The following is a 170147-nucleotide window of genomic DNA, read 5'->3' as shown; positions in this document are numbered from 1 at the left end:
ATCCCGCCATGTTTGGCGATGTGCCGGTGCGTTGAGCCGACATCCCGCTGTAATGCCCGCGCAATCCCACTGACGCTGCCGCTCCGCTTTGCCCATCCAAGGCTTTCTCTGTCGACTCATCGATGCTCCCACACCCTTTCCCGATAATTAAACCAGAGGTGTTGCATCGACCGGTTGAATCCGCCGCTGCTTTCTTTGGCCACTTTATTTGCAGCAGCAAAGAAAGTAACTGCCGCGCCCCGCACAGGGGCAACGCCAATAAACCGACGCGAAAGCAAGTTTCACTCACACAAAGAACCCCCGCGCCGAGCGCGACAAAAGCAGCTTTCTGTTGGTCACTTTCTTTGCAGCAGCAAAGAAAGTAACTGCCGCGCCTCGCACAGGGGCAACGCCAATAAACCGACACAAACCCTCAAACCTTCGAAGCCTCAAAAAGCCCCCGCGCCAGACGATTGTGGCGCTCCACAACCACCCCGAGATCGAGCGTCGTCAGCCGGCCTTCTTTGACCACCACCTTGCCGTCGACCACACTGGTCGACACCTGCGCCGGAGCGCAGAACACCAGCGCCGCCACCGGATCGTGCAACGCCCCCGCGAACGCCGTCTGCGACAGATCGAACGACACGAAATCCGCCGCCATGCCCGGCGCGAGCGCGCCGATGTCATCGCGATTGAGCACCTTCGCGCCGCCGAGCGTCGCAATTTCGAGCGCTTCGCGCGCCGTCATCGCATCCGGGCCGAAGCCGACACGCTGCAACAGCAGCGCCTGCCGTACTTCCGCGACCATCTGCGCGCCATCGTTCGACGCCGAGCCGTCCACGCCGATGCCCACCGGCACGCCCGCGTCGCGCATCGCGCGGATCGGCGCGATGCCGGACGCCAGCCGCATATTCGAGCACGGGCAATGCGCGACGCCCGTGCCCGTGCGCGCGAACAGTTCGATGCCCGACTTGTCGAGTTGCACGCAGTGCGCATGCCACACGTCGTGGCCGACCCAGCCGAGGTCTTCGGCATATTCGGCGGGCGTCATGCCGAATTTCTCGCGGCTGTAGGCGACGTCGTTCACGTTTTCTGCCAGATGCGTGTGCAGCGACACGCCGTATTCGCGCGCGAGCAGCGCCGCATCGCGCATCAATTCGCGGCTCACCGAAAACGGCGAACACGGCGCAACGACCACGCGCAACATCGCGTAGCGGCCTTCGTCGTGATACGTCTCGATCAGGCGCTGCGAGTCCTTCAGAATCGCATCTTCCTTTTCCACGACCGAATCGGGCGGCAGGCCGCCGTCCTTCTGCCCGACGCTCATGCTGCCCCGCGCCGCATGAAAGCGCATGCCGATCTCGCGCGCCGCCGCGATGCTGTCGTCGAGCCGGCTGCCGTTCGGGTAGATATACAGATGGTCGCTCGACGTCGTGCAGCCGGAGAGCAACAGCTCGGCCATCGCCGTCTTGGTCGAGACGTTGATCATTTCGGGCGTGAGATGCGCCCAGATCTTGTAGAGATTCGTGAGCCAGCCGAAAAGCTCGGCGTTCTGCGCGGCGGGAATCGCGCGCGTCAGGCTCTGATACATGTGATGGTGCGTGTTGACGAGGCCCGGAATGACGAGATGGCCGCGCATGTCGAGCACTTCGTCGGCGGATGGCGGCAGTTCGCTCGTCGGGCCCGCCTGGACGATCCGGTTGTCTTCGATATACATGCCGCCGTCGCGAATCTCGCGGCGGTTCTCGTCCATCGTGACGAGCATGTGGGCGTTTTTGACCAAAAGACTGCGTGGCATCTGCGTTATCTCCAGAGACGGTTAGGGAAACCAGTGAAAAGCCCCGGTTACCCAGCGTCGGCCGCCGTCTTCGGGACGCCGCCAATATCGATCGATATCGCGCGCATCGCCACTGTCCCCAATCAAAAAATCGGACGCAATCAAGCAGCCGTCATACTCGTCTTCACAACGCCGATATATTGCCGAATTTTGGCGCGGGTAGCATCGGCGAAAGCGCCGTTGGAAGCGGCGGCGAGCCCCTTCCAGCAAGGCTTACGCATCGCTGTCATGCGTTGGGCATTATCTTTCCTATCGCGGGCGCACAGCGCATCCCAAATTCCTACAATGCTGTACACGGCGCGCATCTGAAACGCCGACGGGTATGTAGCCACTGACGTGGAGCCTCGATCCGCCGCAGACGCACTGACTTTTCAAGGTGCCGAATTTCGGATCGATGCGCAAAGCCGGATCTCGCACAACTCAAGGAAACTGCGAATGGGCAAGCTCACCACCCACGTCCTCGACACCGCGCACGGCCGCCCGGGCGCCAACCTCAAAGTCGAACTGTTCGCGCTCGACGGCGACGCCCGCCGCGCGATCAAGACCATCCACACCAACGACGACGGCCGCGCCGATGCGCCGCTGCTCGAAGGCGCCGACTTCGAAACCGGCGAATACGAACTGGTGTTCCACGCGGGCGATTACTTCGCCGCGATCGGCGTGAACGTGCCTGAGCCCCGCTTCGTCGATCGCGTCGTGTTGCGCTTCGGCATCGCGGATTCCGGCGCGCATTATCACGTGCCGCTGCTCGTGTCGCCGTGGGCGTACAGCACGTATCGCGGCAGCTAAAACCCGGCTTGAACCCCACAAGCACATAACGAATCGGTAGTGGAGGAGTACATGGAAGGCTTTGTCACCGACTGGCTCAATCTCGTATTGCGCTGTCTGCACGTCATCGTCGCGATCGCGTGGATCGGCGAATCGTTCTATTTCGTTGCGCTCGATAACAGTCTGAAACCGCCGACGGACCCGAACGCGCGCCGTCGCGGCGTGTTCGGCGATTTCTGGCACGTCCACGGCGGCGGCTTCTATCACATGCAGAAGTATTCCGTCGCGCCGCAGGACATGCCGGAGAACTTGCACTGGTCGTTCTGGCCGTCGTACACCACGTGGATGTCGGGCTTCGGCCTCTTCTTCGTGCTGTATCTGCTGTCGCCGAGCACGTATCTCATCGACAAGAGCGTGCTCGACATGGGCCCGGTCGTCGCCGTGTCCGCCGCGCTCGGCTTCCTGATGGCCGGCTGGATCGTCTACGACACGCTGTGCCGCGTGCTCGGCACCAACGACAAGCTGCTCGGCATCTGCGTCGGCATTTACGTGCTGATCGCGGCGTTCATCGCGTGCCATGTGTTCGCGGGCCGCGCCGCTTATCTCATCACCGGCGCAATGATCGCGACGATCATGTCGGCGAACGTGTTCTTCGTCATCATTCCGGGCCAGCGCAAGATGGTCGCCGCGATGCTGAAGGGCGAAACGCCGAACGCGATCTACGGCAAGCGCGGCAAGCAGCGCTCCGTGCACAACACGTATTTCACGCTGCCCGTGGTGTTCGCGATGTTGTCGAACCACTACGCGATGACCTACACGCACAAGTACAACTGGCTGATCCTCGTGCTGATCATGCTGGCGGGCGCGCTCATTCGCCAGTTCTTCGTGATGCGCCATCGCGGGCAGGTGCTGTGGTACATGCCGGTCGCGGGTCTGGTGCTGGTGCTCGGGGCGTTCGCATGGACGATGCCCGCGCCGACCGTGCCGGTCGCACAGGCCGCCGGCGCGCCGACCATCAAGGTCTCGGACATCCAGCCGATCATCCAGCAGCGTTGCGCGACGTGCCACTCCGCGCATCCGACGATGATGGGCAGCGCGCCCGCCGGCGTGTTGCTCGATACGCCCGGAGAGATCAAGCAGAACGCGCAGCGCGTGCATCAGCAAGCCGTGACGTTGAAGGCGATGCCGCTCGGCAATGTCACGCAGATGACGGATGCCGAGCGTCAGAAGGTGGCGGCGTGGTTCGCAGGCGGCGCCGTCGAATAAATTTGCCGTTCCGAGTGCGAAATGCCCCGCGTCGGTGTCGAGCGGGGCATTTTTCATTCAACGCGCGAAGTAGTCTTTCACCGCGCGAACGACCGTGTCGATATCCGCGCGCGACACATCGCGATGCGTGACGAAGCGCGATGCATAAAGCATCTGCATGAGAATGCCGCGCTCTTTCAGGAAGGCTTCGAGCGGCCCGCAATGCGCCTCGGGAATTCGCGCGAAGACCATGTTCGTCGCGTGCGACTGCACCTCGATTTCATCGATCCGGGCGAGACCGGCGGCGAGATGCGCGGCGTTGTCGTGATCCTGCGCGAGCCCTTCGACGTGATGATCGAGCGCATACAGACACGCCGCCGCGAGCAGGCCCGACTGACGCATGCCGCCGCCGAGCACCTTGCGCCAGCGGCTCGCGATATCGATCAATGCTTTCGATCCGACCAGCACCGAACCGACCGGCGCGCCGAGCCCTTTCGAGAAGCAGATCGACACGCTGTCGAACGGCGCGCACAACGCAGCGACCGGTTTATCCGACGCCACCGCCGCATTGAACACGCGCGCGCCGTCGAGATGCGCCGACAAGCCGCGATCGCGCGCGAGTTGCGTCGCCTTCGCGACGTAATCGGCCGGCAGCAGCTTTCCGCCGATGGTGTTTTCCAGCGCGAGCAAACGCGTGCGCGCGAAATGATTGTCGATGGGCTTGATCGCCGCCGCGATCTTGTCGAGCGGCAGGGAGCCGTCGGGCGCGTTTTCGATCGGCTGCGGCTGAATGCTGCCGAGCACCGCCGCGCCGCCGCCTTCGTATTTGTAGGTGTGCGCGCTCTGTCCGACGATGTACTCGTCGCCGCGCGCGCAATGCGCCATCAACGCGGCGAGATTGCTTTGCGTGCCGCTCGGGAAGAACAGGCCCGCTTCCTTGCCCGTGCGTTCGGCAAGCGCGGCCTGCAGCCGGATGACGGTGGGATCGTCGCCCCAGACATCGTCGCCGACTTCGGCGGCCGACATGGCGGCGAGCATGGACTGGCTGGGACGGGTGACGGTATCGCTGCGGAGATCGATCATCGTGGGGTCGGGGTCGTCGGAAATGAACTGCTTATCTTAACGCCCCAAAAGCAAAAGGACCGGCCTTACCGCACCGGTCCTTCCCTTGTCCGAAAGAAGCGCCTTAGCGCATCGCCTCTTCCGTCAGCCACAGCGATTCCTTCAGATCCAGCTCGTTGAGGTTGTGCCCTTCGCCGCCGCCGCGATCGACGACGATGTAATCGCTCACCTTCCCCAACGCCAGCAGCGGATGGTGCCACACGCCCTTCGCATAGTTCACGCCCTGCCAGCCGCTCGTGACGAACGCGCGGATTTTCGACTCGTCGAGATCGCCCGCCGGCGCGACGACGACGAGATACGGCCGGTCATCGAGCGGAATGAACGCCTGGCTGCCGAGCGGATGCCGTTCCATCATCTTGCATTCGAACGGCAGCGTGCGCGGTTGCCCGCGAAAGAGATTGACGATCGCCTGGCCGCCCTGATCCGTCACGTCTACGTTGCACAGATCGTGAAAGCGGATCGTGGTGCCGAGGTTGATCGGGATCTGCTTCGCGCCATCGAGTTCGATGACATCGCCGTAAGGCTTGAACGCAGCGCGCGTCAACGGAACGATCTCGAGTTTTTTCATGATGCGAGGGTTCCGAAGAGACGCAGACGCGACACGCCGCCGTCGGGATAGATATTGAAGCGCACGTGCGTCACCGGGCCGAGCGCGGCCACTTCCGACTCGAAGAAATGCTGCTTGTCCATCTGCAGCTTCTGTTCGCCGAGCAGCGCCGGCCAGAACATGGCCTGCGTCACAAGCGAACTGTCCGTGCCGCCCTTCACGTAGGCCGCCTGCAGCGAGCAGCGATCCGGGAAATTGCCCTTGAAGTGCGCGGTATCGACTTCGACCTTCCTGATGACGCCCGGCTGCGCCAGCGCGACGATACACCAGTCGTTGCCCGGCTCGCGACGGCGACGCGTTTCCCAGCCATCGCCCATGTTCACGCCGCGGCCCGGCATCAGGAGCGTCGATGCGAGACCGAAGTGCTGGTTGTTCGTGCCGACCATGTACGCGCCGTTTTCCATGGCGCCGAGATCGACGAGCTGGTTGCGGTCCGCGTTGCTCCAGTCGAGCTGCGGCTGGCCGTACACGCGCAGACGCGCGATCCCGCCGTCCGGATAGATGTTCACGCGCAGATGCGTGAACGGCTGTTCGGCCTTGACGTCGAGATAGTGGTGATTGTTGCCCTGAAGGGTTGTAGACGGAACGATTTCGGTCCACTGACCCGGCGCTTCTCCGTCGGCTGCATAGCCGCCTTCGATCGACGCCGCCGGCGGGAAGTTACCCGTGAAATGGCTCGTGTCCACGTCGATGCCCTTGATCACGCCCGGGCGCGCCAGCTTGACGATGCACCAGTCATAGCCCGTCGTGCGCTTGCGGCGCGTTTCCCAGCCGTCCATCCACTTGCCGTGGTCGTCGTACTTGCCGGGAATGAACACCGCCGGTTCCGGGTTCAGCATGCGTTCCTTCGGCGCGAAGAAATCGTCGCTCGCCTCGAGTGCCTGCGCGCCCAGACGCGGATCCGCGAGGTTCACATAGCGGCGCGTGAAGTCGGGCGCGTTGGGATCGAGTGTCGGAATTGCCATGTCTTCTTCCTTGCTTTTCGTTCAGTTGCGGTTGATGCGTAATTAGGCGGCCTGGATCAGGTCGTTCAGCCTGAAACCCGCGATCCGGTAAATCTGGTCGAGACTCGTGCGCAGTTCTTCGGCGCGGTCGTGATTCACGCGCTTTTCGAAGTTCGCGATGATGCCGTGACGGTCATACCCGCGCACCGCGAGAATGAACGGAAAACCGAATTTTTCGCGATATTGCGTGTTGAGCGCTTGCAGCCGGTCGAACTCTTCCTGCGTGCAGAGATCGAGGCCCGCGCCGCTCTGCTCGCGCGTCGATTCGGCCGTCAGCTCGCCGCGCACCGCCGCCTTGCCCGCGAGCTCCGGGTGCGCGTTGATGAGCGCGAGCTGCTTTTCGTCGCCCGCCGTTTCGACGATGCGCGACATCGCCGTGTGCAGCGAATCGATGTCCTTGAACGGACGCGCTTTCGCCGCCGCTTCCGGCACCCACGGCGAATGTTCGAAGATGCCCGCGAGCACGGTCACGAACGTGTCGGCGGGCATGGTGTTGAGTTGGTCGAGTGTGTATTGCATCGCCTTCATGCCGCCGTCCCGTTGTTGGATTTTCCGAAAGGATGTTGCTCGCGCCAGTGACGCGCGATGTCGACACGCCGCGTGACCCACACGCGGTCGTGCTTCTCGATGTGATCGAGGAATTTCTGCAGGCCGCGGAAGCGCCCGGGACGCCCGAGCAGACGGCAGTGCATGCCGATGGACAGCATCTTCGGCGCTTCGTCGCCTTCCTCGTACAGCACGTCGAACGCGTCTTTCAGATACGTGAAGAAGTGTTCGCCGGTGTTGAAACCTTGCGGCGTCGCGAAGCGCATGTCGTTCGTGTCGAGCGTGTACGGCACGATCAGATGCGGCTTCTTCTCGCCGCCCGTCACTTCCACTTCGGTCCAGAACGGCAGGTCGTCGCCGTAGTTGTCCGAGTCATAGAGAAATCCGCCGTATTCCGCGACCAGCCGATGCGTGTTGGGACTGTCGCGCCCGGTGTACCAGCCGAGCGGACGCACGCCCGTCACGCGCTCGATCGCTTCCATGCCGAGGCGCATGTGCTCCGCCTCGCGCTCCGGCGACATGTCCTGATAGTGGATCCAGCGATACCCGTGACACGCGATTTCATGCCCCAGCTCGACGAACGCCTTCGCCAGTTCCGGATGCCGCTCGATCGCCATGCCGACGCCGAAAATCGTCAGCGGCATGCCGCGCTTTTCGAATTCGCGCAGGATGCGCCACACGCCCGCGCGCGAGCCGTATTCGTAAATCGATTCCATGCTCATGTGCCGCGAGGGATACGCCGCCGCGCCCACGATTTCCGACAGAAACTGTTCCGAGCCCGGATCGCCGTGCAACACGCAATTCTCGCCGCCTTCTTCGTAATTGAGCACGAATTGCACGGCGACGCGCGCGCGTCCCGGCCAGTTCGCCTGCACCGGGTGGCGGCCGTAGCCGATCAGGTCGCGTGGATATTTCGGATCGAGTGACATGGCGGGCGGTAAGCTCAAGCGTTGAAAAAACGGGATTGTTGACGATTCAGTGTAGCTAAAAGACCCGGACACGCCCATACATCAGGGCAGATAATCCGGGTCACGTCGTCCGTATGTGTACGCCGGAAACGCCATCAGCGCGGACTGAAATCTGACAGCACGCCGTCATACCGTTTCGCGAGCGGGCGCGCGTAGTCGCCGCGTTTCGCGGTGTGGAGCTTCAGCGCGATCAGCGCCTCCGTCCATTTCACCGCCGCCGTCACGCCCTCCACCACCGGCGCGCCGATCGCGTCTTCCACCTCGCGGCAGAATTCCGCCATGCCCGCGCAGCCGAGAACGATCGCGTCCGAGCCGTCTTCGTCGAGCGCGCGGCGGCATTCGTCGATGATCGTCTGGCGCGCGGGCGAGCCCGGCACGTCCAGTTCGAGCACGGGCACGTCGGTCGCGCGGACGTTCTTGCAAAAGCGCGTCATGCCGTAGCGCTCCGCCAGATGCCACGCCATGCCGACCGTGCGCTGCAACGTCGTGACGACGGAAAAGCCCGGCGCGATCACGCTCGCCGCGTGCATCGCCGCTTCCGCGATGCCGATCACCGGACCGCGCGCCAGTTCACGCGCGGCGTAGAGGGCCGGATCGCCGAAACAGGCGATCACGTAGCCGTCGAAGCCCTGCTTTTCGCCCGCTTCGACTTCCGCCAGCAGCCCGAGCGACGCGATCGCTTCGTCGTAATAGCCTTCGATGGACGGCGGGCCCATCGTCGGGCTGACGGCGACGATTTCCGTGCCGGGCGCGGCGACTTCGCGGGCGCAGCGGCCCATCGAGTCGGTCATGCGCTGCGTCGTGTTCGGGTTGATCAGTTTGATGCGCATTGCGGTTCTCCATCCATCCTTCAAAAAGTTCTCTCAGGTTCTGTCTGTTTTTTAGACCGGGTGCTTGCGGTCGGCAAGGAAGTAATAGAACACCGCGCCCAGGCCCGCACCGATGAACCACGAGAAATTCGCGGCGCCTTCGAGCGACGGCACCATCACGCAGAGAATGGCGAGTGCCGCGGCGGGCAGGAGCGCCATCACCGCGCGGCGGTTCACGCCCTTCGTGTACCAGTATTTGCCTTGCTCGGACACCGAGTAGAGATCGTCCACGACGAGCTTGCCGCGCTTCACGAGATAGAAGTCGAGGATCAGCACGCCATACAGCGGTCCGATAAAGCTGCCGAGAATATCCAGCGTGTAGTGGATCACCGCCGGGTTGTTGAACAGGTTCCACGGCGTGATGAAGATCGACGCGGTCGCGGCCATCATGCCGCCCATGCGCCAGCTGATGAGCTTCGGCGCGACATTGGAGAAGTCGAACGCCGGCGACACGAAGTTCGCCACGATGTTGATGCCGATGGTCGCGATCGTGAAGGTCAGCGCGCCGAGAATTACGGCCGTCGGATGATCGATGCGGCCGACGGTCTCGACCGGATCCGTGATCAACTGGCCGAACACGGGCAGCGTCGCGGCAGTCGTGATGACGGTCACGAGCGAGAACGCCAGGAAGTTCACCGGCAGGCCCCAGAAGTTGCCGCGCTTCACGCTGCGATAGCTCTTGCAGTAGCGCGAGAAGTCGCCGAAGTTGAGCATCGGGCCGGAGAAGTACGAGACGACGAGCGAGATCGCGGTGATCATCACGGGAATCACTTCCATGCCGTGATACTTCACGCCACCGAGATTCAGGCCGATATTCTTGATGCCCGCGCGCCACACCATGTAGCCGGCGAGCATGAACATCACGACATAGACGGCGGGACCGGCGAAGTCGATGAACTTCTTGATCATCTCCATGCCGCGCCAGAACACGATGGCCTGCAACACCCAGAGCAGCATGAAGCCCGCCCAGCCGAGCGCCGAGAGTCCGACGAAGCCGTACTTGTGCACGTCGGCATAAGGCATCAGCGAGGGCACGAACTTCAGCACGACGATGACGAGCGCGCTCGAAGCGAGATACGTCTGAATCCCGTACCACGCGACCGCGATGAGCCCGCGAATCACGGCGGGAATGTTCGCGCCGAGCACGCCGAAGGTGGCGCGGCACGCGACGGGATACGGCACGCCGGCGACCTGGCTCGGCTTCGCGATCATGTTGCACAGCGCGTTCACGAGCCCGATGCCGATGAGCAAGGACACGAGCACCTGCCAGCTCGTCAGACCGAGCGCGAAGAGACTGCCCGCGAACACATAGCCGCCGACGCTATGCACGTCCGACATCCAGAAAGCGAAAATGTTATACGCGCCCCAAGTCTGGTTCTTGAGCGGGGCGAGGTCCTCGTTGTAAAGCCGGTCGCTGTAACCGGCGGGCAGATGCGGATCGTGCTCCGTTGTCTGCTCTTCGTATTGCGGCAGGGCTGAACTGCCGGGTGCACTGAACTGGGCCATGACGTCTCCTTCATTGGCTGCTTGCGTAATGAAAAAATGCAAATGCTGCTGTGACGAGCTTCGATCGGATGCCTTCACTGACATCGAATCAGCGCGGCATTCTTCAGATTTGCGTTTTCGCCTTGCGGCGACTTTCATTTCACGCTCACAAGAGCGTCCTGTCCGATGCAGCGCACGCCGCCGATTTTTTTGCGCGTGCAACTCTCCGCGCGCCCGGCGCGGGGCACGTCAATTATTTAGTCCTGCTACATTCATCCGATGGCAGATCCTGCGATCCGCCTGTCACTGCCGCCTACGTATCGAGCGCCCTTTCGCGCTCGGCGGGTCTCGTGAACACTTCCTTCAGATCGACCGCGCCACGCGCCGGCCGCTCCAGCATCTTCAGCTCGACGTCGCGCAGATGCTGCGCCATCAGGACGGCGGCTTTCGCTGCGTCGCCGGTATCGAGCGCGGCGAGAATCTCTTCGTGATCCTCGAATGAGCACGAACTCTTTCCGAGCGATTCGTACAGCGCCGAGATGAGCGTCGAACGTGCGACGAGCCCCGACAGACATTCGCACAGCACCGTATTGCCGGTGAGCGCCGCGAGCTCGGTATGGAACTCGCCGGAGAGCCGGATCCACGAAGAAAAATCGTGGCTCTCGAAGGCGCGGCGCTCCTTGCCGATGGTCGCGCTGATCGACTTCAGCCGGCGCATGCCGTGTCCCTGCGCAATCCGCTCCACCACAGCCAGTTCGATGATGCGGCGCATCTCGAACACCTCATGCACTTCCTGCAGCGATGGACTCGCGACGAACGCGCCGCGATTCGGCTCCAGATCGACGAGCCTTTCGTTCGACAACTGCGCAAGCGCCTGACGGACCGTGCCGCGCTTCACCGCGAATACCTCGCACAACTGCGCTTCGGTCAGCTTCGCGCCCGGCGCCAAGCGATGCTCGAGGATCGCGGCGCGGATACTTTCGGCGATCGACTCGGCATTCGCCCCGTTGGAAGCGGCCGGGGAAGCATCGGTTGCAGCACTAAGCTTGGTGTCGGACATGATGTGCTCGCTTGCATGTTAAGCATCTTAGAATCGACATAAAGATTGTCAACAATTCATTTTAAAAATTGGCGATTGTCGGCTTGTTTTCGGGTATTGCGTTTGGCTCAAGCCCAATTACGGCGGGCGTCTCGAAGAATTTCACAAGTTTTTGTCAGCATTGAAGCCACTTTTTTGTCGACAATCCAAGCGTCGCCTTTGGTGCGCGGCTGATTCGTAGACGGTGCAGAAAAGGACGGTTAGTTGCGAATAAGGACAAAAAACAAGGCGCATTGGAGCGCCCATTTCTGCCGACGTCAAGCCAGATGCGGGTAATCGGACAGTTTCATCGTGAATCCTCGCTCGGTTGCAACGAGGTGCGCCGTCGCACCGAAAGGCAGCGTCAGGAGATTCTCGACGTGCCCGAACTGCAGGCCCGTCACCACCGGAATGCCGATCACCGATCTGATTTGCTCGATCATCGCGTCGAGCGTAAAGCCGTTGTCGTAGTCCGAAAGCCGGCCGCCCGAAAATTCGCCCATCACGATCGCCTGCTGACGGCCGAGCATGCCCGACTGATGCAACTGGTAAATCATCCGCTCGATGCGAAACGGATGTTCGTTCACATCTTCGATGTAGAGAATGCCACCGTCGATCGGCGGCATATACGGCGTGCCAACGAGCGACGCCAGAATCGCGAGATTGCCGCCCCACAGCATGCCGCTGGCGTCCACGGTCTGGCGCTGCGGCGTGTTACTCGTGACCGTGAAGCTCGAATGGGAGATCGCGTTCCAGAAATGCTGCATCGTGAACGAACTCGGTTGCTCGGCGCCTAAATCGCCGGCTAGCATCGGACCGCCGAAGCTCTTGACGCCGGCGCGCGCGAAAAGCGCACACTGGATCGCCGTGAAATCGCTGTGACCGACGATCGCGACCGGCTGATCGGCGAGCCTGCGCAAGCCTAGATAATCCAGCCCGTGAAGAATGCGCGACGCGCCGTAGCCGCCGCGCACCGCAAGTACGATGTCAGGCAACGGCCGCGATGTGTCCGCGAGACGGTTGAGGTCGGCCGCGCGCTCGGCATCGGTGCCGGCGAAGCGCTGAAAACGCCGCCGCGTCGCGTCGACGTTTTCCAGGCGATGCCCTTCCCTGCGCAAGCGCACGAGCGCGCGTTCCACGGCCGCCGGATCGTGCGGATAACCAGACGGTGCAACCAGGTCGATGGTGCGTGATTTCACGATGTTGTTGGATTCGTTGTCGGAGAGGCTTCGCGCGCGCGGCGCGCATCGCGCTCTTCACGCGCGAGACGACGTCGTTCGGCGAAGAAATTCTTGAGCGCGTGAGCGCATTCGTCGGCCAGCACGCCGCCTGTCACCGTGGTGTGGTGATTGAGCTGCGCATTCGCGAACATGTCGACGACACTGCCGCACGCGCCCGTTTTCGGGTCCGTGGCGCCGTAGACGACGCGCGCGATCCGCGCATGCATGATCGCGCCTGCGCACATCAGGCACGGCTCGAGCGTCACGTAGAGTTCGCAGCCCGGCAAACGGTAGTTCTGGAGTTTTTGCGCGGCGGCGCGCAGCGCGGCCATTTCGGCGTGCGCGGACGGATCGTGTCCGCGAATCGGATGATTGAAGCCGGTGGCGATGACTTCATCGCCGAGCACGATCACCGCACCGACAGGCACTTCGCCCGCGCGACGGGCCTCGTCGGCGGCGCGTTGCGCCAACGCCATGAAGCGGCGATCGCGTTCGCTGGAGGAATCGGCGATGGAAGCGTTCGGCGCCGAATCAGGCGCGTCCGGCATCCCGGTCACTTGGCTTCCACCGCCACGCGCGACTGTGCGCGCTCGGAGAGCCGTTCGGCGATGCGCCGGCGATACTCGTGCGGCACGCAACCGCCGCCGCGCAGCGATTCGAGCGCCATGTCGAGCGCGAGCATTCTGGCTTGCAACTGGCAACGGGCCGCGGGGTCCGTCACCTTGTCGAACTCTTCCTGAAGCCCGCGCAGCGCGCGAAGCTGTTCGACGGCGGGCGGCACGAAGCCCGCATTCTTGAGGATTCGATTGGCGACACGCACTTCCTCGGGAACGAGGACGTCGTCGTCGAAATGGAGCGGAGCGCCCGCGCCCGGCAGGTTGTTGAACTCGCCACGCGTAGCGGCTTCGTTGATCCGCTGTTCGACCAAAGCATCTAGCAATTTCATCGGGGATTACGACCGGCTTTCACCCGCGAACGGGCGCGGTCTGTCACGATTTCCGTTGGTTAGCTCGAAGTCGGAAGGCAGCCGGAAGACCACGCTCGCGCGTTGTTCGGCACGTCTCGACAATCCAGCGCCTATTCTATCAGCCGCTGCGGCGAGGTTTTCGCGCGAAGCACGCCTGTTCGCGGCCCTGCACCGTATACCGGGCTTGTGGCCGTCGATATGCGTCGTTTGCGCAACATGCGTTGACTGGGCCGCGACAAGTGTGCTTGTACGATGACTAGGCGCCCGGTCGCGTCGCGTTTTCGCGTGTGTAGCCTTGCGTCGCGAGGAGAAGCCGCCGCGTGTATTCGTGCTCGACGTGGTGCGAGCGCACCGCATCGACGCCGAGCTGTTCGACGATCTCGCCATTGCGCATCACCGCGACGCGCTGGCACAGAAAGCCGATCACCGCGAGGTTATGGCTCACGAGGATCATCGTCAGCTTGCGCTCGCGATGTAGCCGCCGCAGCAGGTTCAGAATCTCGGCCTGCACGGAGACGTCGAGCGCGGAAGTCGGCTCGTCGAGCAGCAGGACGCGCGGCTCGACGATCAGCGCCCGCGCGATCGACACGCGCTGCCGCTGCCCGCCCGACAACTGATGCGGATAGCGAAAGCGAAACGCCGGGCCGAGACCGACTTCGGCGAGCGCATCGAGAATGCGCGCGTCTTCGCCGCCGATGCCGTTGATCGCGAGCGGCTCGCGCAAGGTTTTATCGACGGTGAAGCGCGGATGCAGCGCGCCATACGGATCCTGAAACACCATCTGCACGTCGCGCCGCGCGGGACGCGAGCCGATGCGTATGCTGCCGCCCGCGAGCGGCGTCAGTCCGGCGAGCGCGCGCAGGAGCGTCGACTTGCCGCTGCCCGATTCGCCGACGAGCCCGAAGACTTCGCCCTCTTCCACGCGCAGGGACACGTCGCGCACGGCATCGACGTGGCCGGTCTTCGTCCTGAAGCGGATGTGCGCGCGTTCGACGTCGATCATCGCGTCGTCCTTTCGTCGAGCCACGCCGGGTCGCGTCGCAAGGTAGGCAGTTCGTCGGGCGGGTTATCGAGCGGCGGATTCGCTTCGAGCAGCCCGCGCGTGTACGGATGCGTCGCATGAACGAGGTCGCGCGCGGCGCACGTTTCGACGACGCGTCCGCCATACATCACCGCGACGCGGTCGCAAAACGACATCACGAGCGGCAAGTCGTGGCTGATGAACACGAGCCCGGTATCGTGACGCTCGATCATCTCGTCGAGCACGGCGAGCACCTGCATCGACACGAGGACGTCGAGCGCGCTCGTGGGTTCGTCGGCGATCAGGAGGCGCGGGCCGGAGCAGACCATCATCGCGATCATCACGCGCTGGCCCATGCCGCCCGACAGTTCGTGCGGATACGCATCCGCGACGCGCTGCGGATCGCGGATATGCACCGCTTCCAGCGCCGCGACGATGCGCTCGCGAAGCGCACGCCGGTTCTCCCTCACGCCTTGCCGCACGAAGGTTTCGCGCAGCTGCTGCGCGACGGTCATCACGGGATTGAGCGAATATTTCGGGTCTTGCAGGATCATGCTCATGCGTGTGCCGCACAGGCGCCGGCGTTCTTTCGAGCGCATCGCGAGCAGGTCTTGATCCTCGAAGCGCAGCGCCTTCGCCGACCATTTCGCCTCGGGCGGCAAAAGCCCGAGCAACGCGCGCCCCGTCAGCGATTTGCCCGATCCGGATTCCCCGACGATCCCGAGGCGCTCGCCTCGCCGCACCGTCAGCGACACGCCGCGCACCGCGGGCATGAGCACGCCGTCGTGGCCCGGGAAGGCCACTTCGAGTCCGTCGATCTGCGCCAGCGCGTCGGTCAAGTCAGCCTCCATGACGCGGATCGAAAACGTCGCGCAGACCGTCGCCGAGCAGGTTGAAGGCGAGGCTCACCGAGAGGATCGCGAGGCCGGGAATCGTCGCGACCCACCATGCATCGAGCAGCACGTTGCGGCCCGCCGCCACCATGTAGCCCCATTCCGGGCTCGGCGGCTGCGCGCCCAACCCGAGAAACCCGAGACCCGCGACGGCGAGAATGATGCCGGCCATGTCGAGCGTCGCGCGCACGATCACCGACGACGAACACAGCGGCACGATATAGCGCAACAGAATGCGCAGATGCGAGGCCCCTTGCAGACGCGCCGCGTGGATGTAATCGGACCGCGCGAGCCGCAGCGATTCCGCGCGCGCGAGACGCGCGTACGGCGGCCACGCGGTGATCGACAGCGCGATCACCGCGTTGAGCACGCCCGGCCCGAGCGCCGCGGCGAACGCCAGCGCGAGCACGATTTTCGGGAAAGCCAGCGCGACATCGGTCACGCGCATGAGCGCCGTATCGACGATGCCGCCGCAATAGCCCGCCACCGTGCCGATCATGAGCCCGACCGGCACGACAAGCACGACGACCAGCACCGCGATCGCCAACGTGAGACGGGAGCCGTACACGAGCCGCGAGAGGATGTCGCGGCCGAGCTGATCGGTGCCGAGCCAGTGCGCCGCGCCGGGCGGCGTGAGACGCTCGGCGAGCACTTGCTGCAACGGGTCCTGCGCGACGAGCATCGGCCCGGCTGCCGCGACCACGACGAGCAGCACCAGAATCGCGAGCCCGAGCATGCTCAGCGGATTCGACGAGAACCGTCGCCAGCGCCGGTATGCCCGCCCGAGCGCGGCCTGCCGCGGCGACGCGGGCGTGTCGGTGAGCAGCCACGCGCGCAAACCCGTTCGCGCCGGTTTCATGTACGCGGAATCCTCCATGTCAGCGCGTGCGCGGATCGAAGACGCGGTAGAGCGCGTCGGTCAAGAGATTGAGCGCGATGAACGTCGCGCCGATCACGAGCGTGCTGCCGAGCACCGCGTTCATGTCGGCGTTGAGCAGCGCGCCCGTCAGATACGAGCCGATGCCCGGCCACGCGAACACGATTTCGGTCAGCACCGAGCCTTCGAGCAGATAGCTGTAGGCGAGCGCGATCACCGTGAGCAGCGGCACCGCGATATTGCCGAACGCGTGCCGCCAGATCACGCGGCGCTCGGGCAGGCCTTTGGCGCGCGCGGTCGTCACGTATTCCTGGCTCAGTTGTTCGAGCATGAACGAGCGCGTCATGCGCGACAGATACGCGATCGAATAAAACGCGAGCACGCTCGCCGGCAGCGCGATATGCGAAAACGCGTTCCTGAAGACGTCCCATTCGCCGGCGATGAGCGAGTCGATCAGCAGACTGCCCGTGCGCGTATCGACCATGCCGTCGTAGAGCGGATCGATGCGCCCCGGCCCCGACACCCAATGCAGCCGCGCATAGAACAGCAGGAGGCCCATCAGCGCGAGCCAGAACACCGGCACCGAACTGCCCGCGAGCCCGATCACGCGCGCGATGTGATCGGCGATGCGATTGTGCTTCACCGCCGCCGCCACGCCGAGCGGCACACCGGCCGCAATGCCGATGAACGTCGAGAGCGTCGCGAGTTCCAGTGTCGCGGGAAAGACGCGCCTGATGTCGTCGATCACCGGATTGGCCGTCAGCAACGAAATGCCGAGATTGCCGTGCAACACGTCGCGCGCATAGATCAGGAACTGGTCGATGAGCGGCTTGTCGAGCCCGAGCCTCACGCGCGCGGCGGCATAAGCGGTCGCGGACGCGCGGTCGCCGAGAATGGCGAGCACCGGATCGATCGGAATCTTGCGGCCGATGAAAAACGTGATCGCGAGCAGTCCCGTGAACGTGATGACGAGCATCGCGATCCACTGCGCGAGCGCCAGCGCGATGCGCACGCCGCCGCGCCGCGAGCCGATGAGCGTAACCGTGCTCACTGCTTCCTGATGTTGCGGTAAGACACGAGATCGTTGATCGGCCCGACGTCGAGACCGGTCACGCCGGGACGCGCCGCCACCTGCGACACCTTCTGGAACATGATCACGAACGGCGATTTCGCGAGCACTTCACGCTGCATCTTCTCGTAGAGTTGCGCGCGTTTCTTCGTGTCGCTTTCGGCGAGCGCCGCGTTGGTTTCCTTCGTCAGTTGCGGAATGTCCCACGCGTTGCGCCACGCGAGCATCTTGTAACTCGATGCATCCGAGTTGTCCGGGTTCCACACGAAACCTTGCGCGTTGCTGTGCGGATCGATGTAATCCGCCGACCACTCGCCGATATAGATGTCGTGCGCCCGCGCCCGATAGCGTCCGAGCGTCTGCTTGTTGTCGCTCGGCACGAGTTGCACCTTGATGTTCGCGAGCGCGAGATTCGCCTGCACCGCCTGCGCGATCTCGCTGTACGGGTAGTCGTTGCGCACGTCCATCTTCACCGTGAAGCCGTTCGCTAGACCGGCCTTGGCGAGCAGCGCCTTCGCCTTCGCGACATCCTGGTGATACGGATTTTCGTTCAGCGCGCCGAGAAAGCCTTCGGGCAAAAACGTTTCGTGGACCTTGTAGGTCGTGCGGATCACGTTCTTCTGGATGCCCTGATAGTCGATCAGCCACTTCATCGCTTCCCAGACTTCGGGCTTCGCCAGATTCGGGTTCTTGTTGTTGAGGCCGAGATACATGAGCGTGGCTTGCGGCACGGCCGTCGCCTTGATGACGCCGCTCTTCGAGAGCGTGTCGAGATCGTCGGGGCTCAAGTCGCGCGCCACGTCGATGTCGCCGTTCTGGATCATCAGGCGCTGGCTTGCCGCTTCGGTCACGTGACGCAGCACGATGCGCTTCATCGCGAGCGGCATGCGATAACCCTCGAAGCGCTGCAGCACGATGCTGTCGTTCGCGGTCCATTTCACGAGCTTGTACGCGCCCGAGCCCGCCTCGTTGGTCTTGAGCCAGTCGTTGCCGTAGTCGCCGCCCTTCGCGTGCGATTCGACGAGCTTGCGATTCACCACCGACGCCGGCCACGAGCCGAGCACGTTGAGCACGAAAGTCGGCGCGTAACGTTGATCGGTCGTGATGGAGACGGACGTATCGTCGATCTTCTTCACGTTTTGCAGCGCGTTCGCCTTGGTCAGGCCGATGCCCGCGAGCACGGCCGCCGCGCCCTTGTCGAGCAGCGCGGTGCGCTGGATGGACCAGGCGACGTCGTCGGCGGTCAGCGGATTGCCGGAGTGGAACTTGAGGCCCGGCCGGATCTTGAACGTGAACGTGAGGCCATCCGGACTGACGGTCCAGGATTCGGCGACATCGCCATTGAATTTCGACGGATCTTTCAGATCGACACGCACCAGCCGGTCATACGTGTTCGCGGCATATTCCTCCGGCACCAGTTCGTAGATTTCGCCGGGATCGAGCGAAGTGAATTCGTCGAGCAGCGTCGCCATGACGAACATGTCCTTGGGCGTCGCGGCCAGCGCCGGTTGCGCGCCGGCCAGCGTAAAAACCAGCGCCGTGATCACTGCACTCAGTTTCATATGCGATTTGTCCTGTTCACATCAGCCGCAGCGGGCCGCTTTCTTCGTTGTCGATCAGAGCAAGTTCGCGCGAGCCTGGCAATTCGTAATGCCACCACTCGCTTTTGATGTGCGTGAAGCCTGCGCCGTGCATCACGCCGAGCAACAGCGTACGGTTGCGCTGGACGTGCTCCGGCAGGCCGAAGTGAAAATGCTCGGATTCGACGACCATCGCGTCGAAGCCGGTGCCCATGTCGAGCTCGTTGCCGTCGCGATCGACGAGCGTCAGGTCCACGGCCGTGCCGCGGCTATGGTTCGAGCCGCGGCCGAGTTCGGCGATGAAGGTCGGATCGGGCAGGAAGTCCCACAGCACTTTTTGCGCTTGCGGCGGACGATAGGCGTCGAAGATCCGCAACGTCGCGCCGATGCTTTGCGCGATATCGACGGCCTTGCGCAGCGCGGCTTCGGCGGGTTCCAGCAGGAGGCAATGCTGCGCCTTGTAGATCGGCTTGCCGGTGAAATTGCGATCGGTCGCGTAGACGAGATCGATCTGGACGTTGTGCGTTTCGGGCGTGATATGCAGCAGGCGGGACCGGGTCATGTAAGCGCGTTGTATCGATTTATTCCGATACACGAACCTTAACGCGTTAGAAAAATCCGCGAAACCCTTAATTTCGGGCGATTCCGACGGCTCACGACATGAGCGGCCAGCGCGCGAGGACTTCGTGTTGCGATCGGCCGAGCAGGCTGCGTACGAGCGCGAACTCATGCGCGATCCATGCGACGGGCTCGACGGCCTGGCGTGGAAGGCGGCGCTCGTCATAGAGCAAGGTGACGTGCGGCGTGAAGCGCGGATGGCGTTTGAGCGCGATGCCGGAGGCTTCGAGCGCGGCGCCGAGAGTTCGTTCGAGGGCTTCGAGTGGCGCGGCGGCATCGCCTGAAAGGACGATCGGGCGTTTGGCGCGTCGCCCGGAAAAGCTTTCGATGCGGTCGAGCGTCAGTTCGACGGGCGGTGATGCGATTTGGGAAGCGGCGGCGTGTGCTTGCGCGAGGACGTCGGCGGGAACGCCTGCGAAGGCGCCGAGATAATGCAGCGTGATGTGAAGGCGATCGGCGGGGATCGCCCTCGCCTTCAGTTTATAGTCGATGCGCAGTCGCGCCGCCAGCTCGGCGATGCGTGCGGCGGCGGCAGCGTCGGGATAGAGGGCGAAGAAGAGCGAGTCGCTTGGGCGTGGAATCGGCGCATGCTCGTTAGCGGTGGCACTCATGTCTCGCGATCCGATCCGTGGCTACTGCGCGTGCTAACTCCCATGCCCTTCGTAAGCCATCAATATCAGCGGCTTTGTCTGCTCGAAATCGTCAAAACTCGCGATAGAGAACTCCAGATCGCCTGTCCCCCAGTGGCCAACTTTTCGGACGTCGCGAGCATTATTCGGCAACGGATTGATTTTGTCGGGATCGAGATGCAGGAAAAGAAGAAACCTCGCCTTTTGCGGAACGATGGAAGCAAAGTTCTTCAACCGCTTGAACGCGACATAGAGCTTGAGTTCTCTACGCTGAACGTCATCGCCTAAAGAACTGACGAAGTCTTCCAGCGACTCCAGCAGCTCCAGCATCGAAGCCGGATATTGCTCAACCCATTCAGCATAGCTCTTGTCCCCGCCAGAGCCGACCGGTCTTGCCGCCGTGGCGGGCAATGTCGGCAATGTCGGCGCTGCCGGCTCCGCCGGCACGATCGAAACCGGCGAGAGAACCGCCTTCCCTGGATTGACCGGTTTCGGCACTATCTTCGGTTTCGCGGCGACGGTTGCATTGACCAACTCGAAGAGCAAAAGGTCCGACCCAAATCGGCGATACCGAATCAACTCCACGTTGCGATTGATCTGCTGCACGGCATGGACGTCATATCGCGTGAAATCAGCGGCGATACAAAGAAGTCGAGGAAGACTCCAGTCGATCTGGGCCGCTGCTTCGTGTCCCAGTTTGTCCATTACCAGCAGCTTGAATTCCGCTTGGTGGTCCATCAGCCAGTCGAGATAAAACAACCCCTGATTGATGACGTTCTCACCCACGGATCGCTTGTACTCGAGGATCACCGGGCTGTTGTTTTCGTCTATCCCCAACGAATCAATCCGACCGGAATGAGTCTTTCCGGTCGCGTATTCCGTAGCGAGAAAGCGAATCCGGAGAAGCGCTTCAAGATTTTGCTCGATCAACGACTGCAACGGTTTCTCAAGATCAGAAGCGTGGCCGTCCAGTTCCACTGCCATGCCCTCGACCAGCTTGAAGAGCTTAATATCACTCATTATTCGTATTGCTCGACCAAAAGGCGCGCATCCATCACGCGCCCTTGCCATCTCGCCAAAATCAGCCGTTGAACTATCGCGTCTTCCCGAATCGACGCGCGACTCGCCCCGTCAACCCTGAGAAGCCTCTCACTCCCACTCGATTATTAACAGCACTTTCTATGCCTTATCTGGCAAGGCTTCATGGCAATCGATTCGCACTGATACCACGAAAAATACCATTTACAGCAGTAGTCAGCGATTGAACCTCGTCTCGCCACGGGCTGTCGGGCGGCTCGACGCCGAACTGCACATACCGCTCTCCGATCCATCCCCAGTCTGACACACTAGCTGAATTCCAAATCGCATGACACTGTATATATACAGTATTTTGATGAGAAACATGGAACCGATGTGGGAATACGAGTGGGAATTCGTCGAGACGGGACATTGGGGCGGCGTGAAGCGCACAAATTTCCACATGACCGATCGAGAGGCGGAGGTCTGGTGGGCAGAGGCCCGCGGCGTACCGCACGATTACGGTTGACCGCGCCTTGCTAGCGTTGGCGGTCACCGAGTCAGCGGAGTCAGACCGCAGCCTTCGCGAGGATTTCCCGTCACAACGTCAATCTGCACGTCGAATGGATAGTGGCCCGTAATATAACGTCCGCGTTTCGACGTCAGACGGTTTTTTTTGCCATGCCGATTTGTACAAGCCAATTTTAAAATAGGCATCGTCATCGGAAGGATATGCATTAGGTGCTCGGTTGGCCGCAAAAACTATCTTTTCGTTCTTCGAAAGCTCTGTCACGGCGACCTTGCCGCTATCGTCAGGAATGTATCTCAGCCGCCAGTTGACGACGCGGCCCTTATCCTCGGCGACGCGGCCGAATCGCGCGCCCATCGAGGGGCGGCCGTCGCCCGATCTGGTACGAACCGCATACTCTCCACGTTCCGTTATGAAGAGCGCGAATGTAGGGAATCCGGCGTGCTCTCCTTGATGAATCTGGGAAATTACCTCTGGCTGCTTACTATCAACACTAAAGTCGTCTGGAAAGTACGTCTGCCAGTCAACGATATACTCAACACCGCGACGAAACGTCGCAACCTTCGAAAATGAGATTTCGGCTCTCGGCACTCCATTTGTGATCCCGCGATAATCGTCATTCCGCCCGATTGTGACTTCAAGAGCCTGGGGCAAGTCAACATCGTTCAGCTTGATAACACGTATTGCCCCGTCAAGCGCCTCGCGCTCAAGCACTTCAGGTATCCCACTTTTCCATGTTGTGCTAAACAGCACTTCGTCCTGACACCCACGCCCCTCCAGTCCAGCCTGCTGGCAAGCAGCCAATACGACCACGACGGGTAAGAAAATAGACTTGAGCATCGGCGACCTTAATTTAGGATAGTGCTGACAGACACGCGCTTCACCTCTGGCATCATCCGGCGTTCGATCCAAGATTGCCGCCAGATGGAGCCATGACGTATGAGGTTTTCTCTTCGAGGCCGTCGCGCCTCTTCTTCGCACGAAAACGAACGTGCGAACGAAGTTGCACACATGAATCCGCTGACCCTCTTCTTCGTTGTTTTCGCCTTCTACAATCTGTTTGGGCTGGTCAATACGCCGTGGACGAGCGAGGGAGCATACGACAAAACTCTAGGCTGGCAACTCTTTCTGATAGGTTGTTTCGGATTCCTCTTAGGCTCGGCCCTAACCCGAAAAACGACGAGCCGTAGGCCGATAAGCGTACTTCAGCCGCGCACCTCTCGCCAATTGACCTTCGTATTTCTCGCGCTATTTTCGACATGCGTTGTCACAACCATAGCCTTAAGCGGGGGGATTCCGTTACTTCAGGGCGAGGAACGGTTTGGTAATTCGGCACTGATGTTCAATCTTGCCCAACTCTATGGGTTTTGGGAGCTTGTACGGACAATATCAGACGCAGAAGCAGGCCGACGATTCCGCGTTTTTCAGCCGATCTTGTATCTGACGGGTGCCCTTTGTTTTGGGTATCGGACGCCGATCCTCATGTTCATGCTGGTGCTTCTGCTTTACTTCGCCGTCTTTCGTCTTGCTGTTAGAAAGGCGCTTCTCATTTGCTTATCCGTCGGAATTTTTATCGTCGGCTTTTCTGCCGTCTTTGCCGCGTTCCGTGTTTCGCAGAATTACGATCTTGTTCTTTTCTTCAAGAACATCGATTTTCGCTTTACCCGTGAGAACCCGTACCTGTTGCCGTTCGTTCCCGCCATGGCCATGTTCGACTTCAGTCAGCAGACGGTCGCTACGATCGGAACGTCGCTGCATGAATTCATGTATGGCGAACTGTTCCTTAGCAACTATGAGACGTTTCTCCCCGGAAAACATTGGGGCGCGCGAAACATCATTGGCGACATCACAGGTGCAAGATGGGTTGCGGGCCGTCCTATGAGCATCACTCCAACACTGCAGGGCGCGCTTTATGTCGACTTCAGCTATTACGGCGTCTTTTTTGGCTTCTTCTTGCTCGCATCTGGAATAAAGCGTCTTTGGAGGATGGCCTTGCATTGGGGACCATTAGGAAAGTTCAGTTTTTCGTACCTTCTCGCGCTCTCAATCATGGCTGTGCATAACGGCTATTGGGACGTTGGGTTTGTATTCTTTCTGCTGTTCCTGCTCGTCATTCGTGTATTCGATGCGCTCAAGGCACGATTCAATCACCAGCCTGCATAGAGCGCTTTTGGAGTTTCGGTCCATTTCATTGCGCTGTCGGGAGAATTCGACCGATCGCTTTTCCGCGGCGCACCCACATTCGACGAAGCCGATCGCGGCCGGCGCCTTGTTTTCGTCAACTCGATTCAAGCACGGCCTTTCATTTCCAAGGTCGCCGGTTTTCGACATTGTTGCCCGGAAGGCCCGCCGACCGACGCCGCACCAGTGCAGAAGCAAGGACTGCGGCATTGAACAGCACTTCGAATGGCACTTCGTTGACGTGACTTTCGAATGCGATCGGACGTATCAATACGCGGCCGATAACCCGGACGTGCCGATCACGAGCAGCAGACACGGCGGCGTGGCGCCGGCTTGGCGGAAGCGTCCAGCGATCCACATGCCTCGCTCAGCGTCGCGCATCACGCTCCGGCTGGCCGGCGTCCGCGTCGAGCATCTGCAAGACATCAGCTACGAGGACTTCTGCGCAAGCGCGTACGTGAGCGTGAGCACTTGATTCAGCGTCGCGCTGCTCATGGGCCGGTCGCTGTCGTATCGCGTAGGCAGCACGTAGTCGGAGCCGCCCGCGAACGTCTTCAGGGCGATGAAGATGTCGAGCGCTTGCCGCGACAGGAAAACCAGGTGCGACGTGCGGCGCTTCATGCGTTCTTTCGGAATGGTCCACACCGCGTCGCTGAAATTGATTTTTCCCCACGTCGCGTTGGTGAGTTCGCTCTTTCGAACCAGCGTCAGCAGCAACAGGCGCGCCGCGGCACGTATAGACGGCGTGGTGCGATCCGCTCGATGTGATACATCAGTCCGATCTCGTCAGGCGTAAGCGCGCGGTCGCGTGGTTCGAAGCGCGCGATGGTTGTCGGCCGCACCATATCCGCCGGGTTCTCGACCTTCTGTCCGCGCTCGATGGCCCATCGGTAGACCTGCAAGACCACCTCGCGCACATGCACGGCGGTCGCCGGCGCTCCGCGCGCGACGATGGCATCGGTAAGCGTCCGTAGATCCTCGTGTGTGATTTCGTTGAGCTTCAGGTTGCCGAACCTCGCCTTCAGGTCACGCTCGTAGATCGACCTGCGCATGTCGCGCGTCGAGTCGGTCATCTGGTGCCCGCGCAGCCACTTGTCGGCCCATGCGCCGAAGGTCTCGGCGTCCTTCACGCGCGCCTTGTCGCGCGCCTTTTCCTTGGCGGGTGAGTTGCCTGCGGCAACCAGCTTCTTCGCCTCATTCAAGCGCTCGCGCGCCTCCGACAGCGTGATGCCGCCGACGCCATAGCGCCCGAACGTCAATGTCGCCTGCCGTCCGTTGATCGAGTAGTTGTAGCGGAACGAAATCGAACCGGCAGGTGTGATCGCGACGTAGAGACCGTCGCGGTCGTTGACCTTGTAGAGCTTGTCCTGCGGCTTGAGGTTGCGCAGCTGGTATCGGTCAGCATGGTATCCGTCCAGAGGGGCCAGAAATACCATGAATAAAACCGCATCGAAAAAAAAGATTAATCGTCTTTATAAACAGTACGTTACGCGATTTAGATACCATGCAACGGCGAGACGAGCTCGCATGGTATTAACTGCGACTCATGGCATTTTCGCGAACCATACCACTGGAAATGCCATGCAAAAATGTTGCTTATCGATGCTCCGTTGTGCCAGAAGTTGCCAAGTAAAAAATGAAAAAAGCCCGCAATTACGCGGGCTTAGGTGTGTCTTACTGCTCGGTCGTGCCGGTGCGTGCCAGACGTCCAATCACTCCCACTCGATCGTCGCAGGCGGCTTCCCCGAGATGTCATACACCACCCGATTGATCCCGCGCACCTCGTTGATGATGCGATTCGAGACATGCCCGAGCAACTCATGCGGCAGATGCGCCCAATGCGCGGTCATGAAGTCGAGCGTCTGCACGGCGCGCAGCGCGACGACGTACTCGTACGTGCGGCCATCGCCCATCACGCCGACGCTCTTCACCGGCAGGAACACCGCGAACGCCTGACTCGTGAGGTCGTACCACGACTTGCCCGTTTCCTTGTCGATGGTATTGCGCAGCGTCTCGATGAAAATCGCATCCGCGCGGCGCAGCAGGTCCGCAAACTCGCGCTTCACTTCGCCGAGAATCCGCACGCCGAGGCCCGGCCCCGGGAACGGATGGCGATACACCATTGCATGCGGCAGACCGAGCTTCACGCCGAGCTCGCGCACTTCGTCCTTGAAGAGTTCGCGCAACGGTTCGAGCAGCTTGAGATTCAGCGTCTCCGGCAAGCCGCCGACATTGTGATGGCTCTTGATGGTATGCGCGCCCTTCTTGCCCTTGCCCGCCGATTCGATCACGTCCGGATAGATCGTGCCCTGCGCGAGCCACTTCGCATCGGTGAGCTTGTCCGATTCCTTGTGGAACACTTCGACGAACTCCGCGCCGATGATCTTGCGCTTCGCTTCCGGATCGGTCACGCCCGCGAGTTTCTGCAGGAATTCTTCGCTCGCGTCGACGTGAATCACCTTCACGCCGAGATGATCGGCGAACGTCGACATCACCTGTTCCGCCTCGTTCTGACGCAGCAAGCCGTGATCCACGAACACGCACGTCAGTTGATCGCCGATCGCGCGATGCAGCAGCGCCGCCGCCACCGACGAATCCACGCCACCCGACAGGCCGAGAATCACGTGGTCGCTACCGACCTGCGCGCGAATCTTCTCCACGGCTTCGTCGATGTAATGACCCATCTCCCAATCCGCCTTCGCGCCGCACAGCTCCAGCACGAAGCGGTCGAGCATCGCGCGGCCCTGCACCGTGTGCGTCACTTCCGGATGCCATTGCAGGCCGTAGAAGCGGCGGTCGTCGTCGGCCATCGCGGCGATCGGGCATGAGGGCGTCGAAGCCATCAGCTTGAAGCCCGCGGGCAAGTCGACGACCTTGTCGCCGTGACTCATCCACACCTTGAGCATCGACTCGCCCTTGTCACTGGCAAAGTCCTGAATGCCTTCGAGAAATCCCGTGTGATTCAGCGCCTGCACTTCCGCATAGCCGAACTCGCGCACGTTGCCCAGTTCGACCTTGCCGCCGAGCTGATCGGCCATCGTCTGCATGCCGTAGCAAATGCCGAGCACCGGCACGCCGAGATCGAAGACGATTTGCGGCGCGCGCGGCGACTTCGCCTCGGTGACCGAATTCGGCCCGCCCGACAGGATGATGCCCTTCGGAGCGAATTCGCGGATGAAAGTCTCGTCGACGTCGTACGGATGGATTTCCGAGTAGACGTGCGACTCGCGGATGCGCCGTGCGATGAGCTGGGTGACTTGGGAGCCGAAATCGAGAATCAGGATTTTGTCGTGCATGGCTGCGGCCAAAGGCTAAGTGAACGAATAATGTCTGTGCGGCCGGGGCGCGACGTCGCGCGGCCCGCGTGCCAATAAATCGACGGCCGGCGCAAAGGCCGACCGTGCTTGTCCTGCGTATTTCCGCTGCTGCGCCTGCGTGGCTTGCGTAACTCGACGCATACGCTTCGCGCCCTCAACGTGGTGCGCGGTGCGCGTCGGGCGCGAGCGGATCGACTCTTCGACCCGTTGCCGGATCGATCTCGCCGCTGATGACGGGTTCGATGCGCTTGCCGGTGACCGGATCGACCGCGCGGCCCGTGACCGGATCGAGCGTGCCGCCCGTGACGGGATCGACGGCGCCGTCCGGATGCGCGCGCACCGCGGCGGATGAAATCGGCGAAACCGGATCGAGCGGACGTCCCGCCGAATCGATCGTGCGGCCCGAAATCGGGTCGATGGCCGTCGCGTCCGGCGCGCGCGCCGCGGGACGGACCGCGGTTTCGATCGGCTCGACGCGCGCCGAAGGCACCGTGGCGCTCGCGCGAACGTCCTCGCGCTTTTGCGCCGCCTTCTTCTCCGCGCGCTGCGCCGACGCCGCGCCAGCCAGCGCCGCACGCTCGCGCCGCCGCACCGCCGACGACAGTCTCACGCTGCCCAAGCCGAGCACGAGCAGCACGGCGCCGACGACCGCCGCACTGATCTGGCCGAAGCCATCGAGTTGCGGCGCGTGCAGCCCGAGCAGCCAGACCAGCACCACGACGCCCGAAAGCCACTGCACATGACCCGAGACGCGGGCGGCTCGCGCCGTCAACGCGCCATCGACGGCCGCATGAAACGCGAGCCAAGCAAGCCCGATGAGCGCGATGCCGAGCAGTTGCCCGGCAAACGCCGGCTGCACGCGGATCGAATCCAGTTGCAGCGCGCCGTACAGGCCCGCCCAGGGCGTCAGCAGAAACAGCAGGCCGAACGCCAGAAAAATCAGGGCGTTGATGACGAGCACGACCCGCAGCAACGGTTTCATGAGCGCTCCGCTCGATTAATCGACGTGATAGTTGGGGGCTTCCTTCGTGATCTGCACGTCATGCACGTGCGACTCGCGCATGCCCGCCGCCGTGATCTGCACGAATTCCGCCTTGTCGTGCAGTTCGCTGATGGTGCGGCAACCGCAATAGCCCATGCTCGCGCGCACGCCGCCGACGATCTGGAACAGGATCGCGTTGACCGAGCCCTTGTAGGCCACACGGCCTTCGATGCCTTCCGGCACGAGCTTGTCGATGTTCGCGGAGTTGTCCTGGAAGTAGCGGTCCGCCGCGCCGTCCTTCATCGCGCCGACCGAGCCCATGCCGCGGTACGACTTGTACTGGCGGCCTTGGTACAGGAACACATCGCCCGGGGATTCTTCCGTGCCCGCGAGCATGCTGCCCATCATGACGACGTTCGCGCCCGCCGCGAGCGCCTTCGACACGTCGCCGGAGAAGCGCACGCCGCCGTCCGCGATGACCGGCACGCCGGTGCCGCGCAGCGCTTCGGAGACGTTGGCGATGGCCGTGATCTGCGGCACGCCGACACCCGCGACGATACGCGTCGTGCAGATCGAGCCGGGGCCGATACCGACCTTCACCGCGTCCGCGCCGTACTCGACGAGCGATTTCGCCGCCGCCGCCGTCGCGATATTGCCGCCGATCACCTGCACGTGCGGGTACTTCTGCTTGACCCAGCGCACGCGCTCGAGCACGCCCTGGCTGTGGCCGTGCGCGGTATCGACGACGATCACGTCGACGCCCGCCTGCGCCAGCAGTTCGACGCGCTCTTCATTGTCCGGACCCACGCCCACGGCCGCGCCCACGCGCAGCTTGCCGTCTTCGTCCTTGCAGGCGTCGGGATTTTCGGTCTGCTTGGTGATGTCTTTCACGGTCATCAGGCCGCGCAGTTCGAACGCGTCGTTGACGACCAGCACGCGCTCCAGGCGATGGCTGTGCATCAGCGCTTTCGCTTCGGCGAGCGACGTGCCTTCCTTGACCGTCACGAGACGCTCGCGCGGCGTCATGATGTTGCGCACCGGCTCGTCGAGACGTTCTTCGAAACGCAGGTCGCGGTTGGTGACGATGCCGATCAGTTGCGCGCCCTCGACCACCGGAAAGCCCGAAATGCCGTGCTGCTGCGTCAGCGCGATGACGTCGCGCACGCGCATTTGCGGCGGAATCGTGATCGGGTCGCGCACGACACCCGATTCGAAGCGCTTCACTTTCGCGACTTCGCGGGCCTGTTCCTTCGCGGTGAGATTCTTGTGGACGATGCCGATGCCGCCCATCTGCGCCATCGCGATGGCGAGCCGGCCTTCGGTGACCGTGTCCATGGCGGCGGACACGAGAGGCATGTTCAGGGAAATATTGCGAGTCAGCTGGGATTTCAGGCTGGTGTCGCGCGGAAGAACGCTGGAGAACGCGGGCACGAGGAGCACGTCATCGAACGTGAGTGCTTTCTGGATCAGACGCATGGCAAATCCTATGGGCGCAAAAGCAGATTATACCGATAGTTCCCTGCATTTTCACTGCCCGAACAGCAGCTTAGGCCGTTCGGACGCAAATTCCGGGCCGTTCGCGCCCGCGCGCCGGACGCTCGCGCCGTTGCAGTTTTCGACAAGACCGCCGCCCGGGGCCGCGTGCTACGCTTCGCGCCGTCAAGTGAAATATCGACAGGAGTCGGGCAATGCAGCGCGGTGTGATGTATGGAATGGCAGCGGGCGCGATCTGGGGCTTCATCTTTCTCGCGCCACGGCTCTTGCCGGATTTTTCGCCACTCGCGCTGAGCGTCGGACGCTATCTGATGTACGGGGCGGTGTCGCTCGCCGTCGCGTTGCCGTTCGCGCGAAAGCTCCTCGCCAAACTCACGCGCGCCGATTTCATCGCGCTCGTGAAGCTGGCGCTGGTGGGCAACCTGCTCTACTACATGCTGCTCGCGAGCGCGGTGCAACTGGTGGGCGTCGCGCCTTCGTCGCTGATCGTCGGGATTCTGCCCGTGACCGTCACCCTCGCCGGACGGCGCGACCACGGCGCAATCGGCCTCAGGCGGCTCGTCGGACCTTTGCTGCTGATTCTGGCCGGCATTTCGTGCATCAATCTGGACGTGTTCAGCGACGTGCTCTCGTCGTCGGAAGGCGGCGAGCATGCGGCCAGCGTGCTCACGCGCCTCACCGGTCTCGCGTGCGCCCTCGGCGCGCTCGCGTCGTGGACCTGGTACGCGGTCGTCAACGCGCGCTATCTGCAAGCGAACGATCACTTCGACGGCAACGAGTGGTCCGTGCTGTGGGGCATCGTGACGGGTCTGCTCGGACTCGTGCTCGGCGCCGTCATCTGGATGCTGCCTGCGGGAACGGTTCAGGCGAGCGTGCCGGCCGCGCGCTGGCACATGTTCTGGATCGTGTGCGCGGCGCTGGCGACCGGCGGTTCGTGGCTCGGCAACATGCTGTGGAACGCGGCGGCGAAGCGCCTGCCGCTCACGCTCGCGGGTCAGATGATCGTTTTCGAAACGCTTTTCGCGCTGCTCTACGCCTTCGTCTACGACGGCCGCTGGCCGCGCGTGCCCGAAATGCTCGCGATCGTCCTGCTGCTCGCCGGCGTGCTCTGGTCGGTCAGGCAACACACGCTGGAGCCCGCGCCAGCAGGGGCGAAGGAAGCGCCCGCGCATTGAAACGGCTCAGCGCGAATCTTTCGACTGCCACTTGCGCCCTTCGATCGAACCGGCCCTGCGCGCCTTGTCGACGCGACGCTGGCGCGCGGCCTTCGGATCGACCTTCAGCGGACGATAGATCTCCACGCGGTCGAAGTCGGCGAGCGCCTCGTCGAGCGCCTTCACCTTGCCGAACACGCCGACTCTTTGCGTCGTCAGATCGATATCGCGATGCGCGAGCAGCACACCGCTCGCATCGATTGCGTCGCGCACCGTTGCGCCGTCGCGCAGTTCGACGCGCTTCAGAAACGCGCCCTCCGGCAGACCGTAGCAAACGTCGATATGCATCATGGCTTGCCGTAGCGCTGATCCGCGCGCTTCACGAAGGAATCGACGAACGTGTTGGCGATATGGCTGAACACCGGCCCGATGAGCTTTTCCAGAATCACATTGGAGAATTCGTAGTGCAGCGCGAATTCGATCTTGCACGCGTCCGCGCGCAGCGGCGTGAAGCGCCAGTAACCGGTGAACTTCTTGAAAGGGCCGCTCAGAAACTCCATATCGATATTGGTCGGACGCTTCTGCGTATTGCGCGTCGCGAAGTGCTGCTTGATGCCCTTGAAGCTGATGTCGATCTTCGCTTCCATGCCGTTCTCGTCCTGGCGGCCGATTTCGACGCCGCCGCACCAGGGCAGGAAATTGGGGTAATCGGCGACATCGGTGACGAGGTCGAACATTTCTTCCGCTGAATGGCGGATCAATACGGTTTTCTGGACGTCTGCCATATAGGGCGCAGCGGAGGCTGAATTGGGCGGCAACGCGAGAAGAGAACGCGGCAAGAGTTCGAATGCCGGGCGTCGCGCTGCTAAAATCGTGATTTTAAACGAGTTGGGCACTTTCCATTCATGAGCATCATCGACAACAGAAAAGCCTTCTTCGATTACTTCGTCGAAGAGCGCTACGAGGCCGGTCTCGTGCTCGAAGGCTGGGAAGTCAAGGCGCTGCGCGCGGGCCGCGCGCAGATCAAGGAAGGCTATGTCGTGATCAAGCACGGCGAGCTCTTTCTGATCGGCACGCATATCAGTCCGCTGCCCGAGGCATCGAAATTCGCCAATCTGGACCCGGTGCGCACGCGCAAGCTGCTGTTGCATCGCGACCAGATCGACAAGCTCATCGGCAAGGTCGAGCAGCGCGGGCATACGCTCGTGCCACTCAACTTCCATTACAAGGACGGCCGCGTCAAGTGCGAGATCGGGCTGGCGAAGGGCAAAAAGCTGCACGACAAGCGCGAGACCGAAAAGAAGCGCGACTGGGAACGCGAGCGCGGGCGCCTGATGCGCACGGCGTCGCGTTAAACGAATCGGGGCGCTTCTCAGCGCCCCGATTGCCTTGCCGCGTCAGCTCTTCTTGATGACGCCGCCGCCCTCGCCTCTTACGATGGTCAACGCCGAGGCGATCATCGAACTCATGTCGGACAGGTTGCCCGGCACGATCAGCGTGTTGCCCGTCTTCGCGATATTGCCGAACGCGCCGACATACTGCTCCGCGATCTTCAGGTTCACCGCTTCCATGCCGCCCGTGGTCTGAATCGCCGTGCCGATCTTCTGGATGGCCTGCGCGTTCGCCTCGGCCACCGCGAGAATCGCCGATGCCTCGCCCTGCGCCTGATTGATCGCCGCCTGACGCTCGCCCTCGGACTTCTGGATGGCCGCTTCGCGCGCGCCCGCGGCGAGGTTGATCTGCTCCTGCTTGCGGCCTTCGGACGCGGCGATCAGCGCGCGCTTCTCGCGCTCCGCGGTGATCTGCGCCTGCATCGCATGAAGAATTTCCTTCGGCGGCGTCAGGTCCTTGATCTCGTAACGCAGCACTTTCACGCCCCAGTTCGACGCGGCTTCATCGAGTGCATTCACGATGCTCTGGTTGATGAAATCGCGTTCCTCGAAGGTCTTGTCGAGTTCCAGCTTGCCGATGACCGAACGCAAGGTCGTCTGCGACAACTGCGTGATCGCAAACACGAAATTGCTCGAACCGTACGACGCCTTCATTGCATCGGTGACCTGGAAGTACAGCACGCCGTCGACCTGCAACTGCGTGTTGTCGCGCGTGATGCACACCTGGCTCGGCACCTCGAGCGGAATCTCCTTCAGCATGTGCTTGTACGCGATGCGGTCGATAAACGGCAGCACGATATTGAGGCCGGGCGTCAGCGTCGCGTGATAGCGGCCGAAGCGCTCCAGCACCCATGCATGCTGTTGCGGAACGATTTTGACTGTGTTCACCACGATCACGATGGCGATGATGAGCACGATGAGCGCGAAGTACATTGTTTTTCTCCTTATAGAACTAGCGTTTGGCCGCGACGATCAGCCGGTTCCCGTCCAGCGCCGTGATGCGGTAATAGCGCGCGCCTTCGATTTCGCCCGGCGCGAGTTCGACGTCCCACTGCGCGCCGCGATACATTGCGCGCGCGCGGCCATCGCGCCATTGATCCACTTCCAGCGTCGCGCCGATATCGAGATTCACGGCCGCATCCCGCGACGCGTCGCGCCGCTTCCAGCTACCGAAGCGCGAGCGCCGCAGAGCCGCGACTGCGATCAGCGCGATCACGGCGGCTGCGCCCATCTGCACATGCGGCAACGCGCCGGACACATGAGCGACACCGCCCGCGATCATGCCGAGCGCGATCATGAGCAGATAGAACGTGCCGGTGAACAGTTCCGCGACGATCAGTGCGCCCGCCGCGACCCACCATATCAATCCACTCGTTTCCATCAGCGGTCTCCAAACGAAAACACCCCGGAGAAGTCCGGGGTGTTTTTATAGCACGCTCGCGCCTTTCCGAAAGCAACCGGAAAGGCGTTGCTGACTTATTTTGACAAGGTCTTCGCCAGTTGCTGCCACGTCTCGATGATCGTGTCCGGATTCAGCGACATCGATTCGATGCCTTCCTTCGCGAGCCACTCCGCGAGGTCCGGATGATCCGACGGACCCTGGCCGCAAATACCGACGTACTTGTTCAGCCTGAGACACGTTTCGATCGCGCGCTTGAGCATGAACTGCACCGCTTCGTCGCGCTCGTCGAAGTCCGCCGCGAGCAGTTCCATGCCGGAGTCGCGGTCGAGGCCGAGCGTCAACTGCGTCAGGTCGTTCGAACCAATGGAGAAACCGTCGAAGCGTTCGAGGAACTGCTCGGCGAGAATCGCGTTGGACGGCACTTCGCACATCATCACGAGCTTCAGATCGTTCCTGCCGCGCTCGAGGCCGAACTTCTTCAGCAGTTCGACCACGCGATCCGCCTGCTTCAGCGTGCGCACGAACGGCACCATGATCTGCACGTTGTCGAGACCCATTTCCTCGCGCACCTTCTTCAGCGCGACGCATTCCATGTGGAACGCTTCGGCGAAGTCTTCCGCGATATAGCGCGACGCGCCGCGGAAACCGAGCATCGGATTCTCTTCGTCCGGCTCGTAGCGCGAACCGCCGATCAACTTCTTGTACTCGTTCGACTTGAAGTCCGACAGACGCACGATAACGGGCTTCGGATAGAACGCCGCCGCGATCGTGGCGATGCCTTCCGTCAGCTTGTCGACGTAGAACGCACGCGGCGACGCATGGCCGCGCGCGACGCTCTCGACCGCCTTCTTCAGGTCGGCGTCGACGTTCGGGTACTCCAGAATCGCCTTCGGATGCACGCCGATGTTGTTGTTGATGATGAACTCGAGCCGCGCGAGGCCGACGCCCGCATTCGGCAACTGCGCGAAGTCGAACGCGAGTTGCGGATTGCCGACGTTCATCATGATCTTGACCGGAATCTCCGGCAGCTCGCCGCGCTGCACTTCGGTCACTTCGGTTTCGAGCAGGCCGTCGTAGATCTTGCCTTCGTCGCCTTCCGCGCACGAAACCGTGACGAGCGCGCCGTCTTTCAGAATGTCCGTTGCATCGCCGCAGCCGACTACCGCCGGCACGCCCAACTCACGCGCGATGATCGCCGCGTGACACGTGCGGCCGCCGCGATTCGTCACGATGGCCGATGCGCGCTTCATGACCGGCTCCCAGTTCGGGTCGGTCATGTCGGCGACGAGGACATCGCCCGGCTGCACACGTTCCATTTCCGACGGATCGTGGATCACGCGCACCGGACCCGCGCCGATCTTCTGGCCGATCGCGCGGCCCGTCGCCAGCACGTTCGACTGGCCCTTCAACTTAAAGCGCATCTCGGCCTTGCCGGACGCCTGGCTCTTCACCGTTTCCGGGCGCGCCTGGAGAATGAAGATCTTGCCGTCGCGGCCGTCCTTGCCCCACTCGATGTCCATCGGACGCTCGTAGTGCTTCTCGATGATGACCGCGTACTTCGCGAGCTCGATCACGTCTTCGTCGGTGATCGAGAAGCGGTTGCGCTGCTCGTGCGGCACGTCGACGGTCTTCACGCGGCCCGGCTCGCCCGGCTTCGTGAATTCCATCTTGATGAGCTTCGAGCCGATCGAGCGGCGGATGATCGGGTACTTGCCCTGTTCGAGCGTGGTCTTGAAGACGTGGAATTCGTCCGGATTCACCGCGCCCTGCACGACCGTCTCGCCGAGACCGTAGCTCGACGTGATGAACACGGTTTCCTTGAAGCCCGATTCCGTGTCGATGGTGAACATCACGCCCGCCGCGCCGACGTCCGAGCGGACCATGCGCTGCACGCCCGCCGACAACGCGACTTCCGCATGGGTGAAGCCTTTGTGGACGCGATAGGAGATGGCGCGGTCGTTGTAGAGCGACGCGAACACGTGCTTCATGCGATCGAGGACGTCCTCGACACCGACCACGTTCAGATAGCTTTCCTGCTGGCCCGCGAACGATGCGTCGGGCAAGTCCTCGGCGGTCGCGGACGAGCGCACGGCGAACGAAAGCTCTTCGGGCGAGCTGTTCTGGAGGACTTCGAAACCGCGGCGGATTTCGTCTTCGAGACGCGGCTGCATCGGCGCGTCGACGATCCACTGGCGGATTTCCTTGCCGGCTTCGGCGAGCGACTTGACGTCGTCGACATCGAGCGTTTCGAGACGCTTGGCGATGCGGTCGGTCAGGTCGTTGTGCTGGAGGAAGTCGCGGAATGCGAGTGCAGTTGTGGCAAAGCCCGTCGGCACACGAACGCCGGCTTCGGAAAGCTGGCTGATCATTTCGCCGAGCGACGCATTCTTGCCACCGACGATTTCCACGTCGGTCATTCGCAACTGCTCGAATGGAACTACATACGCCTGATCCTTTGCGACATCTTTCGCGACATTGACTGCGTTAGTCATACAAGCCCCTAAGGTGGATGGAATTCACGATCGCACGAGTGGGCTCATATGCGGCGGCGCTCATTGGAAGCGCGGGCGCATCTCGTACAACCTGTTTGATAAACGATCGGGGAGCGTGCAGCCGGGACCGGCGCGCGTTGCAAAGAGAAGCGGGACGTCTGAAATCTGCTCGAAACCGTGGGTTTTTGCTGCCAAAACCGACGAACCGACCGCGATTTGACGAAAATCCGAATCAATTTGTCCGCAATTGCTTATCGAACAGGTTGCCGCTATTCTACCGTGCCGATTCTCAAATTGTTTCGGCAGAGACGGTAATTCCACGGCAGAATCGAAGTCTTTCACGCCGTTCGGTTGGCCGGCGCACACGCCGGGCAATCAATGTAACACAGGCGCTTCGTCCGCCGTGCCGGGCGTTCCCGCGGTCTATTTCGCGTGTTACCGTTTGAGCGCGCCCACCCCAACTCGTTCCCCATTTGGTCTTTTGCCGATGCCGCCTTCCGTATTCATCGTTTCCGACGGGACCGGGATCACTGCCGAAACCTTCGCGCATTCGATCCTCGCCCAGTTCGATCAAAAATTCCGGCTCGTGCGCGTGCCTTTCGTCGATTCGATCGACAAGGCGTATGCGACGGTCGAGAAGATCAACGAGGTCGTGGAACTCGATGGCCGCCGGCCGATCGTCTTCACCACGCTCGTCGACAGCGCGTCGAACGAAGTGGTCAAGGGCTGCAATGCGCTCGTGCTCGACATGTTCCAGACCTTCATCGAGCCGCTCGAACACGAACTGGAAATGAAGTCGACGCACGCGATGGGCCGCGTGCACCAGAACGCCGACACCGAGGAATACAAGAATCGCATCGAGGCGATCAACTTCTCGCTCGCGCACGACGACGGCCAGTCGAACCGCAATCTCGCCGATGCCGACGTCATTCTGGTCGGCGTGTCGCGCAGCGGCAAGACGCCGACGAGCCTCTACCTGGCGATGCAGTACGGCGTGAAGGCCGCGAACTATCCGCTGATTCCCGAAGACTTCGAGCGCGGCAAGCTGCCTACGCCGTTGCTCGAACATCGCTCGAAGATGTTCGGCTTGTCGATCGACGCGCAGCGGCTCGCCGAGATCCGCAACGAGCGGCGCCCGGGCAGCAAGTACGCGGCGCTGGAGAACTGCCGCTTCGAGATCAACGAAGCGGAGATGATGATGAAGCGCGAAGGCATCAAGTGGCTTTCGTCGACGCACAAGTCGATCGAGGAAATCGCCACGACGATCCTGCAGGAAATCAAGCCGGAACGGCCGTCGTATTACTGATTCGTTCGCTCAGCGCTGCTGGCGGCACTGCTCGAAAAGACAGATCGCCGCCGCGGCTGCCACGTTGAGCGACTCCATGCCGCCCGGCTGCGGAATCGTCACGCGATGCGTCACGGCATCGCGCCATACCTGCGACACGCCCGCCCCTTCGTTGCCGAACACCCAGGCAAGCGCGCCCGACAGATCGCAATCGTAAAGCGCGACCGCGCCGTGGGAATCCGTGATGGTCACGGGCGCGTCGAGCCGCGCGATCAGATCCGCCGGCTCCACGTCTTCGAAAATATTCAGCAGAAAGTGTGCGCCCATGCCCGAGCGCAAGACTTTCGACGACCACGCGTACGCCGTGCCCGGCGCGCAGAACACGCGCGTGATGCCCGCCGCCGCCGCGCTGCGCAGAATCGAGCCGACGTTGCCCGCGTCCTGAATGCCGTCGAGAATCACGCAGGTTTCGCCGACGCGCGCGGGCAATTCGGCCTCGATCTTTTCGACCAGCAGCAACATGCCCACGCCGTGCACGACGCTCGAAAGCTGTCCGAAGAGCGCGTCCGGCAACACGACGATCCGCTTTTCCTCGATACGCGCGACGATCTCGCGCGCTTCGTCATGCGTGAGCGCGCCTTCGGTGACCACGCAGGTTTCCGGCTGTCCCGCGGCATCGAGATACGCCGACGCCAGATGCAGCCCTTCGAGCAGCGCGTGGCCGCTGCGACGCTGTTGCGCGGTCGAGCCGGCCAGCGCCTTGATGCGCTTATAGAGCGGATTGTCCCGCGAAGTGATGGATTTCACGTTGAATTGAATGCCGCTCAGAAGGCGAGCGAATCGGGATCGTTGTCGAGCGTCGATGCGACCTGCAGCACTTCGGGCGCGATCTCGGGCAGCACCGAACCGAACACGAGCGCATGCGCCTCGCGCACCGGCGCAAACGAACGCCGATGATGCTCGCACGGGCCATGCTCGCGCAACGCCCGCAGATGCTGCGGCGTGCCGTAGCCGGCGTGCGCGTCGAAGCCGTACATGGGGAAGGTTTCGTGAAGCTCGACCAGCATGCGGTCGCGCGTGACCTTCGCGAGAATCGACGCCGCCGAAATCTGCTTGATCAGCGCATCGCCACCGATCACGGCTTCCGCCCGAATCGACAGCATCGGGCAGCGGTTGCCGTCGACCTTGACGAGCGTCGGCATGACCGACAGCCCTTCCACCGCGCGCTTCATCGCGAGCATGCTCGCATGCAGGATGTTGATCGTGTCGATTTCCTCGACGCTCGCCGATGCGATGCAATACGCGAGCGCGCGATCGACGATCTTTTCGTAAAGCTCCTCGCGCCGTCTGGCGGTCAGCGCTTTGGAATCGTCGAGACCGTTGATGCGCGGTTTGGCCGGATCGAAGATCACGGCGGCCGCCACGACCGGGCCGGCCAGCGGACCGCGCCCCGCCTCGTCGACGCCGCAGATGATGTCGAAAGGTGAACTGAAATCGAGTCCCGCCTGAGCCGGCCGTTTCGCCGCCATTATCGCGGCCTCCGCGTTTCGAGCACCCGCGCGACCGCCTCGGCCGCCTTCTGCGCCGTGTTCTGGCGCAGCGCGATGTGCATGTCGGTGAAGATTTCCGTCAGGGTACGGCGGTTGGCGTCGTCGTTCAACTGTTTCAGCGTTGCGTCGGCGAGCGCTTCGGGCGTCGCGAAGTGCTGGAGGATCTCCGGCACGACGAAGCGGCCCGCCAGAATGTTCGGCAAGCCGACGTACGGCAGATAACCCTGCCGCTTCATGATCTGACCCGTCAGCCAGGGCACCTTGTACGAGATGACCATCGGCTTCTTGAGCAGCGCCGCTTCGAGCGTCACGGTGCCGCTTTTCACGAGGATCGCGTCGGCGGCGGTCATCGCGGTTTGCGCGCGGCCATCGGTGATCGTCAGCGACAGATGCGGATGCGCGTCCACGAGCGGTTGCAGCAACGCGCGCAACGCCGGATTCGCGGCGGGCATCAGGAAGCGCACGCCGGGCTCGCGAAGCTGCATCAGCTCCATGGCGTCGAAAAACGTCGGGCCGATCAGCGAAATTTCCGAGCGGCGGCTGCCCGGCAGCACGGCGATCACCGGTCCGCCTTCCGCGATGCCGAGTTCGCGGCGCGCGCCCGCGACGTCGGGTTCGAGCGGAATCTCGTCGGCGAGCGGATGACCGACGTAGCTCGTCGCCACGCCCGCCTTCTCCAGCAGCGCGGTCTCGAACGGAAACACGCACAGCATGTGATCGACCGCTTTCACAATCTTCTTGATGCGGCCGCCGCGCCACGCCCAGATCGACGGACACACGAAATGCACGGTCGGAATGCCGGCTTCGCGCAGCGGCTGTTCGAGGCCGAAATTGAAATCCGGCGCGTCCACGCCGATGAACACCGACGGCGGCTCCGCAAGCAACTGACGCTTGATTTCGTTGCGGATGCCGAGAATTTCGGGGATGTGCTTGAGCGCTTCGACATAGCCGCGCACGGTCAGCTTGTCCATCGGCCAGTGCGCTTCGAAGCCTTCGGCCGTCATGCGCGGGCCGCCGATGCCGCTATAGCGCGTGCCTTCCGGCAGCGTTTGCCTCAGGCCCTTCAGCAGCGAGGCCGCGAGCAGGTCGCCGGACGGCTCGCCCGCGACCATCGCGACGCGTGGCGGGTGGGTGATCAGGGTCATCGGGCGGCGTGTCTAGCGGATGATGCCGCGCTGCGACGCCGCGATGAAATCGGAAAATGCCTTGACAGGTTCGTCGCCCTCGCCGCCCGCCGTGCTCAGTTCCTTCAACTGCGCCTTCGCCTCTTCGAGCGACAGACCGCTCTTGTAGACGATGCGATACGCCGAGCGCAGCGCGGAAATCGCATCCGGCGTGAAGCCGCGGCGGCGCAGTCCTTCCACGTTGATGCCATGCGGCTCGGCCTTGTTGCCGGCGGCGATCACGAAAGGCGGCACGTCCTGCACGAGCGCCGACGCGCCGCCGAGCATCGAATGCGCGCCGATGCGCACGAACTGATGCACGCCCGACATGCCGCCGACGATCGCGTGATCGCCGACGAGCACGTGTCCGGCCAGTTGCGCGTTGCTCGACATGATGACGTTGTCGCCGAGCCGGCAGTCGTGGCCGACGTGCACATACGCCATGATCCAGCAATCGCTGCCGATGGACGTCAGGCCCTGATCCTGCGCCGTGCCCGTGTGCAGCGTCGTGAATTCGCGGATGGTGTTGCGGTCGCCGATTTCGAGGCGCGTCGGTTCGCCCTTGTACTTCATGTCCTGCGGGCGGCCGCCGATCGATGCGTAATGGCCGATGGTGTTTTCGCGGCCGATCGTCGTGTGGCCTTCGATCACGCTATGCGAGCCGACGGTCGTGCCCGCGCCGATCACGACGTGCGAACCGACGATCGCGTACGGCCCGATCTCGACGGACTCGTCGAGCTGGGCGCCCGGCTCGATGATCGCGGTTGGGTGAATCTTGCTCATGCGCATTTCGCCTATGCTGTTCGTGCTGCTCGTTACGATGAACGCGGGGTGAACGCCGACGCGCTCAGGCGTCCGTGCTCTTGACGGTACACATGAGCTCGGCTTCGGCGGCGGTCGTGCCGTCGACCTCGGCGCGCGCCTTGAACTTCCAGATGCCTCGCATGTACCGCTCGAACGTGACGTTGAGGATCAACTGATCGCCCGGCTCCACCACGCGCTTGAAGCGCGCGCCGTCGATGCCGACGAAGTAGTAGAGCGTGTTGGTCGGATCGTGCGGCTCTTCCGCGAACGTCAGGAGCGCCGCCGTCTGCGCGAGCGCTTCGAGAATCAGCACGCCCGGCATGACCGGACGCGTCGGAAAGTGGCCCTGGAAGTACGGCTCGTTGATCGTCACGTTCTTCAATGCTTTGATGCTCTTGTGCGGCTCAAGTTCGAGCACGCGATCCACGAGCAGGATCGGATAGCGATGCGGCAGCAGCGTGAGGATCTTGTGGATGTCGAGATTGATTTTTTCTGTGCTCATGGTCGTTCTGCTCACGCGCGCGTCGGGCGCGGAAATTTGGATGGCGGGCCGTATCGGATGCCCGCCCGAAATTGCTTTCTCGCTTCGGCGGCTTTGAACGGGCCCGCTCTGTTCGAGGTTCGTTCTTCGTCTGAAACGAGCCTGGCGCTCAGGCGCCGCCGCTCGTCTCGTCACGCTTGCCCGCATCGGCGAGCGCTGTTTCCAGCGCCTTGATGCGGTCGCGCATCTTGTCCAGATTGCGCATGATGGCCGCGCTCTTGTTCCAGTCGCCGTGCGGCACGGCCGGAAACGCGCTGGTGTACATGCCGGGCTTCAGCAGCGACTTCGAGACGCCCGATTGCGCCGTGACGATCACATAGTCCGCGAGCGTCACATGGCCCGCGATACCCACCGCCCCGCCGATCATGCAATGCTTGCCGATGCTCGTACTGCCCGCGATGCCCGCGCAGCCGGCGATCACCGTATACGCGCCGATGCGGCAGTTGTGACCGATCTGCACGAGGTTGTCGATCTTCACGCATTCCTCGATGACGGTATCCGCCATCGCGCCGCGATCGATCGTGGTGTTCGCGCCGATTTCAACGTCGTCCGCAATATCCACCGCGCCGACCTGCGGAATCTTCACCCAGCTCCCGGTGCGCGCCTCGCCTTCGCCGACGAAATCCGGCGCGAAGCCGAAGCCGTCCGCGCCGATCACCGCGCCCGCGTGCACGATCACGCGCGCGCCGAGCCTGCAGCCGTGATACACGGTGACATTGGGATACAGATGCACGTCGTCGCCGAGCTTCACGCCGCGACCGACGACCACGCCCGCATCCAGCTTCACGCGCTCGCCGATGACCGCGCCCGCCTCCACCGTCACGTGCGCTCCGATCACGGCGCTCGCCGCGACCTTCGCGTCCGGATCGACAGACGCGCTCGGATGCACGCCCGGCCTCGCTTTGGGCGTCGCCAGGTCGATGAACGCCTGGGCCACGCGCGCGAAATAAGCGTAGGGGTTCGGCGTGACGATGAAATTACTGCCCGCGCGATTCGTCACTTTCACGAGATCGTCGGGAGAAATCAGCACTGCGCCGGCGCGCGTCGTCTCGACCTGCGGCAGATACTTCTGGTTCGCGAGAAACGCGAGTTGCGCGGAGCCTGCCTTGTCGAGGGGTGCGAGACTCCCGACCGCGTGCGCGCCGTCGCCGATCACCTCGCCGCCGAAGCGCTTCACCAGTTCGTCGAGGGTAATCGCCATACCTGATGCCATCTCGTCTGAGTCCTCGTCAGTTCGGGCTCGTGAGCGAACCGGTGCCGGTCGCGCCCGCCGCCAGCGCCTTCAGCACCTGATCCGTGATGTCGATGCGCGGGCTCACGTACACCGCCTCTTGCACGATCAAATCGTAGTGCTGCTGTTCCGCGATCTGCTTGATCACCTTGTTCGCGCGATCCAGCACCGCCGCGAGTTCCTCGTTGCGGCGCTGGTTCAGATCTTCGCGGAATTCGCGCTGCTTGCGCTGAAAGTCCGCGTCGAGTTGCGCGAGGTCGCGCTGGCGCGCCGCGCGATCGGTCGGCGACATCGAGGAACCGTTTTTATCGATGTTGTCCGACATCGCCTTCAGGCGCTGCGCCATGTCCTGCAACGCCTTGTCACGCTTGGAAAATTCCTGCTCGAGCTTCGACTGGGCCGCTTTCGCCGCCGTCGATTCGCGCAGGATGCGGTCCGAATTCACCGCAGCGATGCGCGCTTCCTGAGCACTGGCGGAGATCGCCGTGCCCAGGCCGAGAACCATCGACAACGCAAGCGCCAGCGCCCTATGTTTCGAATGCTTACCGGTTCCCAAAGTGTTCCTCACGTTACGTCTGAATGGATGAAGTTCGTTTCCGTCGGCGTGCCGCTTAGAAGGCCGTACCGATCTGGAACTGGAACTTCTGATACTGGTCGCCGTCGTGCTTCTGCAGCGGGAAACCGAGGCTCAGCTTGAGCGGGCCGATCGGCGAAATCCACGCGAGACCCACGCCGTAGCCGTAGCGCAAGCCGTTCGCGCCGCCGCTCGTGCCACCCTGGTTCGGGTCGCCCCAGACGTTACCGGCATCGAGGAAGGTGAAGACACGCAGCGTGCGGTCGTAACCTGTGCCCGGCAGCGGGAAAGTCAGTTCGATGTTGCCGACCGCCATGCGCGAACCGCCGATCGGGTCGCTCGTCTTCGAGTCGCGCGGACCCAGCGAACTCGGCGAATAGCCGCGCACCGAGCCGATACCACCCGCATAGTAGTTCTTGAAGATCGGGTACGTCTGGCCTTGCAGACCCTTGCCGTAACCGCCCTGCAGGTTGAAGCCGAGCACGAAGCCGCGCGCGAACGAATAGTAGTACTGGAACTGCGCGTCGAACTTCGCGTACGTCGTGTTGCCGAGCGGCGTGCCGTACTCCGCGTTCGACTGGATGTAGTAGCCGCGGCTCGGGACGAGCGCGCTGTCGCGATTGTCGCGCGACCAGCCCATCGTCAGCGGATAGTTGTTCACCACGCGCCCGAACTCGTTCACGTAGTTGATGTACGACTGCGGCGTGTTCGAGTCGACGTCCATCGTGTTCTGTTCGGCGCCGACGCCGAAGAACACCGTGTCCTGCTCGGAGAACGGGATGCCGAACTTGGTGTCCGCGCCCATCGTCACGATCTTGAAGCTCGAATCGGTCGAGTAGTACAGCGGCTGATACGTGCGGTAGTACGCGTCGGTGATGCGCTTGATGCCGTCGATCGTGAAGTACGGATCGACCTGAGTCACGGTCAGCGTGCGGTACGTCTTCGCGGTGTTCACGTTGACTGCGAGACTCGTGCCCGAGCCGAACACGTTGTCCTGCGACACGCCCGCCGAGAGCACCACCTTGTCCGTCGACGAAAAGCCCGCGCCCAGCGTGATCGCGCCGGTCGGCTTTTCCGCGACCTTCACGTCCACGTCGACCTGGTCGTTCGTGCCTTCCACGGGCGTCGTGGTGACGTCCACGTCGGTGAAGTAGCCGAGACGGTTGACGCGGTCCTTCGACAACGCGAGGCGGCTCGAATCGAACCACGAGCTTTCGAGCTGACGCATTTCGCGGCGCACCACTTCGTCGCGCGTGCGCGTATTGCCGACGATGTTCACGCGCCGCACGTACACGCGGCGGCTCGGGTCGACTTGCAGCGTGAGCGCCACGGTGTGGTTCGACTGATCGATCTGCGGCTGGGCGTTGACCTGCGCGAACGCGTAGCCGTATTCGCCGAGCTTGTCGACGATCGACTTGGTCGTCGCCTGCAGCTTTTCGGCCGAGAAGCGCTCGCCCGGCTTGATCTTGATGAGCTTGTTGAGTTCGGCCTCGCGGTCGAGCAGATTGCCCGAGAGCTTGATGCTGCTGATCTTGTACGGCTCGCCTTCGTGCACGGCGATCGTCAGATACATGTCCTTCTTGTCCGGCGAGATCGAGACCTGCGTGGAATCGATGCTGAACTCGAGGTAACCGCGGTTCAGGTAGTACGAGCGCACGTTCTCGAGGTCGCCCGTGAGCTTTTCCTTCGCGTAAAGGTCGCTCTTCGTGTACCACGAGAACCAGTTCGGCGTGGAGAGCTGCATTTCTCCGAGCAGCGTGCCCGAACTCACCGCCTTGTTGCCGACGAAGTTGATCTGGCGGATCTTCGCGCTCGGACCTTCGGCAACGGAAAACAGAATGGCGACGCGGTTGCGGTCCACCGGCGTCACGGTGGTCGTGACTTCCGCCGCGTAGTAACCGCGCGTCAGATACTGGCGCTTGAGCTCCTGCTCCGCCTTGTCGACGAGCGCCTTGTCGTACGAACGGCCTTGCGACAGACCGACCGAGCGCAGCGCCTTCGTGAGATTGTCCTTGTCGAACTCGTGCAGGCCGGCGAAATCGATGGCCGAGATGGCCGGGCGCTCCTGCACCTGGACGATCACCACATTGCCTTCGGTGGCGATCTGAACGTCGTTGAAGAAGCCCGTCGCGTAGAGCGCGCGAATCGCTTCGGAGGCCTTGTCGTCGGTGAAGGTGTCGCCTTGCTTGATCGGCAGGTAAGCGAACACGGAGCCCGGCTCGATGCGTTGGAGACCGTCGATCCGAATATCCTGCACGACGAACGGCGTGGTGGCGTGTGCCGCCATACCCGTTGCGGCGAGCGCCGCGGCCACAGCCGTCTTAGGAACAAAGCGATGAGGTTTGAACAACGTGCTTCCCCAGTATTTAAAGCTGCATTCGTTCCGGCGGTCGCTCGAAGGGCGCCGCCAGAAATTGTCAAAGTGGATCAAAAACGAATCAGACGAGCGAGGTCGTTGAATAGCGCGATCATCGACAATGCGACGATGCAGACCAGGCCCGCCCTTTGCAGAACCAGCTGCCAGCGATCGGATATAGCCTTGCCGGTAACAGCCTCAACCAAATAATATAACAGATGCCCACCGTCCAAAACCGGAATCGGTAACAAGTTCAATACGCCGAGGCTGATACTGACGAGCGCCAGAAACGAGACGAAGGCCGCCACGCCGAGCCTTGCGCTCTTGCCCGCATAGTCGGCGATGGTGACCGGCCCCGAGAGATTCTTGAGCGACGCCTCGCCCACGACCATCCGGCCGAACATGCGCAGCGAATAGATGCTGATGTCCCACGTGCGGTTCACGCCGAGGCGCAGGCTTTCGAGCGGCCCGTAACGCACGTCCACGGTCGGCAACTGATTCGCGAGCGCCGCGCCGATACGGCCGATTTCCTTGCCCGACGACGCATCGTGCTTCAGGTCCGGCACGATCTGCACGGATTCGCGCTTGCCGTTGCGCTCGATCAAAAGCGTGACGGGCTTCGCGCCATGTGCCTTCACGTAGTCGATGAAGCTCGTTGCGTTGTCGACGCTGCGGCCATCGATCGCACGCAGCATGTCGCCCTGCTTCAGCCCGCTCTTTTGCGCAGCGCTGCCCGGCTCGACGCCCGCGACGGTCAGCGTGCCGCCGCCCGGCGCGAAGCCGAGCTTGTCCATGAAATCCTGATCGGCCTCTGCGTCCGTGATGCCGGCGACCGTCACCGGGAAATCGAACGTGCCGTCGTGCGTCTTCGCCGTCAGCACGACGCGCCGATGATCGAACGACGCGTCGAGCAACTTCCAGCGCAGATCGGACCACGAGCGGATCGGATGCGTTTCGCCGGCTTGCGCGTCGCGCATCGAGAGAACCGTTTCGCCGCCTTCGAAACCCGCGTGCGCCGCCGCCGTGTCGGGCGCGGGCTGCGAGACGATCGCGGCGGGCTCGGTCACGCCGCCCGCGAACACGGCGGAAAAGAGCGCGATCGCGAGCAGGAAGTTGGCGACGGGCCCCGCCGCGACGATCGCGATCCGCTTGGCGACGCTCTGACGGTTGAAGGCGCGCGGCAGGTCTTCGACGGGAATCTTCGTGCCGCTGTCGGGATCGATCTCGCGCTCGTCGAGCATCTTCACGTAGCCGCCGAGCGGCAGCGCGGCGATCGTCCATTCGACGCCCGTCTTCTTGCTGACCCATTGCACGAGCGGCTTGCCGAAGCCGACCGAGAATCGCAGCACTTTCACGCCGCACAGCCGCGCGACGCTGTAGTGACCGAATTCGTGGACGACGACGAGTACGCCTATCGCTACGACGAAGGCGACGATTTCGGTCAGAAAGTTCATGACGGCCTCAATGGGCGATGGGTTCGGCGCCCGGCGCGCTCGCGGTGAGCTCAGCGACGAAACGGGATGCGAGACGGCGCGCGTTCGCATCGGCGGCGAGGACGTCGGCCAGCGTCGCGGCGCTCGTGTTCGGCAGGTCGTTCAGCACGCGCTCGACCACGCCGCCGATCGCCATGAAGCCGATACGGCGCTCCAGGAACGCTTCCACGGCGATTTCGTTGGCCGCGTTCAGCGCGGCGCTCGCGATGCCGCCCGCTTCGAGCGCCTGAATGGCCAGCGCGAGGCAGGGAAAACGCGTGAAATCCGGCTTTTCGAACGTGAGCGTGGCGATCTGCGCCAGATCCAGCGGCGCCACGCCCGAATTCACACGATCAGGATACGCCAGCGCGTGCGCGATCGGCGTGCGCATGTCCGGATTGCCGAGTTGCGCGAGGACCGAGCCGTCGGCGTAGGAAACCATCGAATGAATCACGCTCTGCGGATGGATCAGCACCTCGATGCGCGATCCCGGCAGATCGAAGAGCCAGTGCGCCTCGATCACTTCGAGGCCCTTGTTCATCATCGTCGCGGAATCGACGGAGATCTTGCGGCCCATCGCCCAGTTCGGATGCTTGACGGCTTCCTCGGGCGTGACGTTGACGAGCGTCGCCGGCTCGCGCGTGCGGAACGGGCCGCCCGAGGCCGTCAGGATGATCTTCGACACGCCGCCGTGCATCTGTGCTTCCTTGTCCGCGCAAGGCGGCAGGCACTGGAACACGGCGTTGTGCTCGCTGTCGACCGGCAGCAGGATCGCGCCGTTGTCGCGCACGGCGTCCATGAAAATCTGGCCGGACATCACGAGCGCTTCCTTGTTCGCGAGCAGGATGCGCTTGCCGGCGCGTGCGGCGGCAAGCGTGGGCGCGAGGCCCGCCGCGCCGACGATGGCTGCGACGACCGTGTCGCACTGAGCCGCGCGGGCGACCTCGACGAGCGCTTCCGGGCCGTGCGTCACTTCGGTCTTGCAGCCTTGCGCGCGCAACGCGGCCGCGACGCGCACCGCCGTTTCGGCGTCGCCGACGACCGCGACTTCGGGCTGGAATTTCAGGCACTGGGCGACGAGCTTGTCGCCGTTGCGGTGAGCGGTGAGCGCGTAGACCGAGAAGCGGTCCGGATGCCGCGCCACGACGTCGAGCGTGCTGTCGCCGATCGAGCCCGTGGAGCCGAGCAATGTGAGACGTTTTTGCATAAATTCTTCTCTAGCCGATTAGCCGAGCATGAGCAATGCGATCGGCAACACCGGCAACAATGCGTCGATGCGGTCGAGGACGCCGCCGTGACCCGGCAAGAGGCCGCTCGAGTCCTTGACGCCGGCCTGGCGCTTCAGAAGCGACTCGAACAGGTCGCCGACCACGCTGAACGCGACCAGCACGGAAAGCGCGACGAACGAGCGATCCCAGCCGAGATGCCCGACAAAGGCCGTGAATACGGTAGGCGCATAAAAGTTGGTGGCGGCGGCGAGCGCACCGATGACGATGACGGCGAGCCACCCGCCGATGGCGCCCTCCCAGGTCTTGCCCGGGCTGATCGACGGAGCGAGTTTATGGCGGCCGAGCGCTTTTCCGGCGAAGTATGCACCTATGTCAGCCAGCCAGACTACTAGCAGAAGCGATAGCACGAAGGCCACGCCCCGCGTGCGCGCGTCGACGACGGCGTGCCAGCAGGCCAGAAACACGACGATCCCCGCGAAGAGCAGGAACGCGCGCCACGTGTGGGCGGCCAGCGCGGGCTTGCGCAGCAACGCGTAGGGACCGGCCAGCACCCAGAAAATTGCGGCCATCTGATACAGCGGCGTCGACTTGATGCCGAGAAACGTGCTGAAAATGAGCGCGAGCCCCGCGACGAGCGCGTAGGCGACCGGCCCCGCGCCATTCAGCTTGAGCAAACGCCCCCATTCCCAGGCCGCGAACACCACGACGAAACCGATGAGCGCTCCGAACGCGCCGATCGGCGCGAACAGCGTAATCGGCACGAGTACCGCGAGCAGGACGATTGCCGTGATAACACGGGTTCTTAGCATGAAAGGGTGTCGGCCTTCTGCGATTGGGAAGCGAGTTGCGCGCTCGTGCGCCCGAAACGGCGCTCGCGGCCGCCGTAGGAAGCGATCGCGCGATCCAGCGCGTCGGCGTCGAAGTCGGGCCAGTAGATGTCGGTGAAATAAAACTCGGTGTACGCGAGCTGCCACAGCAGGAAATTGCTGATGCGCTGCTCGCCGCCCGTGCGGATGAAGAGATCCGGCTCCGGCGCGTAGGCCATCGCGAGATGGGCGGCGAACGACTCGTCGTCCACGCGCGCGGGCGTGCCCGTTTCGAGCGACTCGGCGATGAGCTTCTTCGTCGCCTGCATGATGTCCCAGCGCCCGCCGTAGTTGGCGGCGATGGTCAGCGTGAGCCGCGTATTGCGGGCGGTCTTGGTTTCGGCGCGCTGGATCAGCGCGCGAATGCGGTCGTCGAACATGCTGATGTCGCCGACGACGCGCAGGCGAATGCCGTTGGCGTGCAGCTTGCCGATCTCGCGTTCGAGCGCGGTGACGAACAGGCGCATCAGGAACGACACTTCGTCGGTCGGACGGCGCCAGTTTTCGGAACTGAATGCGAAGAGCGTGACGAATTCGACGCCGCGCCGCGCGCAGCTTTCGACGGTCGCGCGAACCGCATCGACGCCGCGCGTATGACCGGCGACGCGCGGCAGGCGGCGCTCCGTCGCCCATCGGCCATTGCCGTCCATGATGATCGCGACGTGGCGCGGGACAGCCGCGACATCGGGCACGGTAACGGTGGAACTGGTATAGGTCATGGCCGCTGAATCTGGGAATCTGAAGGAGTGAGAGCCAGCCCGAATGTATAACCCCCGGGGCTGGCAGAACCGTCTCTACGGCCTCACACCGTCATGATTTCGGATTCTTTGGTCTGGACGAGCTTGTCGATCTCGGCGACGAACTTGTCGGTGAGCTTCTGCACTTCCTCGCTCGCGCGGCGCTCGTCGTCTTCCGAAATCTCCTTGTCCTTCACGGATTTCTTCAGTTGATCGTTCGCGTCGCGGCGCAGGTTGCGCACGGCGACCTTCGCGGTCTCGCCTTCGCTCTTCACGACCTTCGTGAGTTCGCGGCGGCGCTCTTCGGTGAGCGCGGGCATCGGCACGCGGATCAGGTCGCCCTGCGTGGCCGGGTTCAGGCCGAGATCGGATTCGCGGATCGCTTTCTCGATCACGGCGACCATCTTCTTTTCCCACGGCTGCACGCCGATCGTGCGGGCATCGACGAGCGTCATGTTCGCAACCTGGGAAATGGGCACATTCGAGCCGTAGTAGTCGACCTGGATGTGGTCGAGCAGACCCGTGTGGGCGCGGCCCGTGCGAATCTTGGCGAGATCGGCCTTGAAGGCTTCGATCGACCGCTGCATCTTCTGGTCGACGCTTTTCTTGATGTCAGCCACACTCATTTTGAACCTCCAAACCTGGGTTTTACCGGCGATAGCGGCGCGTCCCGCGCGAGGCTTCCCGCCCGCCGCGCGGCGCCTGATATCGCGAGAGTTTACACGTGGACGAGCGTACCTTCGTCGTCGCCCTGCACGATGCGCTTCAATGCGCCCGGCTTCGTGATGGAGAACACGCGAATCGGCAGCTTCTGGTCGCGGCACAGCGCGAACGCGGTGGCGTCCATCACCTGAAGGTTCTTGCCGATGGCTTCGTCGAAGCTGATCGTGCTGTAGCGCGTCGCGTGCGGATCCTTTTTCGGGTCGGCGGAGTATACGCCATCGACCTTCGTCGCCTTCAACACCACTTCGGCGCCGATTTCCGAACCGCGCAGCGCGGCGGCCGTGTCCGTCGTGAAGAACGGATTGCCCGTGCCGGCCGCGAAGATCACGACCTTGCCCTCTTCGAGCTGGCGAATGGCGCGCGGGCGGATGTACGGCTCGACCACCTGATCCATGCGCAGCGCCGACTGCACGCGCGCTTCGATGCCCGCGTGGCGCATGGCGTCCTGCAGCGCGAGCGCATTCATCATCGTGGCGAGCATGCCCATGTAGTCGGCCGTCGCGCGATCCATGCCGGCCGCGCCGCCCGCCACACCGCGGAAGATATTGCCGCCGCCGATGACGACGGCGAGCTGCGTCCCGATCCGCACCACCTCCGCGACATCCGCCACCATCCTTTCGATCGTTGCGCGATTGATGCCGAAGGCATCGTCGCCCATCAGGGCTTCGCCGGAGAGTTTGAGGAGTACGCGTTTGTAGGCTGTGGGCATATGAGGTTCCGATCGCGCCGAGGAGGGTTGCAACAACGTAGAACTGTAGGGGTGAAACATTACTTACCGCAAGCGGGCCGGATCGGGCGGCGGGCGCGATAGATCAGGGTTTTCCCTAGCCTAACGCGCCCGCTGCTGGTGCGATCCGGATCGCTGAATTGCGCGCGGCGGAATGTTCCGCCGCAGGTACTGCGGGCCCGGCGCGCCGCCGTCTATCACAACACACGCGCCTTAAGCGAGCCTTAGGACTGCTTGGCCGCCGCGACTTGCGCCGCGACTTCGGCCGCGAAGTCGTCCTGACGCTTCTCGATGCCCTCGCCGACCACGAACAGCGCGAACTTCTGCACCGACGCGTTGCCCGCCTTGAGCATCTGTTCGATCGTCTGCTTGTCGTTCTTCACGAACGGCTGGTTCAGCAGCGACACTTCCTTCAGGTACTTCTGGATCGAGCCGTCGACCATCTTCGCGACGATCTCGGCCGGCTTGCCCGACTCGGCGGCCTTCTGCTCGGCGATGCTGCGTTCCTTGGCGATCAGGTCGGCCGGCACTTCGTCCGACGACAGCGAAACCGGCTTCATCGCGGCAACGTGCATCGCGACGTCCTTGCCGATCTGCTCGTCCGCGCCGGCGAACTCGACCAGCACGCCGATGCGCGTACCGTGCAGGTACGACGCGATCTTGTTCGCGGTTTCGAAGCGCACGAAACGGCGGATCGACAGGTTTTCGCCGATCTTGCCGACGAGCGCGAGACGCACGGCGTCGACCGTCGAGCTTTCGAGCGGCAGCGCCGACAGGGCTGCGACGTCCGCCGGGTTTTGCTTCGCCACGAGTTCGGCGACGGTCTTGCCGAAAGCCATGAAGTCGTCGTTCTTCGCGACGAAGTCGGTTTCGCAGTTCAGTTCGACGAGCGCGCCCACGCCGCCTTCGACGTGCGCCGTCACGATGCCTTCAGCCGTCACGCGCGATGCCGCCTTGCTCGCCTTGTTGCCGAGCTTGACGCGCAGCAGTTCTTCCGCGCGCGCCATGTCGCCGTCGGCTTCCGTCAGCGCCTTCTTGCATTCCATCATCGGCGCATCGGTCTTCGCGCGCAGTTCTGCCACCATGCTTGCGGTAATTGCCGCCATCATTCGCTCCTTGGGTCTGTTTGATACGTGCCGCCGGCTTTACAGCGCGCCCACGGCAGGAAAATTGACACTTCTATCGCTTTGGCAAATGCGCGACTAAAAAAAAGGGGCCTTTCTCAAAGCCCCCTTTTTTGTCGGCCACAGGGCTCGATTACGCCTCTGCGTTGACCTCGACGAACTCGTCGCCTTCGCCGTTACGGACGGCCTGAACGACGTCGTTCACTGCGTTTGCGCGGCCTTCGAGGATCGCGTCGGCAACGCCCTGAGCGTACAGCGACACGGCCTTGGATGCGTCGTCGTTACCCGGGATGACGTAGTCGATGCCTTCCGGCGAGTGGTTCGTGTCGACCACGGCGATGACCGGAATGCCGAGCTTCTTGGCTTCCGTGACGGCAATCTTGTGATAGCCGACGTCGATGACGAACATCGCGTCCGGGATGCCGCCCATGTCCTTCACGCCGCCGATCGACTTTTGCAGCTTGACCATTTCGCGTTCGAACAGGAGCGCTTCCTTCTTGCTCATGCGCTCGGTTTCGCCCGATTCCAGCGCCGCTTCCATGTCCTTCAGGCGCTTGATCGAAACTTTCAGCGTCTTGAAGTTGGTCATCATGCCGCCGAGCCAGCGGGCGTTGACGAACGGCATGCCTGCGCGCGCTGCTTCCTGAGCGATCGTGTCGCGCGACTGACGCTTCGTGCCGACGAAAAGAATCGTGCCGCGGTTCGCTGCCAACTGGCGCACGTACTTCAGCGCGTCGTTGTAGAGCGGCAGCGTCTTTTCGAGGTTGATGATGTGAATCTTGTTGCGATGACCGAAGATGTACGGGGCCATCTTGGGGTTCCAGAAGCGCGTTTGGTGACCGAAGTGGACACCGGCTTCCAGCATTTGACGCATCGTGACTGCCATGAAATTCTCCGCGAGGGTTGGGTCTTAAGCCGGCTGCCGCATCCTGCGCCCGGTGGTTTTGGTTTCCGGACGCCGGACACCCTGGGTGCGCCGGCTTGCGAATCGACTTAAAACTACTTTCCAAACCGTGATCCGCGCTGTTTTGCCGTAGATTGTCATAGGAAATCATGACGGCAATGTGGATCACGACTTAGCCTTCGAGTATAGCATGTGAGGATTACTCGCCTCAAGCCGTACGACGAGCCGTCACACCGCGCCTTTTCGAACTTCCCGCTTGCCGCCGCGCCGCCCGCCCCAAACTAACCGGGTGCGGCACATTTCTTATGGTGCGATAATGCCGCTTTCGCGGCTCACTCCCGCATACACGCATTTCGGGCCAAGTCATGTCCATTACGCTGAAAAACGAACACGATATCGCGCAGATGCGCGTCGCCTGCCGGCTCGCCAGCGAAGTGCTCGATTTCATTACGCCGCATATCGTTCCCGGCGTGACGACCGAAGCGCTCGACCGTCTCTGTCACGAATATATGGTGAAGGAACAGGGCACCGTTCCCGCACCGCTGAATTACCAGCCGCCCGGCTACCCGCCGTACCCGAAAGCCACCTGCATCTCCGTGAACGACGTGATCTGTCACGGCATTCCCGGCGAAAAGGCGTTGAAGAACGGCGACGCGCTGAATATCGACGTCACCGTCATCAAGAACGGCTATTTCGGCGATACGAGCCGGATGTTCATCGTCGGCGAAGGTTCGATCCTGGCGAAACGCCTCGTCCAGACCACGTTCGACTGCATGTGGCTCGGCATAGATCAGGTGCGCCCCGGCGCGCATCTGGGCGACATCGGCGCGGCGATCCAGAAGCATGCAGAAGCGCAAGGCTACAGCGTCGTGCGGGAATACTGCGGCCACGGCATCGGGCAGGTGTTCCACGAAGAGCCGCAGGTGCTGCACTACGGCCGTCCGGGCACGGGCATCGAACTGCAGGCCGGCATGATTTTCACCGTCGAGCCGATGATCAACGCGGGCCGCCGCGAAATCCGCACGATGCCGGACCAGTGGACCGTCAAGACGCGCGACCGCAGCCTCTCGGCGCAGTGGGAGCACACGGTGCTCGTCACGCCGACCGGCTACGACGTGCTGACGGTCTCTGCGGGCACGCAGGCGCGCTCGCAACTGATCGCCGCGACCGCCTGATTTCACCTCTCCCGGCGCTCGCCGTGCACGCACGCGGGCGCATTCTTTCGCCGTCCTCGCCACTTTCCATTCATGAGCGTAACCGCCGCTGTCGCCACGCCCTGTGAAACGTTGCGCGCCGCCTACAAGGTGGCGAAGGCGGCGCTCGTCGAACGCTTCGGGACGGCGTCGAGCGTCGAGCCGCTGATGCACGCGCTCGCCCGCGCCACCGACGACGTCCTCAAAGGCGCGTGGGCCGCCTGCGGCATGCCCGAGAGCGCGGCGCTCGTCGCCGTCGGCGGATATGGGCGCGGCGAGCTCGCGCCCTATTCGGACGTCGATATTCTCGTGCTTCTCCCCGAGCCATCGCCGCAAGCGAACCATGCGGACCTGAACGGCCGCGTCGAGCGTTTCATCGGCATGGCGTGGGATCTGGGACTCGATATCGGCAGCAGCGTGCGTTCTGTCGAGCAATGCATCGCCGAATCCGGGAACGACATCACCGTGCAGACCTCGCTGCTCGAAGCGCGGCGCATCTGCGGCGACCTGCCGCTGTTCCAGCGTTTCTCGGCGCGCTATCGCGAGACGCTCGATCCGCGCGCGTTCTTCCAGGCGAAAGTGCTGGAAATGCGTCAGCGTCACGCGAAGTTTCAGGACACGCCCTACAGCCTCGAGCCGAACATCAAGGAGAGCCCCGGCGGCCTGCGCGATCTGCAACTGATTCTGTGGATCGCGCGCGCGGCGGGCTTTGGCAGCAACTGGCGCGAACTCGATACGTGCGGGCTCATCACCGAGCGCGAAGCACGCGAACTGCGGCGCAACGAAGGCTTTCTGAAGGCGCTGCGCGCGCGGCTGCACGTGATCGCGAAGCGCCGCCAGGACATTCTCGTTTTCGATCTGCAGACGCCGCTCGCGGAGAGCTTCGGCTTCAAGGCGACCGCCGCTAAGCGCGCGAGCGAGCAGTTGATGCGCCGCTACTACTGGGCGGCGAAGGCAGTCACGCAACTCGCGACGATCCTGATTCAGAACGTCGAGGCCCAACTTTTCCCGTCGACGAGCGGCATCACGCGCGTGATCAACGGGCGCTTCGTCGAAAAGCAAGGCATGCTCGAAATCGCCCGCGACGATGTCTTCGAGCGCGAGCCGCACGCGATTCTCGAAGCGTTTCTGCTGTATGAACAGACGCGCGGCATCAAGGGATTTTCCGCGCGCACGCTGCGGGCGATCTACAACGCACGCGATCTGATGGACCGCGACTGGCGGCGCGATCCGGAGAACCGGCGGCTTTTCATGGAGATTCTCAAGCAGCCCGAAGGCATTACGCATGCGTTCCGCCTGATGAATCAGACGAGCGTGCTCGGCCGCTACCTGCTGAACTTCCGGCGCATCGTCGGGCAGATGCAGCACGATCTCTATCACGTCTACACCGTCGATCAGCACATCCTCATGGTGCTGCGCAACCTGCGGCGCTTCGCGATTGCCGAGCATGCGCACGAGTATCCGTTCTGCAGCCAGTTGATGGGCAACTTCGAGCGTCCGTGGGTGCTTTACGTCGCGGCGCTCTTTCACGATATCGCGAAGGGCCGTGGCGGCGATCATTCCACGCTCGGCATGGCCGACGCCCGGCGCTTCTGTCGCGAGCACGACATCGGCGCCGAAGATACGGAGCTCGTCGTCTGGCTCGTGCAGCAGCATCTAATGATGAGTCAGGTCGCGCAGAAGCAGGACACGAGCGACCCGGAAGTCATCAAGCAGTTTGCGTCGGCGGTGCAGACGGAGCGAAGGCTCACCGCGCTCTATCTCCTGACCGTCGCCGATATCCGCGGCACGAGTCCGAAGGTCTGGAACAACTGGAAGGGCAAGCTGCTCGAAGACCTGTTCCGCGCGACGCAGGCGGTGCTCGGCGGCGCGCAGCCGGATACGCATTCGGAGCTCAAGTCGCGGCAGGAGGCGGCGCTCGCGCTGCTGCGGCTCGAAACCGTGCCGGAGCACGCGCAAAAGCGTCTGTGGGATCAGCTCGACGTCGGCTATTTCCTGCGCCACGATCCGGCCGACATCGCGTGGCAGACGCGCGTGCTGTACCGGCACGTGGAGAGCGACGAGCCGATCGTGCGCGCGCGGCCCTCGCCCATCGGCGCGGCGCTGCAGGTGCTCGTCTACGTGAAGGACCGGCCCGATCTGTTCGCGGGCATCTGCGCGTATTTCGACAAAAACGGTCTCTCCGTGCTCGATGCGCGCGTGACTACGACCCGTCACGGCTACGCGCTCGATAACTTTCTCGTCGCGCATCCGGATCACGACGGGAGTTATCGCGACATCGCCAATCTCGTCGAGCAGCAACTGGCCGCGCTGCTCGCGGACGAGCGCATTCTGCCGGAACCGTCGAAGGGCCGTGTGTCGCGGCTCGTGCGGACGTTTCCGATTACGCCGCGCGTGGACCTGCGTCCCGACGACCGCGGCCAGTACTACATCCTGTCGGTGTCGGCCAACGACCGGCAGGGCCTTCTTTATTCGATCGCGCGCGTTCTGGCGCAACACCGGATCGGCGTGCAGGCGGCACGGATCAACACGCTCGGCGAACGTGTCGAGGACGTGTTTCTGCTCGACGGCAAGAGCCTGTCGAGCAACCGCACCCAAATCCAGGTGGAAACCGAGCTGCTGCGCGCGATCGCAGCCTGAGACTTTATGCGCGTCAAACTGACAGCCAAACATCCGCGTCCCACATCGGCGACGCGTTCACCGGTTCGAGCCGGCACGGTCACCGGGCGCAAGCCCGTTCGCGCGACGGCGCCGGAAGAGGCGCATCCCAAGCGCGCGAGCCAGCCGGCATTTGAAAAGCGCGAAGGGCGCGCGTTCAAGCCGCGTGGTGACGATTCGCGTCCTGCGTTTGGGGATCGCGGTCCGCGTAAGTCGTTCGAAGGTCGTCCGCCTGCGCGTGGCGAGCGGCCGGCGGGCGGTGATGAACGTCGTCCGTTCAAGCCGCGTGGCGATGATTTTGGCGATCGCGGTCCGCGTAAATCGTTTGAAGGTCGTCCGCCGGCGCGTGGCGAGCGGCCGGCGGGCGGTGATGAACGTCGTCCGTTCAAGCCGCGTGGCGACGATTTTGGCGATCGCGGTCCGCGCAAATCGTTCGAAGGCCGGCCACCTGCGCGCGGCGAGCGGCCGGCGGGCGGTGATGAACGTCGTCCGTTCAAGCCGCGTGGCGATGATTTTGGCGATCGCGGTCCACGTAAATCGTTCGAAGGCCGTCCGCCGGCGCGTGGTGAACGGCCGGCGGGCGGTGATGAACGTCGTCCGTTCAAGCCGCGTGGCGACGATTTTGGCGATCGCGGTCCGCGTAAATCGTTTGAAGGCCGTCCGCCTGCACGCGGCGAGCGACCGGCGGATGGCGATGAACGTCGTCCGTTCAAGCCGCGTGGCGATGATTTTGGTGATCGCGGCCCGCGCAGGTCCTTCGAAGGCCGTCCGCCTGCGCGCGGCGAACGACCAGCGGGCAGTGACGAACGTCGCCCGTTCAAGCCGCGTGGCGATGATTCGCGTCCTGCGTTCGGCGATCGCGGTCCGCGTAAATCGTTCGAAGGCCGTCCGCCTGCGCGCGGCGAACGACCAGCGGGCAGCGACGAACGTCGCCCGTTTAAGCCGCGCGGCGACGATTTCGGCGATCGCGGTCCACGCAAATCCTTCGAAGGCCGTCCGCCTGCGCGTGGCGAGCGACCAGCAGGCAGCGACGAACGTCGCCCGTTCAAATCGCGTGACGATCGCGCACCAGGCACGCGCCCCACGCGCCGTGACGACGACCGACCGTTTGCCAAACGCGACGATCGTAGCGAAGCACGCAAGCCCGCCGCCCCCCTCACCGAATCCACACCGAAGCACCGCGACCACCACGACGGTCTCGTGCGTCTGTCGAAAGTGATGTCGGAACTCGGCCTCTGCTCGCGCCGCGAAGCCGACGAATGGATCGAGAAGGGCTGGGTGCTCGTCGACGGAGAAGTCGTCGACACGCTCGGCACGCGCATCCGTCCAACCCAGAACGTCGAGGTCCTGCCCGCGGCGCGTTCGGCGCAGTCGCAACTGGTCACGATCCTGCTGCACAAGCCGGTCGGCTACGTGTCGGGTCAGGCGGAAGACGGCTACGAGCCCGCGGTCACGCTCATCAACCAGGCCAATCACTGGGACGAAGATCGCTCGGGCATTCGTTTCGCGCCGGGACATCTGCGCACGCTCGCGCCGGCCGGCCGTCTCGACATCGATTCCACCGGGCTTCTCGTGCTCACGCAGGACGGCCGCATCGCGAAGCAACTGATCGGCGGCCATTCGGAAGTCGACAAGGAGTACCTCGTGCGCGTGCGCTTCGGCGAGCATACGGTCGATGTCGAGCAGCATCTGCCCGCCGAAAAGCTCGCGCTCCTGCGCCACGGCCTCGAACTCGACGGCGTGCCGCTCAAGACCGCGCAAGTGAGCTGGCAGAACGGCGAGCAGCTTCGCTTCGTGCTGCGCGAAGGCAAGAAACGGCAGATTCGCCGGATGTGCGAGCTGGTCGGGCTGGAAGTCGTCGGCCTGAAACGCATTCGCATGGGCCACGTCACGCTCGGCTCGCTGCCGCCCGGTCAGTGGCGCTATCTCGCGCCGAACGAGACTTTCTGAGCCAGGCAGCGACGCCGCACGCTTGTCCGTGCGGCGTCTGCTGCGTCGCAAAAATACGACGTTCCAGCGGAAAAATCGGCACGATGCAATCCCGGTCGTGCCTTTTCGTTTTCGGCCGCTTTTTGGCTAAAGAAAATGAATCATCGATCCGTTACATCTTTCAGGAGGATGCGCGCCGCGCGGCCTCGTCGATCGAGGTGGACGGCGGCAGGATCGGCAGCATTGAACGGCATTGATGGAGAATCGCCATGTCAGTTGAGATCATCGTTCGTGAGACAGGAACCGGTCTGGAGATCGTGAGCGGCCGACGACGGCTCGAAGCCCTGCTTGCCCTGCGCGACGAAGTCGTCGTGATGAGCCCCGGTATCGGGGAAATGGTCATTGCCCGCCTGCCCGACGGACGCCTCCAGGCATCCGCGAATCCGGAGCACGTCGCGCTGTTCCGTCAGCCGGAAATCAGCGGCAGCTCGAAAACGTTGGCGTAGAAAAAAGCCGCTTCTCCCGAAGCGGCCTTCCTCGTGTTTCCCTTGCGATTCGAACGGCGCAACCTCAGTCGTCGCGCGCCGGATCGAGCCCCGGAAAAAGCACTTCGGTGAAGCCGAACTTGGAGAAGTCGGTGATGCGCATCGGATAGAGCTTGCCGATCAGATGGTCGCACTCGTGCTGCACGACGCGCGCGTGAAAGCCCTCGGCGAGCCGCTCGATGGCGTTACCGTATTGATCGAAGCCCTGGTAGCGGATCATCGAGAAGCGCTGCACCGCGCCGCGCAAACCCGGCACGGACAGACATCCTTCCCAGCCCTCCTCCATGTCGTGCCCGTTCGGCGTGATGATCGGATTGATCAGCACCGTCTCCGGCACCGACGGCGCGTCTGGATAACGCTCGTTCTGCCCGAAGCCGAAGATCACCACCTGCAGATCGACGCCGATCTGCGGCGCGGCGAGGCCCGCGCCGTTGGCGTCGCGCATCGTCTCGAACATGTCCTGCACGAGCGCGTGCAGTTCGGGGGTGTCGAAATGCTCGACCGGCTGCGCGATACGCAATAGCCGCGGATCGCCCATCTTCAGGATTTCGCGAATCATGGAGTGACTCCTTCCAAAAGCTTACGCATGCCGTCTTCGTCGAGAACGGGAACACCGAGTTCCTCTGCTTTCGCGAGCTTGCTGCCCGCTTCCGCGCCCGCCACGACGTAGTCGGTCTTCTTCGATACCGAGCCGGCCACCTTGGCCCCGGCCGCCTCCAGCATTTCCTTCGCTTCCTCGCGCGCGAGCGTGGGCAGCGTGCCCGTCAGCACGACGGTCTTGCCCGCCAGCGCGCCTTGCGGGGCTTTCGGCGCGGGCGGCCCTTCCGGCCACGACACCTTCACGCGCAACTGCTCGATCACATGCTGGTTGTGTTCTTCGCTGAAGAAGTTGTGAATCGCCTCGGCGACGATCGGGCCGACGTCGTTGACTTCGAGCAGCTCGTCGACGGATGCCGCCATGATCGGGTCGAGCGAGCCGAAGTGCTTGGCCAGATCCTTCGCCGTCGATTCGCCCACGTGCCGGATGCCAAGCGCATAGATGAAGCGCGCGAGCGTCGTCTTGCTCGCTTTTTCCAGCGAATCGATCAGGTTCTGCGCGGATTTGTCCGCGAATCGATCGAGTGCGGCGAGCGTCGAAAAGCCGAGATTGAAGAGATCGGCGGGCGTGCGAACGAGGTTCTGCTCGACCAGTTGATCGATGATCTTCTCGCCCAGCCCGTCGATGTCGAGCGCGCGGCGCTGTGCGAAGTGCCAGAGCGCCTGCTTGCGTTGCGCCGGGCAGAACAGCCCGCCCGTGCAGCGCGCGATCGCCTCGTCCGGCAGGCGTTCGATCTTCGAACCGCAGACCGGGCATTCCGTCGGCATCACGAATTCGCGCGCATCGGCGGGACGGCGCTCGAGAATCGCGCCGACGACCTCGGGAATCACGTCGCCCGCGCGGCGCACGGTGACCGTGTCGCCGATGCGGATGTCCTTGCGTCGCACCTCGTCTTCGTTGTGCAGCGTCGCGTTGGTGACCGTCGCGCCGCCGACGAACACGGGCGCAAGACGCGCAACCGGCGTGATCGCGCCCGTGCGGCCGACCTGCACGTCGATGGCGAGCAGTTCCGTCAGCGCTTCCTGCGCCGGAAACTTGTGCGCGAGCGCAAAACGCGGCGCACGCGACACGAAGCCGAGCTTGTCCTGCTCGTCGCGGCGATCGACCTTGTAGACGACGCCGTCGATGTCATACGGCAGTTTGTCGCGTTTCTCGCCGATCTTGCCGAAGAACCCGAGCAGGCCGTCCGCGCCTTCGACCACCGCGCGCTCCGCATTCACCGGCAGGCCCATTTCCTTGTACCAGTCGAGCAGCGCGGCGTGCGTGGCGGGCATCTCCGCGCCTTCCAGCACGCCGATGCCGTAAGCGAAGAACGACAGCGAGCGTTGCGCGGTCATTTTGGGGTCGAGCTGGCGCAGACCGCCCGCCGCCGCGTTGCGCGGATTGGCGAATTCGCGCTGCCCCGCGTCGCGCTGACGCGCGTTCAGGCGCTCGAAGTCGCGCTTGAACATCAGCACCTCGCCGCGCACGTCGAGCCGCTTCGGCACGTTCTCGCCCTTCAGCGTGAGCGGAATCGAGCGGATGGTGCGCACGTTCGCGGTGACGTCCTCGCCGGTCGCGCCGTCGCCGCGCGTCGCGGCCTGCACGAAATGGCCGTCGTCGAAACGCAGGGAAATGGCGAGGCCGTCGAATTTCAGTTCGCATGCGTATTCGACGGGCGTGCGGCCCAGCGCGTCGGACACGCGTTTGTCGAACGCGACGATGTCCTCGTCCGCGAAACCGTTGTTGAGCGAGAGCATCGGCACGTCGTGGACGACCGGCGTGAAGCCCTCGGCCACTTCGCCGCCCACGCGCTGCGTCGGGGAATCCGGCGTGACGAGGTCCGGGTGATCGGCCTCGATGCCCTGAAGCTCCTTGAAAAGCGTGTCGTATTCGGCGTCGGGCAGATCCGGCTGATCCAGCACGTAATACGCGTAATTGGCGCGCTCGAGCTCCGAGCGCAGCCACGCCGCGCGCTCGGCCGGACGATCGGCGCTGGGCACGGCGGCTTCCGACCTGGCGGAAACGGCGGACTCGGCTTTTGTTTTTCGGGACATGCGGCTTCGGGAAAGTGGATGAGTCAGTCAACCGACCGTTCGATTGTCTCAGAAGATCGGAAAATCGTGGCATCGGCTGAACGGCCTAAGTGCGGGCGTCGGTGCGGCGGCGCGCATGCAAAGAAAAGCGCCCCGTCCGGGGCGCGATGATCTTGCAGCGGGCGCGCGTCGCGAGCCGCGCGCATGAACGCTTACTGGCTGAAAAGACGCCGCGTCGCAGGCGATCCGGCCGGCATGCCCGCCTGCTCCAGCTTCGCATACAGCGTCATCAACTGCTTTTCGATGGCGAGCAGCGCGGACTCGGGCAGCGGCCGGCGCTGATCGTCGACGACGCGCGCGCCGATGCGCTCCGACAGCGACTTCGCGTAATCGCACATCAGGCGGAACGGCAGAATGTCCTCGTCGGCGACGGGCACGTCGAGCACCAGCGTGATCATCTGGCCGCCCTTGTAGGTGAGGTCGTCGCGCAGAAAATTGGTGTCGCCGAACTGGAGCATGAAGACGGGGTTCTGCTTGGCGTCGAGCTTCACGAAACGCGTGCCGTCACGCGACAACAGCAGGCCGTCCTGCGACGCCACCGCCTGCACGTAGTTCGCGGACCACGGCGCGCCGTCGGAGAGGATATTGATCGAGAGCTGCGCGTCGCATTGCGCGGCGAACGCGTCGAGCTCGCGCGCCATGCCGACGGTTTCCATCATGTCGGGGAATTCCGGCGCGCCGTCGATGGCATCGGCCAAGCGCTGCACGCCCGTCACGAACTCGGAGAATTCGAGCTCGTTGAGCGGACCGCTGCGGTTCGCGAGTTGCGCGGCCGCGCGCAGCTCGTCATAGCGCGCGCCGTTGCGCGGCAATTCCCACGTGGCTTCGCCCTCGGCCTTGCCTTCGATCGTGACGGGCTTCGTGCCCGCCCGGCGCAGACGCTGCGCGAGCGGAATCACGCGATCGCCCGCGACCGGCGCGGCGAGGCGAATCGGCACGACGCAGTCGATGCGCCGGTCCACGACCGCCGGCGGCGCCGAGGAAATCGTGGTCGCAGCGGGCATCACCGGTTCGGTGCGCTCGTCCTCGATTTCGCGTTCGGCTTCCTGTGCGGCGCCGTTGGCCGAAGTCGCCTCGGCTTGAAGATCGACGGCCGTGTCGGCCGGTGCGACCGGCACCGCCGGATTCTCGCCGCCGAAGCTCGGTTCGACGCGCGTATCGCGCGGCTGATCGTCGGCGGAATCGGCATCGCCCGCGACCGGCTCGCGCCGCGACTGGCGCACGGGCTCGATGAACGGCTGTTCGTCGTCGGCTTCCTGGCGCGCGAGCGCATCGGCCGCTTCGTCGGGCATGGGGCGCGGCATTTTCCGACGCACCTTCGCGCTCTGCCACGCGTTGTACACGACCACGCCGCCCACCACCACGGCTCCGGCTCCAATCAAACCGAGTGTCAACTCGTCCATGCAGGCTCCATCAATCTTTCAGGTTACGAAGCGCCGCGCGATCTGTCGCACGCATCGCGCCCTCCGGCCGATGCGCGCACTCCGCGCCGTGACGCACGTTGCCGGAACGTCGTCCGGCCTTCACTCAAGTCAAATCCGGCGCAGAACGTCAGCCGTTCTGCGCGAAACCCGCCGCGGCTTCCATGTCCACCGCAACGATGCGCGACACGCCCTGCTCCTGCATCGTCACGCCGATCAGTTGCTGCGCCATTTCCATCGCGATCTTGTTGTGCGAAATGAACAGGAACTGCGTCTTGGCAGCCATCGCGCGGACGAGGTTCGCGAAGCGCTCCGTGTTCGCGTCGTCGAGCGGCGCGTCCACCTCGTCGAGCAGACAGAACGGCGCGGGATTCAACTGGAACATCGCGAACACGAGCGCGGTCGCGGTGAGCGCCTTCTCGCCGCCCGAGAGCAGGTGAATCGTCGAATTCTTCTTGCCGGGCGGCTGCGCCATGACCTGCACGCCGGCGTCGAGGATTTCGTCGCCGGTCATGATGAGCTTCGCCTGCCCGCCGCCAAAGAGGCGCGGGAACAGTTCGCCGAAGTGACGGTTCACCTCGTCGAACGTGCCTTGCAAGAGCGCGCGCGTTTCCTGGTCGATCTTCTGGATCGCGTCTTCCAGCGTGCCGATGGCGTCGTTCAGATCGGCCGATTGCGCATCGAGGAAATGCTTGCGCTCGGTCGCCGCCGCGAGTTCTTCGAGCGCGGCCATGTTGACGGGGCCGAGCGCCGTGATCGCGTTGTTCAGGCGCGTGACTTCGCCTTGCAGATACGATGGCTTCATGTCCGGCGTGAGCTTTTCCGCGAGTTCGGCTTCATCGACGCCCGCCGCCTGCAATTGTTCGACGAACTGCTCGCCGCTGATGCGCGCGGCCTGCTCCTTCAATTGCAGTTCGTTGATCCTGTCGCGCAGCGGCTGCAACGAGCGTTCGGCCATGAGACGCTGCTCGTCGGCCTGACGCAGACGCGCGGTGAGATCGTCCAGTTCGACGCGCGCCGCATGCAGCGACTCCTCGCGCGCCGCGCGCACTTCGAGCGCGTCCTGCAGGCCGGTTTGCGCGGTCTGCTCGTTGATCGTTTCGAGCTCGGCGCGCGCGTCTTCCAGCGTGCCCGCGATGCGCTCGCTCTGATCGTGCGCCGTGTCGATGTTGCGCCGGTACTCGTCGATTTTCGCGGACAGGCCGCGCACGGCGAAGCTCGCGTCGCTCGCGGCGCGCTCCAGTTCGCGCAGTGCGTGACGCGCGTTCGTGAGTTCTTCGTCGAGCGATTCGAACGCGAGCTGGTTGTCTTCGAAACGCGCCTGCAATTGCGCGATCTCGCCGTCGTGGCGTTCGAACGCGGCTTCCGATTCGGCCCGGAGCGCGCGCTGCTCTTCGACCTGCGCGGCGATCTCTTCCAGTTCCTCGCCGATCTGCGTGTTGCGCTGCGTATAGCGTTCGTGCGCCTGGGCGAGCTTCAGCACGTCGAGCTGCAATGCGTGGACGCGTTGCGTGGCGCGCTCCGCGGCGGCGCGCGCCTCGGCGAGCGTCTGCGAGCCTTGCGTGTGCGCGGCATCGGCGCGCACGGCGTTGGCCTTCGCTTCGTCGGACAGCAATGCTTGCGCGCGGACCTGCTTCGTCAGATTCTCGATTTCCTGAGCGCGCGCGAGCATCCCCGACTGCTCGGAATCCGACGCGTACAGTTGCACGCCCACGCGCGTCACGATGTGTCCCGCCTTCACGACGAACGCGCCGCCTTCCGGCAACTGATTGCGCGAGGCGAGCGCCTGCGCGATATCGTCGACGATGAACGTCGTGGCGAGCCATTCGTTCAGCACGGCGCGCAGGCCCGGATCGTCGATGCGCACGAGCGACAGCAGCGGTCGCAAGCCTTCGGGCGTCTGAACCGGCTTGCCCGCGACGGGCGGCGAATAGAACGCGAGCTTGGCGGGCGGCGCATCGGTGGCGAACGCCTTGACCCAATCCAGATTCGATACTTCGAGCGCGGCCAGACGCTCGCGCAGCACGGATTCGAGCGCCCCTTCCCAGCCGGTCTCGACGTGCAGCTTTTTCCACAGACGCGGCAGCGCGCCGAGCTCGTGCTTGTCGAGCCACGGCTGGATCTTGCCTTCGGTCTGCACGCTTTCCTGAAGCTGCTTCAACGCGGCGAGGCGCGCTTCGAGCTGATGAATCTGCGCGCTTTCCTTCTGCACGCGCTCTTGCGCCGCGCGGCGCTCGGCGTCCAGACGCGGCGCCGTCTCTTGAGCGTCGGCGAGGCGCGCTTGCGCTTCGGCGAGAATCTCTTCGTTTTCGGCGAGCTGCATGCGCAACTCTTCGAGATGCGCTTCGTCGGGCGCGTCCAGCCCTTTCGCTTCGCCCTTCAAGCGCTCCTGACGCTGCTGCAATTGCTGAAGCTGCTGATCCGCATTGCGCTGATGCGCCGCTTCGAGCTTCAGCGACTGCTCCGCGCGCGCGATGCCCGCGCGCTCTTCGTTCAGTTGGGCCTGCGCGTCGCGCCAGCGGGCTTCGAGCGCGGGGAGCGCGTCGTGCTTCGCGGCGGCATTTTCCTGTGCGATGGCGGCTTTTTCTTCACCTTCGGCGAGCGCTTCGGTGGCGGTGTCGATTTCGTCGCGCGCCTTCTGCGCCTGCACCTGCCATTGCTCGCGCTGCGCGGTGAGCGCGGCGATCTGCGCCTGCACGCGATTGCGCGACTCGACGATGAAGCGGATCTCCGCCTCCAGCCGGCTCACTTCGGCATTGGCTTCGTAGAGCGAGCCTTGCGCGCCCTGCATTGCGTCGCTCGCGCTGTAGTGCGCGACGCGCAGCGTTTCCAGTTGCGCTTCGACTTCACGCAGACGCGCGGTCTGCGCCTCGAGCTCGACCTGCGCCTCGCGGATCGCGCGCTGCTGGCGCTCGGCTTCGTTGCCCGCTTCCTTTTTGCGCAGGAGCCACAGCAGACGCTGCTTTTCTTCGCCCTCGGCCTGCAGTTCCTTGTACTTCGTTGCGACGACCGCCTGCCCTTCGAGCTTCTCGAGATTGGTCGACAGTTCGCGGACGATGTCCTCCACGCGCGTCAGATTCTCGCGCGTGTCATGCAGACGATTCTCGGTCTCGCGGCGGCGCTCCTTGTACTTCGACACGCCGGCGGCTTCTTCGAGAAACACGCGCAGTTCTTCCGGCTTCGCCTCGATGATGCGCGCGATCATGCCCTGCCCGATGATCGCGTAGGCGCGCGGACCGAGGCCCGTGCCGAGGAAGATGTCCTGAATGTCGCGGCGTCGCGCGGGCAGATTGTTGATGTAGTAGCTGGAGGTGCCGTCGCGCGTGAGCACGCGCTTCACGGCGATCTCGCCGTAGCTGCTCCACTGACCGGCGGCGCGGCCGTCGGCGTTATCGAATATGAGTTCCACGCTGGCCCGGCTGCCGGGCTTGCGTGCCGTCGATCCATTGAAGATCACGTCCTGCATCGATTCGCCGCGCAACTCGGAAGCGCGCGATTCGCCGAGCACCCAGCGCACGGCGTCGATGATGTTGGACTTGCCACAGCCATTCGGCCCCACCACGCCGACGAGCTGGCCGGGGACCTGGAAATGCGTGGGATCGACGAAGGACTTGAAGCCAGCGAGTTTTATCGAGGTCAGACGCACGGCGATATCGCTGTTTGGAATTGATGACGGAGGATAGATAGCAGACGAGCCGCATTGCGGCCCGTCGATCGCATTCGGTCACGCTACACGGCAACTCGCAGCGTGTCCCGGCGAAGCGGACACCATCATACCATCGCACGAGTCGATTTCTTTTTGCTTTCCGGCGCGTCTTTCGCGATGCCGGGCGCTTCAGGCGCGGAAGACGCGCGCTCCCCGCCCTGCCGGTGCAGCCATGCGGACAGCACGCACGCCACGACGATGCACGCGCCGCCCGCCCATTCGCGCGGACCGGGCACTTCGCCCGCGAAGAGCCACGCCGAGAGCGCGGTGACGACGAGCTCGAAGAGCATGATGATCGACGCGCGATTGGCCGGCACGCGCGCGAGCCCGAGCTGCACGATCATGTTGTTGCCCGCGAGCACGACGCCCAGCCCGATCACGATGAACGTCACCGTGGGCAGAAGCGCGGCGGCGGGCGGCGCGGGCATCGGCTCGAACAGCGTGACGGCGCAAGCGATCAGCGCCGCGCCGCCGAAGATCACGGCCGTGCGCATCTCGGGCTTCATCGCGGGCAAGGTGCGCGTGATCTTGACGACGAGCACGTTGCTCATCGCGAAGCCCATGCCGCCGACGAGGCCCGCCCATTCCGCGAGACCGGCGGGCAGCGGCATGCCGAGCTCGGGCGACCAGAGCATCGTCACGGCGCCCGCGAGCGAGAGCAGCGAGAGCGCGGCATCGGCGCGGGTCAGTCGCTCTTTCAGGATGAAGTGCGCGAAGATCGCGGTCCACGCGGGCGTCAGATAGAAGAGGAGCAGCACGCGCATCACCTGACCGTGGATCGCGCCCCACACGAAGCCGATATTCGTCACGCCCGCCGCCACGCCGAGCGCGACGAGCAGCCAGTGCCAGGACAGCGTGCTGATCGAGCGGCGTTTCGCGAGCAGCACGAAGATGCACGCGGCGGCGCTCGTCGTCGCGCTGGCGGCGGTGCCGGAAAGGCCCATCGCGGCGAGCATGCGCATCGGGTACCAGACGAGGCCCCACACCGACGCGCCCAGCATGATCGCGAGCGTCGGCCATGCGTTGCCAAGGCTACGCGTCATTGCACTGCATCCTTCTTCATTTGCACACTTTCGTCCCTCGTGCCGCGCGCCGCCGCCCGCTTCCGGGCCAGGGCGCCGCGCTATAATCGTCAGCTTGCTTCGCGTCCGTTCGATGTCTTCCGATGCCGCGCTCGCAGGCGCTTTTCGCCTCGCGCGCATCGCTCACTGCTTACCGGTCACGCCGTGAATCCACTTCTCAAGAAACTTCAGCCTTATCCGTTCGAAAAGCTTCGTGCGCTCTTCAAGGGCATCGCGCCGCGCGCCGGATTCACGCCGATCAGCTTCGGCATCGGCGAGCCGAAGCACCCGACGCCCGCGCTGATCCGCGATGCCGTCATCAATTCGCTCGACGGCCTCGCCTCCTATCCGGCGACGCTCGGCAGCGAACCGCTGCGCGCGGCGATCGCGGCGTGGGCGATGCAGCGCTATGGCCTCGAATCGATCGATGCGGCGACGCAGGTGCTGCCCGTATCCGGCTCGCGCGAGGCGCTCTTCGCGCTCGCGCAGACCGTGATCGACAGCCGCACGGCGGACGCCGCCGAACCGCCCATCGTACTCTGTCCGAACCCGTTCTATCAAATCTACGAAGGCGCGGCCTTGCTCGCGGGCGCTGAGCCGTACTTCGTCAACAGCGATCCGGCGCGCAACTTCGCGTGCGATTATTCCGCGGTGCCCGATCACATCTGGGCACGCACGCAACTGCTCTACGTGTGTTCGCCGGGCAACCCGACGGGCGCGGTGCTCACGCTCGAAAACTGGCGCGAGCTCTTCGCGCTGTCGGACAGGCATGGGTTCGTGATCGCGTCGGACGAGTGCTATTCGGAAATCTATTTCGACGAAACCGATCCGCCGCTCGGCGGTCTCGAAGCGGCGCGGCGGCTCGGTCGCGGTTTCGAGCGCCTCGTGATGCTGTCGAGCCTGTCGAAGCGCTCGAACGTGCCCGGCATGCGCTCGGGCTTCGTCGCGGGCGACGCGTCGATCCTGAAGGATTTCCTGCTCTATCGCACGTATCACGGCGCGGCGCTCTCGACGGTCTTTCAGCGCGCGAGCGTGGTCGCGTGGCAGGATGAAACGCACGTGCGCGACAACCGCGCGAAATACGTGCAAAAGTTCGAAACGGTCACGCCGATGCTCGCCGGCGTGCTCGACGTCCGCCTGCCCGACGCCGCGTTCTACCTCTGGGCGAACGTTTCGGGCACCGGGCTCACGGATACCGAGTTCGCGGCGCGCCTGTACGCCGACTATAATGTGACGGTTCTGCCGGGCTCTTTTCTCGCTCGCTCCGCGCACGGCACGAATCCCGGCGAAGGTTTCGTGCGCATCGCGCTCGTGGCCGAGACCGGCGAATGTGTCGAAGGAGCCCGCCGCATCGTCGAATTCTGCCGCTCGCTCACGTCCTGATCCGCGTTGCCGGTCCAAAACTACCCATCCTTGATACCAACTATGTCGCAACAACTTCAGAGCATCATCGATACCGCCTGGGAAAACCGCGCCGAACTGTCGGCGAAGGCCGCGCCCGCCGAAGTCCGCGAAGCCGTCGCGCATGCCATCGAGCAGCTCGACAAAGGCCAGATGCGCGTGGCGGAAAAGCGCGACGGCGACTGGGTCGTGAATCAGTGGCTGAAGAAGGCCGTGCTGCTGTCGTTCCGCCTGGAAGACAACGCGCCGATGCCCGCGGGCGGCTACTCCCAGTTCTACGACAAGGTGCCCTCGAAGTTCGCGAACTACACGGCCGAAGACTTCGCGGCGGGCGGTTTCCGCGTCGTGCCGCCGGCCATCGCGCGCCGCGGCTCGTTCATCGCGAAGAACGTCGTCCTGATGCCGTCGTACACCAACATCGGCGCATATGTCGACGAAGGCACGATGGTCGATACGTGGGCCACCGTCGGCTCGTGCGCGCAGATCGGCAAGAACGTGCATCTGTCGGGCGGCGTGGGCATCGGCGGCGTGCTGGAGCCGTTGCAGGCGAACCCGGTCATCATCGAGGACAACTGCTTCATCGGCGCGCGCTCGGAAGTGGTGGAAGGCGTGATCGTCGAAGAGAATTCCGTCATTTCGATGGGCGTGTACCTCGGCCAGTCGACCAAAATCTACGACCGCGAAACCGGCGAAGTGAGCTATGGCCGCATTCCGGCGGGCTCGGTCGTCGTCGCGGGCAATCTGCCTTCGAAGGACGGCTCGCACAGCCTGTACTGCGCCGTGATCGTCAAGAAGGTCGATGCCAAGACCCGCGCGAAGGTCGGCCTGAACGAACTGCTGCGAGGCGACTGATCGTGGCGCGCGGTTCGACCACTGTGGTCTACGGCATTCCGAATTGCGACACCGTGAAAAAAGCGCGCGTGTGGCTGGAAGAGCACGGCGTGCCGTTCGAGTTTCACGATTTCAAGAAAGCGGGCGTGTCCGAGCCGCTGGTGCGCGACTGGCTCAAGGACGTTCCGCTGGAGCAGCTCATCAACAAGCGCGGCACGACGTGGCGTGGCTTGTCCGACGTGCACAAGGCCGAAGCCGACACGACCAGCGGCGCGATCGCGCTGATGATCCACAAGCCGTCGATCATCAAGCGGCCGGTTGTCGTCGTGAACGGGCGCGTGAAGACGCTCGGGTTTTCCGCCGAGCAGTACGAAACGCTTTTTGCGTGATTCAGGGCGATGGCTGCGAACTCGACGGCCATCGCACGAACACTACGAGTGCCGGCCTGCGCGCCGGCATTTTTTATCTCGAAACGACCATGTCCGAAACGCTCACACTCACCGAAGCGCTGATCGAACGCGCATCCGTCACGCCCGACGACCAGGCTTGTCAGGCGCTCATGATCGAGCGGCTCGCGGCAATCGGCTTCGAATGCGAAACGATTGAATCGGGCGGCGTCACGAACCTGTGGGCCGTGAAGCGCGGCACGGACGCTTCGGCCAATCTGCTCGCGTTTGCCGGCCACACCGATGTCGTGCCGACCGGTCCGCTCGAACAGTGGACCTCGCCGCCTTTCACGCCGGCGCATCGCGACGGCAAGCTCTTCGGCCGCGGCGCGGCGGACATGAAGGCGTCACTCGCGGCGTTCGTCGTGTCGAGCGAAGAGTTCGTCGCCCAGCATCCGGAGCATCGCGGAACGCTCGCGTTTCTCATCACGAGCGACGAAGAAGGCCCCGCGACCGACGGCACGATCAAGGTCGTCGAAGCGTTGCAGGCGCGCGGCATACGGCTCGACTACTGCATCGTCGGCGAGCCGACCTCGAACGTCACGCTCGGCGACATGGTCAAGAACGGGCGGCGCGGCTCGATGACCGGCAAGCTCGTCGTCAAGGGCGTGCAGGGGCATATCGCGTATCCGCATCTCGCGAAAAATCCGGTGCATCTGCTCGCGCCCGCGCTGGCCGAACTCGTCGCCGAACGTTGGGACGACGGCAACGAATACTTCCCGCCGACGACCTGGCAGGTGTCGAATCTGCACTCCGGCACCGGCGCGACCAACATCATTCCCGGCCACGCCGATCTGATGTTCAACTTCCGCTTCTCGACGGCGAGCACGGTCGAGGGCCTGCAAGGCCGCGTCCGCGCGATCCTCGACAAGCACGGCCTCGACTACGATCTGCAGTGGATCGTGAGCGGCCTGCCCTTTCTCACGCCGCGCGGCGCGCTGTCGGATGCGCTCGAAAAGGCCATCCACGATGAAACCGGCGTACGCACGGAACTGTCTACCACGGGCGGAACGTCCGACGGCCGGTTCATTGCGCGGATCTGCGACCAGGTGGTCGAGTTCGGCCCGCCGAACGGCACGATCCACAAGATCGACGAGCATGTCGAAGTGCGCTTCATCGAGCCGCTGAAAAACGTGTACCGGCGCGTGCTCGAAATACTGATCGCCTAATTCAACCCAAAATAAAAAGGAGCCTTCGATGGCGCTGCCTTTCACCACCGTGCGCGACCTGCTGCGCTTCGGCGTCTCGCGCTTCACCCAAGCGGGCCTGTCATTCGGCCACGGCTCGGCCAATGCCTACGACGAAGCCGCCTATCTGATCCTGCATACGCTGCATCTGCCGCTCGACACGCTCGAGCCGTTCCTCGACGCGCGCCTGCTCGACGAGGAAATCGACGCCGTCATGAAAGTGATCGAGCGCCGCGCGAAGGAGCGCATTCCCGCCGCGTACATCACGCAGGAAGCCTGGATGCATGGCCGCCGCTTCTACGTCGACGAGCGCGTGATCGTGCCGCGTTCGTTCATCGGCGAATTGCTGCAGGACGGCTTGCAGCCGTACGTGGCCGATCCGGATCAGGTCACGCGCGTGCTCGAACTGTGCACCGGCTCGGGCTGCCTCGCGATTCTCGCCGCGCAGGCCTTCGAGAACGCCGATGTCGATGCCGTCGACATCTCCGCCGATGCGATCGCGGTCGCGCGCCGCAACGTCGACGAATACGGACTCGACGAGCGCGTAAATCTCTACGAAGGCGACCTGTACGCGCCGCTGCCGAGCGCGCGCTACGAGGTGATCATCACCAATCCGCCCTACGTCAACGCACAGGCGATGCAGGCGCTGCCGGAAGAATACCGGCACGAGCCCGAACTCGCGCTCGCGGGCGGCGCGGACGGCATGGACGTCGTGCGGCGCATCGTGCGCGATGCGCGCAACTGGCTGACCGAGGACGGCGTGCTCGTCGTCGAAATCGGCAACGAGCGGCCGAACGTGGAAGCCGCGCTCGGCGGCCTCGATCTCGTCTGGCTCTCGACGAGCGCCGGCGACGACAACGTGTTCCTGATCCAGGCCGCCGATCTTCCGGGGTAATCCCTCTGCTCCGGCGAACGTTGCGGCGACGCACGCGCTGCAACGTTCGCCGACACTTCGCGCGGAAGGGTTGGGTAATATGGCGCATCGCCATTAGCGAAGCATTTCGCTCCCTTTCGCGTCCATGCAAGCATCAGACTGGCTACACCTCGGCACGCTCGTGATGGCCGCGCATGTGCTCGGCGTGATCGCCGCGATCCATGCCGTCATCAACACCCGCACATCGCAAGGCGCGGTGGCGTGGGCGGTGTCGCTCGTCGCGATGCCTTACTTCACGCTGATTCCCTATCTTTTCCTCGGCCGCAGCAAGTTCGCCGGGTATATCGACGAGCGGCGGCTGGAGATCGAAATCCTGCGCAGCCGCTCGAAGCCCGCCGAATGGGACTCGGGCGCGCGTAGCGATGCGCCCGAAGCCGTGGCGCTCGTCGACGCCACCGGTGCGCGCGGCGAGATTGCGCCGGGACCGGCCGCCTATCTCGGCAATCCGACGATCCGGACGTTGCAGCGGCTCTCCGGCATGCCGTTTCTGCGCGGCAACTCGGCGCGCGTGCTCATCAATGGCGACGCCACCTTCAACGCGATCCTCGAAGCGATCGCCGCAGCCGAACGCTATGTGGCCGTGCAGTTCTTCATCGTGCGCGCCGACGCGCTCGGCGACATGCTTAAGGACGCGCTCATCAAGAAAGCCCAGGCGGGCGTGCGCGTGTATTTCCTCTACGACAGCATCGGCTGCTTCGACCTGCCGCATCGCTACGTGAATGCGCTGCGCGCGGGCGGCGTCGAGGCGCATCCGTTCGCGGCCACGCGCAAGTTCGTGCACCGCTTCCAGATCAACTTCCGCAATCATCGGAAGATCGTCGTGGTGGATGGCAAGTGCGCGTTCGTCGGCGGGCATAACGTGGGCGTCGAATATCTCGGCGGCAATCCGCGGCTCTCGCCGTGGCGCGACACGCACGTGGAAGTGCGCGGGCCTGCGGTGGCGAGCATCCAGTTCGTGTTCACCGAAGACTGGTACTGGGCGACGCAGCGTCTGCCCGAACTCGGCCCCGCGCCGCCCTCGGACGAAAACATGCACTGCATGGTGCTGTCGAGCGGTCCCGCCGACAAGCAGGAAACCTGCTCGCTCTTTTTCGTCGAGGCGATCAACGCGGCGCGCGAGCGCATCTGGATCACGTCGCCTTACCTGATTCCCGACGAAGCCGTGTTCTCGGCGCTCAGGCTCGCCGTGATGCGCGGCGTGGACGTGCGCATCCTTATTCCGAGCCGGCGCGATCATCGCGTGGTGTTCGCCGCGTCGCGCCTCTATGCGTACGATCTCGTCCAGGCGGGCGTGCGCATCTTCCGCTACAGGCCGGGCTTTCTGCATCAGAAGGTCGTGCTGGTCGACGACATCGCCGCGTCGATCGGCAGCGCGAATCTCGACAACCGGTCGTTTCGCCTGAACTTCGAGATCACCGTGCTGACGGTCGACCGCGCGTTCGCGGGCCAGGTCGAATCGATGCTGCTCGCGGATTTCGCGGATTCCTTCGAGATCGACAGCAACGACTATCGCGGCAAGGCTTTCTGGCGGCGCATGGCGATGCACGTCGCGCGGCTTTTCTCGCCGATCCTCTGAACCCGTCCGGCGCTCAAAGCAGCTTTTCGATGTCGTCGGCAACCGATTCGGGTTTCGTCTGCGGTGCATAACGCTTGATGACGTTCCCTTTCCGATCGACGAGAAACTTCGTGAAGTTCCATTTGATCGCCTCGATGCCGAGCAGGCCGGGCTCCTTGTCCTTCAGATACTTGTAGAGCGGATGCGCGTTCGCGCCGTTCACCTCGATCTTGGCGAACATCGGGAAGGTGACGCCGAAGTTTTTCTCGCAGAAAGCGCCGATCTGCCCGGCGTCGCCCGGTTCCTGCTTGCCGAACTGGTTGCACGGAAAGCCGAGCACCGCGAAACCGCGCGGCGCGAAGCGCTGGTAGATTTCCTGCAAACCCTTGTATTGCGGCGTGAAACCGCATTCGCTCGCCGTATTCACGATAAGCAGCACCTTGTCGCGGTAGATGTCGAGATTGACGGCCGCGCCGTCGAGTGTTTCGGCCGAAAAGCCGTAGATGCCTTCGTTGACTGCGCTCATGGCGTGCTCCGCGAAATGAAGTGATGAAAGACAGGCGATGCTAACCCGCCGCGCGTTCGCCTGCCATTAGCCGAACGGCCGACCCCTGCTTCGCAACCCGTCCAGTCTAAAATAGCGCTTTCCCTCAAAGCCGCGCCCTTTTCGCCGCCACTCCGACGTGATCCGCTTCAACCAGTTCAGCTTGTCCCGCGGCACGAAGCCGCTTTTCGAAGACACGAGCTTCACGCTCAATCCGGGCGAAAAAGCCGGTCTCGTCGGCGCGAACGGCGCGGGCAAGTCCACGCTCTTTTCCGTGCTGCGCGGCGAGCTGCACGCGGACGGCGGCGATTTCTCGATGCCGCCGTCGTGGCGCATCGCGCACGTGGCGCAGGAAACGCCCGCGGTGGACCGCAGCGCGCTCGACTACACGCTCGATGGCGACACGCATCTGCGCGAGATCGAAGCGCGCATCGCGGCCGCGTCCGCCGCGCACGAAGGCGCTGCCGAAGCCGAAGCGCACGCCGCCTTCGCGGACGCCGACGGTTACACGGCGCCTGCGCGCGCGGAAACGCTGCTGCTCGGCCTCGGCTTCACGCTCGAACAGACGCGCGAGCCGGTGTCGAGCTTTTCCGGCGGCTGGCGCATGCGGCTGAATCTCGCGCAGGCGCTGATGTGCCCGTCCGACCTGCTGCTCCTCGACGAGCCGACGAACCACCTCGACCTCGACGCCATCGTCTGGCTGGAGGACTGGCTTGGGCGCTATCCGGGCACGCTCGTCGTCATTTCGCACGACCGCGAGTTTCTCGATTCGGTCTGCAATGTCACGCTGCATCTGGATAATCGACAGGTGAAGCGTTACGGCGGCAACTACAGCCAGTTCGAAGTGCTGCGCGCGCAACAGATCGCGTTACAGCAGAGCGCGTATGAGAAGCAGCAGAAGACCGTCGCACATCTGCAAAGCTTCATCGACCGTTTCAAGGCCAAGGCGACCAAGGCGAAGCAGGCGCAAAGCCGCGTGAAGGCGCTGGAAAAAATGGAGCTCATCGCGCCCGCCCACGCAAGTTCGCCGTTCACGTTTGAGTTCCGCGAACCCGATGCCGCGCCCAATCCGATGATGGTCATGGAGAGCGTGCGCTGCGGCTATCACAACGACGCGGGCGGCGAAATTCCGATCGTCGAGGGCGTGACGCTGTCGATCCAGAACGGCCAGCGCATCGGTTTGCTCGGCGCGAACGGCCAGGGCAAATCGACGCTCATCAAGACGCTCGCGCAAACGCTCGAACCGCTTTCCGGCGACGTCCGGCAAGGCAAGGGGCTGCAAATCGGCTATTTCGCGCAGCATCAGCTCGAAACGCTGCGCCCCGACGATTCGGCGATTCAGCATCTCGCCCGCCTCGCGCCCGACACGCGCGAGCAGGAACTGCGCGATTTCCTCGGCAGCTTCAACTTTTCCGGCGACATGGCGACGGCGAAAATCGCGCCCTTCTCGGGCGGCGAAAAGGCGCGGCTCGCGCTGGCGCTCATCATCTGGCAGAAGCCGAATCTGCTGCTGCTCGACGAGCCGACCAACCACCTCGACCTCGAAACGCGCCACGCGCTGACGATGGCGCTCGCGCAGTTCGAAGGCACGCTGATTCTCGTGTCGCACGACCGGCATCTGCTGCGCGCCACGACCGACACCTTCATGCTCGTCGCGAAGCATCGCCTGAGTCCGTTCGACGGCGATCTCGACGACTACCGCGACTGGCTCCTGCAACACGCCGCCGAGACGCGCGCGGCAGCGAAGGAAGCGGACGGCGCGGCCTCGGGCGACGCGCAGGACAGCGGGCTCAATCGCAAGGAACAGCGCCGGCAGGAGGCGCAAGAGCGGCAGAAGCTCGCGCATCTGAAGAAGCCCTTGCAGTCGCGTATCGCGAAAATCGAGAAGGAGATGGAAAAGCTGAACGCGGAGAAGACGCAGCTCGATGCGTTCGTCGCCGATCCGGCGAGCTACGAAGCCGCGATGAAGGCGAAGCTCACCGAGACGATCCGCCGTCAGGGCGAAGTCAACGCGCGCCTCGAAACGCTCGAAATGGAGTGGCTCGAAGCGCACGAGGAACTGGAGCAAATCGGCTCATAACCGGAGATCGACGACTTGACGCCTTCCCTCAACGGTTTGCGCGTGCTGGATCTGACGCGGCTGCTTCCCGGTCCCATCGCCACGCTGCGGCTCGCCGAACTCGGCGCCGACGTGCTCAAGATCGAGCCGCCGGGCGAAGGCGACTACGCGCGCACGATGCTGCAATCCGAAGCCGACCGGCAAACCGGCACGCCGAGCGCGTTCTATCGGATCGTCAATCGCGGCAAGCGGCAACTCACGCTCGACCTCAAGACGGACGAAGGCCGCGCGAAGCTGATCGAGCTCGCGCGCGATGCGGATGTGCTGGTCGAAAGCTTCCGCCCTTCGGTGATGGCGCGGCTGGGCGTCGGCTACGACGTGTTGCGCGAGGCCAATCCGAAGATCGTCTATTGCGCGATCACGGGCTTCGGCAGCGACGGCCCGTTCGCGGACAAGGCCGGTCACGATCTGAACTACATCGCGTATGCGGGTGTGCTCGACCAGCTCGCGTCGCGCGACGGCACACCCGTCGCTCCGAATTTTCAATTGGCGGATCTGCTCGGCGGGGCGCTGTCGGCCGTCATGGAAATACTCGCGGCGGCGTGGCACGTCGCGCGCGGCGGCGAAGGGCGCTGCCTGAATGTCTCGATGACGCACGCGACGCACGCGCACAACGTGATGGCGCACATCGCGCTCGCCAATGCCGACGAAGCCGCAACGCGCGCCGGAGCGGGCCTTCTGAACGGCGGCGCGCCCTGTTACGACGTGTATCGCACGCGTGATGACCGCTTCGTCGCGGTCGGTGCGCTCGAACTGAAGTTCTGGCGCGTCCTGTGCGAGGCGCTCGGCCGTCCCGACTGGTCGACGCGGCACTGGAGCCTCGGACAGGCGATCGGCGGAGCGGACGCGGCGGAATTGTCGGCGGAACTCGGCGCGCGCTTTCGCGAACGCACGCGCGACGAATGGATGACGCTGCTCGAACCGCTCGATTGCTGCGTCGCGCCTGTGCTCACGCCCGCCGAAGCGGCGGCGCATCCGCTCTTCCGAAAAGTCTAGCGCCGAGGCAGAACCTGGCGCGGCTGGCGTTCGTCATCGACGAGCACGTGCTTGCGCCCGGTCACATGCTCGCGAATGGTCGCGACGACTTCATCTTCGGTAATGTCCGCCGCGACGACGCGGCGCGAAATCTGCCCCTGCTCGTCGATCCATTCGACGATCCGGCAACCGCTTCCCCAAGGCTGCTGAAGCGGCGCGGACACGCGGCATCCGCGCAGATGAAACGCGGGCTTCGGCCGATTTGATTTTGCGTGTTTCAATGCGTTGGTCCTCTCGATCCTTCCAGTCACTTCGCTTCTTGAACGACCTTTGGCGAAGTTGGCCAGGTCCATAGCCCTGTAAGGATAGAAAAACCGCGCGTCGCTTGGGTTACATTAAGCAACCGGATTCTTACGCGCCGTTACGAAGGGTCCGATCCCCGTCATTCGAGATCGCGAACGCGGTCGATCGCCTCTTCGATGCGATCGACGGCGATCACTTTCAGGCCGTCGATCGGTTGTTTCGGCGCGTTCGCTTTCGGGATCAGCGCCATCGAAAAACCGAGCTTGGCGGCTTCCTTCAGACGGTCCTGACCGCGCGGCGAGGGCCGGATTTCGCCTGCCAGCCCGACCTCGCCGAACGTGATGAGGCCCTTGGGCAGCGGCTTGTTGCGCATCGACGAGTGAATGGCGAGCAGCACGGAGAGATCGGCGGCGGGCTCGGTGATCTTCACGCCGCCGACCGCGTTCAGGAACACGTCCTGATCGAAACACGCGATGCCCGCGTGCCGGTGCAACACGGCCAGCAACAGCGCCAGCCGGTTCTGCTCCAGACCGACGGCAAGCCGGCGCGGATTGGGCACGTGTGCCGTATCGACGAGCGCCTGCACTTCGACCAGCAGCGGCCGCGAGCCTTCCTGCGTCACGAGCACGCACGAACCCGGCACACTCTGCTCGTGTTGCGACAGGAACAGCGCCGACGGATTCGCGACGCCGCGCAAGCCCTTTTCCGTCATCGCGAAGACACCGAGTTCGTTGACCGCGCCGAAGCGATTCTTGAACGCGCGCACGAGCCTGAACGACGAATGCGTGTCACCCTCGAAATACAGCACGGTATCGACGATGTGCTCGAGCACGCGCGGCCCCGCGAGACTGCCCTCCTTCGTCACGTGGCCGACCATGATGATCGACGTGCCCGTCTGCTTGGCGATGCGCGTCAGTTGCGCCGCGCATTCGCGCACCTGCGCGACCGAGCCGGGCGCGGACGTCAGCGCTTCCGAGTAGATCGTCTGGATGGAGTCGATCACCGCGACTTCGGGCCGTTGCTCGTCGATGGTCGCCTGAATTTTTTCGAGCTGGATCTCCGCCAGCAGCGCAAGATCGCCCGCTGCACTCGCATCGCCCGTCAAGCCGAGCCGCTGCGCGCGCAACGCGATCTGCGCGCCGGATTCCTCGCCGCTCACGTAGAGCGCGGGCCGCTCGCGCGCGATCTCGGCGAGCGATTGCAACAGCAGTGTCGATTTGCCGATGCCCGGATCGCCGCCGATCAGCACCACGCCGCCCGGCACCAGCCCGCCGCCCAGCACGCGATCGAATTCCCCGACGCCCGTCGTGAAGCGCGGCACGTCCGACGCCTCGATATCGGCGAGCTTTCGCACCGGCGAACTCTTCGCGAGCGCCTGGAAGCGATGATTCGACGCCGATTGCGCCACCGACTCCGTCAACGTGTTCCACGCGTTGCAGGCGGCGCATTGGCCGGTCCACTTCGGCGATTCCCCGCCGCACTCGCTGCACACATACAGCGTCTTTGCTTTCGCTACTTTTGCCACACTGGAGCCTTGCCTGAAATTCTCGTTATTAGCGGCCCGAAAGCCTTATTCCGCGCGCACCGGCACGCGCTGCGCGACTGCGCACATGAGTTCGTAGCCGACGGTGCCCGCCGCGCTCGCGACGTCGTCGATCGGCAGATTCGCGCCCCACAGTTCGACGCGCGCGCCGATGCCCGCGCTTGGGCACGGCGTCAGATCGACGGTCAGCATGTCCATCGACACGCGCCCGACGAGCTTCGTCCTCACGCCATCGACGATGACGGGCGTGCCTTCCGGCGCCACGCGCGGATAGCCGTCCGCGTAGCCGCATGCGACCACGCCGACGCGCATCGACGTGCCGGCCGTATACGTCGAGCCATAGCCGATGCTGCTTCCCGCATCGACCGTCTGCACGGCGATCAGTTCGGACTGAAAGGTCATCGCGGGCTTGAGACCCGTGCCGGCGATATCGGCGGTGACGCCCGACGGCGACGCGCCATACAGCATGATGCCCGGCCGCACCCAGTCGACATGGGAGTCCGGGTGCCACATCACGGCCGCCGAATTGGCGAGGCTGCGCGCGCCCGCGATGCCTTCCGCGCCGCGCTCGAACGCTTCCAGTTGATGCGCGATGCCGCGCGGGCCGTCGGCATCGGAAAAATGGGTCATGAGCGTGATCTGGCCGACGCCCTGCACGGCGCGCGCCCGTTCCCACGCGGCGCGGAACTTTTCCGGCGTGTAGCCGAGGCGATTCATGCCGCTGTTCATCTTCAGCTGGATGTTGACGGGCTTCGACAGGCGCGCCATTTCCAGCATGCGCAACTGCTCGTCGCAATGCACGGCCGTGGTCAGGCTGTAGCGGTCGATCACGTCGATGTCCGTCGGCCGGAAAAAGCCTTCGAGTAGGAGAATCGGCCCCGCCCAGCCCAATTCACGCAACTTCGCGGCTTCTTCGAGGTCGAGAAGACCAAAGCCGTCCGTCGCGCGCAGGCCGGGGAACGCCCGGGCGAGTCCGTGGCCGTACGCATTGGCCTTGACGACGGCCCAGATCTTGGACTTCGGCGCGTACTTGCGTGCAATGGCGAGGTTGTTGGCGAGCGCGGCGGTGTGGATCGTTGCGGAAAGGGGGCGAGGCATGAGCGTGTGGTGGAATTGCGGTGAGTGCGGTCCAAAAGGTGAGCATACGACAGCGGGACGCGTCGCGCTGCTCCGACCGGGACGCCTTGCGAATCAGTATCTTATGAGGAATCCCGGGCGCGAACGTGTCATTTCTCGCGCGATCGAGATTACTGCTAGTCAGAATGCGCCTATTTTCGTGTTATAAAGCCGTGCGCACAACCCATTTCGAAAGGCATAAGCCCGAGCCCATGACAGGCGCCCGGGGCGGATCACCCGCAGTGAGGAAAGCTTCGGATCAGATGAAAAAAGGTTTTTACACCATCATGGCCGCGCAGTTTTTCTCTTCGCTGGCCGACAACGCTCTACTGATCGCTGCCATCGCACTGCTGAAAGACCTTCACGCGCCGAACTGGATGACGCCGCTGCTCAAGCTGTTCTTCGTCCTGTCGTATGTGATTCTCGCGGCTTTCGTCGGCGCTTTCGCGGATTCCCGGCCCAAGGGTCGCGTGATGTTCGTGACCAACTCGATCAAGGTCGTCGGTTGCTTCACGATGCTCTTCGGCGCGCATCCGCTGCTCGCGTACGGCATCGTCGGCTTCGGGGCCGCCGCGTATTCGCCGGCGAAGTACGGCATTCTCACCGAACTTCTGCCCGCCGACCGGCTCGTCGCCGCGAACGGCTGGATCGAAGGCACGACCGTCGGCTCCATCATTCTCGGCACGGTGATGGGCGGCGCGCTCATCAGCCCGCATATCGCGAGTCATTTGCTGTCGCTGAACATTCCGCGCATCCACACGCCGGCCGAAGCCGCCATGCTCGTCATCGTGCTGATGTACGTGGTTGCCGCGATGTTCAACCTGCGCATCCCCGACACCGGCGCACGCTATCCGAAGCAGGAGACGCGGCCGCTCAAGCTCATCACCGATTTCGCCGACTGCTTTATCGTGCTGTGGCGCGACAAGCTCGGCCAGATTTCGCTCGCCGTCACGACGCTCTTCTGGGGCGCGGGCGCGACGCTGCAGTTCATCGTGCTGAAATGGGCCGAAGTGTCGCTCGGCATGACGCTGTCCCAGGCGGCGATCCTGCAGGCGGTGATCGCGGTCGGCGTCGCGGCGGGCGCGGTCCTCGCGGCCGCGCGCGTGCCGCTCAAGCGTTCGCTCTCCGTGCTGCCGGTCGGCATCGTCATGGGCCTCGCCGTCATGCTGATGGCGTTCTACACGCGCCATCTCTTTCCCGCGCACTGGGGCATCTACTTCGGCAAGATGCACTTCCCCGGCTATCTCTTGATCGCGTATGTGTTCCTGATGATCGTCGGCGGGCTGTCGGGCTTCTTCGTCGTGCCGATGAACGCGCTGCTCCAGCATCGCGGGCACGTGCTGCTCTCCGCCGGGCATTCCATCGCCGTGCAGAACTTCAACGAGAACCTCTCGGTGCTCGTCATGCTGTGCCTCTACGCGGTGCTCGTGTGGCTCGACATGCCGATCCAGTTCGTCATCGTGCTGTTCGGCTCGTTCGTCTGCCTGATGATGTACTTCGTGATGCGGCGGCATCAGGCCAATCAGCGCGCGTTCGATTCTGTAGCGCTGATCGGCGAAGCGCGCCACTGACGCGCCGCGCGTCTTCGTTTCGACCGACTCCATCATGCTCGCCGCCGACCTTTTCTCGTACGTCGATCGCGTGCGCGAACGCGCGCCGCTCGTGCACTGCCTGACGAATCTCGTCGTCACCAACTTCACCGCGAACGTGCTGCTCGCCATCGGCGCCGCGCCGGCGATGGTCGTCGCGCGCGAGGAAGTCGGCGAATTCGCGCCCATCGCCCACGCGCTGTCGGTCAATCTCGGCACGCTCGACGTGCCGCAGAGCCGCGCGATCCGCGCCGCCGTCGATGCCGCCAATGGCGCGGGCAAACCGTGGGTGCTCGATCCGGTCGCGGTGGGCCCGCTCAAGTTTCGCACCGAATTTGCGTTCGATCTCCTCGATTCGAAGCCCGCGGTGATTCGCGGCAACGCGTCGGAAATCATCAGCCTGTCGGGAGGCGCGGCGAGCGGGCGCGGTGTCGACAGCACCGCCGCCGCCGATGCCGCGCTCGACGCCGCGCAGATCCTCGCGCTGAAGACGCAGGCCGTCGTCGCGGTGACGGGAGAAACCGACTACGTGACCGATGGCCGCCGCGTGATCGCGCTGTCGAACGGCTCGCCGTTGATGACGCGCGTGACGGGCGTCGGCTGCGCGCTCTCCGCGACGGTCGCGGCGTTCGTCGGCGCGGCGCCGGATCGCGGCGAGTTTTGGGCCGCAACGGTCGCCGCGATCGCGTATTCGAGCATCGCGGGCGAGCTCGCCGCGCGCGACGCCGCCCTGCCCGGCAGCTTCGCCGTCGCGTATCTGGACCGGCTCGCGTCGCTCGAAGCCGAAGCGTTCGGCAAGACGCTCGTGCAGCGCGACATCGTTTCCGGCTGATCATGCGCGCTTCGTTCGATCTCTCGCTCTATCTCGTGCTCGATCCCGTCCAATGCGGCGGCCACGATGCCGCGATCGCCGTCGCGCGCGCCGCGCTAGAAGGCGGCGCGACCCTCGTGCAACTGCGCGCGCCCGAGTGGCACAAGCGCGCGTGGCTCGACCTCGCGCGCGCATTGCTGCCGATCACGCGCGCGCACGGCGTGCCGTTCGTCATCAACGATCATGTCGATGTCGCGCTCGCCGCCGGCGCCGATGGCGTCCACATCGGGCAACGCGATCTGTCCGCCGATATCGCGCGGCAATTGCTCGGGCCGGATGCGCTGATCGGGCTGTCGGTGTCGAATCTCGATGAAACCGCGAACGCGCAAACGCTCGCGGGCGTCATCGACTATCTCGGCGCGGGCCCGGTGTACGCCACGCCGACGAAAACCGACGCCTCCACGCCCTGCGGCATCGACGGCCTCGCCGACATTTGCACGGCCGCGCGCTTGCCGACCGTCGCGATCGGCGGGATTCAGGCGCACAACGCCGCCGACGTGATGCGCGCGAAACCCGCCGGTCTCGCCGTGGTCTCCGCGATCTGCAAGGCCGCCGATCCGCGCGCGGCGGCCTCATCGCTCGCGGCGACCATCGCACAGTCTCGCATTTAAGCTCATGGCAATCTCGAAACCCATTCCCAACGTGCTCACGATCGCCGGCTCCGACTCGGGCGGCGGCGCGGGCATTCAGGCCGATCTGAAGGCCTTTTCCGCGCTCGGCGCGTACGGCGCGAGCGTCGTCACGGCGCTCACCGCGCAGAACACGCGCGGCGTCACGGCGGTTCATGCGCCGGAGCCGGCCTTCATCACGGCGCAGCTCGACGCCGTGTTCGACGACATCCGCATCGATGCCGTGAAGATCGGCATGCTGGCGAACGCAGGCATCGTGCGCGCGGTCGCCGATGCGCTGAAGCGTCATCGGCCCCGGCATGTGGTGCTCGACACGGTGATGATCTCGAAGAGCAATCACGCGCTGCTCGCGCCGGACGCGGTCGCCGCCTTGCGTGACGAATTGCTGCCGCTCGCGACGCTCGTCACGCCGAATCTGCCCGAAGCGGCGGCGCTGCTCGACACCGAAAGCGCCGCCGATGAAGACGCGATGGTCCGTCAGGGCGAAGCGCTGCGCGCGCTCGGCGCGCAGGCGGTGCTGATGAAAGGCGGCCATCTCGCGTCGTCCGACAGTCCCGACTGGCTCATCGAGGCGAGCGGATCGCTCAGGCTCGGCGGTGCGCGCGTGCCGCTCAAGAATACGCACGGCACGGGCTGCACGTTGTCGTCGGCGATCGCGGCGCTGATTCCGCAATTCGACGACCTCGCCAGCGCGACCGCCGAAGCGAAGCGCTATCTGACCGGCGCGATCGAGGCGAGCGTGCGGCTCGACGTCGGTCATGGCGTCGGGCCGGTGCATCACTTCTTTCGCTGGTGGTGATCAGGGCGCCGATGCGGCGAACTCGCGCGCGCGCTCCGGCCAGTCGTCCGGCACGATGAAACCGCGCGATTCCTCTATCCATTTCCCGGCGGCGTCGCGCGCGTAAGCGGCGATCAGCGTCGGCGCGACGGTCGTTGCGAGGCGCGTCCGGATCGCATCCGATTCGGCGATCAGCGTCGCGGCGGCGGCCGCATCGAGCCGGCGCGACGCGAGCCACGCCATGCGCGGCTGCACGACCCACACGCGTTCGCCGTCCGAGACGTTCGCCCGCGCCCCGCGCCATTCCGACGCCGTCAGCCACCATCCGCGCAAGTGACTCGCGCCGATCTCCGGCGCGGGCTCGACATGCCCGTCTCCGACGCCGTGATAGAAAAGCCGCCCTTTGATGAACAATTGCGCGCGCCACGGCCCGGCGAAGCCGAGCGCGGCGAACTCCGCGCGCGAGGTCAAGGCGAGTTGATGCGTGACGAGCCGCGCATGCTTCAGATCGAAACGGTCCTGGAGATTCGGTCCGACATAGTCGGACAGACGCACGGCATTCGCTCCTTCGGCGTCGCCGATATGGAGGTAGAACTTCACCGCCAGCTCCCAGTGCAGCCGCACGCCGTTCGTCGATTCGAGCAGAAAATCGCATTCGCCGATGGTGCGCCGCTGCCGCCGCAACGGCACGTTCGACGCGACGAGGCGCGCCGCCGGGCCATGCGACAGGAAAAAGCGGACGAGGCTTTCGGCGTAGATGCCGAGGCGCGTGAACTTGGGATCGCGCGCGTGATCGTGGAGCGGCTGCGGCGCGGCATCGAGCGTCGCGAGCCAGACGAGCGTCGCGTCGCGCTCCTGCGCCGAGGCGAACGGATGCGCCAGGGTGGCGTCGCCCTCGCGCAATAGATCGGGAGCAAACAGCAGCCAGGCGAGATCGCGGACCGTGACGTCGTCGAAACGCTCGACGAGTCGCGCGAGCTCGCTCGCCTGCGTCGCCATCAGACGCCGCCCTTCTCTGCTCCTTGCTCGACGCCGAGCGCGGCGAGCGCCTCGCGATACGTGTTGCGCGCGAGACAGAGATCGGCCCACGCCTTCGACTTGTCCTGGAGGCTGCGCAACAGATAAGCCGGGTGATACGTGACGATGACCGGCACGCCGCGATATTCATGCACGCGACCGCGCATCGACGCGATGCTGGCCTCGTTCTTCAGAAGGCTTTGCGCGGCGAAGCGCCCCATCGCGACGATGACCTTCGGTTTCACGAGCTCGACCTGCCGTTGCAGATACGGCTCGCAGCGCGCGACTTCATCGAGCTCGGGATTGCGGTTGCCGGGCGGGCGGCACTTGATCACATTCGCGATATAGACGTTCGACTGACGCGACAGCGCGAGCGCGCGCAGCATGTTGTCGAGCAGCTTGCCCGCCTGGCCGACGAACGGCTCGCCTTGCTTGTCCTCGTTCTCGCCCGGCGCTTCGCCGATCAGCATCCAGTCCGCTTCGCGATCGCCGACGCCGAAGACCGTGTTCGTGCGGCGCTCGCACAGGCGGCAGCGCTCGCAGTTCGCGACGCGGTCGGCGAGCGCATCCCAGTCGAGCGTGTGGACGTCGCTCGGCGCTTCGACGACGGCGGGCTCGATGTGAATGGGAGCGTCGTCGGTCCAGGGAAGATCGTCGTAGGCGTCCAGCGGCGGTACGTCGGAATCCGGCTGCGCGGCGGGTTTCGGCGCCGGCCGCATCTCGACGGGCGCGGGCGCTTCGGGCACCGGCGCGACGGCCACGGCGGGTTCGGCGGCCACGGCGGACTCGGTGCTCGCCACGGACACGGCCCCTCGCCGGACCCAGACCGGCCCGATTCCCAGTTCTTCAATCAGCGATTCATCGAGCGCCATGCGCACTCTCCTTCGAAAACGACAGACGCATGACGATTGCGTCCTCGCGCGAGCGATGCCGCGCGGGGTAATAGTTCTTGCGACGCCCGATGGCCGTGAACCCGAAACGCTCGTATAGCTGGATCGCGCGCGGGTTGGACGGCCGCACTTCGAGCAGCACGCCTTCGAGCTTCTCGGTGCGCGTGATGCGCACCGCTTCGCGCAGCAGCGTGAGACCCGCGCCCGCGCGCTGCGCCACGGGCGTGACGCACAGATTGAGCAGATGCATTTCGTCGACGACGGGCATCAGCACGCAATAGCCGATCAGCGTACCGGTCACATGGCGCAGGCACACGCCGTAATAGCCGTTGCGCAGCGAATCCTGAAAATTGCCGCGGCTCCAGGGAAATTCGTAGGCGAGTTTTTCGACCGCGGCGACTTCGTCGAGGTCGGCTTCGGTCATCGGCGTGAGATACCGATCGGCCAGCAGCACGCCGCTCACCGAACCGCCTCCTCGCGAGCCCGCATGCGCTCCGCCGTAGTCTGGGCGACCTTGTCGCGCACGTATTCCGGCGCGGCATGTTCGGGCGCGACCGTGCGGCCCGCCCGCAACTCGCGCAAGCCGATGAGCGCGACCGGCAACGCGTGCGGCAACGCTTCGCGATCGACACGCGCCGCCACCGCCGACGCCGGCAACCGGTCGCCGAATGCCGCCGCCGCATTGCCGGCGAGCGCGAACGGCACGTCGGGCAACGGCAGCGCGCCGGGCGCATCGAGCGCGGCGGCATGCAGCGTGCGCCAAACGCCGGCGGCGGCATCGAATTCGAAGTCGGCCCAGTACACCTCGTCCATGCGGGCATCGAGCGCCGAGAGCACGCGCGGCGGGATCGACGGATCGTTCAGCCGCGCGCCTTCCGCGCATGCGAGCAGCGTGCTCACCGGCACGACCGGCACGTTCAGGCCGAACGCCAGCCCTTGCGCGACGCCCGTCGCGGTGCGCAAGCCCGTGAACGAGCCCGGACCCGCGCCGAACGCGATCGCGGCGCAATCGGCGAGCGCGAGGCCGGCTTCGTCGAAAAGCTCGCGCACGGCGGGCAAAAGACGTGTGCTCGAAACGGCGCCGGTCGCCTCGTGGCGGAACCAGACGCGCGTGTCGCCGTTCGCGTACTGAGGCGCGGCGGCGAACTGGATGGAGGCGGAAGCGGTGTCGGCGAGCAGGAGCGCGACGGAGCAGAACTCTGTCGACGTATCGAGGGCGAGCAAAACGGTGCGTGTCATAGCCGGTATTGTAATGCGGGACATGCGCCGTATCCGCGCCATCGGCGCAGGCGGCGCGATCCGAATCGCGTTTGGAAGGCGTCCTCGATTGGAGGAAAGCCTCGACGTGCCGCGCCCGCCTCGCTTGCTAAGATCGTCCGGTCCTATCGCAAACAAGAACGGAGAACGCATGACCGACATCGACCAGCGATTCGCCCAGGCCCAGGCCGACGTGACTCAGTTGCCCGAGCGCCCCGGCAATCTGACGCTCCTGCGTCTCTACGCGCTGTTCAAGCAGGCGAGCATCGGCGACGTGCAGGGCGACAAGCCGGGCTTCACCGACATCGCCGGGAAATACAAATACGAAGCGTGGGCGGCACTCGAAGGCACACCCGCCGACGATGCGAAAGCGCGCTATGTGGACCTCGTCGAATCGCTCAAGCGAGGCGAAGCGGCCTGACGCGACCGTGATCCAGACCGCGCCATCCGATGCCCGGCAATGGCGCGCTCATGCGTCAAAATGTGGCGCGGTGCAGCAATTTCAGATATACTAGCGGTTAGCGCTCGACTGCGGGTTGCCTGCTTTTCGGCAAAGCCTCGCGCAGCAAGGCGCTTCGTAGCGTTTCGCCCCAATCCAGTTTAGAAACTGTCCCCTCCCTGCTAGGCCGTTGCGTGGTCGTATTGCGCGCAGTATGTTCCGCGGCCCGTCATGCATCAGGCTGACGTCAGCGCCCGTCGTTCAATTTCTGACGATCGAGCCTGCCGTATCCGATACAGCTTCTAACAAAACATGCTCGCCGCACGTTCGCGCGAGCAGCCCCCGTTTTTCGATTTGCTCGCTGTTTCTTCGCTCGCTGAATCCAACGACTTGGGTATGCCGATTGGCGCCGACGCCTTATTCCTCGTTTCAAGGATCGACATGACTTCGAGCTTCACCGCTAGCCCGTTGGACAATCTCGCAGCACACATTGGCATCACCCCCTCGGCCGACACCCCGGCTACCGACGCTCCCGCAGACAAGCCCGCCGGCCCGACTTTCGAATCGCTCGGCCTTTCCGCCGACATCGTGTCCGCGCTGACGGCCGCAGGCTACCAGAACCCGACGCCCGTGCAGCAGCGCGCGATTCCCGCCGCGCTCTCCGGCCGTGATCTGCTCGTCTCCAGCCCGACCGGTTCGGGCAAGACGGCGGCATTCATGCTGCCGGCCATCGAAAAATTCGCGCAACTGCAAAAGCAGGAAGCGCAGCAACCGCGCGAGCCGCGTGACCCGAACGCGCAGCGCGGCCGCCGTCCGCAGCCGGTCGCACGTCCGCGCCTGCTCGTGCTCACGCCGACGCGCGAACTCGCGATGCAGGTTTCCACCGCCGCGACCACGTACGGCAAGCACCTGCGCCGCCTGCGCACCGTCAGCATTCTCGGCGGTGTCGCTTATGGCCAGCAACTGATGCTGCTCGCCAAGAACCCCGAGATTCTCGTCGCGACGCCGGGCCGTCTGATCGATCACCTCGAACGCGGCCGCATCGATCTGTCGAGCCTCAACATGCTCGTGCTCGACGAAGCCGACCGCATGCTCGACATGGGCTTCATCGAAGACATCGAGCGTATCGTCGACGCGACGCCGGCCACGCGCCAGACGCTGCTCTTCTCCGCGACCATCGACAGCAAGATCACTTCGCTGACCGGGCGTCTCTTGAAAGACCCCGAGCGCATCGAGATCGTGCAGAAGCTCGAAGCGAACGGCAACATCGCGCAGACCGTGCATTACGTCGATGACCGCGATCACAAGGATCGTCTGCTCGACCATCTGCTGCGCGACGCCGGTCTCGATCAGGCCATCGTCTTCACGGCGACCAAGAGCGACGCCGATCTGATCGCCAATCGTCTCGCCGACGCGGGCTTCGAGTCCGCCGCGTTGCACGGCGATCTGCCGCAAGGCGCGCGTAACCGCACGATCCGTGCGCTGCGCGAGCGCCGCGTGCGCGTGCTGGTCGCGACCGACGTCGCCGCGCGCGGCATCGACATTCCCGGCATCACGCACGTCTTCAACTACGACCTGCCGAAGTTCGCGGAAGACTACGTGCACCGTATCGGCCGTACCGGCCGTGCAGGCCGCAGCGGCACGGCGGTGAGCCTCGTGCACTACGCCGAAATGGGCGCGCTGAAGCGCATCGAGCGTTTCGTGCGCACGCCGCTGCCGGTGAACGTCGTGGTGGGCTTCGAGCCGCGCCGCGCCCCGCCGAAGGGCGGTTTCGGTGGCGGCGGCGGCCGCGGCCGTCCGGGCGGCAACGGCGGCGGTGGTCGTCGTTTCGGCGGCAACGGTGGCAACAGCGGCAGCGGCCGGGGCTACGGTCCGGGCAACGCGAGCGGCTACGGCAACAAGTCGAACGCAGGTTCGCGCGACGGCGGCTACCGCGGCGGTAATAGCGACGGCGGTTATCGCGGCGGCAACAGCGAAGGCGGTTATCGTGGCGGCAACAGCGATGGCGGCTATCGCGGCGGCAACCGTGGCGAAGGCGGCTACGGCTCGCGCGACGGCTACAGCGCACGCCGCAACGACGGCCCGCGCGCACCGCGTCGCGGCAGCTAAGCGGCTTTCAGGGAACGGATTCGAACGCCGGTCCCTGAGTCGAAAAGAGAAACCGATGCCTCGTGCATCGGTTTTTTTTCGCCCCGTCGCCATATTTCACGATGTGCAATGGCCTTTTGCGTCGCAAAAGATGTGCTGCGCGGCACAATCCTGCTCGTTGCAAGATAGAAAAAGACATTCCACATTGCGCAATGAAGCGTATATATGATTGAATTTTAACGATAAAAATAATCTGAAATTCTCCTTCCGAGGGGTGTCTTGCCCGTCTTCATTTGCCTAGACTCTTATATAAGAGTTGAGCAAACGCAGGCTGCCGGATCAGGCGCGCCGGAGCTCAAGTCGTCCAGGAACATCGATTCAACATTCGTCGTTCAGTCCAATCTCAAGGAGAAACGCCATGACTTCACGCCAACAACAAGCTCAGCAACTCCAGCAGCAATGGGAAACCGATCCGCGCTGGAAGGGCATCAAGCGCGGCTACTCGGCGGATGACGTCGTGCGCCTGCGCGGCTCGGTGCAGCAGGAGCACACGCTCGCACGCCGCGGCGCCGAGCGGCTGTGGGCGTCGATTCACGAGGAGCCGTTCGTCAACGCGCTCGGCGCGCTGACCGGCAACCAGGCGATGCAGCAGGTCAAGGCCGGCCTCAAGGCGATCTATCTGTCGGGCTGGCAAGTGGCCGGCGACGCCAACGTCGCGGGCGAAATGTATCCGGACCAGTCGCTGTATCCGGCGAATTCGGTGCCGCTCGTCGTGAAGCGCATCAACAACACGCTTACGCGCGCCGATCAGATTCAATGGTCGGAAGGCAAGAATCCGGGCGATGAAGGCTATATCGACTACTTCGCGCCGATCGTGGCCGATGCCGAAGCGGGCTTCGGCGGCGTGCTCAACGCGTTCGAACTGATGAAGGCGATGATCGAAGCCGGCGCGGCGGGCGTGCACTTCGAGGATCAGCTCGCGTCGGTCAAGAAGTGCGGCCACATGGGCGGCAAGGTGCTCGTGCCGACGCGCGAGAACGTTGCGAAGCTGTCGGCTGCGCGTCTCGCGGCGGACGTGTGCGGCGTGCCGACGCTGGTCATCGCGCGCACCGATGCCGAAGCCGCCGATCTCGTCACGTCCGACATCGACGACAACGACAAGCCGTTCCTCACCGGCGATCGCACCGTGGAAGGCTTCTTCCGCACGAAGCCGGGTCTCGAGCAGGCCGTGTCGCGCGGCCTCGCCTACGCGCCGTACGCGGATCTCGTCTGGTGCGAAACCGGCAAGCCGGATCTCGAATACGCGAAGAAGTTCGCCGAGGCGATCCACAAGCAGTTCCCGGACAAGATGCTGTCGTACAACTGCTCGCCGTCGTTCAACTGGAAGAAGAATCTGGACGACGCGACCATCGCCAAGTTCCAGCGCGAGCTGGGCGCGATGGGCTACAAGTTCCAGTTCATCACGCTCGCGGGCTTCCACGCGCTGAATTACTCGATGTTCAACCTCGCGCACGGCTACGCCCGTTCGCAGATGAGCGCGTTCGTCGAGTTGCAGCAGGCCGAATTCGCCGCCGCCGACAAGGGCTTCACGGCGGTGAAGCATCAGCGCGAAGTGGGCACGGGCTACTTCGACGCCGTGACGCAGACGGTCGAGCGCGACGCATCGACGACCGCGCTGCACGGCTCGACGGAAGACGAGCAGTTCTTCGACAAGAAAGTCGCGTAATACCGCATCAGGCAGGCTGAATCAGGGAGAGCGGTGAAAAGAAGCGGCGGCCGTGGCGCACGCAGTATCGCGCGACGGCCGCCGCTCAAACGAAAGCACAGCGCGTGCGCTTCCGTTTGAGCCATCAGCGGTACACGATGACCGGAATCTTCGTATGCGTCAGCACGCGCTGCGTTTCGCTGCCGATAAGCAAGCTTCCCAGTCCGCGGCGTCCGTGCGATGCCATCAGAATCACGTCGCAGCCATGTTGCTCCGCCGCTTCGATGATGCCGATATACGGCGCCGCATCGATGCTCGTCACGCTCGCGCAAGGCACGCCTGCGCTCTCGGCGGCGCGCTCGACGGCGCGCAGGTGCTCGCGCGCTTCGTTCTCGGCGCGCGCGTGGAAGTCGTCGGGCGGCTCGACGGCGACATCGGCGAAAGGCGAATACGGATATTGCGGCAGGCACGCGTAAGCGGTGATGCGCGCGCCGACGGATTGCGCGAGATCGATCGCGCCGTCGATGGCCTTTTGCGATAGCTCGGAGCCGTCGGTCGGCACGAGGATGTGTTTGAACATGGCGTCCTCCCCGTAACGTGTAGGTGCGTGATTCCATTGTAGTAACGGGGACGGAAGCGGAGAAAGATCATCCCCAATACCCTGTCGCGTTATACGTATGCTTGAGCAAATCGAGAAACAATCGCACGCGCAACGGCAGATGCCTTCTTTGCGGAAACACCGCATGAATGCCGATCGGCGGCGCGGCGAACGCATCGAGCACGCTTACGAGACGCCCCGCGCCGATATCCTCGCCCACTTCCCACCACGAGCGCCACGCAAGGCCACGGCCTTCCAGACACCATTCGTGCAGCACCGCGCCGTCCGAACACTCCATCGTGCCGGACACCTTGATCGTCACGACTTTGCCGTCCTGCTCGAATACCCAGCCGCGCTGCTGATTCGCCGACGCGCCGAGCGCGAGGCAATTGTGATGCGCGAGCGCGGCGAGATCGGCGGGCTTGCCGCGCCTCGCGAGATAGTCCGGCGACGCGACGCACACGCGCCGGTTTTCGCCGAGCTTCAGCGACACGAGCGACGAATCCGGCAGTTCGCCCAGCCGCACCGCGCAATCGAAGCCTTCGTTGACGAGATCGACCATGCGGTCGGTCAGATCGAGCGTGACGGACACATCCGGATGCAGCGTCGTGAATTTCGGCACCAGCGGCGCGACGTGACGCCGCCCGAAGCCCGCCGGCGCCGACACGCGCAAATGCCCGCTCGCCTTCACGCCGCCCGCCGACACGCTCGCCTCCGCGTTCTGCATGTCATTGATGATGCGCTGGCAGTCTTCGAGAAACGCGGAGCCTTCGAACGTGAGCGTGATCCTGCGCGTCGTGCGCACGAGAAGTTTCACGCCGAGCCGCTCTTCGAGCGCATCGAGCCTGCGTCCGATGACAGCCGGCGCGATGCCCTCCGCCAGCGCCGCCGCCGACAGGCTGCCCTTTGCCGCGACCGAGGCGAAAGTCTCAATCTGCTTGAATCGATCCATGCGTGTTCGTCGTCAATTTGGCTGCTTGTGCACAGATTAGGTATGTAAAAGTAAAAGATCAAGTGATCCGTCGGCTCTTTTTCCATCACTGCGATCACGAATAAAATTTCTCGACCTCTCAACGGAGCGCAAGGCCATGTCGGCCATAACGACACACACATCATCTCTATCCGCTTATAACGCCCGGCCTCGCGCAGTCATCTTCGACGCTTACGGCACGCTCTTCGACGTCCATTCGGTCGTGGCGGCCGCCGAGCAGCTCTTCCCCGGCCACGGCGACGCGCTCTCGCAGCTCTGGCGTCAGAAGCAGATCGAATACACGCAATTGCGCACGCTCGCCGATCCGTCGGGCGCGCACTACGAGCCGTTCTGGAACATCACGATCGACGCGCTGCGCTACGCGGCCGCGCGGCTCGGACTCGCCGACGCGCTCACGCTCCCCGCCGAAAAGCGTCTGATGGACGAATACGCGTGCCTCTCCGCGTTTCCCGACACCGTGCCCGCGCTGCGGCAATTGCGCGAGCGCTTCGCCATTCCGCTTGCGATCCTGTCGAACGGCAATCCGCCGATGCTCGACGTCGCCGTGAAAAGCGCCGGCATGAGCGGGCTTTTCGACCATGTGCTGTCCGTCGACGCCGTGCGCGCTTACAAGCCCGCCGCAGCCGCCTATGCGCTCGGCACGCGCGCGTTCGGCGCTTCCCAGGCTCAGGCGCGCGACATCGTGTTCGTGTCGTCGAACGGCTGGGACGTGGCCGGCGCGACGTGGTTCGGCTACACGACGTTCTGGATCAATCGCGCGGCGTTGCCGGTCGAAGAACTGGGCGTCGCGCCGGACGGCAGCGGGCGCGGCATGGACGAACTCATCGCATTCATCGAAGGCGGCTGCCCGGATCGGAAGGCCGCTTCGGCAACACCCAAGGCAAAAACCGCAAAACCGTCTGACCGACCAAGGAGAAAACCATGACGCATCCCTCGAATCCGCTTTCGCTCCCGAAAGGCATGGCGATCTCAGCCGACATCGCGCCCGGCTACGAGACCATTCTGACGCCCGAGGCGCTGGCATTCGTCGCCGCGCTGCATCGCCAGTTCGAGCCGCGCCGCCAGCAACTGCTCGCCGCGCGCGTCGAGCGCACCCGGCGTCTCGATGCGGGCGAGCGCCCCGGCTTCCTCGAAGAAACGAAATCGATCCGCGAGGGCGACTGGAAAGTCGCGCCGCTGCCGCAGGATCTGCAACGCCGCCGCGTCGAGATCACCGGTCCGGTCGAGCGCAAGATGATTATCAACGCGCTCAACTCCGGCGCGGATTCGTACATGACCGACTTCGAGGATTCGAACGCGCCGAACTGGGACAACCAGATCGTCGGCCAGATCAACCTGAAGGAAGCGGTGCGCCGCACGATTTCGCTCGAGCAGAACGGCAAGTCGTACAAGCTCAACGACACGATCGCGACGCTGATCGTGCGTCCGCGCGGCTGGCATCTGGATGAGAAGCACGTGAGCGTCGACGGTCAGCGCGTGTCGGGCGGCATCTTCGATTTCGCGCTCTTCCTCTTTCACAACGCGAAGGAACTGATCGCGCGCGGCAGCGGCCCGTACTTCTATCTGCCGAAGATGGAAAGCCATCTCGAAGCGCGCCTGTGGAACGACATCTTCATCGCGGCGCAAGATGCGGTCGGCGTCCCGCGCGGCACGATTCGCGCGACGGTGCTCGTCGAGACCATTCTCGCCGCCTTCGAAATGGACGAAATCCTGTACGAACTGCGCGAGCATAGCTCCGGCCTCAACGCGGGCCGCTGGGACTACATCTTTTCGGCGATCAAGAAGTTCAAGAACGACACGGACTTCTGCCTCGCCGACCGCGCGAAGATCACGATGACCTCGCCGTTCATGCGCGCCTATGCGCTCGAACTGCTGAAGACCTGCCACAAGCGCAACGCGCCGGCGATCGGCGGCATGTCCGCGCTGATTCCGATCAAGAACGATCCGGCCGCGAACGACAAGGCGATGGGCGGCGTGCGCTCCGACAAGGCCCGCGACGCGTCCGACGGCTACGACGGCGGCTGGGTCGCACATCCGGGACTCGTGCCGCTGGCGATGGAAGAGTTCGTGAAGGTGCTCGGCGACAAACCGAATCAGATCGGGAAGCAGCGCACCGACGTGCAGGTGACGGCGCACGATCTGCTCGACTTCCGTCCGGAAGAGCCGATCACCGAAGCGGGCCTGCGCAACAACGTGAACGTCGGCGTCCACTATCTCGGTTCGTGGCTCGCGGGCAATGGCTGCGTGCCGATCCACAACCTGATGGAAGACGCCGCGACCGCCGAAATCTCGCGCTCGCAAGTGTGGCAATGGATCCGCTCGCCGAAGGGCAAGCTCGACGACGGCCGCAAGGTCACGGCGGCGATGGTGCGCGACATCACCATCGACGAACTGGAGAAGGTGAAGCAGGCCGTGAGCGCGTCGGGCGCCGACACGAAGCCGTACGAGCGCGCGGCGAAAATTTTCGAGGAGATGTCGACGTCGGCGCAGTTCACCGAGTTTCTGACGCTGCCGCTGTACGAGGAAATCTGAGCGCCCGACGGGTTCCGGCGCTTGATGGAAAAACGGCCTTGGGGCCGTTTTTCCGTTTGGCGCGCCTCATGAATCGCGCGCGGCGTGTGCTACATTGCGCATCGTCTTTTTAACGATTCAACCGTGGAGCGCACTGACCGTGCGAACGACAGCATGAGCAATATCCAGCTCGATATCGAATGGACCGAAGCGGCATCGCGCAAGATCGAAAAACTGATGCCGCGCAACGTGAACAAGGACTCGTATCTGGCGCTGCCGCCGGTCGAATGCCTGCCGATGGAAGGCGACGTGCTCTTTCTCGGGCCGAGCGGCAAGCAGCAGCCGTTCATCGTCGCGGAGCGCCAGTATCATCACGACGGCGACGCCGACTGGACCATCATTCTCATTCTCGACGTCCCGCACGAAACGCACTGAAGACGGTCCTCGCCGTCAGACAATCTTGCTCGCGACGCGGACCTCGCCGTGCTCGCACAATTCCGGCGACCTGGCGCGAAACGCCTGAATATGCGCCGTTTCGCCGTGCTTCGCGAGCGCGGCCTCGCTCTCCCAGCGTTCGACGAAAATGAAGCGCCGCGGCTCCCCGATGTCGCGGTGCAAGTCGTATTGCAGCGCGCCCGGCTCTTTGCGCGTCGGTCCGACGTTGGCTTCGAGCACTTCTCTCAGTTCCTCTTCCTTGCCCGGCCTGGCGACGAAAATAGCGACGACGGCAACTTCCGGCATATGCGTTCTCCTGATCTCGTTGAATCGACGAAATCAGGAGCATAACCGCGCACGGCGCACGCCGCCGAATCGCCCGATGAACAAGCCTAAAGAAAAAGCCCGCGTTCCAAGCGAAACGCGGGCAAAAACCGTCGCCCTACGAGGATAGGCGACGGGGCCATCGGGGTCCGCGCGTAGCGAACCAATCGTCTGTGTGTCCGGAGCCGCGCGCCTGATGAGCGCACTTCGAAGAAATTCGGGCGGGTGAATTACGCCATTGATGCAATGTACTGTCCACCCGTTCATTTCTATAAGCTTTTGCGCACATTTCCCGATAGAAAGAATTGTCTGCGCAATTATTACCTCACGCTCGCATTTCTATGCACGCTGAGAAAATCGTTTGCGCGGGCGGCGCGGCGTCGGGAGACGAAAAAAAACCGCCTCGTGAACGAGGCGGTTTCCGCGCGATCGGGCTGAGAAAAACGGTCAGCTGATCTGATCGGCGAGCAACGCCATGATCTGGCGCGCTTGCGGGGACGCATCGAGATTCCCCTTGTCGTCGACGATCGCCACGCGCGTCTGCGCCTCGGTGACGGCGCGCACGTTGACCTGATATTGCTTCGCCTTCATCTCCTTGCGGCCGTGGAATACCTGGCTCCAGAAGCCCTGCTCCGCCGATGTCTTATCCGTCGGATCGACATAGCGCACGTAGTAGACGCCCTTGTTGCGGTCGCGGTCGTCCACCGTGAAGTTGGCGCGATCGAGCGCGATGCCCACGCGCAGCCACGCGCGGTCATACGCTTCCGGCAACGTCAGTTGCGACGACGTGGCTTCGGGCACGACCTCGTTGCGGATCGGCGAGTTGCCCGCATTCGCGGCGTTCTGCGCCGCCGCCGACGCGGCCTTCGAATCGCCGCCCTTCGCGGCACCGGCCGCGGCCGGAGCCGGAGCGTCGAGCGGCGTCGCGCCGCCTGCGGCCGTGCGCTGATCGGCCAGCGAGAGCGAGGACATCAGTCGCTTGAGATATTCGTTTTCGAGCGCCGGATCGTTCGGGCGCGCCTGCCACTGGCTCGAATCGTTGTTCACGCCGGTCAGCGCCTCGCGCATGCCCTTCTGGCTGATGAACACGTAGGTGCCGCCGCTCGGCGCCGTTTCGAGACGCGTGCGGTACTTGTTGCGCTCGGCGGTCACATACGAATTGCCGGTTGCCTTGGCGAGCGTGTCGCGGATGAGGCCGTCGGAAATCTGCGGATGGGTTTCGTTCCAGTCCGTTTCCATCACGCCTTTGTCGCGCTGATCGACGACGAGCAGAAAGCCCTGCTCCTGCCAGAAGCGGCGGATTTGCGGCCACACCTGATCGGGCGTCTTGCCGTCGACGACGAGCCAGCGCTCGGCGCCGTCGCGCTGAATCCGCATGCCCGTCACCGGCGGAACCACCGTGGGCGCGTTCGGTGCGACTTTCTGGACTTGCTGCAGGTCGGACAGCGATGCCTGCCCGCCCTGAGGCGGCAGCGAGCGCTGGTCGGCCGCTTCGTCGAGCAGATTCGGCGGAACGGCGAGAGACACCTGTTTCGAACGCTGATCGCTCTTGTAGTTGAACGCGTTGGGATTGGAGGTGCCGCATCCCGCCACGATTCCGGCCACCGCGAAAAGCGCAGTCATGCGCTTGGTTACACGAAAATCTGTCATTTGGAGAAGTCCTTCCGCTACGCCACGGGCGTTCTTCCGTGGATCAACCCAGTATTTTACCGGTCCGACGCTGCGCCGTGAAAAAAAACGGTCCGGGCGAGCTTTGTCCGGCGGTCGCTGCGCGCCTGTTTCGCCTATTGCCCGCTATCTCGAAAATTCAGACTGAAAGCAATCAATGAACGTCTTTCTCATCTTGTATTTAAGACGTTTCGCATCGAATTGACAATTTATGACAATCACCAAAGGCGACAATTCGCGCTTTCGTTATTTGTAACCTATTGATTCTCATAGGATTTAGGCATTCGCCGCGCCGAATTGCCGATTTTTGCGTCTCGCTTCGCCTCGCCGGTCTTTACCTCTAAAATCCAATCCCAAAAATAAGAAGAGTCCTAATTAACGGAGAGAAAAACCATGAAAAAAGTCAGAATTCCTCACTACGTGATCGCTGGCCTGTCGATCCTCGTGAGCAGTGCAACGGCGCCCGCTTTCGCGCAACTCGGCGCAACCGGGCGTGCCGCCGCGGCGTCGGACGGCGATGTCGTGCATCAGGCGCAGAGCGGGATCGTGCAATTTCGCGAAACGGCGGACCAGCAAGGCATCGTCGTGCGCGAATATGTCGATTCGACTGGCGCAGTGTATGCGGTCTCCTGGCGCGGCCCGGCGATGCCGGACGTGCGCGCGCTGCTCGGCGCGCACTTCGAGACGTTCAGGCAAGGCGCGAATGCATCGCCCGGCGATGCCGGACTGCATGCGACGCGCGTCGCGCTGGGCGATCTCGTCGTCGAAAATCGTGTGCGGCTGCGCGAATTCAGCGGACGTGCGTGGCTCGCGAGCAGCCTGCCGCCGGGCGTGACTTCCACCCATATCCAGTGAGAGGCCGACGATGAACACACGCGCCCTTCTCCCGATGCTCGCGCTTTGCGTCCTGCTTCACGCCTGCGGCGGCGGCGGCTCGAGCGACAATTCCGCCACGCCGGCCACGGCCAGCGCCGCCGCGCCCGCGAGCGCCCCTTTATCCTCGTCCGCGAGCCCGACTGTCGCGCAATCGACGACGCCCAACGTCCAGACCATCCGCGTCGCCAGCACGCCCACCAACACGCGCAACATGCTGCTCACCAGCGTGACGATCTGCGTGCCCGGCACGAGCACCTGTCAGACCATCGACAACGTTCAGGTCGATACCGGCTCGCATGGACTGCGCGTGCTGGCATCCGCGCTCAGTCCGTCGATTGCCTTGCCGCTCGTCGCGGGCGGCAATCAGAACGCGATCGTCGCGGAATGCGCGGTGTTCGGGTCGGGCTACACGTGGGGCGCCGTGCGTACCGCCGATGTCCGGCTCGCCGGCCAGGTCGCGCCTTCCACCTCCATCCAGTTGATCGCCGACAACGCCGCAGCCGCGACCGCGCAGGATTGCACCCAGTCCGGCCTGCCGATGCTCACCGCGTCGTCCTTGCGCGCGAACGGCATTCTCGGCGTCGGGCCGTTCGCCGCCGATTGCGGCGCGGGCTGCGCGTCCTCCGCGATGCCGCGCTGGTACTACAGTTGCGTCTCGGGCAACTGCGCCGCGAGCACGCTGGCGGTCGCTCAGCAGGTGACGAATCCGGTCGCGAACTTCGCCACCGACAACAACGGCGTGCTGATCGAGCTTCCCGACGTGCCGGACAACGGCGCGGCGACGGTGACCGGAACGATGACCTTCGGCATCGGCTCGCAGTCGAACAATCTGCTCGGCTCGGCGACCGTGCTCACGTCCAGCTCGACGTCCGGCTATGTCACGACGGACTTCGGCGGCGGCCAGTACGGGTCGAGTTTCATCGACAGCGGCTCGAACGGCGTCTTCTTCCCTTCGACGACGCTCGCCCGATGCGGCGTCTGGTATTGCCCGTCGACACCGCAGACGATCGCGGCGACGATCCGTTCGTCGAGCGGCGCGCAAAGCCCGGTGAGCTTCACCATCGCGCAATCCACGACCTTGTTCGGCACAGGCAACTTCGCCTTCGACAACCTCGCCGGCTCGGCGAGCGGCTACTTCGACTGGGGCCTGCCGTTCTTCTACGGGCGGCGCGTGTTCACGGCGCTCGCCGGACGCGCAACGCCCGCGGGACCGGGACCGTATTACGCGTTCTGAGTGCGCAGATGAAAAAATCCGTCTCCGGTTGCCGGAGACGGATTTTTGTGGAACGCGCTGCGTGATTACGCCTTGCTTTCCTCGTCGAAGATCTTCTGCGCGAGGTGAAATGCCGAATTCGCCGCCGGCACGCCGCAGTACACCGCCGTCTGCAACAGCACTTCCTTGATTTCGTCTTGCGTCACGCCATTGTTCTTCGCGGCGCGCAGGTGCAGCGCGAGTTCCTCGCTGCGGTTCAACGCGACCATCATCGCGATGGTGATGAGGCTGCGCGTGTGGCGCGGCAGGCCGTCTCGCGTCCAGATCTCGCCCCATGCATAGCGCGTGATGAAGTTCTGGAACTCCGTCGTCAATTCCGTGCGATTCGCCAGCGACCGGTCCACGTGCGCATCGGACAGCACCGCGCGGCGCACTTTCATCCCGGCTTCGTAACGTTCGTCGTCGGTCATTGTCGTTCTCCGAGGAAGTCGAGGACGGCGCGCGTGTAGTCGTCACGCTTTTCGATGTTCGACAGATGCGCGGCGTCCAGTTCGAGATAACGCGAGCCGCCGATATAACCCGCGAGTTCGCGGCCCTGCTCCGCCGTCGTCGACAGATCGTGTGTGCCCGCGATCACGAGCACCGGCAAACTGATCGTTTTGGCTTCGTCGCGCAGGTCGGCGTCGCGGATCGCCTCGCAGTTCGACGCGTAGCCGTCGCCCGAGGTGTGCCGGAACACGTCGCGGATATTCGCGAGCGCGAGCTGCTCGCGCTCGATGAACGGCACGGTGAACCAGCGCGCGATCACGGCATCGGTCAGCGCGGGCATGCCGCCCGGCTCGCGCGCCTTCGCGGCGCGCGGCGTCCACACGGCGTCGGAGCCGATCAGCGCGGCGGTGTTCGACAGCACGACGCGCGAAAAGCGCTCCGGATGCCGCGCGGCAAGTCCGACGCCGGTCAGCCCGCCCATCGACAGGCCGCAATAATTGGCGCGCTCGATCTTCAGATGATCCATCACGCCGATCACGTCGCCGATCAGTTGATCGATCGTGTACGGCCCCGGCGGCGCGTCGGAATGGCCGTGGCCGCGCGTGTCGTAGCGCAGCACGCGGTAGTGCTTCGCGAACGCCTCGATGTTCGGCGTCCACATCGAGACATCGGCGCCGAGCGAATTCGACAGCACGAGCCACGGCGCGCCGTCGCCCGCCGTGACATCGATGCGATAGTGAATCCGCGTTCCGTTTACTTCGGCAAGAGGCATGTTTTTACTGCTCCTGTTTATTCGAATGAGCGCTCGCGATGGCGGCGGCGACGAACGCCTGCGCCTCGCCGACGTAGTTCGCCGGATCGAGCAAGAGCTTCAGTTGATCTTGCGAGAGATGGCGCGCGAGGATTTCGTTCGCGGCGAGTTCGTCGAAGAGCGACGTGCCGTTCGCCACCGACGCCTTCGATGCGCCTTCGACCAGCTTGTGCGCATCGAGCCTGCCGATGGCATCGCCGAGCGCGAGCATCACCGCTTCGCCGAGCACGAGGCCGTTCGTCACGTCGAGATTGCGCGCGAGACGTTCGACGTTGACCTCGATCGCCGGAACGATGCCCACGATGTTCGCGAGCGCGCCGGCCGTCAGACGCGCGAGATCGGGCAGCGCTTCCCATTCGGCCTGCCAGCCGCCCAACGCGCGCTCGTGCTCCTGAACCATGCCCGCGAAGATCGTCGCGACGAGGTTCGGCGCGCGCGTCGCGGCGGTGAGCACCGCCGCGCAGCCGACGGGATTGCGCTTGTGCGGCATCGTCGACGAACCGCCCTTGCCCGCCGCGGCGGGTTCCGCGACTTCGCCGACTTCGGTCTGCATCATGAGCGAGATGTCGCGCGCGATTTTGCCCAACGTGCCCGTCAACATGCCGAAGAACGACGCCGCTTCCGCGATGCGGTCGCGCTGCGTGTGCCACGGCAGCGCCGGAAGCGTCAGCTTCAGGTCTTCGGCAAGCGACGCCGCGACCGGCAACGCCTTGTCGCGCAGGCTCGCGAGCGTGCCCGCCGCGCCGCCGAATTGCAGCGCCAGCGCGCGCGCCTTCAACTCGACAAGCCGCTGACGATGACGCGTCACGGCATCGAGCCATTGCGCGAACTTCAAGCCGAGCGTGATCGGCAGCGCCTGCTGAAGCCACGTGCGGCCGATCATCGGCGTCTTTTGGTGCGCTTGCGCCTGCACGACGAGCGCGTCGGAAAGCACGCGCAAATCAGCGTCGAGCAGATCGAGCGCGGCGCGCAATTGCAGCACGACGCCCGTATCGATGATGTCCTGACTCGTCGCGCCCCAATGCACGTACTTGGCGGCTTCGGCATCGTTCGCCTTCACCACGGCCGTCAGTTGCTTGACGAGCGGAATCGCGAGATTGCCGCCCGCTTGCGCGCCGGTCATGAGCGCGTCGGCGTCGATGTTGTCCGCGTCGCACGCGGCGACGATCGCCTCGACCGCGCCCGGCGGAATCACGCCATGCAGCGCCGAAACGCGCGCGAGCGCGGCTTCGACGTCGAGCATCGCCTGCACGGTCGCGCGTGGCGACCAGACTTCGTTCGCGGCGGCGTGGCCGCAAACGAGATCGGTGAGACGTCCCGTGGATGCGAACATTGCGTCAGACGCGCTCGATGATCATCGCGATGCCCTGGCCCACGCCGATGCACATCGTGCACAGCGCGAAGCGGCCGCCGGTGCGATGAAGCTGATAGCTCGCGGTCGTCACGAGCCGCGCGCCGGACGCGCCCAGCGGATGGCCGAGCGCAATCGCGCCGCCGTTCGGGTTGACGCGGGGATCGTCGTCGGCGACGCCGAGCATGCGCAGCGTGGCGAGCCCTTGCGACGCGAACGCTTCGTTCAGCTCGATCACATCCATCTGGTCGATGGTCATGCCAAGACGCGCAAGCAGCTTCTGCGACGCCGGACCCGGCCCGATGCCCATCACGCGCGGCGGCACGCCCGCGGTCGCGAGACCGAGAATGCGCGCACGCGGCGTGAGGCCGTGGCGCTTGGCGCTTTCCTCGTCGGCGATCAGCATGGCGACCGCGCCGTCGTTCACGCCCGACGCGTTGCCGGCCGTCACGCTGCCGTCCGGACGCACGACGCCCTTCAGCTTCGCGAGCGCTTCGAGGCTCGTTTCACGCGGATGCTCGTCCTTGTCGACGACGAGCGCATCGCCCTTCTTCTGCGGAATCGTCACCGCGACGATTTCCTGCGCGAGCGTGCCGTCCTGCTGCGCGCGCGCCGCTTTCTGCTGCGAGCGCAGCGCGAACGCGTCCTGATCGGCGCGGCTGATCTTGTAATCGTCCGCGACGTTCTCGGCGGTCTCGGGCATCGAATCGACGCCGTACTGCTTCTTCATCAGCGGATTGATGAAGCGCCAGCCGATGGTCGTATCGTGAATCTCGGCGGAACGCGAGAACGCGCTCGTCGCCTTGCCCATCACGAACGGCGCGCGGCTCATGCTCTCAACGCCGCCCGCGATCATCAGGCTCGTTTCGCCCGCCTTGATCGCGCGCGCCGCGACGCCGATCGCGTCCATGCCCGAGCCGCACAGGCGGTTGACCGTGGAGCCCGGCGTGCCGACCGGCAGACCCGCCAGCAACGCCGACATGCGCGCGACGTTGCGATTGTCTTCGCCCGCCTGATTCGCGCAGCCGTAGATCACTTCCTCGACGGCTTCCCAGTCGACTTCCTTGTTGCGCTCGACGAGCGCGCGCAGCGGCACGGCGCCGAGATCGTCGGCGCGCACGGAGGAGAGCGAACCGCCGTAACGGCCGATCGGCGTGCGGATGGCATCACATACGAAAGCTTCTTTCATCAATTGCTCCGGTTCTCTTATGTCTCTCAGGCGTCAAACAGCTTCGGTCAAAGGCACGTATTGAAGCGGCACCTTGGCCAGTTTCTGCAATTCTTCGAACGACAGACCTTCCACGATCTCGCGCACCACGAAGCCTTCCGGCGTCACGTCGAACACGGCGAGGTCCGTGTAGACGCGGTCCACGCACTGCACGCCCGTGACCGGATACGAACACTGCGCGACCAGCTTGCTTTCGCCCTGCTTCGTGAGCAGTTCCATCATCACATAGACTTGCTTGGCGCCGATCGCGAGATCCATCGCGCCGCCGACGGCCGGGATCGCGTCGGGCGCGCCGGTGTGCCAGTTCGCGAGATCGCCCGTCGCCGAGACTTGAAACGCGCCGAGCACGCAGAAATCGAGATGGCCGCCGCGCATCATCGCGAAGGAATCCGCGTGATGGAAATACGCGCCGCCCGTGAGCAACGTCACGTGCTGCTTGCCGGCGTTGATGAGCTCGTCGTCTTCGGCGCCTGTCGCGGGCGCCGGGCCCATGCCGAGCAGGCCGTTTTCGCTGTGCAGGAAGATTTCGCGATCCGCCGCGAGGTGATTGGCGACGAGCGTCGGCACGCCGATGCCCAGGTTCACGTACGCGCCTTCGGGAATATCCGCGGCCACGCGCCTGGCCATTTCGTCACGAGTGAGTTTCTTCATGGCTTTTCGTCCTTCCTTAAGCAGCGAGTTCGGCTTGATGCACCGCTTGCGGCACTTCCACGACGCGCTGCACGAAAATGCCCGGCGTCACGATATTTTCGGGGTCCAGCTCGCCGAGCGGCACGACCTTCGACACCTGGACGATCGCCGTTTTCGCGGCGCTCGCCATGATCGGGCCGAAGTTGCGCGCCGTTTTACGATAGACCAGATTGCCCCAGCGGTCGCCCTTGAAGGCTTTCACGAGCGCGAAATCCGCGTGCAGCGGCGCTTCGAGCACATAGTGCTTGCCGTCGATCACGCGCGTTTCCTTGCCTTCCGCGAGCTTCGTGCCGAAACCCGTCGGCGTGAAAAAGCCGCCGATGCCCGCGCCCGCCGCACGGATGCGCTCGGCCAGATTGCCCTGCGGCACGAGTTCCAGTTCGATTTCGCCCGCGCGATAGAGCGCGTCGAACACATATGAATCTGTCTGGCGCGGGAACGAGCAGATGATCTTGCGCACGCGCTTGGCCTTGAGCAGCGCAGCCAGGCCCGTGTCGCCGTTGCCGGCATTGTTGTTGACGATCGTGAGTTCGCGCGCGCCTTGTTCGATGAGCGCGTCGATCAGTTCGGACGGCATGCCCGCCGTGCCGAAACCGCCGATCATGATGGTCGCGCCGTCGTGGACGTCGGCCACGGCCGAGGCGAGCGAATCGAAAATCTTGTTGATCATGTGCCGTTCCTTCTCCTGTCCCGGAAAGCCGGTTTGCCGCCGCGCTTTCCGAATTCGGGTTTACCAGTTGGTAATCAGACTTGCCTCAAAATGTTCGTCATGCGAACATGGATTCGTTTAGCGAACATCGGCATGTTAGTCCCGCATTCGTTGTCGTGTCAACGAAGCATCTGCAAACTGCGGGTTTTCACGGAGCCGCCGAACGTGTCGCGTTTTCATGATTTCATGACGAGCCTTATGAAGAATTCAGCCATGCCAGACCCGGATGCCGAGGCGCAAGGCGCGCAGTCGCGTCCCGGCGATGCCTACGTCCAGTCCTTCGCGCGCGGGCTCGCGGTGATCCGCTCGTTCGATGCGAACCGCCCCGCCCAGACGCTGACCGACGTCGCCGCCGCGACGGGCCTCACGCGCGCGGGCGCGCGGCGCATTCTGCTGACGCTGCAGTCGCTCGGCTACGTCGAGGCGGACGGGCGCCTCTTTCAACTGACGCCGAAGATCCTCGATCTCGGGTTCGCGTACCTGACCTCGATGCCCTTCTGGAATCTCGCCGAACCGGTCATGGAAGACCTCGTCGAGCAGGTCCACGAAAGTTGCTCGGCGGCGGTGCTGAACGGCGCGGAAATCGTCTACGTGCTGCGCGTGCCGACGCACAAGATCATCACGCAGAATCTGTCGATCGGCAGCCGCCTGCCCGCGTTCTGCACGTCGATGGGCCGCGTGCTGCTCGCCGCGCTCGACGATGCGCGCCTCGACGAAACGCTCGATTCGAGCGATCTCGTTCCGCGCACGCCGCGCACGATCGTCGACAAGGACGCGCTCAAGGACGCGATCGCCATCGTGCGGCGCCAGGGCTGGGCGATCGTCGATCAGGAACTGGAGGAAGGACTGATTTCGATGTCCGCGCCGATCCGCGACCGGCAGGGACGCGTGATCGCGGCGCTGAACATCAGCGGAAACGCCCAGCGCAAGAACGCGAAGCAGATGGTGAAGGCGTTTCTGGAACCGCTGCAGGACGCGGCGCAGCGCGTGTCGGACATGGTCGCGCGGCGCGGCTGATGGCACACTGACGCGCGAAGATACGGCGGTTCTCCATGAACGATCTCGACCTGAATCTGATTCCGTACCTCGTCGCCATCGAGGAAACGCGCAACGTGAGCCGGGCCGCCGAGCGCCTCGGCGTGAGCCAGCCGCGCGTATCGACGGCGCTCGCGCGGCTGCGCGAATACTTCAACGATCCGCTGTTCGTGCGCACCTCGCGTGGCATGGAGCCGACGCCGCGCACCGTCGCGCTCGTGCCCGCCGCGCGCGAGGCGCTGGCGCGTATCGAACGCGGCCTGCTCGACCGGCAGCACTTCGACGCCTCGGTCAGCGCGGAGACTTTTTCGATCGCACTATCCGATGTCGGCGAAATCGTGTTCCTGCCGCGGCTCCTGCAAGCGTTCGCGAAGGAAGCGCCGAAAGCGAATCTGCGCTCGGTGTCGGCGTCGCACGGCGATGTCGAGCGCGGGCTCGAAGCGGGCGACATCGATCTTGCAGTCGGCTATTTTCCGGACCTGCGCGGCAACAACTTCTTTCAGCAGCGGCTCTTCTCGCATCGCTTCATCTGCCTCATGCGGCGGGATCATCCGTTCGCGCGCGAGCCGCTCACGGTGGAGCGCTTCATGGAATGCGGCCACGCCGTCGTGCGCGCCGAAGGCCGCAGCCAGGAGATTCTGGAGAATTTTCTCGACAAGGAGCGTATCCGCCGCCGCGCGGTGCTCGAGACACCGCACTTCATGAGCTTGCCGTTCATCCTGTCGCGCACCGATCTGATCGCGACCGTGCCGCATGCGATCGGCTTCGCGTACGTCGCCGAACATGCGTCGATCACGCTCGCCGAGCCGCCGCTCGCGCTGCCACGTTTCGATCTGAAGCAACACTGGCATCGCAAGTTTCACAACGATGCGCGCACGGTGTGGCTGCGCCGGATCGTCGCCTCGCTCTTCAACGACGAACTCGACGAGTGGCCCAAATAGGCTTCGATGCCGCCCGGCGATAAATCCGGCTAACATTGGGCGTTTTATTTCCGGACAGGAAATGTTCGATGGACGCTCTGACCAGTCTGCGCGTATTCCGTGAAGTCGTCGAAGCGGGCAGCTTCGTGAAAGCTGCCGAACGGCTCGACATCTCGACCGCCATGACGAGCAAGCACATTGCCAATCTGGAGCGGCAGTTGGGCGTGCGGCTGCTGAACCGTACGACGCGCCATCTGAGTCTCACGGAAGCCGGCAGCGTCTACTACGAACAGTGCAGCGAGGCGCTCGACATCCTGCAGGCGGCGCAAGCGGCGGTCGGCGCGCAGACGGCGCAGCCGCAAGGCGTGCTCAAGGTCACGGCGCCCGGCTGGTTCGCCAATCGCACGTTCGCGGATCTGCTGGTCGCGTATCAGGCGCGTTATCCGGGCGTGCTCGTCGATCTGCGGCTCGAGAACCGCTTCGTCGATCTCGTCGAGGAAGGCTACGACATGGCGATTCGCGCGACGTCCGAGCCGTCGCCTTCGCTGATCGTGCGGCCTTTGTGCAAGATGCCCTTCGTGCTCGCCGGCTCGCGTGCCTATCTCGAACGGCACGGCAAGCTGCGTCATCCGGACGATGTCGCGCGTCATCGGTTCGTGCTGCCGACGTACACGAATATCGACTCCGTGACGCTGACGGGACCGGACGGCGCGTTCATCGTGAAGAATCAGGCCGTGCTCAAGACCAACGATACCTCGATGGCGCTGCAACTCGTGCGCGCCGGCCTCGGGCTCGCGTATTTACCGGCGTGGATCGTCGAGCCCGAGCTGGCGGCGGGCGCCCTCGTGCGCGTGCTGCCGAGCTACACGGCGTTCGCGCCGTCCGTCTACGCGGTCTACACGAGTCGAAAATACATGACGACGAAGGTGCGGACCTTCATCGACTTTCTGTCGGAGGCCTTGGCCGATCGGCCAATGTAATTAGGAATACTCTTATTCTAGCGATGAGTCTCGCGTGTGAAGATCGCGCCCGCTTCCCGATTTGGGCGCTCGAGACGTAACAGGAATTTACATTGGCGCCGCCGGGATCGTTCCTGTTACCCGCACGCGAGGTACGCGCAAAATGGATTTTCCCTGGCTTCCCCTGGCCTTCAGTCTGACCTTGCTTGGCCTGGTGCTCTTTATCTGCCGCACCGTGAACGCGAGTCTCGGCGCGCTGAAATGGAATGGCGCGCTGCTCTTCCTGGCGCTGTGCCTCTTGGCGATGCTCCTGGATTTCACGCTGACGATGGTCTTCGCTTCCGCCAGTTTCTATGAGCGCACCAAGTACGACGACTTCGGATCGAGAATCGCGTGGAGCGAGCGGATCGTCACTTATCTCATTCCATGCGCGATATCGCTGCTGCTGGCATTGAGATTTCGTCAGCGTCAGCGCTTCGCGCGGAAGCATGGGCTCGGCCGGAGCGAGACGGGCCGCGACGATTCGGTGCAGATTCAAACCTCGCCCTACACGCAGTCGGAGCTGACGCTTTGACACACAGCGAGTGAATTTGGTGAGTGCAACAGCGAAATTGTTCGGGGTGGTTCTACTATTCGTTTCGCTCTGATATACTTTCGCTCTTTCGGGGCGTAGCGCAGCCTGGTAGCGTACCTGCATGGGGTGCAGGTGGTCGGAGGTTCAAATCCTCTCGCCCCGACCAGAACAGAACCCGCGTCAGCATTGGCTGTCGCGGGTTTTTTCTTGCGCGCGGACTGTACGTAAATACAGTGACTTTTAGGCGGGAAATTAGGCGCGCCTAATACACTCGCAGCTCATCGATGCTATAACTGTACATCCATACAGCACGAGCATCATGAAACCTCTTGCCCCCGATCCGCCGTCTTTGACCGAGCTCCGTGCTCTTTGGATAGAGAGGCCTTCTCAACTCGCAAGCGTGCGCAGGCTCATTCGCGAGGTGCAGCATCTTCGTCTGCGCCTAGTTCAGATCGCTGCGCTGATGGACGAGCATGATCGGAGGCTGCGCGGACTCGGCTTGGACAACCTTCGCGACCGGCATTCCCCCTTCAGAAAAGCGGAGGCGCTCGTGCTCGCAGAAATCAGACGCGTTGGCACGATAGTCGACGCGCCTAAGCAGCCGGCGCCGGGCTCCCATGCGACGATGGAGCAAACCCTTCATCCATCACCGCGGCACGATTAGAACGGATGCGAAACACAGTGCTTCGGAAACGTTCTTGAAGTTGCTGACAAGAACGACAATACTCGTGCTGGGCGCTTGCATGGCGCTCGTTCATCTGTAGCCCTTGCCCGGCCACCCGCCGGGCTTTTCTCTTCTTGTTGCTGTCGCGTGAGCCTGCTTTGTTTTAGCGTGGTTGCTCGACGATCTGAATGCGGCGCGTCTCAGTGCGCCCGCCGATGTCGTGATGCAGGCGACGATATACGCCGCGTAAGCTGTGCCGCCGGAGATCCACGCGAAAGGCAGACCGGCCGCGACCCCACGCACATCCGGCGCGACGAGACGACTATCGATATTGATCCCGGCGTTGGCACTCGCATGGAGCGAAGTGACCCGCTCGGAACGAGCATCGCATTCAGCCAGTGATCATTCCGCCTCGAGAACTGCGGGTCTCGTAAACAGGCGCAGCCTCACTTTCCTCTGGCACGTCGACTTCGCGAACACAACTCGCGCAATCATTGGTTCGATGCGCTTGATCGCCCTGTACATCCCAGGGATGTGCTGCGCGTCGCATCTCGACGATGAGGTGGCCACATTTTCTAAGTTCCCCGTGATAAGCTGCTACGTTTCGTTACATTTTGTAACTTTTAGTAATAGGTGCCGCATCGAGCGCCGCTTCGCCCACCGAGATGAACAAAAATAAAAGCTCTATAAATATCCCCGAACCAATCCGTTCCGGGGCGTTCGTTCAGACTTTCCGCACATATACGCGATCCGCTTCGATTTTCATTTTGTCTATACTCTTTGTGATCGGGGGATACGCAGTCGTTCAAATCCCGTTGCGTCAAGGCAGTCCCGACATCATCGTGTATGGCGCGACGCCTGCGGGGATCTCTGCGGCGCTGTCCGCCGGCAAGCTGGGGAAAAAAGTACTGATTCTCGAGCCTGGCAATCATCTCGGAGGAATGGTCACAAGCGGCGTCAGCGTAAGCGACGCCTATTCTCCCGACCTCCTGTGGTCCATGGGGGGATTCGCAGCCCGTTTCACCCACGCAGTGGAGGACCATTACGGCCAGGTCTGGACGCTCGGCGGCACCCGGCACGAGCCCCATGTCGCGGAGGAGATCTTCAGGGCGATGCTCGAAGCCCAACAGAACGTTCGTGTCGAATTCGGATCCGCACTGAGAGAAGTCGACACCCGTGATAAGGCGATCATCAGCGTCGTGACCATACTTGGCAAGAAGCACTTGGCGAAGGTTTTTGTCGACGCTAGCTACGACGGCGACCTTATGGTGCTTTCCGGCACTCGGTACGTGCTGGGACGCGAATCTCGGCTCAAATACAACGAATCGTTGGCCGGCTTCATGCCCGCCAGCATCAAGGAGGGTGCGCGTGTCGATCCCTATAGAGTCCCTGGCGATCCAGAGAGCGGCTTGCTTCCACATATCATCGAAAATCCGCTTACGCCTATGGGCGCCGAAGACATGTCGTTGCAGGCATATGGGTACCGGCTCTGCGTGACAGCGGATCCGGCGAATCAATTGCCAATCGTCAAGCCCGATAACTACGATCCGCATGAGTTCGAGGCGTTGGGTCGCATTGCGGCTGGGCATCCTGAATTGAAGACGACGTTTGACTTCATTGGCAACGTCGCTATTCCAAACAATAAGTTCGACGTAAACAACGTGGGCATCTTTTCCACGGACCAGATTGAGGGGAGTTCAGAATATCTGAATAAAGATGCCGCCGGTCGGCGTGCAATCGAATCCGAACGGAAGCGATACACAATGGCCGTAATACATTTCCTCTCGACGGATGAGCGCATTCCAGTGAACGTGCGCAAGGAAATTGGTTCGTGGGGACTGTGCAAAGACGAATTCACGGACACCAATGGCATTCCTCCTTTACTCTACGTCCGGGAAGGCCGGCGCATGATCGGGAAATATGTCATTACGCAACATGATCTTTTCGGTGAAACCTCTGTGCCAGATCCCATCGGTTTCGGTGGCTTTCCGATGGACCAACACATCGTCCACCGGTTCGCCCATGACGGACAGATCGCTACCGAAGGAATTCTATGGAAGCCGCTAACTCGGCCATACCCGATCTCATATCGCGCCATTGTCCCGACCTCTGATCAAGTTCACAATCTGCTTGTGCCGGTATCGCTCTCGGCGTCCCATATCGGTTTTTCGTCGCTCCGCGTCGAGCCGACCTTCATGATCACTGGGCAGGCAGCCGGCGCGGCGGCCTCGATCTCAATCGACACTCACGTGAGTGTCCAGGACGTTGACTACAAACAGCTTTCGAGCGTGCTAATCGGTCAGGGGGCGGTCTTAAGCCCGCGTGAGGCGCCCGCCGAGACACTCGTGGTCAGATAAATATCTCCTTAAGTCCAACATCAAGCACTTTAGATTCAATGGGTTTCAACACCGTCTGTAGATAGAGGCGAATAATCGACTCGTGCGCGACAAGCAACGGTTCTAGGCTCAGCAAAGAGGCATAAGAGGTACAGAGCCTGTTCGAGCACCCCAAAGCCCGTCCCCGTCACCAGACGGGTTTTTTCGACCGCTCACCGCAGCGCCGCGCGCGAACTCCACCGGCAGAGCTTTATGCGAACCCTACCTCAAGGAAACGCCGCGCACCGCGCTTTTATCGCCGCCGCGTGCACGCGACGGTGTATGACGTGCCCGCGAGTCCTCCCGACAGCGATGCCGAGACGATCTCGCCCGCGAAGCTCAATGAATTGAGCCTGAACCCAACGTCGGACGTTACAGTTGTTTTGAGCGATCGACTCGGTCTCTCCTAGCCAGGCAGATCAACGCCAGTTGAAGTCGAAAACGTCCTTCGCGGTTGATCCAAATCGGTCCCGCTCATCGTGCTTGATTCTTAAGGTTTGCTTTCGTCTTTCTTACGCCATATAATCAGTGGTCGCTTAAAAATCATAGACAAGAAAATGAGCGTAAAGAATCGAGAGACCAAACCGAGCAACGGTCCAAGAAAATTGACCGCATTCGACTGGGTCTGTCTTGCCATTCCTGTTGTGGCAGGAATCGCCTATTGGCTCGCTACCCCGTAGCTAATCGAAGCCAGAAGGAAGTCAGCCGTCGGCGATGAGAACGAGTGCGAGCCCCTTCACTTGCCGGTAGGTTTCCAACCGCACTGAGCGGCACCGGCGCGGTTGTGCGCGAGGACCGCTCTTGCCGTCTCGTCGCTGAGCACGTCAGTCGAGCTCACGTAGATCGGCTTCGTCCAGTCGCAGCCCGTATCAACGAACTTGGTCTTGACCTGCACCAACGGCTCCGCGACCGGCGTCTTCACCTGGGCGACTCCACTCGTTTCGCAGCTCGTCAGCGGCAGCGCCAGAAGGCAGAGCAGCAACGTCGTTTTCCACATGGGTTCTCTCCTTCGATGCATCGGCACCGGCGCGCGCGGCGGCGGCATTGGCTTGCGCTTCCCCGTCGCGTACCTCGGCGGCCTGCGTCTTGGCTTGCTCGACCGCGGTAGTTGCCTCGGCAACCTTCTGTTGCGCCTCCGCTGTTGCCGTCTTCGCCTGTTGATGGCGCGTGAAGCCGAAGAGCGCGGCGGCAGCGGCGATCACCCACGGGCCGAACTGAAGAATCAGGGTCCACATACCGTGCCTCCGTGAAGGATGTAGCCCGCGCGCAGCGTCTCGATCTTGTGCTGGAACTGGCCGTAGCTATTGCCGGGAAGGCTCGCCCAGATGTTCGAGCACTTCGCGATCGCGCTCTCGATGCGCCCTGCCTTGATGTCGTCAATTGCGCGCCGCTCGCGGATCTGCTGGATTGCGATCTTGTCCTGCGAGAGCGGCGAGAAGTCATGCAGGCCGAGCTGCTTCTTGTACGCGTCGAAGTAGCGCGAGAGCAGCTGGTAACGCCCGGCCGCAGTCGACGCGATGCCAAGGCGAGGCAATTGCACCAGGCGCCGCGGATGATCCGCATACCCAACGAAAAGCGCGCCGCCGACGATCACGTTGTAACCGTCGTCGCTGTCGGGATCGATCGACGTCCCCTCCGAGATAGAGAGCATGTCGAGAAACGCACAGATGTTCTGCCCACCAGCGTCGTCAGGTTTGATCCGCGCCATCGCCGCCCTCCTTCTCTTTGCGGCGTACCGACGTGTAACGCAGCGCAAGGAAGCCAAGCCCGAAGGCTGTGTATCCGATCCACTGCTGCACGTTTTGCGGAATCGCTGCCTTGAGTTCGGCGGGCATGCCGACCCATGCCTGCGCGATGAGCGGCCCGGCGCCGACGACCGCTGTGAACGCGGCGCCCGCGATCACCGTGCCGCGCTTGTGGAGTTGCCGCCAATTGTCGGCCAGCGTCAGTTTCAGGTTCATCGCGTCCACCCTCTGGTTTCCGGTCGCACGCCAGCGCGGTTGTAAAGCAACTGATCCAGCTTCGAATTCGTGTCTTTGATGTCCGAGCCGATGGCCTTGAGTTGGTCCTTCACGTCGCTGCGCAGCGCGGCCTGATCGCGTTCGATGGTTTGGAAGTGAACTTCCTGTTGTCGATCGCGCTCCTCGAGGAGCAAAACGCGCTGAGAAACGTTGTTGTAGAGCCCAATACAAAAACCTGTCGCGGACACAGCTGCGAATAGCACCGACAGGACGGTCGGGATGTTGATCGTCCCGTCGAACCAGCTTCGCCGAGTGTCTGAAGGGTGCTGTGTTACCGACATGCGGTCTCCTTGTGCGCCGCGATTGGGCAAATAAAAAAAGCCGCCCAAAGGGCGGCTTGCACTTCACTTCTTCGACGGTGCAATGACACCGACGACGCTATTTCTCCAAGACGAACAAGTAAAAGCCGGGAATAAACTCAAGCACCTGCGTCAGCCGATACCGCTCCGAAACCGCCTTTTCATAGATGGCTTGATTGAATTCGCTTCGATGTTGTGACACAAGCGGACGATATTCATTCCTCGACGAGGACGCGAGCATGATGAAATCGGGCTTGGATGCAAATATCACCGGAATGCGGCGATCTGGATGTTTCGCTATCTCCGCATTGCATAGGCCAAACATGTCCACAACGGTCCAGTTGGACAGATATGAAATCAGACCGACAGAGCTAACTGCAACTGTGCCGGTGGTTTTCACAGATCCGAGCTTAAGCCCCATCGCCCCATAGGAAGACTTCAGGCCGTCTGCATAGATGTTCAGAAAATCACGCTCGGTGCGGTCAAGCGACGCCGCGCTCGCCATGACGAGAAGGATTGTCGCTATAACGACGACGATCCGTTTAGACGCGGCATGTACAACCCGATCAATCGTACTGAACCCGGTCACGATAAGGAGCGGAACGATTGGCATCAGAAACCGGTGCCCTTCGCCCATCAGATGAACCGGCTTCGTGAAGAAAACAATGTAGGCAATCGCCGCAATCAAAAATCCCAGCATTCTGCGGCGGGCTCCCAGCGACAGTAGCAAAAGCGCGGCGATTAGCGGTTCCGTCAGAAAGCTTAGGACACTACCCAAGCCCTGCAATCCTGCACCGGTACCTTTGATATAGAACGGCAAAGGCAGGAAACTCGAAAAATACGACCAACGCCAACCGAAGTACAGCGCCCCCGCGCAAACATACAATGCACCCGCCCGCAGCAACTGGCGACGCTCAGATACCTCCGGGCTCGTTCGAACAGCGGTGGCTAGGAGGATGAGCGCGACCAGATTTAGATCAGGACGTGCAAGCCCCATCAGCAACAATGTCACGGCAAAAAGCAGGTAGCTTCCGGCGCCGCGCGGCCGATTGAATCGCAAAACTTGAAACACCCCGGCACAAGCCAGGAAGGACGAAAGAGCCGTCTCCATGCCCGAAACTGTGATAATGGCAACTGGAAAAAAACACAGATACGCCGCAGCGCCGCCGAGCGAAAGCAAACCGACCAATGGTGACCATCGCTCGTTTTCTCGGCCTTCCCGAATGCTCAACGCGATCAGAACAGCTGTGCCAATCGCAAAACACAGATTGATCTCTTTGGCGTAGATGTCCGCAGGTATGCGCAACAAGAACGCAGGAACCATTGCGATAAGCCAGAGAGCGCTTGTAAACCCTTCCGCTGGCGCTGAATCAGTGGGGTTGAATCGCAGGCCATGGCCCTGTACGAGATTGCGTGCGTATCTGAAGGAGATGAACGAGTCATCCATCGTATAAGGCCAGATCGACGCGCAGAGATACGCAAAGTAACCCAACCCGAGCAGGGCAAGGAAAAGGCCCAGAACTGTCGCCGGCCGGATATTGCTTTCGGGTTGATTGCTATTCATTGTGTATGGAGAGGTCGCTGCACGATGCGTTGTTTGCCTGCCTGAGCGGCAAGCTCGGCATCTTACCGCACCTCATTTCCCTTGCTCATCAGACGAGATCAGCTCAGACCTGCTCCTCACTGAACGTTCCTTCTGGAAATCCGGCCTTGTAGGTAAGCCACCGTGCATCGTTAGCATCGACCTGGCCTTGATACTTCCAGACTTCCGCATCTTGCCCGCAGCTGAAAGATGCGACGATCACAGCCTTGTCAGAAGCCGAGAATGCTACGAAGTTCTCCATGGCCTACCTCCCTTAGAACGTATAAGCAGTGACGTTGATTAGAAAATTAAGCGTTCCACCTGAAACCGCGGCCCGATAGTAGAGCGTCTGCGGCGTTTGAATCGCGATATGCGAGTATGAGACGACTGTCGTTGCGCCGGCTGTAGCGCTTGTCGCGCCGATTGCAACACGACCGATCTCACTGGGCGATCCGGATAACACGGCATTCGCTCCAGCAGAAGCCGTCGACGAGCCAATAGTGAAGTCTCCGCGACAAGTCCTCGCGTTCAACGGCAAGACCCCCCCAGCCGAGAACGAAGTCAACGACGCCTGAACCGTCGAAGTGGTCAGCACATTGCTCGTTGCAATGCTTACCTCGCGCTCGACCTGACCCGCGCCGACAAACTGACCACTTGCGTTCGTCGGCCAGACGCTTACCAGCGCGGACGCCGTATAACTGGCCGGCATGTTCGCGCCGCCGTATACATTCGGCTGCACCGCGCTCGTCGCATTCTTCGCCAGCAGAGCAGATGCACCGGTCGTTGGGTTGAAGATCGCATACAGCGCGACGAAGCCGCTCACAGGAGCAGTGCCCGTATCCATGCCGCCTGCGCCGGTCGTCGCAAGGTTGATCGTCTTACTGAAGCTCGCAAGACGATACGTCCGACCGTTCAGAGCGGTTGCGACGATGATCTCGTCGGCGCTCATCGTGGCTGATGCGGAAGCGGCCGACACGCTCATGCTGAGATTTCGCACCGTACCAACGACCGGCGAGAACATGGACTGGATCGCGGCAAGCAACTGCGTTCGATCGTTCGGGTCGAGTGTTTGGCCCGATGCCTCGACGACGTTGGCGATCTCTTCCTGAACATGATCGAACCAGACATCTTCAAGGTCAGTTGCGGCAATGCCACTGACTGCGTTGCCGTTCGTAAACCCCGGCTTTCCCACGCCGAACTTATCGACGACCTTTGTTGCGGTAGAAATTCGGCGCATTCGTTACGCTCCGTATCCGATGTAGAGAATGGTGTGAGCCGGCCTGTACTTCGCAAGAATGCAAGCGAGGCCGGGATCACCGAAACGCGTGAGCGGCTCGTTTGCGCGGCTGTTCGCCTTGAACCTCACTGCTGTCGACGACGCCGGAACAGAAATCAGCCACGCGTAGCGCCAGCCGCCCTGATTCAGCGCCGCGTTGCACTTGCTGTTCGCCTTGAAGGGCTTATATTCGGTGATCGTGGCGCCCGGATAGCCGAGCGCAGCGACAAAGTCGATGAAGAACTGCTTCGACTGCCCGCCTTCGAACGCGATCTTCTGAAGCAGACGTCCGCGGCGCTCGGCGATCGTTGCCGCCTCCGGATAACACTCGTCGGGCAGGCCGTAGTTCCGCTCCCAGTCCGCAAGCAACTCGATCGTCGTGCGCGGGTCTGCTTCCTCAATCAGTGCGTCGATGCGGGCCTCAATCCGCGCGAACTCTTGCGCCCATCCATCGAGCAGCCGAGTAACGAACGCTTCAGGCTCGCGCGGCCACGCCGGGCCATACGGTGTCAGGTTCTGGCACAGTTCGAGATAGTCGGCCGCCGTCAAGCCCATGTGATGCTCCCGAATACCGGCATCTGACCAGTCGTGTACACCTGATTTGTCGTCGGAAAGACGAGCACACTGTCCATCTCACCCGCCGCCGTGCTGATCGCTTCGCGGATGTGGCTGATGAGCCGAGTCACGCCGGGCGCGGCCTCGCGCAGCAGCAGGTCGCGCAATTCGGCTTCCACGGCTGCTTTCACCGTCGCTGTTGCGGGCGTAAGTTGAATCGTGAAATTGAGCGGCACGGCAACCGGCGCGACGACATATACATCAGCAGTGACAGGCCGTCGGCTCGAATCGTCGATGTAATTCTGCACCGCCTGAACTTCCATCGAATCCGGGATGATGGACGCGTCATTGTCCCGCACGAATCGCACCGTCACCGTGCCCGCGCCCATTTCCTTCGGATACACCCACGCGCGCGTAACGCCGGGCACCTCAAGCGCCCATCGCTCGTAGTCTGCCGACGAGCCGCCGGCGGGCGGCTGCTGGATGCGCGCGAGGAATCGGCTGCGAAGACTGGTGACGGACTCGATGTCTGAGCCGTTTGTGAGCGCGCCAGAATCGACCGTGACAACCGACTGCACGCCCGCAATCGGATTCAGCAGCGTGAGCGCGGTCGCTGCCACGGTGTTGCCCGCCGCGCCGGCCTCAACGGCTGCGACCGGGACAGCAGTCGCACTAGCGCCGAGCGTAGTGTCTGTCGTGACCGTGAACTCTTCGCCGTCCGCGCGCTTCATCAGCGTGTCGATTGGAATGAGCGTGCCCACCGTGCCAGTCACGAGCACGTTGCCGCTCGCCGCGGCAGCGGGCTTCTGCGTGACGCCCCAGATTGACGCCCAGCGGATCAGAATCTCTTTATCGGCGGTGTCATAGATGACCTGCCGCGCGATCCAGTCTAGATAGCCGTGGATCTCGTGCGACGCGCCGGCCAACACGCGCGACAACACTTCGGAATCAGAGCGGCGCAGCAGTTCGTCCTGGCTCAAACGCGTGAGCAGGTCGCCGCGCGTGCGCGCGACAATATCAGTGAGCGCCGGGCGGTTAAACATTGTTGATCAGACTCCAGACGTTAGAGAATCGCAGCGTTGTCGCTGCGGCGTCCACTCGATAAACCGTGACGGTCAAACCCAGCCCGTCGTTTCCGATGCGCTCGGCGGCCACCGTGACGCGCGTCGCGACGCCGTCATCGATCAGGTGCGCAAGCGCTTCCCTCGCGTATTGCTCGGCGCGGTTCAAGGTGCTCTGCGCCAGCTTCTCGCGCGCGAGAAGCCAAAGTCGCGATCCGATCTGATCGTTTTCAACATCCGAGACGTTGTCGCCCCACCAGCCCCACTTCGTGTCTTCGATCGGGTCGTCTGGCTCGGCGCGACGCCAGGTGAAGAGCGACATGATCACGGCGCGCACGAGCGGATTCGTCTCAGCGAGCAACGAAGATTCGACGCCGTCGATAGTGAGCGGCACATCCTGCGCGTAACTAGGCATGAGCGCCTCAAAAAAAAGCCGCCCATAGGCGGCCGACTCTCAATCGTCGCGGCGTCAATCCAAGTGCGCGCCGCCGTTAGTGTGATTCAAGAAGGATTTGCCACCAATGAACGCGTCGCCGGTGATATGGACGTCTCCGGTGATCGTCGCGCCGTTGGCACCGCTGGTGACGCCTTCGGTTGCGAACAAGGTGCCGATCACTTTCACGTTGCCAGTGATCGTGATACCGTCCGCGCCCAGCACGATCGACTGACCTTTGTCGTCGTGCACCGCGACGTCGCCGTCAGCGAGTCCGGTCAGCCTGTAGCGCCGATCCGCGACCACCACAGCGATAGCGTGCGATCGATCTCCGTCCGGAAAGACGGCGACGACCTCAGCGCCTGCGTGCGGCCGGCTCGTGAATCCGTACGGCTCGAAGTGCTCGACGTTGTCGGCGGTTTCGTCAGCTAGAAGGTTGACCTGTAGCGACTGCATCTTCGTCGACGCATTGGCGAGCGCGACCGTGCCGCGCGCGATCATGTTCTGCACGCGTCGCACGATCGGGCCTGCCATCTTCGCAAAGGCTCGAGCATCCATTAGCGTTTCACGTCTGACCAGCCGCTCTTAGACTTCACGGCTGCATTGTTGACCTTGGGTGCCTTGCTGTCGGCGGGAACCACATCCTTCCAGTCGCCGCCATCACCGGCACCCTTCTTCTTGCCGTCCTTCTTGGCGGGGCTGTTGACGTAGCCATCCTTCGGCCCAACCTGCAGGCGGCAGAGCATGCCCTGATCGCCCAGCGAATACGTCACCTCGGCGATGACGAATTCATCGTCGAAGCCGATCACCGGATCGACCACACGCACAAGTTGGTTGTGCAGCCACAGCGAGCCATCCTCCTGCCGCCATCCCGCGACCGTGTACGTCGTCTCCAGCGCCTTGGCCTTGCGGTGCGCCTGCTCATACTTAACGCGCTGCGCCGCGGTGCCGCCGTCACACTGGCCACTCGACTTCTTGACCAGCACGCGGTGACGCTTAAGCACGCTCGTGTCCGTGATGTCCGCGAACTCGCTCGCTACCGTCTCGCCGAAGTCGTCATCCGTTCCGGAGCGCTGCCCCTTGCAGATGTATTCGGTATAGACGTCCTTGTAATCGAGCGGCGCATCGGCCGACAGGATGTTCTCGCCGAGCTTCAGCGCGGTCTTCGCCGTGCCTGCGGTGCCGACGTCGATGAAGACGAGCTGACCGAGCGCGTCGTCGGTAGCGAGCAACTGCCGCAGCTTCAGCATGCGGTCGATCGACTCGAATACGCTTTCGCCCTGGTCGATCGCATGCGCCAGCGCCGCGCCAGTGTCCATCTGCGTGACGACCTTGATGCCGTACACGCCCGCAAGATCGGCCGCGATGCGTTCGACCTTCGCGCCCGCCCAGCTTCCCGGCTTGTTCACAGCCGAGCAATCGACCAGATCCGCCGTCTTGCTGCGCCCCTTCACGCCGACAGTGAGCGTCTGTGCGTCGTATCGGATCGGTGTAGCGTCGACGTATCCAGTCAGGACGCGATCCTTTCCGATGATTACCTCGCACTCATCGCCCGGACGAATGCGCCGCGGGATGTCCGCCTGGCCCGGCCAGCGATCCGTGACGCTCAGTTCAAATTCGCGCACCTGCCGCTCGATGCCGGCCGTGATCTCGACCGACTTCCAGCCGCCGTACTCCTTGCCGTTCACCAGCAAGCGTACGGCGTTCTTGTCCTCGGTCATACCGAAAGCACCTTGATCGGTTCAGCCGGAACGAAGCCCGGCCGGCGAATCTTGTTGAGGTCAACGATCTCGCCCTCGCGCGCGACGTCTTCGAATTGGTCGTAAGCTGTCACGATCGCAGGCATGATTGCGCGCGGCGTAATTGTTTTCAGCCGCGCGCTCTGCGAGAGCCGCCCCGTCACGTCGGCATACACCGCCGCGCGCGCGTCCTGAAGCACGACATACACGGGGTCTGAGACGGCCAGACTCTCGTTGTCGAGCGCCGCCGTCACGTCATTGCGAATCTTCACCGCGTCGTCGTAGATCGGCAGGTCCATCGTCGTCGTCATGCCGACCGCCTGCACGAGCATCGACTGACTGAACAGATGATTGAGCGCCGCAGCATTCGTCGCAGCCTGCGCGCGGCTCGGGCTGACCGTCGATGTCGCCGTTGACGCACTATTCGCAACCGCTTGCGCCGTCGCAGCGCGATCGCTGAACGTTCGGCTCAGGCTTGTCAGCGCGGCGACTGTGTCGCTATTGCGCGCGCTGGCCCCGCCGCCACCGAACATCGACGTGATGCTATCGACGACCGACTCTCCGCGCTTGAACAGGCCAAACACGGTGTCGGCCATCGCGAATGCGTCAGGGATGAGCGTGCGCGCGTTGTCCTTCAGGAACTGCATCGGATGGTCGAGGATCGATTTGATATTCGACGTCGCGTTGTCGATCAGGTCACATCCGTCATTGAACGTCTTCACTGCGTCGTCGAAAACAGCAGACGGCTTGCTGTTCACGTCGAACTTCTCGACGTAGTCGAACGAGCCGGCGTCCTGCAGCCTGTCGGCCGCTTCGAGCGACTTCGCACCGAGCGAGTTACCCGCGCTCGGGAAGGCCAGTTCGCCCGCTTCGACGAACGAAAGCTGCACCGTGCACATGCCGCCGTTCGCGATGCTATGCGAGACGCGCGCCGGATCCTTCAGTGATACCTTGAGCTCGCCGTACCACGGATGCACGAGCGTTCCCGGTCCTGCCGTCTCCAGCGCCTCGAGCAGCTTGTCGCGTGCGTCGAGGTAATCGTCACCGATCAGGAATGCCGTGACGTTGATCTCCCGCGTGGCACGTCCGAGATCTTCAGCGTAAGGCATGTCACGCTGTGGATACTCGTGCACCTGCGTGCGCCGTCCGAAGCTGCCGTCGTCGGATTCGACCTCGAACGGCACACCCCGGAACGTCGCCGGCTGAAGTTTGTCTTTCCAGGCCATTTATCAGAACGCCAGTTGACTGCGGTATCCCACGTCAGGGTTGATCGACAGACCCGGCTGATTGCTCGTACCCGGATCGACGCGCGTGCCCGGTGGTGCGTCTTGGAAGCGCACGACGAGTTCGCCGTTCAGCTTCGTCTGTGCCGGTTGCCCGGCAAGCGCTCCGGCGAGCGGTCCGCGCGACTGCGGCGTGACGAGCCGCTGCGGCGGCACGCCCGAAGCTGAAGGCACCGGCGACACAGCGGGCGGCGCCGTTTGCTGAAGCACCCGCGCGCTAGCTTGAACCGGCGATTTCTGCGGCGATTGATCGACGGCTCCAGTGGCGATTGGAGCCGAGCTTCGACCGCCTGAAAAGAAATCGCCGATCGCGCCCGCAACAGACCGGGCAGCGCCGAGGATCGGATCGACGAAGACCTTCACCCGGTCCCAAAGACCGGAGAAGTACGTCACGATCGGCTCCCAGTTGCTGATGATCAGACCGAGCGGTGTGAAGTTCAGGAAGTACGCCTTCACAAACTCGAAACCGGCTGTGAAGATCGCCTTCACGCCCTCCCACAGCTTCGCGAAGAACGGGCCGACCGTCTCCCAGTTGCTGTAGATCAGATATGCCGCGCCCGCAATCGCTGCGACCGCGATGCCGATAGGGTTCATGAGGAACGCGCGCCCCAGCAGGAAGACGGCGCGCGCGGCGATCAGCACGCCTTTCGCGAAGAACGGAAAGATGTAGGTGCCGATCCGAAGGAACACCGCCGCGAGCTGAACAGCCGACGAAACAGGCCCGATCAGGATGATTGCGCCGAGTCCGTACAGAACGTTACGCAAGCCGCCGACCGCCGAGACGAACGCATCGATTCCGTCCAGCACGCGGATGATTCCCGTTCCGAGCGCTTCGAACCCGCCCGACTCGACCCAGCCTTGAAACGCCTTCGCGACGCGCGCAATGTAGCCGCCTACCTTCTGCTGCAGCAACTCCTTGTTCGCGCCGATCCACTCGGACACCGCCTTGACCGCAGCCATCACAGACGGCGCAGCAACCGCAAACGCGGCGGCGATCTGCACCTTGATCTGCCGCGAGATCAGCCCGAAGCTGTCGCCGAGGTCGTCGAGCTTGCCCGTCGCTTCGTCTGACAGCACCGCGCCGAGCCGCTTGGCGTCGTTCTGCGCGTCGATCAGCGCCTTGCCGCCGCCCTTCAGCGTGGCGATCATCTTCGCGCCAGCCTTCCCGAAGAGTTCCATCGCGATGCGCGTGCGCACGGCGGGGTTCTCGTTCTTTTCGAAGGCATCGGCCAACTGCGGCAGCACCGACTCGACGCTCCGAATCTGCCCCTTCGCGTCGCGCAGCGGAATGCGCAGTTTCGTGAGCAGGTGAAGCAGGCTATCGTCCTTGCCCGCGCCCGCCTCAGCGAGCCCCTTGTTGAGCTTCGTGACGGACTCGATAAAGTCCTCACTCGACACGCCGCTCGCCTCGAACACGGTCTGCAGAGATTGCAGCGGGCCGATCGCGACGCCTGTCTTGTCTGATGCGTCCTGCAGCGCACCTGCATATTCGAGCGCGCCCTGCGCCGCATGGAGCGCGGCGAACCCGACCGCGCCGAAGCTGATCGCCGCGGGCAATCCGACACTGCCGAGCAATCCGCGGCTCGCGCCGCCGAGATCGCGAAACGTCTTGTGCGTGGCATTGATGCCGGTGCGCACCTTCTGAAGCGTCGGCGAGATCTTATCGACCGCGGTCAGGATCGCTTTTAGTTGGAAGGAATCAGCCATCGTCCGGTGTCTGTTGTTCAGCGATGCGCAGCGCGTTTCGCTCGTATCGATTGAAGTCGGTGAGCGAGAGCGCCATCACCTCGGCGGGGCTGATCTTCCAGAAATACGCCAGGTCGAAGACGCGTTGCTCGAACGCCTCGGTCTGGCGCGCAGCCAGTTCCTCGGCAGCCAGTTCGTCTTCTTCCACGACCCCTCGCTTACGCGCCGACGGTGGCCGCGTCCTGACCGAAGAAGCCCATCACGTGCGCCTGCAGCGTGGAGAGATCCGCGATCGCCAGCTGCTCGACCGACGACATCGGGATTTTCGCGAGGCGCACGACGTAGCGCGCGACGACCTTCGGCCGGAGCTCGACACCCTGCCCGTCGTCGCTCTGCACGACGAGGTAGGGATAGCCGAGCTCCATCACGTCTTTCGCGGTCGGGTCGCGCAAGTCGAGCTCCTGCGTTTCCTCGCCGTGCGCCGAGATCGGCTTGCTGAGTGTGACGATCATTGCCAGATTCCCTTCGTGCCTTCGAATTCGAGGTCGATTTCGCCGTCCTCGCCCTTTGCCGTCGGTTCGCCGACGAGATACGCGCCCGAAAGCGTGTGCACCTTGCCGTTGCCGAACTCCGACGTGATCGTCATATCGGTGCCGTTGATCAGTGTGTCAATCGGGAAATCTGGCATGAAGATCGCCGTCAACTTCGTCGAAGGGACGCGGGTCGTTTCCTTGTAGCCGACCGGGCCTTTCGTGCTCGACACCGTCTCGCGCACGACCTCGCCGACGGTGCATTCGAGGCTGCCTTTCACCTCCAACTGCTCGCCGTCGACCTTCACGAAGCACATCCCTGCTACGCGCTTACCCATGTGCTACTCCTTAATATTGCAGGCGGAACTGTGCGAGCACAGCGAACACGCGCAGCTGATTGACGAGATCCGGCGGGAACAGCACGTCGAGCCGGTTCGGGTCGTCGGCGTTGCGCTCGACGATCAGGTTTTCGGCGAAAGCCTTCGCGTTCTCGACGAGGCCTTCGTCCTCCATCTGCGCATACACCGATGCGAGTTCGCCGCGGATCACGCTCGGCGTGACGATCGCCGCGCCCGCACCGAAGTGCGTGCCGTCGTCGGCCAGCTTGTGACGCGGGTACTTCGTCGTGATCACGCTACGCAGGCGGCGGATGATCGCCGCAAGCTGGTGCATCGTTTCGCTGTCGAGATACGACGGATCGGCCTGCCCCCAGAGATTCTTCTGGTACGTCGTGATCGCGCGCTCGATGCGCACGACGCCGCTCACCGTGTAGCTGGTCGCAATACCCGACGAAAGCAGCGTCTGACGCTCCGTCTGGATGAAGCGATTGCTCGCCGGCGCCGCCGTGATGCCGGTCAGTTCGCCGGTCTGCGTCGGTCGCGCCGGATCGGCGGCGATGAACACCGCGTTGCGAGCGCCGTATGCCGCTGCATATTCCCAGACGGGATTCGGCAGGAGCGTCGGCATGCCCGCGATCGTCCCGTGTTGGTCATTGCGGAGGACGCCCGCAGCCTGCAACGCCGAAAACGTGCCGCGCAGCGCGCTGTACACGTGCCCGTAGATCTGACGGTTCCACGCCCAGCGGCCCGTCGTGTCGTTCATCACAGTGCGGAACAGGTCGAGGTTCGTCGTGTCCGCATACGGATGGATGATGAAGTCGTACTCGTCATCGCCCATCGCTGCAATCGCGCTCGTCAGCGACGGCGCCGCCGTGCCGCCGTTCATCGCCGTCACAGCGACCGACAAGCCAGCCGGCGTCGATTCGCCGCCCGCCGCACCCTTCATGTTCATCTGAAGGAGCAGGTCGTTGCCGAGCGCGCCCTTGTGCCGCGCGGTCACGGTTACAGTGCCCGTCGATGCCGATGCCGTCACAGGCAGATCGGTATTCGCGTTGATCGCCGCGGCCAGCGCGGTGGCGCTCGTCGCTGCGGTGTCGGACGCTGCAACAGCGATCTGCACGCGGTCAGCGCCGATGTATGCGCTCAGCGTGCCCGCGGCCGTCGCGGTGCCCGTGATGGCGAACGAGCCGGTCGCGGCGACGCCTGCGCCCGGATCATCCACGGCGAGACACCACACTTCACCGGACGAATCTCCCTCGCGATACTTCGCGTGCATGCGCGCGAGCATCGAGCCGACGCCGAACAGGGTCTTCGCCTGGTCGCTGCGCGACACGAGCTGCGGCACGTTCGAGGCGCCAGTGCCGGCGGCCAGCTTCTGGCCGATCAGCAGCGTGCGAACGGCCTGCGAGAAGTATCCAGCCTGGCTGTTGTCGACTTCCGCATAGAAGAGCGGGACTCGATTGTTGGCCGAAACGGTTTGAAATGGCACGGTCATTATTTGGTCCCTTTCTTCACGGGTTGCGATTCGCCATCATCGGCGGCGACTTCGGTCACGTCGCCATCTTCAATGCGGCGCAGCCAGTAGACGTTCGGCTCGACCTCTCGGCCTTTTTCGGGCAAATAGCCCCCCTTCTCCGGGTCGGGCACTTGCCGACCGGATACCGGTTTGATACGCATGGGTTGCTCCTATGTTTGCGGGAGGTCGATTTTTGCGCCGGCCTCGGCGCGGCCATCCGGCCCGGGTGAACCGCCTTCGTAGGCGTTCGGGTCGTCTGGAAAATCCTGTTTCGGATGGTTCGGGTCAGCCGGGTCAATCGCGTCGACCTTCACGTTCAGACCGTTGAGCGTCGGCAACTCGTTGTCGCGCACCCACTTCCACGTGTCCTCATACGAGATGTCGTAATCGGCCTTGAATTCGAACTGGTAGTAGAGCCGCGCGCGATCCATCTGCAGCAGCGCGCCGCCGTCATACTCGATCTGGTCGTAATCCTCGCCCGGCTCCCAGCCGACGAGCGTCTGGAAAAGCACTTTCCGGATGTCGTGCACGCTCGTGATCGCGCCCTGCCCGCGTTCGTCCGCGGTGTTGCTCAGCACGACGATCACAGCGAACGAGTCCTCGACCGTCTGCCGATAACTATTGCTGCTCTGCTGCTGATCCGGGTTCTCGTCGAGCGGCACAACGTACGCCGCCGGCACCGGCAAGTTCGCGGCCTCCGGCAGAATCTTGAACTGCGCCGCGCCCGCGACGCGCTGCGCGAAGATCGGCGCGCGCGCACGGAGATGTTCGATCACTGCTTCGAGATTCATCGCGGAATCAGCGCGTCTTTCAGCGCCGCCTTGATTGCGTTTTCCGAAACCTCGCGGCGCTTGTCGAGCGCCACGGTCATGTAGTTCTCGCGCGGCTCAATGCGCCACCCGCTGCCCTGCTCACCGCCCTGTCGGCGCACGCCGTACCAGAGGAAAGCGGGATAGAAATCCTTGCCCATCTCAGGCGTCTTCTGCGGCGCGATTCGCACGAGGAAGCCCGAGCGGCTCACCTTTGATTTGATGCTGCGCCAGAGCGTGCCGCTGTCGCGCCCGGGATACTCGCCTGGCCGAGACAGCGCGCGCCACGCAACGAGCCGTCGTGCTTCTTTCTGGATGTCGCGCCCGCGCGCGCGCATCACCTTGCGGATCTTCTTCTTGTCGAAGTCGATTCGCGAATGTCCTGTCCACCCGACGTGGACTTCGACGCCGTCGCTCATATCGCACCCAGCAATTCCGCATCGATCGCGACGCGATCGCGGCGCCCTTCGAGGGCGATCGTTCGCTTCACGCGATACCGGTCGCCGGCGTATTCGACGACGTGCTCTGCCGTCACAGATGCCTCGGTAATCTGGCTCGACCTACGCACGGTGAATCGATGCGTCACGGATTGCTCGAGCTGCTTCGAGCCGAAGAAGATGCCGCTCGAAACGGGCTCGACCTTCGCCCAGATGCGCAGGCCTTCATCGAACGTCTGCTCGATACCGAATCCGGAATCGGGCACGTCCGTCCAGCGACGCACCGTGACGCGCTTGTCGAACTCGTTGATGTCGGTCGTCATCACAACTCCGGCGATGCGTATCGCTCGATCAGCCCTTCGATGAAGCGGCCCGGCGTTTGAAAGCGTTGGTTTGTCGTCGAAGCCTCGCGATTCTCATAGAGCCCGCCGATCTGGATCTTCATCCACACGATGATCGACTTCGGCATGTTGCTCACATCAAACGCGCCGCACTTGAACGTCACAACGACATCCGTGCCGCGGGGCCACGTGCTCACCGGCATCAGGAATGCGCCGGACATGAGCCGGTACTGATCCGCCGCCAGTGTCGCGAGCGCTCCAGTGTCGTCCTGATAGGCGACGCTCGTCACCTCCGTGACGTCCTTCCAGAGGCGCAGCTTCCCGCAAGGAAAGGTATCGCCGCGCGATTCGCAGGTTTGCAGCAACAGCGGGCGCTGAAGTTCCTTCTCTGCAGTCTCGCGCGCCGCGACGATGAAGCCGGAGATCTCGTCGTCATCGTCGGCGCCGTCGACGCGCAGATGCAGCTTCGCCTCTTCGAGACTGATTGCCTCGGTGGACGGCGGAACGGTGACGAACAGTTGCACAGCGGGCTCCTTACTTGAGCGATTCGGCGTACTTCACTGCATCGGCATCGTCGTCGACGACACCAGCAGCCTTGGCGGCCTTGAGCGTGCCAGCGTCGAGCTCGACAACGTCGTTCGGCTCGCCGTGCTCGCTTGCGACCAGCACGCGCGCCTTCGTGGTTTTGGCTTCTGCCATGATGCGATCCTCAGTTCATTTGAAGGAGAGCGGCCCGCGTGAGCCGCTCCGCTCGCTCAACCCGGCTTAGGTCGCCGAGTTCTGATACAGCTTGACCGCGCCGCCGACGTCGATCAGGTTGCCGCCTTGGCGGTTGAACGCCACGAAGCCCACCTGGCCGTTCAGCGTGAACGCCGAGTCGGTCATGCGGAACATCGTCAGGTCCATCACCTCGCGCACGATGTACTTGCTGAAATCGCCGAACGCGATCGACTTCGCGTTCGCGGCCATCGCGGGCATTTCCTGCGCGATCGTGATCGGGCGACCGAGCAGACGGTCCGGCGCGCCGCCGGGGTTGCCTTGCTCATAGCCCGGCACGAAGATCGGGCGACCTTGCGTGTCCTTGATCTTGCGGATCACCTTGAGCGACGAATCCGCCATCAGGTAGCCAGCAGCCGCGCGATAGATCGGGTCGACGCTGTGCTCGAGGTCGATCAGGTCGTCATAGATGACCGTGGCCGTCTGGCCGGTGGTGCCCGTCTTGCCGACAGTCGCCGCGGTGACGATGCCGGTCGGCTGACCCGTGCCGCTGCCGGTCGTGAAGTGCGCAGCCGTGATGCGGCCGATGCGCAGCGCGAGCAGCGCCTGAATGTAGCCTTCCAGATCGAACATGCTGTCTTGGATCAGCTCGAACGGCAGCGCGATCTTCTTCGACGAGTACTTGTACACGTCGAGCGTCTTGTTGCCGAACGTCGTGTCGAGCGCCGTAACAGCCGTGTTCTGGCCGACGATTTCGCCCTGCTCTGCCGTGGCGTCAGCCGTCGGGAAGTTCATCTGCGCGCCCGTGCCGGTCTGCAACGTGGTCGCCACCGAGCGGATGCCGCCGAATGCCTTCATCGCCTGCGTGAGCTGGCGGAAGTACTCGGTCGCCACCGTGTAGCCACCTTCGCCCGGCGTCGTCGTGGACATCGCGTTGCGGATGTCGCCGATCGCCTGACGAGCTTGCAGGCGTGCGAGGTCGTCCTGTGCCAGCGCGCTCATGCCGCCGGTCAGGTATGCGCGCAGCGCGCGCGACTCGTCGCCGTGCGCGCCCGGCGTGCGGGTGAACTGATTCACCAGGCCGTCGGTATTGCCGTTGAGCGCGTTCGCCGCGATCTTCTGCAGGTAGTCTTCGTTCCGCTTGATCTCCGCGTTGACGCGGTCGATTTCGGCCATGCCATCGGCATACGCCTTGTCTTGTTCCGCGCCCCACTTGTCGCCCTGGTGGTTTTCCATCAGATTGGCGATGTTCTTCGCGAGTGCGTCACGGCGCTCCCGCAGTTGCTGGATGCTCATATCCTCTCCTGTTGAGAATGAAAAAAGCCGCCTCACGGGCGGCTTGTATCGAACGCGGGAGCGCGTCAGATTCGGTTTTGAAGGTCCAATCGACGCTTCATTGCAGCGAAATCGGGCGCCACGCGGGGCGGTTCGGCGGGCGCTTCGGGCTCGTTCACGACCGGCGGCGTTACGGGCGGCTCGACGTTCGCGCGCGGCGCATCGGGCGTCGGGGCGTTTGCGTATGCGCCGAGATTCCACGCCGACGCTTGCGCCTTCTCTGCCGGTTGTGCGACGCGATCGGCGAAGCCATTCGCAATCGCCTCTTCCGAGTTGAACCACGTCTCGGCGGCCATCCACGCGGCGATTTCCTCGGCGTCTTTGCCGGTGCGCTTCGCGTAGGTGTTCGCCAGCGATCCGTCGATCTTGTCGAGCAGATCCGCCTGGCCGCGCATGTCGTCGGCATTGCCCACGCCGATCGTCCACGCCTTGTGGATCATGAAGAACCCGCCTTCCGCGATCTCGATCTCATCGGCCGCCATCGCGAGGAAGCTCGCCGCGCTCGCCGCGAGCCCGTCGATGTGCGCAACCACGCGCGCCGAGTGACCGCGGATCGCCGCTTCCATCGCGCGCGCGCCGAAGACGTCGCCGCCGGGCGAGTTGATGCGCAGATGGATCTTGCCCGCAGTGATTCCGGCCAGTTCCTTCACGAAGGAAGTCGCCGAGACGCCGCCCCAGTAATCGTCCGAAACGATCACGTCGTACAGATACATGGTGACTTCGTCGCCCTCGGTGCTGGCCTCGATGCCGAAGCGCCGCGGCGCCTGTCGGTTCTCATTCAGCAGCTGGAGGATTCGGTTCTGGCGCATTCGTTGCCCCGGTGTTTAGCGTGTCGCCGCCATCTACAGGCGGCAGGTTTTCCATGCGGCGAACCTCATTGACCGTCAGCCAGCCCGGTTCACCGGCGCGACCGAGACCAACTCGATAGCCATCGTTGCGCGTCTTGAAGTCGCCGCGCTCGAGCGTCGCCGCGTTGAACTCGACGAAGTTTCTGGCCGTCTTGAACAGCTTCCGATTGAATTCCTGCTCAATCTTGACCAGATGGCGCTGCAACGTGTACTTCACGAAGCCGATACCCATCTGCTCGACACCGCTGCCCCAGCTCGTCGTCTTGTCGGTCTGGCCGATCATGAACGGCGGCACGCCGAAGATGCGCGCGATGTCTTCAATGCTGAATTTCCGGTTGTCCAGAAGCTGCGCGTCTTGCGGAGAGATGCTGATCTCCTTGACGTCCATGCCGTTCGGCAGGACAACGGGAGCCGTCGTGTTCTTCGCGCCGGAGTAGCGCTCCGCCCACTGGCCGCGCAGCTTATCGATCTGCTCGCTGTTCAGCTTGTCGCCAGACTTCAGCACGAGATCGGGGCGCAAGCCCTGATCGATCATCGTCTCTGCCTGCTCGCCGCCGGCGAGCGCGATCGATGCCGGCTGCCGTAGCACGTGACGAATCTGCGAGAGCCCGCGCAAGCCGTTGAAGCCCGGCCCCGGGACGTGGATCACGTCGTCCTGGTCGAGCGCGATCACGCCTTCAGGCGTCGAGAACAGGTACGCGCGACGCTCCGGGGACGCGCGAATCACGTCCACGCATAACGGATGCATCGGCTCCAGCCACTTCACGTCCGGCGAATAAGGCGACACGCGGTGAATGCGCATGAACAGATCGCCTTCGAGCAGCAGCGACTGCGCGCCGAACTCCCAGCCGACCGGCGCCGACCACGTCGGATGCATCTGCTCATTGAGCAGCCACCAGAGCGGCGGCCGATATTTCTTACGGCTGTCGCCTTCCGTCTGATATGTCTCCAGCGTCAGGCTCGCCAGCGCGCCGCCGATCAGCGACACGCACGCGTAGACGGCGGACACGCTCATCGCGCTGCGCTCGCTGATCGCGCGGCCCGCCCCGACGTGGCCTGTCAGCCACGCATAGGCTTCGGTGCCCGGCGTGATGCCGGAAACGGGCACGGAGTTCGCCGGCCCTTGAGCGCGAGCGGCTTCCCGCTCCGCGCGCCACGACGTCAGGATCACCGATCCCGGCGTGCGCACGCGCTGCTCGTTGTACCAGGGCTGAGTCATAAGGCGATGATTTCCGGGTCCGCTTCGGGTTGCTTGTTCAATATGCGGCCAATCGCCATGATCAGCGTGACCGCACCATCTATCTTGTTGTCGTCGCCCTGCTTGATCGGGCGCACGACGTCGTCATTGCCCGGCAAGTGCTTGCCGACCACGTTGCTGATACACCACGTCATGATCGGGTTGCCGTCGTGGTGGAACCGGCCGGACATGATCGCGGCCTCCAATTCCTTCATCGGGTCCGACATGTTCGTATAGTTCTGCACGATCGTGACGGGCGTTAGCCCCTCGTCGTCGAGTTGGTGCGACAGGTTCGTCGCACCGTGCGGATCGATCGGCGATTCGTCGACCGGGCTCAGCTTGTTCGCATCCTTCGCCTCTTCGAGGATCTCGCGATAGTCGATCTCCGCGCCGTCCGTCGCGCGCAGATGCCCGCTGTTGACCCACGCCTGAAACCGTTCGGCCATGCGCCGATTCTCGGAGTTGTTGACCGTGTCCTCGGGCACCCAGAATCGCGGTGCGATGCTGTAGTAATGCCGCTTGTCGTCGATGTCACGCCAAAAAAGACGGGCCATGCTGTTCATGTCGAGCTTGCGCGCAAGGTCGAAGGCTAGCGTGCACGACTGGCCCTCGAACTGCTCAAGCGTCAGCGTCTCGTCGGCGCAGTTCTTCCAGTCTTCGAGGTTGAAGAAGCCCGCTTTCGCCGACGTCCAGACGTTCAGATGCTTCGTCTTGAACGTGTTCGTGAAGCGCGCCGACTTGATCGCGCGCTGCTGCTGGCTCTCCAGATACTCCTGATAGACCGAAATGCCGATGTTCGGATTGGCCTTCGCCAGCACTCGCGGGTCGGTCCAATCGTCGCCTTCGTCGATGGTCCAGATCCAGCCGAAGAGCTCGTCGTCGGGCACCGTGCCCTCAAGCATCTCGATCACCTGACGCCGCTTGTCGTAGCACGGCCCCTCGATGTTCGCGCCCGCCGTCGTGATGATGAACATGAGCGGCTGGCGACGCGCGCCCATGCCGGTCAGCATCGTCTCGTACAGCGCAGACGAATCGTGCTCGTGATACTCGTCGACGATCGCGCAAGACGGCGACGCGCCGTCGCCCGGGTTGCCGATCAGCGGCTCGAAGCGACTGCCGTCTTCCGGCTTGTTCATGTTCGAGGCGTTCACCTCGATCCCGGCAGCTTCGATGAGAAGCGGCGAGCGCTTCACCATCAGCCGCGCGGGACGAAACACTTCCCACGCCTGCTTCTCGGTCGTCGCGCCGCTGTACACCTCGGCGCCGAACTCGTCGTCGAGCACGAACATGCCGATACCCACGCCCGCGGCGATCACCGACTTGCCGTTCTTGCGGGGCACTTCCCAATAGCTTTCGCGGAATCGGCGCTTGCTGGTGCGATTGTTCACCCACCCGAAGGTGCACATCAGGCCGAACTTCTGCCACGGCTCGAGCGTCACGAGTTGGCGCTTGAACGCCCACTCGCCCTTCGTGTGTGGCATGAGCTCGATCAGCGCGAGCTTCTTCTCAGCCGCGACCGGATCAAACTTCCACTTGTAGTTTTTCTTGCGGCTCGCCGCGAGGTCGTCCAGGTGGCGCTGGCACGCGAGCTGGATGTACCGGCACGCCGGCCGTTTGCCGCGCACGACGTCGCGCGCGAACTGGAGCGCCTGCTCCACGCGCGAGTACGTTGTTGCCATGTTGGTTTAGCTGCCGAGCAGCGCGCCGAAAGGGTTGTCGGTCTTTTTCTTGCCGCCGCCCATGAGCCGCTGTCGACTCGACGGGTCCAGTCCGAGCATCGCGCCGAACGTCGCCATCTGCGAGGCGGACTCTTTCACAACTGTCGCCGCCGGGTTCTTGGTCGGCCCGCCCTGCGCGCCGAGTACGACAGGCCCGTTGCGCACGACATCCGCCTGCGCGACGCGCCAATTACCGTAGGCTGAGCAGAACAGCTCGACGATGTGCAGGTCGGTCATCTGCAGGATCTTCTGCGAGCAGAGAAGCGGCACGACTCGCTCCCACATGTCGCGCGCCTCGGCGACGATCCACTCTGGCGCATCGATGTTCTCGACCAACCCGAAGTCGGGTTCGTCCTTATTCAGTGCTCGCTTGCCCGGATTGCCGGCCAACTCCTTTTTGGCCGTGGGCTTGGCGCGGCGTCCGGAGCGGCCCGGAACTCCGGCCATTTTTCCCTCCGTTTGCGGCGATTTTCCGCCGGTTTGGCGTTGTAACTTTTACTCGCCGCCGAACCTCCGGCCGGCGAAACCCGAATTTCATTTTTCGCGGTTGTGAAAATTCGGCTGGGCGGACGGTCCCAAGGCCTTCCGCGCCAGACTTTCGAGGCCCCCCGGCCGCTGGCGGGCGGCGTGGCAGCCTCTAGGCTGGCCGCAGGCGGGCTGCCTGCTGCGCGCGCGGGGCTCACCGTGCCTTCGGCTCGCGCGCCGTCTTGTCCTTGTGACAGACCTTGCAGATCGACTGCAGGTTGCTGTCGTCATCCGATCCGCCCTGCGCTTTCGGCAGCACGTGATCGACTTCGGTTGCGATGGTCACTCGACCCGCACGCCTGCACGGCTGGCACAACCCACAGTCACGCAGAAGGATTCGTTCGCGGCGCTTCACCCAGGCGTTGCCGTAGCCGCGCGCATGACGATTGCCGCGCACCGCGTCGGGCTTCCACTTCACCTCATCCGCTTGGTGCTTCTCGCAATAGTTGTCGTTGCCCGAAACCAGAGCGCCGCATCCTCGATGCTTGCATGGTCGCTTCGGTCGAGCAGGCATCAGTCATCGCCTCGCGCGAACAACTCCGACGTGTCGTCAAGCGCACGCGCAAACACGAATGCAGCACGCGCCCACATGTTCAGCCAGATGCTGAAACCTTCGAACACATCGTCGACGTCGAACATGGCGCATCCAAACTAGGTGAGAACACAGCCGCAGCTTCCGGGAATGGGGATTCGCACACGCGAGGGGAACGGGTTGCGCTCTCATTCGCGCTCGCTGCCCCGTATGTGACGCCGGGTTCCAGCCCTGAGCAGTAAGCGCGGATCAGAACGCAAAAAGCCCGCTCAGTGGCGGGCTTCTCTCAGGCTACCAACTCGACTTTCTCTTGAGGCACCGATCCCTCCTTACGAGGATCGATAAGCTCACGCCGAAGCGGAATTGGTAATCTGAGCAGCATTCTAGCGAAACTCTCAGGGTTTACAAGCGATTTCTTCAACGAGGCTTCGGCTTCTGCGCAGATCAGATTCCACGGCCGGCCGCGCAGGTTGATGCCGTGCAACTTGCGCATACGCGTGACCACCTGCACGTCGCTCATCCCCCAGATGTAGTGGTACTTGAGGATGAACTTGTGCACCGGGTGCTGCATCGACGACCACGCGCGCTCCACCAGCCATGCATCGAGTTCGTCTTTCGACAGAGACACGGGCGCACCCTCGTACTTTCCCTCCGAATCCCTGATTGATACGTACCAGCGCGCCCACTGCGCGCAAACGCCTGCCTGAAACTTTGGCAGGCGCACCACACGGGCCCAATTGTCGAGCCGCTCCCCGAAAGTTTCGAACGTCATCCTATTTCCCCATTCCATATTTAGGACCACTACACTCTACTTCATTCGTCTAAGCTAAACAATTGTTTCTTAAGACATTTCTCCAGTTTACGCGCACTGCTCGACCTCGAATCCGAACGCCTCGGCGACTCTGAGACGACAGATCGCGACCTTCGGCGACTCGTCGACCATGATCCCGTGGAAGACCGGGTTCATCTGCGATTCGGCCAGCCATTCGAGCTTGCCGTCCTCGCGCACGCGCGGATAGGTCACATAGCGCTGACGCTCGGCGATCGGCGCGGCGATGTGCCAGTTATCGGACGGCTGATACTGGATGTAGCCGACGGACTGGACATCGACCTGGCACCAGTCCATGCCGCATGCGCGCTTCACTTCGGCCTGCATGCCTTCGGCGCGCGCCGTCCAGTAATCGAGCCACGCGCCGGAGAGTTGAGCAACATTCATCGCCGCGCCTCCCATTGAAGCCACGCCGACAGACCGAAGGCACAAACGAAAGGCCACACGACTACGAAGACGATTCCTTGTGCGTCGGGCGTCATTTCGTCACCTTCGCGGGTTGCGGCAAATTCCAGTTGCGGCGGCGAATGCCGAGCGCGGCGTACAGCGGATCGAAATTGTCGGGTAGCGTGTTCATACGGCCTCTCTCACGTCCATCTCTGCCATGCCGCTCGCGAGGAACGGCGCCAAGGTTTTCTTGTTGTCGTCTATGTAAGCCCGAGTTCGATACACACCGGGCTCTACCCACGCATCGTCGAGAATCGGTATCCCGGTGCGCCGATCCTCGGGAATCCATGCGTCAACCCAGACAAACGGCCTCGTCGTGCTCTGCACTCGCGGAAGCGCAAGCCGATACACCATCGTTTCGAGCCCCAGCGTCAGCTGGAACCGCTCCATTGCGTACCGCTTCCCGTTGCGCCCGCGTGGCGTGCGCCACCCTGTGTGGCTCGGTATTCGAATCCAGCAACGCACCTTCTTCCTCCTTCAAACCAAGCTTCACGGCGCGCGCCGGCTCCCAGCGCGCGTATGCTGCGTTCCACAGGGCACGCTTGTGCTCGCGCAGGAATCGCTTGCCCTGGTCGTATTCGTGATGGCACGTCGGGCACCCCGGCACCGTGAAGACGTCGGGCGTCTTCATCCCCATGCCCTTTCCTTCGTTGCGGTGCGCCGGCACGCTCGTCTTCGGGTTGCTCGTGCACACGCCCGGGATGCGCAGATAGCACGGCTCGTCACGGCAGGCGTCGCGCATGCGCTTGTCCTCGCCCGACTTACGCTTCGTCGCGCGAAGGCGCTTCTCCACGCGCATCTCTGCCGTCGCCCGGTCTGCAGTGTTCGTGAACGGCGACTTGCGTTTGAAGCCGCTCGACTTGAGCGGCGTCTTGCGCGCGAGCGGCGTGGAGCGCTTCACGCGGCCTCCGCTTCGTCGAGCAGCTCGATAACGGCGTCCTGCGAGATGACCGGAATATCGCCAGCCAGGCCGACGATGTGACGCGCCTGCATGACGCGCAGCCCGAGCCCGCGTGCGAGCGCGTGCTCGACCGTCGCGCCGCGCGATTGCTCCCAGCCCTGCAAGAGCGCGATGCCGTCGCACGTCACGAGCTCGCGAATGTCCGCGCGCATGGCCGTCAGCCAGTCAGGATTCGGGCCGACGTCGATCTCTGCCGGGTTGACGATCTCGAAGCCCAACGCGCGCAGGCGCGCCGCCTCGGCATGGAACGCCGGGAAGTTCAGTTCCGGGTAACCGGACATCGGCCCGGCCAGGTAGATGCGGATCATGCTGCGATCCTCCCGACACGGCACATGGCCTGCATGCCAGCGATCAGCACGTCGACCGCTGTCGCAACCACGCGCGCCTTTTCTTCGACCTTTGCCGTGATCTCGCTCGACGGCGGGAAGGACTTGCCCGTCCACCGGTACATGTCAGGTTGCGGACCAGGAAGCGTGCCCTTCGACTTGCCGAGTCGCTCGACGTAGCCCTGCCCCTCCAGCGAGGCGAACGTGTGCTTCAGCACGTCGCGAGATTTCTCCAGATCCTCCGCGATCGAGCGGATCGTCGCGTGCCGGCGGCGCTTCAGCGCTTCGAGTACGACGCGCTGCTTCAGCGGCATCACCTTGTGTGTTCTCTTCGGTCGCGCGCGCGTGCTCAGATCCTGCCGCGCGTAGTTTTGATTGCCCCGCATCACTTCACCTCCACGATCGTTAGTCCCCGCGCCGCCATCAGATGGCGTTTGATGCGGTATCCCTCGGTTACCCGGCCCTTCACGTCTTCAATCACCTGCGCGCCGCCCTGCTCGTACACGAAGTCCGCGACGTAACGCAGCGCCGGGCGCTTCCGGCCAGCGATCACGACTGGCTCAGCCAGGACGAACGGAACCTGAAGCTGCAGGTCGCTGATCTCGCCGCGCACCTGCATCTGCACCAGCTCGTGCCAGCGCTTACGCTCGCGCTTGCTGTCGAACTTGATGCCGCCCGCTTCGCACTTCGTGTTTCTGTACTTCGCCGGCTTCTTCGCCGACGCAGCGACCGGATGCGGCGCCGGAGCAGCGAACGGATCCAGCGGGTCGTCTAGAGCGGCCGTCTGCGGCGGCACGCCCGTCTTCTCGTAGATCCGGCGCTGCGCGGTCGTCATCGACATCGCGGGCTGACGCACCGTCGCCGTGCCGAAGCGACCGTCTTTGATCGCCTCTTCCGGGTATCGGAGCGCGGTTGCTCGTTTCGTCATGCCGCGGCCCTACAGCGAATCGGATTGAACCGGCATGCCGAATTACCGGAGACGTATTGCCACTCGGGCAGGTATGCGCAGTTGCGGAAGCCGCGGCGATGCATGCGCTCGTGCCCGGCCTTCGCGAATGCGTGTTGGCAGTTGCGGCAGGTGTTCATGCCGCCTCCGTGTTGCCGTTCTTGTCGCGCGGGGCGTCGTTGAGATACGCGTACAGCGCCTCGCCACGCTCTTCGCTCTCGCGGCTGACCGCGGCGAGCAGGTATTCCATCCACGGGCCCGGACCGAGCGTCTTGCAGACCTTGGCCTTGAATTGCTCGAAGTACTGGAAGCGCGCTGGGTCGATGTTCAGGCGCTTACCTTGGTCACGCCAGCCGGCCTCGCCCGTCCACCAGCCATCCGGCGCGTCGCCGGTGACCGCTTCTCCGGTCGATTCGTCCTTCGCTTCCCAGATGCCCGTCCAGCCGCGCAAAACGGATTCATCAACCGCGATCACGATGTCACGCCCTTGACCGTGGAGCTTCGTGAGCTTCTTCAGCGTGACCCTGGCGGCCGGGTGGGTCCAAGGAATGTCAGCCTTCTTTTCCTTCGCTTCGCGGTGCTCACACCAGTCGAGCCACGCATCCAAAGGTAGCCATGCAGGCAGTTCGATTTCTCGAAGTTCAAGATGCAACGCAGTTCGCGGCGCAGTCCGCGCGAGTTGGTCGTTGCCTTTCTGTTCCTCTGGTAGTTCCTTGGTAGTTCCGTGTCCCAAATTTGGGACCGTTTCGGCGGAAATTTGGGACTGTTTCCCGGAAGATTTGGGACCGTTCGAATCCAAATCTGGAACTGTTCCGTTTTTGGAACTGTTCCGTTTTTGGGCTCCTTTAACAGTGCCGTTTTCGGAACCGTTCCGAATTTGGGACCGTTTCGTTTCAGGAGGCCCGATTTCGACGGCCTTGCCTTCGCGATTGGTCATCGTGACCTTGCTCGCGCCGACGGGGCGCGTAATCTGATAGACGACGATCTGTCCCGTGCGGCCGGTGCGCTCGCCGGTGTCTTCCAGATAGCCAAGCTCCTTCAGGCGCTTGATGTTCGCGAGGATCGTCTTGCGATCCTGCTCGATGAACTGCTCGATCGCGTCCATGCTCGCCCAGACCCGGAAGTCTTCGTTGGCGAAATCGGCCAGAGCGATCAGCACGCACTTCGGCGAGCTTTTGCCGACGCGCTGCGCACGAACCCAGAATGTCGCTGTAACGCTCACGGGCTAAGCCTCCAGACGCTGCAGGTTGCGCGCCATCCACTTGCCGGCAATCCACTCGATGCCCTTCGGTGTGAAGCGTGTTTGATTGAAGGCGTAGGCGTGGTCGTCGTGCGTGACGCCCGCTTTGATCTCGAAGCGACCCGCATCGATGTGCGGCTGATACGGCACAAGGCGGCCGCCGAGCTTGTAGACGATGTTGGTGTCCAGCAAGAACGCGCGGAACTCGTTCTCCTTCGCGCCGAGGAGCTTGCAAACCTCGCGGAAACCCTTGCTGCCGTCAGCCTCAACGTAGCGGCCGACGAATTCGACTGCGGGCTTCTGAGAAGCGATCAGCGCGGCTTGTTGCTCGATCTGCTCAGCCTGCTCGGCGGCGAGGCGCAACGCCTGTGACAGCGTCTTCGGAACCTGAACGGCGCTGTAAGAGCCCGTCTTGCGAATCGACGGCAGAACCTCATGAGTGATCCACCGCTTGAACTGCTTCGCTTCGGGCTTGCGCGAACGCATGACGAGCGAATAAAGCCCCGACTCGCTAACCGTGCGAACCTCTTGCCGGCCGCCAAGGGTCTCAATAGTGCTGACACCCTTTTCGTCATCGTCGAGCGGCATCAATGCCATCGACGTGTTGCCAATTTCGAGTGCAGCGCAAACGTCTGACGCGACAAACCACGGCTCGCCGTCGGCCGTGGCGATCAGTCGAATCGGCATCGCCTCAAATTGGAACGGGATGATGTTCATGAGTGAACTCACAGGTCGTTGTCTTGACCGCACGGCAGAGAGCCGTCGGTGCGTTGCTTCGCGCCACAACCGATGCAGACCTTCAGCTCTTCAGCCTCGGCTTGCTCCTGGTATTCGGCGGTGAGCGGGCCGTCGAAGAAACGACCCGTCGTGATGAAGTTCGGGAAAGCGGGGATGTACATGATCACTCCGCCATGCCGCGCAGGCGCGACGCGATGCTGAACAGGACTTGCGCGTGCTTGAAGATCTTTTTCTCGACGTGGTCGACTTCCTTCATGTCGACGCGGCCGTCCTGAAGCGTCTTGCAGATCTCGCTGCCGACGTCGCCGTGAGTCGACCAGGCTTCGCCCATCAGTTCGACGATCGCGGCGTCCGAGCACGCCTCGACGTTCGGCATCTTCACCAGCGCGTAGCCGCGCTCGCGGGCCCATGCTTCGAGCACACGGTCGTCGTCGGCCATCTCCGCGATCTGCACGGCGTTCATCAGCGTCGCCTGGTGCGTCTCCGTGTTCGGATTGACCTTGCTGCGAAGGACTGCCGCCGACATGCCGAGCCGCGGCGCAAGAGACTCACAGCCGCCTTTGTAGGCGTGCGCAACGGCGTGCAGGGTGTCGAGAATGTTCACTTGAATCTCCGAACGAACGTATTTACTAAGGGTTGTTACCGATACAGTTGCATCAAGAAAACAAGACAACGGGGTACATCTGTGGAATCAATCAACCTCTTCCATCCCTACTCCGGCGACGAGCGACAGCCGCGCTTTGTGTAATCTGGCTACGTGATCCCGGCCATACACCCGGATGAGCACGAGCTCGCGGACGAACTCTGAAATCCCCATTCCAGCGTCTGTCGCAATCCGCTCCAGCTCATCTCGGGTGTCCTCGTCGACCTTGGTCCTCACTTCCGCCGTCAGCTTCCCCAGCGGACTTGAGAACCCAGTTCTCCCTCGTGCCATTCCGTCACCTATTCGCTTGTCCACTCGTCGGGCCCTCGCATCAATGGCCGCTTCGGCGGCTCTACAAACCAATAACAACGGGGTGCAGCAATGAAGTCGTGCTACTGCCTGAGGGGCCAATCCGCCGTAAGCAGTCCTCATCTAGACCGGTTGAAACCGGCAGAAGAAGGACAGGCGGCACTTACTTCGCTGCTTTGGCTGGTCCTGCTGAGTCCGCTTTCAGTCTGCGGATCTGCAGGACCGCTTTCTTCCGAACCTCATCGAGATACGCATCCGGGTAGTTCTTTGCGACAAGCTCAAGGAGCATCGCGCGCACTTCTTTCTGCTCAGCGGCTGTGAGAGGCGCGTCGTTCATGCCGACTCCCTTGCGTTTGCCAGTTCCGGCCAAATGAGATGCCAGTCATCTCGGAACGTCTTGCGCGACACCGCGCCGCCAGTCGCACGTTCGAGCCCAACGCAGTTCTCGGGGCTCGGGAGACGATCGGCGTATCGATGACGCCACTGGCGTATCTGCGCATCGCTCTTCACCCGATAACCGAGCGCCGTCATGCGACGCCGCAATTCGGCAACGGTCGGGGCATTCGGCAGAGAGAGGTATTCGTCGAGGTCCATGAGTTCATTCTAGTAGCAAATGCTACACAAAACAAGGAGCAAATGCTATGAGTAGCATGTGCTACTGTTCGGGAATGAACGACCTTGAACTCAATAACCTCCGTGTTTCACTTCTGAAAGCTGCCATTGACCGGGTGTCCGAGGGCAATATCAGCGAGTTCGGTCGGCGTCTTGGTTACAAAGACGGCGCGTTCGTTCGCCAGATGCTCAATGGCAGCCGGGTCGTCAGCGAGAAGACTATCCGCGCTGTGGAGGCTATTCCGGGTTTGCGGGGCTGGTTCAATTCGGCATCTGTATCCGCTGCACCCTCTGGCACAGAGCACGAAGCTTACAAAAGCGATTCGGCGAATAGCGACCGAAACACCCCGCAAGTCGATTCGCAGCCCGCTGAAAAAGGGGCTACGCTACCTACTCAGATCGACGCCGCAACCCTTACCTCGCCAGCGAGACTGAAGGCTGCCCTATTCCAGACGGCCGCGACCTCGTCTGAGCTGGCGGGCGTTGCCGGCGTTGGCGTCGACGTCGCGTCCCAGTGGCTGGCTGGCACAGGGCCCGAGTTGACGATCTCGCAGGCTATGGCGATCCAGAACACGTACGGGATCAATATGGTCTGGCTGACGAGGGGCAAAGGTGAACCCGGCGTCGCCGTCAGATTCGCGGATGAGTTCAGGCCCATCCCCATTACGCAGTGGAAACCAATTCCAGTAGTAGGCATGGCACAACTCGGAGATAACGGACATTGGGCCGACCTGGAATATCCGGTCGGCCACGGAGACGGATACGTCGACTTCCCGACGCGAGATCCTCACGCTTACGCGCTGAAATGCGACGGCGACTCGATGCGACCGCGCATTCAGGCAGGAGAGTTCGTCGTCATCGAGCCCAGTCAGCCCGTCGAGGCAGGCGACGATGTGATGCTCAAGTCAAAGGATGGGCGCGTGATGATCAAGCGATTCCTATACAAGCGACAGGGCCGCACGCACGTGATCTCAGTGAATGACGCGCATCCGGCAATGTCTTTCACGGACGACGAAATCGACAAAATGCATTTCGTTCGGGCGATCTGCCGTCCTTCTGCGTGGCGCCCTGAATAGAGTGACCGCAGGTTCAAATTGGTCAAGCGGGACGTTGAGACCACCAGTGGCGGCGGCGATGATTCTCAAATGGAAGCCCGCGTAGCGGAACTTGAGTCGACAGTCGAGTTCATCCAGCGAGGCATAAAAGAGCTGAAGGACGACGTGCGCGCGCTAACGGACGACATCTCAGGCATCCGCACAACGGATTTCCGGATAATTTTTGGCGCAATTATCGCAGCGGCCTTGGGCCTCGCCAGCATGATGGCAAAAGGATTTCACTGGATCTAGAAGCTTCTTCAGCTTGCTGAAATAACTCGCTTCGGCGGGATTTTTTTCTTGGCGCCCTCCTTGTCATCCGTGACACGCCTCCTTCTAGAGGCGCCTGCTCAACTCCACTGTGCATTTCCACGCGCCAGAGCACCTCGCTACACGCCCCACGAACGCTGTCACCGCCCGCATCAAGTCAGCGAGCGCCATCCGTCCCTCCTTCGTCCCAACATCGATTCACGCCAGAGCGTGGCCCCCACGGTCATTAGAATTTGTATGTCATTGTCGTCTAGCTCGTCCCACGAGCTCGCCAACCATTTCGCCAGGTTCACGCACGCGCCCTCAATAAAGAAGAAGTCCTTTCCCTCGAAGTTCATTTGTTCAAAGATTGCGATCACATCGTCCGGCGTCGTCATGTTGGCTCCAAGTCGTCCGCCCAACTGTACTCTTCTTCAGCGCGGGCATTCTTAGCGATATGTTGGTAAGCGACCGAGGCCGGTTTTTCGTTTCCAGCGCAACGCCCCTCCTCGCAACGCACCGCTGTTACAAAATTGTCGAAGGTAGTAGCGTTTGCTACTTGCCATATTTAGTAGCGATTGCTACGATATCTCCCATACCCTTGCTACGTACCGCGGGAGATAGAAATGACGCTGGCCCAAATCGGTTTCCGGTTTCTCGTTTCTCCCTCCCGCGTCAAAGGCGAGTGGCACCACGGAGCGCGGTTGCGCAACTGGTCGCAGTTGGTTGGACGGACTGCACCGACATGACCGACGCTCAATTCGACATCTTCATGGGAGTGGCGACGGCATGAACCGCACAATCAACGACAACAGCCTGCTTCGCGACGTCGAGCGCCTGCAGGACGCAAATCGCCTCATCAAGGCAGTCGGAGTCATCAGCATGTACGGCTTTGGCGTCGCCTGCGTGTGGTTCCTCTGCGTGGCAGTTCCGGCAAAGGCGCTCTGGCAATGACTGTTCTGAAGATCTGGGGCGTGATTCTGATCGTGACTGCGGCCTTCTTGGCGCTCGATTCGGAAACGTCGCTCCGCAAAGCTGAAATGGAACGCTGCGCGCATACGCGCTGCATCTAATACTGGTCCCGGAAACGCTCACCTCATGAACGCCTATCAGATAGTAGTCCTTCTGTTCATCGTGACCATGGTTGCTGCAATCGCGTTCGTGCGCGGCGCAGATGCGCGAGCAGCGCGCCTGATGGGCGAGATTGAGCAGAATAAAAAGCGCATTCGCTGGCCGGCTGCGAACTGAATTCCAACCACCGAGCGCGGCCGTCACTATATCCGGCCCTGACTTGATGACGTTGCGCGCCGCCTGACCGTGATGGGCAACCCGATAAGGGCAGCAGGCTTGTAGCGCCATCAACTCAGACAGTATTGAAGTCCCTACGCAGCACTTTGATCGGCGAGTCCGCACCGGTCATCGCCTTCTGGGCGGCGACCTCAACGATGCGCCAAAGATTTGCATTGAGCGCCTGGCCGTCGCCTGACATCGAGCCATCCGATCCGAAGACATCCCCGAGGCAGCTATGCGTCACCTGAATACGGAAAGTCTTACCGCCGATTTGGTGGTTGAAGAAAAGGTCTCCGTCCAAGCGTAAGAATGGCCTGTTCGATGAGGAACTCATGAAGGATCGTCCGATTATATTTTCGATAACCATGGTGCGCGCGATTCTCTATGGAGGCAAGAAGCAGACGCGGCGCGTCGTGAAGATGCAGCCGCCCGCGACGACGCGCGACGTGTTCACGTATCACCATCCGGACCCGCGCGAGCACTTCTATGCGTTCGACGGCGATGCGCTGCTCGATTGGGCCTATCCGTGTCCGTATGGAGAGATCGGCGACCGGTTGCATGTCCGGGAGACGTGGCAGCACAGCAACCACCCGCTCGGCCCGTATGACGATGAGTGCCACGTGTTCTATCGCGCCGACTACATGGATGATCCACACGGCCCGGACGGCGAAAAGTCGCCTGAAGGCAAGTATCGCGAGTGGCGGCCTTCGATTCACATGCCGCGCGCCGCGTCGCGCATCGCGCTTGAAATCACCGGCACGCGCGTCGAGCGGCTGCAGAGCATCAGCGAGGCCGACGCAGAAGCCGAAGGAATCAACTTCCTGCGCAGCGTGCCCGACGCCGATGAGAGGCTCGACGCGCGCAGCCTCTTCCACTACCTGTGGGACGGCATCAACGGCGATGGCGCGTGGGCCGCAAACCCGTGGGTATGGGTCGTCGAGTTCAAGCGCGCCGCATGATCCGCCACCTATCCCCCTTCCGCGCGCTGGTCGAAGCACTCGACGCGCTCGGCCACGCGAAGAAGCCGACGACCGCGCTCATCCACCGCGCTTGCGAGCGCTTCGTGGAGATGGTCGCGGAGATTACGGGACAGCGCGTCACGGTCTGGATCGGCGAAACACCTATTGCGCGCGGCGACAAAGCCGCCTGAAGGATTGAGATGCAACTTCAAACAGACATCTTCGCGGCCGGCGCGCAGCGATTGCAGATGGATGATTCGATCGAAGATCTGATTCGACGTGGCGCGCTGTTCGTAATTAACCACAGCGGCGGCAAAGATAGCCAAGCCATGTACCTGCTGGTCAGCCAGGTTGTCCCAGCGCATCAGATCGTGATCGTGCATGCCGACCTTGGGGAAGTCGAATGGCCTGGCGCTGAAGCGCATATTGAGGCGACAACGCGAGGCGAACCGATTCACGTTTGTCGCGCGCGCCGTACGCTCCTCCAAATGATCGAGGAGCGCGGGAAGTTCCCCAGTCCACAACAACGGCAATGCACAAGCGACCTCAAGCGCGGCCCAATCGAGCGGACTATCCGGCATCTTGGCAACAAGCTGATCGTAAATTGCATGGGGATGCGCGCTGAGGAATCGCCGGGCCGCGCAAAGCTACAGACACTTAGGTTGAATGCTCGGAATTCGAAGGCCGGAAGGAAGTGGTACGACTGGCTTCCGATCCATCACCTCAGCGCGAGTGATGTGTTCGCTACGATCGCCAGCGCCGGACAAAGTCCGCACCCGATCTATGCCGCGGGCATGACGCGATTCAGTTGCTGTTTCTGCATCATGGCAAGCCGTGCAGATCTGACGACTGCGGCGCGTCTCAACCCGGCCCTATACAAGCGGTATGTGCAACTGGAACGATCGACCGGGCAAGTGATGCTGATGCCGACGAAGAAGCATGGCCGGCAAACGCTCGAAGAAGTAACCGGAATCGACGCCGCATGAAGCCCCGAAAACTTCTCGACCGTGCCGCCGCGATCATCGAGCGCGAGGCGGAAGGAATCCGCGCCGCGCACGCCACGTTCGGCCGCTGGGATGACTGCCGCGAGGCGAAACGCGATCACGACGAGATGCTGCGCATCGCCGCGCAGCTTCGGCAGGCTGAAGCGTTTGACGCCGCCTAACCAGCCGTCAATTCAGCGGCGCGTGCAAGCGACCGTCGACGAATCCCAATCCGCAGTGCCAGCAAATGTAGTTCACGCGGCCGTCTGTTCGATTGAGAAACACGAAATGACATTTTTTCACTTTTTGTAACCCCGTATTACAAGCGGGGCGAAATTTACCACAACATCAACTGCGGGTGCTGGAACACATCATGAGCAACGAACTTTTAGTGCGACTCTTCTACGCGGCCCAAGGCGACATCACGCAGTTCCGCATCAAGGCCCGCAGCCTTCTCTCCGCGAGCATCGCCGACACAGCGTCGCACCAAGACGATGTGGCCGTGGACCGGTTCGCGCAGGTAATGAAAGAGAAGATGGCCGATGCTCGCGGGAAAGGCCGTGGAGGATGGGAATCCGCATCGCCCGAACTTCTCTCGCGGATGCTTCGCGAGCACGTTGAAAAAGGCGATCCGCGCGACGTGGCGAACTTCTGCATGATGCTTTGGACCATGAGCGCTCCCATCGCCCCGAGCGCTGACAGCCGGGATGCGCGCTACGACTGGATGCTTGCGATGCTTCGCGCTGATGGCTGGACAGAAGCTGCGATGGACAAGGAAATCGCCGCCATCGCCGCGGAGAGATGCGCAGACGGGAAGGAGGGGAAATGAACAGCCGCCGCTTCCGCAACAAAACCGGATTCGCCGACAGTACCGATTTCGTCGAAACGCATGGAGACGGGATGTCGTATCGAGTGACGCGCAACGGCCATAGATCGGAGTACCTGCCCGACTACGAGAAGCGAGCGCTCGAATTTGTCCGCGACGGGCACTGGATCGAGATAGAAGACGCGTCGAGCGTGGCCAGCAAAGAGGAGCCGAAATGACCGAGCAAACAACCGCGCTCTCATCTGACACCGCCCGCCTCGACTTCATGGTCCGCACTGGCGCAGTCGTGCAGTGGTACGGCGAGACGTGCCAGCTTCAAGCCAGCGCAGGCGTCTTGTCTGGCGCGGGCGAGTTCTACGAATCGGCGCGCGAGGCTATCGACGCGGCAATGACGAAGGAGCAGTCGTGAGAAAACTGACCGCTTTTGAGTGGGCCTGCCTCGCTGTTCCCGTAGTTGCAGCGATCGCGTACCTGATCGCGGAGTGGATCTGATGTGCGCCCGCCGCGGAAGGATGAGTCAGGAATGCGTCAGTTCCATCAGGTCGGGCAGCTTCATGTGCGGCGCTTGTTGAGCCAGCTTGTGAATGAAGGTACGCCAGTACACATCACCGTGCTCTTTGCTGTCCGGATCGTAGTAACCGTACTTGGTTGAAACGTCCGCCATCGCAGCAGCGTCGGCAGATTCGAGAAGGGTTTGGGCTTGGATTTTGTTCATGCCCGCGTTATCGGCGGCAACAGAAAGAACTTTAGGAAGTGGAATGCAGCAGCAGATCGAAGAATTCATGCGCGTGACGCGCGCGTACCTGGAGAGCACGAATGGCAGCAGTACTCGAAGCGCCGCTTGAACTGACCGAGGACGAGCTCGAGCGCATCACCGGCTATAAGCGCCCGTCCAAGCAGATGGAAATGCTCAAGTCGCTCGGCATCCCCGCGCGCCGCCGCCCCGACAACTCTGTGCTGGTAATGCGCATGCACTGCATCGCGCCCACCCAGATTCCCACCGCAACGATAAAGCGCGAGCCACGCGTTAAATGAACCGAAGAAGAAAACATCACCGCGGCCTGCCCCGCCGCGTCATCGTCAATCACGGCGCGTTTTATTTCTTCGCGCCGGAGCCGATGCGCAATCCGTGGACGCAGGAGGAACAGCGCTGGATCAAGCTGTGCCGATTCGAGGAAGGTGAGGCGGTCATGTACGAACGCCTGGGCTTCCTGATGAAGGAGAAGAAGCTCGTCAGCGGCACGATGCCGAATTTGTGCGAGGAATGGAAGCAACGCAAGCTCGCGCGCTACACGCCCGCCGTGCGCAAGGAATACGAACGCATGGCCGATTTCATCGCTGAGAAGCTCGAAGAATTCACCGTCGCCGACGTTAAGGCGCGGACGATCACCGTGTTTCTGCGGAAGTATTTCGCCGAGAAGAACAACACGGCGCAGAAATACGTGAACGTGCTGCGCAAGATGTTCAAGATGGCGATCAGCGAAATGGGGCTGCGCGACGACAACCCATGCGACCAGCTCGACCTGTCCGACTATGAAACGAAGCGCCGCGAGGTGCTTCCCTCTCACGAGGTTATCGCGAAGATCCGCGAGGCCGCGCTGACCGGGAAAGACGGCCTGCCGACCGAGTCCGGCCCGATGTTCCAGTGCATCGTTGATATGGCCTATCTGTGCTGGCAGCGTGCGATCGATGTGCGCATGCTCCGCGACGCGCAGATCGAGGGCGGCGCCATCCGATTTAAACCGACGAAGACAGCGAAGTCGAGCGGAAAGATGGTGGACATCGCCATCACGCCATCGATCGACGCGGTGATCGAGCGCGCCAAGGCGATCAAGCGGAAATACAAGATCATTAGCCCATACCTCTTTCCGTCGACGAAAGGCACGCCGTACACGAAGACGGGCTTGCACTCGATGTGGCGCCGCGCGAAGGAGCGAGCGCAGGTCACCGACGACGTCGTGTTCAAGGATCTGCGCGCACTCGGCGCAACCGATGCCGCGCGTCAAGGCAAAGACAAGAAGCAAATCCAGACGCGCCTCGCGCATACCAGCGGCCGGACGAGCGAGATTTACATCAAGGAAGTGATCGCAGAACGGTCCGAAATGGACGTCGCGCTACCTTGGAGCCCGCCTAATATCGAAACAGGGAACTAGGCTGGATAAGGGTTTCAAGCCGATTAATCTTTGAGCATTTGTTAGGCGTGGTATCATCGCGCCCTTTACTACAGAGCCTTTGCGGCGAGTGAATTCCCGCATGGGGTGCAGGTGGTCGGAGGTTCAAATCCTCTCGCCCCGACCAGACACAAACCCGCGAGAGCCTTGGCTCTCGCGGGTTTTTTTGTGCTTGTTTTTTGTCCGATGTTAGAAGGTTTCTAATATTTTTAGCAGTCGAACCGCCGAGCACGCGCGTCGTGATAGTGTGAATCCGCACAGCATTCGTAGTGTTGAAATGGGCCTCTTTCAGATTGAGGCGAGTGCGGGCACTGGGCGGCGATGTGAGCGGCGGGTTTCACGCGCTAGGTGTGCGTGTCGGCAACGGTCAGATGACGGCAATGTCGCAGAATGAATGTGCGTTTTGGACGCGCGCGATCGGAGCAGATGATGGCGAATCGAAATCACTGCTTCAGATTGCGCTGGTGTGAAATAGCCGCGGCACTCCGCGCCGCTTAACGGTACTGAACGTCCATTGTTCCATGTCGGGAGTCATAGGCGCCCGACGCGTTCGAGCGCGCGGGCCACCTCCTCTCTTTGAGGTCGACTTGGTATCGGGTTCTAAATTGCGCGACTTCCTGCATAGAGGATCTTTCGCAGCCGTCGCGTTTGTCTATTTGCTTATCGCGCCGGTGTGGCATTCGGCCGCCGCGCCGGAATCTGGACGCCCTCGCACGCGAGCCTCTGAGGACCTTACTGGACGACAAGTAACCCGGAGCAACAATGCATATCGAATTCCTCCAAAAAGTTTGCGACATCAACGACTGGAGCGACCCACGCATCGACCACATCATTCGCAACGAACTCCGCTCAACGCCCGACTACAAGCGTAAGCAGTGGGAGTTCGCGATGATCTATCTGGCCCTCGAAGCGAAAGGGAAGATTCACGGCCGCAGCCGCGGCATTGCATTCGGTGCCGGCCGAGAGCGATTGGTCTTCGCCCTGGCGAATCGCGTGGAGCATCTGCTCGCGACCGATCTATACACCGCAGATTCGACGTGGGTCGGCGCCCGAACCAATTCGCCGAAGGACTGGCTTCTATCCGCGGCCCCGTTCGAGGTTGACACATCGCGCCTCGATGCAGCCTTCATGGACATGAACGCGATTTCGGCGGAACCCAACTCCGTCGATTTTTGCTATTCGTCGTGCGCATTCGAGCACATCGGCAAGGAGAAGCAGACGTTCGTCGACCACCTTGCAGCGGTGAAGAACATTCTGAAGGATGGCGGCGTCTACGTGCTGACTACCGAGTTGCACTACGGAGATACGATCGCCAGCCCGCATAACTTCTTCTTCTCGCTACCCGATCTGCTGTCTATCGTAGAAGAATCGGGACTGAGCGCGGACCCGGTATTCGACGTCCGGCCTGCGAAAACCGCCTTGAACCGGCCGTCCATCGATCCCGCAACGTTCGGGTTGCCCGTAGTGTCTCAGCCGGTCGTGACGCCGCTGCGCCATGGCCGTGTCTTCACGTCGACGATGCTGGTGCTGACGAAGCGCTCCAAGCAGAACGCTGTCGAGGTGATGGGATACGACAATACGGCTGAATGGCTGGCGCGACAGTGGGACGCCCTCAATGACGAGTTGTGGTCGGAATGGCGAACCCTGAACGCAAATGCGAAGGTTCCCGCGACCATCGTCGGTCACGATGAGATGATCGCTCCGGATGAACACGACGATGTTCCTGCGTTCCATACGAGCTGGATGCATTTCGGTGATGGACCCGTGCAGATCAATGTTGCGCTGGCCGGGAGTTCGCTCGACAGGGATCTTGTCTGTCGCGTCGTTGAGCGGCCCGCGAATCACGAGGTGGATAGGCGCATGTGCGCGGAAACACGCATGGTTTCCGGCATTCGCAACCTGCAGTTCGAGGCGCGCCGGGACAAGGTCTACGCAGTGCTCGGTCGCGGCGCAATTCGCTCGGACTCGCACATCACGGTGAGCGCGCGGAAAAACGCAAGTCTACACAGGTCGGCGACGGCCGTCTGAGGCGAGCGAAGTGAAAGCAAAGGCCACCGCGAGGTGGCCTTTGTCCGTTATTCCCGGATCACGCTCAAGGGTCCGGGCCCAAGATGAAAGCCTGACGAACGCAACCGCGATGACGAGCATGACCATCTGATTCAAACGCACCTTTATTCAGACGTAAAAGCCGAAAAAACACTTGTGTGTCAGTGATTTAAGTCCTAATGTTAAGGTGACACATAAGGAACGGCGCCCCATGCCTTTGTCTGTCCTCGCGTCCGCCAGACAGCGGCGCATCCGATCCGGCCGACCATGCTCCGCCCTGCACGCGGAAGTCGCCAGATGGTTCGATCCGGCGAGCCGCGCGCGCGTCACGCGCTTCGGCCGCATCTATCCCGGCGGCAGCCGCTATGTGTGCGTGAGCGCCACCACGCCGGGCCGATGTTTCGCGCTCTACTTTTTCCACCACGGCACAGACGACTGGCGCATCTATCCGCCGTGGGGCGTCGGTCCGAGCATCGTCTATTGGTCGATCAACGCGAAGACGCCGGCCGCCCCGAAGCGGCGCTTTCGCGCGGGCATCAAGTCTTAGCTGCACCGAGCGTCTGTCCGGTCATCGTTTCATCGACGGCGCGCTTGTACACCTTCGCGACATCCGCCGCCGCGATCCCTTGCGATCCATCCTTCCCCATCGACGTCAACGTTTCCGACACCCATCCTGGACTCACGACGTTCACGCGCAGCTTGCCCTGCAGTTCGAGCGCGGCCACGCGCGCGAATCCTTCGACGCCCGCGTTCACGAGGCTCACCGCCGCGCCGCCGACCATCGGTTCCTGAGCGAGCGTGCCGCTCGTCAGCGTGACGGACCCGCCTTCATCGACATGCCCGATCGCGCAGCGCACGAGATTCACCTGTCCCATCAGCTTGTTCGCGAGGCTGAAGGCGTAGTCGTCATCGGCGAGCGCATCGAGCGGCGCGAACTTCGCCGCGCCGCCCACACACACGACAGCGCCAACCTTGCCGACCTTCTCGTACATCGCGACGATGCTCGCCTTGTCCGACAAGTCGACGGCCACGTCCGAGTCCTTGCGGCTCGCCGTGATCACTTCGTGCGCGGGCTCGAGAATCCGCTTGATTTCCGTGCCCAACATGCCAGTTCCACCAACGAGCAATACGCGCATAAGCCCTCCTGAATCGACGTGATTGAGCCGCAGCGGGCACGCCCCGCGCGGCGGCGGGGAAAGAGCAAGCAATCATGCTACTGCCGTCGCTGGCGGCGCGTCGTACGGACGAAAAAATGCCGCGACGAATCGCGGCATGTATGAATGGATCGGGGCGGCGTTCATCCGCCGAGCAGATCGATCACCTGAAGAATATCCTTGCGAAGCTGATCGACATCGACGCCCGGTTGCGCTTGCGCCGACCCTTGCGCTTCGTCCATCTCGGCTTCGTCGCCGCTCGCGCGACCTTGCGAATCGAGCCGGTTGCGCGCTCCGTTGATCGTGAAGCCCTGCTCGTACAGCAACTCGCGAATGCGCCGGATCAGCAAGACTTCGTGATGCTGATAGTAACGACGATTGCCCCGCCGCTTGACGGGTCTCAGTTGCGTGAACTCCTGCTCCCAATAGCGCAGCACGTGAGGCTTGACGCCGCACAACTCGCTGACTTCGCCAATCGTGAAGTAACGCTTGGCGGGGATCGGAGGCAAGACGACTTTTTCCATCGTCGATCAACCATCGTTATGAGTGATGTCGATTGAAGCGCGGTGGTCATGCAACGCGGCGCGGGTCTTTCGCGCCGCCGGGAGATCAGCGAGTGAGATCGGTCTCCGCTCCCGTTTCGACCAGCGCCTTCAGCTTCTGACTTGCATGAAACGTGACGACCCGCCGCGCGGCGATAGGAATGGCCTCGCCCGTCTTCGGATTGCGGCCCGGACGTTGAGGCTTGTCGCGCAGCTGGAAGTTGCCGAAGCCGGAGAGCTTGACGCTCTCGCCGCTCTCCAGCGCATCGCGAATGACTTCGAAGAACGCTTCGACCATGTCCTTGGCTTCGCGCTTGTTCAGACCGACGTGGTCGAACAGCATCTCCGCCAGTTCGGCTTTGGTGAGCGTCGGCGTGTCGCCGGGTGCGCTCGAGGTCGGGGTATCTCGGGTCATGGCGCTACGCTGCGCCGAAAGAAGGGCTTCGAAATCACTCGAGTTCATTTGGTTCATATCGGTAAAACGGCGCTTGCCACATTGAAGACTTGGCGATTGAGACGGAAAGGGCCAACTAGAGGCTATCCGCGTAACCGCGCGCCGTGTACTCGAGCCAGGCGATCCACCAGCGTTTTGATGGCCGTATCGACCGTTTCGTCCTGAAGCGTGCCGCCAGTATCTTGCAACGTTACACGGAAGGCAAGACTTTTCTCATGCGCTCCCAAGCCGCCGGAAGTATTTGATTTTGGACGAAATTCATCGAAAAGCGCAACCCTCGTGACGTGCTTGCAAGCGGCCTCCGAGCGGGCATCTTCGAGCTCGTCGAGGAGCGCCTGAACGGGCACGTGTTGATCCACGACAATCGCGATATCGCGCCGCACGGGCGGGAATTTCGACACCTCGGACGGCGCCGGCAGCGCGCGATCCATCAGCGCGTCTGCGTCGATTTCAAAGAGGATCGGCGCGTTCGGCAGGTCGTATTTCTGCAGCCAGCGCGGATGCAGTTCACCGATCCAGCCGACCGCGCGCCCCGCCAATTCGATGCGCGCGCTGCGCCCCGGATGCAGCGCCGGATGCTCTGCCTTCACGAAGCGCGGCACGACCGGCGCGAATAGCGCTTCGACGTCGCCCTTCACGTCGAAGAAGTCGACGTTGCGCGAGGCCGCGCCCCATTGCTCCTCGATCACCGGACCGTATGCGAGGCCGCCGATCATCTTCGGCTGCGCGAAGCCTTCGACCGCCAGTTCGCCCGCCTTCACCGATGCATCGCGATGAAACACGCCGCCTGCCTCGAACACACGAATGCGGTCCGCGCGACGATTCAGGTTGTAGCGCAGCACTTCGATCAGGCTGCCGAACGTCGACGTGCGCATGACCGAAAGCTGGCTCGCGATCGGGTTGAGCAGTTTGATCGGGTTGTCGTTGCCGGCGAAGTCCTTCTCCCACTCGGCATCGACGAAACTGAAGTTCACCGTCTCCGAGTAATCGCGCGCGGCGACTTCATGACGCAGCGTGTGGATGGAGCGCTTCGTTTCGTTCGTGATGCGCATCTCGCTGCGCGCGACCGGCGGACGCGCCGGAATCTTTTCGAAGCCGTAAATGCGCGCCACTTCTTCGATCAGGTCTTCCTCGATCTCGATATCGAAGCGATACGGCGGCGGCGTGACCTTGAAGGTATCGCCGTCGCGCTCGAACGCGAGGTTCAGGCGCGTGAAAATCTGCGCGATCTCTTCCGCGCCGATGTCCACGCCGATGATGCGATGCGCGCGCGACACGCGCATCGACACCGGATTACGCTCCGGCACGTTGACGATCTGATCGTCGACAGGACCGGCTGCGCCGCCGCAAATGTCGAGGATCAGGCGCGAGATGCGTTCGATGTGCTCGACGGTCGTCGCGTAATCGACGCCGCGCTCGAAGCGATGCGCCGCATCGGTCGAGAAGTTGTACTTGCGCGCGCGGCCGCGGATCGCGTCCGGCCACCAGAACGCGGCTTCGAGATAGATGTTGCTCGTGTCGAGCGACACGGCGGTGCTGTCGCCGCCCATGATGCCGGCAAGGCTTTCGACGTGGCGATCGTCCGCGATCACGCCGACGGTTTCGTCGAGCTCGACGGTGTTGCCGTTCAAGAGCTTCAGCGACTCGCCCTTTTTGCCCCAGCGCACTTCGATCGCGCCGTGGATCTTGTCGAGATCGAACACGTGCGTCGGACGGCCGAGTTCGAGCATCACGTAGTTGGAGATGTCGACGAGCGCGGAGATGCTGCGCTGGCCCGCGCGCGCGAGACGCTCGACCATCCATTGCGGCGTCTTCGCGCGCGCGTTCACGCCGCGGATCACGCGGCCGGAGAAGCGGCCGCACAGGTCGGGGGCCATGATCTTCACGGGCAGCTTTTCATCGAGCTTCGTTTCGACCGGGGGCATGTCCAGTTGCTTGAACGGCGCGCCGGTGATCGCGGCGGTTTCGCGCGCGACGCCGAATACCGACAGGCAATCCGCCTTGTTCGGCGTGAGCTTGATTTCGAAGACGGTGTCGTCGAGATTGAGCGCCTCGCGGATATCCTGGCCGACCTTCGCATCGGCGGACAGGATCAGCAAGCCGCTGTGATCTTCCGACAGCTTCAGTTCGCGCGCCGAGCACAGCATGCCCTGGCTATCGACGCCGCGCAGCTTCGTCGGCTTGATTGCGAACGGCTCGCCGCCCGCCTCGGCCGGCGGCAACACGGCGCCGATGAGCGCCACGGGCACCTTGATGCCCGGCGACACGTTCGGCGCGCCGCACACGATGTTCAACTGCTCGCCCGTGCCGGCGTCGACCTGACAGACATTGAGCTTGTCCGCGTTCGGATGCTTGGCGACTTCGAGCACCTGCCCGACGACGATCTTCGTGGTCGGCGGAGCGACCGGGCGCAGGTCTTCGACTTCGAGGCCGGCCATCGTCAGCGCGTGCGCGAGTTCGTCGGTGGAAAGCTTGGGATCGACGAAACTGCGGAGCCAGGATTCTGGGAATTGCATGTGTGTCTACGTTCGAAATGTTTGGAGTCTCGTCCGGCTTCTCGATCGAGCGCCGAACGTCGCGGGCAACGCCGACGCTTTACGCGAACTGGCGCAGGAAACGCAGATCGTTCTCGAAGAACAGACGCAGATCCTGCACGCCGTAGCGCAGCATGGTCAGGCGCTCGAGCCCGCTGCCGAACGCGAAGCCGATGTAGCGCTCAGGATCGAGGCCCATGTTGCGGATGACGGTCGGATGCACCTGACCCGAGCCGGAGATTTCCAGCCATTTGCCCGCGTTCTTGCCATGCTCGAACATCATGTCGATTTCGGCGGACGGTTCCGTGAACGGAAAATACGACGGACGGAAGCGCACGAGAATGTCGTCGCGCTCGAAGAACTTCTTCAGAAAATCGGTGTAGACGCCTTTCAGATCGGCAAAGCTGATGTTCTCTTCGATCCACAGGCCTTCGACCTGGTTGAACATCGGCGAGTGCGTGGCGTCGCTGTCGACGCGATACGTGCGGCCCGGCACGATCACCTTGATCGGCGGCTTGTTCATGCGCGCGTAGCGGACCTGCATCGGGCTCGTGTGCGTGCGAAGCAAGAGCGGCCGGCCGTCGGCGTCGTTGCCGTCGACGTAGAACGTGTCCTGCATCGAGCGCGCCGGATGATTTTCAGGACTGTTCAGCGCGGTGAAGTTGTACCAGTCGGTTTCGATCTCGGGACCGTCGGCGACGTCGAAGCCGATGGTGCGAAACACCTGCTCCACGCGCTCCCACGTGCGCATCACCGGGTGCAGCGTGCCCGCGCCCGCGCCGCGTCCCGGCAGCGTGACGTCGATGGCTTCCGCCGCGAGGCGCTGGTTCAGCAACGCATCCGCAAGCGCCTGACGGCGCGCGTTGAGCGCGGCTTCGACCTGCTGCTTCGCCTGATTGATGCGCGCGCCTTCGGTCTTCTTCGCTTCCGGATCGAGCTTGCCCAATCCCTTCAGCAATTCGGTCAGCGCGCCGGACTTGCCGAGAAACCGGGCCTTCTCGTTTTCGAGCGTGGTGGTATCGGTGGCGTGTTCAAAGGCGCTTTTCGCGTCGGCGACAATCTGGTCCAGATCCATTGATCCCATCTTTTAACGTCGAAATTCAATCTGAGGTTCGGTTTTGCTCATCCACGCTTCCTGATTCGCATGACAATCGCGTGGATAAGCAAAACCGTCCGACCAACAAAAACGGGGCTCGGTGAGAGCCCCGTTTTCTGCCTTCCCGCCGCCGTCAACGTATTTCTACGATGCGGCGACGAAGAGGCGAACCACGCAGTACTAATTTTGCAATTAGGCTGCAACGGCGGCTTTCACCTGCTTCACGATCGCAGCAAAAGCAGCCTTGTCGAACACAGCCATGTCAGCCAGAACCTTACGGTCGAGTTCGATCGACGCCTTCTTCAGGCCGTTGATGAACACGCTGTACGTCATGTCGTGCTGACGCACCGCCGCGTTGATACGCGTGATCCACAGTGCGCGGAACACACGCTTCTTGTTGCGGCGATCGCGATAGGCGTACTGCCCTGCGCGCATGACCGCCTGCTTGGCGATGCGATAGACGTTATTGCGACGGCCGCGGTAACCCTTGGCCAGACGGATGATCTTCTTGTGACGGGCCCGTGCGGTAACCCCACGTTTTACTCGAGGCATGTTGCGCTCCTATGAGTTTAAGTTGAGGTTAGGCGAACGGCAGCATTGCGCGGACGGAGTTCAGATCGGAATCATGAACAGCCGTGGAGCCACGCAAATGGCGTTTGTTCTTGGTGGTTTTCTTGGTAAGAATGTGGCGCTTGAAGGCCTGACCGCGCTTGACGGTACCGCCCGGACGCACCACGAAGCGCTTTGCAGCACTCTTCTTGGTCTTCATCTTCGGCATGAAACAACTCCAGTTTATTAGATGGTCATGGGTGTGCGGCTGATTCGCCGATACTGCCTGCGAACCCCTTCCCGCCCTTCGAAACCCACGCTCCACTTGTGTGCAGACGGCTCAGTGAAGAACCGCCGCCTTTCATGAGCGCCGCCACCGAAGCGGCGACGCCCTGAAACTTCCGACAATGCCGCGTCAGCCGCCTTGCGACGGCGCGCGATCCATCGTCCTACCGCTCTCGTGCTTATTTGCCCTTTTTCTTCGGGGCAAGCACCATGATCATCTGGCGCCCTTCCATCTTCGGCATCTGCTCGACCTGGCCGAACTCGTCCAGATCCGTCTTCAGACGCTCGAGCATGCGCATGCCGATTTCCTGGTGCGCCATTTCACGGCCGCGGAAACGCAACGTGATCTTCGTCTTGTCGCCGTCTTCGAGGAAGCGCGTAAGGTTGCGCAGCTTGACGTTGTAGTCGCCGTCGTCCGTGCCGGGGCGGAATTTGACTTCCTTGACCTGCACGATCTTCTGCTTCAACTTCGCTTCGTGTTGCTTCTTCGCTTCCGAATACTTGAACTTGCCGTAGTCCATCAAACGGCAGACAGGCGGTGACGCCTGCGGCGCGATTTCGACGAGATCCACGTCGAGCTGTTCCGATTGACGGAACGCTTCGGCCAGCTTCACGATTCCGAGCGGCTCGTTGTCCACTCCGACCAAGCGCACTTCCGGTGCGGTAATTTCACCGTTGATGCGATGTGACGACTTATCAGTAGCGATGTTACGTTTCCTCTAAAAATGAAAAAACAAGCCGCGCTGCGAGTGACTTACTTGAACGCCCGCACTTCCTGCTGCAGACGTTCGAGGAATGCGTCGACCGGCATCACGCCCAGATCGACACCGCCACGAGCACGCACGGCCACGGTTTGCGCATCACGCTCTTTGTCGCCGACGACCAGCAAATACGGCACCTTTTGCAGCGTGTGCTCGCGTATTTTATAGCTAATCTTCTCGTTGCGCAAATCGGACTCCACTCTAAGCCCTTGTTTTTGCAACGATTGGGCCAAATTCCCCGCGTATTCGGCCTGACTTTCGGCAATATTCAGCACGACGGCCTGCGTCGGTGCGAGCCACGGCGGCATTGCGCCTGCGTGGTGCTCGATCAGGATGCCGAGGAATCGCTCCATTGATCCGACGATTGCCCGATGCAGCATCACCGGACGCCGGCGGCTGTTGTCTTCCGCGACGTACTCGGCGCCGAGCCGCTCCGGCAGCACCATGTCGAGCTGCAGCGTGCCGCATTGCCACGAGCGGCCGAGCGCGTCCTTGATGTGGTACTCGATCTTCGGGCCGTAGAACGCGCCCTCGCCGGCAAGCTCCTCCCACTGCAGACCGCACGCGGTCAGCGCCTCGCGCAGGCCTTGCTCCGCGCGATCCCAGGTTTCATCGGTGCCGGCGCGCTGCTCGGGGCGCAGCGACAGCTTGATGTCGATGTGATCGAACCCGAAATCCTTGTACACGCTCATCGCGAGGGTGTTGAAAGCGATCGATTCGGCGATGAACTGATCTTCGGTACAGAAGATGTGCGCATCGTCCTGGACGAAACCGCGCACGCGCATCAGACCATGCAGCGCGCCCGACGGCTCGTTGCGATGGCACGAACCGAATTCCGCGTAACGCAGCGGCAGATCGCGATACGAACGCAGGCCGTGATTGAACACTTGAACGTGACCCGGGCAGTTCATCGGCTTGATCGCGTAGTCGCGCTTTTCCGACTCGGTCGTGAACATGTTTTCACGATAGTTCTGCCAGTGACCCGACGCTTCCCAAAGCGAGCGGTCCATCACCATCGGGGTCTTGATCTCGAGGTAACCGGCATCGTTCACACGGCGGCGCATGTACTGCTCGACTTGCTGCCACAGCGACCAGCCCTTCGGATGCCAGAAGACCATGCCCGGCGCTTCGTCCTGCAGATGGAACAGGTCGAGCTGCTTGCCGAGCTTGCGGTGATCGCGCTTCTCGGCTTCTTCGAGCATGTGGAGATAGGCGTCCTGATCTTCCTTTTTGGTCCACGCGGTGCCGTAGATGCGCTGCAATTGCTCGTTCTTCGAATCGCCGCGCCAGTAAGCGCCCGCGACCTTCATCAGCTTGAAGACCTTCAGCTTGCCGGTGGACGGCACGTGCGGACCGCGGCACAGATCGATGAAGTTACCGTGCCCGTACAGGCGAATTTCATCGCTCTCCGGAATGGACTCGATGATCTCCGCCTTATAGGCCTCGCCGATGCTCTTGAAGTACTCGACGGCCTCGTTGCGCGACACGACGCGGCGCGACACCGGCTCGTCCTTCTTCGCAAGCTCCTGCATGCGCTTTTCGATCTTCTCGAGATCTTCGGGCGTGAAAGGCCGGCTGTACGAGAAGTCGTAGTAAAAACCGTTGTCGATGACCGGCCCGATGGTCACTTGCGCCTCGGGGAACAGGTCCTTCACCGCATAAGCGAGCAAGTGCGCGGTGGAGTGGCGCACGACATCGACGCCTTCCGGGTCTTTGTCCGTGACGATGGCAAGCGACGAATCCTTGTCGATCAAAAACGAGGTATCGACGAGTTCGCCGTTGAGCTTGCCGGCGAGCGCCGCCTTGGCGAGGCCCGCGCCGATCGATGCCGCGACTTCCGCGACGGTCACCGGGTGGTCGTATTGTCGGACCGACCCATCAGGCAAACGTACCGAAACCATATCGTTCTCCAAGACGCCGGCGCATGCCGAGCGATTTCGATTTAAGCATTCCCGCGCGACTTCACTTCAAAAATCGCAAGGCAAAAAAAATGCGGCCCCGCTATCGAGGGGCCGCATTCACTTTTCACACATACCGCGAAACAATTTGGCAGAAGGCGAAATAGGTCCTCGACTAGCGTCGCTCCGAATTTGTTTCGGTCAACGTTCGAAGTGACATTTCTTTTTGCCTTTTGCGCTGAGCGCTTCTTGCGGTTTGAAATTCCGCGAACCGAAGTCCGCCGATTTTCGTTTTCGTTGGTAGGCTCGATTGGACTCGAACCAACGACCCCCACCATGTCAAGGTGGTGCTCTAACCAGCTGAGCTACGAGCCTGAAAGAAGTGAGATTATATGGAGCGTTTCGAATCTTGGCAAGTGCTTATCTTCAGGAAAATCGAAAATATTCGCCGATCCATTCAACGCCTGCCGATTACGCGCGACGCGACGCGCGGATCACGCCCTGCACTTCGTTGAGCAGCGTGCACGCGCGCTGAATTTGCGCCGCGCTCGACACTTCCACCGTGAACTGCATATAGGCGATGTTCCGGCGGCTCTGGCTCTTCACGCCGATCACGTTGATCTTTTCGCGCGCGAACACTTCGGAGATATCGCGCAGCAAGCCTTGCCGGTCCGCCGATTCCACCGAAAGATCCACCGGATACACCGACGATCCGCGCCCGTTCATCACGTCGGCGGACCAGGTCGTGTGCAGCACGCGCTCGGGCGAGCGCTGGGCCATGCGCTTGAACGTCGCGCAATCGGTACGGTGAACCGACATGCCCTTGCCGCGCGTGATGAAGCCGGCGATCGGATCGGGCGGCGCGGGACGGCAGCAGCGCGCGAGTTGCGTGAGCAGCGCATCCACGCCGACGACGAGCACGCCCGTCGATGCGCCGTGCGCGACGCTTTGCCCGCTGCTGCGCTTTTCGAACTGCTCGGGCGCTTCGGGTTCGGGCTCGGGCGGCGGCGTGTCGGAAAGCGCCTGCTCGATGTGGCGCAAGCTGAACTCTTCCTTCGCGACGACCGCGTACAGGTCCTCGGGCGTCTTGAAGCCGAGCTTCGCCGCGAGCTGGTCCAGGCTCACCGACGTCTTCCCTTCCCGCTGCAAGGTCTTCTCGACGATCGTCCGCCCCGCCGCGATGTGCTCCGCCGCATCGGCCGCGAGGAACCACGAGCGCACCTTCTGCCGCGCCCGCGCGCTGTGCAGATAGCCGAGCTGCGGATTGAGCCAGTCGCGCGACGGCCCGCCTTCCTTCACCGCGACGATCTCGACCGTCTGCCCGTTCTGCAGCGGCGTGTTGAGCGGCACCATCGCACCGTCGACACGCGCGCCGCGGCAGCGATGCCCGAGTTCGCTGTGCAGGTGATACGCGAAATCGACGGCGGTCGCGCCCTGCGGCAACGCGATCACGCGCGCTTGCGGCGTCAGCACGTAGATATGATCGTCGTCGAGCGTGGCGTCGCGCAGATGCTGCCAGCCGCGCTGCTCGCCCTGGCCGTCGCCTTCGACGTCATCCTTCCACGCGAGAAGCTGACGCAGCCAGGCGATCTTCTCGTCGTATTTCTCGCTCGCCGTCACTTGCCCCGCATAGCCGCGCGCGCCCGCTTCCTTGTAACGCCAGTGCGCGGCCACGCCGTACTCGGCGAACTGATGCATCTCCTGCGTGCGGATCTGCACTTCGAACGCGCGCCCGTCGTCGCCGATCACGACCGTATGCAGCGACTTGTAGCCGTTGGGCTTCGGACGCGAGATGTAGTCGTCGAACTCTCGCGGCACCGGTTGCCACAGGTTGTGCACGATGCCGAGCACGGTGTAGCAATCCTTGATGTCGCCGACGATCACCCGAAACGCGCGCACGTCGTTCAGCTCGGTGAAGTCGAGATGCTTGCCGCGCATCTTCTTCCAGATGCTGTAGATGTGCTTCGGCCGCCCGCTGACTTCCGCCTTGATGTGCGCGGTGTCGAGCTCTTTCTGCAGGCGCGCGATCGCCTCGGTCACGTACGTCTCGCGCTCGACGCGCTTCTCGTCGAGCAACTTGGCGATGCGCTTGTAGGTGACGGGATCTTCGAAGCGGAACGACAGATCCTCCAGTTCCCACTTCAGTTGCCAGATGCCGAGACGATTCGCGAGCGGCGCATAAATTTCGAGCGTCTCGCGCGGCACGTCGGGCGAGGGATCGGTCTTGTGCGCGGCGTGATAGCGCAATGTCTGCACGCGCGACGCGAGCCTGATAAGCACGACGCGGATGTCCTGCGCGAAAGCGAGCAGCATCTTGCGCAGCGCCTCGACCTGCGCGCGGCGCGCGGCCTGCGCGTCGCGCGTGTTCTCGGGCAATTCCGCGAGCGTAGCGCGCGAGCTGACCGAGCCGAGCCGCAGAAGCTTGCGCACGTCGCCGACGAGCCGCTGCACTTCCGGGCCGAAGCGCTCGCTGATGACCTTCTCCGGATCGTCGAGATGCGGCGCGAGCACGAACAGCGCCGCCGCCGCGACCGCGTGGGAATCGACGTTGAGCGTCTGCATGATGCGCGCGGTGCCCGCCGCATGATCCGCCAGCAGCTCGCCAGTGGCGACGCGCGCATCCTTCGCGTGCTCGCGCACGAACGCGAGCGCGTCGTCGATGGACGGCTCGGGCAGCGTTTCGGCGGGAACGGCGGTCGCGGTCATGCGGGTAATGCCACTACGTCAGGCGATGCGACGAATCAGCTTCGTTGCGCGGCGATCACGACGACTTCGACGAGGCACGCCGGATTGGCGAGCTTCGCCTCGACCGTCGCGCGCGGCGGCGTGTTGCCTTCCGCGACCCACGAGTCCCACACCGCGTTCATGCCGGGGAAATGAATCATGTCGGAGATGTAGATCTGCACCGACAGCAGATGCGACTTGTCGCTGTCCGCTTCTTCGAGCAAGCGGTCGATGTGGCCGAGCACTTCGCGCGTCTGACCCGTGATGTCCTGGTCCGTGTCCTCGGCGATCTGCCCGGCGAGATACACGGTGCCGTTGTGGATGGCGGTTTCGGAGAGACGCGGGCCGACGTGATGACGAATGACTGCCATTGTGTGTTCCTGATCGATGAATGATGAAAAAACAGGCACAAGCGACGTGCGCTCAGCCCAATATTATGCCCCGCTGCCGCCGTTCCCGAGAAAGAACCCCCTGGCGACAGCGATTTGATCTTCGGCAAGAAACGCCGGCGCATGCCCCGCGCCGGGAATCTCGGCGCTCGTCACGGCCTGACCTTTTTCGACCATTTGCGCGACCGTCTCGCGCGACAGCAAATCCGACGTCTCGCCGCGCACGACGAGCACCGGCGTCCTGATCGACGCGAGCGAATGCCACAGATACGCCTCGCCGGCCGCGTTCTGCTCTTCCGTCGCCGACGTGAACGGCGCCGCGATGCCCGGGTCGTAGCGAAAGCCCCACGCGCCGTCGCGTTCATGCAGCAGGGGCGTATTGATGTCGGTCCACTGCGCGTCGGTCAGCGGCCCGAACGACGCCGCGAGCGCCGCCGCATGCCGCACACCTTCGTCGAGCGATGCGAAGCGCGCCGGCCTGCCGAGATAGTCGCCGATACGCTGAAGCGCGATCGGCTCGATATGCGGCCCGACATCGTTGAGCAGCATCTTTCGGATCGGCGTATTCGGCAGTCCGCCGAGCGCCATGCCGATGAGCCCGCCCATCGACGTGCCGAACCAGTCCACCGTCTCCACGTTCAGCCGCGCGATCAGCGTGACCATGTCGGCGACATATTGCGGCACGCCGTAGTAGCGCGAATCGGCGAGCCAGTCGGACAGGCCGCGCCCGGCCACATCCGGGCACACCACGCGATACTCGTGCGCGAACGCCTGCGCGAGCGTGTCGAAGTCGCGGCCCGAGCGCGTCAGTCCGTGCACGCACAGCAGCACGCGCGGATTCGCCGGATCGCCCCACTCCGTATAAGCGATGCGATGCAGACCCGCCGGGCTCGCGCATTGCACGAAGCGCTGACGCGGCTCGCTCAGATCGGAATGCACTGCTTCGACGACGATGGATGCGGTCATGGAGATTTCCTCGTGGGCAAGTGTCGAATCGATTGTAAAGCGCATCACGCCTCGAAGGCCGGACGTCGGCCGAACGGACGATCCCGGTCGCGCAAATGCAAAGCGGGCGAAGCTTCGAAAAGCTCCGCCCGCTTGCGCTTCGCGCTCGCGCCGCGAGAAGCGGCGTTCAGGTCACGTTGAAATCACTTCACGCTCGTGACATCGAGCGGCGCGCCCGTCTTCTTCTGGATTTCCTCGGCCGTGACGCCGTCCGCCAGTTCGACGACCTTCAGGCCGTTATCGGTGACGTCGATCACGCCGAGATCCGTGATGATGCGATCCACGACGCCCACGCCCGTCAGCGGCAGCGAGCACTCTTCGAGAATCTTGTGCTGATCGCCCTTCGCGACGTGCTCCATCAGCACGACGACGCGCTTCACGCCGGCGACGAGGTCCATCGCGCCGCCCATGCCCTTGATCATCTTGCCGGGAATCATCCAGTTGGCCAGATCGCCCTTCTTGCTGATCTGCATGGCGCCCAGGATCGCCAGGTTGATGTGGCCGCCGCGAATCATCGCGAACGAATCCGCCGACGAAAAGATCGACGAGCCCGGCAGCGTCGTCACCGTCTGCTTGCCGGCGTTGATGAGATCGGCGTCGACTTCGTCTTCATACGGCGACGGGCCGATGCCCAGCAAACCGTTTTCCGATTGCAGCCACACTTCCATGCCGTCCGGCACATGATTGGCGACGAGCGTCGGCAAGCCGATGCCGAGGTTCACGTAGAAGCCGTCCTGCAGTTCCTGCGCCGCGCGCGCGGCCATCTGGTCTCGAGTCCAAGCCATGATTACTCTCCTTTCGCGCGGACGATGCGTTGTTCGATGCGCTTTTCCGGATGCGCATTCAGGACGAGGCGCTGCACGAAGATGCCGGGCAAGTGGATTGCGTCCGGATCGAGTTCGCCCGTCTCGACGATCTCTTCCACTTCGGCGACGGTGATCTTGCCGGCCATCGCGCAATTCGGGTTGAAGTTGCGTGCCGTGCGGCGAAAGACGAGGTTGCCGGATTTGTCGGCCTTCCAGGCTTTCACGATCGCGACGTCGGCCGTCAGCGAATGTTCGAGCACGTAATGGTTCTCGCCGAACTGGCGCGTTTCCTTGCCTTCCGCGATCACCGTGCCGAAGCCGGTGTTCGTGAAGAACGCCGGGATGCCGGCGCCGCCCGCGCGCAGCTTCTCGGCGAGCGTGCCTTGCGGCGTGAATTCGAGTTCGAGTTCGCCGGCGAGATATTGCCGCTCGAACTCCTTGTTTTCGCCGACGTACGACGAAATCATCTTCTTGATCTGGCGCGTTTCGAGCAGCAGACCGAGGCCGAAGCCGTCGACACCCGCGTTATTGCTGATGCAGGTGATGTTCTTCACGCCCGAGTCGCGCAGCGCCGCGATGAGCGCCTCGGGAATGCCGCACAACCCGAAACCGCCGACGGCGAACGTCTGCCCGTCTTTGACGATGTCCTCGAGCGCGGCCTTCGCGCTGGGATAGACCTTGTTCATCTGAATGTCCCTTCCATGTTTGAAACCAACTGAAAATCGGCTTTTTTGACGCCGCGTTCGCGCTGTCGGAAGCGCGCCGCACGGCCTTTTGGCATGGCAAAAGAGTACTTTGGGCCGGTGATCCGGCACAATACGCAAAAATACATAAGTCATTGCCCGCGCACGTTTGGTTCCCGGCGTCTTTTCGCCGCGAAACACAAGCGCCCGCGCGCCCGATTTCACATGCGTGCACTGGATTATCAAACCGCGTTTCATCTCGCGCCCGTGGGGCTCGTGCTTTCGCGCGAGCGCATCATCGAGGACTGCAACGAGCAGCTTTGCGCGATCTTCGGTTTCGCGCGCGAATGGCTCATCGGCAAGTCGTTCGAGGTGCTGTATCCGTCGCCGGACGAGTTCGCGCGCATCGGCGAGCGCATCGCCGCGCACATCAGCAAGGAAGGCACCTATAGCGACGACCGCATCATGAAGCGGAGCAACGGCGAGCTGTTCTGGTGCCACGTGACCGGCCGCGCGCTCGATCGGGCGACGCCGCATGCGGCGGGCGTGTGGACGTTCGAAGATTTGAGCGCGACGCGGCGGGTCGCGATCGAACTGACGCCGCGCGAGCGGGAAATCGCCGCGCAGCTCGTGACCGGGAAAACGAGCAAGCAGATTGGCCGCGTGCTCGATATCAGCCCGCGTACGGTCGACATCTACCGTGCGCGGCTCATGCGCAAGTACGACACGGGCAACGCCACCGAGCTTTTGCAGCGGTTGCTCGGCACGTGAGGCGCGCGTATCAGAGCGCCACGGGCGAATTCGTCTCGATGACCTGCCGCAGCAAATCCGGAAGCGGCGCCGACTTGCCCGCTGCGTAATCGATCCACACGATCTTCGCGGCGCCGCGCGCGTAAAGCACGCCGGGCGCGTCAGCGCGATAGAGTTCGAAGCGCGTATCGAAGCTGCTGCGTCCGGGCTTGCCGACGGACATCCGTCCGACCACGTCGCCGGGATAATGAAGCTGCTTCAGAAACTCCATCGACGCGTTCACGATCACGGGCCCCTGCCCTTCGCCATTGCCGCCCGCAATGCCGATCTCCTCGAACCACGAGATGCGCACCTGCTCCATGTAGCGGAAATAGACCGTGTTGTTGACGTGGCCGAAGGCGTCCATGTCGCCCCAGCGGATCGGCATGGACAGTTCGAAGACGGTGTGAAAAGTGGTGTCGGCGGTCATTGCGTGGCTATTGAGAGGAATCAGAGCGAGAAGCCGTCGTCCGCCGAGATCACCGAGCCGTTCATGAACTGCGATTCGTCGGCGGCGAGCAGCAGCAGCAGACCGTCGAGGTCGTTCGGCGAGCCCAGACGGCGGCGCGGCAGCATCGAAATGAGCTTCTGGCCCTGTTCGGTCTTCCAGTGATGGTGATTGATTTCCGTGTCGATATAACCCGGGCAGATCGCGTTGACGTTGATGCCGTGGCGGCCCCATTCGAGCGCCATCGCCTTCGTCATCTGCACGACGGCGGCCTTGCTCATCGCGTAGAGGCCGATCTGCGGGAACGCGCGCAAACCGGCCACCGACGCCACGTTGATGATGCGATACGCCGGCTTGGCCGCGCCATTGCCGCGCATGATCATGCGTTTCGCGACTTCCTGCGCGACGAAAAACGCGCCGCGCACGTTCGTGCCGAACACGAACTCGAAATCCGCGGGCGTGACCTCCGTCAGCTTTTGCGTGGTCGAGACGCCCGAGTTGTTCACGAGGATGTCGATGGTACCGGCTTCCGTCTCCGCGTGCGCGACCGCCGACTTCACGCTCTGATAATCGGTTACGTCGAGCGAAACGACGTGCGCCGCGCCGCCCGACGCCTCGATCTCGGCGCGCAGTTCCTTCAGCCGCTCCGTGCGGCGGCTCGCGAGCACCACCTTGGCGCCCGCCTGCGACAGCACTTGCGCGAAACGCTTGCCCAAACCGCTGGACGCGCCGGTGATCAGCGCGACCTTGCCTTCCAGGTTGATCGAACGGCCCATTGTGCTTCCTTTTTATGGTTGGCTCAGCCCTGGCGGGCGCACGGTTGCGCCGATGCAGGCTGTAAGCGTCAACACCAATAGCGCGGGTGTCGTGAATAATAGTACGATCGTGCTAAATTGACGAGCTTCGGTTGCAGCCCGCGTCACCTTCCCTGAAAATACGCGATCCCGAAAGGGCATTCTAACGGCACATAGGAGCATTGATGACCCCGGCGAGCCTCATCGAGCAATACGGTCCCCGCGAATCGATGGAATACGACGTCGTCATCGTCGGCGGCGGGCCGGCCGGTTTGTCGGCGGCCATCCGGTTGAAGCA

Annotated in this window: 186 protein-coding genes, 2 tRNA genes and 1 pseudogene; 55 read left to right on the top strand and 134 right to left on the bottom strand. The window is 63.0% G+C overall.

Going from position 1 to position 170147, the window contains the following annotated elements; translation table 11 throughout:
• Positions 1-412 precede the first annotated feature (412 nt).
• Positions 413-1777, bottom strand: coding sequence for an 8-oxoguanine deaminase (locus tag NOV72_RS19420; RefSeq protein WP_106856198.1), 1365 nt, complete (start codon positions 1775-1777; stop codon positions 413-415).
• Positions 1778-2251: 474 nt separating this feature from the next.
• Between NOV72_RS19420 and uraH the strand changes: the two genes are divergently transcribed.
• Positions 2252-2605 carry a hydroxyisourate hydrolase gene (gene uraH / locus NOV72_RS19410; protein ID WP_106856196.1) on the top strand — a complete coding sequence of 118 codons (354 nt, stop codon included), beginning with the start codon at positions 2252-2254 and terminating at the stop codon, positions 2603-2605.
• 51 nt (positions 2606-2656) lie between these two features.
• A complete protein-coding gene (locus NOV72_RS19405; protein WP_106856195.1) occupies positions 2657-3850 on the top strand; it encodes a urate hydroxylase PuuD in 1194 nt (397 codons plus the stop codon).
• Between the two features lie 57 nt (positions 3851-3907).
• On the opposite strand, the gene ltaE is transcribed toward NOV72_RS19405, so the two are convergent.
• From ltaE to NOV72_RS19310, 19 genes are all read right to left on the bottom strand, one after another.
• Positions 3908-4912, bottom strand: a complete 1005-nt coding sequence (gene ltaE, locus NOV72_RS19400) for a low-specificity L-threonine aldolase (protein ID WP_106856194.1) — start codon at positions 4910-4912, stop codon at positions 3908-3910.
• A gap of 103 nt (positions 4913-5015) precedes the next feature.
• On the bottom strand, positions 5016-5519 hold the full coding sequence (locus NOV72_RS19395) for an ureidoglycolate lyase (RefSeq protein ID WP_106856193.1): 504 nt from the start codon (positions 5517-5519) through the stop codon (positions 5016-5018).
• Entirely contained in the window at positions 5516-6523 is a 1008-nt protein-coding gene (gene alc / locus NOV72_RS19390) for an allantoicase (protein ID WP_106856192.1), read from the bottom strand. Before alc ends, NOV72_RS19395 begins: the two co-directional genes overlap by 4 nt.
• 42 nt (positions 6524-6565) lie before the next feature.
• Positions 6566-7090: a 2-oxo-4-hydroxy-4-carboxy-5-ureidoimidazoline decarboxylase gene (gene uraD, locus NOV72_RS19385; protein WP_106856191.1), complete on the bottom strand. Its 525-nt coding sequence runs from the start codon at positions 7088-7090 to the stop codon at positions 6566-6568.
• Positions 7087-8037, bottom strand: coding sequence for an allantoinase PuuE (gene puuE / locus NOV72_RS19380; protein WP_106856190.1), 951 nt, complete (start codon positions 8035-8037; stop codon positions 7087-7089). Before puuE ends, uraD begins: the two co-directional genes overlap by 4 nt.
• A 134-nt stretch (positions 8038-8171) precedes the next feature.
• Positions 8172-8906: an aspartate/glutamate racemase family protein gene (locus tag NOV72_RS19375; RefSeq protein WP_106856189.1), complete on the bottom strand. Its 735-nt coding sequence runs from the start codon at positions 8904-8906 to the stop codon at positions 8172-8174.
• A gap of 51 nt (positions 8907-8957) precedes the next feature.
• A complete protein-coding gene (locus NOV72_RS19370; RefSeq protein WP_106856188.1) occupies positions 8958-10451 on the bottom strand; it encodes an NCS1 family nucleobase:cation symporter-1 in 1494 nt (497 codons plus the stop codon).
• 292 nt (positions 10452-10743) lie between these two features.
• The gene (locus tag NOV72_RS19365) at positions 10744-11490 is read right to left on the bottom strand and encodes a GntR family transcriptional regulator (RefSeq protein ID WP_181291116.1); all 747 of its coding nucleotides are present in this window, start codon (positions 11488-11490) and stop codon (positions 10744-10746) included.
• A gap of 296 nt (positions 11491-11786) precedes the next feature.
• Complete coding sequence (gene ldcA, locus NOV72_RS19360; RefSeq protein WP_181291117.1) at positions 11787-12710, bottom strand: muramoyltetrapeptide carboxypeptidase; 924 nt, start codon at positions 12708-12710, stop codon at positions 11787-11789.
• Positions 12704-13276 carry a tRNA adenosine(34) deaminase TadA gene (gene tadA, locus NOV72_RS19355; protein ID WP_106856186.1) on the bottom strand — a complete coding sequence of 191 codons (573 nt, stop codon included), beginning with the start codon at positions 13274-13276 and terminating at the stop codon, positions 12704-12706. The genes ldcA and tadA overlap by 7 nt, the downstream gene beginning before the upstream one ends.
• Before the next feature lie 5 nt (positions 13277-13281).
• Complete coding sequence (locus NOV72_RS19350; RefSeq protein ID WP_035498862.1) at positions 13282-13674, bottom strand: DnaJ family domain-containing protein; 393 nt, start codon at positions 13672-13674, stop codon at positions 13282-13284.
• A gap of 277 nt (positions 13675-13951) precedes the next feature.
• Entirely contained in the window at positions 13952-14698 is a 747-nt protein-coding gene (locus tag NOV72_RS19345; RefSeq protein WP_106856185.1) for an ABC transporter ATP-binding protein, read from the bottom strand.
• Complete coding sequence (locus NOV72_RS19340) at positions 14695-15567, bottom strand: ABC transporter ATP-binding protein (RefSeq protein ID WP_106856184.1); 873 nt, start codon at positions 15565-15567, stop codon at positions 14695-14697. The genes NOV72_RS19345 and NOV72_RS19340 overlap by 4 nt, the downstream gene beginning before the upstream one ends.
• Positions 15557-16468: a nickel transporter permease gene (gene nikC / locus NOV72_RS19335; RefSeq protein ID WP_181291115.1), complete on the bottom strand. Its 912-nt coding sequence runs from the start codon at positions 16466-16468 to the stop codon at positions 15557-15559. The genes NOV72_RS19340 and nikC overlap by 11 nt, the downstream gene beginning before the upstream one ends.
• 19 nt (positions 16469-16487) lie before the next feature.
• Positions 16488-17537: an ABC transporter permease gene (locus NOV72_RS19330; RefSeq protein WP_106856182.1), complete on the bottom strand. Its 1050-nt coding sequence runs from the start codon at positions 17535-17537 to the stop codon at positions 16488-16490.
• Positions 17534-19117, bottom strand: coding sequence for an ABC transporter substrate-binding protein (locus NOV72_RS19325; RefSeq protein WP_106856181.1), 1584 nt, complete (start codon positions 19115-19117; stop codon positions 17534-17536). Before NOV72_RS19325 ends, NOV72_RS19330 begins: the two co-directional genes overlap by 4 nt.
• Positions 19118-19133: 16 nt before the next feature.
• Positions 19134-19697: a D-alanyl-D-alanine dipeptidase gene (ddpX, locus tag NOV72_RS19320; protein WP_106856180.1), complete on the bottom strand. Its 564-nt coding sequence runs from the start codon at positions 19695-19697 to the stop codon at positions 19134-19136.
• 91 nt (positions 19698-19788) lie between these two features.
• A complete protein-coding gene (gene thpR, locus NOV72_RS19315; protein ID WP_106856179.1) occupies positions 19789-20364 on the bottom strand; it encodes an RNA 2',3'-cyclic phosphodiesterase in 576 nt (191 codons plus the stop codon).
• 33 nt (positions 20365-20397) lie between these two features.
• Positions 20398-21402 (bottom strand): DUF5655 domain-containing protein, encoded by a 1005-nt coding sequence (locus NOV72_RS19310; RefSeq protein WP_106856178.1) that lies wholly within the window; start codon positions 21400-21402, stop codon positions 20398-20400.
• A gap of 382 nt (positions 21403-21784) precedes the next feature.
• Here NOV72_RS19310 and NOV72_RS32405 point away from each other — a divergent pair, with 382 nt between their 5' ends.
• On the top strand, positions 21785-21928 hold the full coding sequence (locus NOV72_RS32405; protein WP_181291114.1) for a hypothetical protein: 144 nt from the start codon (positions 21785-21787) through the stop codon (positions 21926-21928).
• Positions 21929-22006: 78 nt separating this feature from the next.
• On the opposite strand, the gene NOV72_RS19300 is transcribed toward NOV72_RS32405, so the two are convergent.
• Positions 22007-22840 carry a heparin lyase I family protein gene (locus NOV72_RS19300; protein ID WP_146150026.1) on the bottom strand — a complete coding sequence of 278 codons (834 nt, stop codon included), beginning with the start codon at positions 22838-22840 and terminating at the stop codon, positions 22007-22009.
• A 99-nt stretch (positions 22841-22939) separates the two neighbouring features.
• Between NOV72_RS19300 and NOV72_RS19295 the strand changes: the two genes are divergently transcribed.
• Positions 22940-24091: a hypothetical protein gene (locus NOV72_RS19295; RefSeq protein ID WP_181291113.1), complete on the top strand. Its 1152-nt coding sequence runs from the start codon at positions 22940-22942 to the stop codon at positions 24089-24091.
• A 456-nt stretch (positions 24092-24547) separates the two neighbouring features.
• On the opposite strand, the pseudogene NOV72_RS19285 reads toward NOV72_RS19295, so the two are convergent.
• The 4 genes and pseudogenes from NOV72_RS19285 to guaB all read right to left on the bottom strand — a co-directional run.
• Positions 24548-25514 (bottom strand): annotated as a pseudogene (locus tag NOV72_RS19285) (tyrosine-type recombinase/integrase); the annotation flags it as partial.
• A gap of 307 nt (positions 25515-25821) precedes the next feature.
• Positions 25822-27405, bottom strand: coding sequence for a glutamine-hydrolyzing GMP synthase (gene guaA, locus NOV72_RS19280; RefSeq protein ID WP_106856173.1), 1584 nt, complete (start codon positions 27403-27405; stop codon positions 25822-25824).
• A 175-nt stretch (positions 27406-27580) separates the two neighbouring features.
• Positions 27581-28408: a hypothetical protein gene (locus NOV72_RS19275; RefSeq protein ID WP_106856172.1), complete on the bottom strand. Its 828-nt coding sequence runs from the start codon at positions 28406-28408 to the stop codon at positions 27581-27583.
• A 15-nt stretch (positions 28409-28423) separates the two neighbouring features.
• Positions 28424-29884 (bottom strand): IMP dehydrogenase, encoded by a 1461-nt coding sequence (gene guaB / locus NOV72_RS19270; protein WP_106856171.1) that lies wholly within the window; start codon positions 29882-29884, stop codon positions 28424-28426.
• A 212-nt stretch (positions 29885-30096) separates the two neighbouring features.
• Between guaB and NOV72_RS19265 the strand changes: the two genes are divergently transcribed.
• Positions 30097-31077: a DMT family transporter gene (locus NOV72_RS19265; protein WP_106856170.1), complete on the top strand. Its 981-nt coding sequence runs from the start codon at positions 30097-30099 to the stop codon at positions 31075-31077.
• Positions 31078-31083: 6 nt separating this feature from the next.
• Here the strand turns inward: NOV72_RS19265 and NOV72_RS19260 are convergent, their stop codons facing one another.
• Together NOV72_RS19260 and NOV72_RS19255 are read right to left on the bottom strand one after the other, a co-directional pair.
• Positions 31084-31407, bottom strand: a complete 324-nt coding sequence (locus NOV72_RS19260) for an RnfH family protein (protein ID WP_106856169.1) — start codon at positions 31405-31407, stop codon at positions 31084-31086.
• Positions 31404-31841 (bottom strand): type II toxin-antitoxin system RatA family toxin, encoded by a 438-nt coding sequence (locus NOV72_RS19255; protein ID WP_061168572.1) that lies wholly within the window; start codon positions 31839-31841, stop codon positions 31404-31406. The genes NOV72_RS19260 and NOV72_RS19255 overlap by 4 nt, the downstream gene beginning before the upstream one ends.
• A 120-nt stretch (positions 31842-31961) precedes the next feature.
• Here NOV72_RS19255 and smpB point away from each other — a divergent pair, with 120 nt between their 5' ends.
• Positions 31962-32411 carry an SsrA-binding protein SmpB gene (gene smpB, locus NOV72_RS19250; RefSeq protein WP_035498881.1) on the top strand — a complete coding sequence of 150 codons (450 nt, stop codon included), beginning with the start codon at positions 31962-31964 and terminating at the stop codon, positions 32409-32411.
• Positions 32412-32453: 42 nt separating this feature from the next.
• On the opposite strand, the gene NOV72_RS19245 is transcribed toward smpB, so the two are convergent.
• The 4 genes from NOV72_RS19245 to NOV72_RS32010 form a co-directional block, all read right to left on the bottom strand.
• A complete protein-coding gene (locus NOV72_RS19245) occupies positions 32454-33380 on the bottom strand; it encodes an SPFH domain-containing protein (protein WP_035498882.1) in 927 nt (308 codons plus the stop codon).
• Positions 33381-33399: 19 nt separating this feature from the next.
• Complete coding sequence (locus tag NOV72_RS19240) at positions 33400-33828, bottom strand: NfeD family protein (RefSeq protein ID WP_106856168.1); 429 nt, start codon at positions 33826-33828, stop codon at positions 33400-33402.
• A 95-nt stretch (positions 33829-33923) separates the two neighbouring features.
• Complete coding sequence (gene ppsA, locus NOV72_RS19235) at positions 33924-36341, bottom strand: phosphoenolpyruvate synthase (RefSeq protein ID WP_106856167.1); 2418 nt, start codon at positions 36339-36341, stop codon at positions 33924-33926.
• 60 nt (positions 36342-36401) lie between these two features.
• Positions 36402-36683 (bottom strand): hypothetical protein, encoded by a 282-nt coding sequence (locus NOV72_RS32010; RefSeq protein WP_146150024.1) that lies wholly within the window; start codon positions 36681-36683, stop codon positions 36402-36404.
• A gap of 145 nt (positions 36684-36828) precedes the next feature.
• Here NOV72_RS32010 and ppsR point away from each other — a divergent pair, with 145 nt between their 5' ends.
• Entirely contained in the window at positions 36829-37647 is an 819-nt protein-coding gene (ppsR, locus tag NOV72_RS19230; protein ID WP_106856166.1) for a posphoenolpyruvate synthetase regulatory kinase/phosphorylase PpsR, read from the top strand.
• A gap of 9 nt (positions 37648-37656) precedes the next feature.
• Here the strand turns inward: ppsR and NOV72_RS19225 are convergent, their stop codons facing one another.
• The 16 genes from NOV72_RS19225 to rpsB form a co-directional block, all read right to left on the bottom strand.
• A complete protein-coding gene (locus tag NOV72_RS19225) occupies positions 37657-38433 on the bottom strand; it encodes a TrmH family RNA methyltransferase (RefSeq protein WP_106856165.1) in 777 nt (258 codons plus the stop codon).
• A 17-nt stretch (positions 38434-38450) separates the two neighbouring features.
• The gene (rnhB, locus tag NOV72_RS19220) at positions 38451-39155 is read right to left on the bottom strand and encodes a ribonuclease HII (RefSeq protein ID WP_106856164.1); all 705 of its coding nucleotides are present in this window, start codon (positions 39153-39155) and stop codon (positions 38451-38453) included.
• Entirely contained in the window at positions 39155-40321 is a 1167-nt protein-coding gene (gene lpxB / locus NOV72_RS19215) for a lipid-A-disaccharide synthase (RefSeq protein WP_106856163.1), read from the bottom strand. The genes rnhB and lpxB overlap by 1 nt, the downstream gene beginning before the upstream one ends.
• Before the next feature lie 12 nt (positions 40322-40333).
• Positions 40334-41122 carry an acyl-ACP--UDP-N-acetylglucosamine O-acyltransferase gene (gene lpxA / locus NOV72_RS19210; protein ID WP_106856214.1) on the bottom strand — a complete coding sequence of 263 codons (789 nt, stop codon included), beginning with the start codon at positions 41120-41122 and terminating at the stop codon, positions 40334-40336.
• Between the two features lie 64 nt (positions 41123-41186).
• Positions 41187-41645: a 3-hydroxyacyl-ACP dehydratase FabZ gene (gene fabZ, locus NOV72_RS19205; protein WP_106856162.1), complete on the bottom strand. Its 459-nt coding sequence runs from the start codon at positions 41643-41645 to the stop codon at positions 41187-41189.
• A gap of 148 nt (positions 41646-41793) precedes the next feature.
• On the bottom strand, positions 41794-42885 hold the full coding sequence (gene lpxD, locus NOV72_RS19200; protein WP_106856161.1) for a UDP-3-O-(3-hydroxymyristoyl)glucosamine N-acyltransferase: 1092 nt from the start codon (positions 42883-42885) through the stop codon (positions 41794-41796).
• 28 nt (positions 42886-42913) lie between these two features.
• Positions 42914-43420, bottom strand: coding sequence for an OmpH/Skp family outer membrane protein (locus NOV72_RS19195; protein ID WP_106856160.1), 507 nt, complete (start codon positions 43418-43420; stop codon positions 42914-42916).
• Between the two features lie 106 nt (positions 43421-43526).
• The gene (bamA, locus tag NOV72_RS19190; protein ID WP_106856159.1) at positions 43527-45839 is read right to left on the bottom strand and encodes an outer membrane protein assembly factor BamA; all 2313 of its coding nucleotides are present in this window, start codon (positions 45837-45839) and stop codon (positions 43527-43529) included.
• Between the two features lie 77 nt (positions 45840-45916).
• The gene (gene rseP / locus NOV72_RS19185; RefSeq protein ID WP_106856158.1) at positions 45917-47299 is read right to left on the bottom strand and encodes an RIP metalloprotease RseP; all 1383 of its coding nucleotides are present in this window, start codon (positions 47297-47299) and stop codon (positions 45917-45919) included.
• 7 nt (positions 47300-47306) lie between these two features.
• Complete coding sequence (locus tag NOV72_RS19180; RefSeq protein WP_106856157.1) at positions 47307-48524, bottom strand: 1-deoxy-D-xylulose-5-phosphate reductoisomerase; 1218 nt, start codon at positions 48522-48524, stop codon at positions 47307-47309.
• An 18-nt stretch (positions 48525-48542) separates the two neighbouring features.
• Positions 48543-49355 carry a phosphatidate cytidylyltransferase gene (locus tag NOV72_RS19175; protein WP_106856156.1) on the bottom strand — a complete coding sequence of 271 codons (813 nt, stop codon included), beginning with the start codon at positions 49353-49355 and terminating at the stop codon, positions 48543-48545.
• Positions 49349-50131 (bottom strand): polyprenyl diphosphate synthase, encoded by a 783-nt coding sequence (gene uppS / locus NOV72_RS19170; protein WP_106856155.1) that lies wholly within the window; start codon positions 50129-50131, stop codon positions 49349-49351. Before uppS ends, NOV72_RS19175 begins: the two co-directional genes overlap by 7 nt.
• A gap of 83 nt (positions 50132-50214) precedes the next feature.
• Entirely contained in the window at positions 50215-50775 is a 561-nt protein-coding gene (frr, locus tag NOV72_RS19165) for a ribosome recycling factor (RefSeq protein WP_106856154.1), read from the bottom strand.
• Positions 50776-50867: 92 nt separating this feature from the next.
• On the bottom strand, positions 50868-51581 hold the full coding sequence (gene pyrH, locus NOV72_RS19160; protein ID WP_008350086.1) for a UMP kinase: 714 nt from the start codon (positions 51579-51581) through the stop codon (positions 50868-50870).
• Positions 51582-51823: 242 nt separating this feature from the next.
• Entirely contained in the window at positions 51824-52705 is an 882-nt protein-coding gene (tsf, locus tag NOV72_RS19155) for a translation elongation factor Ts (RefSeq protein ID WP_106856213.1), read from the bottom strand.
• Between the two features lie 151 nt (positions 52706-52856).
• A complete protein-coding gene (gene rpsB / locus NOV72_RS19150; protein ID WP_062610837.1) occupies positions 52857-53609 on the bottom strand; it encodes a 30S ribosomal protein S2 in 753 nt (250 codons plus the stop codon).
• Positions 53610-53992: 383 nt separating this feature from the next.
• Between rpsB and map the strand changes: the two genes are divergently transcribed.
• From map to NOV72_RS19130, 5 genes are all read left to right on the top strand, one after another.
• A complete protein-coding gene (gene map, locus NOV72_RS19145) occupies positions 53993-54802 on the top strand; it encodes a type I methionyl aminopeptidase (RefSeq protein WP_106856153.1) in 810 nt (269 codons plus the stop codon).
• Between the two features lie 72 nt (positions 54803-54874).
• Positions 54875-57460, top strand: a complete 2586-nt coding sequence (locus NOV72_RS19140; protein ID WP_106856152.1) for a [protein-PII] uridylyltransferase — start codon at positions 54875-54877, stop codon at positions 57458-57460.
• Positions 57461-57466: 6 nt separating this feature from the next.
• Complete coding sequence (locus NOV72_RS33150) at positions 57467-59428, top strand: pseudouridine synthase (RefSeq protein ID WP_106856151.1); 1962 nt, start codon at positions 57467-57469, stop codon at positions 59426-59428.
• An 83-nt stretch (positions 59429-59511) separates the two neighbouring features.
• Complete coding sequence (locus NOV72_RS32400) at positions 59512-59664, top strand: hypothetical protein (RefSeq protein ID WP_181291112.1); 153 nt, start codon at positions 59512-59514, stop codon at positions 59662-59664.
• 12 nt (positions 59665-59676) lie between these two features.
• Positions 59677-59913 carry a hypothetical protein gene (locus NOV72_RS19130; protein WP_106856150.1) on the top strand — a complete coding sequence of 79 codons (237 nt, stop codon included), beginning with the start codon at positions 59677-59679 and terminating at the stop codon, positions 59911-59913.
• Positions 59914-59977: 64 nt separating this feature from the next.
• Here NOV72_RS19130 and def read toward each other — a convergent pair whose 3' ends face one another.
• The 5 genes from def to NOV72_RS19105 all read right to left on the bottom strand — a co-directional run bounded on the left by def (position 59978) and on the right by NOV72_RS19105 (position 68795).
• Positions 59978-60511 (bottom strand): peptide deformylase, encoded by a 534-nt coding sequence (def, locus tag NOV72_RS19125; RefSeq protein WP_106856149.1) that lies wholly within the window; start codon positions 60509-60511, stop codon positions 59978-59980.
• Complete coding sequence (ligA, locus tag NOV72_RS19120; RefSeq protein ID WP_106856148.1) at positions 60508-62586, bottom strand: NAD-dependent DNA ligase LigA; 2079 nt, start codon at positions 62584-62586, stop codon at positions 60508-60510. The genes def and ligA overlap by 4 nt, the downstream gene beginning before the upstream one ends.
• A gap of 191 nt (positions 62587-62777) precedes the next feature.
• Positions 62778-64028 carry a cell division protein ZipA C-terminal FtsZ-binding domain-containing protein gene (locus tag NOV72_RS19115; RefSeq protein WP_181291111.1) on the bottom strand — a complete coding sequence of 417 codons (1251 nt, stop codon included), beginning with the start codon at positions 64026-64028 and terminating at the stop codon, positions 62778-62780.
• Between the two features lie 148 nt (positions 64029-64176).
• On the bottom strand, positions 64177-67692 hold the full coding sequence (smc, locus tag NOV72_RS19110; protein WP_106856146.1) for a chromosome segregation protein SMC: 3516 nt from the start codon (positions 67690-67692) through the stop codon (positions 64177-64179).
• 125 nt (positions 67693-67817) lie between these two features.
• On the bottom strand, positions 67818-68795 hold the full coding sequence (locus NOV72_RS19105) for a DMT family transporter (protein ID WP_106856145.1): 978 nt from the start codon (positions 68793-68795) through the stop codon (positions 67818-67820).
• Positions 68796-68978: 183 nt separating this feature from the next.
• Between NOV72_RS19105 and dapC the strand changes: the two genes are divergently transcribed.
• The 6 genes from dapC to cls all read left to right on the top strand — a co-directional run bounded on the left by dapC (position 68979) and on the right by cls (position 75188).
• The gene (gene dapC, locus NOV72_RS19100) at positions 68979-70196 is read left to right on the top strand and encodes a succinyldiaminopimelate transaminase (RefSeq protein WP_106856144.1); all 1218 of its coding nucleotides are present in this window, start codon (positions 68979-68981) and stop codon (positions 70194-70196) included.
• A gap of 42 nt (positions 70197-70238) precedes the next feature.
• Positions 70239-71066 carry a 2,3,4,5-tetrahydropyridine-2,6-dicarboxylate N-succinyltransferase gene (gene dapD / locus NOV72_RS19095; RefSeq protein ID WP_106856143.1) on the top strand — a complete coding sequence of 276 codons (828 nt, stop codon included), beginning with the start codon at positions 70239-70241 and terminating at the stop codon, positions 71064-71066.
• Positions 71067-71068: 2 nt separating this feature from the next.
• Positions 71069-71434: an ArsC family reductase gene (locus NOV72_RS19090; RefSeq protein WP_106856142.1), complete on the top strand. Its 366-nt coding sequence runs from the start codon at positions 71069-71071 to the stop codon at positions 71432-71434.
• 89 nt (positions 71435-71523) lie between these two features.
• Positions 71524-72660 carry a succinyl-diaminopimelate desuccinylase gene (dapE, locus tag NOV72_RS19085; RefSeq protein WP_106856212.1) on the top strand — a complete coding sequence of 379 codons (1137 nt, stop codon included), beginning with the start codon at positions 71524-71526 and terminating at the stop codon, positions 72658-72660.
• A gap of 28 nt (positions 72661-72688) precedes the next feature.
• On the top strand, positions 72689-73573 hold the full coding sequence (gene prmB / locus NOV72_RS19080) for a 50S ribosomal protein L3 N(5)-glutamine methyltransferase (RefSeq protein ID WP_106856141.1): 885 nt from the start codon (positions 72689-72691) through the stop codon (positions 73571-73573).
• A 124-nt stretch (positions 73574-73697) separates the two neighbouring features.
• Positions 73698-75188 carry a cardiolipin synthase gene (cls, locus tag NOV72_RS19075; RefSeq protein WP_106856140.1) on the top strand — a complete coding sequence of 497 codons (1491 nt, stop codon included), beginning with the start codon at positions 73698-73700 and terminating at the stop codon, positions 75186-75188.
• Between the two features lie 13 nt (positions 75189-75201).
• On the opposite strand, the gene NOV72_RS19070 is transcribed toward cls, so the two are convergent.
• Positions 75202-75693, bottom strand: coding sequence for a glutathione peroxidase (locus NOV72_RS19070; protein WP_106856139.1), 492 nt, complete (start codon positions 75691-75693; stop codon positions 75202-75204).
• 157 nt (positions 75694-75850) lie between these two features.
• Here NOV72_RS19070 and NOV72_RS19065 point away from each other — a divergent pair, with 157 nt between their 5' ends.
• Together NOV72_RS19065 and NOV72_RS19060 are read left to right on the top strand one after the other, a co-directional pair.
• Positions 75851-77791: an ATP-binding cassette domain-containing protein gene (locus tag NOV72_RS19065; RefSeq protein ID WP_106856138.1), complete on the top strand. Its 1941-nt coding sequence runs from the start codon at positions 75851-75853 to the stop codon at positions 77789-77791.
• A gap of 15 nt (positions 77792-77806) precedes the next feature.
• A complete protein-coding gene (locus tag NOV72_RS19060) occupies positions 77807-78826 on the top strand; it encodes a CaiB/BaiF CoA transferase family protein (RefSeq protein ID WP_106856137.1) in 1020 nt (339 codons plus the stop codon).
• Here NOV72_RS19060 and NOV72_RS19055 read toward each other — a convergent pair.
• The 3 genes from NOV72_RS19055 to alr all read right to left on the bottom strand — a co-directional run bounded on the left by NOV72_RS19055 (position 78823) and on the right by alr (position 81749).
• Positions 78823-79086: a DUF2866 domain-containing protein gene (locus tag NOV72_RS19055; protein WP_106856136.1), complete on the bottom strand. Its 264-nt coding sequence runs from the start codon at positions 79084-79086 to the stop codon at positions 78823-78825. The genes NOV72_RS19060 and NOV72_RS19055 overlap by 4 nt on opposite strands.
• Positions 79087-79247: 161 nt before the next feature.
• The gene (radA, locus tag NOV72_RS19050) at positions 79248-80633 is read right to left on the bottom strand and encodes a DNA repair protein RadA (RefSeq protein ID WP_106856135.1); all 1386 of its coding nucleotides are present in this window, start codon (positions 80631-80633) and stop codon (positions 79248-79250) included.
• A gap of 45 nt (positions 80634-80678) precedes the next feature.
• On the bottom strand, positions 80679-81749 hold the full coding sequence (alr, locus tag NOV72_RS19045; RefSeq protein WP_106856134.1) for an alanine racemase: 1071 nt from the start codon (positions 81747-81749) through the stop codon (positions 80679-80681).
• A gap of 281 nt (positions 81750-82030) precedes the next feature.
• Between alr and lplT the strand changes: the two genes are divergently transcribed.
• From lplT to thiD, 4 genes are read left to right on the top strand one after another with little or no spacing between them, the layout of a single operon-like run.
• Positions 82031-83338 carry a lysophospholipid transporter LplT gene (gene lplT / locus NOV72_RS19040; protein WP_106856133.1) on the top strand — a complete coding sequence of 436 codons (1308 nt, stop codon included), beginning with the start codon at positions 82031-82033 and terminating at the stop codon, positions 83336-83338.
• A gap of 34 nt (positions 83339-83372) precedes the next feature.
• A complete protein-coding gene (thiM, locus tag NOV72_RS19035) occupies positions 83373-84188 on the top strand; it encodes a hydroxyethylthiazole kinase (protein WP_106856132.1) in 816 nt (271 codons plus the stop codon).
• Between the two features lie 2 nt (positions 84189-84190).
• The gene (gene thiE, locus NOV72_RS19030) at positions 84191-84838 is read left to right on the top strand and encodes a thiamine phosphate synthase (RefSeq protein WP_106856131.1); all 648 of its coding nucleotides are present in this window, start codon (positions 84191-84193) and stop codon (positions 84836-84838) included.
• Between the two features lie 10 nt (positions 84839-84848).
• Positions 84849-85655 (top strand): bifunctional hydroxymethylpyrimidine kinase/phosphomethylpyrimidine kinase, encoded by an 807-nt coding sequence (gene thiD, locus NOV72_RS19025; protein ID WP_106856211.1) that lies wholly within the window; start codon positions 84849-84851, stop codon positions 85653-85655.
• On the opposite strand, the gene NOV72_RS19020 is transcribed toward thiD, so the two are convergent.
• Genes NOV72_RS19020 through tsaB form a run of 4 tightly spaced genes read right to left on the bottom strand, consistent with a single transcriptional unit; the run spans position 85656 to position 88780 of the window.
• Positions 85656-86633 carry a DUF1853 family protein gene (locus NOV72_RS19020; RefSeq protein ID WP_106856130.1) on the bottom strand — a complete coding sequence of 326 codons (978 nt, stop codon included), beginning with the start codon at positions 86631-86633 and terminating at the stop codon, positions 85656-85658.
• Positions 86633-87523, bottom strand: a complete 891-nt coding sequence (locus NOV72_RS19015; protein ID WP_106856129.1) for a uracil-DNA glycosylase — start codon at positions 87521-87523, stop codon at positions 86633-86635. The genes NOV72_RS19020 and NOV72_RS19015 overlap by 1 nt, the downstream gene beginning before the upstream one ends.
• On the bottom strand, positions 87510-88004 hold the full coding sequence (rimI, locus tag NOV72_RS19010; RefSeq protein ID WP_106856128.1) for a ribosomal protein S18-alanine N-acetyltransferase: 495 nt from the start codon (positions 88002-88004) through the stop codon (positions 87510-87512). The genes NOV72_RS19015 and rimI overlap by 14 nt, the downstream gene beginning before the upstream one ends.
• Positions 88001-88780 (bottom strand): tRNA (adenosine(37)-N6)-threonylcarbamoyltransferase complex dimerization subunit type 1 TsaB, encoded by a 780-nt coding sequence (gene tsaB / locus NOV72_RS19005; protein ID WP_106856127.1) that lies wholly within the window; start codon positions 88778-88780, stop codon positions 88001-88003. The genes rimI and tsaB overlap by 4 nt, the downstream gene beginning before the upstream one ends.
• 169 nt (positions 88781-88949) lie before the next feature.
• Here tsaB and NOV72_RS19000 point away from each other — a divergent pair, with 169 nt between their 5' ends.
• From NOV72_RS19000 to aceA, 3 genes are all read left to right on the top strand, one after another.
• Positions 88950-89219, top strand: a complete 270-nt coding sequence (locus tag NOV72_RS19000; RefSeq protein WP_106856126.1) for an acyl-CoA-binding protein — start codon at positions 88950-88952, stop codon at positions 89217-89219.
• Between the two features lie 459 nt (positions 89220-89678).
• Complete coding sequence (locus NOV72_RS18995; RefSeq protein WP_106856210.1) at positions 89679-91346, top strand: DEAD/DEAH box helicase; 1668 nt, start codon at positions 89679-89681, stop codon at positions 91344-91346.
• A 397-nt stretch (positions 91347-91743) separates the two neighbouring features.
• Positions 91744-93051, top strand: a complete 1308-nt coding sequence (gene aceA, locus NOV72_RS18990; protein ID WP_106856125.1) for an isocitrate lyase — start codon at positions 91744-91746, stop codon at positions 93049-93051.
• Between the two features lie 124 nt (positions 93052-93175).
• Here aceA and NOV72_RS18985 read toward each other — a convergent pair whose 3' ends face one another.
• Together NOV72_RS18985 and NOV72_RS18980 are read right to left on the bottom strand one after the other, a co-directional pair.
• Positions 93176-93610 carry a universal stress protein gene (locus NOV72_RS18985; protein ID WP_106856124.1) on the bottom strand — a complete coding sequence of 145 codons (435 nt, stop codon included), beginning with the start codon at positions 93608-93610 and terminating at the stop codon, positions 93176-93178.
• A gap of 67 nt (positions 93611-93677) precedes the next feature.
• A complete protein-coding gene (locus NOV72_RS18980; RefSeq protein WP_106856123.1) occupies positions 93678-94580 on the bottom strand; it encodes a LysR family transcriptional regulator in 903 nt (300 codons plus the stop codon).
• 136 nt (positions 94581-94716) lie between these two features.
• Here NOV72_RS18980 and NOV72_RS18975 point away from each other — a divergent pair, with 136 nt between their 5' ends.
• The 3 genes from NOV72_RS18975 (at position 94717) to NOV72_RS18965 (ending at position 97565) form a co-directional block, all read left to right on the top strand.
• On the top strand, positions 94717-95544 hold the full coding sequence (locus NOV72_RS18975; protein WP_106856122.1) for a haloacid dehalogenase type II: 828 nt from the start codon (positions 94717-94719) through the stop codon (positions 95542-95544).
• Positions 95541-97151, top strand: coding sequence for a malate synthase A (aceB, locus tag NOV72_RS18970; protein WP_106856121.1), 1611 nt, complete (start codon positions 95541-95543; stop codon positions 97149-97151). Before NOV72_RS18975 ends, aceB begins: the two co-directional genes overlap by 4 nt.
• A gap of 153 nt (positions 97152-97304) precedes the next feature.
• Entirely contained in the window at positions 97305-97565 is a 261-nt protein-coding gene (locus NOV72_RS18965) for a hypothetical protein (RefSeq protein WP_035503563.1), read from the top strand.
• Positions 97566-97580: 15 nt separating this feature from the next.
• Here NOV72_RS18965 and NOV72_RS18960 read toward each other — a convergent pair whose 3' ends face one another.
• Complete coding sequence (locus NOV72_RS18960; protein ID WP_106856120.1) at positions 97581-97871, bottom strand: putative quinol monooxygenase; 291 nt, start codon at positions 97869-97871, stop codon at positions 97581-97583.
• A gap of 465 nt (positions 97872-98336) precedes the next feature.
• Positions 98337-99539, bottom strand: coding sequence for an outer membrane protein assembly factor BamC (bamC, locus tag NOV72_RS18955; RefSeq protein WP_106856119.1), 1203 nt, complete (start codon positions 99537-99539; stop codon positions 98337-98339).
• 411 nt (positions 99540-99950) lie between these two features.
• On the opposite strand from bamC, the gene NOV72_RS18950 reads away from it, so the two are divergent.
• Positions 99951-100412 carry a DUF2844 domain-containing protein gene (locus tag NOV72_RS18950; RefSeq protein WP_106856118.1) on the top strand — a complete coding sequence of 154 codons (462 nt, stop codon included), beginning with the start codon at positions 99951-99953 and terminating at the stop codon, positions 100410-100412.
• A gap of 57 nt (positions 100413-100469) precedes the next feature.
• Here the strand turns inward: NOV72_RS18950 and NOV72_RS32795 are convergent, their stop codons facing one another.
• Complete coding sequence (locus tag NOV72_RS32795; protein ID WP_245933090.1) at positions 100470-100646, bottom strand: hypothetical protein; 177 nt, start codon at positions 100644-100646, stop codon at positions 100470-100472.
• Here NOV72_RS32795 and NOV72_RS18945 point away from each other — a divergent pair.
• Positions 100645-101667 carry a DUF3443 domain-containing protein gene (locus NOV72_RS18945; RefSeq protein WP_245933089.1) on the top strand — a complete coding sequence of 341 codons (1023 nt, stop codon included), beginning with the start codon at positions 100645-100647 and terminating at the stop codon, positions 101665-101667. The genes NOV72_RS32795 and NOV72_RS18945 overlap by 2 nt on opposite strands.
• A gap of 65 nt (positions 101668-101732) precedes the next feature.
• Here the strand turns inward: NOV72_RS18945 and pcaC are convergent, their stop codons facing one another.
• Genes pcaC through NOV72_RS18915 form a run of 6 tightly spaced genes read right to left on the bottom strand, consistent with a single transcriptional unit; the run spans position 101733 to position 106885 of the window.
• Positions 101733-102116 carry a 4-carboxymuconolactone decarboxylase gene (gene pcaC, locus NOV72_RS18940; protein WP_008350165.1) on the bottom strand — a complete coding sequence of 128 codons (384 nt, stop codon included), beginning with the start codon at positions 102114-102116 and terminating at the stop codon, positions 101733-101735.
• Positions 102113-102907, bottom strand: coding sequence for a 3-oxoadipate enol-lactonase (gene pcaD, locus NOV72_RS18935; RefSeq protein WP_106856116.1), 795 nt, complete (start codon positions 102905-102907; stop codon positions 102113-102115). The genes pcaC and pcaD overlap by 4 nt, the downstream gene beginning before the upstream one ends.
• 4 nt (positions 102908-102911) lie before the next feature.
• Positions 102912-104279 carry a 3-carboxy-cis,cis-muconate cycloisomerase gene (locus tag NOV72_RS18930; protein ID WP_106856115.1) on the bottom strand — a complete coding sequence of 456 codons (1368 nt, stop codon included), beginning with the start codon at positions 104277-104279 and terminating at the stop codon, positions 102912-102914.
• 4 nt (positions 104280-104283) lie between these two features.
• Positions 104284-105486, bottom strand: a complete 1203-nt coding sequence (gene pcaF / locus NOV72_RS18925) for a 3-oxoadipyl-CoA thiolase (protein ID WP_106856114.1) — start codon at positions 105484-105486, stop codon at positions 104284-104286.
• 33 nt (positions 105487-105519) lie between these two features.
• Entirely contained in the window at positions 105520-106176 is a 657-nt protein-coding gene (locus tag NOV72_RS18920) for a 3-oxoacid CoA-transferase subunit B (RefSeq protein WP_106856113.1), read from the bottom strand.
• Positions 106177-106192: 16 nt separating this feature from the next.
• Complete coding sequence (locus tag NOV72_RS18915) at positions 106193-106885, bottom strand: 3-oxoacid CoA-transferase subunit A (protein WP_106856112.1); 693 nt, start codon at positions 106883-106885, stop codon at positions 106193-106195.
• Between the two features lie 237 nt (positions 106886-107122).
• Between NOV72_RS18915 and NOV72_RS18910 the strand changes: the two genes are divergently transcribed.
• From NOV72_RS18910 to NOV72_RS18880, 6 genes are all read left to right on the top strand, one after another.
• On the top strand, positions 107123-107941 hold the full coding sequence (locus NOV72_RS18910) for an IclR family transcriptional regulator (RefSeq protein WP_106856209.1): 819 nt from the start codon (positions 107123-107125) through the stop codon (positions 107939-107941).
• A gap of 35 nt (positions 107942-107976) precedes the next feature.
• A complete protein-coding gene (locus NOV72_RS18905) occupies positions 107977-108900 on the top strand; it encodes a LysR family transcriptional regulator (RefSeq protein WP_106856111.1) in 924 nt (307 codons plus the stop codon).
• Between the two features lie 68 nt (positions 108901-108968).
• Positions 108969-109859, top strand: coding sequence for a LysR family transcriptional regulator (locus NOV72_RS18900; protein ID WP_106856110.1), 891 nt, complete (start codon positions 108969-108971; stop codon positions 109857-109859).
• 142 nt (positions 109860-110001) lie between these two features.
• A complete protein-coding gene (locus NOV72_RS18895) occupies positions 110002-110412 on the top strand; it encodes a hypothetical protein (protein ID WP_106856109.1) in 411 nt (136 codons plus the stop codon).
• Between the two features lie 89 nt (positions 110413-110501).
• Positions 110502-110578: transfer RNA gene (locus tag NOV72_RS18890), tRNA-Pro, on the top strand.
• A 1163-nt stretch (positions 110579-111741) separates the two neighbouring features.
• The gene (locus NOV72_RS18880; RefSeq protein WP_106856107.1) at positions 111742-113433 is read left to right on the top strand and encodes an FAD-dependent oxidoreductase; all 1692 of its coding nucleotides are present in this window, start codon (positions 111742-111744) and stop codon (positions 113431-113433) included.
• Between the two features lie 887 nt (positions 113434-114320).
• On the opposite strand, the gene NOV72_RS18870 is transcribed toward NOV72_RS18880, so the two are convergent.
• The 43 genes from NOV72_RS18870 to NOV72_RS18675 form a co-directional block, all read right to left on the bottom strand.
• Positions 114321-114686, bottom strand: a complete 366-nt coding sequence (locus tag NOV72_RS18870) for a hypothetical protein (protein WP_181291109.1) — start codon at positions 114684-114686, stop codon at positions 114321-114323.
• Positions 114674-115159 (bottom strand): glycoside hydrolase family 24 protein, encoded by a 486-nt coding sequence (locus tag NOV72_RS18865; RefSeq protein WP_106856106.1) that lies wholly within the window; start codon positions 115157-115159, stop codon positions 114674-114676. Before NOV72_RS18865 ends, NOV72_RS18870 begins: the two co-directional genes overlap by 13 nt.
• Positions 115140-115412: a DUF7940 domain-containing protein gene (locus tag NOV72_RS18860; RefSeq protein ID WP_106856207.1), complete on the bottom strand. Its 273-nt coding sequence runs from the start codon at positions 115410-115412 to the stop codon at positions 115140-115142. The genes NOV72_RS18865 and NOV72_RS18860 overlap by 20 nt, the downstream gene beginning before the upstream one ends.
• Complete coding sequence (locus NOV72_RS18855) at positions 115409-115753, bottom strand: hypothetical protein (protein WP_106856105.1); 345 nt, start codon at positions 115751-115753, stop codon at positions 115409-115411. The genes NOV72_RS18860 and NOV72_RS18855 overlap by 4 nt, the downstream gene beginning before the upstream one ends.
• Positions 115754-115850: 97 nt before the next feature.
• Positions 115851-117335 carry a hypothetical protein gene (locus NOV72_RS18850; protein ID WP_106856104.1) on the bottom strand — a complete coding sequence of 495 codons (1485 nt, stop codon included), beginning with the start codon at positions 117333-117335 and terminating at the stop codon, positions 115851-115853.
• Between the two features lie 103 nt (positions 117336-117438).
• A complete protein-coding gene (locus NOV72_RS32395) occupies positions 117439-117615 on the bottom strand; it encodes a hypothetical protein (RefSeq protein WP_181291108.1) in 177 nt (58 codons plus the stop codon).
• A 12-nt stretch (positions 117616-117627) separates the two neighbouring features.
• Complete coding sequence (locus NOV72_RS18845) at positions 117628-118590, bottom strand: hypothetical protein (RefSeq protein WP_245933088.1); 963 nt, start codon at positions 118588-118590, stop codon at positions 117628-117630.
• 3 nt (positions 118591-118593) lie between these two features.
• A complete protein-coding gene (locus NOV72_RS18840) occupies positions 118594-119178 on the bottom strand; it encodes a YmfQ family protein (protein ID WP_216858887.1) in 585 nt (194 codons plus the stop codon).
• A complete protein-coding gene (locus tag NOV72_RS18835) occupies positions 119175-120227 on the bottom strand; it encodes a baseplate J/gp47 family protein (protein ID WP_106856102.1) in 1053 nt (350 codons plus the stop codon). Before NOV72_RS18835 ends, NOV72_RS18840 begins: the two co-directional genes overlap by 4 nt.
• On the bottom strand, positions 120220-120639 hold the full coding sequence (locus NOV72_RS18830) for a phage GP46 family protein (RefSeq protein WP_181291107.1): 420 nt from the start codon (positions 120637-120639) through the stop codon (positions 120220-120222). The genes NOV72_RS18835 and NOV72_RS18830 overlap by 8 nt, the downstream gene beginning before the upstream one ends.
• Before the next feature lie 75 nt (positions 120640-120714).
• Positions 120715-121212: a phage baseplate assembly protein V gene (locus NOV72_RS18825; protein WP_106856100.1), complete on the bottom strand. Its 498-nt coding sequence runs from the start codon at positions 121210-121212 to the stop codon at positions 120715-120717.
• A gap of 23 nt (positions 121213-121235) precedes the next feature.
• On the bottom strand, positions 121236-122399 hold the full coding sequence (locus NOV72_RS18820) for a phage baseplate assembly protein (protein WP_216858886.1): 1164 nt from the start codon (positions 122397-122399) through the stop codon (positions 121236-121238).
• Complete coding sequence (locus NOV72_RS18815; RefSeq protein ID WP_106856099.1) at positions 122396-123643, bottom strand: DNA circularization protein; 1248 nt, start codon at positions 123641-123643, stop codon at positions 122396-122398. Before NOV72_RS18815 ends, NOV72_RS18820 begins: the two co-directional genes overlap by 4 nt.
• Before the next feature lie 3 nt (positions 123644-123646).
• Positions 123647-125407: a phage tail tape measure protein gene (locus tag NOV72_RS18810; protein WP_106856098.1), complete on the bottom strand. Its 1761-nt coding sequence runs from the start codon at positions 125405-125407 to the stop codon at positions 123647-123649.
• The gene (locus NOV72_RS18805) at positions 125400-125594 is read right to left on the bottom strand and encodes a hypothetical protein (RefSeq protein ID WP_106856097.1); all 195 of its coding nucleotides are present in this window, start codon (positions 125592-125594) and stop codon (positions 125400-125402) included. The genes NOV72_RS18810 and NOV72_RS18805 overlap by 8 nt, the downstream gene beginning before the upstream one ends.
• Positions 125595-125604: 10 nt before the next feature.
• Complete coding sequence (locus tag NOV72_RS18800; protein WP_106856096.1) at positions 125605-125898, bottom strand: phage tail assembly protein; 294 nt, start codon at positions 125896-125898, stop codon at positions 125605-125607.
• On the bottom strand, positions 125895-126254 hold the full coding sequence (locus tag NOV72_RS18795) for a phage tail tube protein (RefSeq protein WP_106856095.1): 360 nt from the start codon (positions 126252-126254) through the stop codon (positions 125895-125897). Before NOV72_RS18795 ends, NOV72_RS18800 begins: the two co-directional genes overlap by 4 nt.
• 10 nt (positions 126255-126264) lie before the next feature.
• Positions 126265-127749, bottom strand: a complete 1485-nt coding sequence (locus tag NOV72_RS18790; RefSeq protein ID WP_106856094.1) for a phage tail sheath subtilisin-like domain-containing protein — start codon at positions 127747-127749, stop codon at positions 126265-126267.
• Positions 127749-127931 carry a DUF2635 domain-containing protein gene (locus NOV72_RS18785; RefSeq protein ID WP_106856093.1) on the bottom strand — a complete coding sequence of 61 codons (183 nt, stop codon included), beginning with the start codon at positions 127929-127931 and terminating at the stop codon, positions 127749-127751. Before NOV72_RS18785 ends, NOV72_RS18790 begins: the two co-directional genes overlap by 1 nt.
• Positions 127932-127940: 9 nt before the next feature.
• On the bottom strand, positions 127941-128561 hold the full coding sequence (locus NOV72_RS18780) for a phage tail terminator protein (protein ID WP_106856092.1): 621 nt from the start codon (positions 128559-128561) through the stop codon (positions 127941-127943).
• A complete protein-coding gene (locus NOV72_RS18775; protein ID WP_106856205.1) occupies positions 128558-128917 on the bottom strand; it encodes a hypothetical protein in 360 nt (119 codons plus the stop codon). Before NOV72_RS18775 ends, NOV72_RS18780 begins: the two co-directional genes overlap by 4 nt.
• A 77-nt stretch (positions 128918-128994) precedes the next feature.
• Positions 128995-129339: a phage head closure protein gene (locus NOV72_RS18770; protein ID WP_106856091.1), complete on the bottom strand. Its 345-nt coding sequence runs from the start codon at positions 129337-129339 to the stop codon at positions 128995-128997.
• Entirely contained in the window at positions 129339-129881 is a 543-nt protein-coding gene (locus tag NOV72_RS18765; RefSeq protein WP_106856090.1) for a head-tail connector protein, read from the bottom strand. Before NOV72_RS18765 ends, NOV72_RS18770 begins: the two co-directional genes overlap by 1 nt.
• Before the next feature lie 10 nt (positions 129882-129891).
• Positions 129892-130056: a hypothetical protein gene (locus NOV72_RS32390; RefSeq protein ID WP_181291106.1), complete on the bottom strand. Its 165-nt coding sequence runs from the start codon at positions 130054-130056 to the stop codon at positions 129892-129894.
• A 66-nt stretch (positions 130057-130122) separates the two neighbouring features.
• Entirely contained in the window at positions 130123-131370 is a 1248-nt protein-coding gene (locus tag NOV72_RS18760) for a phage major capsid protein (protein ID WP_106856089.1), read from the bottom strand.
• 65 nt (positions 131371-131435) lie between these two features.
• Complete coding sequence (locus tag NOV72_RS18755; protein WP_106856088.1) at positions 131436-132218, bottom strand: head maturation protease, ClpP-related; 783 nt, start codon at positions 132216-132218, stop codon at positions 131436-131438.
• On the bottom strand, positions 132184-133476 hold the full coding sequence (locus NOV72_RS18750; protein ID WP_106856087.1) for a phage portal protein: 1293 nt from the start codon (positions 133474-133476) through the stop codon (positions 132184-132186). The genes NOV72_RS18755 and NOV72_RS18750 overlap by 35 nt, the downstream gene beginning before the upstream one ends.
• Positions 133473-135173, bottom strand: a complete 1701-nt coding sequence (locus tag NOV72_RS18745; protein ID WP_106856086.1) for a terminase large subunit — start codon at positions 135171-135173, stop codon at positions 133473-133475. Before NOV72_RS18745 ends, NOV72_RS18750 begins: the two co-directional genes overlap by 4 nt.
• 6 nt (positions 135174-135179) lie before the next feature.
• Positions 135180-135659: a phage terminase small subunit P27 family gene (locus NOV72_RS18740; protein WP_045454272.1), complete on the bottom strand. Its 480-nt coding sequence runs from the start codon at positions 135657-135659 to the stop codon at positions 135180-135182.
• Positions 135660-135891: 232 nt separating this feature from the next.
• On the bottom strand, positions 135892-136251 hold the full coding sequence (locus NOV72_RS18735) for an HNH endonuclease (RefSeq protein WP_106856085.1): 360 nt from the start codon (positions 136249-136251) through the stop codon (positions 135892-135894).
• The gene (locus NOV72_RS33010) at positions 136251-136376 is read right to left on the bottom strand and encodes a hypothetical protein (RefSeq protein WP_281261818.1); all 126 of its coding nucleotides are present in this window, start codon (positions 136374-136376) and stop codon (positions 136251-136253) included. Before NOV72_RS33010 ends, NOV72_RS18735 begins: the two co-directional genes overlap by 1 nt.
• A gap of 179 nt (positions 136377-136555) precedes the next feature.
• Complete coding sequence (locus NOV72_RS18730) at positions 136556-137041, bottom strand: hypothetical protein (protein WP_146150023.1); 486 nt, start codon at positions 137039-137041, stop codon at positions 136556-136558.
• 87 nt (positions 137042-137128) lie between these two features.
• Positions 137129-137485, bottom strand: coding sequence for a phage protein NinX family protein (locus NOV72_RS18725; RefSeq protein WP_181291105.1), 357 nt, complete (start codon positions 137483-137485; stop codon positions 137129-137131).
• 352 nt (positions 137486-137837) lie between these two features.
• On the bottom strand, positions 137838-138446 hold the full coding sequence (locus NOV72_RS18715) for a nuclease domain-containing protein (RefSeq protein ID WP_245933087.1): 609 nt from the start codon (positions 138444-138446) through the stop codon (positions 137838-137840).
• On the bottom strand, positions 138443-138814 hold the full coding sequence (locus tag NOV72_RS18710; protein ID WP_245933086.1) for a DUF4406 domain-containing protein: 372 nt from the start codon (positions 138812-138814) through the stop codon (positions 138443-138445). Before NOV72_RS18710 ends, NOV72_RS18715 begins: the two co-directional genes overlap by 4 nt.
• A complete protein-coding gene (locus NOV72_RS18705) occupies positions 138811-139149 on the bottom strand; it encodes a hypothetical protein (protein ID WP_146150021.1) in 339 nt (112 codons plus the stop codon). Before NOV72_RS18705 ends, NOV72_RS18710 begins: the two co-directional genes overlap by 4 nt.
• Before the next feature lie 68 nt (positions 139150-139217).
• Complete coding sequence (locus tag NOV72_RS18700; RefSeq protein ID WP_106856080.1) at positions 139218-139760, bottom strand: DUF1064 domain-containing protein; 543 nt, start codon at positions 139758-139760, stop codon at positions 139218-139220.
• Positions 139761-139914: 154 nt separating this feature from the next.
• Positions 139915-141000 (bottom strand): helix-turn-helix domain-containing protein, encoded by a 1086-nt coding sequence (locus tag NOV72_RS18695; RefSeq protein ID WP_106856079.1) that lies wholly within the window; start codon positions 140998-141000, stop codon positions 139915-139917.
• A 3-nt stretch (positions 141001-141003) separates the two neighbouring features.
• Positions 141004-141735, bottom strand: coding sequence for a BRO family protein (locus NOV72_RS32385; RefSeq protein WP_181291103.1), 732 nt, complete (start codon positions 141733-141735; stop codon positions 141004-141006).
• Between the two features lie 8 nt (positions 141736-141743).
• Positions 141744-141917: a hypothetical protein gene (locus NOV72_RS32380; RefSeq protein ID WP_181291102.1), complete on the bottom strand. Its 174-nt coding sequence runs from the start codon at positions 141915-141917 to the stop codon at positions 141744-141746.
• Between the two features lie 2 nt (positions 141918-141919).
• The gene (locus NOV72_RS18685) at positions 141920-142360 is read right to left on the bottom strand and encodes a phage regulatory CII family protein (protein ID WP_106856078.1); all 441 of its coding nucleotides are present in this window, start codon (positions 142358-142360) and stop codon (positions 141920-141922) included.
• A gap of 511 nt (positions 142361-142871) precedes the next feature.
• On the bottom strand, positions 142872-143045 hold the full coding sequence (locus NOV72_RS32375; protein WP_181291101.1) for a hypothetical protein: 174 nt from the start codon (positions 143043-143045) through the stop codon (positions 142872-142874).
• On the bottom strand, positions 143042-143302 hold the full coding sequence (locus NOV72_RS18675) for a helix-turn-helix domain-containing protein (RefSeq protein WP_181291100.1): 261 nt from the start codon (positions 143300-143302) through the stop codon (positions 143042-143044). Before NOV72_RS18675 ends, NOV72_RS32375 begins: the two co-directional genes overlap by 4 nt.
• A gap of 74 nt (positions 143303-143376) precedes the next feature.
• On the opposite strand from NOV72_RS18675, the gene NOV72_RS18670 reads away from it, so the two are divergent.
• Positions 143377-144396 carry a S24 family peptidase gene (locus tag NOV72_RS18670; RefSeq protein WP_106856076.1) on the top strand — a complete coding sequence of 340 codons (1020 nt, stop codon included), beginning with the start codon at positions 143377-143379 and terminating at the stop codon, positions 144394-144396.
• Positions 144397-144414: 18 nt separating this feature from the next.
• Entirely contained in the window at positions 144415-144666 is a 252-nt protein-coding gene (locus NOV72_RS18665) for a hypothetical protein (RefSeq protein WP_245933085.1), read from the top strand.
• 170 nt (positions 144667-144836) lie between these two features.
• On the opposite strand, the gene NOV72_RS18660 is transcribed toward NOV72_RS18665, so the two are convergent.
• Positions 144837-145061: a hypothetical protein gene (locus tag NOV72_RS18660; protein WP_106856200.1), complete on the bottom strand. Its 225-nt coding sequence runs from the start codon at positions 145059-145061 to the stop codon at positions 144837-144839.
• 391 nt (positions 145062-145452) lie between these two features.
• Between NOV72_RS18660 and NOV72_RS32370 the strand changes: the two genes are divergently transcribed.
• Together NOV72_RS32370 and NOV72_RS32365 are read left to right on the top strand one after the other, a co-directional pair.
• A complete protein-coding gene (locus NOV72_RS32370; protein ID WP_181291099.1) occupies positions 145453-145617 on the top strand; it encodes a hypothetical protein in 165 nt (54 codons plus the stop codon).
• A 144-nt stretch (positions 145618-145761) separates the two neighbouring features.
• Positions 145762-145911 (top strand): hypothetical protein, encoded by a 150-nt coding sequence (locus tag NOV72_RS32365; RefSeq protein ID WP_181291098.1) that lies wholly within the window; start codon positions 145762-145764, stop codon positions 145909-145911.
• 115 nt (positions 145912-146026) lie between these two features.
• Here NOV72_RS32365 and NOV72_RS18655 read toward each other — a convergent pair whose 3' ends face one another.
• Positions 146027-146287, bottom strand: a complete 261-nt coding sequence (locus NOV72_RS18655) for a hypothetical protein (RefSeq protein ID WP_106856075.1) — start codon at positions 146285-146287, stop codon at positions 146027-146029.
• Positions 146288-146318: 31 nt separating this feature from the next.
• Between NOV72_RS18655 and NOV72_RS18650 the strand changes: the two genes are divergently transcribed.
• The 7 genes from NOV72_RS18650 to NOV72_RS18620 all read left to right on the top strand — a co-directional run bounded on the left by NOV72_RS18650 (position 146319) and on the right by NOV72_RS18620 (position 149130).
• Positions 146319-146912, top strand: a complete 594-nt coding sequence (locus NOV72_RS18650; protein ID WP_245933084.1) for a hypothetical protein — start codon at positions 146319-146321, stop codon at positions 146910-146912.
• On the top strand, positions 146909-147103 hold the full coding sequence (locus NOV72_RS18645; protein ID WP_106856073.1) for a hypothetical protein: 195 nt from the start codon (positions 146909-146911) through the stop codon (positions 147101-147103). Before NOV72_RS18650 ends, NOV72_RS18645 begins: the two co-directional genes overlap by 4 nt.
• A gap of 9 nt (positions 147104-147112) precedes the next feature.
• Positions 147113-147898, top strand: coding sequence for a phosphoadenosine phosphosulfate reductase family protein (locus NOV72_RS18640; protein ID WP_245933083.1), 786 nt, complete (start codon positions 147113-147115; stop codon positions 147896-147898).
• Positions 147895-148077, top strand: a complete 183-nt coding sequence (locus NOV72_RS18635) for a hypothetical protein (RefSeq protein ID WP_106856072.1) — start codon at positions 147895-147897, stop codon at positions 148075-148077. Before NOV72_RS18640 ends, NOV72_RS18635 begins: the two co-directional genes overlap by 4 nt.
• Before the next feature lie 191 nt (positions 148078-148268).
• Positions 148269-148724, top strand: coding sequence for a hypothetical protein (locus NOV72_RS32790; RefSeq protein WP_245933082.1), 456 nt, complete (start codon positions 148269-148271; stop codon positions 148722-148724).
• Positions 148721-148939 (top strand): hypothetical protein, encoded by a 219-nt coding sequence (locus NOV72_RS18625; protein ID WP_106856071.1) that lies wholly within the window; start codon positions 148721-148723, stop codon positions 148937-148939. The genes NOV72_RS32790 and NOV72_RS18625 overlap by 4 nt, the downstream gene beginning before the upstream one ends.
• Positions 148936-149130, top strand: a complete 195-nt coding sequence (locus NOV72_RS18620; protein ID WP_106856070.1) for a hypothetical protein — start codon at positions 148936-148938, stop codon at positions 149128-149130. Before NOV72_RS18625 ends, NOV72_RS18620 begins: the two co-directional genes overlap by 4 nt.
• 108 nt (positions 149131-149238) lie before the next feature.
• On the opposite strand, the gene NOV72_RS18615 is transcribed toward NOV72_RS18620, so the two are convergent.
• Positions 149239-149505, bottom strand: a complete 267-nt coding sequence (locus NOV72_RS18615) for a hypothetical protein (protein ID WP_146150020.1) — start codon at positions 149503-149505, stop codon at positions 149239-149241.
• Between the two features lie 32 nt (positions 149506-149537).
• On the opposite strand from NOV72_RS18615, the gene NOV72_RS18610 reads away from it, so the two are divergent.
• The 4 genes from NOV72_RS18610 (at position 149538) to NOV72_RS18595 (ending at position 153485) form a co-directional block, all read left to right on the top strand.
• On the top strand, positions 149538-149756 hold the full coding sequence (locus NOV72_RS18610) for a DUF4224 domain-containing protein (protein ID WP_106856068.1): 219 nt from the start codon (positions 149538-149540) through the stop codon (positions 149754-149756).
• A complete protein-coding gene (locus NOV72_RS18605; RefSeq protein ID WP_106856067.1) occupies positions 149753-150874 on the top strand; it encodes a tyrosine-type recombinase/integrase in 1122 nt (373 codons plus the stop codon). Before NOV72_RS18610 ends, NOV72_RS18605 begins: the two co-directional genes overlap by 4 nt.
• Before the next feature lie 780 nt (positions 150875-151654).
• Complete coding sequence (locus NOV72_RS18600) at positions 151655-152920, top strand: class I SAM-dependent methyltransferase (RefSeq protein ID WP_106856066.1); 1266 nt, start codon at positions 151655-151657, stop codon at positions 152918-152920.
• 229 nt (positions 152921-153149) lie between these two features.
• Entirely contained in the window at positions 153150-153485 is a 336-nt protein-coding gene (locus NOV72_RS18595; RefSeq protein WP_106856065.1) for a hypothetical protein, read from the top strand.
• Here the strand turns inward: NOV72_RS18595 and NOV72_RS18590 are convergent.
• From NOV72_RS18590 to NOV72_RS18515, 15 genes are all read right to left on the bottom strand, one after another.
• The gene (locus NOV72_RS18590; RefSeq protein WP_106856064.1) at positions 153475-154074 is read right to left on the bottom strand and encodes a short chain dehydrogenase; all 600 of its coding nucleotides are present in this window, start codon (positions 154072-154074) and stop codon (positions 153475-153477) included. The genes NOV72_RS18595 and NOV72_RS18590 overlap by 11 nt on opposite strands.
• 161 nt (positions 154075-154235) lie before the next feature.
• Positions 154236-154616: a MerR family transcriptional regulator gene (locus tag NOV72_RS18585; RefSeq protein WP_106856063.1), complete on the bottom strand. Its 381-nt coding sequence runs from the start codon at positions 154614-154616 to the stop codon at positions 154236-154238.
• 85 nt (positions 154617-154701) lie between these two features.
• Positions 154702-155106: an integration host factor subunit alpha gene (locus tag NOV72_RS18580; RefSeq protein ID WP_062261532.1), complete on the bottom strand. Its 405-nt coding sequence runs from the start codon at positions 155104-155106 to the stop codon at positions 154702-154704.
• Positions 155107-155171: 65 nt separating this feature from the next.
• Entirely contained in the window at positions 155172-157604 is a 2433-nt protein-coding gene (gene pheT, locus NOV72_RS18575) for a phenylalanine--tRNA ligase subunit beta (RefSeq protein ID WP_106856062.1), read from the bottom strand.
• Positions 157605-157683: 79 nt separating this feature from the next.
• Positions 157684-158697 (bottom strand): phenylalanine--tRNA ligase subunit alpha, encoded by a 1014-nt coding sequence (gene pheS / locus NOV72_RS18570; RefSeq protein ID WP_181291096.1) that lies wholly within the window; start codon positions 158695-158697, stop codon positions 157684-157686.
• Positions 158698-158910: 213 nt separating this feature from the next.
• The gene (gene rplT / locus NOV72_RS18565; RefSeq protein WP_008350196.1) at positions 158911-159270 is read right to left on the bottom strand and encodes a 50S ribosomal protein L20; all 360 of its coding nucleotides are present in this window, start codon (positions 159268-159270) and stop codon (positions 158911-158913) included.
• Between the two features lie 28 nt (positions 159271-159298).
• The gene (rpmI, locus tag NOV72_RS18560; RefSeq protein WP_006052501.1) at positions 159299-159496 is read right to left on the bottom strand and encodes a 50S ribosomal protein L35; all 198 of its coding nucleotides are present in this window, start codon (positions 159494-159496) and stop codon (positions 159299-159301) included.
• A gap of 235 nt (positions 159497-159731) precedes the next feature.
• Positions 159732-160259, bottom strand: coding sequence for a translation initiation factor IF-3 (infC, locus tag NOV72_RS18555; RefSeq protein WP_075644636.1), 528 nt, complete (start codon positions 160257-160259; stop codon positions 159732-159734).
• Between the two features lie 47 nt (positions 160260-160306).
• Positions 160307-162214, bottom strand: coding sequence for a threonine--tRNA ligase (thrS, locus tag NOV72_RS18550; RefSeq protein ID WP_106856060.1), 1908 nt, complete (start codon positions 162212-162214; stop codon positions 160307-160309).
• A gap of 295 nt (positions 162215-162509) precedes the next feature.
• Positions 162510-162586, bottom strand: a tRNA-Val gene (locus NOV72_RS18540).
• A gap of 96 nt (positions 162587-162682) precedes the next feature.
• Positions 162683-164917, bottom strand: a complete 2235-nt coding sequence (locus NOV72_RS18535) for a RelA/SpoT family protein (RefSeq protein ID WP_106856059.1) — start codon at positions 164915-164917, stop codon at positions 162683-162685.
• A 35-nt stretch (positions 164918-164952) separates the two neighbouring features.
• Positions 164953-165306, bottom strand: coding sequence for a RidA family protein (locus NOV72_RS18530; protein ID WP_106856058.1), 354 nt, complete (start codon positions 165304-165306; stop codon positions 164953-164955).
• A gap of 63 nt (positions 165307-165369) precedes the next feature.
• Entirely contained in the window at positions 165370-166290 is a 921-nt protein-coding gene (locus NOV72_RS18525; protein WP_106856057.1) for an alpha/beta fold hydrolase, read from the bottom strand.
• A 182-nt stretch (positions 166291-166472) separates the two neighbouring features.
• Entirely contained in the window at positions 166473-167114 is a 642-nt protein-coding gene (locus tag NOV72_RS18520) for a CoA transferase subunit B (RefSeq protein WP_086965822.1), read from the bottom strand.
• 2 nt (positions 167115-167116) lie between these two features.
• Complete coding sequence (locus NOV72_RS18515) at positions 167117-167821, bottom strand: CoA transferase subunit A (protein WP_106856056.1); 705 nt, start codon at positions 167819-167821, stop codon at positions 167117-167119.
• Between the two features lie 222 nt (positions 167822-168043).
• On the opposite strand from NOV72_RS18515, the gene NOV72_RS18510 reads away from it, so the two are divergent.
• The gene (locus tag NOV72_RS18510; RefSeq protein WP_106856055.1) at positions 168044-168589 is read left to right on the top strand and encodes a LuxR C-terminal-related transcriptional regulator; all 546 of its coding nucleotides are present in this window, start codon (positions 168044-168046) and stop codon (positions 168587-168589) included.
• Between the two features lie 10 nt (positions 168590-168599).
• Here NOV72_RS18510 and NOV72_RS18505 read toward each other — a convergent pair whose 3' ends face one another.
• Positions 168600-169037, bottom strand: coding sequence for an acyl-CoA thioesterase (locus NOV72_RS18505; RefSeq protein WP_106856054.1), 438 nt, complete (start codon positions 169035-169037; stop codon positions 168600-168602).
• A gap of 20 nt (positions 169038-169057) precedes the next feature.
• On the bottom strand, positions 169058-169831 hold the full coding sequence (locus tag NOV72_RS18500) for an SDR family oxidoreductase (protein WP_106856053.1): 774 nt from the start codon (positions 169829-169831) through the stop codon (positions 169058-169060).
• 203 nt (positions 169832-170034) lie between these two features.
• Between NOV72_RS18500 and NOV72_RS18495 the strand changes: the two genes are divergently transcribed.
• Positions 170035-170147: FAD-binding protein (locus tag NOV72_RS18495; protein ID WP_146124425.1), on the top strand; the 113-nt coding region annotated here is incomplete at its 3' end.

Source organism: Caballeronia novacaledonica (assembly GCF_900258035.1).
In the GTDB taxonomy this organism is placed as follows: domain Bacteria; phylum Pseudomonadota; class Gammaproteobacteria; order Burkholderiales; family Burkholderiaceae; genus Caballeronia; species Caballeronia novacaledonica.
Note: the sequence above shows the minus strand (reverse complement) of the source record. Positions and strands in the feature narration are given on the sequence as shown.

Coding starts and splice junctions, on each gene's coding strand:
- NOV72_RS18600 (WP_106856066.1), top strand. CDS start 151,655: ATGCATATCGAATTCCTCCAAAAAGTTTGCGACATCAACGACTGGAGC.
- NOV72_RS18770 (WP_106856091.1), bottom strand. CDS start 129,339: ATGACGACCGACATCAACGAGTTCGACAAGCGCGTCACGGTGCGTCGC.
- NOV72_RS18640 (WP_245933083.1), top strand. CDS start 147,113: ATGCAACTTCAAACAGACATCTTCGCGGCCGGCGCGCAGCGATTGCAG.
- NOV72_RS18510 (WP_106856055.1), top strand. CDS start 168,044: ATGCGTGCACTGGATTATCAAACCGCGTTTCATCTCGCGCCCGTGGGG.
- NOV72_RS18920 (WP_106856113.1), bottom strand. CDS start 106,176: ATGAAGAAACTCACTCGTGACGAAATGGCCAGGCGCGTGGCCGCGGAT.
- NOV72_RS19370 (WP_106856188.1), bottom strand. CDS start 10,451: ATGGCCCAGTTCAGTGCACCCGGCAGTTCAGCCCTGCCGCAATACGAA.
- NOV72_RS19340 (WP_106856184.1), bottom strand. CDS start 15,567: ATGGAGGCTGACTTGACCGACGCGCTGGCGCAGATCGACGGACTCGAA.
- NOV72_RS18655 (WP_106856075.1), bottom strand. CDS start 146,287: ATGAGTTCCTCATCGAACAGGCCATTCTTACGCTTGGACGGAGACCTT.
- NOV72_RS18615 (WP_146150020.1), bottom strand. CDS start 149,505: ATGAATTCTTCGATCTGCTGCTGCATTCCACTTCCTAAAGTTCTTTCT.
- NOV72_RS32390 (WP_181291106.1), bottom strand. CDS start 130,056: ATGGCAGAAGCCAAAACCACGAAGGCGCGCGTGCTGGTCGCAAGCGAG.
- NOV72_RS19265 (WP_106856170.1), top strand. CDS start 30,097: ATGCAGCGCGGTGTGATGTATGGAATGGCAGCGGGCGCGATCTGGGGC.
- NOV72_RS18585 (WP_106856063.1), bottom strand. CDS start 154,616: ATGGAAAAAGTCGTCTTGCCTCCGATCCCCGCCAAGCGTTACTTCACG.
- NOV72_RS19405 (WP_106856195.1), top strand. CDS start 2,657: ATGGAAGGCTTTGTCACCGACTGGCTCAATCTCGTATTGCGCTGTCTG.
- dapE (WP_106856212.1), top strand. CDS start 71,524: ATGTCCGAAACGCTCACACTCACCGAAGCGCTGATCGAACGCGCATCC.
- pheS (WP_181291096.1), bottom strand. CDS start 158,697: ATGGATCTGGACCAGATTGTCGCCGACGCGAAAAGCGCCTTTGAACAC.
- NOV72_RS19395 (WP_106856193.1), bottom strand. CDS start 5,519: ATGAAAAAACTCGAGATCGTTCCGTTGACGCGCGCTGCGTTCAAGCCT.
- NOV72_RS18915 (WP_106856112.1), bottom strand. CDS start 106,885: ATGATCAACAAGATTTTCGATTCGCTCGCCTCGGCCGTGGCCGACGTC.
- NOV72_RS18995 (WP_106856210.1), top strand. CDS start 89,679: ATGACTTCGAGCTTCACCGCTAGCCCGTTGGACAATCTCGCAGCACAC.
- map (WP_106856153.1), top strand. CDS start 53,993: ATGTCCATTACGCTGAAAAACGAACACGATATCGCGCAGATGCGCGTC.
- NOV72_RS18965 (WP_035503563.1), top strand. CDS start 97,305: ATGAGCAATATCCAGCTCGATATCGAATGGACCGAAGCGGCATCGCGC.
- thrS (WP_106856060.1), bottom strand. CDS start 162,214: ATGGTTTCGGTACGTTTGCCTGATGGGTCGGTCCGACAATACGACCAC.
- NOV72_RS18670 (WP_106856076.1), top strand. CDS start 143,377: ATGAACGACCTTGAACTCAATAACCTCCGTGTTTCACTTCTGAAAGCT.
- NOV72_RS18725 (WP_181291105.1), bottom strand. CDS start 137,485: ATGAATGTTGCTCAACTCTCCGGCGCGTGGCTCGATTACTGGACGGCG.
- NOV72_RS18740 (WP_045454272.1), bottom strand. CDS start 135,659: ATGGCCGGAGTTCCGGGCCGCTCCGGACGCCGCGCCAAGCCCACGGCC.
- NOV72_RS18635 (WP_106856072.1), top strand. CDS start 147,895: ATGAAGCCCCGAAAACTTCTCGACCGTGCCGCCGCGATCATCGAGCGC.
- ltaE (WP_106856194.1), bottom strand. CDS start 4,912: ATGATCGATCTCCGCAGCGATACCGTCACCCGTCCCAGCCAGTCCATG.
- NOV72_RS18590 (WP_106856064.1), bottom strand. CDS start 154,074: ATGCGCGTATTGCTCGTTGGTGGAACTGGCATGTTGGGCACGGAAATC.
- NOV72_RS19350 (WP_035498862.1), bottom strand. CDS start 13,674: ATGAAATTGCTAGATGCTTTGGTCGAACAGCGGATCAACGAAGCCGCT.
- NOV72_RS18845 (WP_245933088.1), bottom strand. CDS start 118,590: ATGCGCCGAATTTCTACCGCAACAAAGGTCGTCGATAAGTTCGGCGTG.
- NOV72_RS19020 (WP_106856130.1), bottom strand. CDS start 86,633: ATGGCGACGCAGGCGAGCGAGCTCGCGCGACTCGTCGAGCGTTTCGAC.
- smpB (WP_035498881.1), top strand. CDS start 31,962: ATGAGCATCATCGACAACAGAAAAGCCTTCTTCGATTACTTCGTCGAA.
- thiM (WP_106856132.1), top strand. CDS start 83,373: ATGCTCGCCGCCGACCTTTTCTCGTACGTCGATCGCGTGCGCGAACGC.
- NOV72_RS19105 (WP_106856145.1), bottom strand. CDS start 68,795: ATGACGCGTAGCCTTGGCAACGCATGGCCGACGCTCGCGATCATGCTG.
- uppS (WP_106856155.1), bottom strand. CDS start 50,131: ATGACCTATACCAGTTCCACCGTTACCGTGCCCGATGTCGCGGCTGTC.
- NOV72_RS18755 (WP_106856088.1), bottom strand. CDS start 132,218: ATGCGCCAGAACCGAATCCTCCAGCTGCTGAATGAGAACCGACAGGCG.
- NOV72_RS19000 (WP_106856126.1), top strand. CDS start 88,950: ATGACCGACATCGACCAGCGATTCGCCCAGGCCCAGGCCGACGTGACT.
- cls (WP_106856140.1), top strand. CDS start 73,698: ATGCAAGCATCAGACTGGCTACACCTCGGCACGCTCGTGATGGCCGCG.
- NOV72_RS32795 (WP_245933090.1), bottom strand. CDS start 100,646: ATGTTGCGCGTGTTGGTGGGCGTGCTGGCGACGCGGATGGTCTGGACG.
- lpxA (WP_106856214.1), bottom strand. CDS start 41,122: ATGAGCAAGATTCACCCAACCGCGATCATCGAGCCGGGCGCCCAGCTC.
- rnhB (WP_106856164.1), bottom strand. CDS start 39,155: ATGGCGGCGAAACGGCCGGCTCAGGCGGGACTCGATTTCAGTTCACCT.
- lpxD (WP_106856161.1), bottom strand. CDS start 42,885: ATGGCGATTACCCTCGACGAACTGGTGAAGCGCTTCGGCGGCGAGGTG.
- NOV72_RS19295 (WP_181291113.1), top strand. CDS start 22,940: ATGAATCCGCTGACCCTCTTCTTCGTTGTTTTCGCCTTCTACAATCTG.
- NOV72_RS18505 (WP_106856054.1), bottom strand. CDS start 169,037: ATGACCGCCGACACCACTTTTCACACCGTCTTCGAACTGTCCATGCCG.
- NOV72_RS18620 (WP_106856070.1), top strand. CDS start 148,936: ATGACCGAGCAAACAACCGCGCTCTCATCTGACACCGCCCGCCTCGAC.
- aceB (WP_106856121.1), top strand. CDS start 95,541: ATGACGCATCCCTCGAATCCGCTTTCGCTCCCGAAAGGCATGGCGATC.
- NOV72_RS32405 (WP_181291114.1), top strand. CDS start 21,785: ATGGAACCGATGTGGGAATACGAGTGGGAATTCGTCGAGACGGGACAT.
- aceA (WP_106856125.1), top strand. CDS start 91,744: ATGACTTCACGCCAACAACAAGCTCAGCAACTCCAGCAGCAATGGGAA.
- fabZ (WP_106856162.1), bottom strand. CDS start 41,645: ATGAGCACAGAAAAAATCAATCTCGACATCCACAAGATCCTCACGCTG.
- NOV72_RS18605 (WP_106856067.1), top strand. CDS start 149,753: ATGAACCGAAGAAGAAAACATCACCGCGGCCTGCCCCGCCGCGTCATC.
- NOV72_RS18675 (WP_181291100.1), bottom strand. CDS start 143,302: ATGGACCTCGACGAATACCTCTCTCTGCCGAATGCCCCGACCGTTGCC.
- NOV72_RS18580 (WP_062261532.1), bottom strand. CDS start 155,106: ATGAACCAAATGAACTCGAGTGATTTCGAAGCCCTTCTTTCGGCGCAG.
- NOV72_RS18515 (WP_106856056.1), bottom strand. CDS start 167,821: ATGAACAAGGTCTATCCCAGCGCGAAGGCCGCGCTCGAGGACATCGTC.
- frr (WP_106856154.1), bottom strand. CDS start 50,775: ATGAGTGTGGCTGACATCAAGAAAAGCGTCGACCAGAAGATGCAGCGG.
- NOV72_RS18825 (WP_106856100.1), bottom strand. CDS start 121,212: ATGGCAGGCCCGATCGTGCGACGCGTGCAGAACATGATCGCGCGCGGC.
- NOV72_RS18710 (WP_245933086.1), bottom strand. CDS start 138,814: ATGATCCGCATCTACCTGGCCGGGCCGATGTCCGGTTACCCGGAACTG.
- NOV72_RS18775 (WP_106856205.1), bottom strand. CDS start 128,917: ATGCGCGCGCGCGGGCGCGACATCCAGAAAGAAGCACGACGGCTCGTT.
- thiE (WP_106856131.1), top strand. CDS start 84,191: ATGCGCGCTTCGTTCGATCTCTCGCTCTATCTCGTGCTCGATCCCGTC.
- NOV72_RS19195 (WP_106856160.1), bottom strand. CDS start 43,420: ATGGTTCTCGGCCTGGGCACGGCGATCTCCGCCAGTGCTCAGGAAGCG.
- lplT (WP_106856133.1), top strand. CDS start 82,031: ATGAAAAAAGGTTTTTACACCATCATGGCCGCGCAGTTTTTCTCTTCG.
- NOV72_RS18980 (WP_106856123.1), bottom strand. CDS start 94,580: ATGGATCGATTCAAGCAGATTGAGACTTTCGCCTCGGTCGCGGCAAAG.
- NOV72_RS18780 (WP_106856092.1), bottom strand. CDS start 128,561: ATGAATCTCGAAGCAGTGATCGAACATCTCCGTGCGCGCGCGCCGATC.
- NOV72_RS19015 (WP_106856129.1), bottom strand. CDS start 87,523: ATGGCGCTCGATGAATCGCTGATTGAAGAACTGGGAATCGGGCCGGTC.
- NOV72_RS18910 (WP_106856209.1), top strand. CDS start 107,123: ATGAAGAATTCAGCCATGCCAGACCCGGATGCCGAGGCGCAAGGCGCG.
- uraD (WP_106856191.1), bottom strand. CDS start 7,090: ATGAAGGCGATGCAATACACACTCGACCAACTCAACACCATGCCCGCC.
- guaB (WP_106856171.1), bottom strand. CDS start 29,884: ATGCGTCTGATCCAGAAAGCACTCACGTTCGATGACGTGCTCCTCGTG.
- NOV72_RS19260 (WP_106856169.1), bottom strand. CDS start 31,407: ATGATGCATATCGACGTTTGCTACGGTCTGCCGGAGGGCGCGTTTCTG.
- NOV72_RS18500 (WP_106856053.1), bottom strand. CDS start 169,831: ATGGGCCGTTCGATCAACCTGGAAGGCAAGGTCGCGCTGATCACCGGC.
- NOV72_RS18700 (WP_106856080.1), bottom strand. CDS start 139,760: ATGACGAAACGAGCAACCGCGCTCCGATACCCGGAAGAGGCGATCAAA.
- ppsR (WP_106856166.1), top strand. CDS start 36,829: ATGCCGCCTTCCGTATTCATCGTTTCCGACGGGACCGGGATCACTGCC.
- pcaD (WP_106856116.1), bottom strand. CDS start 102,907: ATGCCTCTTGCCGAAGTAAACGGAACGCGGATTCACTATCGCATCGAT.
- NOV72_RS18660 (WP_106856200.1), bottom strand. CDS start 145,061: ATGACGACGCCGGACGATGTGATCGCAATCTTTGAACAAATGAACTTC.
- NOV72_RS18880 (WP_106856107.1), top strand. CDS start 111,742: ATGAACAAAAATAAAAGCTCTATAAATATCCCCGAACCAATCCGTTCC.
- NOV72_RS18645 (WP_106856073.1), top strand. CDS start 146,909: ATGATCCGCCACCTATCCCCCTTCCGCGCGCTGGTCGAAGCACTCGAC.
- NOV72_RS18960 (WP_106856120.1), bottom strand. CDS start 97,871: ATGCCGGAAGTTGCCGTCGTCGCTATTTTCGTCGCCAGGCCGGGCAAG.
- NOV72_RS18945 (WP_245933089.1), top strand. CDS start 100,645: ATGCTGCTCACCAGCGTGACGATCTGCGTGCCCGGCACGAGCACCTGT.
- rplT (WP_008350196.1), bottom strand. CDS start 159,270: ATGCCTCGAGTAAAACGTGGGGTTACCGCACGGGCCCGTCACAAGAAG.
- bamC (WP_106856119.1), bottom strand. CDS start 99,539: ATGACAGATTTTCGTGTAACCAAGCGCATGACTGCGCTTTTCGCGGTG.
- NOV72_RS18930 (WP_106856115.1), bottom strand. CDS start 104,279: ATGTTCGCATCCACGGGACGTCTCACCGATCTCGTTTGCGGCCACGCC.
- NOV72_RS18525 (WP_106856057.1), bottom strand. CDS start 166,290: ATGACCGCATCCATCGTCGTCGAAGCAGTGCATTCCGATCTGAGCGAG.
- rpmI (WP_006052501.1), bottom strand. CDS start 159,496: ATGCCGAAGATGAAGACCAAGAAGAGTGCTGCAAAGCGCTTCGTGGTG.
- NOV72_RS19240 (WP_106856168.1), bottom strand. CDS start 33,828: ATGGAAACGAGTGGATTGATATGGTGGGTCGCGGCGGGCGCACTGATC.
- NOV72_RS19130 (WP_106856150.1), top strand. CDS start 59,677: ATGTCAGTTGAGATCATCGTTCGTGAGACAGGAACCGGTCTGGAGATC.
- NOV72_RS18785 (WP_106856093.1), bottom strand. CDS start 127,931: ATGCGTATCAAACCGGTATCCGGTCGGCAAGTGCCCGACCCGGAGAAG.
- tadA (WP_106856186.1), bottom strand. CDS start 13,276: ATGCCGGACGCGCCTGATTCGGCGCCGAACGCTTCCATCGCCGATTCC.
- tsaB (WP_106856127.1), bottom strand. CDS start 88,780: ATGACACGCACCGTTTTGCTCGCCCTCGATACGTCGACAGAGTTCTGC.
- NOV72_RS18850 (WP_106856104.1), bottom strand. CDS start 117,335: ATGAATAGCAATCAACCCGAAAGCAATATCCGGCCGGCGACAGTTCTG.
- NOV72_RS32375 (WP_181291101.1), bottom strand. CDS start 143,045: ATGAACGACGCGCCTCTCACAGCCGCTGAGCAGAAAGAAGTGCGCGCG.
- puuE (WP_106856190.1), bottom strand. CDS start 8,037: ATGTCACTCGATCCGAAATATCCACGCGACCTGATCGGCTACGGCCGC.
- NOV72_RS18900 (WP_106856110.1), top strand. CDS start 108,969: ATGGACGCTCTGACCAGTCTGCGCGTATTCCGTGAAGTCGTCGAAGCG.
- rseP (WP_106856158.1), bottom strand. CDS start 47,299: ATGAACTTTCTGACCGAAATCGTCGCCTTCGTCGTAGCGATAGGCGTA.
- NOV72_RS18750 (WP_106856087.1), bottom strand. CDS start 133,476: ATGACTCAGCCCTGGTACAACGAGCAGCGCGTGCGCACGCCGGGATCG.
- NOV72_RS19180 (WP_106856157.1), bottom strand. CDS start 48,524: ATGCAAAAACGTCTCACATTGCTCGGCTCCACGGGCTCGATCGGCGAC.
- NOV72_RS18865 (WP_106856106.1), bottom strand. CDS start 115,159: ATGGCGCGGATCAAACCTGACGACGCTGGTGGGCAGAACATCTGTGCG.
- NOV72_RS32380 (WP_181291102.1), bottom strand. CDS start 141,917: ATGTACATCCCCGCTTTCCCGAACTTCATCACGACGGGTCGTTTCTTC.
- NOV72_RS18870 (WP_181291109.1), bottom strand. CDS start 114,686: ATGTGGACCCTGATTCTTCAGTTCGGCCCGTGGGTGATCGCCGCTGCC.
- NOV72_RS18610 (WP_106856068.1), top strand. CDS start 149,538: ATGGCAGCAGTACTCGAAGCGCCGCTTGAACTGACCGAGGACGAGCTC.
- NOV72_RS18735 (WP_106856085.1), bottom strand. CDS start 136,251: ATGCCTGCTCGACCGAAGCGACCATGCAAGCATCGAGGATGCGGCGCT.
- rpsB (WP_062610837.1), bottom strand. CDS start 53,609: ATGGCAGTCACGATGCGTCAAATGCTGGAAGCCGGTGTCCACTTCGGT.
- NOV72_RS19365 (WP_181291116.1), bottom strand. CDS start 11,490: ATGTCCGACACCAAGCTTAGTGCTGCAACCGATGCTTCCCCGGCCGCT.
- NOV72_RS18800 (WP_106856096.1), bottom strand. CDS start 125,898: ATGATCGTCACACTCAGCAAGCCGATCTCGGCGCACGGCGAGGAAACG.
- alr (WP_106856134.1), bottom strand. CDS start 81,749: ATGCCTCGCCCCCTTTCCGCAACGATCCACACCGCCGCGCTCGCCAAC.
- NOV72_RS32365 (WP_181291098.1), top strand. CDS start 145,762: ATGAACGCCTATCAGATAGTAGTCCTTCTGTTCATCGTGACCATGGTT.
- NOV72_RS32790 (WP_245933082.1), top strand. CDS start 148,269: ATGAGCAACGAACTTTTAGTGCGACTCTTCTACGCGGCCCAAGGCGAC.
- NOV72_RS19375 (WP_106856189.1), bottom strand. CDS start 8,906: ATGCGCATCAAACTGATCAACCCGAACACGACGCAGCGCATGACCGAC.
- ppsA (WP_106856167.1), bottom strand. CDS start 36,341: ATGACTAACGCAGTCAATGTCGCGAAAGATGTCGCAAAGGATCAGGCG.
- NOV72_RS18835 (WP_106856102.1), bottom strand. CDS start 120,227: ATGTTTAACCGCCCGGCGCTCACTGATATTGTCGCGCGCACGCGCGGC.
- NOV72_RS32370 (WP_181291099.1), top strand. CDS start 145,453: ATGAACCGCACAATCAACGACAACAGCCTGCTTCGCGACGTCGAGCGC.
- NOV72_RS32400 (WP_181291112.1), top strand. CDS start 59,512: ATGCAATCCCGGTCGTGCCTTTTCGTTTTCGGCCGCTTTTTGGCTAAA.
- NOV72_RS19325 (WP_106856181.1), bottom strand. CDS start 19,117: ATGAAACTGAGTGCAGTGATCACGGCGCTGGTTTTTACGCTGGCCGGC.
- NOV72_RS18595 (WP_106856065.1), top strand. CDS start 153,150: ATGCCTTTGTCTGTCCTCGCGTCCGCCAGACAGCGGCGCATCCGATCC.
- NOV72_RS18855 (WP_106856105.1), bottom strand. CDS start 115,753: ATGTCGGTAACACAGCACCCTTCAGACACTCGGCGAAGCTGGTTCGAC.
- ligA (WP_106856148.1), bottom strand. CDS start 62,586: ATGTCCCGAAAAACAAAAGCCGAGTCCGCCGTTTCCGCCAGGTCGGAA.
- NOV72_RS18950 (WP_106856118.1), top strand. CDS start 99,951: ATGAAAAAAGTCAGAATTCCTCACTACGTGATCGCTGGCCTGTCGATC.
- tsf (WP_106856213.1), bottom strand. CDS start 52,705: ATGGCGGCAATTACCGCAAGCATGGTGGCAGAACTGCGCGCGAAGACC.
- lpxB (WP_106856163.1), bottom strand. CDS start 40,321: ATGACCCTGATCACCCACCCGCCACGCGTCGCGATGGTCGCGGGCGAG.
- guaA (WP_106856173.1), bottom strand. CDS start 27,405: ATGCACGACAAAATCCTGATTCTCGATTTCGGCTCCCAAGTCACCCAG.
- pcaF (WP_106856114.1), bottom strand. CDS start 105,486: ATGAAAGAAGCTTTCGTATGTGATGCCATCCGCACGCCGATCGGCCGT.
- ddpX (WP_106856180.1), bottom strand. CDS start 19,697: ATGACCCGGTCCCGCCTGCTGCATATCACGCCCGAAACGCACAACGTC.
- NOV72_RS18790 (WP_106856094.1), bottom strand. CDS start 127,749: ATGACCGTGCCATTTCAAACCGTTTCGGCCAACAATCGAGTCCCGCTC.
- NOV72_RS19275 (WP_106856172.1), bottom strand. CDS start 28,408: ATGAAACCGTTGCTGCGGGTCGTGCTCGTCATCAACGCCCTGATTTTT.
- NOV72_RS18625 (WP_106856071.1), top strand. CDS start 148,721: ATGAACAGCCGCCGCTTCCGCAACAAAACCGGATTCGCCGACAGTACC.
- NOV72_RS19420 (WP_106856198.1), bottom strand. CDS start 1,777: ATGCCACGCAGTCTTTTGGTCAAAAACGCCCACATGCTCGTCACGATG.
- dapD (WP_106856143.1), top strand. CDS start 70,239: ATGTCGCAACAACTTCAGAGCATCATCGATACCGCCTGGGAAAACCGC.
- nikC (WP_181291115.1), bottom strand. CDS start 16,468: ATGAAACCGGCGCGAACGGGTTTGCGCGCGTGGCTGCTCACCGACACG.
- NOV72_RS18975 (WP_106856122.1), top strand. CDS start 94,717: ATGTCGGCCATAACGACACACACATCATCTCTATCCGCTTATAACGCC.
- NOV72_RS18985 (WP_106856124.1), bottom strand. CDS start 93,610: ATGTTCAAACACATCCTCGTGCCGACCGACGGCTCCGAGCTATCGCAA.
- NOV72_RS18810 (WP_106856098.1), bottom strand. CDS start 125,407: ATGGCTGATTCCTTCCAACTAAAAGCGATCCTGACCGCGGTCGATAAG.
- NOV72_RS32385 (WP_181291103.1), bottom strand. CDS start 141,735: ATGAACATCATCCCGTTCCAATTTGAGGCGATGCCGATTCGACTGATC.
- NOV72_RS18905 (WP_106856111.1), top strand. CDS start 107,977: ATGAACGATCTCGACCTGAATCTGATTCCGTACCTCGTCGCCATCGAG.
- NOV72_RS18650 (WP_245933084.1), top strand. CDS start 146,319: ATGGTGCGCGCGATTCTCTATGGAGGCAAGAAGCAGACGCGGCGCGTC.
- NOV72_RS18535 (WP_106856059.1), bottom strand. CDS start 164,917: ATGACCGCGACCGCCGTTCCCGCCGAAACGCTGCCCGAGCCGTCCATC.
- prmB (WP_106856141.1), top strand. CDS start 72,689: ATGGCGCTGCCTTTCACCACCGTGCGCGACCTGCTGCGCTTCGGCGTC.
- pcaC (WP_008350165.1), bottom strand. CDS start 102,116: ATGACCGACGACGAACGTTACGAAGCCGGGATGAAAGTGCGCCGCGCG.
- NOV72_RS18815 (WP_106856099.1), bottom strand. CDS start 123,643: ATGGCCTGGAAAGACAAACTTCAGCCGGCGACGTTCCGGGGTGTGCCG.
- alc (WP_106856192.1), bottom strand. CDS start 6,523: ATGGCAATTCCGACACTCGATCCCAACGCGCCCGACTTCACGCGCCGC.
- NOV72_RS18745 (WP_106856086.1), bottom strand. CDS start 135,173: ATGGCAACAACGTACTCGCGCGTGGAGCAGGCGCTCCAGTTCGCGCGC.
- def (WP_106856149.1), bottom strand. CDS start 60,511: ATGATTCGCGAAATCCTGAAGATGGGCGATCCGCGGCTATTGCGTATC.
- NOV72_RS18520 (WP_086965822.1), bottom strand. CDS start 167,114: ATGGCTTGGACTCGAGACCAGATGGCCGCGCGCGCGGCGCAGGAACTG.
- NOV72_RS19070 (WP_106856139.1), bottom strand. CDS start 75,693: ATGAGCGCAGTCAACGAAGGCATCTACGGCTTTTCGGCCGAAACACTC.
- NOV72_RS19245 (WP_035498882.1), bottom strand. CDS start 33,380: ATGTACTTCGCGCTCATCGTGCTCATCATCGCCATCGTGATCGTGGTG.
- NOV72_RS32395 (WP_181291108.1), bottom strand. CDS start 117,615: ATGGAGAACTTCGTAGCATTCTCGGCTTCTGACAAGGCTGTGATCGTC.
- NOV72_RS18860 (WP_106856207.1), bottom strand. CDS start 115,412: ATGAACCTGAAACTGACGCTGGCCGACAATTGGCGGCAACTCCACAAG.
- NOV72_RS18530 (WP_106856058.1), bottom strand. CDS start 165,306: ATGGCAGTCATTCGTCATCACGTCGGCCCGCGTCTCTCCGAAACCGCC.
- NOV72_RS18760 (WP_106856089.1), bottom strand. CDS start 131,370: ATGAGCATCCAGCAACTGCGGGAGCGCCGTGACGCACTCGCGAAGAAC.
- NOV72_RS18895 (WP_106856109.1), top strand. CDS start 110,002: ATGGATTTTCCCTGGCTTCCCCTGGCCTTCAGTCTGACCTTGCTTGGC.
- NOV72_RS19310 (WP_106856178.1), bottom strand. CDS start 21,402: ATGAGTGATATTAAGCTCTTCAAGCTGGTCGAGGGCATGGCAGTGGAA.
- NOV72_RS33150 (WP_106856151.1), top strand. CDS start 57,467: ATGCGCGTCAAACTGACAGCCAAACATCCGCGTCCCACATCGGCGACG.
- pyrH (WP_008350086.1), bottom strand. CDS start 51,581: ATGCCCACAGCCTACAAACGCGTACTCCTCAAACTCTCCGGCGAAGCC.
- NOV72_RS19175 (WP_106856156.1), bottom strand. CDS start 49,355: ATGCTAAGAACCCGTGTTATCACGGCAATCGTCCTGCTCGCGGTACTC.
- NOV72_RS33010 (WP_281261818.1), bottom strand. CDS start 136,376: ATGTTCGACGTCGACGATGTGTTCGAAGGTTTCAGCATCTGGCTGAAC.
- NOV72_RS19115 (WP_181291111.1), bottom strand. CDS start 64,028: ATGGACGAGTTGACACTCGGTTTGATTGGAGCCGGAGCCGTGGTGGTG.
- NOV72_RS19255 (WP_061168572.1), bottom strand. CDS start 31,841: ATGGCAGACGTCCAGAAAACCGTATTGATCCGCCATTCAGCGGAAGAA.
- NOV72_RS19345 (WP_106856185.1), bottom strand. CDS start 14,698: ATGATCGACGTCGAACGCGCGCACATCCGCTTCAGGACGAAGACCGGC.
- NOV72_RS18730 (WP_146150023.1), bottom strand. CDS start 137,041: ATGACGTTCGAAACTTTCGGGGAGCGGCTCGACAATTGGGCCCGTGTG.
- pheT (WP_106856062.1), bottom strand. CDS start 157,604: ATGCAATTCCCAGAATCCTGGCTCCGCAGTTTCGTCGATCCCAAGCTT.
- uraH (WP_106856196.1), top strand. CDS start 2,252: ATGGGCAAGCTCACCACCCACGTCCTCGACACCGCGCACGGCCGCCCG.
- NOV72_RS18820 (WP_216858886.1), bottom strand. CDS start 122,399: ATGACCGAGGACAAGAACGCCGTACGCTTGCTGGTGAACGGCAAGGAG.
- NOV72_RS18795 (WP_106856095.1), bottom strand. CDS start 126,254: ATGGGTAAGCGCGTAGCAGGGATGTGCTTCGTGAAGGTCGACGGCGAG.
- NOV72_RS19140 (WP_106856152.1), top strand. CDS start 54,875: ATGAGCGTAACCGCCGCTGTCGCCACGCCCTGTGAAACGTTGCGCGCC.
- thpR (WP_106856179.1), bottom strand. CDS start 20,364: ATGAGTGCCACCGCTAACGAGCATGCGCCGATTCCACGCCCAAGCGAC.